This window comes from Mycolicibacterium sp. HS_4_1, from assembly GCF_054515875.1.
In genome coordinates this window covers 1,482,210-1,712,895 of record NZ_CM137261.1, presented here as the reverse complement: position 1 = coordinate 1,712,895, position 230,686 = coordinate 1,482,210, and the positions used below count along the sequence as shown (strand labels likewise).

Annotated in this window: 203 protein-coding genes and 5 tRNA genes (2 of these 208 only partly in view); 71 read left to right on the top strand and 137 right to left on the bottom strand. The window is 66.1% G+C overall.

Annotated features, from left to right (window positions below; genetic code table 11):
- From octT to ACX12F_RS08095, 7 genes are all read right to left on the bottom strand, one after another.
- Window positions 1-74, bottom strand: the 5' end (the start) of a protein-coding gene (gene octT / locus ACX12F_RS08125) for a diglucosylglycerate octanoyltransferase (protein WP_459369091.1). The gene continues 661 nt to the left of window position 1, outside the view; 74 of the gene's 735 nt are visible here — the first part of the coding sequence; its start codon is at window positions 72-74; its stop codon lies beyond the left edge, outside the window.
- The gene (gene gpgP / locus ACX12F_RS08120; RefSeq protein WP_459369090.1) at window positions 64-732 is read right to left on the bottom strand and encodes a glucosyl-3-phosphoglycerate phosphatase; all 669 of its coding nucleotides are present in this window, start codon (window positions 730-732) and stop codon (window positions 64-66) included. The genes octT and gpgP overlap by 11 nt, the downstream gene beginning before the upstream one ends.
- The gene (rsfS, locus tag ACX12F_RS08115; protein WP_459369089.1) at window positions 729-1,139 is read right to left on the bottom strand and encodes a ribosome silencing factor; all 411 of its coding nucleotides are present in this window, start codon (window positions 1,137-1,139) and stop codon (window positions 729-731) included. The genes gpgP and rsfS overlap by 4 nt, the downstream gene beginning before the upstream one ends.
- Complete coding sequence (gene nadD, locus ACX12F_RS08110; RefSeq protein ID WP_459370274.1) at window positions 1,136-1,741, bottom strand: nicotinate-nucleotide adenylyltransferase; 606 nt, start codon at window positions 1,739-1,741, stop codon at window positions 1,136-1,138. Before nadD ends, rsfS begins: the two co-directional genes overlap by 4 nt.
- A gap of 79 nt (window positions 1,742-1,820) precedes the next feature.
- Window positions 1,821-3,263, bottom strand: a complete 1,443-nt coding sequence (locus ACX12F_RS08105) for a vWA domain-containing protein (RefSeq protein WP_459369088.1) — start codon at window positions 3,261-3,263, stop codon at window positions 1,821-1,823.
- A gap of 8 nt (window positions 3,264-3,271) precedes the next feature.
- Window positions 3,272-4,162 (bottom strand): AAA family ATPase, encoded by an 891-nt coding sequence (locus tag ACX12F_RS08100; protein WP_459369087.1) that lies wholly within the window; start codon window positions 4,160-4,162, stop codon window positions 3,272-3,274.
- A gap of 11 nt (window positions 4,163-4,173) precedes the next feature.
- Window positions 4,174-5,421 carry a glutamate-5-semialdehyde dehydrogenase gene (locus ACX12F_RS08095; protein ID WP_459369086.1) on the bottom strand — a complete coding sequence of 416 codons (1,248 nt, stop codon included), beginning with the start codon at window positions 5,419-5,421 and terminating at the stop codon, window positions 4,174-4,176.
- 89 nt (window positions 5,422-5,510) lie between these two features.
- On the opposite strand from ACX12F_RS08095, the gene ACX12F_RS08090 reads away from it, so the two are divergent.
- From ACX12F_RS08090 to ACX12F_RS08080, 3 genes are all read left to right on the top strand, one after another.
- Window positions 5,511-6,338, top strand: coding sequence for a ribokinase (locus ACX12F_RS08090; protein WP_459370273.1), 828 nt, complete (start codon window positions 5,511-5,513; stop codon window positions 6,336-6,338).
- 91 nt (window positions 6,339-6,429) lie between these two features.
- Window positions 6,430-7,569 carry a DUF2306 domain-containing protein gene (locus ACX12F_RS08085; protein WP_459369085.1) on the top strand — a complete coding sequence of 380 codons (1,140 nt, stop codon included), beginning with the start codon at window positions 6,430-6,432 and terminating at the stop codon, window positions 7,567-7,569.
- Between the two features lie 84 nt (window positions 7,570-7,653).
- The gene (locus ACX12F_RS08080; RefSeq protein WP_459369084.1) at window positions 7,654-9,249 is read left to right on the top strand and encodes an HNH endonuclease signature motif containing protein; all 1,596 of its coding nucleotides are present in this window, start codon (window positions 7,654-7,656) and stop codon (window positions 9,247-9,249) included.
- 30 nt (window positions 9,250-9,279) lie between these two features.
- Here ACX12F_RS08080 and ACX12F_RS08075 read toward each other — a convergent pair whose 3' ends face one another.
- Entirely contained in the window at window positions 9,280-11,313 is a 2,034-nt protein-coding gene (locus ACX12F_RS08075) for an NAD(+) synthase (protein ID WP_459369083.1), read from the bottom strand.
- A gap of 58 nt (window positions 11,314-11,371) precedes the next feature.
- Between ACX12F_RS08075 and ACX12F_RS08070 the strand changes: the two genes are divergently transcribed.
- On the top strand, window positions 11,372-12,217 hold the full coding sequence (locus tag ACX12F_RS08070; protein ID WP_459369082.1) for an NAD-dependent protein deacetylase: 846 nt from the start codon (window positions 11,372-11,374) through the stop codon (window positions 12,215-12,217).
- On the opposite strand, the gene ACX12F_RS08065 is transcribed toward ACX12F_RS08070, so the two are convergent.
- From ACX12F_RS08065 to ACX12F_RS07950, 24 genes are all read right to left on the bottom strand, one after another.
- Window positions 12,193-13,500, bottom strand: coding sequence for a protoporphyrinogen/coproporphyrinogen oxidase (locus ACX12F_RS08065; protein ID WP_459369081.1), 1,308 nt, complete (start codon window positions 13,498-13,500; stop codon window positions 12,193-12,195). The genes ACX12F_RS08070 and ACX12F_RS08065 overlap by 25 nt on opposite strands.
- 4 nt (window positions 13,501-13,504) lie before the next feature.
- Window positions 13,505-14,128 (bottom strand): PIG-L deacetylase family protein, encoded by a 624-nt coding sequence (locus tag ACX12F_RS08060; RefSeq protein ID WP_459369080.1) that lies wholly within the window; start codon window positions 14,126-14,128, stop codon window positions 13,505-13,507.
- 130 nt (window positions 14,129-14,258) lie between these two features.
- The gene (gene proB / locus ACX12F_RS08055; protein WP_459370272.1) at window positions 14,259-15,374 is read right to left on the bottom strand and encodes a glutamate 5-kinase; all 1,116 of its coding nucleotides are present in this window, start codon (window positions 15,372-15,374) and stop codon (window positions 14,259-14,261) included.
- Between the two features lie 17 nt (window positions 15,375-15,391).
- Window positions 15,392-16,852: a GTPase ObgE gene (obgE, locus tag ACX12F_RS08050; RefSeq protein ID WP_459369079.1), complete on the bottom strand. Its 1,461-nt coding sequence runs from the start codon at window positions 16,850-16,852 to the stop codon at window positions 15,392-15,394.
- A gap of 80 nt (window positions 16,853-16,932) precedes the next feature.
- A complete protein-coding gene (gene rpmA / locus ACX12F_RS08045) occupies window positions 16,933-17,190 on the bottom strand; it encodes a 50S ribosomal protein L27 (protein WP_459369078.1) in 258 nt (85 codons plus the stop codon).
- Between the two features lie 19 nt (window positions 17,191-17,209).
- The gene (gene rplU / locus ACX12F_RS08040) at window positions 17,210-17,533 is read right to left on the bottom strand and encodes a 50S ribosomal protein L21 (RefSeq protein ID WP_459369077.1); all 324 of its coding nucleotides are present in this window, start codon (window positions 17,531-17,533) and stop codon (window positions 17,210-17,212) included.
- Window positions 17,534-17,717: 184 nt separating this feature from the next.
- On the bottom strand, window positions 17,718-20,750 hold the full coding sequence (rne, locus tag ACX12F_RS08035) for a ribonuclease E (RefSeq protein WP_459369076.1): 3,033 nt from the start codon (window positions 20,748-20,750) through the stop codon (window positions 17,718-17,720).
- A 314-nt stretch (window positions 20,751-21,064) separates the two neighbouring features.
- A complete protein-coding gene (gene ndk, locus ACX12F_RS08030) occupies window positions 21,065-21,475 on the bottom strand; it encodes a nucleoside-diphosphate kinase (RefSeq protein ID WP_020102183.1) in 411 nt (136 codons plus the stop codon).
- A 49-nt stretch (window positions 21,476-21,524) separates the two neighbouring features.
- Window positions 21,525-21,902 carry a DUF4233 domain-containing protein gene (locus ACX12F_RS08025; protein WP_459369075.1) on the bottom strand — a complete coding sequence of 126 codons (378 nt, stop codon included), beginning with the start codon at window positions 21,900-21,902 and terminating at the stop codon, window positions 21,525-21,527.
- Window positions 21,899-23,383 carry a bifunctional tetrahydrofolate synthase/dihydrofolate synthase gene (gene folC, locus ACX12F_RS08020; RefSeq protein WP_459369074.1) on the bottom strand — a complete coding sequence of 495 codons (1,485 nt, stop codon included), beginning with the start codon at window positions 23,381-23,383 and terminating at the stop codon, window positions 21,899-21,901. The genes ACX12F_RS08025 and folC overlap by 4 nt, the downstream gene beginning before the upstream one ends.
- Entirely contained in the window at window positions 23,380-26,043 is a 2,664-nt protein-coding gene (locus tag ACX12F_RS08015) for a valine--tRNA ligase (RefSeq protein ID WP_459369073.1), read from the bottom strand. Before ACX12F_RS08015 ends, folC begins: the two co-directional genes overlap by 4 nt.
- A gap of 76 nt (window positions 26,044-26,119) precedes the next feature.
- Complete coding sequence (locus ACX12F_RS08010) at window positions 26,120-26,245, bottom strand: hypothetical protein (protein ID WP_459369072.1); 126 nt, start codon at window positions 26,243-26,245, stop codon at window positions 26,120-26,122.
- A 99-nt stretch (window positions 26,246-26,344) separates the two neighbouring features.
- The gene (locus ACX12F_RS08005) at window positions 26,345-27,604 is read right to left on the bottom strand and encodes a saccharopine dehydrogenase family protein (RefSeq protein ID WP_459369071.1); all 1,260 of its coding nucleotides are present in this window, start codon (window positions 27,602-27,604) and stop codon (window positions 26,345-26,347) included.
- A gap of 90 nt (window positions 27,605-27,694) precedes the next feature.
- Window positions 27,695-29,680 (bottom strand): S9 family peptidase, encoded by a 1,986-nt coding sequence (locus ACX12F_RS08000; RefSeq protein ID WP_459369070.1) that lies wholly within the window; start codon window positions 29,678-29,680, stop codon window positions 27,695-27,697.
- A 40-nt stretch (window positions 29,681-29,720) separates the two neighbouring features.
- Entirely contained in the window at window positions 29,721-30,533 is an 813-nt protein-coding gene (locus ACX12F_RS07995) for an alpha/beta fold hydrolase (protein WP_459369069.1), read from the bottom strand.
- Window positions 30,534-30,724: 191 nt separating this feature from the next.
- A complete protein-coding gene (locus ACX12F_RS07990) occupies window positions 30,725-31,051 on the bottom strand; it encodes a transglycosylase family protein (RefSeq protein ID WP_459369068.1) in 327 nt (108 codons plus the stop codon).
- Between the two features lie 863 nt (window positions 31,052-31,914).
- On the bottom strand, window positions 31,915-32,493 hold the full coding sequence (mobA, locus tag ACX12F_RS07985; protein WP_459369067.1) for a molybdenum cofactor guanylyltransferase: 579 nt from the start codon (window positions 32,491-32,493) through the stop codon (window positions 31,915-31,917).
- Between the two features lie 16 nt (window positions 32,494-32,509).
- A complete protein-coding gene (locus tag ACX12F_RS07980; protein WP_459369066.1) occupies window positions 32,510-33,592 on the bottom strand; it encodes a 2-oxoacid:ferredoxin oxidoreductase subunit beta in 1,083 nt (360 codons plus the stop codon).
- The gene (locus ACX12F_RS07975) at window positions 33,589-35,523 is read right to left on the bottom strand and encodes a 2-oxoacid:acceptor oxidoreductase subunit alpha (RefSeq protein ID WP_459369065.1); all 1,935 of its coding nucleotides are present in this window, start codon (window positions 35,521-35,523) and stop codon (window positions 33,589-33,591) included. Before ACX12F_RS07975 ends, ACX12F_RS07980 begins: the two co-directional genes overlap by 4 nt.
- A gap of 385 nt (window positions 35,524-35,908) precedes the next feature.
- Complete coding sequence (locus ACX12F_RS07970; protein ID WP_459369064.1) at window positions 35,909-36,061, bottom strand: hypothetical protein; 153 nt, start codon at window positions 36,059-36,061, stop codon at window positions 35,909-35,911.
- A 125-nt stretch (window positions 36,062-36,186) separates the two neighbouring features.
- Window positions 36,187-36,963, bottom strand: coding sequence for a sulfite exporter TauE/SafE family protein (locus ACX12F_RS07965; protein WP_459369063.1), 777 nt, complete (start codon window positions 36,961-36,963; stop codon window positions 36,187-36,189).
- Between the two features lie 68 nt (window positions 36,964-37,031).
- On the bottom strand, window positions 37,032-37,394 hold the full coding sequence (gene trxA, locus ACX12F_RS07960; protein ID WP_459369062.1) for a thioredoxin: 363 nt from the start codon (window positions 37,392-37,394) through the stop codon (window positions 37,032-37,034).
- Between the two features lie 34 nt (window positions 37,395-37,428).
- A complete protein-coding gene (locus ACX12F_RS07955) occupies window positions 37,429-38,631 on the bottom strand; it encodes an NAD(P)/FAD-dependent oxidoreductase (RefSeq protein WP_459369061.1) in 1,203 nt (400 codons plus the stop codon).
- Window positions 38,632-38,663: 32 nt separating this feature from the next.
- The gene (locus ACX12F_RS07950; RefSeq protein ID WP_459369060.1) at window positions 38,664-40,043 is read right to left on the bottom strand and encodes an MBL fold metallo-hydrolase; all 1,380 of its coding nucleotides are present in this window, start codon (window positions 40,041-40,043) and stop codon (window positions 38,664-38,666) included.
- 320 nt (window positions 40,044-40,363) lie between these two features.
- On the opposite strand from ACX12F_RS07950, the gene ACX12F_RS07945 reads away from it, so the two are divergent.
- Together ACX12F_RS07945 and fdhD are read left to right on the top strand one after the other, a co-directional pair.
- The gene (locus tag ACX12F_RS07945; protein WP_459369059.1) at window positions 40,364-42,691 is read left to right on the top strand and encodes an FdhF/YdeP family oxidoreductase; all 2,328 of its coding nucleotides are present in this window, start codon (window positions 40,364-40,366) and stop codon (window positions 42,689-42,691) included.
- A gap of 6 nt (window positions 42,692-42,697) precedes the next feature.
- Complete coding sequence (gene fdhD / locus ACX12F_RS07940; RefSeq protein ID WP_459369058.1) at window positions 42,698-43,558, top strand: formate dehydrogenase accessory sulfurtransferase FdhD; 861 nt, start codon at window positions 42,698-42,700, stop codon at window positions 43,556-43,558.
- Between the two features lie 62 nt (window positions 43,559-43,620).
- On the opposite strand, the gene clpX is transcribed toward fdhD, so the two are convergent.
- The 8 genes from clpX to ACX12F_RS07900 all read right to left on the bottom strand — a co-directional run bounded on the left by clpX (window position 43,621) and on the right by ACX12F_RS07900 (window position 50,793).
- On the bottom strand, window positions 43,621-44,901 hold the full coding sequence (clpX, locus tag ACX12F_RS07935; RefSeq protein ID WP_459369057.1) for an ATP-dependent Clp protease ATP-binding subunit ClpX: 1,281 nt from the start codon (window positions 44,899-44,901) through the stop codon (window positions 43,621-43,623).
- A gap of 340 nt (window positions 44,902-45,241) precedes the next feature.
- Window positions 45,242-45,895, bottom strand: coding sequence for an RsiV family protein (locus ACX12F_RS07930; RefSeq protein WP_459369056.1), 654 nt, complete (start codon window positions 45,893-45,895; stop codon window positions 45,242-45,244).
- Window positions 45,896-45,940: 45 nt separating this feature from the next.
- The gene (locus tag ACX12F_RS07925; protein WP_459369055.1) at window positions 45,941-47,062 is read right to left on the bottom strand and encodes a BTAD domain-containing putative transcriptional regulator; all 1,122 of its coding nucleotides are present in this window, start codon (window positions 47,060-47,062) and stop codon (window positions 45,941-45,943) included.
- A 19-nt stretch (window positions 47,063-47,081) separates the two neighbouring features.
- Window positions 47,082-47,591, bottom strand: a complete 510-nt coding sequence (locus tag ACX12F_RS07920; protein ID WP_459369054.1) for a hypothetical protein — start codon at window positions 47,589-47,591, stop codon at window positions 47,082-47,084.
- 150 nt (window positions 47,592-47,741) lie between these two features.
- Entirely contained in the window at window positions 47,742-48,392 is a 651-nt protein-coding gene (locus ACX12F_RS07915; RefSeq protein WP_459369053.1) for an ATP-dependent Clp protease proteolytic subunit, read from the bottom strand.
- Window positions 48,389-48,982: an ATP-dependent Clp protease proteolytic subunit gene (locus tag ACX12F_RS07910; protein WP_064859779.1), complete on the bottom strand. Its 594-nt coding sequence runs from the start codon at window positions 48,980-48,982 to the stop codon at window positions 48,389-48,391. The genes ACX12F_RS07915 and ACX12F_RS07910 overlap by 4 nt, the downstream gene beginning before the upstream one ends.
- 184 nt (window positions 48,983-49,166) lie before the next feature.
- Window positions 49,167-50,678: a trigger factor gene (gene tig, locus ACX12F_RS07905; protein WP_459369052.1), complete on the bottom strand. Its 1,512-nt coding sequence runs from the start codon at window positions 50,676-50,678 to the stop codon at window positions 49,167-49,169.
- 38 nt (window positions 50,679-50,716) lie between these two features.
- Window positions 50,717-50,793 (bottom strand) — tRNA-Pro (locus ACX12F_RS07900).
- A gap of 122 nt (window positions 50,794-50,915) precedes the next feature.
- Between ACX12F_RS07900 and ACX12F_RS07895 the strand changes: the two genes are divergently transcribed.
- Window positions 50,916-50,989 (top strand) — tRNA-Gly (locus ACX12F_RS07895).
- Between the two features lie 402 nt (window positions 50,990-51,391).
- Window positions 51,392-52,603, top strand: coding sequence for an alkane 1-monooxygenase (locus ACX12F_RS07890; RefSeq protein ID WP_459369051.1), 1,212 nt, complete (start codon window positions 51,392-51,394; stop codon window positions 52,601-52,603).
- Here ACX12F_RS07890 and ACX12F_RS07885 read toward each other — a convergent pair.
- The 7 genes from ACX12F_RS07885 to ACX12F_RS07855 form a co-directional block, all read right to left on the bottom strand.
- Complete coding sequence (locus ACX12F_RS07885; RefSeq protein WP_459369050.1) at window positions 52,600-53,007, bottom strand: DUF2628 domain-containing protein; 408 nt, start codon at window positions 53,005-53,007, stop codon at window positions 52,600-52,602. The genes ACX12F_RS07890 and ACX12F_RS07885 overlap by 4 nt on opposite strands.
- 294 nt (window positions 53,008-53,301) lie before the next feature.
- Window positions 53,302-54,171: a transposase gene (locus ACX12F_RS07880; RefSeq protein WP_459369049.1), complete on the bottom strand. Its 870-nt coding sequence runs from the start codon at window positions 54,169-54,171 to the stop codon at window positions 53,302-53,304.
- Window positions 54,172-54,534 carry a hypothetical protein gene (locus ACX12F_RS07875; RefSeq protein WP_459369048.1) on the bottom strand — a complete coding sequence of 121 codons (363 nt, stop codon included), beginning with the start codon at window positions 54,532-54,534 and terminating at the stop codon, window positions 54,172-54,174. It abuts the gene before it with no gap.
- A 62-nt stretch (window positions 54,535-54,596) separates the two neighbouring features.
- Window positions 54,597-55,124, bottom strand: coding sequence for a hypothetical protein (locus tag ACX12F_RS07870; RefSeq protein WP_459369047.1), 528 nt, complete (start codon window positions 55,122-55,124; stop codon window positions 54,597-54,599).
- Between the two features lie 172 nt (window positions 55,125-55,296).
- A complete protein-coding gene (locus ACX12F_RS07865; RefSeq protein WP_459369046.1) occupies window positions 55,297-55,935 on the bottom strand; it encodes an NUDIX hydrolase in 639 nt (212 codons plus the stop codon).
- Window positions 55,928-57,466, bottom strand: a complete 1,539-nt coding sequence (locus ACX12F_RS07860) for a nicotinate phosphoribosyltransferase (protein ID WP_459369045.1) — start codon at window positions 57,464-57,466, stop codon at window positions 55,928-55,930. The genes ACX12F_RS07865 and ACX12F_RS07860 overlap by 8 nt, the downstream gene beginning before the upstream one ends.
- A gap of 14 nt (window positions 57,467-57,480) precedes the next feature.
- Complete coding sequence (locus tag ACX12F_RS07855; RefSeq protein WP_459369044.1) at window positions 57,481-58,338, bottom strand: phosphoribosyltransferase family protein; 858 nt, start codon at window positions 58,336-58,338, stop codon at window positions 57,481-57,483.
- A 72-nt stretch (window positions 58,339-58,410) separates the two neighbouring features.
- Between ACX12F_RS07855 and ACX12F_RS07850 the strand changes: the two genes are divergently transcribed.
- Window positions 58,411-59,262: a DUF1542 domain-containing protein gene (locus tag ACX12F_RS07850; protein WP_459369043.1), complete on the top strand. Its 852-nt coding sequence runs from the start codon at window positions 58,411-58,413 to the stop codon at window positions 59,260-59,262.
- 21 nt (window positions 59,263-59,283) lie between these two features.
- Here the strand turns inward: ACX12F_RS07850 and ACX12F_RS07845 are convergent, their stop codons facing one another.
- From ACX12F_RS07845 to ACX12F_RS07830, 4 genes are all read right to left on the bottom strand, one after another.
- A complete protein-coding gene (locus ACX12F_RS07845) occupies window positions 59,284-60,078 on the bottom strand; it encodes an Fpg/Nei family DNA glycosylase (RefSeq protein WP_459369042.1) in 795 nt (264 codons plus the stop codon).
- 17 nt (window positions 60,079-60,095) lie between these two features.
- The gene (locus tag ACX12F_RS07840) at window positions 60,096-60,575 is read right to left on the bottom strand and encodes a ribose-5-phosphate isomerase (RefSeq protein ID WP_459369041.1); all 480 of its coding nucleotides are present in this window, start codon (window positions 60,573-60,575) and stop codon (window positions 60,096-60,098) included.
- A gap of 72 nt (window positions 60,576-60,647) precedes the next feature.
- Window positions 60,648-62,888, bottom strand: a complete 2,241-nt coding sequence (locus tag ACX12F_RS07835; protein WP_459369040.1) for an LpqN/LpqT family lipoprotein — start codon at window positions 62,886-62,888, stop codon at window positions 60,648-60,650.
- A gap of 195 nt (window positions 62,889-63,083) precedes the next feature.
- Window positions 63,084-63,704 carry a mycothiol-dependent nitroreductase Rv2466c family protein gene (locus ACX12F_RS07830; RefSeq protein ID WP_459369039.1) on the bottom strand — a complete coding sequence of 207 codons (621 nt, stop codon included), beginning with the start codon at window positions 63,702-63,704 and terminating at the stop codon, window positions 63,084-63,086.
- A gap of 104 nt (window positions 63,705-63,808) precedes the next feature.
- Between ACX12F_RS07830 and pepN the strand changes: the two genes are divergently transcribed.
- Window positions 63,809-66,409 (top strand): aminopeptidase N, encoded by a 2,601-nt coding sequence (pepN, locus tag ACX12F_RS07825; RefSeq protein ID WP_459369038.1) that lies wholly within the window; start codon window positions 63,809-63,811, stop codon window positions 66,407-66,409.
- Between the two features lie 35 nt (window positions 66,410-66,444).
- On the opposite strand, the gene ACX12F_RS07820 is transcribed toward pepN, so the two are convergent.
- Window positions 66,445-68,067, bottom strand: coding sequence for a GMC oxidoreductase (locus tag ACX12F_RS07820; RefSeq protein WP_459369037.1), 1,623 nt, complete (start codon window positions 68,065-68,067; stop codon window positions 66,445-66,447).
- Between the two features lie 471 nt (window positions 68,068-68,538).
- On the opposite strand from ACX12F_RS07820, the gene ACX12F_RS07815 reads away from it, so the two are divergent.
- Window positions 68,539-69,777, top strand: a complete 1,239-nt coding sequence (locus tag ACX12F_RS07815; RefSeq protein ID WP_459369036.1) for an alkane 1-monooxygenase — start codon at window positions 68,539-68,541, stop codon at window positions 69,775-69,777.
- A gap of 123 nt (window positions 69,778-69,900) precedes the next feature.
- Here the strand turns inward: ACX12F_RS07815 and ACX12F_RS07810 are convergent, their stop codons facing one another.
- The 3 genes from ACX12F_RS07810 to ACX12F_RS07800 form a co-directional block, all read right to left on the bottom strand.
- Entirely contained in the window at window positions 69,901-70,377 is a 477-nt protein-coding gene (locus tag ACX12F_RS07810; RefSeq protein ID WP_459369035.1) for a DUF5130 domain-containing protein, read from the bottom strand.
- A complete protein-coding gene (gene ctaJ, locus ACX12F_RS07805; RefSeq protein WP_459369034.1) occupies window positions 70,364-70,594 on the bottom strand; it encodes an aa3-type cytochrome oxidase subunit CtaJ in 231 nt (76 codons plus the stop codon). Before ctaJ ends, ACX12F_RS07810 begins: the two co-directional genes overlap by 14 nt.
- Window positions 70,595-70,657: 63 nt before the next feature.
- Entirely contained in the window at window positions 70,658-71,305 is a 648-nt protein-coding gene (locus ACX12F_RS07800) for an HNH endonuclease (RefSeq protein WP_459369033.1), read from the bottom strand.
- A gap of 132 nt (window positions 71,306-71,437) precedes the next feature.
- On the opposite strand from ACX12F_RS07800, the gene ACX12F_RS07795 reads away from it, so the two are divergent.
- The 8 genes from ACX12F_RS07795 (at window position 71,438) to ACX12F_RS07760 (ending at window position 79,966) form a co-directional block, all read left to right on the top strand.
- Complete coding sequence (locus ACX12F_RS07795; protein WP_459369032.1) at window positions 71,438-71,842, top strand: globin; 405 nt, start codon at window positions 71,438-71,440, stop codon at window positions 71,840-71,842.
- Window positions 71,842-73,422, top strand: coding sequence for a glycoside hydrolase family 13 protein (locus ACX12F_RS07790; RefSeq protein WP_459369031.1), 1,581 nt, complete (start codon window positions 71,842-71,844; stop codon window positions 73,420-73,422). Before ACX12F_RS07795 ends, ACX12F_RS07790 begins: the two co-directional genes overlap by 1 nt.
- Window positions 73,423-73,425: 3 nt before the next feature.
- The gene (locus tag ACX12F_RS07785) at window positions 73,426-74,133 is read left to right on the top strand and encodes a TetR/AcrR family transcriptional regulator (RefSeq protein ID WP_459369030.1); all 708 of its coding nucleotides are present in this window, start codon (window positions 73,426-73,428) and stop codon (window positions 74,131-74,133) included.
- Window positions 74,134-74,423: 290 nt separating this feature from the next.
- A complete protein-coding gene (locus ACX12F_RS07780; RefSeq protein WP_459369029.1) occupies window positions 74,424-75,305 on the top strand; it encodes a metal-dependent hydrolase in 882 nt (293 codons plus the stop codon).
- Window positions 75,306-75,318: 13 nt separating this feature from the next.
- Window positions 75,319-76,896, top strand: a complete 1,578-nt coding sequence (locus ACX12F_RS07775; RefSeq protein ID WP_459369028.1) for a flavin-containing monooxygenase — start codon at window positions 75,319-75,321, stop codon at window positions 76,894-76,896.
- Complete coding sequence (locus tag ACX12F_RS07770) at window positions 76,893-77,816, top strand: SDR family NAD(P)-dependent oxidoreductase (protein ID WP_459369027.1); 924 nt, start codon at window positions 76,893-76,895, stop codon at window positions 77,814-77,816. The genes ACX12F_RS07775 and ACX12F_RS07770 overlap by 4 nt, the downstream gene beginning before the upstream one ends.
- Window positions 77,817-77,849: 33 nt before the next feature.
- Window positions 77,850-78,515: a cyclase family protein gene (locus ACX12F_RS07765; RefSeq protein ID WP_459369026.1), complete on the top strand. Its 666-nt coding sequence runs from the start codon at window positions 77,850-77,852 to the stop codon at window positions 78,513-78,515.
- Window positions 78,516-78,727: 212 nt separating this feature from the next.
- Window positions 78,728-79,966 (top strand): HNH endonuclease, encoded by a 1,239-nt coding sequence (locus ACX12F_RS07760; protein ID WP_459369025.1) that lies wholly within the window; start codon window positions 78,728-78,730, stop codon window positions 79,964-79,966.
- 253 nt (window positions 79,967-80,219) lie between these two features.
- On the opposite strand, the gene ACX12F_RS07755 is transcribed toward ACX12F_RS07760, so the two are convergent.
- The 8 genes from ACX12F_RS07755 to ACX12F_RS07720 form a co-directional block, all read right to left on the bottom strand.
- Complete coding sequence (locus tag ACX12F_RS07755; RefSeq protein ID WP_459369024.1) at window positions 80,220-80,855, bottom strand: DUF8010 domain-containing protein; 636 nt, start codon at window positions 80,853-80,855, stop codon at window positions 80,220-80,222.
- A gap of 28 nt (window positions 80,856-80,883) precedes the next feature.
- The gene (locus tag ACX12F_RS07750; RefSeq protein WP_020102240.1) at window positions 80,884-81,297 is read right to left on the bottom strand and encodes an acyl-CoA thioesterase; all 414 of its coding nucleotides are present in this window, start codon (window positions 81,295-81,297) and stop codon (window positions 80,884-80,886) included.
- A gap of 7 nt (window positions 81,298-81,304) precedes the next feature.
- Window positions 81,305-86,164, bottom strand: a complete 4,860-nt coding sequence (locus tag ACX12F_RS07745; RefSeq protein WP_459369023.1) for an NAD-glutamate dehydrogenase — start codon at window positions 86,162-86,164, stop codon at window positions 81,305-81,307.
- 55 nt (window positions 86,165-86,219) lie between these two features.
- Window positions 86,220-87,893, bottom strand: coding sequence for an energy-dependent translational throttle protein EttA (gene ettA, locus ACX12F_RS07740; RefSeq protein WP_459369022.1), 1,674 nt, complete (start codon window positions 87,891-87,893; stop codon window positions 86,220-86,222).
- A gap of 181 nt (window positions 87,894-88,074) precedes the next feature.
- The gene (locus ACX12F_RS07735) at window positions 88,075-88,521 is read right to left on the bottom strand and encodes a single-stranded DNA-binding protein (RefSeq protein WP_459369021.1); all 447 of its coding nucleotides are present in this window, start codon (window positions 88,519-88,521) and stop codon (window positions 88,075-88,077) included.
- Between the two features lie 147 nt (window positions 88,522-88,668).
- Window positions 88,669-91,026 carry a glycerol-3-phosphate 1-O-acyltransferase gene (locus ACX12F_RS07730; protein ID WP_459369020.1) on the bottom strand — a complete coding sequence of 786 codons (2,358 nt, stop codon included), beginning with the start codon at window positions 91,024-91,026 and terminating at the stop codon, window positions 88,669-88,671.
- Window positions 91,023-92,597: an HAD-IB family hydrolase gene (locus ACX12F_RS07725; RefSeq protein WP_459369019.1), complete on the bottom strand. Its 1,575-nt coding sequence runs from the start codon at window positions 92,595-92,597 to the stop codon at window positions 91,023-91,025. The genes ACX12F_RS07730 and ACX12F_RS07725 overlap by 4 nt, the downstream gene beginning before the upstream one ends.
- Entirely contained in the window at window positions 92,594-94,075 is a 1,482-nt protein-coding gene (locus ACX12F_RS07720; protein ID WP_459369018.1) for a wax ester/triacylglycerol synthase family O-acyltransferase, read from the bottom strand. Before ACX12F_RS07720 ends, ACX12F_RS07725 begins: the two co-directional genes overlap by 4 nt.
- Before the next feature lie 131 nt (window positions 94,076-94,206).
- Between ACX12F_RS07720 and ACX12F_RS07715 the strand changes: the two genes are divergently transcribed.
- Both ACX12F_RS07715 and ACX12F_RS07710 read left to right on the top strand, forming a co-directional pair.
- A tRNA-Arg gene (locus tag ACX12F_RS07715) sits at window positions 94,207-94,279 on the top strand.
- Between the two features lie 516 nt (window positions 94,280-94,795).
- Window positions 94,796-95,425 (top strand): hypothetical protein, encoded by a 630-nt coding sequence (locus tag ACX12F_RS07710; protein ID WP_459369017.1) that lies wholly within the window; start codon window positions 94,796-94,798, stop codon window positions 95,423-95,425.
- 193 nt (window positions 95,426-95,618) lie between these two features.
- On the opposite strand, the gene ACX12F_RS07705 is transcribed toward ACX12F_RS07710, so the two are convergent.
- Together ACX12F_RS07705 and ACX12F_RS07700 are read right to left on the bottom strand one after the other, a co-directional pair.
- Window positions 95,619-96,557, bottom strand: a complete 939-nt coding sequence (locus ACX12F_RS07705; RefSeq protein WP_459369016.1) for a hypothetical protein — start codon at window positions 96,555-96,557, stop codon at window positions 95,619-95,621.
- 149 nt (window positions 96,558-96,706) lie between these two features.
- Window positions 96,707-97,369, bottom strand: coding sequence for an MspA family porin (locus tag ACX12F_RS07700; protein ID WP_459369015.1), 663 nt, complete (start codon window positions 97,367-97,369; stop codon window positions 96,707-96,709).
- Window positions 97,370-97,486: 117 nt separating this feature from the next.
- On the opposite strand from ACX12F_RS07700, the gene ACX12F_RS07695 reads away from it, so the two are divergent.
- Window positions 97,487-98,239, top strand: coding sequence for an enoyl-CoA hydratase (locus ACX12F_RS07695; RefSeq protein ID WP_459369014.1), 753 nt, complete (start codon window positions 97,487-97,489; stop codon window positions 98,237-98,239).
- 3 nt (window positions 98,240-98,242) lie between these two features.
- Here ACX12F_RS07695 and ACX12F_RS07690 read toward each other — a convergent pair whose 3' ends face one another.
- The 8 genes from ACX12F_RS07690 to ACX12F_RS07655 form a co-directional block, all read right to left on the bottom strand.
- Window positions 98,243-99,427 (bottom strand): dihydrolipoamide acetyltransferase family protein, encoded by a 1,185-nt coding sequence (locus ACX12F_RS07690; protein WP_459369013.1) that lies wholly within the window; start codon window positions 99,425-99,427, stop codon window positions 98,243-98,245.
- Window positions 99,424-100,479 carry an alpha-ketoacid dehydrogenase subunit beta gene (locus tag ACX12F_RS07685; protein ID WP_459369012.1) on the bottom strand — a complete coding sequence of 352 codons (1,056 nt, stop codon included), beginning with the start codon at window positions 100,477-100,479 and terminating at the stop codon, window positions 99,424-99,426. Before ACX12F_RS07685 ends, ACX12F_RS07690 begins: the two co-directional genes overlap by 4 nt.
- 1 nt (window position 100,480) lies before the next feature.
- Entirely contained in the window at window positions 100,481-101,578 is a 1,098-nt protein-coding gene (pdhA, locus tag ACX12F_RS07680; protein ID WP_459369011.1) for a pyruvate dehydrogenase (acetyl-transferring) E1 component subunit alpha, read from the bottom strand.
- Window positions 101,579-101,880: 302 nt separating this feature from the next.
- The gene (locus tag ACX12F_RS07675; RefSeq protein ID WP_459369010.1) at window positions 101,881-102,687 is read right to left on the bottom strand and encodes an HpcH/HpaI aldolase/citrate lyase family protein; all 807 of its coding nucleotides are present in this window, start codon (window positions 102,685-102,687) and stop codon (window positions 101,881-101,883) included.
- A 28-nt stretch (window positions 102,688-102,715) separates the two neighbouring features.
- Window positions 102,716-103,219, bottom strand: coding sequence for a MaoC family dehydratase (locus ACX12F_RS07670; protein ID WP_459369009.1), 504 nt, complete (start codon window positions 103,217-103,219; stop codon window positions 102,716-102,718).
- Window positions 103,216-104,379: an acyl-CoA dehydrogenase family protein gene (locus ACX12F_RS07665; protein WP_459369008.1), complete on the bottom strand. Its 1,164-nt coding sequence runs from the start codon at window positions 104,377-104,379 to the stop codon at window positions 103,216-103,218. Before ACX12F_RS07665 ends, ACX12F_RS07670 begins: the two co-directional genes overlap by 4 nt.
- Window positions 104,372-106,384: an acetyl/propionyl/methylcrotonyl-CoA carboxylase subunit alpha gene (locus tag ACX12F_RS07660; protein WP_459369007.1), complete on the bottom strand. Its 2,013-nt coding sequence runs from the start codon at window positions 106,382-106,384 to the stop codon at window positions 104,372-104,374. The genes ACX12F_RS07665 and ACX12F_RS07660 overlap by 8 nt, the downstream gene beginning before the upstream one ends.
- Before the next feature lie 5 nt (window positions 106,385-106,389).
- Window positions 106,390-107,952: a carboxyl transferase domain-containing protein gene (locus ACX12F_RS07655; protein WP_459369006.1), complete on the bottom strand. Its 1,563-nt coding sequence runs from the start codon at window positions 107,950-107,952 to the stop codon at window positions 106,390-106,392.
- Between the two features lie 92 nt (window positions 107,953-108,044).
- On the opposite strand from ACX12F_RS07655, the gene ACX12F_RS07650 reads away from it, so the two are divergent.
- Both ACX12F_RS07650 and ACX12F_RS07645 read left to right on the top strand, forming a co-directional pair.
- Window positions 108,045-108,692 carry an SACE_7040 family transcriptional regulator gene (locus tag ACX12F_RS07650; RefSeq protein ID WP_459369005.1) on the top strand — a complete coding sequence of 216 codons (648 nt, stop codon included), beginning with the start codon at window positions 108,045-108,047 and terminating at the stop codon, window positions 108,690-108,692.
- A gap of 67 nt (window positions 108,693-108,759) precedes the next feature.
- Window positions 108,760-109,416 carry an MmpS family transport accessory protein gene (locus ACX12F_RS07645; protein ID WP_459369004.1) on the top strand — a complete coding sequence of 219 codons (657 nt, stop codon included), beginning with the start codon at window positions 108,760-108,762 and terminating at the stop codon, window positions 109,414-109,416.
- Here ACX12F_RS07645 and ACX12F_RS07640 read toward each other — a convergent pair.
- Window positions 109,413-110,747, bottom strand: a complete 1,335-nt coding sequence (locus tag ACX12F_RS07640; RefSeq protein ID WP_459369003.1) for an MFS transporter — start codon at window positions 110,745-110,747, stop codon at window positions 109,413-109,415. The two genes, ACX12F_RS07645 and ACX12F_RS07640, sit on opposite strands and share 4 nt — an antisense overlap.
- A 33-nt stretch (window positions 110,748-110,780) precedes the next feature.
- Here ACX12F_RS07640 and cmrA point away from each other — a divergent pair, with 33 nt between their 5' ends.
- Window positions 110,781-111,587, top strand: coding sequence for a mycolate reductase (gene cmrA / locus ACX12F_RS07635; RefSeq protein ID WP_459369002.1), 807 nt, complete (start codon window positions 110,781-110,783; stop codon window positions 111,585-111,587).
- Window positions 111,588-111,598: 11 nt separating this feature from the next.
- Here cmrA and ACX12F_RS07630 read toward each other — a convergent pair whose 3' ends face one another.
- Complete coding sequence (locus tag ACX12F_RS07630) at window positions 111,599-113,182, bottom strand: helicase HerA-like domain-containing protein (protein ID WP_459369001.1); 1,584 nt, start codon at window positions 113,180-113,182, stop codon at window positions 111,599-111,601.
- A gap of 80 nt (window positions 113,183-113,262) precedes the next feature.
- Between ACX12F_RS07630 and orn the strand changes: the two genes are divergently transcribed.
- The 3 genes from orn to ACX12F_RS07615 all read left to right on the top strand — a co-directional run bounded on the left by orn (window position 113,263) and on the right by ACX12F_RS07615 (window position 114,679).
- A complete protein-coding gene (gene orn, locus ACX12F_RS07625) occupies window positions 113,263-113,892 on the top strand; it encodes an oligoribonuclease (protein ID WP_459369000.1) in 630 nt (209 codons plus the stop codon).
- Between the two features lie 57 nt (window positions 113,893-113,949).
- A tRNA-His gene (locus tag ACX12F_RS07620) sits at window positions 113,950-114,022 on the top strand.
- A gap of 87 nt (window positions 114,023-114,109) precedes the next feature.
- Window positions 114,110-114,679: a GNAT family N-acetyltransferase gene (locus ACX12F_RS07615; RefSeq protein ID WP_459368999.1), complete on the top strand. Its 570-nt coding sequence runs from the start codon at window positions 114,110-114,112 to the stop codon at window positions 114,677-114,679.
- A 2-nt stretch (window positions 114,680-114,681) separates the two neighbouring features.
- Here ACX12F_RS07615 and ACX12F_RS07610 read toward each other — a convergent pair whose 3' ends face one another.
- The 4 genes from ACX12F_RS07610 to ACX12F_RS07595 all read right to left on the bottom strand — a co-directional run bounded on the left by ACX12F_RS07610 (window position 114,682) and on the right by ACX12F_RS07595 (window position 115,920).
- On the bottom strand, window positions 114,682-115,035 hold the full coding sequence (locus tag ACX12F_RS07610) for a nuclear transport factor 2 family protein (RefSeq protein WP_459368998.1): 354 nt from the start codon (window positions 115,033-115,035) through the stop codon (window positions 114,682-114,684).
- 98 nt (window positions 115,036-115,133) lie between these two features.
- Entirely contained in the window at window positions 115,134-115,538 is a 405-nt protein-coding gene (locus tag ACX12F_RS07605) for a type II toxin-antitoxin system VapC family toxin (protein WP_459368997.1), read from the bottom strand.
- On the bottom strand, window positions 115,526-115,753 hold the full coding sequence (locus ACX12F_RS07600; RefSeq protein ID WP_459368996.1) for a type II toxin-antitoxin system Phd/YefM family antitoxin: 228 nt from the start codon (window positions 115,751-115,753) through the stop codon (window positions 115,526-115,528). Before ACX12F_RS07600 ends, ACX12F_RS07605 begins: the two co-directional genes overlap by 13 nt.
- Before the next feature lie 94 nt (window positions 115,754-115,847).
- Window positions 115,848-115,920, bottom strand: a tRNA-Lys gene (locus ACX12F_RS07595).
- Between the two features lie 398 nt (window positions 115,921-116,318).
- Here ACX12F_RS07595 and ACX12F_RS07590 point away from each other — a divergent pair.
- Window positions 116,319-116,483 (top strand): hypothetical protein, encoded by a 165-nt coding sequence (locus ACX12F_RS07590; RefSeq protein ID WP_459368995.1) that lies wholly within the window; start codon window positions 116,319-116,321, stop codon window positions 116,481-116,483.
- Between the two features lie 10 nt (window positions 116,484-116,493).
- Here the strand turns inward: ACX12F_RS07590 and ACX12F_RS07585 are convergent, their stop codons facing one another.
- On the bottom strand, window positions 116,494-116,718 hold the full coding sequence (locus ACX12F_RS07585) for a DUF3618 domain-containing protein (protein ID WP_459368994.1): 225 nt from the start codon (window positions 116,716-116,718) through the stop codon (window positions 116,494-116,496).
- A 91-nt stretch (window positions 116,719-116,809) separates the two neighbouring features.
- Between ACX12F_RS07585 and bcp the strand changes: the two genes are divergently transcribed.
- The 6 genes from bcp (at window position 116,810) to ACX12F_RS07555 (ending at window position 122,323) form a co-directional block, all read left to right on the top strand.
- The gene (bcp, locus tag ACX12F_RS07580; protein ID WP_459368993.1) at window positions 116,810-117,283 is read left to right on the top strand and encodes a thioredoxin-dependent thiol peroxidase; all 474 of its coding nucleotides are present in this window, start codon (window positions 116,810-116,812) and stop codon (window positions 117,281-117,283) included.
- A gap of 166 nt (window positions 117,284-117,449) precedes the next feature.
- On the top strand, window positions 117,450-117,686 hold the full coding sequence (locus ACX12F_RS07575; protein ID WP_459368992.1) for a hypothetical protein: 237 nt from the start codon (window positions 117,450-117,452) through the stop codon (window positions 117,684-117,686).
- A gap of 104 nt (window positions 117,687-117,790) precedes the next feature.
- Entirely contained in the window at window positions 117,791-118,561 is a 771-nt protein-coding gene (locus tag ACX12F_RS07570; protein WP_459368991.1) for a FadR/GntR family transcriptional regulator, read from the top strand.
- A 41-nt stretch (window positions 118,562-118,602) separates the two neighbouring features.
- Complete coding sequence (locus ACX12F_RS07565) at window positions 118,603-120,225, top strand: class I adenylate-forming enzyme family protein (protein WP_459368990.1); 1,623 nt, start codon at window positions 118,603-118,605, stop codon at window positions 120,223-120,225.
- Window positions 120,226-120,316: 91 nt separating this feature from the next.
- Complete coding sequence (locus tag ACX12F_RS07560; protein WP_459370271.1) at window positions 120,317-121,039, top strand: class II aldolase/adducin family protein; 723 nt, start codon at window positions 120,317-120,319, stop codon at window positions 121,037-121,039.
- 15 nt (window positions 121,040-121,054) lie between these two features.
- A complete protein-coding gene (locus ACX12F_RS07555) occupies window positions 121,055-122,323 on the top strand; it encodes an amidohydrolase family protein (RefSeq protein WP_459368989.1) in 1,269 nt (422 codons plus the stop codon).
- 215 nt (window positions 122,324-122,538) lie between these two features.
- Here ACX12F_RS07555 and ACX12F_RS07550 read toward each other — a convergent pair whose 3' ends face one another.
- The 5 genes from ACX12F_RS07550 to ACX12F_RS07530 all read right to left on the bottom strand — a co-directional run bounded on the left by ACX12F_RS07550 (window position 122,539) and on the right by ACX12F_RS07530 (window position 136,344).
- Entirely contained in the window at window positions 122,539-123,867 is a 1,329-nt protein-coding gene (locus ACX12F_RS07550) for a dipeptidase (protein ID WP_459368988.1), read from the bottom strand.
- A 158-nt stretch (window positions 123,868-124,025) separates the two neighbouring features.
- Window positions 124,026-124,418 carry a holo-ACP synthase AcpS gene (acpS, locus tag ACX12F_RS07545; RefSeq protein WP_020102278.1) on the bottom strand — a complete coding sequence of 131 codons (393 nt, stop codon included), beginning with the start codon at window positions 124,416-124,418 and terminating at the stop codon, window positions 124,026-124,028.
- 78 nt (window positions 124,419-124,496) lie between these two features.
- Entirely contained in the window at window positions 124,497-133,715 is a 9,219-nt protein-coding gene (locus ACX12F_RS07540; protein ID WP_459368987.1) for a fatty acid synthase subunit beta domain-containing protein, read from the bottom strand.
- A gap of 537 nt (window positions 133,716-134,252) precedes the next feature.
- On the bottom strand, window positions 134,253-134,978 hold the full coding sequence (locus ACX12F_RS07535) for a DUF1906 domain-containing protein (RefSeq protein ID WP_459368986.1): 726 nt from the start codon (window positions 134,976-134,978) through the stop codon (window positions 134,253-134,255).
- A 91-nt stretch (window positions 134,979-135,069) separates the two neighbouring features.
- Window positions 135,070-136,344 (bottom strand): low temperature requirement protein A, encoded by a 1,275-nt coding sequence (locus ACX12F_RS07530; RefSeq protein WP_459368985.1) that lies wholly within the window; start codon window positions 136,342-136,344, stop codon window positions 135,070-135,072.
- Between the two features lie 92 nt (window positions 136,345-136,436).
- On the opposite strand from ACX12F_RS07530, the gene ACX12F_RS07525 reads away from it, so the two are divergent.
- Window positions 136,437-137,138, top strand: coding sequence for an IspD/TarI family cytidylyltransferase (locus tag ACX12F_RS07525; RefSeq protein WP_459368984.1), 702 nt, complete (start codon window positions 136,437-136,439; stop codon window positions 137,136-137,138).
- Between the two features lie 34 nt (window positions 137,139-137,172).
- Here the strand turns inward: ACX12F_RS07525 and ACX12F_RS07520 are convergent, their stop codons facing one another.
- Together ACX12F_RS07520 and ACX12F_RS07515 are read right to left on the bottom strand one after the other, a co-directional pair.
- Entirely contained in the window at window positions 137,173-137,784 is a 612-nt protein-coding gene (locus ACX12F_RS07520) for a twin-arginine translocation pathway signal (RefSeq protein ID WP_459368983.1), read from the bottom strand.
- Window positions 137,781-138,635 (bottom strand): Rv1363c family protein, encoded by an 855-nt coding sequence (locus ACX12F_RS07515; protein WP_459368982.1) that lies wholly within the window; start codon window positions 138,633-138,635, stop codon window positions 137,781-137,783. The genes ACX12F_RS07520 and ACX12F_RS07515 overlap by 4 nt, the downstream gene beginning before the upstream one ends.
- Before the next feature lie 373 nt (window positions 138,636-139,008).
- Here ACX12F_RS07515 and ACX12F_RS07510 point away from each other — a divergent pair, with 373 nt between their 5' ends.
- Together ACX12F_RS07510 and ACX12F_RS07505 are read left to right on the top strand one after the other, a co-directional pair.
- On the top strand, window positions 139,009-139,476 hold the full coding sequence (locus ACX12F_RS07510; RefSeq protein WP_459368981.1) for a hypothetical protein: 468 nt from the start codon (window positions 139,009-139,011) through the stop codon (window positions 139,474-139,476).
- A gap of 2 nt (window positions 139,477-139,478) precedes the next feature.
- Window positions 139,479-139,913 carry an Rv2576c family protein gene (locus ACX12F_RS07505; protein ID WP_459368980.1) on the top strand — a complete coding sequence of 145 codons (435 nt, stop codon included), beginning with the start codon at window positions 139,479-139,481 and terminating at the stop codon, window positions 139,911-139,913.
- Window positions 139,914-139,981: 68 nt separating this feature from the next.
- Here the strand turns inward: ACX12F_RS07505 and ACX12F_RS07500 are convergent, their stop codons facing one another.
- The gene (locus ACX12F_RS07500; protein ID WP_459368979.1) at window positions 139,982-140,383 is read right to left on the bottom strand and encodes a hypothetical protein; all 402 of its coding nucleotides are present in this window, start codon (window positions 140,381-140,383) and stop codon (window positions 139,982-139,984) included.
- 152 nt (window positions 140,384-140,535) lie between these two features.
- On the opposite strand from ACX12F_RS07500, the gene ACX12F_RS07495 reads away from it, so the two are divergent.
- On the top strand, window positions 140,536-141,207 hold the full coding sequence (locus ACX12F_RS07495) for an Rv1363c family protein (protein WP_459368978.1): 672 nt from the start codon (window positions 140,536-140,538) through the stop codon (window positions 141,205-141,207).
- 69 nt (window positions 141,208-141,276) lie between these two features.
- Window positions 141,277-141,831 carry an Rv2253/PknI dimerization domain-containing protein gene (locus ACX12F_RS07490; RefSeq protein WP_459368977.1) on the top strand — a complete coding sequence of 185 codons (555 nt, stop codon included), beginning with the start codon at window positions 141,277-141,279 and terminating at the stop codon, window positions 141,829-141,831.
- 49 nt (window positions 141,832-141,880) lie between these two features.
- Here ACX12F_RS07490 and ACX12F_RS07485 read toward each other — a convergent pair whose 3' ends face one another.
- The 12 genes from ACX12F_RS07485 to ACX12F_RS07430 all read right to left on the bottom strand — a co-directional run bounded on the left by ACX12F_RS07485 (window position 141,881) and on the right by ACX12F_RS07430 (window position 157,078).
- Window positions 141,881-143,623, bottom strand: a complete 1,743-nt coding sequence (locus ACX12F_RS07485) for an MCE family protein (RefSeq protein WP_459368976.1) — start codon at window positions 143,621-143,623, stop codon at window positions 141,881-141,883.
- Window positions 143,623-144,894 carry an MCE family protein gene (locus ACX12F_RS07480; protein WP_459370270.1) on the bottom strand — a complete coding sequence of 424 codons (1,272 nt, stop codon included), beginning with the start codon at window positions 144,892-144,894 and terminating at the stop codon, window positions 143,623-143,625. Before ACX12F_RS07480 ends, ACX12F_RS07485 begins: the two co-directional genes overlap by 1 nt.
- An 83-nt stretch (window positions 144,895-144,977) precedes the next feature.
- Complete coding sequence (locus tag ACX12F_RS07475) at window positions 144,978-146,507, bottom strand: MCE family protein (RefSeq protein ID WP_459368975.1); 1,530 nt, start codon at window positions 146,505-146,507, stop codon at window positions 144,978-144,980.
- Window positions 146,507-147,589, bottom strand: coding sequence for an MCE family protein (locus tag ACX12F_RS07470; protein ID WP_459368974.1), 1,083 nt, complete (start codon window positions 147,587-147,589; stop codon window positions 146,507-146,509). The genes ACX12F_RS07475 and ACX12F_RS07470 overlap by 1 nt, the downstream gene beginning before the upstream one ends.
- Window positions 147,589-148,614: an MCE family protein gene (locus ACX12F_RS07465; protein WP_459368973.1), complete on the bottom strand. Its 1,026-nt coding sequence runs from the start codon at window positions 148,612-148,614 to the stop codon at window positions 147,589-147,591. Before ACX12F_RS07465 ends, ACX12F_RS07470 begins: the two co-directional genes overlap by 1 nt.
- On the bottom strand, window positions 148,611-149,888 hold the full coding sequence (locus tag ACX12F_RS07460; protein WP_459368972.1) for an MCE family protein: 1,278 nt from the start codon (window positions 149,886-149,888) through the stop codon (window positions 148,611-148,613). Before ACX12F_RS07460 ends, ACX12F_RS07465 begins: the two co-directional genes overlap by 4 nt.
- Window positions 149,889-149,895: 7 nt before the next feature.
- Entirely contained in the window at window positions 149,896-150,750 is an 855-nt protein-coding gene (locus tag ACX12F_RS07455; protein ID WP_459368971.1) for an MlaE family ABC transporter permease, read from the bottom strand.
- 10 nt (window positions 150,751-150,760) lie between these two features.
- A complete protein-coding gene (locus tag ACX12F_RS07450; RefSeq protein WP_459368970.1) occupies window positions 150,761-151,570 on the bottom strand; it encodes an MlaE family ABC transporter permease in 810 nt (269 codons plus the stop codon).
- Window positions 151,560-151,787 carry a hypothetical protein gene (locus ACX12F_RS07445; RefSeq protein ID WP_459368969.1) on the bottom strand — a complete coding sequence of 76 codons (228 nt, stop codon included), beginning with the start codon at window positions 151,785-151,787 and terminating at the stop codon, window positions 151,560-151,562. Before ACX12F_RS07445 ends, ACX12F_RS07450 begins: the two co-directional genes overlap by 11 nt.
- An 8-nt stretch (window positions 151,788-151,795) precedes the next feature.
- On the bottom strand, window positions 151,796-153,292 hold the full coding sequence (locus ACX12F_RS07440) for an aldehyde dehydrogenase family protein (RefSeq protein ID WP_459368968.1): 1,497 nt from the start codon (window positions 153,290-153,292) through the stop codon (window positions 151,796-151,798).
- A gap of 286 nt (window positions 153,293-153,578) precedes the next feature.
- A complete protein-coding gene (locus ACX12F_RS07435) occupies window positions 153,579-154,172 on the bottom strand; it encodes a 2-C-methyl-D-erythritol 4-phosphate cytidylyltransferase (protein WP_459368967.1) in 594 nt (197 codons plus the stop codon).
- Between the two features lie 53 nt (window positions 154,173-154,225).
- Window positions 154,226-157,078 (bottom strand): MMPL/RND family transporter, encoded by a 2,853-nt coding sequence (locus tag ACX12F_RS07430; RefSeq protein WP_459368966.1) that lies wholly within the window; start codon window positions 157,076-157,078, stop codon window positions 154,226-154,228.
- 195 nt (window positions 157,079-157,273) lie between these two features.
- Here ACX12F_RS07430 and ACX12F_RS07425 point away from each other — a divergent pair, with 195 nt between their 5' ends.
- Complete coding sequence (locus ACX12F_RS07425) at window positions 157,274-157,891, top strand: hypothetical protein (RefSeq protein WP_459368965.1); 618 nt, start codon at window positions 157,274-157,276, stop codon at window positions 157,889-157,891.
- A 91-nt stretch (window positions 157,892-157,982) separates the two neighbouring features.
- Complete coding sequence (locus ACX12F_RS07420; protein ID WP_459368964.1) at window positions 157,983-159,284, top strand: acyl-CoA dehydrogenase family protein; 1,302 nt, start codon at window positions 157,983-157,985, stop codon at window positions 159,282-159,284.
- Window positions 159,285-159,590: 306 nt separating this feature from the next.
- Here the strand turns inward: ACX12F_RS07420 and ACX12F_RS07415 are convergent, their stop codons facing one another.
- Genes ACX12F_RS07415 through ACX12F_RS07400 form a run of 4 tightly spaced genes read right to left on the bottom strand, consistent with a single transcriptional unit; the run spans window position 159,591 to window position 164,004 of the window.
- Entirely contained in the window at window positions 159,591-160,619 is a 1,029-nt protein-coding gene (locus ACX12F_RS07415; protein ID WP_459368963.1) for an amidohydrolase family protein, read from the bottom strand.
- Window positions 160,620-160,643: 24 nt separating this feature from the next.
- Window positions 160,644-161,627: a VOC family protein gene (locus tag ACX12F_RS07410; protein ID WP_459368962.1), complete on the bottom strand. Its 984-nt coding sequence runs from the start codon at window positions 161,625-161,627 to the stop codon at window positions 160,644-160,646.
- Window positions 161,624-162,493, bottom strand: a complete 870-nt coding sequence (locus ACX12F_RS07405) for an alpha/beta fold hydrolase (RefSeq protein WP_459368961.1) — start codon at window positions 162,491-162,493, stop codon at window positions 161,624-161,626. The genes ACX12F_RS07410 and ACX12F_RS07405 overlap by 4 nt, the downstream gene beginning before the upstream one ends.
- Complete coding sequence (locus ACX12F_RS07400; RefSeq protein WP_459368960.1) at window positions 162,490-164,004, bottom strand: bifunctional 3-(3-hydroxy-phenyl)propionate/3-hydroxycinnamic acid hydroxylase; 1,515 nt, start codon at window positions 164,002-164,004, stop codon at window positions 162,490-162,492. Before ACX12F_RS07400 ends, ACX12F_RS07405 begins: the two co-directional genes overlap by 4 nt.
- Window positions 164,005-164,080: 76 nt before the next feature.
- Here ACX12F_RS07400 and ACX12F_RS07395 point away from each other — a divergent pair, with 76 nt between their 5' ends.
- Genes ACX12F_RS07395 through dmpG form a run of 4 tightly spaced genes read left to right on the top strand, consistent with a single transcriptional unit; the run spans window position 164,081 to window position 167,479 of the window.
- Complete coding sequence (locus ACX12F_RS07395; RefSeq protein ID WP_459368959.1) at window positions 164,081-164,707, top strand: TetR/AcrR family transcriptional regulator; 627 nt, start codon at window positions 164,081-164,083, stop codon at window positions 164,705-164,707.
- The gene (locus ACX12F_RS07390; RefSeq protein WP_459368958.1) at window positions 164,707-165,495 is read left to right on the top strand and encodes a 2-keto-4-pentenoate hydratase; all 789 of its coding nucleotides are present in this window, start codon (window positions 164,707-164,709) and stop codon (window positions 165,493-165,495) included. The genes ACX12F_RS07395 and ACX12F_RS07390 overlap by 1 nt, the downstream gene beginning before the upstream one ends.
- A gap of 14 nt (window positions 165,496-165,509) precedes the next feature.
- Window positions 165,510-166,466: an acetaldehyde dehydrogenase (acetylating) gene (locus ACX12F_RS07385; protein WP_459368957.1), complete on the top strand. Its 957-nt coding sequence runs from the start codon at window positions 165,510-165,512 to the stop codon at window positions 166,464-166,466.
- Window positions 166,463-167,479, top strand: a complete 1,017-nt coding sequence (gene dmpG, locus ACX12F_RS07380; protein WP_459368956.1) for a 4-hydroxy-2-oxovalerate aldolase — start codon at window positions 166,463-166,465, stop codon at window positions 167,477-167,479. The genes ACX12F_RS07385 and dmpG overlap by 4 nt, the downstream gene beginning before the upstream one ends.
- Here dmpG and ACX12F_RS07375 read toward each other — a convergent pair.
- From ACX12F_RS07375 to ACX12F_RS07365, 3 genes are all read right to left on the bottom strand, one after another.
- Entirely contained in the window at window positions 167,476-168,624 is a 1,149-nt protein-coding gene (locus ACX12F_RS07375; RefSeq protein WP_459368955.1) for a thiolase family protein, read from the bottom strand. The genes dmpG and ACX12F_RS07375 overlap by 4 nt on opposite strands.
- Entirely contained in the window at window positions 168,617-169,804 is a 1,188-nt protein-coding gene (locus tag ACX12F_RS07370; protein ID WP_459370269.1) for a CaiB/BaiF CoA transferase family protein, read from the bottom strand. Before ACX12F_RS07370 ends, ACX12F_RS07375 begins: the two co-directional genes overlap by 8 nt.
- Before the next feature lie 95 nt (window positions 169,805-169,899).
- Window positions 169,900-170,199 carry a hypothetical protein gene (locus tag ACX12F_RS07365; protein ID WP_459368954.1) on the bottom strand — a complete coding sequence of 100 codons (300 nt, stop codon included), beginning with the start codon at window positions 170,197-170,199 and terminating at the stop codon, window positions 169,900-169,902.
- Between the two features lie 138 nt (window positions 170,200-170,337).
- On the opposite strand from ACX12F_RS07365, the gene ACX12F_RS07360 reads away from it, so the two are divergent.
- Both ACX12F_RS07360 and ACX12F_RS07355 read left to right on the top strand, forming a co-directional pair.
- Complete coding sequence (locus ACX12F_RS07360) at window positions 170,338-171,066, top strand: response regulator (RefSeq protein ID WP_459368953.1); 729 nt, start codon at window positions 170,338-170,340, stop codon at window positions 171,064-171,066.
- Window positions 171,066-172,205 (top strand): sensor histidine kinase, encoded by a 1,140-nt coding sequence (locus tag ACX12F_RS07355; RefSeq protein ID WP_459368952.1) that lies wholly within the window; start codon window positions 171,066-171,068, stop codon window positions 172,203-172,205. Before ACX12F_RS07360 ends, ACX12F_RS07355 begins: the two co-directional genes overlap by 1 nt.
- A 14-nt stretch (window positions 172,206-172,219) precedes the next feature.
- On the opposite strand, the gene ACX12F_RS07350 is transcribed toward ACX12F_RS07355, so the two are convergent.
- The gene (locus ACX12F_RS07350; protein WP_459368951.1) at window positions 172,220-172,873 is read right to left on the bottom strand and encodes a hypothetical protein; all 654 of its coding nucleotides are present in this window, start codon (window positions 172,871-172,873) and stop codon (window positions 172,220-172,222) included.
- Between the two features lie 327 nt (window positions 172,874-173,200).
- Between ACX12F_RS07350 and ACX12F_RS07345 the strand changes: the two genes are divergently transcribed.
- Together ACX12F_RS07345 and ACX12F_RS07340 are read left to right on the top strand one after the other, a co-directional pair.
- Window positions 173,201-174,943 carry a hypothetical protein gene (locus ACX12F_RS07345; RefSeq protein WP_459368950.1) on the top strand — a complete coding sequence of 581 codons (1,743 nt, stop codon included), beginning with the start codon at window positions 173,201-173,203 and terminating at the stop codon, window positions 174,941-174,943.
- A gap of 155 nt (window positions 174,944-175,098) precedes the next feature.
- Window positions 175,099-175,996, top strand: a protein-coding gene (locus ACX12F_RS07340; RefSeq protein ID WP_459366735.1) for an IS5 family transposase whose coding sequence is annotated in 2 segments (ribosomal slippage) — window positions 175,099-175,445 and window positions 175,444-175,996 — 900 coding nt in all. Because the reading frame shifts where the segments join, the coding sequence is not laid out codon by codon here.
- 182 nt (window positions 175,997-176,178) lie between these two features.
- On the opposite strand, the gene ACX12F_RS07335 is transcribed toward ACX12F_RS07340, so the two are convergent.
- On the bottom strand, window positions 176,179-177,816 hold the full coding sequence (locus ACX12F_RS07335) for a sigma-54-dependent Fis family transcriptional regulator (protein WP_459368949.1): 1,638 nt from the start codon (window positions 177,814-177,816) through the stop codon (window positions 176,179-176,181).
- Between the two features lie 400 nt (window positions 177,817-178,216).
- On the opposite strand from ACX12F_RS07335, the gene ACX12F_RS07330 reads away from it, so the two are divergent.
- The 5 genes from ACX12F_RS07330 to ACX12F_RS07310 all read left to right on the top strand — a co-directional run bounded on the left by ACX12F_RS07330 (window position 178,217) and on the right by ACX12F_RS07310 (window position 185,938).
- Window positions 178,217-180,121, top strand: a complete 1,905-nt coding sequence (locus tag ACX12F_RS07330; RefSeq protein ID WP_459368948.1) for a hydantoinase/oxoprolinase family protein — start codon at window positions 178,217-178,219, stop codon at window positions 180,119-180,121.
- Between the two features lie 29 nt (window positions 180,122-180,150).
- Complete coding sequence (locus tag ACX12F_RS07325; RefSeq protein ID WP_459368947.1) at window positions 180,151-180,579, top strand: acetone carboxylase subunit gamma; 429 nt, start codon at window positions 180,151-180,153, stop codon at window positions 180,577-180,579.
- A gap of 34 nt (window positions 180,580-180,613) precedes the next feature.
- A complete protein-coding gene (locus ACX12F_RS07320) occupies window positions 180,614-182,743 on the top strand; it encodes a hydantoinase/oxoprolinase family protein (protein WP_459368946.1) in 2,130 nt (709 codons plus the stop codon).
- Between the two features lie 26 nt (window positions 182,744-182,769).
- Window positions 182,770-185,082 carry a hydantoinase B/oxoprolinase family protein gene (locus ACX12F_RS07315; protein WP_459368945.1) on the top strand — a complete coding sequence of 771 codons (2,313 nt, stop codon included), beginning with the start codon at window positions 182,770-182,772 and terminating at the stop codon, window positions 185,080-185,082.
- 61 nt (window positions 185,083-185,143) lie between these two features.
- Window positions 185,144-185,938 (top strand): hypothetical protein, encoded by a 795-nt coding sequence (locus ACX12F_RS07310; RefSeq protein WP_459368944.1) that lies wholly within the window; start codon window positions 185,144-185,146, stop codon window positions 185,936-185,938.
- A 57-nt stretch (window positions 185,939-185,995) separates the two neighbouring features.
- Here ACX12F_RS07310 and ACX12F_RS07305 read toward each other — a convergent pair whose 3' ends face one another.
- The gene (locus tag ACX12F_RS07305; RefSeq protein WP_459368943.1) at window positions 185,996-186,217 is read right to left on the bottom strand and encodes a hypothetical protein; all 222 of its coding nucleotides are present in this window, start codon (window positions 186,215-186,217) and stop codon (window positions 185,996-185,998) included.
- Entirely contained in the window at window positions 186,214-186,888 is a 675-nt protein-coding gene (locus tag ACX12F_RS07300) for an IF2 family translation initiation factor (RefSeq protein WP_459368942.1), read from the bottom strand. Before ACX12F_RS07300 ends, ACX12F_RS07305 begins: the two co-directional genes overlap by 4 nt.
- A 261-nt stretch (window positions 186,889-187,149) precedes the next feature.
- Here ACX12F_RS07300 and ACX12F_RS07295 point away from each other — a divergent pair, with 261 nt between their 5' ends.
- On the top strand, window positions 187,150-187,365 hold the full coding sequence (locus ACX12F_RS07295) for a hypothetical protein (RefSeq protein WP_459368941.1): 216 nt from the start codon (window positions 187,150-187,152) through the stop codon (window positions 187,363-187,365).
- 307 nt (window positions 187,366-187,672) lie between these two features.
- Here the strand turns inward: ACX12F_RS07295 and ACX12F_RS07290 are convergent, their stop codons facing one another.
- Together ACX12F_RS07290 and ACX12F_RS07285 are read right to left on the bottom strand one after the other, a co-directional pair.
- Window positions 187,673-188,143 (bottom strand): pyridoxamine 5'-phosphate oxidase family protein, encoded by a 471-nt coding sequence (locus tag ACX12F_RS07290; RefSeq protein WP_459368940.1) that lies wholly within the window; start codon window positions 188,141-188,143, stop codon window positions 187,673-187,675.
- A gap of 159 nt (window positions 188,144-188,302) precedes the next feature.
- The gene (locus tag ACX12F_RS07285; protein ID WP_459368939.1) at window positions 188,303-189,247 is read right to left on the bottom strand and encodes an alpha/beta hydrolase family protein; all 945 of its coding nucleotides are present in this window, start codon (window positions 189,245-189,247) and stop codon (window positions 188,303-188,305) included.
- 147 nt (window positions 189,248-189,394) lie between these two features.
- Here ACX12F_RS07285 and ACX12F_RS07280 point away from each other — a divergent pair, with 147 nt between their 5' ends.
- The 5 genes from ACX12F_RS07280 to ACX12F_RS07260 all read left to right on the top strand — a co-directional run bounded on the left by ACX12F_RS07280 (window position 189,395) and on the right by ACX12F_RS07260 (window position 196,325).
- Window positions 189,395-189,976 carry a TetR/AcrR family transcriptional regulator gene (locus tag ACX12F_RS07280; protein ID WP_459368938.1) on the top strand — a complete coding sequence of 194 codons (582 nt, stop codon included), beginning with the start codon at window positions 189,395-189,397 and terminating at the stop codon, window positions 189,974-189,976.
- Window positions 189,977-190,649: 673 nt separating this feature from the next.
- Window positions 190,650-191,783: a hypothetical protein gene (locus ACX12F_RS07275; RefSeq protein ID WP_459368937.1), complete on the top strand. Its 1,134-nt coding sequence runs from the start codon at window positions 190,650-190,652 to the stop codon at window positions 191,781-191,783.
- Window positions 191,784-191,951: 168 nt separating this feature from the next.
- Complete coding sequence (locus ACX12F_RS07270) at window positions 191,952-193,745, top strand: hypothetical protein (RefSeq protein ID WP_459368936.1); 1,794 nt, start codon at window positions 191,952-191,954, stop codon at window positions 193,743-193,745.
- 5 nt (window positions 193,746-193,750) lie between these two features.
- Window positions 193,751-195,187: a hypothetical protein gene (locus tag ACX12F_RS07265; RefSeq protein ID WP_459368935.1), complete on the top strand. Its 1,437-nt coding sequence runs from the start codon at window positions 193,751-193,753 to the stop codon at window positions 195,185-195,187.
- A gap of 97 nt (window positions 195,188-195,284) precedes the next feature.
- Window positions 195,285-196,325 (top strand): lysozyme family protein, encoded by a 1,041-nt coding sequence (locus tag ACX12F_RS07260; RefSeq protein ID WP_459368934.1) that lies wholly within the window; start codon window positions 195,285-195,287, stop codon window positions 196,323-196,325.
- 83 nt (window positions 196,326-196,408) lie between these two features.
- Here the strand turns inward: ACX12F_RS07260 and ACX12F_RS07255 are convergent, their stop codons facing one another.
- The gene (locus tag ACX12F_RS07255; RefSeq protein ID WP_459368933.1) at window positions 196,409-197,224 is read right to left on the bottom strand and encodes a helix-turn-helix domain-containing protein; all 816 of its coding nucleotides are present in this window, start codon (window positions 197,222-197,224) and stop codon (window positions 196,409-196,411) included.
- A gap of 397 nt (window positions 197,225-197,621) precedes the next feature.
- On the opposite strand from ACX12F_RS07255, the gene ACX12F_RS07250 reads away from it, so the two are divergent.
- On the top strand, window positions 197,622-198,863 hold the full coding sequence (locus ACX12F_RS07250; RefSeq protein ID WP_459366463.1) for an IS256 family transposase: 1,242 nt from the start codon (window positions 197,622-197,624) through the stop codon (window positions 198,861-198,863).
- A 313-nt stretch (window positions 198,864-199,176) separates the two neighbouring features.
- Here the strand turns inward: ACX12F_RS07250 and ACX12F_RS07245 are convergent, their stop codons facing one another.
- Window positions 199,177-200,091 carry an alpha/beta fold hydrolase gene (locus ACX12F_RS07245; protein WP_459368932.1) on the bottom strand — a complete coding sequence of 305 codons (915 nt, stop codon included), beginning with the start codon at window positions 200,089-200,091 and terminating at the stop codon, window positions 199,177-199,179.
- 430 nt (window positions 200,092-200,521) lie between these two features.
- Window positions 200,522-201,541, bottom strand: a complete 1,020-nt coding sequence (locus tag ACX12F_RS07240) for an alpha/beta hydrolase (protein ID WP_459368931.1) — start codon at window positions 201,539-201,541, stop codon at window positions 200,522-200,524.
- Between the two features lie 312 nt (window positions 201,542-201,853).
- Here ACX12F_RS07240 and ACX12F_RS07235 point away from each other — a divergent pair, with 312 nt between their 5' ends.
- On the top strand, window positions 201,854-203,410 hold the full coding sequence (locus tag ACX12F_RS07235) for an FAD-dependent monooxygenase (RefSeq protein WP_459368930.1): 1,557 nt from the start codon (window positions 201,854-201,856) through the stop codon (window positions 203,408-203,410).
- Window positions 203,411-203,447: 37 nt separating this feature from the next.
- Entirely contained in the window at window positions 203,448-204,155 is a 708-nt protein-coding gene (locus ACX12F_RS07230) for a TetR/AcrR family transcriptional regulator (protein WP_459368929.1), read from the top strand.
- Here the strand turns inward: ACX12F_RS07230 and ACX12F_RS07225 are convergent.
- Genes ACX12F_RS07225 through ACX12F_RS07205 form a run of 5 tightly spaced genes read right to left on the bottom strand, consistent with a single transcriptional unit; the run spans window position 204,152 to window position 207,541 of the window.
- Window positions 204,152-204,691, bottom strand: a complete 540-nt coding sequence (locus ACX12F_RS07225; RefSeq protein ID WP_459368928.1) for a gamma carbonic anhydrase family protein — start codon at window positions 204,689-204,691, stop codon at window positions 204,152-204,154. The two genes, ACX12F_RS07230 and ACX12F_RS07225, sit on opposite strands and share 4 nt — an antisense overlap.
- Window positions 204,688-205,875: an alpha/beta hydrolase gene (locus tag ACX12F_RS07220; protein ID WP_459368927.1), complete on the bottom strand. Its 1,188-nt coding sequence runs from the start codon at window positions 205,873-205,875 to the stop codon at window positions 204,688-204,690. The genes ACX12F_RS07225 and ACX12F_RS07220 overlap by 4 nt, the downstream gene beginning before the upstream one ends.
- The gene (locus ACX12F_RS07215; protein ID WP_459368926.1) at window positions 205,872-206,120 is read right to left on the bottom strand and encodes a hypothetical protein; all 249 of its coding nucleotides are present in this window, start codon (window positions 206,118-206,120) and stop codon (window positions 205,872-205,874) included. Before ACX12F_RS07215 ends, ACX12F_RS07220 begins: the two co-directional genes overlap by 4 nt.
- A complete protein-coding gene (locus tag ACX12F_RS07210) occupies window positions 206,120-206,773 on the bottom strand; it encodes a VOC family protein (protein ID WP_459368925.1) in 654 nt (217 codons plus the stop codon). The genes ACX12F_RS07215 and ACX12F_RS07210 overlap by 1 nt, the downstream gene beginning before the upstream one ends.
- An 18-nt stretch (window positions 206,774-206,791) precedes the next feature.
- Complete coding sequence (locus ACX12F_RS07205; RefSeq protein ID WP_459368924.1) at window positions 206,792-207,541, bottom strand: maleate cis-trans isomerase family protein; 750 nt, start codon at window positions 207,539-207,541, stop codon at window positions 206,792-206,794.
- A gap of 172 nt (window positions 207,542-207,713) precedes the next feature.
- Here ACX12F_RS07205 and ACX12F_RS07200 point away from each other — a divergent pair, with 172 nt between their 5' ends.
- Window positions 207,714-209,411, top strand: a complete 1,698-nt coding sequence (locus tag ACX12F_RS07200) for an AMP-binding protein (protein WP_459368923.1) — start codon at window positions 207,714-207,716, stop codon at window positions 209,409-209,411.
- Between the two features lie 254 nt (window positions 209,412-209,665).
- On the opposite strand, the gene ACX12F_RS07195 is transcribed toward ACX12F_RS07200, so the two are convergent.
- The gene (locus ACX12F_RS07195; RefSeq protein WP_459368922.1) at window positions 209,666-209,869 is read right to left on the bottom strand and encodes a hypothetical protein; all 204 of its coding nucleotides are present in this window, start codon (window positions 209,867-209,869) and stop codon (window positions 209,666-209,668) included.
- Between the two features lie 67 nt (window positions 209,870-209,936).
- Between ACX12F_RS07195 and ACX12F_RS07190 the strand changes: the two genes are divergently transcribed.
- Window positions 209,937-210,146: a winged helix DNA-binding protein gene (locus tag ACX12F_RS07190; RefSeq protein WP_459368921.1), complete on the top strand. Its 210-nt coding sequence runs from the start codon at window positions 209,937-209,939 to the stop codon at window positions 210,144-210,146.
- 107 nt (window positions 210,147-210,253) lie between these two features.
- Here the strand turns inward: ACX12F_RS07190 and ACX12F_RS07185 are convergent, their stop codons facing one another.
- The 14 genes from ACX12F_RS07185 to ACX12F_RS07120 form a co-directional block, all read right to left on the bottom strand.
- Entirely contained in the window at window positions 210,254-210,748 is a 495-nt protein-coding gene (locus ACX12F_RS07185; RefSeq protein WP_459368920.1) for a CAP domain-containing protein, read from the bottom strand.
- The gene (locus ACX12F_RS07180; protein ID WP_459368919.1) at window positions 210,745-211,131 is read right to left on the bottom strand and encodes a DUF732 domain-containing protein; all 387 of its coding nucleotides are present in this window, start codon (window positions 211,129-211,131) and stop codon (window positions 210,745-210,747) included. The genes ACX12F_RS07185 and ACX12F_RS07180 overlap by 4 nt, the downstream gene beginning before the upstream one ends.
- 16 nt (window positions 211,132-211,147) lie before the next feature.
- On the bottom strand, window positions 211,148-211,834 hold the full coding sequence (locus ACX12F_RS07175) for an Rv1363c family protein (RefSeq protein ID WP_459368918.1): 687 nt from the start codon (window positions 211,832-211,834) through the stop codon (window positions 211,148-211,150).
- Entirely contained in the window at window positions 211,831-212,298 is a 468-nt protein-coding gene (locus tag ACX12F_RS07170) for an Rv1363c family protein (RefSeq protein WP_459368917.1), read from the bottom strand. Before ACX12F_RS07170 ends, ACX12F_RS07175 begins: the two co-directional genes overlap by 4 nt.
- A gap of 158 nt (window positions 212,299-212,456) precedes the next feature.
- Window positions 212,457-213,911 (bottom strand): MCE family protein, encoded by a 1,455-nt coding sequence (locus ACX12F_RS07165; RefSeq protein ID WP_459368916.1) that lies wholly within the window; start codon window positions 213,909-213,911, stop codon window positions 212,457-212,459.
- Between the two features lie 3 nt (window positions 213,912-213,914).
- Window positions 213,915-215,057, bottom strand: a complete 1,143-nt coding sequence (locus ACX12F_RS07160; RefSeq protein WP_459368915.1) for an MCE family protein — start codon at window positions 215,055-215,057, stop codon at window positions 213,915-213,917.
- A complete protein-coding gene (locus ACX12F_RS07155; RefSeq protein WP_459368914.1) occupies window positions 215,054-216,379 on the bottom strand; it encodes an MCE family protein in 1,326 nt (441 codons plus the stop codon). Before ACX12F_RS07155 ends, ACX12F_RS07160 begins: the two co-directional genes overlap by 4 nt.
- Window positions 216,376-217,725, bottom strand: a complete 1,350-nt coding sequence (locus ACX12F_RS07150; RefSeq protein WP_459370268.1) for an MCE family protein — start codon at window positions 217,723-217,725, stop codon at window positions 216,376-216,378. Before ACX12F_RS07150 ends, ACX12F_RS07155 begins: the two co-directional genes overlap by 4 nt.
- Window positions 217,722-218,750, bottom strand: coding sequence for an MCE family protein (locus ACX12F_RS07145; RefSeq protein WP_459368913.1), 1,029 nt, complete (start codon window positions 218,748-218,750; stop codon window positions 217,722-217,724). Before ACX12F_RS07145 ends, ACX12F_RS07150 begins: the two co-directional genes overlap by 4 nt.
- A gap of 53 nt (window positions 218,751-218,803) precedes the next feature.
- On the bottom strand, window positions 218,804-220,111 hold the full coding sequence (locus ACX12F_RS07140; RefSeq protein WP_459368912.1) for an MCE family protein: 1,308 nt from the start codon (window positions 220,109-220,111) through the stop codon (window positions 218,804-218,806).
- Window positions 220,108-220,968, bottom strand: a complete 861-nt coding sequence (locus ACX12F_RS07135) for an ABC transporter permease (protein WP_459368911.1) — start codon at window positions 220,966-220,968, stop codon at window positions 220,108-220,110. Before ACX12F_RS07135 ends, ACX12F_RS07140 begins: the two co-directional genes overlap by 4 nt.
- Window positions 220,965-221,675 carry an MlaE family ABC transporter permease gene (locus ACX12F_RS07130; protein WP_459370267.1) on the bottom strand — a complete coding sequence of 237 codons (711 nt, stop codon included), beginning with the start codon at window positions 221,673-221,675 and terminating at the stop codon, window positions 220,965-220,967. The genes ACX12F_RS07135 and ACX12F_RS07130 overlap by 4 nt, the downstream gene beginning before the upstream one ends.
- Before the next feature lie 962 nt (window positions 221,676-222,637).
- Complete coding sequence (locus ACX12F_RS07125; RefSeq protein ID WP_459368910.1) at window positions 222,638-223,159, bottom strand: TetR/AcrR family transcriptional regulator; 522 nt, start codon at window positions 223,157-223,159, stop codon at window positions 222,638-222,640.
- Window positions 223,160-223,281: 122 nt separating this feature from the next.
- Window positions 223,282-223,890, bottom strand: coding sequence for a TetR/AcrR family transcriptional regulator (locus ACX12F_RS07120; RefSeq protein WP_459368909.1), 609 nt, complete (start codon window positions 223,888-223,890; stop codon window positions 223,282-223,284).
- A gap of 113 nt (window positions 223,891-224,003) precedes the next feature.
- Here ACX12F_RS07120 and ACX12F_RS07115 point away from each other — a divergent pair, with 113 nt between their 5' ends.
- The 3 genes from ACX12F_RS07115 to ACX12F_RS07105 are packed head-to-tail and all read left to right on the top strand — an operon-like array spanning window position 224,004 to window position 226,833.
- Entirely contained in the window at window positions 224,004-224,915 is a 912-nt protein-coding gene (locus ACX12F_RS07115; protein WP_459368908.1) for a phytanoyl-CoA dioxygenase family protein, read from the top strand.
- Window positions 224,912-226,417, top strand: a complete 1,506-nt coding sequence (locus ACX12F_RS07110; RefSeq protein WP_459368907.1) for an APC family permease — start codon at window positions 224,912-224,914, stop codon at window positions 226,415-226,417. Before ACX12F_RS07115 ends, ACX12F_RS07110 begins: the two co-directional genes overlap by 4 nt.
- Entirely contained in the window at window positions 226,414-226,833 is a 420-nt protein-coding gene (locus ACX12F_RS07105) for a RidA family protein (RefSeq protein WP_459368906.1), read from the top strand. Before ACX12F_RS07110 ends, ACX12F_RS07105 begins: the two co-directional genes overlap by 4 nt.
- An 895-nt stretch (window positions 226,834-227,728) precedes the next feature.
- Here ACX12F_RS07105 and ACX12F_RS07100 read toward each other — a convergent pair.
- Window positions 227,729-228,466 (bottom strand): SDR family NAD(P)-dependent oxidoreductase, encoded by a 738-nt coding sequence (locus ACX12F_RS07100; protein WP_459368905.1) that lies wholly within the window; start codon window positions 228,464-228,466, stop codon window positions 227,729-227,731.
- A 132-nt stretch (window positions 228,467-228,598) separates the two neighbouring features.
- Here ACX12F_RS07100 and ACX12F_RS07095 point away from each other — a divergent pair, with 132 nt between their 5' ends.
- Window positions 228,599-230,380, top strand: coding sequence for a penicillin-binding transpeptidase domain-containing protein (locus tag ACX12F_RS07095; RefSeq protein WP_459368904.1), 1,782 nt, complete (start codon window positions 228,599-228,601; stop codon window positions 230,378-230,380).
- 48 nt (window positions 230,381-230,428) lie between these two features.
- Window positions 230,429-230,686, top strand: partial view of a lysylphosphatidylglycerol synthase domain-containing protein gene (locus ACX12F_RS07090; protein ID WP_459368903.1) — the start only. Its footprint extends 2,106 nt past the window's final position; 258 of the gene's 2,364 nt are visible here — the first part of the coding sequence; it begins with the start codon at window positions 230,429-230,431; its stop codon lies off the right edge, out of view.

The window sequence follows — 230,686 nt, the reverse complement described above, 5'->3', positions numbered from 1 at the left end:
GGCAGCCCGCCCGTCGGGCCGTAGTAGGACAGCGAGTCGCAGAAGACGAGCAGGACAGGACGGTCAGAGGACATCGTTGGCCACCTGAGCCGAGGCGTTCCAGACGTCCAGGCGCCACGTCACGGGATCGTCGTCGGCCAGTCCCGCGCTGTGTCCCGACAGCTGTACCCAGCTGGCATTGCCCATGCCGCCGAGCACCGGCCAGTTGTCCACCGGGAGGTCCAGCAGGGCCGCGGTCAGCGCCGCGATCAGGCCGCCGTGCGCCACGAGCACCACTGGGCGATCGACCTCGTCGACGCCCCACTCGGGCAGCTTGCGCAGCTGCTCGATCACCACCGGCAGACTGCGATTCGCGACGTCCACCCGGCTCTCGCCGTTGTGCGGCGCCCAGCGGGCGTCCTCCCGCCAGGCCAGCCGTGCGCCGGGTGCGACGGCGTCGACCTCCTGATGCGTCAGGCCCTGCCAGTCGCCCAGGTGCGTCTCGCGCAACCGCTCATCGACGGACACCGGCATGCCGGCCTGGTCGCCCAGCGTGGTCGCGGTATCGAGGGCACGGCGCAGATCGGACGACACGATCACCAGTGGCTGCCGCTTGGCCAGCACATCGGCAGCGGCGACTGCCTGGGCCCGGCCCAGATCACTGAGGTCGGTGTCGAGCTGGCCCTGCATCCGGCTGGCGGCGTTGTACTCCGTCTGACCGTGACGCAGCAGCAGGAGCCGCCGGTTCCTCACTCGCCGTCCTCATCCGACGCGTCGCCGTCGGGGTTCACCGGGAGCTCACCCTCGAGGTCCACTTCGATGGCCGGGCAATCCCGCCAGAGCCGGTCCAGCGCGTAGTACTCGCGCTCCTCCTGGTGCTGGATGTGCACGACGATGTCGACGTAGTCGAGCAGCACCCAGCGGCCCTCGCGGGCGCCTTCGCGGCGGGCCGGCTTGTGGCCTGCCCAGCGCATCTTCTCCTCGACCTCGTCGACGATGGCGTTGACCTGACGGTCGTTGGACGCGGAAGCGATGACGAAGTAGTCGGTGATGACCAACTGGTCCGACACGTCGATGACGCTGATGTTCTCGCCGAGCTTGGCGGCAGCCGCACGGGCGGCGACCGTCGCCATGCCGAGGGCTTCGGGGGTGGCCGTCATGTGTTCTCCTGCTGGTTCGCGGCCTGGTAGAGCCTCCGTTTGGATACGTATTGGACGACGCCGTCGGGCACCAGGTACCAGATGGGCCGGTTGGCCTGGGCGCGGCGACGGCAGTCGCTCGACGAGATGGCCAGCGCGGGCACCTCGACCAGGGTCAGGGCGTCGGGTGGCAGTTCTTTCTGTGCTTCCTCGATGTGCTTGCCGTCCAGCTCGTAGCCGGGCCGGCTGACGCCGACGAACCGGGCCGTGGAGAACATGTCCTCCCAGTTCTGCCAGGACAGGATCGAGGCCAGCGCGTCGGCGCCGGTGATGAAGAACAGGTCGGTGTCAGGGTTCTGCCTGGCCAGGTCGCGCAGCGTGTCCTTGGTGTAGGTGGGACCGCCGCGGTCGATGTCGACCCGGCTGACCGAGAAACGCGGATTGGCAGCTGTGGCGATGACCGTCATCAGATACCGGTCCTCAGCGGCGGTGACGTGCCGGTCGCGCTTCTGCCAGGGCTGTCCGGTGGGCACGAACACCACTTCGTCGAGCTGGAACAGGTCGGCCACTTCGCTGGCCGCGACGAGGTGTCCATGGTGGATGGGATCAAAGGTCCCACCCATCACCCCCAGCCTGCGTCGAGTCACGATTGGCCAGCTTACGGCAGTGTTCGGAGCCAACTCCGGGGCAGGACCTCGCGGGCTAGACGGGCAGCAGGTTGTCGATCACCGCGGCGAGCTGCTTGGCGGACCGGCATTCGTGCATGGTGATGACGTCCTGGTACTTGGCCGTCGCCGAGTCCCCGCTGCCCCACAGGTGCTTGGGCTCGGGGTTGAGCCAGTGCGCGTGGCGGCTGGCATTGACCATGTGCGCCAGCAGGTCGGCCTGCGGGTTGCGGTAGTTGTTGCGGCCGTCGCCGAGCACCAGCAACGCCGTGCGAGGCGAGAGCGCACCCGGCCACTTGTCCAGGAACGAGACGAAGGCGTGGCCGTAGTCGGAGTGCCCGTCCCGGGTGTACACCGCCGCCTCGCGGGTGATCTTCTGCACCGCCACGGCCAGGTCGGCATCGGGCCCGAACAGCTCGGTGACCTCGTCGGTGGTGTCGATGAAGGCGAAGACGCGCACCCGCGAGAACTGCTGACGCAGCGCATGGACCAGCATCAGCGTGAAGTGGCTGAAGCCGGCGACGGAGCCCGACACATCGCACAGCACCACCAGTTCAGGGCGCGCCGGGTGCGGTTTCTTGAGGACGACGTCGATGGGCACGCCGCCGGTCGACATCGACTTGCGCAGCGTCTTGCGCAGATCGATCTGGCCGGCGTGGGAACGACGGCGGCGGGCGGCGAGCCGGGTGGCCAATGTACGGGCCAGGGGCGCAACGACATTGCGCATCTGGCGCAGTTGTTCGCCTGATGCCCTGAGGAATTCGACATTCTCGGCGAGCTGCGGGATGCCGTAGGTCTGCACATGGTCGCGGCCGATCTGCTCGGCGGTGCGCCGCTTGGTCTCCGACTCGACCATGTGGCGGAGCTGCGAAATACGCTTCGCCGCAATTGCTTTGGCGATCTGCTCCTGGGTGGGTGTCGGCTCGTCACCGTACGGCGCCAGCAGGCCGGCCAGCAGCTTGCCCTCCAGCTGGTCCAGCCCCATGGCCTTGAGCGCCTGGTACGACGAGTACGACGGGCCGCGGCTCGAGTTGTATTTGCCGTAGGCGTCGACGATCTGCGCGATCATCGCCATCAGGCGGTCGTCGAGGTTGGCCATGTCGGCGTCCGACAGCAGATCGAGGAGCGCCGAGCGCATGCCCTCGACGTCCTCGGGCGGTATCCGGTCGGGCCGGTTCTCCGGGTCCTCATCGTCGTCGAGTGCCAAGACGGCCCGGTCCCCCATGGCCGCGGGGAACCAGAGGTCGAACAACGCGTTGTAGGTCTCGCGGTGATCGGGCCGGCGCAGCACCGCGCAGGCCAGGCCCTCACGCAGCACCATGCGGTCACCCAGCCCCAGGGTGGCCATCACCCGCCCGGCGTCGACCGTCTCCGACGGGCCGACGTTGATGCCCACCTTGCGCAGGGCTTCGACGAACCCCACCAGGTGGCCCGGAATACCTTGCGGGGCAAGCGGTTGCACGGGGGTTCGTCCAGTCACGGCGAGTCCTAGTTCAGCTTCAGCTCGCCGGCAGCGCGCACCTGATCGGACTGGTGCTTGAGCACCACGCCCAGCGTGGCGGCGATCATGGCGTCGTCCAGGGTGTCCATGCCCAGCGCCAGCACCGTGCGGCCCCAGTCGATGGTCTCGGCAACCGAAGGCAACTTCTTGAGCTGCATGCCGCGCAGCACGCCGATGATCCGGACCAGCTCGTCGGCGATCTTCTCCGGCAGCTCGGGCACCCGGGACAGCAGGATGCGCCGCTCCAGGTCGGGGTCGGGGAAATCGATGTGCAGGAACAGACAGCGGCGCTTGAGCGCCTCCGACAGCTCGCGGGTGGCGTTCGAGGTCAGCACCACCAGCGGCGTCTGCTGGGCCTTGATGGTGCCCAGTTCTGGGACAGTGACGGCGAAGTCCGACAGAATCTCCAGCAGCAGGCCTTCGATCTCGATGTCGGCCTTGTCGGTCTCGTCGATCAGCAGCACGGTGGGCTCGGTGCGGCGGATGGCCGTCAGCAGCGGCCGGCTCAGCAGAAACTCTTCGCTGAACACGTCCATCTTGGTCTGGTCCCAGTCGCCGGACTGCTGACCCGACTGGATGCGCAGGATCTGCTTGGCGTGGTTCCACTCGTACAGTGCGCGGGCCTCGTCGACGCCCTCGTAGCACTGCAACCGCACCAGCTCCGAACCGGTGCACTGGGCGATGGCCCGGGCCAGTTCGGTCTTGCCGACACCGGCCGGCCCTTCGATCAGCAGCGGCTTGCCCAGCCGGTCGGCCAGGAAAACCGCGGTGGCCGTTGCGGTATCGGGCAGGTATCCGGTTTCGGCGAGTCGCTTGGCGACGTCATCGATGGCGGCATTTTCGCCGAACAGCGGCACCGAACGAGCGGGTGTACTCAAGTTCTTCTCCTCTACGCGGGCCGGGTCTGGCCGTCGCCCCACACGATCCATTTGGTGGATGTCAGTTCCGGCAGCCCCATCGGGCCGCGGGCGTGCAACTTCTGGGTCGAGATGCCGATCTCGGCGCCGAAGCCGAACTGCTCGCCGTCGGTGAAGGCGGTCGACGCGTTGACCATTACCGCGGCGGCGTCCACCTGTTCGGAGAAGCGCTGGGCCGCAGCGAGATTGGTGGTGACGATGGCCTCGGTGTGTCCGGTGCCGTACTCGTTGACGTGGCTGATGGCACCGTCGATACCGTCGACAACGGCCACCGCCATGTCCAGCGACAGGAACTCGGCGCGCAACTCGTCCTCGCTCGGGTCCAGGTGCACCGTCACCCCGGCGTCCTGCAGGGCCGTGACCAGCCGGGGCAGCGCGGTGTCGGCGATGGCCCGGTCGACCAACAGGGTCTCGGCCGAGTTGCACACGCTGGGGCGGCGGGTCTTGGAGTTCAGCAGGATGCTCTCGGCCATGTCGAGATCAGCCGCTTCGTGGACGTAGACGTGGCAATTGCCGACGCCCGTCTCGATGGTCGGCACGGTGGCGTCACGCACCACGGCGTCGATGAGTCCGGCGCCGCCACGCGGGATCACCACGTCGACCAGACCGCGGGCCTGGATCAGGTGGGTGACGCTGGCCCGGTCCTCGCTGGGCAGCAACTGCACCGCATCCTCGGGCAGGCCCTCGGCGGCCAGTGCCGCACGGAGCGCCGTGACCAGTGCCCGATTGGAGTGGGCGGCCGACGAACTGCCGCGCAACAGCGCCGCGTTGCCGGACTTGAGGGCCAGGCCGAAGGCGTCGACCGTCACGTTGGGGCGGCTCTCGTAGACCATGCCGACCACGCCGAGCGGCACCCGCTGCTGCCGAAGCTGCAGGCCGTTGGGCAGGGTGCTGCCGCGCAACACCTCACCGATCGGGTCCGGCAGTCCGGCGACCTGACGCAGTCCGGCGGCGATGCCGTCGAGCCGCTGCGGGTTCAGGGCCAGCCGGTCGATCATGGCCTCGGCGGTACCGGCGGCGCGCGCGGCCGCGATGTCCTCGGCGTTGGCGGCCAGCACCGCGTCAGCGGCGGCCAGCACCGCGTCCGCGGCAGCGTGTAAGGCGCGGTTCTTGGCTTGAGTGGTCAGTGTGGCCAGCGTGCGCGATGCGACCCGGGCCCGCCGGGCGGCGTCATGCACCTGCTGGCGCAGATCGGTGTCCGTAGCTGCGTGCACACTCATTAACCCAGGGTAACGAGGTATCTGCGGTTCAGGCCGGTCGGGGCTACCGTGGCCCGGTGACTCGCATCACCGTCGTGGGCAGCGTCAACATGGACCTGGTGTTCGGTCTGGCCGATCTGCCCGGGCCCGGGCAGACGGTGCTGGCGTCGTCGTTGCATTCGGAGCCCGGCGGCAAGGGCGGTAATCAGGCCGTCGCCGCGGCCCGGGCCGGTGCTGACGTCCAGCTGGTCGCCGCACTCGGCGCCGATGCCACCGGCGGTGCCTTGCGAAAGCACCTGCAGGACAACGGCGTCGGCCTCGACGGCGTGGTCAGCCTGCCGGTCCCCAGCGGCACCGCGGCGATCATGGTCGGTAGCAGCGCCGAGAACATGATCGTGGTGGCACCGGGCGCCAACGCGCACCTGACTCTGGACTCACGACAGGTTCGCGCGGTCGTCGCCGATTGCGATGTGCTGTTGCTGCAGCTGGAAATCCCGCCGTCCACCGCGCTGGCGGCGGCCCGGCTGGCCAAGGACAGTGGCGCGACGGTGGTGCTGAACGCCTCGCCTCCGGGTGTGGACCCGCACGCCCTCGCTGCATTGGCCGCCGCCACCGACGTGGTGATCGTCAACGACACCGAAGCCGCGGGGTGGCATTGGCCCGTCGCGCATCTGGTCATAACCCACGGCGCCGACGGCGCCGTGCACCGCACCGCCGAAGGCGAGACGCACATCGCCGCACCCGAGGTCGAGGCGGTCGACACCACCGGCGCCGGTGACGTCTTCGCCGGCGTGCTGGCCGCCGGCTGGCGAGCGGATCCCGAGCATGCCCTTCTGCGGGCCGTGACGGCAGGCGCGCTGGCCACCCTGGTCGCCGGTGCCGGCAATTGCGCACCGTACGACGAGGCCATTGAGGATGCGCTGGGTTCGGCGCCCTGACGAGCCCCGGCCTGACGCAGCAAATACTGCAGGTAAGCGACCGGTGGTCCTACAATCTGACGATCTGACGGACGACCACGAAGGAATCGCTGTGTCGCGGAGATTCTTCTTACTCACGGTCGCCATCGCCGTCTTCTATGTGCCACTTGCCCTCAACTACACCTGGCCGTTGTTCGCCCCAGAAATGTCGCGCTGGCAGGACTCGGTCAACACCCTGATCAACGGTCGCGCCTACGCGGTCGGCGAGGGGTCCGTCGAATCGGTCCGCCACCACGCCTACGCCGAGCATCGCGTGGTTCTCATGGCCCACACCACGCTGGCCGGACTTGCCTTGGCGCTGGGCTTGTTTCAGTTCTCACCGAAGCTGCGCGCCCGCCGGCCCGCGCTCCACCGGTGGACCGGTCGGGTGTATCTCGCACTGATGTCCGTCAGCATGTTGACGGCGTTGGTATTTCTGTATGTCACACCCGCTGCGCAGCATTTCATCGGGCCGGCATTCGAAACCCAGTTGCGCGCCTTGGCAATCGGCACGCTCGGCAGCGCCTGGTACGCGGTGTACGCGATCCGCCGCCGCGACGTCGTCACCCACCAGGCCTGGATGACCTACGGCATCGCCCTGATGATGACGGCGCCGCTGCTGCGCGTGATCTGGATCGGGATACAACCGCTGATCCCGCAGCACGACCTACTGACCAACATCGGCGTCGGCTCCATCATCCTCGGCGTCGCCGCACCCGCGAGCGCCGCGTTCGCGTTCATGCTCACTCAGCGCTCGGCGGCGGACGCGAGCGTCGCGTCCGCCCCGCGGCGCGCGTACTTCTTCGCCCTCGCGCTGGCGGTTGCCGGCTCGCTCGCCTACCCGACCCTGGTCGTCCGGTTGTCGGCGCCGATCCCGCACTCCTTGGTCCTTTTCCACCTGGTGCCGGCGTGGATCGTCATCGCACTCGCGGCGCGCGGGGTGTTCCGGGCGCGGGCCATCGGCGATACGGTGCGCGAACGGCAGTGGCGCTGGATCCTGTGGGGCTTCGCCGCCGCGCCCACAGCCGCCAGCTTGTACGCGCAGATCGTGCCGCCGGCTTTCACTGTTGCCGACGCCGTGCTCGCCGGCGGCATGGACGGCCCGGTCATTCCCATCACCGTCGCCTTCGCAATGGTCGTGCACACGGCGGCGCGGTCCCAACGCCCGGCCGACGACGACCTCGATGAACCCAATGTTCTCGCGGCCGCATGACCCACTTCTAAGCCCTGGAAAGTTATCCACAGGCTGGAACTTCTTTTGTGGCGCGGGTTCGGCGCGGTAATTAGAGTCGAAAGTATGTTCGACACGTTGGTCATCGAAACCAAGGAAGCCGACGACGCTGCCCTGATCGACTCGATGACCAGCGCCACCCGCACCGAAGCCCAGCACGCCGCCCGCCGATTGGCCGCCATCGCCGAACTCACCTACCGCCGCTGCACCGATTACGAAGACCGCGACCTGTGGGCGTGCGACGGCTGGGATGCCGCGGCCAGCGAGATCGGCGCAGCCTTGAGCATCAATCGCTGGCACGCCGCCAGCCAGATGCAACTTGCCCTGACTCTGCGGGACCGCCTCCCCCAGGTCGGGGCGCTACTCGCCGCGGGCGGCCTGTCCCTCGGGTTGGTCACCCAGATCTGCTGGCACACCGAGCACGTCCAAGACTCGGCCACCCTCGCCCTCATCGACACCGCCATCGCCGGCGCCGCACGCCACTGGGGACCCCTGTCCAAAGCCGACACCATCGGGCAGATCGACAGCTGGATCGAAAAATTCGACCCCGCCGCCGTCCGCCGCACCCGCAACGCCGTCCGCGGCCGCGTCGTCGAATTCGGCAAGCCCGATGACCCCGCCGGCGTCACCTCCATCTGGGGCCTGCTGCTGGCCACCGACGCCAAACTCCTCGACCGCACCCTCACCGCCATGGCACGTGAGGTCTGCGGCGACGACCCGCGCACGCTGAGCCAGCGCCGCGCCGACGCCCTCGGCATCCTGGCTGCCCGCGGCGACCGCCTCCCCTGCCACTGCGCCCGGCCCGACTGTCCCGCCGCCCGAGCCGATCCCCGCGCCGCGGCCGTGATCATCCACGTCCTCACCGAGGTCGCACCCCAGCCGGTCAGCGACCCGCTGCTCGACTCTCCTGAGGTCAGGCCCCCGGTCACGCCCGCCACCCCCGTCGCCGACGCACTAGCACCCCGACCCGAACCCGCACCTGTCATCGACCAGAAGGCCATCGGGCACCTGCCCGCCGGGCCCGTCATCCCCGCCGTGCTGTTGGCCGACCTCGCCGCCCGCGGCGCCACGGTGAAAAATGTTCTGACACCCCCGGTTCCGCCCGATGGACAGCCGCACTACCGGCCATCGACCGCGCTCGCCGCCTATGTCCGCATGCGCGACATGACCTGCATGCACCCCGGCTGCGACCGCCCCGCCACGGGCGCCGACCTCGACCACACCGTTCCGTGGCCGGCCGGACCGACCCATCCAGGCAACCTGACCCCCAAATGCCGCAAACACCACCTGGTCAAAACTTTCTACACCGGACCTCCCGGATGGCGCACCCACCAGCACCCCGACGGCACCATCGCCTGGACCGCCCCCACCGGCCACACCTACACCACCCCGCCCGGCAGCCGAATCCTGTTCCCCGACACACACTTCCCCACCCCACCACCAGCACCGCCACCAGCACCAGCGGCGACCAGCAGCGACCACCCCGGCCGCGACCTCATGATGCCCACCCGCCGCCGCACCCGCACCGACGACCGCACCCGGCACATCCGGCGCGAACGCGCCCTCAACTGGACCGAACTACTCGAATCCGCATCAACCGCCGATGCCAAACTCCGACTCGCCCAACAACTCATCGACGGCGACAGCTCCCCACCGTTCTGACGCCGAGGTGTTGTCGAAAGCGACGCGGGCTCAGGCCTCCGGGACGTTGCGCTCGATCTCATCGAGCCAGATGCGCGCCGACATGTCCGACGGCGCCCGCCAGTCCCCGCGCGGGGAGAGCGCACCACCCGCGGACACCTTCGGCCCGTTCGGCAGCGCCGAACGCTTGAACTGGCTGAACGAGTAGAACCGCTGGACAAAGACTTTCAGCCAGTGCCGGATGTCGGCCAGCGAGTACGCCACGTGCTCGTCGTCGGGGAAGCCGGCGGGCCAGTCACCTGCCTCCGCATCCCGCCACGCATGCCAGGACAGGAATGCGATCTTCGACGGCCGGAACCCGTACCGCAGCACCTGGAACAGCGAAAAATCTTGCAGCGCATACGGTCCCACTTTGGCTTGGCTGCTCTGTACATTGTCGCCGGGCACCAGTTCCGGGGTGATCTCGGTGTCCAGCACCGACTGCAACACGTCGTTGACATCGTCGTTGAACTGGCCCGAGGAGATCACCCACCGGATCAGGTGCTGGATCAGGGTTTTCGGTACGCCGCCATTGACGTTGTAGTGCGACATCTGGTCACCGACGCCGTAGGTGGACCAACCCAGCCCGAGCTCGGACAGGTCACCGGTCCCGAGCACGATGCCGCCGCGCTGGTTGGCCAGCCGGAACAGGAAGTCGGTCCGCAGCCCGGCCTGAACATTCTCGAAAGTCACGTCGTACACGGCCTCGCCGCGGGCGAACGGGTGCCCCATCTCGGCGAGCATCAGCCTGGCAGTGTCCCGAATGTCCAACTCGGAGAACGTGACTCCGAGTGCCTTGGCCAGCGCGGTGGCATTGCTCTTGGTGCGGTCGCCGGTCGCGAAGCCGGGCATGGTGAAGGCGAGGATGTCGCTGCGCGGCCGCCCCTCCCGGTCCATCGCCTTGGCCGCGACGATCAGCGCATGGGTGGAATCCAGCCCACCGGACACCCCGATCACCACGGTCGGGAAGTTCAGCGCCCGCAGGCGCTGCTCCAGTCCGGACACCTGGATGTTGTAGGCCTCATAGCAATCTTGTTGCAGCCGCTGCGGATCCGACGGCACGAATGGGAACCGCTCGATCGCGCGGAGCAGGCCGATGTCGCCCGCCGGCGGGGACAGCGTGAATTCGATGCGCCGGAAGTCCGAGGTCCGGTCGGCGAACTGGCGCCGGTTGTCGTCGAACGTGCCCATCCGCAACCGCTCGGCGGCCAGCAGCTCGGTGTCGACATCGGCGACTGACCGGCGCTCCCCACGCGGGAAACGCTCGGATTCGGCCAGCAGCACACCGTTTTCGTAGATCATGGTCTGGCCGTCCCACGCCAGGTCGGTGGTCGACTCGCCCTCCCCCGCCGCCGCATAGACGTACGCCGCCAGGCAGCGCGACGACGCCGAGCGGGCCAGCAGTTTGCGGTCGTCGGCGCGCCCGATGGTGATGGGGCTGCCCGACAGGTTGGCCAGCACCGTCGCGCCGGCCAGCGCGGCCGTCGCACTCGGCGGCACGGGCACCCACATGTCTTCGCAAATCTCCACGTGCAGAACGAAGTTCGGCAGGTCGGCGGCGGCGAACAACAGGTCACTGCCGAACGGGACGCCGACACCGTTCACCCGGATGGTCCCGGTGATGTCATCACCGGCAGCTACCTGCCGCGATTCGTAGAACTCGCGGTAGGTCGGCAGGTACGACTTGGGCACGACGCCGAGGATCGCACCGCGGTGTATCACCACCGCGGTGTTGTAGATGCGGTGGCGGTACCGCAGCGGCGCACCGACCACCAGCACCGGCAGCAACTCGACCGACGCCTCGACGATCGTCCCCAGCGCCTCGGTCACCGACTCCAAGAGCGTGTCCGACAGCAGGATGTCCTCGATCGAGTACCCCGACAGCGTCAGCTCCGGGAACACCGCCAACCCCACGGCGTCGTCGTGGCAGTCGCGCGCCAGGCGCAGCACCGACTGGGCGTTGGTCGCGGGGTCCGCGAGCGTGGTGTGGTGCGTGCACGCGGCAACGCGGACGAATCCGTGCCGATAGGCGGAATAGAAGTCCACGACTCGATTGTCGCACCGACACGTCGCGCAACACCGTGGACGGCCTACCCTCGATGGCGTGCAGGCACCTGAACTGGTCAATCTGCTGGCCGACCGGCGTCTCGCCGTGCTGACCGGCGCCGGCATCTCCACCGATTCGGGCATTCCGGATTACCGCGGGCCGGACTCGCCGCCGAGCAATCCCATGACCATCCAGCAGTTCCTGTCCGGTCCGGCCTTCCGGCAGCGGTACTGGGCCCGCAACCACATCGGCTGGCGGCACATGGCCGCACGCCGGCCCAACGCCGGCCACCGCGCCGTCGCCGCGCTGGAACAGGCCGGGCTGGTCACGGGCGTCATCACTCAGAACGTCGACCTGCTGCACACCAAGGCCGGGTCCCGGACGGTGGTCAACCTGCACGGCACCTACGCGCGGGTGATCTGCCTGAGCTGCGGGCACACCATGACCCGGGCCGCGCTGGCCGAAGAGCTGGAACGACTCAACCCCGGCTTCACCGACCGGATCGCCACCCAGGTGGGCAGCATCGGCGTGGCCCCCGACGCCGACGCGACGGTCGAGGACACCACGACCTTCCGGTACCTGGACTGTCCCAGGTGCGGCGGCATCCTCAAACCCGACATCGTGTACTTCGGCGACAGCGTGCCGAAAGACCGCGTGCAGCAGGCCTACTCCCTGGTCGACGACGCGGACGCACTGCTGGTCGCGGGATCGTCGCTGACGGTGTACTCGGGCTACCGCTTCGTCCGGCACGCGGCCGCCGCCGGCATGCCCGTCGCGATCATCAACCGGGGCCCTACCCGCGGCGACGAGCTCGCGACGGTGAAGATCGACAGCGGGTGTTCGGAAATCCTGGCGCTACTGACGAACGAACTGCCGGCTCAGAACCTGTCCGGGTGCCAGTAGACGTCCTCGGGCGTCCCCGACAACGCGTTGTCCACAGCCTCCCGGCCCTGCATGTACCCGTAATCCTGGTTGGACGACTCGTAGCGCCAGCCGCCGAAGCGGCCCCGGCTGTAGAAGCCATGGCCGCGCAGCCGCTCGTCGAGCGTCCGCACGATGTCGTCGCGGCCCAGCGTCGGCACCGGATAGCCCATCGGAACCTCTTGCACGAACCGGCTGACCACGTATTCGGACTCGGCGCCCAGTGCCCGCAGTGATTCCTCGGTGCGCCGCACCGCGTCATTACCGGTCAGCGTTTGCCCCGGCAGCAAAGGCACCTCGCACAGCACGTTCCAGCGGCCGGCGCCGGCGTTGGCGGGGTCATAGTTGTTCAGCATCGTGGCCCGGTACCAGGGCACGCCCAGGTCCGGGCAGTACAGCCAGGTCTTGTCGGCCAGCGCCGCCGGTGCCGGACCGCGGTAGCCGAGCCCGACCGCGTAGATACGGCTGGCGCACAGGGTGTTTCGTCGGGGCGTTCCCTCCGCGCCCGCCCCACCGAGCCAGTCCCAGGCGGTGGTCAGGGGCGCCGAACTGACGCAATGGTCGTACGCGACGGTCGAGCCGTCGTCCAGCGTCGCCAGCCGCCGGGCCATGTCGATGTCGACCACCCGGGTGCCCAGCCGAACCGTCTCGGGCGCCAGCATCTGGTCGTACACCCCTTGCCACAGTGCGCCGGTGCCGCCGATCGGGTACGGAAAACTGCCCGCAGGCGCAGTTGCCGAGCCGGCCAAACCGAGGCGCGGCACGTTCGGCGCGGCACTGCCGCTGCGCAGCGACGTCCATTCGTGGTCGATCTGCTCGAGCGGGGCCGTCCACATCTTGTAGTTGTAGGGGCCGAAAAACTCGTCGAAAAGTTTGCCACCGAAATTGTTCCGGTAATAGTCGGCGAGGTTGTGCAGCGGTGCGTCCGGGTACAGATCGGTCGGCAGCTCGGTGAGTTGCTGCTGAATGGGCGTCGGCACCAGGGCATGCGGTCCGCTGCCGTCCAACCACACCCAACCATTCCGGGCGACATCGTTCATCTTGACGCCGGACGCGGCGACCGCCCGGTCGAATTCTGCGAAGTGGCTGTGCAGCACATGGCCGCCGAGATCCCACGTGAAACCGTGCGCGTCACGAACCGAGGCCGCCATGCCCCCGACCTGATCGCCGGCGTCCACCACGAGGTGGTCGATGCCGAGTTCGGTCAGGCGGACAGCAGCGCCCAGCCCCGTCGGACCCGCTCCGACAATGAGAAAGGTCGGCACCGGGTCAGAAATCGACGACCAGTCGGGCCGGCTCGAAACCTTCGGCGAACGCCCGGCGGCACAGGAAGCCGTAGTGCTCAGCGGAACTGCGCACCCAGGAGGCGCTGACCTTTTCGCTGGCCTCGGCCTGCGACACGTGCGACATGAGAGCTTCGACCTTCTTGTCCAGTGCATCCGAGATGTCCACGAAGGCCGTCGGATTGAAACCGATGGCCGACGGTCCGCCGTAGGTCATGATCGACGACACCCACCGCGCGGCACCGAGGGTACAGCGGGAAACCACTCGGTGATCCTGGTGGCTGTCGTTGGCTGTATGGGTGTAAACGATTGTCGCAGCAGACTTTTCGATGGCATCTTCGATCAGGTGCACCAGCTCGAACTCCTGCAGCGAGACACGGCAGTCGCCGAAACCCTGGCCCCACAGCAGCTCGTGGACACCCAACACCTCGACGGCACGGAGTTGCTCATTCACCCGCTCCTGCGATTCGCCCGGCCCCTCTTCGCCGCGGGTCACCACCAGCATGGTGACCCTGTCGCCGGCCGCTACGTGCTTTGCCAGCGCGCCGCCGCAGCCAAGTTCGATGTCGTCGGGATGCGCGCCGACCGCCAGTACGGACTGTCTCGCCATCGCCCCCCCAATTCTGTTTGCTGCGCAGGTGTCGAAGGCAGCATAACCCTAATTTAATAGGCAGGCCTTCTCTAACAGGCAAAACACAGAACGAGGCGGTGATTCTAGCCAAATACACACAAAGTCGACGTCAAATTGCTACCAGGTCGTCGGCGTGAACCGCAGGTCGGCGCAGCTCCACGGGCAGCTCGGGAGTGGACCGCCCGATGATGCCCGCGAGCTCGGAGTCGTCGTAGGCCACGACCCCGCGGGCCACCGCGCCGCCGTCCGGACCATGCAGTTCGACGACGTCGCCGCCGTGGAAGCGGCCCGACACCGCTGTGATGCCCGCCGGCAGCAACGATCTCCTTTGCCGGACGACGGCCCGCACCGCACCGGCGTCCAGAGTCAGCGTCCCTGTCGTCTCCGCCGCATAGCGCACCCAGAACCGCCGAGCCGACATGCGCTCGGGGCGGGCGGCGAACACCGTGCCCACCGAGGCGTCGGTCAGCGCGGCAGCCGCGTCGCTGGCGGCCGCCAGCAGCACCGGAACACCCGCATCTGCCGCGAGCAGTGCCGACGACAGCTTGGACGCCATGCCGCCCGTGCCCAGCCGGCTACCGCCGGTCGCCGACACGCCGTCGAGGTCGCCCGACGCGGCGACCTCCGGGATGAAGCGGGCTGGATTGTCCTTGGGCGCCTTGCGGGGATCACCGTCGTACAAGCCGTCGATGTCGCTCAGCAGGATCAGCGCGTCGGCCCCGACCAGCTGCGCCACCAGGGCCGACAGCCGGTCGTTGTCACCGAACCGGATCTCGTTGGTGGCCACTGTGTCGTTCTCGTTGACAATCGCGACGGCGTGCAGCGCCCGCAGCCGGTCCAGGGTGCGCTGGGCGTTGTTGTGCTGCGCGCGCTGCGCGATGTCGTGCGCGGTGAGCAGCACCTGCCCGACGGTCCGGTCATACCGGCCGAACGCCGAACTCCACGCGTTGACCAGAGCCACCTGACCGACGCTGGCTGCGGCCTGCTTGGTGGCCAGATCGGTCGGGCGCTTGCTCAGGCCGAGCGGCTCGATCCCGGCGGCGATGGCACCAGACGACACGATCACGACGTCCGAGCCGGCCTTCATCCGCTTCTCGATGGCGTCCGCGAGCGTGGCCAGCCGGCCCGCGTCGAACATGCCATTCGGCGCGGTGAGGGCCGTGGTCCCGATCTTGACGACAACGCTGCGCGCCGTACGCACGGCCTCGCGGTGCACCGAGGGCACCGCGTCGGGGCTGTGAGTCACGACTCGTCCTCGGGTTCCTCCGCTGACCGGCGGCGTTCCTTACGGGCCGCCTTACGTTCCGCCGCGCCGACGCGGTCGGTCTGCTCCAGACGGACATCGGTACCGCGCCCGGACATCTGCATGTCGACACCGGCGGGCGTCTGCGGCTCCCAGTCGAAGGTGACGTCGCCGATGGTGACGGCGCAGCCCGCGCGAGCACCCATCTTCAGCAGCTCGTCCTCGACGCCCAGGCGCGCCAGCCGGTCGCCCAGGTAACCGACCGCCTCGTCGTTGTCGAAAGCCGTCTGCGCGATCCAGCGTTCCGGCCGGGTACCGCGCACGATGAAGCCGCCGGAGCCGTCCGATTCGACGGTGAAGCCGGTCTCGTTGACCGCGATGGGGCGGATGATCGGCCGGCGCGGCGCCACCGCAGGCTGTGCGGCGCGGTACGCCGCAACCATGTCCCAGAGCGCAAAGGTCAACGGACGCAAGCCATCTCGGCTCACCGTAGAGATTTCGTAGACGGGCCAGCCGTACTTGGCGGCCACCTCGTCCTTGACGAAGTCGGCAAGTTCGCGGGCGTCGGGAACGTCGATCTTGTTGAGCAGCACCGCCCGCGGCCGCTCGGCCAGGTCGCCGAGGGTCGAATCCCCTTGCAGCGTCGGCGTATACGCCGCCAGCTCGGCCTCGAGCGCCTCGATGTCGGAGATCGGGTCACGGCCGGGCTCCAGGGTGGCGCAGTCCACCACATGGACCAGGACGGCGCAGCGTTCGATGTGCCGCAGGAAGTCCAGGCCCAGGCCGCGGCCCTCGGAGGCGCCGGGGATCAGGCCCGGGACGTCGGCGACGGTGAAAGTGTTCTCGCCCGCCGAGACCACACCCAGATTGGGCACCAGCGTGGTGAACGGGTAGTCCGCGATCTTCGGCTTGGCGGCCGAAATGGCCGACACCAGAGAGGATTTACCGGCCGACGGGAAGCCCACCAGGCCGACATCGGCAACCGTCTTGAGTTCGAGGGTGAGATCGCGGACTTCGCCCTTCTCCCCCAGCAGCGCGAAACCTGGCGCCTTGCGCGCCCGCGAGGCCAGCGCGGCGTTACCCAGCCCGCCGCGGCCACCGGCGGCGGCCTCGAAGCGGGTACCGGCGCCGACCAGGTCAGCCAGCATTCGGCCCTGATCATCGAGGACGACGGTGCCGTCGGGCACGTGGACCTCAAGATCGGCGCCCGCAGCACCGTCGCGGTTACTGCCCGCGCCGGGCTTGCCGGAGGGTGCGTCGACATGCGGGCGGAAGTGGAAGTCGAGCAGGGTGTGCACCTGCGGGTCGACGACCAGCACGATGCTGCCGCCCTTACCGCCGTTGCCGCCGTCGGGCCCACCGAGCGGCTTGAACTTCTCCCGATGTACCGACGCACAGCCATTGCCGCCGTTACCGGCGCGCGCGTGGATCACCACACGGTCAACGAACCGGGGTGCCATCTGACGTCCTCTCCCTCAACAAAAAGAAAAGCTGCCACGAGGCGAAACCTCGTGGCAGCTTCACACCTCGTGGGAAAAGGTTAAGCCTCGACCGGGACGATGTTGATCGTCTTGCGCCCGCGCTTGGAGCCGAAGAGCACCGAGCCGGGGGCCGTGGCGAACAGAGTGTCGTCGCCACCGCGACCGACGTTCACGCCCGGGTGGAAGTGGGTGCCGCGCTGACGGACGAGGATCTCGCCGGCCTTGACGACCTGGCCGCCGAAGCGCTTGACGCCCAGTCGCTGGGCGGCTGAATCGCGACCGTTACGAGAGCTGGACGCGCCCTTTTTATGTGCCATGTCTAGTTCGCTCCCTTACTTACTTGATGCCGGTGACCTTGACGACCGTCAGCTGCTGACGGTGGCCCTGGCGCTTGTGGTAGCCGGTCTTGTTCTTGAACTTGTGGATACGGATCTTCGGGCCCTTGGTGTGCTCGAGCACCTCGCCGGTGACAGCGACCTTGGCCAGCGCGTCGGCGCTGGTGGTGACCTTCGCACCCTCGACCACGAGAGCGACGGGCAGCGACACCGAGGCGCCCTGCTCAACGTCGAGCTTCTCGATCTTGACCACGTCACCGACGGCAACCTTGTACTGCTTGCCACCAGTCTTGACGATTGCGTACGTGGCGTTATCGGCTGCCATCGTTGGTGTTCCTCTGTTCTTCGTTTCGTCTACTGCGGGGCGCGCGCCACCCGAAGGCTGCGAGCGCTGGTCTGTGATGCGGGGCCGTTATGGCACCCGCTGTCGCCGGTGTCGGCCAGGCGACAACTGGTCAAGGGTACGTGACCAGTTAATCGAGGGTCAAACCGCGAGGACCCTCACGGCATCAGCCATCGACACCTCCGACCGGCGGACCGGCGGGACGGGCCGCGGCGCGGCGCCGCTGCCGGACGACGGGAGCCGGGCTGACGACCGGCGCAGCGGGCTGATCAGCCTCTTCCTCGTCGTCCTCGTCCGAATCCTCATCGTCTTCGTCATCGGAGTCTTCGTCCGAGTCGTCCTCGTCCGAATCCTCATCGTCTTCGTCGTCCGAGTCTTCGTCGTCCTCGTCGAGGTCCAGCTCGTCGCCGTCGTCGTCGCTGTCCTCGAAGTCCTCATCCAGTTCGACTTCGAGTTCGTCGTCTTCGGCGTCGTCCTCGTCTTCGTCAACCTCGTCGGCGTCCAGGTCCAGCTCGGTCAGCGCTTCTGCGGGCTCGATGGCATCGCCGTCGGTCGCCTCCTCGGCGATGTCCTCGACGATGTCTTCATCGTCGAGTTCGTCCTCGTGCTTGCCGTTCGCGGCCGCCATGGCCTTGAACATCGGGTGCTCGCCCTGCGGATGCGGCGGCACCTTCGCCACCGGAGTCTCCTCGGCGGGCGGCGCCGCCTTCTTGGCGCGCTTGCTGCGCCGGCCACCGCCACCACCGTTACCGCCCGCGGCTTCGGTCTTGCGACCGTTCGCCGACGCGGTGTCGACCGGATCGACGTGCAGCATGATGCCGCGGCCCGCGCAGTGCGTGCAGGTCGTGGAGAACGCTTCGATCAGGCCCGTGCCGAGGCGCTTACGCGTCAGCTGCACCAGACCCAGCGAAGTCACCTCGGACACCTGGTGCCGGGTCCGGTCTCGGGCCAGCGCCTCGGTCAGGCGGCGCAGCACCAGGTCACGATTGGATTCGAGCACCATGTCGATGAAGTCGATCACCACGATGCCGCCGATATCGCGCAGCCGGAGCTGGCGCACGGTCTCCTCGGCGGCCTCCAGGTTGTTACGGGTGACCGTCTGCTCCAGGTTGCCGCCCGAACCGGTGAACTTGCCGGTGTTGACGTCGATGACCGTCATGGCCTCGGTGCGGTCGATCACCAGGGTGCCACCCGAGGGCAGCCACACCTTGCGGTCCATGGCCTTGGCCAGCTGCTCGTCGATGCGGTACACCGAGAACACGTCCGGCCCGGTCGGTCCACCCGCCGGCTCGTACTGCGACATGCGCGAAAGCAATTCCGGTGCAACGGAATTGACGTAATTGCTGATGGTGTTCCAAGCCTCGTCACCCGACACCACGAGCTTGGAGAAGTCCTCGTTGAACAGGTCGCGGATCACCTTGACCAGCACGTCGGGCTCTTCGTAGAGCGCGACCGCGGCGCCGGCGGCCTTGGCCTTGATGGTTGCGGCCTCGGCGTCGATCTGATTCCAGCGTTCCTGCAACCGGTTGACGTCCGCGCGGATGTCCTCTTCCTTCACGCCCTCGGACGCGGTGCGGATGATGACGCCGGCGTCGGCCGGGACGACCTCTTTGAGGATCTCCTTCAGGCGCTGACGCTCGGTGTCGGGCAGCTTGCGGCTGATCCCGGTCGACGACGCACCCGGCACGTACACCAGGTAGCGCCCGGCCAGAGAAATCTGCGTGGTGAGACGAGCGCCCTTGTGCCCGACCGGGTCCTTGCTGACCTGGACGACGACGTAGTCGCCGGGCTTGAGCGCCTGCTCGATCTTGCGGTTGTTGCCGCCGAGGCCGGCGGCCTCCCAGTTGACCTCACCGGCGTAGAGCACGCCGTTGCGGCCGCGACCGATGTCGACGAACGCCGCCTCCATCGAGGGCAGCACGTTCTGCACGATGCCGAGGTAGATGTTGCCGACCAGGCTGGCCGATGCCGCGGATGTCACGAAGTGCTCGACCACGACGCCGTCTTCCAGCACGGCGATCTGGGTGTACCGGGCACCTTCGTGCGGCGGTTCGGTGCGGACCTTGTCGCGCACCACCATCACGCGCTCGACGGCTTCGCGACGGGCCAGGAACTCGGCCTCGCTCAGGATCGGCGGACGGCGGCGGCCCGCGTCGCGACCGTCGCGACGGCGCTGACGCTTGGCCTCGAGGCGGGTCGACCCGGTGATGCCCTGAATTTCGTTGTTGTCCGACTTGGTGCGCGGGGCGCGCTCGTGGACGACGGTGTTGGGCGGATCGTCCGACGAACCGTTCTCGCCATCGGCATCGTCACCACCGGCACCGCCCGACTTGCGGCGACGGCGACGGCGACGACGGCGACTGGCACCGTCGGACGCGTTCGCGTCGTCGTCACCGGAGTCCTCGTCGGCCTCACCGTCGGTGTCCTCGTCGCCCTCGGCCGATGCGTCCTGCGTCTCGCCGTCGGCGTCTGCGTCTGCGTCGGTCGCGTCGTCGCTGCTCTGTTCGCCGCGGCCGCGGCCACGCCCACGGCGACCACGACGGCGGCGCCGGTTGGCGGGCCGGTCGCCATCTTCGTCGCTGCCATCATCGGAACCGTCGTCGGCACCATCGGCCGTGTCGTCGGCAGTGTCATCGTCGGCGAAATCGTCGGGCTCGACGGGCGGCCGGAAGGTCACGGGCTGCGGCGCCACGAACAGCGGCAGGTAGTCGGCGGGCTCGGCTGAGGTCGTTGGGGGGGCCGAAACCGTCTCCAACAGCAGCCGGGACTCGGGCTCGTCTTCGTCGGGCTGCGCGTCGCCTGCCTCGGCCGCCTCGCGGGCGATCTCGACGGCAGCTTCAGCGACGTCGACGGCTTCGACGGCGACCTCAGCGGCCTCGGTGGTGACCTCTGCGGCTTCGGTGGTGACCTCGACCAGCACCTCGGCCACCGGCTCGACGGCCTCCTCGGGTGCGGGTGCAGCGGCTTCGGCACCAAGACCCAGCAGATCGCGGACCCGCTCGGCCTCGGCACGGGTCACCGTGGACGCGGGATTGCGGGGCCTGCCGTCGACCCCGGCGAGGGTCTCGGTGATCTTCTTGCTGGTGGTCCCGAGGATTCGGGCCAGCGAGAAAATCCGCAGGCGCTCGGGGAGCTCTATCGGCTCCGCTGCGCTGCCGGCGTCTTCGGATCGGGCTTCAAGTTGGGCATCGTCGGCCACGTATTCTCCTCAAGCCCCCGGGCGCGTCGTGCGACGCGGCCACGCGAGGGCTTCTTGTATTGGCTCGGGGAACTTCTCCCGAGATTGTTGTGGTCTCGCACCTAGCGGCCCACGGGAGCCCTCGGTGCCTGGCTGAATGATGGCTGGACGGTCGGCGCCGCACCCAGATTTCTCTGAGTGGTCGCGTCGTCTAAGTCTTCATCCGGGCGTCCGCTCCTGGTATGAAGCAGGTCACCCGTACGCCAGTATCCCACATCGCCGGCCAATCTCCGACGAGGTACCGCCGGTAGCTCAGCTACCGGCGGCCCACAGTGTCAGTTACCGGGGAACCAGAGGGCGATTTCGCGGGCCGCGGACTCCGGGGAATCCGAGCCGTGCACCAGGTTGTCCTGGGTGATAAGGGCCAGGTCACCACGGATGGTGCCGGTCGCGGCCTTCTCCACCGGGTCGGTGCCGCCGGCGATCTGCCGGAAGGCGGCGACGGCACGCGGGCCCTCGACGATCGCGGCCACAACGGGGCCGGAAGTGATGAATTCCAGCAGGTCGCCGAAGAAGGGCTTGCCCTCGTGCTCGGCGTAGTGCTTGGTCGCCAGCTCCACGCTGACGGTCTTCAGCTCAAGAGCAGCAAAGGTCAGGCCCTTGCGCTCGATCCGGCTGATGATTTCGCCGATCAGGTTGCGCTTGACGCCGTCGGGCTTGATCAAAACAAGGGTCTGCTCAGTCACGGCGGACAGCGTACTAGTCAGTAACCGAATCCAGCGATTCGGGCAGAAATCACTGCTGGCCAGGCAGCAGACCGCGGTCCTGGCGGCGCTTGACCTCGGACCGCAGATAGAAGATGAGTACCCAGACGAGCAGGAAAATGATGCCGACCACGCCGATGGTCACGTCGATGAACGCACCGAGGATCAGCACGAACTGAATCCCGATGTTGGCCCACAGCGCCCAGGACCGGCCCTGCATCCCGGACAGCAGGGCCAGCACGATCGCCATGCCGATGAGGTAGCCGCTGCTGAGCGGCGTCAGGCCGCCGTGGAACACCGACACCACCGGCAGCGCCAGCAGCACCACGATGACTTCCAGGATCAGCGTGCCGGCCATCACGCCGCGGAAACTCCGCCACGGGTCGGGCTGCTGGTTAGGGGTGCTCACGCCGGGTCCTTTCCGAACAGGGTGCGGGCCGCTCCGGCTGTCACGACCGAACCGGTGATCACCATGCCCGCCCCGGAGAGGCCATCGGACGAGCCGTAATCGTTGCCCGACTCCTCGACCAACGCTGTCGCCGCCTCGATGGCGTCGGGCAGCGTCGGCGCGGTGATCACCCGCTCCGGGCCGAAGGTTTCCTCTGCGAGGGATGCCAGCGTTTCGGTGTCCAAGGCCCGCGGCGACCCGTTGTGGGTCACCACCAGCAGGTCGAAAGCCGGCTCGAGCGCGGTCAGGATGCCGGCCACGTCCTTGTCCGCCATGACGGAGATGACGCCGACCAGGAACCGGAATTCGAATTCCGTCTGGAGCGCGTCGGCGAGCGCCGCAGCCCCCGCGGGATTATGTGCCGCGTCGATGAATACCGTTGGGGCACTGCGCATCCGCTCCAGGCGACCAGGATTGGTCACCGAGGCGAAGCCGGCGCGCACGGTGTCGACGTCGAGTTGACGGTCGGCGCCGGCGCCGAAGAACGCCTCGACCGCGGCGAGCGCCAGGGCGGCGTTGTGTGCCTGATGTTCACCGTGCAGCGGCAGGAAGATGTCGGTGTAGACGCCGCCGAGCCCCTGTAGCTCCAGGAGCTGCCCACCGACGGCGACCTGCCGGCCGCGGACGGCGAACTCGGAGTCCTCGCGGGCGACGGCGGCATCGGCCGTAACCGCCTGGGCCATCAGCACTTCCATGGCCTCAGGCACCTGACGGGCGATCACCGCGACGGTGCTGGGGTCGGTGCCGGCGGGCACCAGGTCCGCTTGCTGGCGGGCGATGATGCCGGCCTTCTCCCCCGCGATCGCGGCGATGGTGTCACCGAGAAAGTCGGTGTGGTCCAAGCCGATCGGGGTGATGACGGCAACCGGGGCGTCGACGACGTTGGTGGCATCCCAGCGCCCGCCCAGCCCGGTCTCGATGACCGCGACGTCCACCGGCGCATCGGCGAACGCGGCGAACGCCATGGCGGTGAGCACCTCGAACTTGCTCATCTTCGGGCCCGGCTCCCCCAGTTCGCCGGCCAGCTCGCCGGCCTGAGACTGGCGGTCGACGATGTCGACGAACGGTTCGATCTCGGTGTAGGTCGCGACGTACTGCGCTGGGCTGATGGGCTTTCCATCGATCGCGATGCGCTCGGTGGCGGCCTGCAGGTGCGGGCTGGTGGTTCGGCCGGTGCGGCGGCTGAACGCGGTCAGCAGCGCGTCGATCATCCGGGTGACCGAGGTCTTGCCGTTGGTGCCGGCCACGTGAATGCTCGGGTAGCCGCGTTGCGGCGAGCCGAGCATCTCCAGCAGCGCCTCGATGCGCACCGTGCTCGGCTCGATCTTCGTCTCCGGCCACCGCTGGTCGAGCAGATACTCGACCTGCAGCAGCTCGGCGATCTCGTCGGGCGTGGGCGCCGCGCCAGCGGCGCCATCGAACCGGGGCCGCGGTTCCGTCATCGCAGACCGGCCAGCCGGGCGTTGATCCGGTCGACCTCTTCGGTGGCCAGCTGCTGGCGGGCCCGGATCTTGGCGACGACGTCCTCAGGCGCCTTCGCCAGGAACGCCTCGTTGCCCAATTTGCCTGCGGTCTGGGCAAGTTCCTTCTGCGCGGCGGCCAGGTCCTTCTCCAGCCGGCGCCGCTCTGCGGCGACGTCGACCGTGCCCGAGGTGTCGACCTCGACGACGACCGTGCCCTTCGACAGCCGGACCTCCACTGCCGCGGAAGGGTTGAAGTCGGCACCCGGCTCGGTCAGCCAGGCCAGCGACGTCACCGAGGCGACCTGGGCGTCGAGGTCGGCCTCGCTGATGCCCACGAGGCGCGCGGGCACCTTCTGCCGGTCATTGAGGCCCTGGTCGCTGCGGAACCGGCGGACCTCGGTGATGAGCTTCTGCATGTCGGTGATGCGCTCAGCGGAAACCTGGTCGAGCGCGACACCGGACGCCTGCGGCCACTGCGCGATGACGACCGACTCGCCGCCCGTCAGCGACTTCCACAGCGCCTCGGTGACGAACGGCATCACCGGGTGCAGCAGCTTGAGCAGCACGTCCAGCACCGCGGCCAGCACGGCCTTGGTGTGCTCGGCGCGCGAACCGCCTTCGAACAGTTGAGCTTTCGCGAGCTCGAGGTACCAGTCACAGAACTCGTCCCACGCGAAGTGATACAGCGCCTCGCAGGCGCGGCTGAACTGATAAGTGTCGAGCGAGTCATCTACGTCGACACGCACCTCTTCGAGCCGGCCCAGAATCCAGCGGTCGGCGTCGGTGAGCTCGGACGCGTCCGGCAGCGCGGCAGGAGCCGCCCCGTTCATCATCGCAAAACGTGTTGCGTTGAACAGCTTCGTCGCGAAGTTGCGGGATGCGCGGGCGTGGTCCTCACCGATGGACAGGTCGCCGCCGGGGCTGGCACCGCGGGCCAGGGTGAAGCGCAGCGCGTCGGCGCCGAACATCTCGACCCAGTCCAGCGGGTCGATGCCGTTGCCCTTGGACTTGCTCATCTTCTGCCCGAACTGGTCCCGGATCAGGCCGTGCAGGAAGACATTCTCGAACGGCACCTTGGCGCCTTGCAGCACCGGGTCGTCGGCCACGAAGGTGCCGAACATCATCATCCGGGCCACCCAGAAGAACAGGATGTCGTAGCCGGTGACCAGAACCGTTGTCGGATAGAACTTCTCGAGCTCCGGTGTCTTGTCCGGCCAGCCCATGGTGGAGAACGGCCACAGCGCCGACGAGAACCAGGTGTCCAGCACGTCGGGGTCCTGCTCCCAGCCCGCCGGCGGCTCCTCGTCCGGGCCGACGCAGACGGTCTCGCCGTCCGGGCCGTGCCAGATCGGGATGCGGTGTCCCCACCAGAGCTGCCGCGAGATGCACCAGTCGTGCATGTCGTCGACCCAGGCGAACCAGCGCGGTTCCAGGCTGGTCGGATGAATCACGGTGTCACCGTTACGGACTGCGTCACCAGCGGCTTTGGCCAGCGACTCCACCTTGACCCACCACTGCATGGACAGCCGCGGCTCGATGGCCTCGCCACTGCGCTCGGAGTGCCCGACGCTGTGCAGATACGGCCGCTTCTCGGCGACGATCCGGCCCTCGGCGGCCAGCTTCTCGCGCACCTTGACGCGGGCCTCGAAGCGGTCCATGCCGTCGAATTCGGTTCCGGTACCGGCGATGGCGCCCTTGGTGTCCATGATGGTCGGCATCGCCAGGTTGTGCCGCAGGCCGATCTCGAAGTCGTTCGGATCGTGCGCGGGCGTGACTTTGACTGCGCCGGTGCCGAATTCGGGGTCCACATGGTCGTCGGCCACGATGATGATGTCGCGGTCGAGGAAGGGGTGCGGCAGCGTGCTGCCGACCAGCGCGCGGTAGCGCTCGTCCTCGGGATGCACGGCGATGGCGGTGTCACCGAGCATGGTCTCGAGTCGCGTGGTGGCCACCACGATGTGGGGTTCCGCGTCGTTCATCGAGCCGTACCGGAACGACACCAGTTCGCCCTCGACGTCGTCGTACTTCACCTCGAGGTCGGAGATGGCGGTCTGAAGCACCGGCGACCAGTTGACCAGCCGCTCGGCGCGGTAGATCAGTCCGGCGTCGAACAGCCGCTTGAAGATGGTGCGGACGGCGCGCGACAGGCCTTCGTCCATGGTGAACCGGTCCCGGCTCCAGTCGACACCGTCGCCCAGGCGGCGCATCTGGCCGCCGATGGTGCCGCCGGACTCGCGCTTCCAGTCCCAGACCTTCTCGACGAAGCCCTCGCGGCCGAAGTCCTCCTTGGTCTTGCCCTCGGCGGCGAGCTGCTTCTCCACCAGGGTCTGGGTGGCGATACCGGCGTGGTCCATGCCGGGCAACCACAACACCTCGTAACCCTGCATGCGCTTGCGCCGGGTCAGCGCGTCCATCAGGGTGTGGTCGAGCGCGTGGCCCATGTGCAGGCTGCCCGTGACGTTCGGCGGCGGCAACACGATGGAGTACGGCGGCTTGTCGCTGGTCGGGTCGGCGGTGAAGTACCCGGCGTCGACCCAGCCCTGGTACATGTCAGCTTCTACCGCGCTCGGATCCCACGATTTGGGCAGGGAATCGGCCGCATTCACGGTCGTGGGATCAGGCGTATCGCTGGCAGTCACCGGCCAATTCTAGGTAAGCGCTGCGACCTGACGTAAATGCGCCCGACAAGCGGCACATTTCCGGCCGCGCGGAGAACTACTTGCGGTTGCCGAACAACCCGCCCAGGACGCTGCCGAGCACGCCGCCGGCGCCCTGGTTGCCACCGCCGCCGAGGGCGCTGCCCAGGATGCTGCCGAGCGGGTGGTCCCCAAGACCAGCCATGGCTGTCCACCCCATGTCCCCCCCGGATGTGTGAAACCTCGTCGCCGACACCAGCCGGGTCAGCGACAAGGCACAGCACTTCCGCGCTTGCTGCGCGAATCAGCGCCCCAGCGCTTCGGTTTCGAGCGTGACGCCGGCGGCCGGCAGCCTGGTGAGGAGCACATCGCCCATGGCGGCGGCCGGGGTCAGGACGCCCTTCAGATCCGAAAGCCGGTCGCGGTCGAGCGCCAGCGCCAAGCCGCACTCTCCCAGCAGCACCGCGGTGGCCTTGTAGCCCGGATCGCCCTGCTGAGCCATGACGGAGCGGTACCGGGCGCCACTGGTGGTCCGGGTATACGTCTCGACGCGGTAGTGGCCGCGGTCGCGGGCCTGCTCGCTGGGCCCGGTGCCCGGCTTCGGTACGACGCGTTCGATGAGGCCGCGGGGCAGCTTGTTGAAGAAGCGGCTGCCGAGGTTCATCACGGCCGCGTTGACCGCGGTCCCCAGCGCCGAGGCGACGGGAGCGATGGGCGACGATCCCAGGCTCATGTACTCCGAGTACCGGAACCGGCGGCCGTAGTCCCAGTCCAGCAGCGAATTGGTGCGCCGCACGATGCGCGTGTTCGCCACTGCCATGACGAAGGCGCCGGTCCAGGTGCCGGCGAGCTCCGGCGCGATGTCCCGGCCCCGGCGCCACGGGGTGTCCGACTGGTGCCCCAGGTCGGGCTCGGCACCGCGATCTGTCGTCAGCGTGTAGGGGTCCATCATGGTCCGACGCAGCTCCTCGTCGCGCGACGTCAGCGAGAACAGCTCGAGCATGGACGCCACGGTGCCGCCCGACACGCCGCCGGAGAATCCGCGCAGCACGTAGTCGGTGTCGGTGAGCTCGCCGGCGCCGTCCGCCTGGGCCGCCTTGTACAGCGCGTAGACCGTGAGATCGGAAGGGATGGAATCGAATCCACAGGAGTGCACGATGCGGGCGCCCGTGTCGGCGGCCTGCTTGTGGAACAGGTCGATGCTCTCCCGGATGAACAGGCTCTCACCGGTGAGATCGGCGTAGTCGGTGCCGGCCTCAGCACACGCTGCCACGAGCGGCAGGCCGTACTTCAGGTAGGGCCCGACGGTGGTGACAACCACCCGGGTCCGGGCCGCCATGGCATCCAGGCTCTGCTGCGACGAGGCGTCGGCGTGGATCAGTCCCCAGCCCTGACCCGCTGCGCCGAGCGAGTCCCGGACCGCGGCCAGTTTGTCCATTGACCGGCCCGCCAGCGCGATCCGCGCCGACCCCCCATGCTCGGCCAGATACTGGGCGGTCAGCTTCCCGACGAAGCCGGTGGCGCCGTAGAGGACGATGTCGAATTCGCGCTGCGGTGCAGTCATGCTGCTCAACCTAGCCGTACGACGATCAAGCGGCGAGGAACGAGCCGCGATGTGGGGGTACCTCCCGCTTGCGGGGGCGAGTGCGGCAAATCAGACTAAGCCGAGGGTCTCCGGCAGGTCGATGTGTTCCTTGAGGACGTGCTCGGACAGGAACGACGTCACCACCTGGTACCAGATCTTGGCGTGCTGCGGCGCGGCAATCCAGTGCCCTTCCGACGGGTAATAGAGGTAGCGGTGCGCGGTGGCGCCGGTGTCGTCGGCGGGCAGCCCCGACCTGGTCAGCAGGTCGTTCCACAACCGCAGGCCTTCGCCGATCGGGACTCGATAGTCCTTGTCGCCGTGGATCACCAGCATCGGGGTCGTGATGTTCTCGACGTGCAGGTGCGGCGAGTTGCGTTCGGCCATCTCGGGTGTCATCTCGCGGGCCCACCAGTAGGCGCCGTCGGTCGTCGGCCCGAATTGGTCGAGAGCCCAGAGGCTTGCGTGGGTGACGATCGCGGCGAATCGGTCGGTGTGCCCGGCGATCCAGTTGGCCATGTAGCCGCCGAACGAGCCGCCCATTGCCGCGATCCGGCCGGCGTCGATGCGCGAGTGGTCGCAGGCGGCGTCGACGGCAGCCATCAGGTCGGTGAACGGCGCGAAACCCCAAGCACCCCAGCCACGTTGGACGAAGTCCTGGCCGTACCCGGTCGACAGCGCCGGGTCCGGCATCAGCACCGCGTAGCCGAGCGCGGTGAGCAACCAGGGATTCCACCGCCAGTGCCAGGTGTTCCAGCTGCCCAGCGGTCCGCCGTGCACCCACAGCAGCAGCGGTGCCGGCGTGTCACCGACGGGCAGTGTCAGCCAGGACCGAACGGGCGTGCCGTCGTCCGTCATTGCCGTCAACTCGACCAGTTCGCCTGGCAATTCGGGAAGTTCGACGCACGGTAGCACTGTCACGGCGCCGGAGGCGTCGACCCGGACCGGATGCGGCGGGGTCAGGTAGCTGCTGCGCAGGGCATACAGCGCACCGCCTGCGACGGGGTGGATTTCGCCGTAGGCGAAGTCGTCGTGGGTCAACCGACTGACCGCTCCGCTCGCGGGGTCGACGGCGAAGATCGGCGCGCGGCCGTTGTCGTCGGCTGTCACCAGCAGCGTCGATCCGTCGTGCGACCACCGCACCGACGTCGGCCAGCGGTCCCACTGCGCGGCGAGTTCCACCGGCTCGCCACCGAAGACCTGGCGGCACAAGGTGATCCGCGGTGCTTGATTCGGCGTCGAATGGGTCTCGCGGAGGAACGCGACGGTGCTGCCGTCGGGCGAGATCGCGGGGCTGCCCAGGTCGGCATCGGGGTCGTCGGCGATCACGGTGCGCGCGCCGGTGCCGATGTCGATGCGAACCAGAACACTACGCAACGCCGCTCCCGGGGCGGGTATCTCCCAAGACGCTACCGCGAAGGTCCCGTCGGCACTGATGTCAACGGTGGCTTCGTTCAACGCCATGCCGGGCTGCGGCGTGATGTCCTGAGCCGCAGCGGATTCGACACGCAGCAAGTGCGCATGATCCGGTCCCAAGTCGTGATCCCAGTGCCGTACCGGGTAACCGGTGTGCAAGATGGCCGAGACCTTGTTGTCTTTGCGCAGGGTACGCAGGCGCTTGTCGTCGTCAGGCGTGGCGGCCGACGGGAGCATCGGCGCCGTCACCACCACGACATCAGCCGAACGGGCGGCGTGCACCGCGCTGACGCCGCCCGACAGCTCGAGAATCCGTTGTGCTTCACCGCCGTTCGCCGGTAAACGCCACAGCGCCGCGGGCGGATCGTCGTCGGAAGCGGTGGCTCGTGCCGCGACGAACAGCAGATCGCCGGCCGCGGTGAAGGCCGGCTGGGACTCCCCTTTGGCCCCGTACGTCAGCCTGCGCGCTTCGCGCTGCCCGTCCGGGTCGAGTTCCCAAGCTGCGGTGACAAATTCGTTACCCTTGTCGGTCAGCTCACTGATCATCGTGACGACGCGACGGCCGTCGGGCGAGACCGCAAGCCCGGATACCCGGGGCAGGCGAAGGTAGGCATCGAGGTCATCGAACGGTGTCACGGCCATGCTCCGTTGTTAGCACATGACCGCTCGGCGCCTCACGCGATTATCGGCGGCGGTGGCTGTCGAGGAAGTCGTCGATGAGAGCGTTGACGGTGTCCGGCGCCTCATATGCGGCCAGATGACCGACCTGCTCCAAGACCACCAGTTCTGAGCCCGGAATCGCCTCGGCCATCCGGCGCACTTCGGCGACCGGAAAGCTCTCGTCTTCACGGCCGGCGACCACGAGAGTGGGAACGCCGATCCGACCGAACAACGCGTGCTGGTCCGGACGCCTGACCACGATGCTCTCCACCGCAAAGCTGGCGGACCGCGCGTCGTTGCGCCTGATCATTCCCACCAGTCCATCGACCAGGTCGGGCCGCTGCCGGCGGGTGGTCACCCCGAGGAAGCGCGGCACCACCGTCGATCGCACGAAAAGTGGGCGTCCGGCCAGTCGGGTCAGCCGGGCCGCCAGCGCGAGCTGCCGACGATCCCATCGGGGCCCCTCCGACGCGGTGCCGTTGAGCAACACGGCGCACCCGACCCGGTCCGGGAACATCGCAGAAATGGTGCCGCCGATCATGGCGCCCCACGAATTGCCCACCAGATGCGCCCACGGCAGCCCCAGCCCATCCAGCACATCGACATACGCCCGAGCACTCTCCTCGAAGGTGAAGGTGCCGCGCAGCGGCTGGCTGCGCCCCTGCCCGGGCGGGTCGATCGCGATCGTGGTGTAGCTGGCGGAGAAGTGGGCCACCTGCGCGGCGTAGAGCGTGTGGTCGGTCAGCAGACTGGGCATCAGGAGGATCGGGTCGCCGGAGCCGGTGACGTGGAGCTGCAGGGTGCCGAGGCTGGTCGCGATGTCATGCGTCGCCATGCCCCATAGTTTCACCAAGTGACGGACCGCCCTGGGCGGCTCCGACAACGACAGAGGGTGTCGGACCATCTGGTCCGACACCCTCTGTCGTCACGTTCGAGCGGTTGTGGCGCTCTTATGCGCGGGGACGTGAGCCTGATTACCGCACTCCTCAACGCGGCTCGTACCTCGCCGCTTGATCGTCGTGCGGTCTAGCCCCGGCGGCCGCAGACCGGCCAGGCACCCATGCCCTGGCTGGCGCGCACGTTCTCGGCAACCCGGATCTGCTCTTCGCGACTGGCCGACGACGGCGAGCCGGAGCCGCCGTGGGCGTGCCAGGTGCCCATGGTGAACTGCAGGCCACCGTAGTAGCCGTTACCGGTGGCGATGCCCCAGTTACCACCGGATTCGCAAGCTGCAACGGCGTCCCAGTTGACACCGCTGTCCGCGTTCGCGGTACCGGTACCGATGACAATCGGGGCCACAGCAACTGCCCCGGCAACGGCAACCAGTCCAAGCGTTGTGCGGATGTTCTTCACTTCGTTCCTCTCGCCGAGCGCGCGCCATCCATCGCCCGCACATAGGCGGTGCGACTTGCTGCCTGCCAGGCAGGCGTAGGGGGCTGAATCGTGCCGTCTCGGTCAGGCACGACAGCGGGGGCGGCTTGATCGGTCCGGGCTGAAGGCCGACGGACGCTACGGGCAACAGGCCATCTGCTCTGGTGCCACCGCGATCCCGCTCACACGCAGGTTCATGGTTTTTTCAGTTATTTGCTCTCTTCGAGCAGCGATAGGACCGTAGCAAGACTTCGGGCTTCTATGTCTAATCCATCCCGACCAGATAACAGCCAGATCACAACTGAACCTGTGAAGAACATAAGCAGGTCACAAGACGTATAAAGCTCCGCTAACAAATCACAGTTCGACAACATTTCGTGATAGAGGTCACCATGAAATTGTGGCCTGGCGCACACAATTCAATTCACACTAGCCACAGTCGTCGCAGGTCAGCGGCGTATTTCAGCGGCACGGCACTAAACCTCCGGCGTGTCGCACGGTGAAATCACGTTGCGTCGGAGCCTCAGTTCGCTACCGAAGCGGGCGCCGAACTGCGCCGGGCTGGATCGGGCCGCTCAATACCGCCACTAATCAGGACTTTTCATCTCCACGACACGAACCGTTCGGGCATGGTTAAGCAACGTTCCGGGGGGGTTGATCACCCAAATCTGTTGTGCCACAAGATGTTTGGAATTCAATCATCGGCCGGTCGGTAAATTGCCCGGAATTGCGTGGTTCTATTTGCATATCTGTTGCCAATTCCGCCGATAACGAGAAATGCAAATTCGCCGAACAGCGAGTAATTCAGGGATACGCTGCGCGGCCATGGACCTTTGCTGCGTTGCTCAGATGAAGTCGGTGGGGCTGTTGACGTTGACCAGGGCCCGCTGCCGGTCCATCACCACCCGCTGGGTGTCGGCGGTCTCGACCAGTGCCCGCATGCTGCGCCGACCGTGGGCCACCAGCTCGTCGGCCCGGGTAGTCAGTGCGGTCCGGTAGATGCCGGCCAAATAGTGATCGCGGCCGTCCCAGGGCAGCACCACGTCGGCGTCCACGCGCGCCGCGTACCGGGCGAGTTCATCGACCAGCTCGACCGTCAGATACGGCATGTCGACGGCGCACACGAAGGCGCGCGCATAGCCGGCATCGGCCGCGGCCCGCAGCCCACGCGCGGTGGCCAGCAGGGGTCCGACGCCGGGCGTCGCGTCCCGCAGCACTTCAGCGTCCAGATCGGGCAGCGCCTGGCCTCGAGCGGCGATGACGAACACCCGCGCGCAGCGCGACCGCAGGGTCGCCACAACCTGCTCGACGAAGGTGATCTCCTCCGTCGCTCCGCGGAAGCGGACGGTGGCCTTATCTCGTCCCATCCGACGAGACGCCCCGCCGGCCAATACAACTGCGGCCAGCGGGGCGTCATCGGTCAAAGCCAAAGCGTCGGAACTATTCGTCGACGGTCCAGGTGTCCTTGCCACGCAGCAAGGATTGCAGAGCGGCCGTGTCGTGCGCCTTGGAATCCATCGCCGACTTCACCTGCGCACGCGCTTCGTCGTCGTAGGTCGGCCGGTTCACCTGACGGAAGATGCCCATCACGGTGTGCTCGAGGTTCTGCTCCGACAGGCGCGACAGCGCGAATGCGTAGGCCGGGTCGTCGATGTGCGCGTTGTGCACCACGATGTCACCGGGGTCGACGTCACCGGTCTTGCCGATCTCCAGTCCGTAGCCGGACTTGGTCACGCAGTACTCGTTCTCCGCGCCGAAGGTGATCGGCTGGCCGTGCTGCAGGTTGATCAGCCGCTCCTCGGCGCCTTCCTTGCGCAGTGCGTCGAAGGAACCATCGTTGAAGATCGGGCAGTCCTGCAGGATCTCGACGATGGCAGCGCCGCGGTGCGCGGCCGCGGCCTTGAGCACCTCGGTCAGCCCCTTGCGGTCGGAGTCCAGCGCGCGGCCGACGAACGTGGCCTCGGCACCCAGCGCCAGCGACACCGGGTTGAACGGCTGGTCCAGCGAACCCATCGGGGTCGACTTGGTGACCTTGCCGACCTCGGAGGTCGGCGAGTACTGGCCCTTGGTCAGACCGTAGATCCGGTTGTTGAACAGCAGGATCGTGATGTTGATGTTGCGGCGCAGCGCGTGGATCAGGTGGTTGCCACCGATCGACAGCGAGTCACCGTCACCGGTGACGACCCACACCGACAGGTCCGGGCGCGCCAGTGCCAGGCCGGTGGCGATGGTCGGGGCGCGACCGTGGATCGAGTGGAACCCGTAGGTCTCCAGGTAGTAGGGGAACCGGCTGGAGCAGCCGATGCCGCTGACGAACGCGATGTTCTCGCGGCGCAGGCCCAGTTCCGGCAGGAAGTTACGGATGGTGTTGAGGATGACGTAGTCGCCGCAACCCGGGCACCAGCGCACTTCCTGGTCGCTGGTGAAATCCTTGCCCTTCTGCGGCTGGTCCGTGGTCGGAACCAGGGCAGTTTTGCTGAGGGCTTCGGTCAGGCCCAGATCAGCACCGATCAGATCCGTCATGCGTTTGCTCCCACACCGGTTTCCACGGTGGCGGCTGCCAACCGTGCGAACTTGGCCTTGTCAGTTTCCTTTTCGCGCAACGATCCGTCCAGCGCCGCGCTGATGATGCCCTCGACCTCGTCGGCCAGGAACGCCATGCCCTCGACCTTGGTCACCGACTGGACGTCGACCAGGTACTTACCGCGCAGCAGCAGCGCCAGCTGGCCGAGGTTCATCTCGGGCACGACAACCTTGTCGTACTTGCGCAGGACCTCTTCGAGGTTCGCCGGGAACGGGTTGAGGTGACGCAGCTGGGCGTGCGCAACCTTGGTGCCGTTGCGACGGGCGCGGCGGCAGGCTTCGCCGATGGGACCGTACGAGCTGCCCCAGCCGAGCATCAGCAGTTCGGCTTCGCCGCTCGGGTCGTCGACCTCGAGGTCGGGGACCTTGATGCCGTCGATCTTGAGCTGGCGCAACCGGACCATGAGATCGTGGTTCTTGGGCTCGTAGGAGATGTTGCCGGAGCCGTTGGCCGCTTCCAGACCACCGATGCGGTGCTCAAGGCCGGCGGTGCCCGGTATGGCGAACTGGCGACCCAGCGTCTCGGGATCGCGTGCGTACGGCTGGAACGGCTCGCCGGCCTTCGCAAACGTGTGGCGGATGGCCGGGTAGCTGGCGATGTCCGGGATGCGCCACGGCTCGGAGCCGTTGGCGATCGCGCCGTCGGACAGGATGATCACCGGGGTGTGATAGGTGATGGCGATCCGCGCCGCTTCCACCGCGATGTCGAAGCAATCCGACGGCGAGGCGGGCGCCAGCACCGCGACGGGCGACTCGCCGTTGCGGCCGTAGAGCGCCTGCAGCAGGTCGGCCTGCTCGGTCTTGGTCGGCAGACCGGTGGACGGGCCACCGCGCTGCACGTCGATGACGATGAGCGGCAGCTCGGTCATCACCGCGAGGCCGATGGCCTCGGACTTCAGCGAGACACCGGGACCCGACGTGCTGGTCACGCCGAGCGCACCGCCGTACGAGGCGCCGATGGCCGCGCCGATACCGGCGATCTCGTCCTCGGCCTGGAAGGTCAGGACGTTGAAGTTCTTGTGCTTGGACAGCTCGTGCAGGATGTCGCTGGCCGGGGTGATCGGGTAGGTGCCGAGCACCACCTGGATGTCACCCAGCTGGCCGGCGGCGACGATGCCGTACGCCATGGCCGTGTTGCCGGAGATCTGACGGTATTCACCGGACTTGAGCTTGGCGGGGGCCACCTCGTAGGTGGTGCCGAAGGCCTCGGTGGTCTCGCCGTAGTTCCAGCCGGCCTTGAGCGCCAGCACGTTGGCCTCGGCGATTTCGGGCTTGCGGGCGAACTTCTCGCGGATGAAGGCCTCGCTGTGCTCCAGCTCGCGGCCGTACATCCAGGACAGCAGGCCGAGCCCGAACATGTTCTTGGCGCGCTGACCGTCCTTCTTGGTCGCGCCGATGGCCTCGACCGCGGCCAGGGTCAGCGTGGTCATCGCGACGGGGATGACGACGAACTCGGACAGTTCGTCGTTCTCCAGCGGGTTCTCCTCGTACCCGACCTTGGCCAGGTTGCGCTTGGTGAACTCATCGGAGTTGGCGATGATCATGCCGCCGCGCGGCAGGTCGGCGACGTTGGCCTTGAGCGCGGCCGGGTTCATGGCGACCAGCACGTCGGGGCGGTCACCGGCGGTGAGGATGTCGTAATCCGCGATCTGGATCTGGAACGACGACACACCGGGCAGCGTGCCCTGTGGTGCGCGGATCTCGGCGGGGTAGTTCGGCTGCGTCGCAAGGTCATTGCCGAAGAGCGCGGCTTCCGAAGTGAACCGGTCACCGGTCAGCTGCATACCGTCACCGGAGTCACCAGCGAAGCGGATGACGACCTTCTCGAGCTTCTGCCGCGAGGTGCCGTTGTCGCCGTCGTTAAGACCCACGACGCCTGCCTTTCACACTCTGTTTCGACAGTCCGTCGCACTGTTTCCGCAAGACGCCGCAGGGCGTGCTCACGATCGCCAGCTCGGCGCCGCCAAAATTTTGATGTCACTGCTAGTACCGATTATTGCACTTCTCTTAGGGTGGGCTGACCCAGACGCGCCGATGACGGCTGGGTTGCGACCCGATAAATGCGCAGGTCGACGACTTGACAGGTGTTCACACCGATCAATTATGTGGCATTGGTCACGTCCGGTGACCGAGTATTCCTAAGAAATCGGTTACTCGCCGGTAGCCGTCGGCACCAGCGCTAGGAGATGGCCGGCGGCGACATCCGGCGCCTCTCGCGCCGCTCCGGAAAACGCAGGTGACGCAAGCAATTAGGCGTCAGTCCGGTTCGCCGTCCGGACGGGTGTCCATACGGCGGCCGTGCCACCGCAGGCGGAGCAACATCAGCTGCCGGTGCGCCCGGAACCCCAACGCCAGCGGGTCGGCCCAGGCGCGGCGACCCGGCGTACCACGACCGGTATCGGTATCCATACCGCCATTGTCCAGATGCTGCGCGACCGTGCACGTCCCGCGACGGGGCGCCAACATGTCGGTTCGGTGAAGATTCGCGACATCGTCCGGCGGCCCGGGCGTTAACGGCAACGCACTCGCGTCGGCTACCAGATCGCGACGACGGTGTCGACAAGGACATACGCGGCGACGGCGAAGACGAGATAGGCGAACCAATGCTGCAGCCGCCGGGTGTCGAGCCGGGTGCCCCGGTGGCCGGCGATCAACGAACCGACGATCGCCGTGCCGACGAACGCCGCGGCGATGGTCCAGTCGATGCTGGTGCCGCTCAGATGAGAAAGGAGACCCGCCACCGAGTTCGCGACGATGATGAGGAGCGAGGTACCGATCGCCACGGGCATCTCCACCCCGAGCATCAACACCAGTGCCGGAATGATGAGAAAGCCGCCGCCGACACCGAAGAGTCCGGTGAGCACGCCGACGAGGAAGCCCGCGGGAATCGACCTGGAGGCACAGCGGCGCCAGTTGATTCCCGAATCGCCCACTTTGCAGGCGGTACCGGTGCCGCCGTTGTCCCGCAGCATCCGGATTCCGGCCAGCACCATCACCACCGCGAAGCCGACGAGGAGGGCCGGCTGAGGCAGGTGGCGGCCGATGGCGCTACCGACGAACGTTGCCGGGATGCCGGCGGCAGAGAAGATGGCGGCCAACCGCCACTGGACGTGCCCGGCACGAATCTTCGGCATCGCGCCGACCGCCGACGCGATGCCGACGACCAACAGCGACAACGGAATTGCCTGCTCGATCCCCAGCCCCAGCACATAGACCAGCGCCGGCACCGCCAGGATGGACCCGCCTCCGCCGAGCAGGCCGAGCAGGACACCTATGACGGCGCCCAAGCCAAGGGCGAGAACGATATTCACGGAACTTCACTCTCCTCGAGCGGAACGGCGGGTCGCGTCGTCGCGCACGGTGCCCGACGACATTTCGGTCAGTGCGTCTTGCCCGCGATTTGGGCGCGCACGTCGGCCATGTCGAGTTCCTTGACCCGGGTGATCAGATCCTCGAGGGCCGCAGCCGGCATCGCACCGGGCTGGCGGTACACGAGGATGCCGTCGCGGAATGCCATGATCGTTGGGATCGCCTGGATTTCGAGAGCGGCGGCAAGCTGCTGCTGCGCTTCGGTGTCAACTTTTGCGTGCACCACGTCGGGGTGCGATTGCGCGGATCGATCGAAAACCGGAGCAAAGGCACGGCAAGGGCCGCACCACGATGCCCAGAAATCGATGAGGACAATGGGATTTTCGGTGATGGTCGCCTGGAAGTCGGCGGCGGTCACAGTCTTGGTGGTCATTGCGATTTCCTTTCGTGGGTGATCAACAACATTGCTAGGCAAGCCCTTTCAGCATGAGATTCCAGTACATGAACGGCAGCCCATACTTCTTCAGGTACCAATACGCCCGGTGCGGGGTCGTCGGATTGAGTAGCGGGAACGAAGGTTCCAGATTCAGGTCATAGTCGAACTCGGCGAGCAGCATCGCGTGCGACGAGGTGACGATCGGGCACGACGAGTAACCGTCGTAGGACGCTCGCAGTGGCCGGCCGTTCAGGAAGGAATCGACGTTGTCGACCACCACCGGGGCCTGCTTGCGGATGGCGGCGCCGGTCTTCGAATTCGGCGACGAACCGGCGTCGCCGAGGCTGAAGACATTCGGATACCGCACATGCTGCATGGTGTGCTTGTCGATGTCGACGTAGCCCATTGCGTCGCCCGTCGACAGCGCGCTGCGTTTGATCCAGTCCGGCGCGGACTGCCGCGGCACGGCATGCAGTACGTCGTAGGGCAGCATGGTGTCGGTCCCACCGGCCCCGACGCTGGTGACGCCGACCTTGTGTGACGCCGCGTCGACCAGGGTCACCTCGGAGTTGGTGTGCAAGGTGATGCCGTAGTCGGCGATCACCTTGTCGAGACTGTCCGCGATCGCCGGAATCCCGAAGGGCCGCGCGCCCGGCATGACGAGGTGGACGTCGATGTCCTTGAGCACACCCTGCGACCGCCAGTAGTCGGCTGCCAGATAGGCAATCTTCTGCGGAGCTCCGGCACACTTGATGGCTCCGGACGGGACGGTGAAGACCGCGGTACCCGACCGCAGGTTTCGGATGAAATCCCAAGTCCGCGGCGCGAGGTCGAATCGGTAGTTCGACGAAACGCCGTCCCGGCCCAGGGTCTGCGCCAATCCCTCGGTGCGATCCCAATCGAGTTGGACACCCGGGCAGACGACGAGCGCGTCGTATTCATAGGTGGCGCCGTCGGTGCAGGTCACCGTGTTCGCGTCGGGATCGAAAGCGCTCGCGGCGGTCCTGATCCACTTCGCGCCCTTGGGCATCACCGAGGATTCGGCGCGCTCGGTCTCGGCGGCCTGCGCCTGTCCGCCGCCGACGAGAGTCCACAACGGTTGGTAGTAATGCTTGTCCGAGGGTTCGATGACCGCGACGTCGGTGTAACCCTTGCGCAGCAGCCGGGCCGCGACCGTGATGCCGGCGGTTCCGCCGCCGACGATCACGATCTGGTGCTTGGCAGTGATGGTCATATCTGTGATGTCTCCGATCTTCAGGCGTTTCTTCAGGCGTTCTCGACGGCTTCTGCCCAGGCGCCATAGCCGCCCAAGATGTCACTCACGTCGTTGAATCCGTTCCGCCGCAACAGGCTTGCTGCGACAGATGAGCGGTACCCACCGGCGCAATAGACGACGGTCGGTTTGGCGGGGTCCAGCTCACCCAGCCGAGTGGGCAACTGCCCCACCGGGATGCCGATGGCGTTCGGGATGGTCCCGGCCGCAACCTCACCGGGGTTGCGGACATCGACGATCTGCAGGTTCGGCAGCTCGGCGGCCCTTTCGCCAAAGGCTTTGGCAGTCAGCCTCGATGCCACCTGGACATCACTCTGGTGATCGACCAACGCCCCGTACGGCTCGGCCACGTAGCCGATCACCCGGTCGAAGCCGATCCGGGCGAGCCGGTTCTTGCCCTCGAGCTCCTCACCGGGTTCGGTGAACAGCACGATGTCGACATCGGACGGCAGGACCGAGCCGGCGAACTCGGCGTAACGACCTTGCAACCCGATGTTGACCGCACCACGCAGGTGGCCCAGCGCGAATTCTTCGGGACCACGCCCGTCCACCAGGACGGCGCCGGCATCGATCGCCGCGCGGGCCTGCTCGTAGGTCATCGCCGCCGGCATCTTGGTCTCGTCCAGCAGCTCACGGTCCTTGCGGTTGAGAATCGCGTCGTACACGAAATAGCCCGGCGCGGGCGGCTGCCCCTCCGTGACGAGATTCATGAACGAGGTCTTGTCGGCGGCCCGCAGCGCGTAGTTCGTCGCCTTTTGATCGCCGATCGTCGACCACAGGTCTGTCGACAGATTCTTGCCGCACGCCGACCCGGCGCCATGTGCCGGGTACACCCGAGTCGCATCGGGCAGCGTCATCAGTTTGTTGTGCAGTGACTCATAGAGCTTGTCCGCCAGTTCCTCTCGGCTGAAGCCGATCGAGGCCAGCAGGTCGGGACGACCCACATCGCCGATGAACAGCGTGTCGCCGGTCATGACGCCATAGGGCGTCTGGTCATCCGCGTGCTCGTAAACCACCACGCTCATCGACTCGGGGGTATGCCCGGGGGTATGCCGGAACTCCAGCGTCACGTCGCCCAGCGAGTACCGCTCACCGTCGGCGACACCCATCGACTCGAACTCGGTCTCGGCGACAGACGAGTAGACGATCTTGGCCCCGGTGGCCTTCGCCAGCTCCAGGTGCCCGGAGAGGAAGTCCGCGTGAAAGTGGGTCTCGATGACCAGTTCGATGGTGAGCCCAAGCTCTTTGGCATCCTCGACATATCCGGCCACGTCGCGCTGCGGGTCCACGACCACTGCGCGCCCGGTGGTTTCGTCACCGATCAGGTAGGACGCGTGCGACAGGCAATCCAGGTAGTACTGCTGCAGGATCATCTCCGGCTTCTTTCTCCTCGTTGGGTAGCACCACTCTGAGCTATACCCCTACGGGTATATCAATTACCCCCGGGGGTAGATTATTCCAATCCCGATAAATACGGGTGGGGGTATTGCTCACATCACTTTGAACAATACCCCCTCCCGTATATTCAGCTAGAGGCTTAGGTCCTCGAGCCGCTGCCGTCTGCCGGCGATACCCGGGTTGCGGGCGCCGTAGCACCGGCGATAGGTGTTGCCTATCACGGCATCTGAAATGCCGATCGCTCATGCCCCGCTTCCACCCCGGGATCACCGATTACCGGGATTAGATTGGCAAGATGACCAGGGTCAGAGACGGCCACGATGTTGACGCCACCTACGACGAACACGCCGTAAAGGTCACCAGCGCCGAACACGAAGCCGCGGGCGTGAAGGCCGTGATGGTCAGCATGCAGCGCGGACTTCGGCAGATGGGGCCGCTGCGCACCGCGGAGACGCTCAGCAGGATCAACCAGCGGCACGGGTTCGACTGCCCGGGCTGCGCCTGGCCGGAGGAACACGGCGGCCGCAAGCTCGCCGAGTTCTGCGAAAACGGCGCCAAGGCCGTCGCAGAGGAAGCCACGCTGCGCCGCGCCACCCCGGAATTCTTCGCCCGGCATTCGGTGGCCGACCTCGCCGACCGGCCCGAGTACTGGTTGTCCCAGCAAGGCCGGCTCACCCACCCCATGGTGCTGGCACCCGGGGACACCCACTACCGCCCGATCGACTGGGACGACGCCTACGCGTTGATCGCCCGGGAATTGACGGCCCTGCGCAGCCCCGACGAGGCGTTGTTCTACACCTCCGGCCGCACCAGCAACGAGGCCGCATTCCTGTACCAATTGCTCGCGCGCAGTTACGGCACCAACAATCTGCCGGACTGCTCGAATATGTGCCACGAGTCATCGGGCACCGCCCTCGTCGAATCAATCGGCATCGGCAAGGGTTCGGTCACCGTCGACGACGTCATCCACGCCGACTGCATTGTCATCGCCGGACAGAACCCGGGCACCAACCATCCCCGCATGCTGTCGGTGCTGGAGAAAGCCAAAGCGGGCGGCGCCAGGATCATCGCCATCAACCCGCTCCCCGAGGCCGGGCTGATGCGATTCAAGGATCCACAGAAAGTGCACGGCGTCGTCGGCCACGGGGTGCCCATCGCCGACGAGTTCGTGCAGATCCGCATCGGTGGCGACATGGCCCTGTTCGCCGGACTGGGCCGGCTGCTGCTGGAAGCCCAGGATGCTGCACCGTCCGGACGCATAATCGACCGCGACTTCATCGCGGCACACTGTGCCGGCTTCGAGGAATACGAAACCCGCACCCGCACAATCGACCTGGACACCGTCACCGAGGCCAGTGGGATCAACCGTGAGCAGCTGCACCGGGTCGCCGACGCGCTGATCCGGTCCGAGCGCACCATAATCTGCTGGGCCATGGGCTTGACCCAGCACACCCACGCGGTGGCCACCATCGGCGAGGCCACCAACCTCCTGCTCATGCGCGGCATGATCGGAAAACCCGGAGCGGGAGTGTGTCCCGTGCGCGGACACTCCAACGTCCAGGGCGACCGGACCATGGGCATCTGGGAGAAGATGCCCGAAGAGTTCCTGGCCGCCCTCGACGCCCGCTTCGGGATCACCTCCCCGCGCAAGCACGGCCATGACACCGTGGACGCGATCCGCGCCATGCGCGACGGGCACGCCAAGGTGTTCGTCGGGATGGGCGGCAACTTCGTCTCCGCCACCCCCGACACCGACGTGACCGCCGCGGCGATGCGCAATTGCACGCTGACGGTGCAGATTTCGACGAAACTCAACCGCAGTCACCTGGTGCACGGCCGCACCGCGCTGATCCTGCCGACGCTCGGCCGCACCGACAAGGACTTTCAGGCCGGCGGCAAGCAGCTGGTGTCGGTGGAGGATTCGATGTCGATGGTGCACTTGTCGCGCGGCGGGCTGACCCCACCCAGCGACTGCGTGCGCAGCGAGGTCGCGATCGTCTGCCAACTGGGCCGCACGCTGCTGGGCCCCGACCACCCCGTGCCCTGGGAATCCTTCAACGCCGACTACGACGGCATCCGCGATGCCATCGCCGACGTCGTCCCCGGATGTACCGCCTACAACACCCGGGTCCGCCAACCTGACGGCTTCCAACTGCCGCACCCGCCCCGGGATTCCCGCGAATTCCCCACGCACACAGGCAAAGCCAACTTCTCGGCCGAACCTGTCGAATGGGTGCCGGTACCCGAAGGCCGGCTGGTGCTCCAGACGCTGCGCAGCCACGACCAGTACAACACCACCATCTACGGCCTGGACGACCGCTACCGCGGCGTCAAGGGCGGCCGGCGGGTGGTGTTCGTCAACCCGGCCGACATCGCGGCGTTGGGTCTGCAAGACGGCAGCCGTGTCGACCTGGTGTCCGAATTCGACGGCCAAGAGCGCCGCGCGAAAGACTTTCTGGTGGTGCCCTATTCGACGCCCGTCGGTAATGCTGCGGCCTACTATCCGGAGACCAATCCGTTGATCCCACTGGACCACACCGCCCGAAAATCCAATACCCCGGTATCCAAGGCAGTGGTGATCAAGCTTGCCCCGGGGGTCGAGCGCAGCGAGCGGGGGATCTGACCCGCCATGGGACGCGTAACCGCACGGCGCCGGGCCGAACACGTCACCGCGGACGGCGCGGTGTCCCGCCCGGAAACCCTGGCAGTCGAGGAACCCCTGGAAATCCGGGTCAACGGCTCACCGCTCACCGTGACGATGCGGACGCCGGGTTCGGATGTGGAACTGGCCCAAGGGTTTCTGCTCACCGAGGGCGTGATCGCGCGCCGTGACGACATCGCCCGCGTTGCGTACTGCCGGGGCGCCACTTACCCCAATCCCGAGTCGCTTCGCTCCAGCCCGCCAGAAGACGGCGCCAACACCTACAACGTGCTCGACGTGACGTTGGCACCGCACGTCCCGCCGCCGTCGGTCGACGTGACGCGCAACTTCTACACCACCTCGTCGTGCGGCGTGTGTGGCAAGGCATCCATCGATTCCGTCCGCACCGTCAGCCACTACTCCCCCGGCGACGACCCGACCAGCGTCACCTCCGACGTGCTCTCGGCGATGCCACAGCGGCTGCGCCAAGCTCAGAAGGTGTTCAACAGCACCGGTGGCTTGCACGCCGCCGCGCTCTTCAGCGCCGAGGGGGAGATGTTCGTCGCCCGCGAGGACATCGGCCGGCACAACGCGGTGGACAAGGTGATCGGGTGGGCGCTCGAACAGGGCCGCATTCCACTGACCGGTACCGTCCTGCTGGTCAGCGGCCGGGCGTCGTTCGAACTGACGCAGAAAGCCGTCATGGCCGGCATTCCCGTGCTTGCAGCGGTGTCAGCGCCGTCCTCATTGGCGGTCGATTTGGCCAGCCAGGCGGGGCTCACGCTCGTGGCGTTCCTGCGCGACGAGTCGATGAACGTCTATACCCGCCCGGATCGCGTGCTCAAGTAGGCCGCCCGACCGGACCAATAGGAAAAGCCCCCGCCGTGGCGGGGGCTTTTCTACTGGCAAAACTAAGCGCTCTTGTCGCGGCGCTCGGACCGCGCTGCCTTACGCGGCACGATGGTCGGCAGCACGTTGTCCTGGACGGTCTCCTTGGTGACGACCACCTTGGCGACGTCGTCGCGGCTCGGGATGTCGAACATCACCGGCTGCAGCACCTCTTCCATGATGGCGCGCAGGCCACGGGCACCGGTGCCCCGGTGGATGGCCTGGTCGGCGATGGCGTCGAGGGCCTCCTCGGTGAACTCCAGCTCCACCCCGTCCATCTCGAACAGCCGCACGTACTGCTTGACGAGTGCGTTCTTCGGCGTGGACAGGATCGACACCAGCGATTCCTTGTCCAGGTTGGTCACCGACGCCACGACCGGGAGACGACCGATGAACTCGGGGATCAAACCGAACTTGATCAGGTCCTCGGGCAGCACCTCGGCGAAGTGGTCCTGGGTGTCGATCTCGGCCTTGGAGTGCACCTCGGCGCCGAAGCCCAGACCGCGCTTGCCGACACGGTCGGACACGATCTTCTCCAGCCCGGCGAACGCACCGGCAACGATGAACAGCACGTTGGTGGTGTCGATCTGGATGAACTCCTGGTGCGGGTGCTTGCGCCCGCCCTGCGGCGGCACCGACGCCTGCGTGCCCTCGAGGATCTTCAGCAGCGCCTGCTGCACGCCCTCACCGGACACGTCGCGGGTGATCGACGGGTTCTCGCTCTTGCGGGCGATCTTGTCGACCTCGTCGATGTAAATGATGCCGGTCTCGGCGCGCTTGACGTCGTAGTCGGCGGCCTGGATCAGCTTCAGCAGGATGTTCTCGACGTCCTCGCCGACGTAGCCGGCCTCGGTCAGCGCGGTCGCATCGGCGATGGCGAACGGCACGTTGAGCATCTTGGCCAGGGTCTGCGCCAGGTAGGTCTTGCCGCAACCGGTGGGCCCGAGCATCAGGATGTTGGACTTGGCGAGCTCGACCGGTTCGGACCGGGAGTCGCGTGACTTCTCCTGTGCCTGGATGCGCTTGTAGTGGTTGTAGACAGCGACCGCCAGCGTCTTCTTGGCGTTGTCCTGACCGATGACGTAGCCCTCGAGGAAATCGCGGATCTCCTGCGGCTTGGGCAGCTCGTCGAGCTTGACGTCGTCAGCGTCGGCCAGCTCCTCTTCGATGATCTCGTTGCAGAGGTCGATGCACTCGTCGCAGATGTAGACGCCAGGTCCAGCTATGAGCTTCTTGACCTGCTTCTGGCTCTTTCCACAGAACGAGCACTTCAGCAGGTCACCGCCGTCTCCGATGCGCGCCATGGGGTGAGGCCCTACTTTCTCCGGTCGCCGTCAGTCGTTACACGAGATAATGGGTTATTTCGGGTGTGATCCCGACGCTACCCGTTCGCTCCGTTGCGATGCGACCGAAAGGGGCGAATCGCTCTAGTGGTATTTATCCGTGTGCAGGAGAACATAGCCCGATCGGTGGCTTGCCACCCGTCGGCGCGCTGACCGTGATTCTGGCGTGTCTTCCGGGCGCCGGTTGGCGCCCGCTCGGCAGGCCTGTGATCAGGGCTGTTCACCTATCTGCAACCCTACCGTGTGCACATCGAAGCCGCCGACACGTTTCGCGGCAGGCGCAAGCGCAGGGCCGTCGCACCTAACCCAGCAGCCGACCACCCAGGTCCCCCACCGGCACCGCCACCGTGAGCGGGCCGCCGTTCCCGACGAGTTGACTCTCGCTGAAGAAGAACATGACGGTCTCGTCGGTGAGCGCGAAGTTCCGGTACGAGGTGCGGTCCGGTTCGATGAGTGCCGCATCGAGCCCCTTCAGCGTGCGTTGCACCGCCGGCGTCAGGATCGCCACCGGATCAGAACCCGGGCCGAACAACGTGTCGATGGTGATGGGCCCGTCCGCGCCATAGGTGAACGTCCGGAACCGGATGTCGGGGTGTCCTTCATGGGCGAAGCCCGTCGGGTCCACGATCTTGAGCACCAGGGTCTGGGTCCGTGCCGAGCGGTACACCGTCGGCGTCACAGTCTCCTCGTACCCCCGGCCGCGGCCGAACTTGTCCACCCAGCCGACGAACCCGTCACGATCCACGGCCAAATAGTCCGCGACAGCCTGTTGATCGGGGTAGTCGACCGGGAAGGCCGCCGTCCGTTCATACCCGGCCCCGATCTCGTGGATCCGGCAGATGCCGGTGGCGTCCGCCGTCCCGCCCAAGGCAGCACACGACCGCTGCGCGGACGCAGTCGGCGCCAGGCTCAGGAACGTCACTGCGGCGGCCGCGACAAGGACCGAAATCTTCATGCACCGATGGTTCGCCGACGCGCTTGGCGGATCCTTGGGATAGCCCTACCCGAGTTCGACGGTGAATTCATGGGAGCCGATGCGGATGCGATCGCCATCGAACAGATTGGTATTGGCCTCGATTCGGGTGCCCTGCACGTACACGCCGTTGGCGGAACGCAGATCCACCATGACAGGGCCGGTACCCGCATCGACGATGACGGCGTGGTGGCGGCTGACGTCCGCCGCGTCGAGCACGATGTCGTTGTCGGCCAGGCGCCCGATGCGGGTGGCCATCGCGCGCAGGGCAAACCACCGCCCGGTCGTATCGCGCAGCCCGGCCTTCGATGAGGTCGATCGGGTGGTGCTCGGCCTGAGCCTGCCGATGGTGTGCACCGCCGTCGCCTGCGCTGTCCCCTGCACGTCGAGCGGTTCCTGACGCAGAATCCGTTGGTGCAGAGCGCTTATCGCCCGGCCGGGATCGATACCGAGGTCGCCGGCCAGGATCGACTTCACGCGCTGGAACGCGTCGAGCGCGTCCGCCTGTCTCTGGCAGCTGTAGTAGGCGGTGATCAACTGCACCCACAGCGGTTCGCGGTAGGGATGTTCAGCGACCAGCGATTCCAGCGGTCCGATCACCAGAGCGGCATGACCACAAGCGATTTCAGCCTCGGCGCGGGCCGTCTCCACCGCAATCCGGTCGTCGACCAGTGCGGCGGCGACCGCGTCGACGAAGGCGAAGTCGGCCAGATCACCGAGGACCGGGCCACGCCATTCGGCCAGGGCGGCCGAGAGGCGCACCGCCGCCGTTGTGAACTGCCGCTCGGCGGCCGCCCGCACACCGGCGACCTTTTCCTTCTCGAAGCGCCCGAGGTCCGTTACCTCCTCCGGCACATCGAGTCGATAGCCGGGCGGTGCGGCGGCCAGTGTCTCCCGCGGCATTCCGGACTCCGCCAGGATCTTTCGGAGATTGGAGACGTAGGAGTGCAATGCGGTGCGGGCAGCCGCGGCAGGCGACTGCTCCCACACCGCGTCGATCAACGCGTCCACGGACACCGGGCGGCCGCGACCCAGCAACAGCATCGCGAAGACGGCTCGCTGCTTGGGTGCGCCCAGCGGCACGTCATGGTCGTCGACGGCCATCCGCAGCGTGCCCAGCACACCGAAATCGATTCCGGTCGGCCGCATGGGCCGAGGGTATCCGGTGCTATCGGCCGATGCGGGCTATTGCCAGTTCCGCGAACGCCTTCAGCGTTTCGCAGCGCCACACATAGCTGCCCGTGACGCGATAGATCCTCTCCCCCGTCAACAGCACGGTCAGTGTCGTCGACGGCGGCGTGACATTCAGTTCGTAGCTGCAGACCGCCTTGAGGCCGACACCGTCGACGTCGGTGGCTGTAGGCCACTCGGCCACCTGCCGGAATGTCGTTGCGGCGTCCCGCGCGAACGCGCCGGCGAACCGGACGTCGGACTCCAGGCCGCGCCCACCCGGCGGTTCGTCCAATGCCCGATAGGCGCAAGACAATTCGGGAAGGCGCGTCCGGATCGGCACGGCGGCGACCGGACCATCGAGAAAGGACGCGGCTTCGTCGGTGCTCACCCAGGTGCACGCGTCCGCGATCTCGTGGTCGTCGGCCCGCGCCGTCGGCGCCATGGTGGCGGCAACGGCCAGGCCCGTCAGCGCGGCCACGGCGGCGGCACGTGAGTATCGGCTCATGGCAGCTCCAGTTCGGGTGGCCGGAATTCGTGGCCGCGTCACAGGGTGCGGTGGGCGTCTTGGCGGATTCTTGGCGCCAACTGCCCGGGCCGAACAAACGCCAGCGGCCGCCAGCCTGAACAGGCTGGCGGCCGCTGCACGTCGCGAGACTCAGGCCTTCTGGGCCGAGAGCTTCCGGTACTCGAGGACCGTGTCGATGATCCCGTACTCCTTGGCTTCGGCCGCGGTGAGGATCTTGTCGCGGTCGGTGTCCTTGCGGACCTGCTCGGCAGTCCGGCCGGTGTGACGTGCGAGCGTCTCCTCCATGAGGGTGCGCATGCGCTCGATCTCGGCGGCCTGGATCTCCAGGTCGGAGAACTGACCCTGGATGACGCCACCGAGCGACGGCTGGTGGATCAGCACACGGGCGTTCGGCAGCGCCAGGCGCTTGCCCGGCGAACCGGCGGCCAGCAGCACCGCGGCAGCCGACGCGGCCTGACCGAGGCACACCGTCTGGATGTCGGCCCGCACGTACTGCATGGTGTCGTAGATCGCCATCAGCGAGGTGAACGAGCCACCTGGCGAGTTGATGTACATGGTGATGTCGCGATCAGGGTCCTGCGACTCGAGCACCAGCAGCTGAGCCATCACGTCGTTGGCCGACACGTCGTCCACCTGGGCGCCCAGGAAGATGATGCGCTCGTCGAACAGCTTGGCGTAGGGGTCGACGATGCGCTCGCCGGTGTGCGTCCGCTCGGTGAACTGCGGCAGGATGTAGCGCGCCTGCGGGGCGAGCGCCGGGTTCAGGTGCTTGGAGATCACTTCGAGGCTCCCTTACCGCCGTTGAGGTTTGCGCGGGTGATGATGTGGTCGACGAAGCCGTATTCCAGCGCTTCCTGCGCGGTGAACCAGCGGTCGCGGTCCGAGTCGGCCTCGATCTGCTCGACGCTCTTGCCCGTGAATTGGGCGTTGAGCCGGAACATCTCCTTCTTGATGACGTGGAACTGCTCGGCCTGAATGGCGATGTCCGCCGCGCTACCGGTGACGCCACCGAGCGGCTGGTGCATCAGGACGCGGGCGTGCGGCAGCGCATGGCGCTTGCCCTTGGTGCCGGCGGCCAGCAGGAACTCGCCCATCGACGCCGCCATGCCCATCGCGTAGGTGGCGATGTCGCACTCCGACAACTCCATGGTGTCGAAGATCGCCATGCCGGCGCTGATCGAGCCACCGGGCGAGTTGATGTACATGTGGATGTCTTTGGACGGGTCTTCGGCCGTCAGCAGCAGGATCTGGGCGCACAGCCGGTTGGCGATGTCGTCGTCGACCTGCGAGCCCAGGAAGATGATGCGCTCGGCAAGCAAACGCTCATAGACCGAGTCCGTGAGGTTGAGCCCCGGTGCGCTTGAACGCATGTCAGTCACGACTGGATACCTGCTTTCTCGAGTTCGTTCACACGACACTAACCAACGGCCGACGGCCGCGAGTCCCCGACGCGGTCTAGTTCGCTCACAGCGTCACAGTCGCCGTAGAGCGGACGGTGCCGCAGGCATCACTGAAGACACCTGCGGCACCCGTACCACGATCAGACTTGGGGACTCAGTCCTCGTCCTTCGATTCCTTGGCGGCCTTCTTGGCCTTCTTCTCCTTGGCCGGCTTCTCGTCGTCGGCCTTGGCCTCTGCCTTGGCCTTCTTGGCCTTGGCGGGCTTCTCGCCCTCGGCTTCCTCGGCCGGAGCCTCGTCGGCAGCCGGAGCCTCGGCCTCGGCCTCATCGGCAGCCTCGGCGTCGCCGCCGGTGCCGAAGAACTCCGCGGTGTCGACCGCGTTGCCGTCGGTGTCGGTGACGGTCGCCCCGCTGACCACGGCGGCGATGGTCATGCCGCGGCGGATGTCGGCGAACATGGACGGCAGCTGGTTGTTCTGCTGCAGGATCTGGATCAGCTGCTGCGGCTCGATGCCGTACTGGCGGGCCATCAGCGCGATGCGCTCCATGAGGTCACCCTGGCCGACCTTGACGTCAAGCTCGTCGGCGATGGCGTCCATCAGCAGCTGGGTCTTGACGGCCTTCTCCGCGTTGGTCCGCGTGTCGGTGTCGAACTCTTCGCGGCTGCTGCCCTGCTCCTTGAGCTGCTCCTCGAACTTGGCCTCGTCGTGGTCCAGTCCGTGGACGGCGTTGTGGACGGTCTCGTCGACAGTCGCCTGCACGATGGCCTCGGGCAGCGGCACCTCGATCTGCTCCAGCAGGGTCTCGACGGCCTTGTCGCGAATCTGCTCGGCCTGGCCGATCTGCTTCACCCGGCGAACCTGGGTGACCAGGCTCTCCTTGAGCTCGGCGATGGTGTCGAACTCGCTGGCCAGCTGGGCGAAGTCGTCGTCCGGCTCCGGCAGCTCGCGCTCCTTGACCGAGTTGACGGTGACGGAGACCTGGGCCTCCTTGCCGGCGTGCTCACCGGCGGCCAGGGTGGTCGGGAATTCCTTGGACTCGCCGGCCTTCAGGCCGATGATGGCCTCGTCGAGGCCCTCGATCAGCTGACCGGAACCGATCTGGTGCGACAGGCCCTCGGTCTTGGCCTCCGGCACATCCTCGCCGTCGACGGTGGCCGACAGGTCGATCGAGACGAAGTCGCCGTCTGCGGCGGCGCGCTCGACACCGGTCAGGGTGCCGAAGCGGGCGCGCAGGTTCTGCAGCTCGGCGTCGACCTCGTCGTCGTTGATGACGATGGAGTCGACGGTGATCTTGATGGCCTTCAGATCCGGGAGGGTGATCTCCGGGCGGACGTCGACCTCAGCGGTGAAGACGAGTTCGTCGTTGTCCTCGAGCTTGGTGATGTCGATTTCCGGCTGACCCAGCGGCTTGACGTCCTGCGTGGTGACAGCCTCGCCGTACTTGGTCGGAATGGCGCTGTTGACGACCTGCTCCAGCACCGCGCCGCGGCCGACGCGGGCCTCGAGCAGCTTGGCCGGCGCCTTGCCGGGACGGAAGCCGGGCAGGCGGACCTGCTTGGCCAGCTCCTTGTAGGCCTGGTCGAACTCGGGTTGAAGCTCGGTGAAGGGCACCTCCACGTTGATGCGAACCCGGGTGGGGCTCAACTGCTCCACGGTGCTCTTCACAGCGTTACTCCTTGTGTTTTGTACTTGCCATCAGTTGGTGGTCGGGGTGACAGGATTTGAACCTGCGGCCTTCCGCTCCCAAAGCGGATGCGCTACCAAGCTGCGCTACACCCCGTGCCTCGTCGCGGTCGCATTACCGCGGTCGAGATACTACGTCCTAGACACACGACAACCTCAATTGGATTGGCGGCCGCTGTCCCGGTACTGTCTGCCGGTACTGTGATCGCAGCAGTGCACGCGGGCGTAGCTCAATGGTAGAGCCCTAGTCTTCCAAACTAGCTACGCGGGTTCGATTCCCGTCGCCCGCTCCACAGGACCGGCCTGACCAGGCCGGTCCTTTTGTTTTCGGCCTCGTTTTCCACGGTGTGCACCGTCCGAAATCGCGTCGCGCCGAAACCGCCGCACCGGCAGTCCACGACCCCGCGCCCAGCCAGCCCCGCGGACCGACATTTCTGTCGCCGAACGGCTTTGCCTGGACGACTTCAAACAAATATTGACCGCGCGGCGAATTGATTGCGCCGAGAGCCGCGTTCATTTACTTAATTCTGGGAGTTTCCTGGCAATATTGTGCAAATTGGCCGCAATGCCGAACGCTTTTAGACCGCCGCACGTAGTCGCAGCTACAGGCCCTCAGCAACGTTAATCAAGACACACCGGCAAATATTTTTGCCATCCGAGTCGATAGCTAATGGCGATGGCTGTATAAAAGCACGATGACCACGTCGCTCACTCGATTCGACCGCCGAAAACTGCGGTCGTTCGACGTGGGTTCCGGGGTTGCTGAGAGCACGTGGCGCGACCCCAAGCGATACCTATGGTTACTGGTCCCGTCCGCCCCTGGCGCGGTGACGCTGTCCTGGCTGCTGGTGTGGTCGACGGGGCTGCACATCTTCTGGTGGACCGCTCTCGTGCTGATTCTCGTCGCCGGGCCCACCGCCGACCATCTTTTCGGACGCGAGACGCCCGATCGCGCACCCGACCGCATCCTGGCCCAGTTGCAGCAGGACAAGTTCTATCGCTTCGCCACGCACATGTTCCTGCCCACGCAGTACCTCGCGCTGGCGTTCGGCTGCTGGGTGTGGGCCGGCGGCGGCTGGGTCACGCTGACGTTCGGCGACAAGATCGCTCTGATGGTCGCGGTGGGGCTGTCCGGTGGCATCGCCAACAACGCAGCCCATGAACTGGGGCACCGGCGCGAACGCGCCGAACGGTGGCTCAGCAAGCTGGCTCTCGCGCAGAGTTGGTACGGGCAGTTCTACGTCGAGCACAATCGCGGGCACCATGTCCGTGTCGCGACGCCCGAGGATCCGGCCAGCGCCCGCTTCGGCGAGAGCGTGTATGTCTTCGTCGTCCGGTCAGTGGTCGGCAGTACCCGCTCTGCCTGGCGCCTGGAAACCAAACGCCTTCGCCGTCAAGGACATTCACGCTGGAGCCTGCGCAATGACGTCCTCAACGCCTGGCTCTTGAGTGCGGTCCTGTTCGCCGGACTGGCACTGTGGTTCCGTCCGGTGGTCGTGCCGTGGCTGTTCGGCCAGGCACTCATCGGCATCTTCTTGCTGGAGGGAATGAACTACCTGTCGCACTACGGCCTGCGCCGGCAGAAGCTGCCGTCGGGCCGCTACGAGCGCCTCCGTGCCGAGCACAGCTGGAACAGCAACACGGTCATCATGAACGTCTTCCTGCTGCACCTGCAGCGGCATTCGGACCATCACACCGACCCGTCGCATCGATACCAGGGCATCCGGCACGCCGAGGATGCGCCGCAGCTGCCCAGCAACTACACCGCCATGCTGGTCCTCAGCCTTGTCCCGATGCTGTGGCGCCGGGTGATGGATCCGCGAGTCCTGGCGATCTACGGCGGCGATGTCCGGCTGACCGCGCTCAGCCCCCGGCAACTCAAGCGGATGCAACTCGACGGCAGCTAGCGCTGCCTGCCGTGCCCCTCGAACAGGTTCCAGGACTGACTCCCCCGAACCACGTGCAGGTAGTACGCGTAGTTCGCCGTCGTCATCGCGATCGCCGCCAGCCCGAACCCGATGCCACGAACGAGGCTGTCCGGCACATCGAGCACGACGAGCACCACCTCGACCGCGAAGAAGATTCCGAGCAGCGTCAGGCCCTTGCGCCACATGCCCTTGACGAAGAAGTAGATGGGGCCGAACAGGAAAGCCAGGATGTTCGAGGTGAGCTTCAGCCGGTCCATGAAGGACAGCGCCCGGTAGGCCGCCCTGGACTCCGGCGTCGAGTTCGGCAGGCCGTAGGCGTTGAAGAAATCAAAACGCTTCTGCCACGACGGGGACACGGTGGAGCTGGGAAATTGCTGTGACACCGCATCGACAATAACGACTGTGCGGTGTCACGCGCGCACGCGGGCCGTCCCGGCCGTCTAGCTTTCGCGGTGGCAGTCAAGGGGTGGGCGTGGGCGTTGTTGATCGGCCGGGCGGGCGCTCGGCTTTTGGCGCGATGAACGGTGTGTCGGCGATGGTGGTCGGTGGGCCGTCGTGTTCCGGCAGGCTGATTAGTCGCCGTGAGCGGCAGGCTTTCGTGTGCGCCGTGATGGCGGCCCAGGGCGAGCGGGCGGCAAGCTAGGTTGCGCCGTCGAGCGGCATAGCCGGAATAGCCGTCACCGCTCGCTGCTGAGCCTTCCTTGACGATAGCGCTGTTCATCGAAGGGTTGTTGGGTTCGAAGTAGCCGGTATGCCAGGCGGCATGCATGGCGTGCGAGCGCGACGCGAGCCTGGATCGGGGCCATGCCGCGGGCTCGGAGTTCGGCGTCGCGTTCGGTGAACGACGGCGAAAATTGTGACAGGCCCCAGGCGATGCCCATCAGGGCATCGCGGTGTTCGGCCAGTCCTTGTCGAGAGATTCGGCCGCGTCGGTGCAGGGTGGCTGACTGGTAGAGAGCCGGCGCCAAACCCGTTGCCGAGTAAAGATGTTCGGCATCGGGGAACCTGTCGATCGGCAAGCTGTGTGCGGCGAACGCCGCGGCGCGAATCGAGGCGACGCCGGGAAGTGTGGTCAGGATCTGACCGTCAGTTTCGGACAGTAAGGCCCCGATTTCCAGGTCGATGGCATCAATGTCTTCGCGCAGACGGCGATAACGGTCCACGTCACGGCCCAGTCGAAGGGCACGTTGTTCGGCATCGGGTGGCGGAGGCAGACACTGACGCCACCGAGTCACCCAGTACTGCGCGGTGCTGGTCGTCAATCGCCCCGGAGCCCGGCGCATCAGCGACCGGCGCTGCGGTGGCCGTCCCGCGAACGCCGCAGCACAGGCCAGCACGGCAAGGCCGGTGGGTGTTTCTATGGCCAGGGATCGTCCATGACCGGCCGGCGCGGACAATCCTGGGCACAGTGCGTTGAGCTGATCATGCAGCCGTTGTTGAGCGACTTTGCGGTCAGCGACCAACCCTCGGCGGTGACGCACCGCGGCACGCAGCGCCTCCACCGACGCGAGCTGACCGCAGCGTCGACCACCGCCTTGGCGAGCCATCTACGTCAAGGCCGCACAATCTCGATCGTCAGTCTTGAACCTGCCCGAACCCAATTGCGTCCGTGCTGATTTCGTCTCGGACGGAGCGAACAGCCGCACCGAGCCTGGATGGCGACGTTCCAGTTCGACGACCCACGAGTGGTGCAGGCTTCCGGTCGCCTCAATCGCGATCACCGGACAGTCTGGGCCGTGTTTGTTCAGCTCCAACTCCAACGCAGCGATGCCCTCTCGCGACACCGGCAACGACCTCGGATCCACGAGCAGGCCGGATCCATTACTGATCCACACCCGATTGAACGCCTTGCCCGGATCCACCGCGACGATCACCGTCGACGGATCAAGCGCAACCTCCAACACCGACATGAGCAGCCTCCTCCGAACCGGAACCTCCTCCGAGGATCCGCTCAGTGACTACTCATGGCCTATCAGCTGTTGCCCGGAATCGGGCGCGCTACGCCGTTCGTCGTGCGAACGACGTTCATTTGCGGCGGATTGGCGGGGGCAGCGGCCGTCGAACTCGCGGTCGCTGTCGCGGTCGCGGTCGGCGTCGTGCCCGCCTGGCCGGCCGGCGGCGTGTACTGCTTGGTGGGCGGCGGCGTATAGGTCGTCGGAGCCTGAGTGGTCATCGTCGACGGGCCGGTGGCGGGCGCGGGCTTCGGGCTCACAGGGACGACCGGCGCCGGTGTGGTGACGGGAGCCGGAGCGACCGTTGCCGGGGCCGGTGACGTGGCGGCGGGAGCCGACGTGCCGGTGCTCGTCGGGGCGGCCGGTTGATCCGGTACCGGTGGCGGGATTTTGAATCCGGCAAGGGCGCCGATTGCCAGCAGGACCAACACGATGACGACAGAACCGGTCCCGATGATCAGTACCTTGCCACCGTCGGACTGGAACCATCGCGTCGGTGCCGTCTCGGTGTCCGGTTCTGCCATCAGTTCGGTCTCTGCGTTTGCCATCAGTTGTTCTCCTCCCAGCAAGGTGCCGGGAGCGTATCCCGTAAACCCGCAGGTCGCGATTCGAGCTGACAGCATTTACCCAGCTCACAGGCATCTTCACGGGAACGTAACGCAGGCGCAATGCCGCGTCACATCGCTTATGTGCGATTTGCCGGTATCGACACTGCGGCGGCTACCGAGTCGCCACTTGGAACACCGTCACCGGCCTGGTGTGCGCGGGCCGACTGCCGTCCGCGATGAAGAGCGGCGACCGTTCCAGCCGTCTGCGCATCGCGGCCAGCGGGATGGGTTCGGCCCCCGTGCGTTCCGAGAGCTGGAACAGCAGGTCGGTCAGCGCACAGACTTCGATGGCCGTGCACCCGGCGCCGAACATCGCCGCGACCGTCGCGGGGTCCGACAGCAGACGTTGCGACACGGTCGCGGCGGTCTCCCTGACCATCGCGTTGTGCCCGAATGGCAACTCCGGCACGGGTTCTCCGGCGCGGACCACCAGGGTGGCGTCGCCGGGTTCGGCACGCATCACGTTCACCAGCGACACGGTGTGACCGCGCTCGTCGCGCTTCGGGTCCGACACCACCAGTGCCACGGTCGGCGGTCCTTCGACGGGCTCGGCGCCGGCCCGGTCACGCAGCGCCCGGTGTGCTGCCGCCGCAACGGTCTCCCCGTTGGCGGCGTCGAGCACGACGCCCGGCAACGCCCAGTCCCCTTGGTGCGGCGCGCGTTGCCTGCGCGCCAGGATGAGCCCCGGGTCAGCGCCGGGGCTCACCGCGAAGACGTCGACGCTAAGCCAGGTGGCCAGCGACTCAGCCATTACGGGCGTCCTCCTCGCCGGCGGCGTATGCCGCCCAATCACGTCGCACGGTAGCGCGCACCTCGGCGAAGGACACGGGGTTGACGATGACGCCGTCGTCGAACACCGTCCGCATGGCGTCCGTGGCCTCGACGGTGCCGGCCGCGCCCTGCACCAGGGTCAACTGGCCCCGCTCGTCGCGGACGACGGCCAACCGCCCCCGCGCGCTGCGCTTGCCCGGGTCGGTGACGGGCGCCTTGGCGATGTCGCGGCCACGGCCCTCCACCTGCACCCAGGTCGCCTTCATCGCGATCGAGAACGTGTCACGCGTGACGTATTGGTATGTGTAGGAACCGAATCCCAGTACCGGCGTGGTGGACACGTATCCCTGTGCCATCAGATTCGCCGTGATCGCGTCGGCCCGGTCGTGGGTGATCGAGTCGCCGTAGATGACGCCGATGTGCGGGTCCAGCTCTCGATAGCCGGCAGCGTTGACGGTGCCGCCGAAGACCTCCCACAGCAGGTTCACCACGCCTTTGTTCGCGGGGCTCCCGGCCGGGGCGTCCGGGTCGCCGCACAGGATGCGTTCGGGGTCACCGCTGTCCGGGCGGATCACCACTTTGCCGTCGCGCGCGGTGACCGTGTCCTTCAGTGTCGGCAGAATGGCGGTGCACACGTGCCACAGGTCCCAGGTATCGCTGACGATCGACACGATCCCGGTGGGATACAGGTCCAGCAGCCGGGCGAATGTCGCGACCTCGTCGTCCTGGGTGCCGGCGCACATGACGCTGTGTTCGGTCGCCGGCACGCTGCCGCCGATCACCGTGCCGGCCGGTGAGCCTGGATAGTTCCGCTCGACCCAGCCCAGCGCGGGCAGGCAGTCGGTGCCGGTGAACGCCACCAAGTGCCCGGCCCCTGACGCAGCGGCGGCCGCGCTGCCGGCCATGCCGCGGAAGGAGAAGTCGTGCCCCTGCCAGTCCACCGCGGCCGGGTCGGCGCCGCTGTCCAGCGCGCGGGCGTCCAGCAGCGTCCGGTTGCGCCACGCGGTGGTGGCCGATGTGATGGGCTGCCACAGCGCGGCCGACATCTCGGTCTCGATGTAGTTGGTCAGCCAGAAGAACTCGGGTGCGGTGTTCTCGACGGTCAGGTACGGGATGCCGACCGGGACGATGCTACCCTCCGGCAACGCCCGCACTCGCAGCGGCAACCGCCCGTAGGCGTGCAGTCGCCGGATGTGTTCGGCACCAACATCATTGGGTCCCAGCACCTGGGTGACGCGGTCCATATAGGCGCGGCACACCTCGTCGACGTCAGCGGCGAAGAAGGCGCCCCACTTCTGGCCCAAATCCCGCAGGTAGGCCTGCAGACCGAAGAACGCGGTCCAGGACACCCCCGGGATGCGGCTGCTCCGGGCCGTCAGGTTGGAGTAGACGTATTCCGTGCCCGCCGGGTACTGGCGGCGGTGGTCCAGCTTGTAGGCATCGGTGTCCATCAGGACATCCAGGGCCGCAACGGTTTCCGGTCGGTACGTGGTGGTTGCTTCGATGGTCATGGGGTAAGTCCTTGTCAGATCAGAGTGGCCAGGGTGCGGACGATGAACGGTTCCAGCGGTTGGACGTGTACGCCGTCGGGGGTGGCGCGCGAGTCGGTACTGGTGACCGAGGCGTAGCCGGCGAGGTTGTCCCGCCAGCGTCCGGTGAAGCAGCCGTGGCTGACCCACAGGTGCAGCGCCAGTTGGGGCTTGCTCCCGCGGATGGCATCGGCCAAACCGGCGAAGGTGCCGCCGCCGTCGCAGATGTCGTCGATCACGAGCAGCCGGCCGTCGTCCGGCAGCCCGTCCGGAGCGACGAATCCCGACAGCTTGCCGTTGGCCGGATTCCGTTGCTTTCCAGCGATATACAGCGGCACGCCGAGCCGGGATGCCACGCGCCCGGCACGGTCACGGGCGCCCTTGTCGGGTGCGACGATGCCCGCCCAGCCCGGCCGGTGGGCGGCGCCGCACCCGACGAGGTCCACGGCCTCGATGACGCTGACGGCCACTCCCCCACGCCGGGCCTCGTCGACCCAGACCGGCGAGTGCGGGTCGACCGTCACGATCTGCGCGACGCCGGTGGCGGCGGTGAGCCGGGCGGCGACGCGAGCATCGTCGGTCGCGTCGTGATCACCACGGGCCGACGGCAGGTACGGCGCCACCAGTACCGGGTCGGCCGCGGCGGGCGATTGGCTCCGGTGAAATGCCGCCCACTGCCCGACTGCGGCGTAATCGATGGCACCGCAACGGTTCCATGCGACGGGGCGCAATCCCGCACCGAGCGGTTCCAGCTCACGAACCGCGGTATCGCCACCCGGGTAGCTGGTGACGATTCCCGGTGCGGTCGACAGCACACCGCGTTCGGTGTCGAAAACGTGGAATGTCAGGTTCATGACGGCCACGGTACTAGATATGGACAGTTTTGTCCATATCTAGTAGGCGGTGGTCATCGGTAAGCTGCCTGCATGGAGTTCGTGCTCATCCTGATCGTCATCGCGGCCATCGGGTTGTTCCTGTTCAGCAGGCAGGGCAAGGCCAACAAGGCCGCCGCCCTCGCCAACGCGAAAGCCGATGCCCGGCGCGTCATCGAGATGCTCGGCGGCCAGGTGTTCAACTTGACCGGCACGGACGACGCCTCGCGCCAGGCCCTGGCCGACGCGTCCGAGCGCTACAACGCCGCCGCGTCGCAGATCGAGCAGGCCGCCACCGCCGAGCAGGCGGCATTCGCCAAGCAGAGCGCGGTCGAAGGGCTGTACTACGTGCGGGCCGCACGTACCGCCATGGGCATCGATCCGGGTCCGCCGCTGCAGGCCCTGGCCGGCCAGCGCGGGGCGGGCGAGGTCACCGAAGATCGCCGAATCGAGTTCGACGGGAGGCAGATTCAGGCCTCCCCGGGCCCGACGGCCGCGACACCGAACTACTACCCCGGCGGTCGGGTGGCCGGTCGCCCGGTGCCCGCGGGCTGGTACTCCGAGCCGTGGTGGAAGCCGGCGTTGGTCGCCGGTGCGTGGGGCGTCGGCTCGGTGCTGCTGTTCGACGCGTTGTTCGACGGTATGCACGGAGTCAATTACGGCGCACAGGGTTTCGAGTCGGGATACGGCTCGGGATTCGACCAGGGCTATCAGCAGGGCCTGGACCAGAGCCAGTTCACCGACTCGGGCAACAACGGCTGGGACGCCGGCAGCAACAGCAATGGGGATTCCGGGAACAGCAACTGCGGCGGCGGGAGCAATTGCGGTGGCGGCAGCAGCTGCGGTGGCGGCAGCAGCTGTGGCGGCAGCAGCTGTGGCGGTGGTGGCTGCGGAGGCGGCAACTAGCCCGTCACCGAGCCGCGGCCGTCACACCTGACACTCGGCGCACCAGAACAGGTTTCGCCCCTCCATCACCTCGGTGCGAATGGTGGCGCCGCACACGCGGCACGCCTCCCCCGCGCGTCGGTACACATAGGTGCGCGGCCGGTCCGGGGCATAGGACGGCGCGCCGTGGTCGTCTTCCGGACGCACCACGACGATCTTGCCGCGACGGACCCCGACCTTCATCAACGCGACAAGATCGGTCCACAGATCCGCGAATTCGGCCTCGGCCAACTGCACACCCGGCCGGTGCGGATCGATCCGGTGCCGGTACAGCAGCTCACTGCGGTACACGTTGCCGACACCGGCGATCACCGTCTGATCCATCAGCATCGATCCGATTGACCTGCGCGACTTGCTGATTCGTCCCCAGGACAGCCCTGGGTCGGCGTCGCGGCGCAGCGGATCGGCACCGAGCCGGGCCACGACGTCGTCGACACCGGATTCGTCGATCAGCTCACAAACCGTCGGGCCTCGCAGATCGGTCCCGAATTCGGCCCCGAGCATGCGCATCCGCACCTGACCGACGGGTGCGGTCATCGGCAGCGGCTGCTCGGTGAACGTGCCGTACAGGCCGAGGTGGATGTGCACCACCGCACCACCGTCGTAGTGGTGGAACAGATGCTTGCCCCAGGCGTCGGCCTTACGCAGCACCCGGCCATTGACCGCGGCGGCGGCATCGGCGAACCGACCCTGCGGACTACTGACCGTCACCGGCGCCCGCCCGAAACGCTGCTGGTGCAGGCGGGCCAACCGGTGCAGGGTATGCCCCTCCGGCACGGATCAGGCCTTCGGGATCAGGCTTGAGCGCCCGGGACCGCCGGCGCTATGTGCGTCTTCTCGTACTCGGCCAGGATGTCGATGCGGCGCTGGTGCCGCTCGGCCTGCGACCACTCGGCAGCCAGGAAGGCGTCGACGATGGCGAAGGCTTCCTCGGTGCTGTGCATGCGGCCACCGATACCCATCACCTGCGCGTTGTTGTGCTCGCGCGCCAGCTGCGCCGTCTCGACGCTCCAGGCCAGCGCACAGCGCACACCCGGCACCTTGTTGGCCGCGATCTGCTCGCCATTACCCGAGCCGCCGATGACGATGCCCAGGCTGCCCGGGTCCTCGACGGTGCGCTTGGCGGCGTCGATGCAGAACGCCGGGTAGTCGTCCTCCGCGTCGTAGGCGAAGGCACCGCAGTCGACGGCCTGGTGGCCGGCCGCGGTGAGGTGGTCCAGCAGGGCCTGCTTGAGTTCGTATCCGGCGTGGTCGGCTCCGAGATATACGCGCATGGCGCACATTCTGGCAGAACCGGAGCCCGCGGCAGAATCAGCTGGTGCAGCCGGCCCGACACACTAGCCGGCTCAGCCGGCGGCGATCTTCGTGTCGCGGTCGATGGCCTCGGTGATCTGCTTGATGATCTCGGCCTGGTCGGCGACGCCGTCGATGTTGATCTGCATCACGTACAGCCCGGTCCCGTCCTGGATGACGACGGTGTTCTGGGTGATGAGCTTGGTGACCCCGTTGGAGTTCCAGGAACCGGCGATCTGGAACGACTTGTGGCCGTCGACCGTGCCGGGGGTGCCGGTGTCGGTGGCGGTGAAGCCCGGCAGGTTGTTCAGCTCGCCCGGCGCGAAGTCCAGAATCTTCTGCGCATCGGCGTTCGGGCCGAGCCGCGAGATCAATGCCGTGGCGCTGGGCCGGTAATTGCCGGCGCTCGGGCCGTTGTAGACGATCGACTCGTAGGCGAACGCCGGCGTCTGCGGTCCGGCGTCGACCCAGCCCGGGGGCATCGGCAGCGTCACCACAGGTGCGCCGGGCTCGTTCCGGTGGACCAGCGACTCCTGAATGTTGTTGCTCTTCAGGTAGGTCGCGATGGTCTGGTAGTTACCAGGCGTGCCGACCAGTACCGGCGGTGCCGGCTTGTGCGACGACGACGGCTTGTCCGCTCCGGAGCTCTGGCTGCTGGAAGCTCCCGACGACGGGCTGTTGTCGTCGCCGGAATTCAAGGCGATGACAGCGACCAGCACGACAACGACGACTGCGACGGCGCCACTGATCGCCCAGATCTTCGCCTTACCGCCCGATGACTGACCGCGGCCCGGCTGTGTCTTGCCGATCTCGGCTGCGAGTTGCGAGTACGACTGCGGCGGCCCACCCGGACGTCCCATGCCGGGCGCGGCGTGCACCGCAGGATCGGCCGGGATAACCGGCAGCACCACTGTCGGCGACACCGTTTCGTGAGTCGGGCGGACGAGCCGCTGCGGCGGCGGCGGAGGCGTGGGCAACGGCTGCCGATACGGCGGCGCCGACGGTGACGAATCAGGTTCCGGCCGAAAAGGTTTCGCCTCGGGCGGCGGACCGACGGGACCGGGTGGCGGCGGGGTGGGCGGCCGCATCGGCTCGGGACGAACCGATTCGGGAACCGGCGTCGGCTCCGACACCCGCTCGGGCGTCGGTTGAGGCGGCGCGGGCGGAGCGGGCGGTCCGGGAGCCGGGGGCGGTGCGACGGGCTCCTGCGCCACGGGCTGCTGGACAACCGGTTCTGGCTCGAGTTCGGGCCCGACAACCGGGACGACCGGCGGAGGGGGCGTGACCGGCTCGGCGGGTGGCGCAACCGGCGGCGGCGTCACCTCTTGCGCAACCGGCGGCGGCGCCACCTCGGGAGCGGACGGTGTCTCGGCGGCGGGCGATTCGGGCACCGAAGTGACCGTCGGCAGCCGCAGTTCGGCAGTGCGCAGGTTCAGCGTCGGCGACTCGGTGACCAGTTCGGCCTGCCGTTCGAAGGCCCGCGCGAACTTGGTGCAGGAATCGAAGCGGTCATCGGGCGACTTGCCCATGGCCTTGATCAGCACGTCGTTCAGCGGCTCGAGCCACGGCTTCAGGTCGCTGGCCTTGGGCGGCGTGGCGCTGAGGTGCTGACTGATCACCGCGACCTGATTGGTGTCCTGGTACGGCGTCTGCCCGGTGAGCAACCGGTAGGCGGTCGCGGCCAGCGCGTACTGGTCGGCGCGGCCGTCGATCTCGGCGCCCATCAGCTGCTCGGGAGCCGAGTAGGAGACGGTGCCGATCGCCAGGTTCGCCGACGTCAGCCCCGTGACCTCACCGATCTGGCGGGCGATGCCGAAGTCGCTCAGCAGGATTCGTCGCTCATCGCTGTCGATGTTGCTGAGCAGGATGTTGGCGGGCTTGATGTCGCGGTGCAGCAATCCACGCTGGTGCGCGTAGTCCAGGGCCGAGCTCATGGCTTTGACGATGTCGACCACCAGTTCCAGCGGCAGCCCGTTCGGGTACTCGTACTTGACCAGCTGCGCGGCGTCGGTGCCGTCGACGTAGTCCATGCTGATCCACAGCCGGCCCTCGAACTCACCGCGGTCGTGCAGGCCGACGATGTGCGGATGCCACAGACCAGCGGCAATGTTCGCTTCGCGCTCGAACCGGATACGGAATTCGTCGTTGGCGGAGGCGGTTTCCCGCAGCACCTTCATGGCGTCGAGGCGGGGCAGCCGGGGGTGCTGGACGAGGTACACATCGCCCATTCCCCCTGAGCCCAGCAACCGGCGCACGGTGTACCCGGCGAAGGTTGCGCCCGTCTCCAGCGACATCAGCGCATCCTACTCAGACCCGCACGTCGAAGGACGAAACTGTCCGTCGGCACGTCGCTCCCCACCAGTTGCATCGTTGTGGCTCATGTTTCGGATGTGTCTGACCACCGTAACGGCGGCCAGACGTTCCTTGCGGAACGCCGACGAGATTACCTGTGCCGACCCGGACGGAGCGTGGCTAGCGGCGGATTGTGGTCAGTCGAACTCGGGAGCCTCGTCGCGGGAGCGCTTGAGCTCCCAGAAGTGCGGGTAGGAAGCGAAAATCACGGATGCGTCCCACAGCTTTCCGGCTTCTTCACCGCGCGGGATGCGCGACAGCACCGGACCGAAGAACGCGACCCCGTTGACGTGGATTGTCGGGGTGCCCACATCGGGGCCGACTGCGTCCATGCCGGCGTGGTGGCTCTTGCGCAGCGCCTCGTCGAACTTCTCGCTGGTGGCGGCCTCCGCCAGCTCGGCGGGCAGGCCCAGCTCTTCGAGGGACTCGGCGATGACTTCCGCAAAGTTCTTGTTGCCCTGGTTGTGAATCCGGGTGCCCATCGCGGTGTACAGCGGCGCGAGTACCTCGGAGCCGAGGGCCTCCTCGGCGGCGATCGCGACGCGGACCGGGCCCCAGGCGCTTTTCATCAGCTCCTGGTACTGCTCCGGCAGGTCCCTGCCCTCGTTGAGCACCGCCAGGCTCATGACGTGGAACTGCACGTCGACATCGCGGACCTGCGCGACCTCGAGGATCCACCGGGAGGTGATCCAGGCCCACGGGCACAACGGATCGAACCAAAATCCTGCGACATCCTTGGTAACGGCAGAGTCGGCCATTGGACTTCCTTCGTGCGGTCGGTACAGAACCCTATTGTCGACAACTATGCCCGGCGTCCCTATGTTCCCGGTCACGGCCACCGGTTGTCCCTTAAGTTAGTGACGTGGCACTTCCGAATCTGACCCGCGACCAGGCCGCCGAGCGCGCGGCGCTGGTGACCGTCGACAACTACCGCATCGATCTGGACCTCACCGACGGTGCCGGTGCGCCGGGCGAGCGCACCTTCCGATCGGTGACGACGGTGACGTTCAGCGCCTTGCCCGGCGCCAACACCGTCATCGACATCGCCGCCGACTCCATCCGCAGCGCCACGCTCAACGGGCTGCCGATCGACGTGTCGGCCTACGACGAATCGACCGGTGTGCCGTTGACCGGGCTGGCCGAGCAGAACGTGGTCGTGATCGACGCCGACTGCCGCTACTCCAACACCGGTGAGGGCCTGCACCGCTTCGTCGACCCGGTCGACGGCGAGGTCTACCTCTACTCGCAGTTCGAGACCGCTGACGCCAAGCGCATGTTCGCCTGCTTCGACCAGCCGGACCTCAAGGCCACCTTTGACGTCGCGGTCGTGGCTCCTGCGCACTGGCAGGTGATCTCGAACGGTGCCGGTACGTCGGCCGGAGCCGCCCCGGCGGCGACATCAGATACGGGGATGGTTCATCGATTCGCCACCACCCCGAAGATGAGCACCTACCTCGCCGCGCTCATCGCCGGGCCCTATGCCCGGTGGGACGACGTCTACAGCGACGAACACGGCGACATTCCGCTGGGCATCTTCTGCCGCGCCTCGCTGGCCGAGTTCATGGATGCCGACCGGCTGTTCACCGAGACCAAGCAGGGATTCTCCTTCTACCACAAGAACTTCGGCACACCGTACGCATTCGGCAAGTACGACCAGCTGTTCGTGCCGGAGTTCAACGCCGGCGCCATGGAGAACGCCGGAGCGGTGACGTTCCTGGAGGATTACGTCTTCCGGTCCAAGGTCACGCGCTACTCGTACGAGCGCCGCGCCGAGACCGTGCTGCACGAGATGGCTCACATGTGGTTCGGCGATCTGGTCACCATGCGCTGGTGGGATGACTTGTGGCTCAACGAATCCTTCGCCACGTTCGCATCGGTGCTGTGCCAGGCCGAGGCCACCGAGTACAAACAGGCCTGGACCACCTTCGCCAATGTCGAGAAGTCCTGGGCCTACCGGCAGGATCAGCTGCCATCCACCCACCCGGTCGCCGCCGACATCCCCGACCTGGCCGCTGTCGAAGTCAACTTCGACGGCATCACCTACGCCAAGGGCGCCAGCGTGCTCAAGCAGTTGGTGGCCTACGTCGGACTGGAACCGTTCCTCTCGGGCCTGCGCGACTACTTCCGCGACCACGCCTACGACAACGCCACTTTTGCCGATCTGCTTGGTGCGCTGGAGAAGTCGTCGGGCCGCGACCTGTCGGGCTGGGGCCGGCAGTGGCTGAAGACCACGGGACTCAACACGCTGCGGGCCGATTTCGACGTCGACGGCGACGGTGCGTTCACCCGGTTTGCCATCACCCAGAGCGGTGCGGCGCCCGGCGCGGGCGAGACACGCGTGCACCGGCTTGCCGTCGGCCTGTATGACGACGACGGCTCCGGCAAGCTGGTCCGCGTCCACCGCGAGGAGCTGGACGTCGAAGGTCCGGTGACGGATGTTCCTGCCCTGGTTGGGCTTTCCCGCAGCAAGCTGATTCTGATCAACGACGACGACCTGACCTACTGCTCGATGCGGCTCGATCCCGCGTCGCTGCAGACGATGCTGAGCCGCATCGCCGACATCGAGGACCCGCTCCCCCGCACCCTGGCCTGGTCGGCAGCGTGGGAGATGACCCGCGAGGCCGAGATGAAGGCTCGCGAGTTCGTCGCACTGGTGATGAGCGGGCTGCACGCCGAGACCGAGGTGGGCGTCGCCCAGCGGCTGGTGCTGCAGGCACAGACCGCGCTGACCTCCTATGCCGATCCGGTATGGGCAGCCGAAATCGGTTGGGCCGCTTTCGGTGACGCGCTGCTGGACCTGGCGCGGGACTCGTCGCCGGGATCGGACCACCAGCTGGCGTACATCAACGCGCTGTGCACGTCGGTGCTGGCACCGAACCACATCGCGGTGCTGTCGACGCTGCTGGACAACGAGCCCGCCGCGGTGAACATGCCGGGGCTGGTCATCGACACCGATCTGCGCTGGCGCATCGTGACCGCACTGGCCCGCGCCGGCGTGATCGACGCCGACGGCGCGGCGACGCCGTTCATCGACGCCGAGGCCCAGCAGGATCCGACGGCGGCCGGTCAGCGCAATGCCGCTGCGGCAGTTGCCGCGCGCCCGCAGGTGGCGGTGAAAGAGGCTGCGTGGCAACGGGTCATCGAGGACGACACGCTGGCGAACATCACCACGCGCGCGGTCGTCGGCGGCCTGGTCCAGCCCGGACAGCACGAGCTGCTGGCCCCGTTCCGGGATCAGTACTTCGCGGCGATCTCCGGGGTGTGGGAGCGGCGTTCCAGCGAGGTGGCCCAGACGGTGGTCATCGGCCTGTACCCGGCATGGGACATCAGCCAGGCCGGCCTCGATGCGGCCGACCGGTTCCTCTCCGATCCGGAGGTCCCACCCGCCCTGCGCCGCCTGGTACTCGAAGGCCGTGCGGGAGTGGAACGTTCGCTGCGCGCGCGGGCCTTCGACATCAGCTGACGCGACTGCAGGAGCCGCACCTGGCCGACTCCGGGCTAGGTGCGGCCCTGCAGGATGCCTTCGATGTTGCGCTCGGCCAGCGCGGTGATGGTCATGTAGGGATTGCACCCGAGATGGCCGGGCATCAGCGACGCATCGTTGACGAACAGGTTGCGGTGGCCGTTCACCCGCCCGAAGGCGTCGGTGGCCTTGCCTCGCACACATCCGCCCAGCGGGTGAACGGTGTTGGGCGCGAAAACCTTTCCACTGAACAGGTCATTGCGGTAGTCGACCTTGTTGGCCCGCAGGATCTTGTCGAACACCCGCCTCGCCCTGGCCTCGTTGTTCGCGGCGAAGGCGTCGGTCCATTGGATGGTCGCGGTGTCGGACTGGCGGTCATAGGTGATGTCGGCCCGGTCGCCCGTGTCGACCATGACGTAGTAGCCCAGCAGATAGGTTTCGACGGGCAGTGGCATGGAGAACATGCTGGCGTACACCGGGTTGTCCGGGTCGTCGCGACCGTCGATGTTGATCATGCCCATGAGGGATTGCGTGGTGCCGGCCGGATCACTCTTGGCCAGGTTGTGTCCGACCATCAGGTCACCGTTGTTGCCGTAGCCCTTGCCGATCTGATCGTTCAGATGGGCCAGGCCACCGGTCTCCCGCGCCTTCAGCAGCAGCTTGGTCGTGCCGAGCACGCCGGCCGCCAGATACAGCTGGTCACAACCGAATTCGGTCTTGGACAGTTCCTTGCCCCAGCGATCGATCTCGCGGGTGGACACCACGAACTCGCCGGAGCGTTCCTGGCGGATCGAGGTCACCTCGGTCAGTGGGCGCAGCGTGACGAGGCCGGTCTTGAGCGCTTCGGCGATGTAGGTCTGGTCGACGCTGCCGAACCGGCCGTAGTTGTTGCCGAACTGCTGCTCGAAAGCCAGCGAGGACTGCGGCACCTGGCCGGCGGCCTCTTTGACCAGGTAGTCGAAGGAGTAGGAGCTGCCGTTGTAGTCGACCTTGTAGCCGGCCGCTGCCGCGTACTTGCGGCCGACCCGGGCGTACTGGAAGCACGGCGTCTGCTCGAACCAGGGCATGTCGCGGTAGCTGATCTTCAGCGCGGTCTTGGCGCGCTCGACATAGGTGTTCAGAAACTCGTCGGTGCCGATGTCGGGGAACGCCGTTGCGAGCTGCCCGTGCGTCGGGATGGCGGCAATGCCCGCGTTGATCATCGAGCCGCCACCGACCGCCAGGCCCCGGAAGACGTCGTGGGCGCCGTGCGTCACCTTCTGGCAGATGCCGGCCTGGATCGGCTGGGGCGACGGCGCGTGCTCCGCCACCTGCTCGACGGTGAAGCCGCCGAAAGAGGTGACCAGACTCGGCGGCACTTTCGTGAACCAGCCGGCGCGGGTGTCGGCGGGCAGCATCTTGGAGAACCGCTTGCCGTCGTCGTCCGGCTTGTCCCACAGCCTGCCCTGTTCGATGACCAAGGTCTCGACGCCGGCCTGTCCCAGCCGCAGCGCCGAGACGCCACCGCCGTACCCGCTGCCGATCACGATGGCCGAGAAGTGCTTCCGAGCCTCAGTTCGGTCGCGCGATCTTTCGACGAGGACCCCGACGCCGGCCGCGCCGGCGACGCCCACCACCGCCGCACCGCCGAGAAATTGCCGCCGGTTGATCGGGCTCATCGGCTACCCGCCACGGGGAGACACATGTCGGCTGCACAGGCCGAGCTCCGGCGTCGAACGTGTCGATGCCGGCCCTGCAACACCGCCAAGATCGTCCTTTCGCCTAACCGTCCAGCTAACCCGCAGCAGACCAGAGCGAGCGTCCCGAATAACGGATTCATCACAAAATTACACGATGCTGCGGGGTTTCCGCCGCTCCGTGAGATCCGGCTGTCAGCGCGTCGCCGGACCCGTGCGACGCGCGGTATGTCGTACGTCACTCATACGCACGTATGGCACGCTACCTGCAAGTTTATCGCGGCGGCGGCCAAATCCATCTGGCGAGGACGGACGCTGGGCAACGGGCCGGAATACCCCCGCACACTGACCGCTCAAACAATTTGCTGGATAACGATGAGAAATCGGACAAGAACCGGCTCTGGCTACCGTCATGTATTTGCGCAAACGGCCGAATGCAGGTACGAATACGGGGTGTTGTCGGCATTGCGCGCGGGTCAGGAGGCGTCGCAGCCTCACGCGCCTGCTCCCAGCACGTCCGGCACAGCCGCAGCACCCAAGTCCAAATGGCGCGATGGCAAGCGTTACGTGTGGCTGCTCGGCCCCATCACCCCCGGAATGGTGGGCCTGTCCTGGTTACTGGTGTGGCTCACGGGCGTCGACGCGTTCTGGTGGACCGGCTCGGTTCTGACGTTCGGGCTCGTGCCGCTACTCGACCACATCGTCGGGCCCGAGGCCGAGCAGGCGCCCGGTGACCTGCGCCGCCTGGAAGACGACCCGTTCTACCGCATCGCCACGCACCTGTTCCTGCCGGCACAGTACCTGTCGCTGGTCTTCGCGTGCTGGCTGTGGGCCGGCGGTGGGTGGGTGACCATGTCGCTCGCCGACAAGCTCGGCCTCATGGCCGCGGTCGGCACGGTCGGCGGCATCGCGATCAACGCCGCCCACGAGCTCGGCCACAAGCGCGGCATGTCCGAGCGCAGGCTCGGCAAGATCGCGCTGGCCCAGACCTGCTACGGCCACTTCTTCGTCGAGCACAACCGCGGTCACCATGTGCGAGTCGCCACTCCGGAGGATCCGGCCAGCTCACGGCTCGGCGAGAGCCTGTACGCCTTCATCGGCCGGTCGGTTGTCGGCAGCCTGCGGTCGGCGTGGCAGCTCGAGTGCGACCGGCTCGCCCGCCTGCGCAAGTCCAAGTGGTCGCTGCACAACGAGGTCCTGGGCGCCTGGCTGCTGAGCGTCATCCTGTTCGTCATCCTGGTGGCCTGGTTCGGCATGGGCGTCCTGCCCTGGCTGTTCGGCCAGGCCGTGATCGGCATCTTCTTATTGGAGACGGTCAACTACCTCGAGCACTACGGCCTGCGGCGACAGAAGCTGCCGGGCGGCCGTTATGAACGGGTGCGCGCCGGTCACAGCTGGAACAGCAATACCGTGATCGCCAACGTGTTCCTGTTCCACCTGCAGCGCCACTCCGATCACCACGCCAACCCCATGCGCCGGTACCAGGCGCTGTGTCATGCCGATGAGGCGCCGCAGCTACCCGGCGGTTACGGGACCATGCTGCTGCTCGCCATCTGCCCGCCGCTCTGGCGCCGGGTGATGGACCCGCGCGTGCTGGCGCACTACGGCGGCGACATCAGCATGACCGCCCTGCAGCCAGGTTATGAAGCCCGCCTGCGCAAGCGCTACCCCGCTCTTTCTCTTTCCCGCTGATCCTGCCCTTATCGTGGATTGGCGTGAGCGGACCGTATCCCTCATCAGTCAGCGGTGACCTAGCCCCGGACAGCACTCTGCCGGGTGCGAACCATCGGTTCGCACCCGGCAGAGTGAAGAAAATCAGGCTGGCGAGACGCCGGCGCTCAGCACGCGAACCGCGCTGATGAGCCCGTCCATCAGGTTGCCCTGCTTGAACGACGCAGCCGCCGCGGAGACGCCCAGCGGAGCAGCCTCTTCGATGCCGCGACCACGGACCTCGGAGCCGTAGACGACCTCGATGGCCTTCTGGTCCGGCGAGACGGCAAGCAGCACCGCATTGTTCGGCGTCGGCACCGTGGCCAGCACCTCGCGGGCAGTGGCGGCGGTGTCCGCACCCAGGTCGCCGATGTAGACGGCGAAACGGGCGCCGGCAGCGCGCGAACCGTATTTCAGGGCGTCGTCGAGGAACACCAGGTCCTTGACCGGGAACGGATAGTGCACCGACAGCTCACCGGGCTCGGTGACGCCGGAGATGCGGCCGCTGTACGTGACGGCATAGCCGTACGGCAGGTTGGCCGGATCGATGTTTGCGACCTCGGTCTGGCTACCACTTGCCACTTGCGCCACCTCCCACAGTCAGGTGCGAGTCATGGCCGCCGTGGCCGTGATCCGCCGGTTCCTCGGCCGCCCACAGGATCGGCGCGTGGGTCCACTTGTCGGTCATCTTGTAGGTGTCCGGATGCGGGCTCTTGCGCAGCAAGAACAGCGCGCCAAGCACCAGCAGCAGTACCAGCGGCACCCCGCCGAGCAGCGAATGAGTAAGTGCAATGCTCACGGGCAAACCGTATCAGCACCGACCGCGCCCGTGCGGGCGAGAGGGGCAATCCGGTGTCCGGTGTCAGGCGGCGCCTTCACCGAGATACCGCACCCACGCCGGATCGAGTTCCTTGACCACAGACAGCAGGCGCCAATGCTGCCCCTTGGGCGGCAACGGCACCACGTGCAATGACCAGCCCAGCTCCGAGAGCAGCCGGTCGGCCTTGCGGTGATTACACGGGCCACACGCCGCGACACAGTTCTCCCAGGAGTGCTCGCCACCGCGGCTGCGGGGTACGACATGGTCGACGGTGTCGGCCTTCCCGCCGCAATACGCGCACCGGAACCGGTCCCGGTGCATCAGCGCGGCCCGCGTCATAGGAATGCGGGCCCGGTAAGGGACCCGCACAAAGTTGCGCAGCCGGATGACGGACGGCACACGGACCGCTCGCGTCGCCGAGTGTATGAGCGGACCGGTCGGATCGTCGTGCACCACGTCGGCTTTGCCGCACAGCACCATGATCACCGCCCGGCGCATGGGCAGGGCCGTCAGCGGTTCGTACGTCGAATTGAGCAGCAGAACGCGGCGACGGCCCCAGAGCGAACCGGCATTGGGACCCGACTCGACTGCATGCAGGGGTGATGACAGCGCTGGGCTCGAAACGGGCCCAAGCGAGCCTGCCGCGGCGCCATGAAGTCTGTGGCCGCGGACCTTCCTCCGTTGCGACATACGTCCTCCGTGTTGACAGTCCACCACGGATCGGCGGAGATCGCACGAGAATTCCGGCGTGTTAGCTGGACCATCGGGTGAACTTCGGGTGACGACTCCCGTGGGGAACGCGCCATCGCGCCCTCGTGGACAATGGCGACCGTGACAGAGGCGCAACGGTCGTTCTACGACGAAATCGGTGGAGCGGAGACCTTCGGGCTCCTGGTGTCGCGGTTCTACCAACTGGTCCGCGACGACGAAATCCTGCGCCCGCTGTATCCGGAGGACGATCTCGACGGCGCCGAACACCGGCTGCGGATGTTCCTCGAGCAATATTGGGGCGGTCCGCGCACCTATGGCGAAGAACGGGGGCATCCCCGGCTGCGCATGCGGCACGCGCCGTTCCGGATCGGTTTCCTGGAACGGGACGCCTGGCTGCGGTGCATGCACAGCGCGCTCGCCTCGATCGGCCCCGACACCATCGACGACGCCCACCGGCAGGCACTGCTGGACTATTTCGACATGGCCGCCCAACACATGGTCAACTCGGCGTTCTGATGACAGACCCGCGGTGGTGGGCACGCGCGGTCTTCTATCAGCTCTACCCGCGCTCGTTCGCCGACAGCAACGGGGACGGCGTCGGTGACCTCGACGGCGTGACGGCACACCTGGACTACCTGCGCGCGCTCGGCGTCGACGCATTGTGGCTCAACCCGGTCATGGTCTCCCCCATGGTCGATCACGGGTACGACGTCGCCGACCCGCGTGACGTCGATCCCCTGTTCGGCGGGATGGCCGCGCTCGAGCGGTTGATCGCCGCCGCCCGCGCCGCGGACATCAAGATCACCATGGACCTGGTTCCGAACCACACCAGCGCCGCGCATCCATGGTTCCGGGCTGCCCTGTCCGCGGGCCCCGACAGCCCCGAACGGTCCCGCTATCTCTTCCGGGACGGCCGCGGGCCGGGCGGCGCCCGGCCGCCGAACAATTGGACGTCGGTCTTCGGCGGCCCGGCCTGGACCCGCGTCACCGAGCCCGACGGCCGGCCCGGCCAGTGGTACCTGCATCTGTTCGATGCCGCACAGCCGGATCTGAACTGGGACAACCCGGAGATCGCCGCGGATCTGGAACGGACGCTGCGGTTCTGGCTGGACCGCGGGGTCGCCGGATTCCGGATCGACGTCGCGCATGGGATGGCGAAACCGGCCGACCTACCGGACATGGCCGAGCCCGCCGCGGAATCCGACACCGCCATGCTGACGTCCGAGGCAGACGATCCGCGATTCAACAACGACGGCGTACACGCCATTCACCGCGGCATCCGGACGGTGCTCGACGACTACCCCGACGCGGCGAACGTCGGCGAGGTATGGGTGTTCGACAACGCCGATTTCGCCAAATACCTGCGTCCCGACGAACTGCACCTGGGCTTCAATTTCCGTTTGGTGCGAGCCGATTTCACCGCCGCCGCGATTCGGGAAGCGATCGAGAACTCCCTGGCTGCTGCGGAGCTGGCCGATTCCCCGCCCACGTGGACGCTGTCGAATGACGACGTCGAGCGCGAAGTGAGTCGTTACGGCGATGGCGCGCAGGGGCTTTCGCGAGCCCGGGCGATGGCGCTGGTGATGCTGGCGCTGCCCGGGGCGGTGTTCGTCTACAACGGCGAAGAACTCGGACTGCCCAACGTCGACCTGCCCGACGAGGTTTTGCAGGACCCGGTCTGGGAGCGTTCCGGCCACACCGAGCGCGGCCGCGATGGCTGCCGAGTGCCGCTCCCCTGGTCGGGCGACACCGCGCCCTACGGGTTCTCTGCAACCTCGAACACCTGGCTGCCGATGCCCGACAGCTGGGGACCGTTGACGGTTGCCGCGCAGTCCGTGGACCCGGATTCGACGTTGACACTGTTCCGGCGGGCGATCGAATTGCGCCGGGCCCGAACAGCTTTGGGCCGTTCGGTGCGGTGGCTGCCGACCGCGGACGATCTGCTGGCATTCCAGTGTGAGGACGGGTTGGTATGCCTGCTGAATGCCGGCAGCAGTCCGGTCGACGTCCCCGCCGGCCGGGTTCTGCTCTCCAGTGGGCCACTACCGGACCGGCGAATGCCACCCGACACGGCACTCTGGCTGGCTTACGATTAGTCCATGCCCGTGGACGCGACCCGCGTAGCGGTGCGGCTGTCCGCACCGACCGGTGACGCGCGGGCCGATCGCTGGCGCGCCCACCGCGCGACAGTACGGGCCGAGCTGATCGAGGCAACCCTGCGCGCCATCGACGAGTTCGGGCCGGACCTCTCGATCGACGACGTGGTGAAGACCGCGGGCGTGCCACGGCCGAAGCTGTATCGCTTCTTCACCGACAAGGAGACGTTGTTCGCCGCCGTCGGTGAGCGCATGCAGGAGCTGATCGTCCGGCGCGTCATTCCGCGCTTCCACGTCACCGCGACGGCACTGGAGCTCGTTCGTTCAGCTCTGGCCGGCTACATCGATCTGGTGGACGAGCGCCCCAACCTCTTTCGGTTCGTCGTCGGTTCGCATTTCAGCGACGACCACTCCCGCACCAAGCTGCTCGAGAACGGCCGCAATTTGTCGAGCGCCATGACCGAAGTTCTCGCGGCAATGCTGCGCGCCCACGACGGCGATGCCGACCACCTGGAATACACGGCCGACGCGATCCTCGGCGCCGTCGCTCTGGGCGTGCTGCGGTGGCTCAACGAGCCGACGATTAGCAAAGACGAACTCACCGCGCAACTGACCCCGGTGATCTGGGGTGCGGTGTCGGCGGCGGCCGCTGCTCGCGGCGTCGTCATCGCGCCCGGCGAGCAGATGGCGCTGTTCGGCACCACCGACTGAGCCGGCTCGGGTCGGTCGCGACCTGCGCCCAGACGGTTCAGAAAACGTCATTATCCAAAACTCTTGCGCTCCGCCGCACGTCGTCGTAACGTGCGAACTACTAGAACTCGCGGTACTAGTTACTGATTGTTCGAGGAAAGGGCGGCGGCATGGCCGTACGCAGTGCGCAACACACGACGATGACGCCCGAGCGGAACTCCCGGGCGCTCTATCCCCGGACCCGGAGAATCCGCTTCCGCTTCAACGAGGAAGCCGGCCGGGAATAGCCGGCACCACGGAAGGAATCGATCATGAGTGCTGATCCGATCACCGCGCACGCGGTCTCGTTTCCCAAGGTCCGCCGGATGCGGTTCCGGTTCGGCGAACCCGAACCCCTGCACCGCCATTTCGTCGAGGGCGACATCGTGTTCAGTCACCTAGTGGCCGTGTTGTCCGGCTCCTTCCCACCGGGAGAGGAGTCGTTCATCCGTTCCGTTCGCCGCTTCTCCGACCAGATCACCGACCCCGTCCTCAAGAAGCGCGTCGCGGGGTTCATCGGGCAGGAGTCCGTCCACGGACAGGAACATCGCAAGTTGAACACACAGCTGGCGGACATGGGCTATCCCCTGGTGCGGTTCTTGTTGTTCGCTCCGACCAGCGTGCGACAGAAGGTGGTGCTGCGCATCGAGAAGCTGATCCCGGCCAAGGTGCATCTGGCGATGACAGCCGCCGCGGAACACTACACCGCCGTCCTGGGCGCGCGGGTGCTCTCCAACGACGAAATCCAGTCAATCCCAGGCGATCCCGAGGTCTGGCGCCTGCTGAACTGGCACGCCATGGAGGAGCTGGAGCACAAGTCCGTGGCCTTCGACGTCTACCGGTCGGTGGGCGGTTCTGAGCGCACCCGCATCGCAGTCATGTGGTTCATGTATTTCCTGACCATCCCGGTCGTCACGGCCACAGTCGCGTTGTCGATCCTGCTGGATCCGACGGCATGGCCGCGACCGATCACGGTCCTGCGCCAGACGTACGGGGTGTTCCGCGGACCGCTGGTGCGCGGCATTCTCGGGGAGATTCACGAGTACCTGCGGCCCGGCTTCCACCCCGACGACGTGCCCACCGGTGAGATTCTCGAACGCTGGCAGCACGACTTGTTCGGCGCCGGTGGCGAACTCGTCGGCTACGTGCGATAGCCGGGCGCCGGACGTGACCGCCAGCACTCAGTACGCACCGCCGCCGACGGCCGAGCGACGGGAACCAGATCACGAGGTCGTGATCGTCGGTGCCGGTTTCGGCGGCATCGGCGCCGGCATTGCCCTTCAGCGCAAGGGCATTCACGATTTCGTCGTCATCGACAAGTGGGACCACGTCGGCGGCACCTGGCACGCGAACACCTACCCCGGTGTCGCGGTGGACATCCCGTCCGTCATCTACAGCTTCTCCTATGAGCAGCGCGGCGGATGGTCCCGGGTGTTCGCTCCCGGCAGCGAGTTGCGCGACTACGCCGACGACATGGTGGACAAGTACGGCCTGCGCGACAAGTTGCGGCTGGGCACGTCCGTCACCGGAGCGACGTTCGACGAACAGAACTGCATGTGGCGGTTGCGGATCGACGGCGGCGCCGAGATCACCGGCCGCCATGTGGTGATGGCGGTCGGCGGACTGGAACGGCCGAAGTTGCCCGACATCCCCGGCCTGCAGGATTTCAGTGGCATGCTCATGCACACTGCCCTGTGGGACCACGACGTCGCACTGGCCGGCAAGCGGGTGGCCGTGATCGGGACAGGCGCGACGTCGCTGCAACTGGTACCGGCGATCGTCGACGAGGTCGCGCATCTCACCGTCTTTCAGCGCACGCCGATCTGGGTTTTTCCCAAGCCGGACAGTGAGGTTCACGGTATCGCCCGCGCCGTGCTGGAGTTCGGCAAATTTCGGTCGGTGCTGCGCGCCGTCGGGACCGTCGCGACCGAGGTCGGGATCGGCGGCATGCTCACCGGACCGAACTGGATGGTCGAGGCGACGCGCAAGCTCGCGGAGGCTCCGGTGCGGGCCTGGATGCGCAGTCAGATCACCGACCCGGCGACCCGGGAGAAACTGATCCCCCGCTACGGCCTGGGCTGCAAACGACCGTCAATGTCGAACGATTACCTGAAGACCTTCAATCGCAGCGACGTCAGCTTGGTCACCGATTCCATCGAGCGCATCACCGGGCGCGGCGTGGTGACCGCCGACGGCGTCGAGCACGAGGTCGACGTCGTCATCTGCGCCACCGGCTTCAAACTGTGGGAACGGGATTCGGTACCGCCCTTCCCGGTCGTCGGCCGCGACGGACTGGACGCCGCGGAGTTCTGGGCGGCCAACCGATTTCAGGCCTACCAAGGGGTCTCGGTACCCGGCTTCCCGAACATGTTCATGATCACCGGCCCCTACGGATTCGTGCTCGGGTCGTATCTGTGGATGATCGAGGCCACCGCGGCACATCTGAGCCGCGCGATCGCCGAAGCCAAGCGGCGCGGCGCCCGCGAGGTGGAGATCCGCCGGGAAGTTCACGACGCCTACTTCCAGCACTGTCTGCGGCGCCAGGAACGCAACGTCCTGTTCACGCCGACGTGCGCGGGGTCCAACACGTATTACCTCGACTACCACGGTGATTCACCGTTCCGGCCGACGACGCACGGTGAGATGTACTGGCAGAACCGCCATTACAACCTCGACGTCTACCGGTATGGGACCGGCGCCGCCAACGCCCACGAAGTAGCAGCCACGTCGAAGGAAGCCGAATGAAGATCAACAATCTCGAACCGCAGCTCGTGGTGGTCACGGGCGCCGGGAGCGGTATCGGGCGTGCCACTGCCATCCGCTTCGCCAAACTCGGTGCGCACGTGGTGGTCTCCGACATCAACCTCGACCTGGCGGAGGCGACCGCGGCCATGATCAAAGGCGCCGGCCGCCGGGCGTCGACCGCCCAGCTGGACGTCGCCGACCCGGACGCGTGGGAGATATTCGCGCGCGACGTGCGTGCCGAGCACGGCGTGCCCGACGTCGTGGTCAACAACGCCGGAATCCTCGTCAGCGGTCCGTTCCTCCAACTGTCCGCCGCGGATTGGGACAAGCAGCTCAGCGTCAATCTCATGGGCGTGGTGCACGGCTGCCGGGTGTTCGGGGCGCAGATGGCCGAGCGCGGCCGAGGCGGTCATATCGTCAACATCGCTTCGGCAGCAGCGTTCACGCCGACGCCGGTCATGGCGCCGTACTCGGTGTCGAAGGCGGGAGTCAAGATGCTGAGCGAATGTCTGCGCCTGGAATTCAGGCAGTACGGCATCGGCGTCAGCGCAATCTGCCCCGGCGTCATCAACACACATATCGCGGACCGAGCCGTGACGGTCGGCGTGGACCCCGTGCTCGTCGAGCAGGCGAAGCGCCTCACCAGACAGCTTCAGGCGCTCGCGGAGGTGTTGCCGTTCTCGCCGATGAGCCCGGACCTCGTAGCGCGAGCCGCGGTGCGGGCGGTCAACTACGATCTCGCGGTGGTCCCGGTACGGGCAGAGGCATGGCTCGGCTACGCCATGCACCGCCTCGCGCCGGGCATCAATCGCCGTATGACACAACCATTCTCGTTCGATCTGATCGAGAAGCTGGCCGGGCCGCTACTTGACCGGGTGATTCCATCGGCCGCCGCAAAGGAGCCCGTCCCGTCTCGCTAAGGTTGGGCATCAGCCGCGCGGGAAAGGGTCGCCATGCTCGTCGATTTGTCTCACCCGATTCGGGCCGGCATGGTGACCTACCCAGGGCTGCCCGCACCGTCGATCGATGAGCACCTCACGCGCGAGGCGTCCCGCGAGGTCTACGCCCCCGGCACCGAGTTCGCGATCGGCGCCATCACCATGGTGGGCAACACGGGGACCTATATCGACTCCCCGTTTCATCGGTACGAGCACGGCGCGGACCTGTCCGGCCTCGACTTGAACACTTTGGTGAACCTGCCCGCGGTCGTCGTGCACCGTCGGGATGTCACAGCGCGGAGCGTTGGCGTCGCCGAGCTACCCGACGACATCGAAGCCGGCTGCGCGGTCCTGATCGACACCGGATGGGACCGGCATTTCGGTACCGAGGCCTACGGCGTCGACGCGCCGTTCCTGTCCGAAGGCGCCACCGAACTGCTGGTGAGCCGCGGCGTGGCGCTCGTCGGTATCGACTCGGTGAACATCGATGACGCCAGTCCGGAGTCGGCGGGCCGGCGACCCATCCATACCGCGCTGTTGGGCAACGGGATTCACGTCGTCGAGCACCTCACCAACCTGGCGGCGCTGCCGGCGCGCGGTGCCCGCTTCACCGCCGTCCCGCCGCGCATCGAAGGTTTCGGCACGTTCCCGGTCCGGGCGTACGCGACCGTCCCGGACTGACGGCGGTCTGGCCGGAGTAGGCGATCAGTCCCGCCGTCAGCCGGGACTGTAGGCCGGCCGCAAGCCGCGGAGTAGCCCTTGCGCCACCTGTCCGGCCTCGCGCCAGAAGGGTCGCTTCCAAGACCAGCAGAGCTATCACCGATGTCCTGATGCATCACAAATCCGCACGCTCCACCCATTGTTGTTCGAACGTTTGTTCGATAGAATGTGGTATGGGAATCGCACCAGATCTCGCTACCAGCCTCGACACCCTCCGCGGCGTGCGAGTGCCTGACGACCTGGCTGGGGATGACGCGTTGGCGGCGATGCGGGGGCTGCTGGCGCTGCGGAATCTGGTTGATCATCTGGCGGCGACGGTGGTCGGGGTCCTGGATCGGCGTGGCGTTGCAGCTGGGCAGGGGCGGACGGTGCGGGAGCTGCTGATCGCTCTCGGTGCGGCGCCGGCCGTGGCGTCGCGGGTGGTCCGTGTCGGTGTCGCGTTACCGTCGTTGCCGACGCTGGCCGCCCATGCCGCGGATGGGGCGATGTCCGGTGAGCATGTGGATGCGATCGTCAAGGGCATCAACCATATTCGGGCCCGCTCACCGGGCCCGGTGGATGAGGAGGCCCGGTTCGGGCAGGTGACCGATCTGGTGGGGCAGTTCTTCTCCGGGGCCACCCCCGCCCAGATCGGGGACCGCGCCCGCCGGCTGGGCAACCGGGTCGCCGCGGCCGAAGGTGGTCTGCCGGCCGCCGAGGACCGGTCGATCAACACCGTCGATCACCGGGTGACCAGCGACGGGCGCCTGCAGGTGCGGGCGGACCTGGATGCGGAGGTGGGTGCGAAATTCGTAGCCGCCATGGAGCAGTGGTCGGCGCCGCGGCCCGAACCCGACGGCACCGCTGACGTCCGTTCGGCGGGGCGGCGGCGCGCTGATGCCCTGGAGGCGGTGCTCGATATCGCGGCCCGGGGTGGGGATATCGCCTCGGCGCCGCGCACCCAGTTGCTGCTGACGGTGCCCGCCGACACCCCGGACCTGGCCCAACTCGAGTTCATGGGATCGATCAGCATGGCGACGCTGGACCGGCTGGCCTGCGACACCACCGTGACCACGGTGATCGTGGACGGCGAACAGGTACCCCTGGACATGGGACGCGATAAACGGTTGTTCCCGGCGCCGCTACGCAAAGCCTTGTATCTGCGGGATCAATGCTGCATCAAATGCGGGGCACCGCCGGGACGCACTCATGCCCATCACATCGTGCACTGGACCCACCACGGCGAAACATCACTGAGCAACGGCTGCCTGCTGTGCCCGGCGTGTCATGCCAATGTCCACCACGACGGCTGGGACGTCGTCATGGGCCTGGACAAACACCCCTGGCTCATCCCACCCGCGGCCGTGGACCCCCACCGCAGACCCATCCCGGCCTACAACCGCCGCACCATGCGACTGGACGTGGCCGCATAACGCACGGCCTCGAATCTTCTGCGCACCTTGACAACTCAACAGTGTTCCCGACCCTCGTGCTCGCGTGGCGGGTGGAGTTCACATCCGCCGCGCGAGCAGCCTCTCGGCGATCTACACGCAGTGAACGAACGTAACGTCTCGCGTTGGCCGCCACGAACCGCTTTGCCGGCCCGGCCCCCGCCGAGGTGCTGTGGGGCGCCTTTCGGCGTGAGCGACAACTCGGCGCACCGGTCCCCCGAAATTCAGCATGCTCCTAGGGCGACAACAGGATCGGACCGCCACGACGGCGGTACACCGAGCCGAAGCGGGCGTCGATGCGCAGCCACGTCGGATGTACCCGGACCCGGACCACCTCGTTCTCGGACAGCGGATCAGGTACGAAACCCATGGCGGTCAAGGCGAATACGCAACGCATCGGGATACCGACCTCGACGTCACCAGCACTGACCGTGACGACGTCCTGGTCCAGCAGCGACGGCGGCGGGCCCTGTGCCCCACTGTGTTCGCGGGCCAGATCGGCACCCCGCTGCGAGAGCTCCATCATCGCGCGAGCCGGCACGTCGTCGAGATGGCTGAATCCGCTGTCCGGCGGCAACGCACCACGCCACGCCGAGTCCATCGCGAACCCCGGATCGATGCGGCCCGCACCGGGCAGCTCACGGCTCAGGGCGTCAGCGCCGGCGCACAGGTCGGACGGCGTCAGCCGGCCGCTCACCACGCGCGCGGCCAGCACCTCGAAACCCGTTGCGGCCCAAGCGACAATGACACCGTCACCGCGCGCCCGCAACCGCACCACCGCCGCGTCGTCAAGCCGCAGCACACGTTCGACAAAGGTGGCCAGGTTCTCCCCCTGGGCCGCGTCCGCGAGCCAGATTCCGCGTTCGGTCATTTGTGCACCCTGCTCTTCTCGCAAGCGCTCATCGCGCAAAACGCTGCAGGTACTCCCGCTGATGCGGGGCGATGCGCACCAGCATCTGCCGCTCGATGTTGAAGGTGGCCAGCTGGGTCTCCCCGATCACGGCCGGTTTGGAATCCGGATCGGCCTGCGCCGAGCGCACCTCATAGCCCAGCGTGAAGTCGCAGGCACGCAGCCGGTTGGTCCAGATGGTCACCTGCAGCGGCGAATCGACAAGGCGCAGTTGGTCCTTGTACTTCACGTTGACTTCGGCGATCAGCAGTCCGGTGGTGGCGACGTCCTCGGCGAAAGGTTCGGTGAGAAAGGGAACCCGCGCTTCTTCGAGGATGGTCACCATGGTGGCGTGGTTGACATGCTGATACATGTCGATGTCTGACCAGCGCACCGGCACCGGCGTCGTGAATCGTTCAGTCACCGACCCATCATCCCTGATTACCCGTTCCCGTCGTCCTCGTGGTCATGCTCCGCAGCTGCCGTGCGGCCACCGATAGGGTCGCCAGGTCGCGCTCTTCGTCGTTGAGGATGTCGGTGAGGGTCCGGCGGGCCCGCGTGACGCGGGAACTGTTGGTCGACGCCCATTCGTGAATTTTCTGCTCACCGGTCTCGTCCGTCTCGCCGACGGCGATGACGTCGATGCACAACGCCCGGACAGAACCGTAGATGTCGTCGCGAATCGCCAAGCGCGCCAACGAATGCCAACGGTCGTTGCGGCTCAACTGGGATACCGCCGTGAGCAGGTTGTCGATGCCCAGGTGGTCGGTCAGCGCAAAGTAGGTGTCGGCCACCTCTGCAGGTTCCCGCTCGGCGATGTCAGCGATGTCGATGACGTCCAGCAGGCTGTACTGGTAGAGCCCGGTGGCCACCATGTAGGCCAGCTCCTGCGAGACGCCGGCGGCCACGAACTGTGTGGCGTCGGTTTCGGCGATGGCCTTGTCATCGCCGCGCAGCCACTGCGCCATCTGCGGGGTGAGCTCGGCCACCTTGGCGGCGAACCGATTGGCCTCGGCGCCGACCGCCAGCGGCTGCGGCCGGTAGTTCAGCAGCCAACGGCCGGCACGGTCGATCAGCCGGCGCAGGTCCAGCGTCATGCGGTCGGTGACATCCACCGGGACGCCGGCCATGCCGGCCGCCCGGATGTTCCGCCACACCTCGCCGACCCGGAAGATCTTGTCCACCGCGACGTAGCTGCGGACCGCGTCGACCGGCCCGACGCCGACATCCTCGGCGACGCGGTAGGCGTAGGTGATGCCGGCCGTATCGACCAGGTCGTTCACCAGCATCGTGGTGATGATCTCCCGGCGCAGCTGGTGCGACCGGATGTCTGCCGCGAACCGGTCGCGCAGCTCCTCCGGGAAGTAGTCCGGGAGCCGTCCGGCGAACACCTCCTGATCGGGCAGCTCACTGCCCAATACGTCCTCCTTGAGCGCCAGCTTCACGTGCGCCATCAGAGTGGCCAGCTCAGGTGAGGTCAGGCCCAGGCCGGTTTCCATCCGCCGGCGGATCTCCTTGTCCGACGGCAGCGCCTCCAGCTCGCGGTTGAGCCCACGTTCCCTCGACAGATCGCGAATCTGGGAAGCATGCACCGGCAGCAGGCTGGCGGCGTTGGCGCGGCTGGTGCCCACCAGGTCGTTCTGCGACATGTTGTCGGCGAGCACCAATCGACCGACCTCGTCGGTCATCGACATCAACAGGTCGGTGCGTTCACCGGCCGCCACCTTGCCGGCGGTCACCAGCGCGTCGACCAGAATCTTGATGTTGACCTCGTGGTCCGAGCAGTCCACGCCTGCCGAGTTGTCCATGGCATCGGTGTTGATGTGGCCGCCGGACAGATCGAATTCGATGCGGCCGCGCTGTGTGACGCCGAGGTTGCCGCCTTCGCCGACCACCTTGGCGCGCACCTGATTTCCGTTGACCCGGATGGCATCATTGGCGCGGTCGCCGACATCGGCGTCCGACTCGGTCTCGGCCTTGATGTAGGTGCCGATGCCGCCGTTCCAGAACAGGTCGACGGGCGCCAGCAAGATCGACTTCATCAGTGCCGGCGGCGTGAGTTCGGTGACGTCGGCGCCGAGGCCGAGTACTTCGCGCACCTGTGGGCTGATCGGGATCGACTTCTGCTCACGGCTGTACACACCACCGCCTCCGCTGATGAGCGACTTGTCGTAGTCGTCCCAACTCGACCGGGGCAGCTTGAACATCCGGTCGCGTTCGATCCACGAGCGGGCCGAATCAGGATTCGGGTCCAGGAAGATGTGCCGGTGGTCGAAGGCCGCCACCAGCCGAATGTGCTTGGACAGCAACATGCCGTTGCCGAACACGTCACCGCTCATGTCACCGACGCCGACGACGGTGAAGTCCTGGGCCTGGGTGTCATGCCCCATTTCCCGGAAGTGCCGCTTGACCGACTCCCAGGCGCCCTTGGCGGTGATGCCCATGGCCTTGTGGTCGTAGCCGACGGAGCCACCGGAGGCGAACGCATCACCGAGCCAGAAGCCGTACGACTTGGCAACGTCATTGGCGATGTCCGAGAACGTGGCGGTGCCCTTGTCGGCGGCGACCACCAGGTAGGCGTCGTCGCCGTCGCGGCGCACCACCTGCGCCGGCGGGACGACAGCACCGGTGGCCGTCTCGACGTTGTCGGTGACGTCGAGCAGGCCGGCGATGAACAGCCGGTAGCAGGCGACACCTTCGTTACGCAGGGCATCACGATCGGCGGCCGCGTCACCGGTGGGAACCGGCGGCGACTTGAGCACGAATCCGCCCTTGGCGCCCACTGGGACGATGACGGCGTTCTTCACCGCCTGCGCCTTGACCAGGCCCAGGATTTCGGTGCGGAAGTCTTCCCGGCGGTCCGACCAGCGCAGGCCGCCGCGGGCGACGTTGCCGAACCGCAGGTGCACGCCTTCGACCCGCGGCGAGTACACGAAGATCTCGTATTTCGGTCTGGGCAGCGGCAATTCGTCGATGAGCTGCGGATTGAGCTTGAACGACAACGCATTTCGCTGCCGCGCCGATCCCGCGGCGGTGACGTAGTAGTTGGTACGCAACGTGGCCTGCACCAGCGCCGCGAGCGCCCGCAGGACGCGGTCGGTGTCCAGGCTCACCAAGGCGTCGATGTCGGCGGCGACAGCCGCCGCGGCGGTCTGCGCGCGTTCCGCGGCGTCTCCCCCGGTCGGGTCGAACACCGCCTCGAACAACTCGACGAGGGATTTCGCCGTCCGTGGGTTGTCCTTGAGCACTGTCTCGATGTGGTACTGGCTGTACGGAAAACCGGCCTGCCGCAAGTACTTTGCATACGCCCGCAGGATCGTCACCTGCTGCCAGGTGAGCCCAGCGCCGAGCACCAACTCGTTGAACCGGTCGATCTCCACCTTGCCCTGCCAGATGGCGGTCACCGCATCGGCGAACCGGCCCGCGATCGCTTCGCGCTCCGCTGCCGGGGTGTCGACGGTGGAGTGGTGCCGGGAGATCTTGAACTGGTAGATCCACACCGGTATGCCGTCGCCGCGTACAACGTTGAACGGCTGCTCCTCGAGCACCACCACGCCCATCGACTGCAGCATTGGTAGCAGCTCGCTCAGCGATGCCGACCGGCCGGCCAGGTACCACGTGAGTTGGGCGGTGCCGTCATCGTCGGGCCCGGCTTCGGGATAGTCCAGCACGAGCTTGACGCTGTCGTCCTGCAGCTGGTCGATGATGCTGATGGCCTCGATGGCCCCGGTCGGCGTGAAGGCCTGCTTGTACACCTCGGGGAACGCCACCGCGTAGTGCTCGGCCTCGGCGCGGGTGATGGTGCCCGGCGTGACGGCACCGATCAGCCGGTCGCCCCAGGTGCGGGCGGCTTCGGTCAGCAGCCCCTGAATGCGGGTTTCGTTGGCCAACGACGTATCGATGGTCGCCTGGCTCGCCCCTTCTTTGAGACGGACCGTGAAATGCACGACGGCCCAAGGCGATTCACTGACGCGTGCGGTGTATTCGATGCTTTCGCCACCGAGCTCGCGCACCAGGATGTCCTGCATGGCCAGCCTGACATCGGTGGTGTACCGGTCCCGCGGCAGGTACACCAGGCACGACACGAAGTGGGCGAGTTTGTCGGCGCGCAGGAACAGCAGCGCACGCCGCCGGGAGCCCAGGTCGATGACGGACTTCCCCATCGCGACGAGGTCGCGCGCAGTCAGGGAGAACAGCTCGGACCGTGGCACGGTCTGGATGATGTCCAGCATCAGCTGGCCGGGCCGGCTCGGATCGCCTTGCGACAGGGCCAACGCCTCGTTGACCCGGCGCGAGATCAGTGGGATCTCCAGCACATTCGCGTTGCCCGCGGTGACCGTGAACTGCCCGATGAAACGGTGTTCGCGGGCGGACCCGTTCGGACCCGTGCTCTCGCGGACCACCACGATGTAGGGGTACGCGCCATAGCGCAGGTAACTGGGCATGGTGGCCTGGGCCACCGCCAGCAGTTCGTCGTCACCGGCCAGCGGTGGCAGCACGTCGGTGCGCAGCTTGGCCACGCCCAACCGGGTCGCCGGATCCACCTGGGCCTGTCCGTTCTCCACCGTGCACTGCTGGTAGCCGAGCAGGACGAAGTGCCCGTCGGCCAGCCAGCGCAGCAGGGCCGCGACGTCGCGCCGGTCGTAGCCGGGGAACCTGCCGTTGTGGTCGGCGTCGAGCGCGTTGGCCAGGCCGACGAGCGCGGCATTCATCGCCGGGGTGTCGAGCTCCACGGCTCGGGTGTCGGTCAGGGCATGCGGCAGCACCGCCGCGGCCTCCGCTACCGCCTCACCGTCACCCATGGTCGCTAGCTGCACATGAATCCAGGCCTCGTCGATGCCGTCGGCCGGTGCGCTGGGATCACCCGCCGGACCCATCGCGACGACCTCGCCCGCCGAATCCCGCCGAACCCGGAATTCGGGGCTCATGATCGCGGTGTAGGCGACACCGATGCGGTGCAGCAGCACCATCACCGAGTCCATCAGCAGCGCGCTGTGGTCGGTCACGATCTGCAGCGCCGGACCGAAGCGACCGGGATCGTCGGCAGAGTAGATCGCGACCAGCGTCTCCCCGGTCGACCGGCGATGACCGAGGCGATAGTGCGCCGCCAGCAACTCCGGCGAGACCCGGGTTGCCAGCGCCACATCGATCGGGGCGGTGACCCCACCGTCGGCCGGAGAGCCGTCGTTGGGGCCGCGGTACGTCAGCAGATAGGCCCGTGCGAGACCAGCATTGCCGTCCGTGCCGGCGGACTGCGTCGTGCTGCTGCGTCCGCCCCGATATTCCGTCATCCGACTTGCTCCTGACGTCGCGCCGTCGTGCCCCAATCGGCACGTACGTGCGACGTTAGTCGCGCGTCAGCTTGCGGTGGGTCACTCTGTGCGGACGCGCCGCTTCGATGCCGAGTCGTTCCACTTTGTTCTCTTCATAGGCACCGAAGTTGCCCTCGAACCAGAACCATTTGGCCTCGTCCTCGTCGTCGCCTTCCCACGCGAGGATGTGGGTGCAGGTGCGATCGAGGAACCAGCGGTCGTGGCTGATGACCACGGCGCAGCCGGGGAACTGCTCGAGCGCGTTCTCCAGCGAAGACAGGGTTTCCACGTCCAGGTCGTTGGTCGGCTCGTCCAGCAGGATCAGGTTGCCGCCCTCTTTGAGGGTCAGCGCCAGGTTCAGCCGGTTGCGCTCACCACCGGAGAGCACGCCTGCCGGCTTCTGCTGATCCGGGCCCTTGAAACCGAACGCCGACACGTAGGCGCGCGACGGGATTTCGTTCTGGCCGACCTCGATGTAGTCGAGCTTGTCGGAGACGACCTCCCAAACCGTCTTCTTCGGGTCGATACCCGCGCGGCTCTGGTCGACGTATGACAGCTTGACGGTCTCGCCGACCTTCACGGTGCCGTCGTCCGGCTGCTCCAAGCCGACGATGGTCTTGAAGAGCGTGGACTTACCCACACCGTTCGGGCCGATGACGCCGACGATGCCGTTACGCGGCAGGGTGAAGGACAGGTCCTTGATCAACGTGCGGCCGTCGAAGCCCTTCTCCAGGTGGTCGACCTCGACGACGACGTTGCCCAGGCGCGGCGGCGTCGGAATCTGGATCTCTTCGAAGTCGAGCTTCCGCGTCTTCTCGGCTTCCGCGACCATCTCCTCGTAGCGTCCGAGGCGGGCCTTGTTCTTGGCCTGGCGGGCCTTGGCGCCCGAACGCACCCAGGCCAGCTCGTCCTTCAGCCGCTTCTGCAGCTTCTGGTCCTTCTTGCCCTGAACCTCGAGACGGTCGGCCTTCTTCTCCAGGTAGGTGGAGTAGTTGCCCTCGTACGGGTAGGCGCGGCCGCGGTCGAGCTCCAGAATCCACTCGGCGACGTTGTCCAGGAAGTACCGGTCGTGGGTGACGGCCAGGATCGCGCCCTTGTAGTCGGCGAGGTGCTGCTCGAGCCACAGCACGCTCTCGGCGTCCAGGTGGTTGGTGGGCTCGTCGAGCAGCAGCAGGTCGGGCTTGCTCAGCAGCAGCTTGCACAGCGCGACACGGCGACGCTCACCACCGGACAGGTGGGTGACGGGCTCGTCCGGCGGCGGGCAGCGCAGCGCGTCCATGGCCTGCTCCAGCTGGGAGTCGATGTCCCAGGCGTCGGCGGCGTCGAGCTCCTCCTGGAGCTTGCCCATCTCTTCCATGAGCTCGTCGGTGTAGTCGGTCGCCATCAGCTCGGCGACCTCGTTGTACCGGTTGAGCTTGCCCTTGACCGCGACACCGGCCTCCACGTTCTCGCGGACCGTCTTGGTCTCGTCCAGCTCGGGCTCCTGCATGAGGATGCCGACGCTGGCGCCGGGCGCGAGGAAAGCGTCACCGTTGTTGGCCTTGTCGATGCCGGCCATGATCTTCAGGACGCTGGACTTACCGGCGCCGTTGGGGCCGACGACACCGATCTTCGCGCCGGGCAGGAAGTTCAGGGTGACGTCGTCGAGGATGACCTTGTCGCCGTGCGCCTTACGGACCTTGCGCATCGTGTAGATGAATTCGGCCATGCCGTCGTCATGCCTTTCGTTGGCTGTTCGTCGTAGCGTTCTCGCAGCACGGACCCAGCGCGATCGATCTGGCGCGGTCTCACGAAAACTCGCTGACCATCCTAGGCAAGGCACAAAATCGCCCGGTGGCGCGGTCGGGGCGCCCCGGTGAAGGGCCTCGTCAGGCGCCCCGTCGTTCCGCCTACACCGACAGCGCCAGCCCGTCCGCATTCTCGGTCGCGGGCTGCTGGTCTTGCGGTGGCACGTCCGGGCCGGCCTCGACGTCAAGGGAACTCGGCCGCCGGGGATCGACCTTGACCTGGCACCGCGCCATGTCCGGGCCGACCGACGTCGCCCGTACCTCCATCGACGAGCGCCGGTTGCCTTCCTTGTCCACGTACTCGCTGGTGTAGATGTAGCCCACGACCACCACCGGGTCGCCTTTGAACAGTCGCCCTGCCACCCCATCGGCCACCCGGCCCCAGCAGTTCACCGTGACGTACAGCGAGTTGCCCGGCTCCCAACCGTCGTCGGTCTTCTTCCGCGAATTGCTCGCCATGCGGAACGTCACGAGGTTGCTCTCCCCGGCCCGGCGCGCGACCACGTCGGTGATCACGTTGCCGACCACAGTGAAGGGTGTCTCGAACATGTGCTTCTCCATCCATTTCGGTGTTGCCGGCGTTCTCGTCGGCCTGTGCGTCATTGACCCGCCCGGCACCGACAAAAGAACCGGCGCCGCTCGAAGGGCGGCGCCGGCTGTGGATGAATCGCGAACTGTGGATAACCGGGGACGGCGTCAGTCCGCCTCGATCGTTTTCTTGGTCTTGCGCCGCTGCAACTCCCGGACGTCGAACTTGATCCAGCCGATCGAGTCGACAGTCGCCATGTCCGCCAGGATCGACCGCAGCTCGGCCAGAAAAGCCGCGCGCCGCTCCTCCAGATCGGGTGCCGGTTCCAGCAGCTTCTGGTCGGCCACCACCTGCCGCGCCGTCGTGAACAGCAGCGCCGACACCGACTCGTTGCTGCGAATCCGGCCCTGCGCGACGTACTGCCGGCCGACCCCGAGCGCCCGCTTCGTCAGGTCTTTCTCGCTGATATTGGGCGGCGTGCCCCGCAACACGTCGGCGACCAGCTCGTAGGCTTCCAGGAACGGCCGCAGCATGGCACCGGCGATGATCGGACGCTTGGCCCGCAGCATCGCGTAGATGGCCTCGCCACCCTCGGCCAATTGCTGCTCGCAGTTGTCCTGCCACGACATCTCTTCGAGGATGTGCGCGCGGAACGACGCCGAGTCGGCGAAGTAGAACTCGAACTTGAGCAGGTCGCGCAGCCGCATCACCTGCGACCAGAACGCCTCCACCGGATCGGATTCCGCCTTGGCGGCATGCGCCATGGCCAATTCGACGATCGCGGTCTCCAGGAACGCGTCGATGGTGGTGTTGCGATAGAACGCCGCCTCGTGCTCGTCCTGCGGCGCGATGTACCAGACGGGCTGGCGGCCGCCGTCCACCGCGGTCACCGGATGTCCCCCGGACATCGCATCGAGCGTGGCCCGGACCCCTTCGGGGGTGCGCAGCCGCAGCACCGAGTTGGTCATCGGAATCTGTTTGCGCTCAAGGTAATCCAGTGCATCCTGCAGGGTGTGGTGTAACTGGTCCAGCGTCAGCGCCAAGCCACGGGTGGTCAGCAGCAGTGCCGATACCAGAGCCGTGGCGTTGACCGGGGTGGCCCGCAGAATGCGCCAGGCCACCTCGAAGGCCATCTTCTGCAGTGCGAGCCGCTTGACCGCCGGGTCGCTGGCCACCGCACCGTCGGGCGGCCCCAGCTGTTCCCGCATGGACACCGCTTCGGGGAAGCGCACATAAATCTTGCCGAAGTTCCGGTCGCCCTGGGCCTTGATGTAGTGGTACAGCCAGCTCAGACCTTCGGGGGTCTTCTCGCCGCCGCGGGCGTAGGCGGCGTACTCCGCAGTCTCGTGCAACTGGTCGAAGCTGATGGAGACGGGCTGCAGCAGGATGTCCTCGCTGCGGCCGTCGAGGTAGGCGTCGGCGACGTAGGCCAGCAGACCGAGCTTGGGCGGCAACATCTTTCCGGTGCGCGAGCGGGTGCCCTCGATGGACCAGTTGAGGTTGAAGCGCTTCTCCACGATGTACCCGACGTACTCTTTGAGTACGTACTTGTACAACGGGTCCCCGGCGATGTTGCGCCGGATGAAGATGACGCCCGAGTGCCGGAAGATCGGCCCCATCAGACCGAACGCGAGATTGATCCCGGCGAAAGTGTGCACGGGCGGCAGGCGGTTCTCCTGCATCGCCACCGGCACGATCACGCCGTCGAGGTACGACCGGTGCGAGAACAGCAGCACGGCCGGGTGCAGCTCCAGCGAGTGCCGCATGGCCTCGACCTGCTCGCGGTCGTAGTCCACCTTGGGGTCGAATCCCCTGCTGAAGATGGCGCGCCCGATCTTCGGGATGAAGTCGACGGAGAACCGGCTCCACCCCGTCGACAGCTCGTCGAGCATCTCGCCGGCCTTCTCGACCGTCGCGCCCGGGATCTTCTCCAGGCCTTCCCGGAACCGCGCCGACGCCAGCACCTCGGGCTTGACGAGCCGCGGCGATTTGTACTCGGGACCGAGCAACCGCAGCTCCACGCGCTCGATGGCGAGCTGCGCCCGGCGCAGTACGAACCGCGCGAATTCCCTTGGGTTTTCGGCGGTCGTGGTGTCCTTCCACTGTTGCCGCAGCTGCCCGACGGTGGCAGGTTCGCCGGCCACCACCCGGGCCCGCAACGGGTCCTTGCGCAGGATGCGGCGCTGCAGCAGCTCCGGTGGCCGGTAGCGGTCGCGGCCCGAGATCAGCGACACGATCTTGGAGCGCGTCGGCAGACCGGCGGGCACCCAGAACACCCGGACGGGAACCACCGAACGGCTCTCGTCGGCGCCGAGCAACTCGACCAGGCGGGCCAGGGTGCCGGGCGACGGCTCCCCCTCGGTCGGCAGTCGGAGCACCTCGAGGCGGGTGTCCGGATGCTGTTTGCGTTGGTGCGCCAGCCAATCGTTCAGCAGGTCCCACTCGGCGGCGGAGCCGACCGCGGTCAGCACCAGCGCGTCGTCGGTCGGGTCGAAGCTCGCGAGATCGTCAGCGGTGTGCTTCACCGTCGGCCCTTGGCGCTGCGGGGGGTATCGCCGTCGGTGTCGGTCGAGTCCTCGGTAGCCGGCGGCGCCGTCCGGTGGTACAGCGGATTGTCGGGCACCTTGTCGTGCGGCCAATTTCGGAGGGTGTCGAGGTAGAGCTGCCGCACCTCGGCGATGCGCTCGGACAGGTCGTCGAGCGTCCAATCTTCGACTGAAATCGGCGGGAAGACCACGACGTCGACCTTCCCCGCATGGAAGGTCGACGAATCGCGCGCGGCGATCACCTCCGCATTCCGGATGACGATCGGCACGACGGGAATGCCGGCGGCCATGGCCATCCGGAACGGCCCCTTCTTGAACTCGCCGACCTCGGTCGTGTCCAGGCGGGTGCCCTCGGGCGCGATCAGGATCGAAAGACCTTTACGGGCAAGGTCTTCCATCTTGCGTAGGCTCTCGATGGCCGAGGCCGGATCGTCGCGGTCGATGAACGCGGCGTCCATCACCTTGCCGATGGTGCCCATGATCGGGTTGCTTTCGAGCTCCTTCTTGCCCACCGAGGTGAAGTTGTCGCTCACCAGCGCGCCGGCGATCATCGGGTCGGCCTGGTTGCGGTGGTTGAAGATGAACACCGCGGGCCGTTGCGCGCGAAGGTTTTCCGCGCCGAGCACGTTGAGGTCGATACCCAGCGTGGCCATCAATGCCTTGCTCCACGCCGAGGTGAAGAAGTTGACTCCGGTGCGCCGGTTGCCGGTCAACAGACCGAGCCCGACGGCACCGGCCGCGACCGGCGCCAGCGATGCAATGCCGGCGATGGTTCGCAGCTGCGCGATGGGGCTGCTGCCACTGCGGCTGGAGAACTTCAGCACCGGCCAACCACGTTTGTCGGCAACAGATTCCAGCTTCGCCGCCGGGTTGGTGGGCCGCGGGTTGCCGACCAGGTACATCAGGGCGACGTCTTCGTCGCCGTCTGCGTAGAAGTAACTCTTCGCCAGATCGACGCCGTTGTTCGCCGCGAAATGCTGTGCGGCATTGGCCTTTCCGGGCCCCCACAGCACGGGCCTGACCACCTCGCCGGTGATGAGCCCGTACTCGTCGGTCTCGAACTTGTTGCACAGCACGTTCTTGATGCCGAGGAAGTTCGCTACCGGTTCCACCTGAACCGTCAGCGCCGACGAGCTCAGCACGACGGTGTGCCCGCGCGCCATGTGCGCGCGGACGAGCTCGCGCATCTCCGGATAGATGCGTTTCTTGATGTGCTGGATGAACAACCGCTCACCCAGCTCGTCGAGGTCGCTGAGCGAATTGCCGTTCAGCATCCGCGCCCCGCGGCCGATCAGGTCCTCGAACTCGGCGCGCCCCAGCTGGTGGTTCACCGCGGCCTGCACCATGCCGATGAATTCGCCGACACCCATCTGGCGGCGGCGCAACCGGTCCTGCGTCATGATCACGCCGGTGAACCCGGCCACCAAGGTGCCATCCATGTCGAAGAACGCCCCGACCTGTGGGCCTTGTGGACTGGCCAGGATTTCCGCCACCGACCCCGGCAACCGGGCGTTGCGGAACTCGCCCGCGTAGTCGTCGTCCGAACTCATTGCGCGGCACCCCCGTTCACTGCCGACTCGGCCGGTTCGTCCGGCAACTCGAACGATGCCGGGATCGCCCGGCCGTCCCCACCCAGGGCCAGCACCTCGTTGAAGCCGTCCACCAGGCAGCGGGCCCAGAGTTCGGGATCGTCGATCGACGCCCGGTCATAGCGGGTGCTGATGGTGACCCAGCCGCTGCGCGAGATGAGCACCGCCATCATCGCGACGCCGGGAAGTGGCCCGATTCCGTAATGCCGCAACACCTTTGCCCCGGCGATGAAAGTGTCGACCGGCGGGCCGGGGACATTGCTCGCCTGCACATCCGAGTTCACCACCGAGCCCGCCATCGACTCCAGCAGGGGGTCCGGCACCAGGTTCAACAGCGGCGCCACGACACCGACCACCTCGATGGCGCGCTCCTCGCGCTTGCGGGTCATCTGCGCGCGCACCTTCTGGATGCGCTTGCGCGGGTCGACGACGCCGATGGGCGCGGCGATGTTCACACCGGCAAATCTGTTGCCGCCGGCCGGATCCGAGTCGGAGCGCACATTCACCGGAACTGCCATCGGCAGCGAGGCGACGGGAACGCCCTTGGCCTCGTGGTAGCGGCGCAGCGCACCGCACAGGGCAGCGAGGTAGGCGTCGTTGATGGAGCCTTCGGCGGCCTTGGACGCCTTGTGCAGGTCACCGAACTTGATGTCGATGGCCTCACTACGCGACGCCAGACCACGGCGGCGCAGCACCGGCGACGGCGGCGCCGCCGGCGTCATCACCCGCCGACTCGACCGGACATAGTCGACCACTCCGCCGACCGCGTCGACCGGGTCGCGCACCATGCGCCCGACCAGACCGGCGGCACCACGAGTCGCATCCAGCACGTTGTTGGCGATGCCCTTGGGCAACGCGTTGATGCCTTGGCGCGCAAGGTCGTTCGGCGACAGATCTTCGGGGATCGGCAGCGGCGCCGCCGGCCTCGGCGCCGGGTCGCGCTCCAGGTCGTAGAGGTTGGCGAACATCTCCATGCTGCCCACACCGTCGGTGACGGCGTGGCTCATGTGCACGATGTTGGCAGCGCGGCCGCCCGGCAGCCCTTCGACCAACGTGGCCGTCCACAGCGGACGGGAGATGTCGAGCGGCGACTGCAGCGCCAGCTCGGCGAAGTCGAAGACCTCACGCAGCGTGCCCGCGCCCGGGGCGCGCACCCGCCGCACGTGGAAATCCAGATTGAAGTCCGGGTCGACGACCCAGCGCGCGGCGGCCGTCGGCAGGCTCGGCATCACGACTTTCTGACGCAGGCGAATCGCCTTGCGGGAGGCCTGCTCGAACCGCGCCCGGTACAGCTCCCAGTCCGGGGTGACGTCCAACAGTTCGACGCCCATGATGCCGGAACGGGTGCGAGGATTGGCTTCGCCGCGATGCATCAACTGATCGACTGCACTCAACTCTTCGGGCAACCCGGCCGTGTCAAAGTCCGGCACGTCGCTCATGGCTGTCGCTCTCCTCCGTCGTCGCCCAGCGGTGGCCCCTAACGCTAGTCCGATGCCGGGAACGGCGGGGGTCAATACCTCTGTTGCGATGCCCACGGCGACGAGGCGCCAGGTTAGACTTCGTGCGCGTTGCCCCCGTGGCGCAACGGATAGCGCAGCGGATTTCTACTCCGTAGGTTGCAGGTTCGAATCCTGTCGGGGGCGCTTTTTGTCGTGTATTACGTCGGCTGATGGCTGACATTTCTATGTCGGGTGATGCTGAAAGTCCCTCGTCCCTGGGGAGCGTTGCAGCGGCGCGTGCAGGAAGACGCAACCTGGGCGGAGGTCGCCGTTCAGCTCAGTGACCGCATCCAGATGGTTCGGGAGCCAGCTACAGTCCCGATCCATTCACGGCAACCGAAAAAGGCGCTTGTCACCAGAGCGGTGCCTGCGCCCGGCAGTGGGCCGACAGTTCTGGCACAGTAGCCGCGGGAGGTCGGTATGGGGTTATTTGACATGACGAACGACGGTGATTTTCCGGGCGGACCGCTGCGATGGATCCTCCTGCCGTTCCAGCTCACGGCATACAGTTGGTGGCTTCGCGTCATCAACCTTCGGTCCCGACAACCCGTCGTCGGCAGCTGCGACGTAGACGTTTCGCTGACAAGTCACGGGCTGCGGATTCACACGGTGTGGAAAACAATCGAGACGATAGGGCGCGGTGTCGAACTGCCTCGGCGCGTGATCCTTTGGTTGGCCGACGAAGCCGCGATCGAGAAACCGCCCCGCACGCTGCGCCGGCTGATGCGGCGTGGCCTGGAGATCAAACACTGTGGGCAGTTCGGCCCACACAGCAAGTACTTCCCCTACGTCATGGCGGATGAACCGACGCGCACTCTGGTCACTGCCGATGACGACGTGTACTACCCGCGGAATTGGCTGTCGAAGCTGGTGGCGGCGCATCGCCCCGGTGAGGTCACTGCGTATCGCGCGCGGATTCGTTCCGACACGTCCTATTCGACGTGGCCCATGTGCACGACCAGCGAACCCTCCGATCGCGTCTTCGCAACCGGCGTCTCCGGTGTCGCCTATCCGCCGGAACTGTTATCGGAGTTGCGGCGTCGCGGCGACAGCTTCCTCGCGGTCTGTCCGCACGCGGACGATGTCTGGCTGCACTTCGCGGCTTTAGCCAGCGGAGTCAACGTTCGCCAGGTGTCGAACACGGCTGCGAACTGGTGGCCGCAACTAGGAACAGCCGCCATCGGGCTGTGGCCCGAGAACGTCATAAACCACGCCAACGACGATGTCATTGGACCCACCCGACGGGCATGGATGGACGTCAAACGAACGCGAGGCAGCGTCACTGGGTAGTGGAACCGACTACCACGAAGGTCGGCACTAGACCCAGACGTGCCGCGCCGGCGCGGCTGTTTATTCGGCGATTATGACCAAGAATCGACCGGATTCAGCCGGTCCGATGCCGAACCAGCCAGAATCAAAACCACCGCCTACCAGCATAAACAAGCACATTTCCGGAACAGCCCGAACCCCAGATTCCAAATCCCTAGGTCGCAGGTTCGATTCCTGCCGGGGGCGCTTTTTGCTGGTGCGGCAGCGCCGGCTCGTCGATGGCGTCCGTCTCCGACTCGATGACCGTCTGCGACGGCGCCGCCCGCTCCCACAGGACGGCGCCGACGCACGCGGTGATGACCCAGCCCGCGCCACTGATCCCGCACCAGGTGAGCAGCGCCATCGCCACCCCGATCGGGCCGAAGTCGTCCCACCCGCGCAACAGCGGCGGGAAGATCATCCGGGCGGCCAGCGGCAGGACGGTCCCCTCTATCACCACGCCCGCCAAACCCGCGAGCAGCAGGGCACGCCACGCCCGGCCGCCGTCGCGCACCAACAGCGCGGGCGTCATGGTCCAGAAGATCCAGACCGGGATCATCGACACCGCGAAGTGCGCGGCGAGACTCCACCCGTGGTGCACGCCGCCGAAGGCGATGCGCTCCCGCAACCCGATCATGGTCAGGTACAGCGCGAACCACGTCACACCGCGCCACAGCTTGCCGCCCCAGCCGAAGGACTCGCGCCGCCACGCCCTGGCAAAGATGCCGGCGATGGTCATCGACATCGGGATGCCCCACACCAGGAAGCTTGCGACGCCAAAGAACGTCCAGTTGGACCGCAGGCCCGACGCGCGGCCGAAAGCGGCCCGCACGTGGTCGGTCAGCGGCGACGCCAGACCAAGTTGCCGGCTCACCACGACGCCAGGGCTGGCATTGTCGGCGAATCCGGTGAGATAGCTGAAGCCGATGATCGCCAGGGGGATCACCGTGGTGAACAGCTGGACCGACACCACGGTCCCGAGCGTGCCGCCGTCGATCTCGTTGAAGCGGTTGACGACGGCGACGATAGGCCGCAGCTGGCGCATCTCGGCCAGCTGCCGGTACCGGTCCTCGACGCGTTGCCGCATTGCCGGCGATTCGGCGTCGTCGCTCATGCTCCCCCTTCTACGGACCCCGGCATTGTGCCCGGTCGGGGGTGATCGGCGCGCCGAAACTGGGGGTACCACCCGCTTGCGGGGGACATTCCAGCAGAAAAGTTCGAGAAGACGCCTGCTGGACTGCCGTTTCGGCGGGAGGTTGTGGGTCAGACGGCCTTCGTCACGCCGTAGTAGGCGACGATGTCGTCGGTGTCGGAGGTCGAGCTGGTCAGCACCGCGTATGAGCGCAGGAACGACTGGCCGACGCAGCCGTCGACCTTGACGTGCGTGTCCTTGAGGGTGACGCGCACCGGCGCGGCCTTGAAGGCCTTCTTGTCGACGGGCACGGTGGTGACCGTGCCCGGCTTCGGGTGGATTTCCACGGTGCCGGACATCGGGAAAGAGACGCCGGTGGGGATCGGCGCGACGAACGACGAGGTGGCCGAGATACCGGCTTGTCCGATGAGTTTCACCTGGCCCAGCTCGATGCCGCAGCCAATCTGGTAGCCGGCCTCCAGCGTGCCGCCGTTGAGCGCGGTCTTGCCCTTGCCCGTCACCGTGCCCGTGAACGTCCCGCCCACGAGGTACTCGCGCGAGCTGACCGCGGTCGTGAGAGGTGCGACGGGGAGCTCGGTCTCGTTCTTCGCCACCACGGTGAGGGTCCAGCCGTCGGGGGTCGTCACCGTCGCTGGTTCTTCCGACGCCACCACGCCGGTGTCCGGCCGCGGGCCCGCGTCACCGACGAGTTCGGGGTCGGCGAACGCAGTGGTCGCGGCCCCCAACGGGAGCAACATGCCCACAGCAGCAACCACGGCAAAACGCTTCAACATGAACTCAGACGCCTCTCAAAACCAACAGCAAAGGAACCACACAGTTCTTTCGCAGATACGACGCCCGGTAAAGGTTTTGACTCACGCCAGTCAAAACACAGGCCATAGGCTGTGGTGGTGTCCGATCTCGTACTGACGCAGGTCATCGACCGCGTCGCACTCATCACGGTCAACGATCCCGACCGCCGCAATGCGGTGACCGCGGAGATGTCCGCCGGCCTGCGGGCCGCCATCAACGCCGCTGAGGCCGACCATGGCGTGCACGCCGTCGTCGTGACAGGCGCCGGCAAGGCGTTCTGTGCCGGCGCCGATCTGACCGCTCTGGGCGAGGCCACGGTGAACGGCCTGCGGGTGATCTACGACGGCTTCCTCGCGGTGGCCGACTGCACCCTGCCGACCATCGCCGCGGTGAACGGCCCGGCCGTCGGGGCGGGGCTCAATCTCGCACTCGCCGCCGACGTCCGGATCGCCGGGCCGGCGGCGGTCTTCGACCCGCGGTTCCAGAAGCTCGGGATTCACCCGGGCGGCGGCGCGACGTGGATGCTGCAGCGGGCCATCGGTCCCCAGGCGGCGCGGGCCGCGCTGTTGTTCGGCATGAAGTTCGACGCCGACGCCTCGGTGCGGCACGGCCTGGCGCTGGAGGTCGCCGACGACCCCGTCGCCGCGGCATTGGCGTTGGCTGCCGGGCCGGCTTCGGCACCGCGCGAGGTGGTGCTGGCCACCAAGGCGTCGATGCGTGCGACGGACCATCCCGGCGTCCTGGATTACGAGCAGCACGCGCGGGCCGTGGACATCGAGATCGTCCCGCAGGCGGCGTCGATCGAATCACCGGAGTTCGCCGCGAGATTGGCCGCGGCCAAGCAGCGCTGACTACTACGCGTCGAGCAGCGCCAGCTCGGGTGCCTCGATGAGCGCCCGCAATTCGCCGAGGAACGCGGCTGCGCCGGCTCCGTCGGCGATCCGGTGGTCGAAGGCACAGGCGAGCGTCATGGTCGGCCGCGCCACCACCGCACCGTCGCGCACGACCGCACGGGGTTTGAGCGTCCCCATCCCGAGAATCGCCGCCTCCGGATAGTTGATGACGGGCACCCCGTCATCCAGACCGAGAGCCCCGAAGTTCGACACCGTGAACGTCGACCCGTGCAACTGGGCAGGTTTGAGCGAGCCATCCCGGGCAGCGCCGATCAGCCCGTCCACTGCCCAGGCCAGCTCACGGGTGCAGAGCCGCTCGGCGTCCCGGACCACCGGCACCAGCAGTCCACGCGACGTCGCGACGCCGATACCCAGGTGCACCGAGTCGTGCAGATGCACTTGTGCGTCCCGGGCGCCGTGTCCGCCCGCAACCCAGGTGGCGTTGAACTCGCGATGATGGCGCAACGCGATGGTGAGCAGCCGCAGCGTCAGCACGAACGGTGTGACGGTCACGTCCGCGCCGGCGAGGGTGTCGCGGACCCGGAGCAATTCGGCGCAGTCCACCTGAACCGAGGCGTGTGCGTCCGGAATCTCCTTGCGCGACATCGTCATCCGGCGTGCCATCTCTGCCTGCACGCCACTGACGGGAACCACATCGGCCTCACCGGTCTGGTGCGCCGAGGCCAGCACGTCCGCACGCGTGACGATGCCGTCGGGACCTGACGGTGGCACCCCGGTCAAGTCGACGTGCAGGTCGCTCGCCAGCTTGCGCACCCGCGGTTTGGCGCGGGGGCGGCGCCGGGTGGTATCGAGATCCGCGTCCGCCCCGTATCCGACGAGCACGGGTTTGCGTACCGGCGCTTTGGCTTTCGGCTCGGGCCCGGGTTCAGGAGCTTCCGCCGTATCGGGGGCGATGCGCACGAGCATGGCGCCGACGGCGAGCGTCTGCCCTTCTGCCCCACCGAGTTCGGTCACCACACCGGGGTACGGGCTGGGTATCTCGACCGCCGCCTTGTTGGTCTCGACGGTGCACAGGACCTGGTTGAGTTCGACGGCGTCCCCCACCGCCACCGCCCAGGAGGTGATGGTCGCGTCCTCCAAGCCTTCGCCGAGATCGGGCACCAGGAAGTCATGGGTCGAGGTCATGGCTGGCTCATCGCCTTGTGCACGCAGTCCAGCAACCGGTCCACGCCGGGCAGCCACAGCTTCTCCAGCCGGGCCGGCGGGTAGGGAGTGTCAAAACCAGTGGCGCGCAACACGGGTGCCTCCAGGTCGTAGAAGAGCTCCTCAGAGATCCGGGCCGCCAGTTCGGCGCCGAAGCCGAGGGTGCGCGGGCCCTCATGCATGACCACCGCGCGCCCGGTCTTGCGGATCGAGGCCGCGATGGTGTCGAAGTCCAGCGGGTTCAGCGACCGCAGGTCGACGACTTCCAATTCGTGGCCGTCGGCCAAGTCGGCTGCTGCCATGGCGGTGTCGACGAGCGAGCCATAGGTGATGACCGTGACGTCGCGCCCGGTGCGCCGCACGGCGGCCTGCCCGACCGGCGGTGCGGGAACGCTGGTGTCCAGCTCTCCCTTGGTCCAGTATCGGCGTTTGGGTTCCAGGAAGATCACCGGATCGCGGGACGAGATGGCTTCGCGCAAAAGCCAATACGCGTCCGACGGCGTCGACGGAATCACCACTTTCAGCCCCGCGGTGTGCAGCCAATAGGACTCGGTGGATTCCGAATGATGCTCCACCGCGCCGATTCCGCCGAACGACGGGATCCGGATGGTCACCGGCATGTCGACATCACCGCGGGTACGCATCCGGTATTTGGCGAGATGGCTGACGATCTGGTCGAACGCTGGTGCGGCGAATCCGTCGAACTGGATTTCCGGTACCGGCACCAGGCCGCGGATCGCCATGCCGATGGCGATGCCCACGATCGCCGACTCGGCCAGCGGCGTATCGAAACACCGCGCTTCCCCGAAGGTTTCGTGTAGGCCGTCGGTGACGCGGAAGACCCCGCCGAGCTGCGCCACGTCTTCTCCGAACACCAGCACCCGGTCATCGGCGGCCATGGCGTCGTGCAGAGCCCGGTTGATGGCCTGCACCATTGACAATGTGGCAACTGTGGCGGACGTCGTCGCCGGCGGCTTCGGCTCGTCGGGCTCCGCGTCACCGGACCACGACGGGCGTTCGATGATCTGCGTCATGTCATCCCTCCCAATCCAGTTCGGCCAACAGCGCGTCGCGCTGCCGGGCCAGTTCGGGTGTGATGTCGGCGTAGACGGTGTCGAACATCTCCGCGATGTCGAAGTCCTCCGCGGTCAGCACGGTGTCCCGCAGATCAGCGCGGAGCCGGCGCGAGCGGTTCTCGACGTGCTCCTGCAGTCGCGGTGTCCACACCCCGACGTGTTCCAGGTACACCCGATAGCGCGCAATGGGATCGCGGGCCTCCCAGTGCTTCAACTCTTCCGGGTCGCGATACCGAGTCGGGTCGTCGGATGTGGTGTGCGGCCCCATCCGGTAGGTGACGGCCTCGATCAGCGTCGGACCGTCACCGTCGCGGGCGCGCTGCGCGGCCTCGGCCATGACAGCGTAGCAGGCCAGTACGTCATTACCGTCGACGCGGATGCCGGGCATGCCGTAGCCGATGGCACGGTGCGCGATCGACGGACCCGCCTGCTGATGACGCACCGGCACCGAGATGGCCCACTGGTTGTTCTGCACGAAGAACACGCACGGCGCCGACGCGACGGCGGCCATGTTGAGCGCCTCATGCATGTCGCCCTCGGACGTCCCACCGTCGCCGACGAACGCCACGGTCACCGAGTCCTCACCGAGCCGCTGTGCGGCCATCGCCGCACCGACCGCGTGCAGGCCGTGCGACCCGATGTCGATCGATATTGGCGCACAGTGTTTTTCGGTGAAGCCCAAGCCGCCGTGCCACCGCCCCCGCCATACGGCACTGATCTGGGCCGGCGTGATGCCGCGGACCAGTAGGGCGCCGAGTTCCCGGTACTGGGGAAACAGCCAGTCGGTTTTACGCAGGCATGCCGCCGCACCGACCTGCGCGGCTTCCTGGCCACGGCACGAGGCGAACAGCGCGAGTTCACCCTGACGTTGCAGATTGACGAATTCGACGTCCAGGTCGCGGGTGACGACCATCTCTTCGTAGAGCCAGCTCAGCGTTTCAGGAGGCAGGTCGCGTCGATATCGCTCGTCGGAGGTCGGTGCGCCATCGGGGGCAACCAGTTGAACCGGCGCCAACCCCACGTTGCTGTCCACGTCGTGGGCCGACACGTCAGCCATACCGCCTCCTTTCGGTGACGGCATGTTCGGCCGTCAGTCCGCGAGAAGCTCAGCGCGGTGGCGACCAGGGCAACCCCCGGGTCGTGGGGGCCGCCGGCCGATGCCGGGGTGTGGCATCAGTCGGATGATCCGCTCTGCTCGCCGCAGTGCTGGGGCATCACCGCCATTATGCGCCTGAGGACGCACCGGTCGCGGTTATCGCAGGTAACGGATTGGGGCGGTGTCGCCCCGACTCGCCGAAACGGCATTCCAGCAGGTCCGTTCTCAGACTTTTCCTGCTGGAATGCCGTTTCGGCGGAAACTCAAGGGGCCAGGGCGACGATCCGCTGGGCCCGGCGGAGCACCGGCATGTCGACCATCAGGCCGTCATACTGGAAGACCCCGCGCTCGCGGGTCGCGGCGTCGAGTACCGCACGCGCCCACGTGATGTCCTTCTCAGTCGGTGCATAGCCGTCCCGGATCACCGCAACCTGGGTTGGGTGGATGGCCACCTTGGCGTCGAATCCGACGGCCACCGCATCGTCGACCTCGGCCCGCAGGCCATCCAGGTTCTTGATGTCGAGGTAGACCGAGTCCAGCGCAACTTTGCCGAAAGCCTTGGCGGCCAACAGCGATTGCGACCGGACATGCTTGGCGACGTCGCGGTACGTGCCGTCGGGCCACCGGTTGGCGGTGCCGCCCAGCACCGCGAACAGGTCCTCGGCCCCCCACATGACGGCGTAGGTGTTCTCGACCCGCGCGGTCTCGGTGACGGCGAGCGCCCCGAGCGGGGTCTCCACCAGCACCACCACATCCAGCGGCGCCAGCGCCCGAACCTGTTCGGCTGATTCGGTTTTGGCCAGCATCACCGTGGTGTACGGGGTGCGGGCCAGCGCCTCCAGGTCCAGCGGATGATCCGCGGTGTCCGACGGATTCAGCCGCACCACGGTGCGCGCCGGGTCCAGCGGGGTGTCGATCAACGCCTGGCGAGCGGCCGGCCGGTCCTTGGCCGCACAGCCGTCTTCCAGGTCGAGGATCACCACATCGGCTGCGGCAGCAGCTTTTTCGAACCGCTCAGGCCGGTCCGCCGGGCAAAACAGCCAGCCCGGACCGGTAGCAGACAGAGTCATTTTTGCTCCTCGCGTGCGCGCCGAGTCATCAGTTCTCGCCTGCCGGACGCTTGCGGACCATTGTCTTGCGCGTCGCCGTGGCGACGATATCGCCGTGCTGGTTGCGGCCGGTGTGAGCGAACGTGACGATGCCCTCCCCCGGCCGGCTCTTGGACTCGCGTTTTTCGAGGACCTCGGATTCCGCGTAGAGCGTGTCACCGTGAAAAAGCGGCCTGGGGAAAGCGATGTCGGAGAAACCGAGGTTCCCGACGATCGTGCCCTGCGTCAGCTGCGCGACCGACAGACCGACCAGCGTGGACAGCGTGAACATCGAATTCACCAGCCGCGCGTGGAACGGCGGCAACGCGTCGGAGAAGGCGGCGTCCAGGTGCAGCGCCTGCGTGTTCATGGTCAGCGTCGTGAACAGGACGTTGTCGGCCTCGGTGACGGTGCGGCCGGGCCGGTGTTTGTAGATCACGCCCGGCTCGAACTCCTCGTACCAGAGCCCGCGCTGCTCTACGACTTTCTTGGGTCCTGCTTCTCCGGTGCTCACAGTCCGGCCTCCCGCGCGATCAGCATCAGCTGAACTTCCGTTGTGCCCTCCCCAATTTCGAGGATCTTCGAATCGCGGTAGTGCCGGGCCACCGGGTACTCGTTCATGAAGCCGTAGCCACCGAACACCTGGGTGGCGTCGCGGGCGTTGTCCATGGCGGCCTCGCTGGCGATCATTTTCGCGATGCAGGCCGCCTTCTTGAACGGCTTGCCCGCCAGCATCAGCGCCGCGGCGTCGTAGTACGCCGTGCGGGCGACGTGAGCGCGGGCCTCCATCCGCGCGATCTTGAAGGCGATGGCCTGGTAGCCACCGATCTTGCGGCCGAACGCTTCGCGCTCCTTCGAGTACTTCACGCACTCGTCGACGCAACCCTGCGCCACGCCGACCGACAGTGCGGCGATGGCGATGCGGCCCTCGTCGAGGATGCGCAGGAAGTTTGCGTAGCCACGGCCGCGGTCGCCGAGCAGGTTCTCGGCCGGTACCCGCACGTCGTCGAAGCTCAGCGGGTGGGTGTCCGAGGCGTTCCAGCCGACCTTGTCGTAGGCGGGTTCGGCGGTGAAGCCCGGGGTCGGCACCGGCACCAGGATCGACGAGATCTCCTTCTTCCCGTCGGGCCCTTCACCAGTCACGGCGGTGACGGTCACCAGCTTGGTGATGTCAGTGCCGGAGTTGGTGATGAACTGCTTCGAGCCATTGATAACCCAGCTGTCACCGTCCAATTTCGCGGTGGTCTTGGTGGCGCCGGCATCGCTACCGCCGCCGGCCTCGGTCAAGCCGAAGGCGCCCAACGCCTTTCCGCTGGCGAGCAGCGGCAGCCACTCCTGCTTCTGCTCCTCGGTGCCGAATCGGTACACCGGCATGGCGCCCAGTCCGACGCCCGCCTCCAGCGTGATCGCCACGCTCTGGTCCACCTTGCCCAGCTCTTCCAGAGCCAGGCACAGGGCGAAGTAGTCGCCACCCATGCCGCCGTATTCCTCGGGGAAGGGCAGGCCGAACAGGCCCATGTCGGCCATGCCGTCGATCACCTTGTACGGGAAGGTGTGGTCCTTGTCGTGCTGTGCGGCGACGGGCGCGACGACGGTCTGCGCGAACTCCCGAACGGTCTTGGCCAGCTCGGCGTAGTGGTCCGGCAGGGTGCCGGTGGACAGAAAATCAGTCATGAGGAGCTTCCTTACTCGCAGCGGTAATCCGGGCCAGCGGCTGGCCCACTTTGACCTGATCGCCAACGGCGACAAGCAATTCCACGGTGCCGGCGACCGGCGACGACAACGCGTGTTCCATCTTCATGGCCTCGACGGCGACCACGACGTCACCGGCACCGACCGTCGCACCGTCCTCGATACCTACGGCGACAACGGATCCGGGCATCGGGCTGACGATCTCGGCGTCGCCGCTGTGTTCGTCGTCGGCGCGGACGGGGGCTTCCCGCACGTCCTCGATGACCGTGGTGCGGCCGCCACCGGCCAGCCACAGCCGGTGGTCCTCGAAGGCGGTCAGGTATTCGGTGCGCAGACCGTCGACGGTGACCACCAGCCGGTCGCCGTCCAACGACGCCGTCACACTGCGTGATTCGCCATCTTCGATGCGCGCCGTGGCGGCACTGGGCGTACCGGTGAGGTGCACGTGGTCGGTCCGCTCGCCGGCCCGCAGCCGGATGGTTGTCGGTGCGTGCTCGCCAACCCGCCAGCCCGACGGCGTGGCCCACAGCTCGCCGGCATCCGACCAGCTGTGCAGCCAGCGGTACGCGGCAGCCGCGATGAATTCGTCGTCTCCGGCCTGTGTGGCGACATAGTCGCCGGTGCGGCGGTCCAGCAGACCGGTGTCGAGGCGTCCGGCGATGACGTCCTCGTCGGCCAGCAGGAACCGCAGGAAGTCGATGTTGGTTCCGACGCCCAGCACGGCGGTGCCGGCCAGCGCCCGGTCGAGTCCACGCCGCGCCGACTCTCGGTTCGGGCCGTAGGCAATGATTTTCGACAACATCGGGTCGTAGTCGCTACCGATCACCGAGCCGGCCCGGATGCCGGAATCCACCCGGGCAACAGACTCCCCATCGCTCCTCACGTCCGCAGCGGGCTCGGCCAGCGCCAGTACGGTGCCGCCAGTCGGCAGGAAGTCGTGCGCCGGGTCTTCGGCGTAGACGCGGGCCTCGATGGCGTGGCCCGTCATCGTGATGTCGTCCTGTGCCACCGGTAGTGCCTCACCGGCCGCTACCCGCACCTGAAGTTCAACCAGGTCGATGCCCGTCACCAGTTCGGTGACAGGGTGTTCCACCTGAAGACGGGTGTTCATCTCCATGAAGAAGAACTCGTCAGGCCGGTCGGCCGAGACGATGAACTCGACGGTGCCGGCGCCGCGGTAGTCGACGCTGCGGGCGGTGTCGCACGCGGCCGCACCGATCCGGGCCCGGGTCGCCTCGTCCAGCACAGGCGACGGGGCCTCTTCGATGACCTTCTGGTGCCGGCGTTGCAGGCTGCATTCGCGCTCACCGAGATGCACGACGTTGCCGTGGCTGTCCGCGACAACCTGGACCTCGATGTGCCTGGGGTTCAACACGAACCGTTCCAGGAACAGGGTGTCGTCGCCGAACGCCGACGCGGCCTCGCGCCGGGCCGAGGTGAGGGCAGCCGCAAGTTCACTGGCGGAATGCACCACCCGCATGCCCTTACCGCCGCCACCGGCAGACGGCTTCACCAACACCGGGAACCCGATCTCGGGCGCACCCGCGATGAGCTCGTCGTCCGTCAGGCCGGGACGCGAGATACCCGGAACCACTGGAACTCCGAAGGCCGACACCGCTGCTTTGGCGGTGATCTTGTCGCCCATGGTGCCGATGGCCTTGGCCGGCGGCCCGATGAAGACGATGCCCGCGTCATGCAGTGCAGCCGCGAATTCGGCGTTCTCCGAGAGGAATCCGTAACCGGGGTGCACGGCCTGTGCACCGGTGCGCCGGGCCGCGCTCACGATGGCCTCGATGCTCAGGTAGCTCTGCCGGGCCGGGGCGGGGCCGATGTTCACCGCGACGTCGGCCTCGAGCACATGCCTGGCACCGGCGTCGGCATCGCTGAACACCGCGACCGAGCGAATACCCATGGCACGCAGGGTGCGCATGACGCGAACTGCGATCTCGCCACGATTGGCGACCAAGACGGTGTCGAAAGTCTTCATCAATCTCACATCCTGAAAACGCCGTAGGACACGGGCTCGAGCGGAGCCTGTGCCACAACCGAAAGAGCCAGTCCCACCACGGTTCTGGTGTCTGCCGGGTCGATGACGCCGTCGTCCCAGAGCCGGGCCGTCGAGTAGTACGGGTTGCCCTGATCTTCGTACTGCTGGCGGATCGGGGCCTTGATCGCCTCTTCCTCCTCGGGCGTCAGTTCGCCACGCACGGTGGCCAGCACCGAGGCGGCCTGCTCCCCGCCCATCACCGAGATGCGGGCATTCGGCCACATCCACAGGAAGCGTGGGGAATACGCGCGTCCGCACATCGAGTAGTTGCCGGCGCCGTAGGAGCCACCGATCACGACGGTCAGCTTCGGCACCCTGGCGCAGGCCACGGCGGTGACCATCTTGGCGCCGTGCTTCGCGATGCCGCCCGCCTCGTAGTCGCGGCCGACCATGAAGCCGGAGATGTTCTGCAGGAACAACAGTGGCACCGACCGCTTGTCGCACAGTTCGATGAAATGTGCGCCCTTCTGGGCGGATTCACCGAACAACACACCATTGTTGGCGACGATGCCCACCGGGTGGCCGTGGATGCGCGCGAAGCCCGTCACCAGCGTGGTGCCGTATTCGGCCTTGAATTCAGTGAATTCGCCGCCATCGACGATGCGGGTGATCACCTCGTGCACGTCGTACGGCACCTTGGAGTCGATCGGCACGACGTCGTAGAGCTCGGTCTGGTCGCACACCGCGTCCACTGTCGGCGCGACGTCCCACGGCGTCTCCGCACGCGGCCCGAACGTCGCGGCGATGCGGCGCACGATGCGCAGTGCGTCGCGGTCGTCGTGGGCCAGGTGGTCGGTGACACCGGAAGTCTTGGAGTGCAGGTCGCCACCGCCGAGGTCCTCGGCCGAAACCACCTCTCCGGTAGCGGCTTTCACCAGTGGCGGACCGCCCAGGAAGATGGTGCCCTGATTGCGGACGATGACGGCCTCGTCACTCATGGCGGGAACGTAGGCACCGCCGGCGGTGCAGGAGCCGAGCACCGCGGCGATCTGCGGAATGCCCCGCGCCGACATGTTGGCCTGGTTGAAGAAGATGCGGCCGAAGTGCTCGCGGTCCGGGAACACCTCGTCCTGGCGCGGCAGGAACGCGCCGCCGGAGTCCACCAGGTACACGCACGGCAGCTGGTTCTGGCTGGCGATCTCCTGCGCCCGCAGGTGCTTCTTGACCGTGATCGGGTAGTACGTGCCGCCTTTCACCGTCGCGTCATTGGCGACGATCATGCACTCGCGGCCCGAGACCCTGCCGATGCCGGCGATCATCCCGGCGCCCGGGCATTCGTCGTCGTACATACCGCCCGCGGCCAGCGGCGCGATCTCCAGGAATGGGCTGCCGGGGTCGAGGAGTCCGTTGACCCGGTCGCGCGGCAAGAGCTTGCCCCGACCGACGTGGCGCTCCCGTGAGCGCTCCGACCCACCGAGCGCGGCGGTGGCCAGCCTGTCCTTCAGATCAGCCACCAGCGCCAGGTGCTGCTCGCGGTGCGATACCCGTCGGGAAACGCTCGGCACCATCGTCGCTCCATTTCGCTTGAGTTAATGGCGAATAACCGAACGCGATGTTAGTCTTCATTAACTGAGTTGTCCAGACCGGGTTGGAGGTGTCAATGGCGGCATCAGAGGCACGCGCCACCGCGGCCACGCATCCCGCACCTGCCGACGCCGAAACCCCGCGCAGCCGAGCCAAATCCGACCGCCGCAGCCAACTGGTCGCCGCCGCCGGGCGGCTCATCGCCGAGCGTGGCTATCTGGCGGTCCGCCTCGAGGACATCGGCTCCGCGGCCGGTATCAGTGGGCCCGCGATCTACCGCCACTTCCCCAACAAGGAAGCGCTTTTGGTCGAGTTGCTGGTCAGTATCAGCGCCCGGCTGCATGACGGCGGACGCGCCGTCGTCGCCGGCACCGACGACCCTGCTGAAGCGCTCGACGGACTCATCGAGTTCCACCTCGACTTCGCGCTGGGCGAATCGGACCTGATCCGGATTCAGGACCGCGACCTGAACAACCTCCCCGACGCCGCCAAGCGGCAGGTGCGCCGGTCGCAGCGCCAGTACGTCGAAATCTGGGTCGACGTGCTGCGCCGGCTCGACCCGTCGCGCAGCGAAGCCGACGCCCGCACCATGGCGCACGCCGCATTCGGGCTCCTGAACTCGACCCCGCATAGTGTCAGCGCGGGCGGTGCCCGCAAGCAGGAGGAATCCTCGCGCGCCGTGCTGCGCGCCATGACGCTCGCGGCACTGGCCCCGCACCGCTGACCCGCCCCGCCGCAACGTCCCCACGGTCCGCCGCGCGCCGCAGGTACCCTGCAAACATGAGGTGGGCATGACCGGATCGCGCGACGACGGGCTGGACGCCACCAGAAAACTCCCGGCCATGCCGACGGCCGGCTACCAGACCGACGCCTTCACCGATCCCTACGGTGTCGCCGCACCACCGAAGGTCCGCCGCCACAAGTGGCTGTTCCCGCTGGCCGGAGCGGTGCTGATCCTGGCGCTCTGCATGGTGATCGCCATGGTCATCGTCGACAGTTCCGAGCAACAAACCCTTGTCGCACCGCCGCCGCTGCCGGCGCCGACGCAGGATCCGATGTCGTCGTCGACGACTGTGACGACCACCACGACGCCCGAAAGCGGCGAGCCCAGCGAAGCCGTCAGTCCCCCCGCCGCGGCGGCGCCCTCGGATCCGGAAAGCGGTGACACCGAAGCGGTCCTGTACTCGGTGATCGGCAACGGCCGCGCCGTGAGCATCACCTACGTCGACACCGGCGGCGTGCTGCAGACGGAGTTCAACGTGCCCCTGCCGTGGACCAAGGAGGTTCAGCTGGGCCGGCCGGCGGCGCGCTCGGCCAGCGTCAGCATCGTCAACGCGGGACGCGGCATCGCCTGCATCATCTCGATCGACGGCACCCAGATTCAGCAGCGGGAAGGCGCCGGCCTCACGGTGTGCCGGCAGTCAGGCAGGCGCGGCCGCGGGCACTAGCGCCGGGCCGGCACCTTCACCAGCAGCATCCCCACCAGTCCGATCCCCAGGACGGTGCACAGACCACCGAGGCCCGCGCGGGTCGTGGCGAAGATGTCGATGAACATCGAGAACAACCACGGCGACAGGATGTGCGCTGCCCGGCCCGTGGTGGTGTACAACCCGAAGGCCACACCCTCCTTGCCGTCCGCCGCGATGCGGAGCATCAGGTTCCGCGACGCCGACTGGGTGGGGCCGACGAACAGGCACAGCGTCAGACCGCAGATCCAGAACGCCAACGGGCCCGACAGGAACATCAGGGTCGTGCCCACGGCCACCATCGCGGTCAGCGAGCCCACGATCACACGCTTGGAACCGATCCGGTCGTCGAGCAACCCGCCGAGCGCCGCACCGAGCGCCGCGATGGTGAACGCGCCGGCCCCGAACAGCGGCACACTCGTCGGCGCCAGGCCGTAGACGCTGACCCCCACCACCGGGCCGAAGATCGAGATGCCCGTCAGGCCGTCGCGGAAGACGGCGCTGGAGATCAGGTAGTAGACGACGTTGCGGTCGCGTCGCCACTCCCCGACCACCTCGGTCCACAACCTGCGATAGGCACCGAGGAACCCCACGGCCGGACTGCCGTCGTGCGGCGGCGACTTCACCGTGAGCAGCAACGGCAGCGCGAAGAGGGTGAACCACGCCGCCGCCACCAAGACCGCGTACCGGTCCGGCTTGCCGTCCGAGTTCGGGATACCCAGCAGGCCGAGCGTGTCGCCGCTGCCGGACTTGAACCCCACGAAAACCAGGAGCAGCAGCACGACGCTGCCGAAAAACCCTGCCGCCAAGCCGAATCCAGAGATGCGGCCCGAGGTCATCGGAGTCGACATCTGACGCAACATCGCGTTGTACGGGACGGTTGCCAGATCCATGCACGCCGCCGTGGCGGCCAAAAGCGCCAGGCCGATCCACAGGTAGTGGTAGTCGGGCTTGATGAACGTCATCGACGCCGTCAGCACCACCACCGCGCCCGTCAGCGCGGCGAGGGCACGGCGCCGCCGGTACGCGGCGTCGACCATCACGCCCGTCACCGGGGCCAACAGCGCCACCGCGATACCGGCCACGAGCACGGCGCGCCCGAGCCAGCTCTCCGGCGTCGTCGAGCCCGGCAGCCCTTTGCCGACCTCGGAGATGAGGTAAATGTTGAATCCGAATGTCGCCACGATCGCGTTCACGCCCGTGGCGCCGCTGTCCCACAGCGCCCAGGCGGCGACGCGACCCCGGTCGACGGGTGGGAGCCCCGCCGCGGGGCTGCTCGGGGCCCGTCGATTCGCTCGGCAAGCCTCGCTCATGCGCTCACTCTATTGGTCCTTACGATTGGCCCCATGCCTGTACCCGCTCCCAGTCCCGACGCCCGCGCCGTCGTCACCGGCGCCTCTCAGAACATCGGTGAAGCGCTGGCCACCGAACTCGCGGCGCGCGGCCACAACCTGATCATCACGGCCCGCCGCGGTGACGTGCTGGCCGAGGTCGCGGGGCGCATCACCGACAAGTACGGCGTCACCGTCGAGGTGCGGGCCTGCGACCTGACCGACCCGGCCGACCGCGACAAGCTCTGCGAGGAACTGGCGCAGCGCAACATCTCGATCCTGTGTGCCAACGCCGGCACCGCGACATTCGGCGCCGTCGCCGACCTGCCCGCCGAGGGCGAGAAGGCCCAGGTCCAACTGAACGTCCAGGGCGTGCACGACCTCGTGCTGGCCGTCCTGCCCGGCATGATCTCGCGCCGCGGCGGCGGCATCCTGATCTCCGGTTCGGCCGCGGGCAACTCACCCATCCCGAACAACGCGACCTACGCCGCGTCCAAGGCGTTCGCCAACACGTTCAGCGAATCACTGCGCGGCGAACTCAAGCCGCACGGCATCAACGTCACGCTGCTGGCGCCCGGACCGGTGCGCACCGAGCTGCCCGACCCGTCCGAGCAGTCACTGGTCGAGCGGCTGATCCCCGACTTCCTCTGGATCGACACCGAATACACCGCCCGGATTTCGCTGGACGGCCTGGAGCGCAACAAGATGCGGGTCGTGCCCGGCATCACCTCCAAGGCCATGTCGACCGCCAGCGGCTACGCCCCGCGCGCGATCGTCGCGCCGATCGTCGGCGCGGTCTACAAGAAGCTCGGCGGGTCGTAGGACCGGACGACCTACCTGCGGCGGGCCGTGCCGAACAGGCTGCGGGTGATCTCGCGGCCTGCCACGGTCGCCGCCGAGCGCAGGAAACTCTTGAACGCCGGGCTCTGCAGGACTTCGGCCACCACGCCGGGGCCTTCGGCCTCGACTTCGACGCGGCCGGACGCCGTGAGATCGGGCTCTTCGGCCGGTGTGGGCGCGGGCGCGGTGTCCGGGGCGGCAGGCGGTGCACCGGCCGGGGCCGGCGGCGCAGACAGCCGCTCGTAGGCCGAGTCGCGGTCGACTGTCGGCCCATAGGTCGCTTGCAACGCGCTGGCCTTGGCCGCGGCAACAATGGCGTCAGGGCCGATGGTGCCCATGAGCGACCGCGGGGCGCGCAGCCGCGTCCATGCCACCGGCGTCGGCGCACCCACCTCCGACAACACCGTGACGACGGCCTCGCCGATCCCGAGCGACGTGAGCGCCGACTCCAGGTCGTAGACGGACGACTTCGGGTACGTCCGGACCGTTTTGCTCAAGGCCTTCTGGTCATCGGGTGTGAAGGCACGGATCGCGTGCTGGACACGGGCACCCAGCTGGCTGAGCACGTCGTTGGGAATGTCGGTCGGCAGCTGGGTGCAGAAGAAGACGCCGACGCCCTTCGAACGGATCAGCTTGACGGTCTGCTCGACCTGGTCCAGGAACGCCTTGGACGCGTCGGCGAACAGCAGGTGCGCCTCGTCGAAGAAGAAGACCAGCTTCGGCTTGTCCGCGTCACCGATCTCCGGCAGCGTGGTGAAAAGGTCGGCCAGAACCCACATGAGGAACGTCGAGAACAGCACCGGCCGCGCGGCCTGGCTGCCCAGCTCCAGCAGCGTGATGATGCCGCGGCCCTGTGGGTCCAGCCGCATCAGGTCCTCGGGCTTGAGCTCGGGCAATCCGAAGAAAGTGTCTCCGCCCTCGGCCTCCAGGTTGATCAGCGCACGCAGGATCACGCCTGCCGTGGCCGGCGACACCGCGCCGAGCGCCTTGAGCTCCTCTTTACCGTCATCACTGGTCAAGAACTGGATGACGCCGCGCAGATCCTTCAGGTCATCGAGTAGCAGACCCTTCTGGTCCGCCCAGTGGAAGATCAGACCGAGCGTCGACTCCTGAGTCTGGTTGAGCCCCAACACCTTCGACAGCAGGATGGGCCCGAAGCTGGTGACGGTCGCCCGCACCGGAACGCCCACACCGGTGGTTCCCAGGGACAGGAACTCGACGGGAAACGCGGTCGGCGCCCAGTCGTCGCCGGTGTCGGTGGCGCGCTGAGCGGTCTTGTCGCCCGCCGCGCCGGGCTGCGCGAGCCCCGACAGATCGCCCTTGACGTCGGCCATCACGACGGGCACCCCGGCCGTCGACAGCTGCTCGGCGATCACCTGCAGCGTCTTGGTCTTACCGGTACCGGTCGCGCCGGCGATCAGGCCGTGCCGGTTGATGGTGGCCAGCGGAATCTTGACCTGAGCGCCGGCATCGACAGCTCCGTCGACGACGACCGCGCCCAGGTTCAGCGCCTGGCCGGTGACGGCGTAACCAGCGGCGATCTGCTGCGCGGGGGATGCACTCGATTCGGTCGTCATGCGCCTGACCCTACTTCGTCAGGTCACTGGTGCCCGGGTGTGGACACCCCGTGATCGGCCTGCGAATAGTCTGGAACACCGTGCGTGACGAACTGGTATGGATCGACTGCGAGATGACGGGACTGGATCTCAAGTCCGACCGACTCATCGAGATCGCGGCATTGGTCACCGACAGCGACCTGAACGTGCTGGGCGACGGGGTGGACGTGGTGATCAACACCGACGACGCCGCACTGGACGGCATGGCCGACATCGTGATGAAGATGCACACCCGCTCGGGCCTGATCGAGGAGGTGCGGACCTCCACGGTCACCCTCGAAGACGCCGAGCAGATGGTGCTGGACTACATCCGCAGCCACATCGGACAGGCGAAAACCGCTCCCCTGGCCGGTAACTCGATTGCCACCGACCGCGGCTTCATCGCCCGGGACATGCCCCGCCTCGACGATTTCCTGCACTACCGGATGATCGACGTCAGCTCGATCAAAGAACTGTGCCGCCGCTGGTACCCGCGAATCTATTTCGGGCAGCCGGACAAGGGGCTCGCGCACCGCGCGCTGGCCGATATCCACGAGTCCATCCGCGAGTTGAAGTACTACCGCGGCACCGCGTTCGTGCCCGCACCCGGCCCGTCTACCAGCGAAATCGCGGCTGTCGCGGGCGAGCTGGGCCCGCCGACGAACAACGCGACGGTAACCGATTCGGCTTAGCGGGCCGAAACGGCTAATATCTACGACGCTGCTAACGCCGAGAGGCTCGCAGCAATGGTGGCTGTAGTTCAGCTGGTAGAGCACCAGGTTGTGATCCTGGGTGTCGCGGGTTCGAGTCCCGTCAGCCACCCCGAGGTAGAACATCGCCTCACCCGCATGCGGGTGAGGCGATGTTTGTTTTCCAGGCCACACCCAGCCCGCTGGCACAGTGGTGAGCGTGGGTGACGTGATCGAGTTGCGAGCAGTCCGTCTCGACGGGCCCCGCGTCCGCCTCCGTAAAGCGCGCGACGACGACGCCGAGGGCCTGATCGAAACCCAGACCGACGAACGGGTGCGGCGGTACCTGGGTGGCCCGCGGCCCGTCGACGAGGTTCGCGCCGTGATCGAATCCGTAGGGGCGGCAACACCATTGGAAGCCCCCAGCTGCTACATCGTGGCGGCCGGGGATTCCGACGAAATGCTGGGGACTGTGACGCTCGGCCGCCGCCGCAACGACGTTCCCGGCCATCTGCACCCCGGTGGCGACGAGCTCGAGCTGAGCTATGTCTTTCGGCCGCACGCGTGGGGCCGGGGTTATGCGAGCGAAGCTGCGCGACTGTTGCTGCAGTACGCGGCCGACGAACTGGACGACCAACCTGTCGTGATCGTCACCCAGACCGCCAACCGCGCCTCACTGCTGCTGGCCGAGCGCCTCGGCTTCAGTGTGGTGAGCACGTTCGAGCAGTACGACGCCGAACAGGCGCTGGCGACCGCTCAACTGGCCACGTTCCGAACGCCCGAGGCCTAGGTTCAGCCAGGCACCTGGTCCAGGAAGCCGTGCACCGACCGGATTCGGCCGTCGGCGTCGGTCGCCAAAACGTCGAAGCCGACGATCGGCGGTTGCTCCCCGGCCGGCCCCAGCCCCCACTGAAAGCGGGCCTGGTTGTGGTGGCTGTCCGGTCCGCTGACGAGTGAGAAGACGAATCCAGGGAACTGGGAGTGCACCGCACCGATGACCCCGGAGATGGCGTCGCGACCACCCACGTCGGCCATCGGGTCCGTGTACGTCGCCTCCGGCGCCCAGTGATCGCCGAGTAGGGCGTTCCGCTCGGCTGGGTCGGTGGCGTTCCACGTCTTCAGGTAGGCGGTGACGATGTCGTTCATGCTGACCTCTTTCTGTCGGTTGGTCAGCTCCAAGCTTGGCCACGCCGGCGCGGCAAGTCGATTACGTCATAGGTAATGATGTTCCGCCACTTGGGTTTTCACCAGATGACCCGCAGGCCATTCAAGCCGCCGAACACGGGATCGGACGAGACGAGCGCAATCCCCTCGACCATCGCGGTGGCTGCGATCACCCGATCGAACGGGTCACGGTGCGCCCAGCCGATGGCCCCGCCGAGGATCGCGTGGTCCGTCGAGATGTCAATGGTTTCGACGGCGGCCCGCCGCAGGTGCTGCTCGAAGTTCATCGTGATGCTGTCCGCGAGTGGCAGCCTCCCCAGCCGGCACTTGGTGGCGATTTCCCACGCGGACGCCGCCGAGACGTGCAGTCGATTTGCCGCATCACTCAGGAGCCGTTGGGCCGCGTCAGACAACCGGGCAGGTTCGGTCAGCAACCAGAGCAGCACGTGGGTATCGAGAAGGTAGCCGTCTTTCAGCTCTCCCACGTCGCGAGCTCTTCCTCCGGCAGCGGATCGAAGAACGTCGCCGGGACGCGATAGGCGACAAACCCCATCGCACGCGGCCCAGGCTTCGCGATCGGCACCAGACGGGCCACAGGGACGTCGCCCCGGGCGATCACGATCTCGGAGCCAGATTCGACTTCGGCCAGCAAGGCCGACAATCGCGTCTTCGCTTCCTGCACTTTCACCACCTGCGCCATGTCACCAAACTAAGTTGACCAACCACGTTGGTCAACCTCTTGGCGCAAAACGACGACAGCCCCCTCCCGAAGGAGGGGGCTGTCGTATCTGGAGTGCGCCGTCAGGGTTTCGAACCCCGGACCCGCTGATTAAGAGTCAGCTGCTCTACCAACTGAGCTAACGGCGCGCGAGAGAGACATTAACAGTCCGATGGCCGCAGGGTGAAATCGTATGGTCAGCGCCATTTCTTGCGTCGTCACCGCGGGTATGAGCAGTGCGTCGAAGTCTGCAACCGCCACACAACCGGACCGAGCTGTAGCCAACGTCACACCCCGACATCTCCATCCGCTCCAACAGCCGAACACCGCCGGGAGGGCCGCACCCATCCGTCACTCCAGCATTGCCGGCACACACTCGCAGCAACGCGACATAGCAACTACCCCGTCAATAGCGGCCCACGTTCACCTATCGCCAAAAATCTGATGGACCTGCAACTTTGTGACGCGTCACGCAGAAATAAAGTTAGCTGAAACCGTGCGTGATGGTGTAGAAATATAGATGACGACGCTTGGAGGGGGTTAGCTGATGACACCCATTGCCGGTGCCGCCTACGCAGCGCCCAACGCCGACGTTGTGACAGCAGCCGACGACACCCTGTTCATCGTCCATAACTGCACCCGGCTGGGCCGGGTGGCGAATCCGCCCCGCAGCTGGCTGCCAGGCTGGCTGACGCCGCGTCGAGGGAACTAGAAGAGTCGAGTTATCCGCGGATTTTGCGGATAACCACCACCAGTACGACAACGCCGAGCCCGGCGAACGTTGCGATCACCGCCGGCTTGGAAGCGATCTCAATGGCCTTGGCCTTGGCGTCGTCCGCCAGCCGCTGGGGATTTGCCCGCTCTGCGAGGGCGTCAACCGTCAACGCCAACTGATCGCGTGCACGATCGATTTCCTGCTTGATCTCGTCAGGATTCCGGTCAGCCACTTCAGCCCTCCAGCTCGCGTTGCTCCTTGGCGCTCTACCCTAGAGCAGCTTGCCGTAACAGCAACGCTTGGCCGACAGAAGGGACACCCCGGTGGCACCGACACCGCGACTCGAAGTGGGCGCCAAAGCCCCCGCATTCAGCCTGCCCGACGCCGACGGAAACACGGTGAAGCTGTCGGACTACAAGGGCCGCAAGGTCATCGTCTACTTCTACCCCGCAGCCTCGACACCGGGCTGCACCAAGCAGGCCTGCGATTTCCGCGACAGCCTGGCCGAGCTCAACGAGGCCGGACTCGATGTCATCGGCATCTCCCCCGACAAGCCGGAGAAGCTCGCGAAGTTCCGCGACAACGAGGGCCTGACGTTCCCGCTGCTGTCTGATCCCGACCGCAAGGTGCTCACCGCCTACGGCGCGTTCGGCGAGAAGACGATGTACGGCAAGACAGTGCAGGGCGTCATCCGCTCGACGTTCCTCATCGATGAGAAGGGCAACATCGAGGTCGCGCAGTACAACGTCAAGGCGACGGGCCACGTGGCGAAGCTGCGCCGGGACCTGTCCGTCTAAGCCACCCGGCACCATCGACGGTTCCTGGCTCGGCGATCCCCGAGCGAGGAACCGTCTAGCGGCCCGCCCAACCACGCGTGACAGCTGCGTGGCCATTCGGCCAATCGTTGTCTTTGCCGGCGTCCCGCGAACAGCCGCAGATAAGTTCAGGTGCAAGACTTTTGACGTGGCATACAACATTCACATCCGCACCGTCGACAGCAGCATCCAATACCCCCAGGCGCTGAGCCATGGCGTGCAGGACCAGATTCTCTGGGTCCAGATCGGCGACGACGCCGACCATTCGGACACCATCTACTTCAGCCCGTCCTACTGGCAGCAGTACTCCGTGGACCCCCACAGTGAAGATCCGCTCGATCTGGACTTCGACGAGGACGAAGACGACGAGGACGACGACGAGTAGAACTCCGGCGCCCGGGGGACGACGTTTCGTGCCCCCGGGCCACACCGGATCGGCCGGGCGCCGACTTCGGCTACTCTGCCGCCCCTCTCTGGCACACTCGACCCGTGGCCGCGCCTGACGTCCGTTTTCGCCGCCTCGCGGAACAGGTGGCCGACGAGTTACGCCGGCGCATCCTCAGCGGCGACCTCGCCGACGGCAGCGTGCTGCCCACAGAAGACGAGTTGCTGGTCCAGTTTCCGATCAGCAAGCCCTCGCTGCGCGAGGCCATCCGCATCCTGGACGCCGAAGGGCTACTCAGCGTCCGGCGCGGCAAGCTCGGTGGCTCGGTGGTCCACCGTCCCAGTGCGAGCAATGTGGCGTACACGATGGGCTTGGTACTGGGCGCGAACCAGGTGAGCCTGGGCGACGTCGGCGCCGCCTTGCAGCAGGTGGAACCGGCCTGCGCGGCCCTGTGCGCCCAGCGCATCGACCGCAAGACCGCCGTGGTGCCGATACTTCGGCAGATTCACGCCGAGTCGGTCCAATCGGTCGAAGACCTGGTTCTGGCGACGTCCGCCAGCCGACGGTTTCACGAGGCGCTGGTGCAGTACTGCGGCAACGAAACGATGATCATCCTCGCCGGGGCGCTGGAGGCGCTGTGGTCATCGCACGAGCTGAGCTGGTCGCGGCAGTTCACCGACCACGGCAGCATCCCCGTCGACGAGCGCCGGGCCGCGCTGGAGGAGCACAGCACGCTGATCGACGCCATCGAGGCCGGTGAGGCCGACCGCGCACGCGAATTGGCCGCCACACACCTCCTCGACGCCCAGCACTACCCGGGGTCGGCCGGGGTAGTCGACCCCGCCATGGTGCGCACGCGCACCCGATCTTCGTGAATCCTTGACAACGCACACTCTTATTTTCATATGATTTGAAGATGCGGCCGGCGAAGGCGACGACCATGGAAACCACGGCAGTCACACGATCGCCCGCATTCACCGCCGAGGACGTGGCGCGCTTCTATGCCAACGGCTGGTGGACCGACGTTACGATCTCGGACGCCTTGCGCTCCAACGCAATACGCATCCCCGACCGCACCGCCTATGTGGACTATCCGAGTCGGTCGCTGACCTGGCGCGAATTCGATGGCGCAGCAACCTCTTTGGCCGGCCAGCTGACGGGCGCGGGTGTCCGCCCTGGGGACCGGATCGCGGTGTGGCACGGCGACACCACGGCAATCCACGTGCTGTTCGTCGCGATCGAGCGGTGCGGCGCGGTGGTGGTCGGCGTCGGCGCACGCGCGGGCATCCGCGAGGTGAAGGCGATTCTGCAGGGCGCGCAGCCACAGCTGCTGATCACCGATCCCCCGCGCCAGGATCAAGCCCGGATCGTGGCCACCGCCATCGGCTGCCCTCTCCTGACCCTGGACGAGTTGTCCGTGGGCAATGACCCCGCGCAGCTGAGCCCCGATACCCAGCTCGGTCCCGACGACGTCTTCCTCATCAACTCGACGTCAGGGACCACCGGACTGCCCAAATGCGTCGTGCACACGCAGAACCGTTGGCATTACTTCCACCAGCAGGCTGTCGCCAACGGACTGCTCACCTCGGGCGACGTGTTCCTGCCCGTCATCCCGACCCCGTTCGGTTTCGGTCTGTGGACCACCCACATCACGCCGATCCACCTGGGCACCACCAACGTGCTGCTGGACCGCTTCACCGTCGCGGCCGCATGTGCGGCCATCGAGCAACACAAAGTCACCGTGTTGTGTTGTGTCAGCACCCAATTGACCATGGTCATGGCGGACCCGGTCGCTCGCGAATACGACCTGAGCTCGCTGCGGGTGGTGTTCACCGGTGGCGAGGCCCTGCCCTACCGGCCCGCCCACGAGTTCGAGAAGTTGACCGGCGCAACGCTTCTGCAGTTCTACGGCTCCAACGAGACGGGCCTGCTCAGCGGCACCACGGTGCACGATTCGCTCGAACACCGGCTGCGCACGGGAGGCCGGGTCGTCGCGGACATGGCCGTCCGCCTGTTCGACGGGGACACCGACGTCACCGACACCGGCCGGGGACAGCCCGCCTGCCGCGGTCCGGCAACGAGTCTCGGCTACCTGGGCGGCACCGACCACGACAAGCTGTTCACCGCCGACGGCTGGATGCGGATGGGCGACATCTGCGAGATCGATGCCGACGGCTACCTGCGGGTGACGGGTCGCACGTCCGACTTCATCGTGCGCGGCGGCAAGAACATCAGCGCCGCGCAGGTCGAGGACGTTGTCATGACGCATCCGGCGGTCGGCCTTGCCGCCGCGGTGGCGATGCCTGATCCGGTATTCGGCGAAAAGGTCTGCGTCTACGTGGAATCGATCGACTCGGCGGCGCTGGAACTGGACGAGCTGTGCACGCATCTGCTGGCCCAGGACGTGTCGAAAGAACTACTGCCCGAACGGTTGATCATCGTCGAGGAGCTGCCCCGTTCCTCGGGCGGCAAGGTCGCCAAAGGTCAACTGCGCAAAGATATTCGCGCCCGGATGGGAGACGGACATGACCGCAGCTGAACCCGCGCACGCGCGGAGCGAAACGGTCCCCACGCACGCACGGAGCACAACAGCTCCCCGCCGCGGCGGCCTCGAAGTCTGGGCACCGTCGGTGACGCCACCGATCGGTGTCGACCTCACCGACGAACAGGCCATGGCCGTCGCCTTCCGCCACCTTGCGGGCATCGGCTTCGCCGAAAACCTGGCCGGGCACATCACCTGGCAGCTCGACGGCCGGACCGACATGTACGTCAACCCGTGGGGTCTGTGGTGGCAGGAGGTCACAGCCTCGGACATCTGTGTGGTCGACGAGGACGCCCGCGTGCAGCGCGGCCGCTGGGACGTCACCCCGGCCATCCACATCCACACCGAGCTGCACCGCGCCCGCCCGGATGCGCGCGTGGTGATCCACAACCACCCCTACTACGTGTGCGTGCTCGCGGCGCTGGGCCGGCTGCCGGAGTTGGTGCACCAGACCGGATCGCTGTTCCTCGACGACCTCTGCCTGGTCCACGAGTACGACGGTGAGGTCGACAGCCCTTCGCGCGCAGCCGAATTGGCCGCCCGTATCGGAACCGCGAACCTGACCATCCTGGCCAACCACGGTGTCATCGCCACCGGCCGCAATCTGGCCGAGGCGGTGTACCGGGCCGCTTCGATCGAGCGGGTCTGCAAGCTGGCCTACGACGTGCTGCTGACCAACTTCACGCCGACCGAGATGAAATGGTCCGACATGGTCGGCATGAAGGCCTCCCTGATCGAGCGCGCGGCCGACGTGTACTGGGCCGGCGCGGCCCGCATGACCATCAAATCCGACCCGTCCGTTCTGCAGTAAAGGCGTTGGTACGAAATGGAATCCATCGACGATCTGGCCGCCAACCTCGACTTCACCGTCGCGAAGACCGGTGCGGACCGCACCGTCACGCTGCTGCCCGACCCGTCGCGCGCCCCCCGCCGTTACACCGTGATCTCGGTGGACGACCACATCGTCGAGCCGCCCGATACCTTTACCGGACGGCTGCCGAGCAAGTTCGCCGACCGGGCGCCGCAGGTTGTCGACACCGACAACGGCGGCCAGACGTGGGTGTACGACGGCAAAGAGCTACCGAACGTCGGGTTCAACGCCGTCGTCGGCCGGCCGGTGTCGGAGTATGGCTTCGAGCCGGTCCGATTCGACGAAATGCGGCGGGGTGCTTGGGATATCCACGAACGCGTGCGGGACATGGACCTCAACGGGGTGTACGCCTCGCTGAACTTCCCGTCGTTCCTGCCCGGTTTCGCCGGCCAGCGACTGCAGCAGGTCACCACCGACCGCGACCTGGCGATGGCCTCGGTGCGGGCCTGGAACGACTGGCACTTCGACGTTTGGGCCGGCTCGTACCCGGACCGGATCATCCCCTGCCAGCTGCCGTGGCTGCTGGACCCCGAGGTGGGCGCCACGATGATCCATGAGAACGCCGAACGTGGTTTCCATGCCATGACTTTCAGTGAGAACCCGGCGATGCTGGGGCTGCCAACCATCCACTCGGGGTACTGGGATCCGATGATGGCGGCCTGCGCCGAGACCGGCACGGTCGTCAACCTGCACATCGGGTCGTCGGGGTCCTCCCCCTCCACCACCCCCGATGCGCCGCCGGACGTGCAGGGCGTCCTGTTCTTCGCCTACGCGATCTCAGCGGCGGTGGACTGGCTGTACTCCGGTCTGCCCAGCCGGTTTCCGGACCTCAAGATCTGCCTGTCCGAGGGCGGCATCGGCTGGGTCGCCGGACTGCTGGACCGGCTGGACCACATGCTCAGTTATCACTCGATGTACGGCACCTGGGACCGGCTGGGCGAGAAGCTCACGCCGGCCGAGGTTTTCACCCGCAACTTCTGGTTCTGCGCGGTGGAAGACCAGTCGTCGTTCGTGCAGCGTGACCGCATCGGTGTCGACAACATCATGCTCGAGGCCGACTACCCGCACTGCGATTCGACCTGGCCGCACACTCAGGCCACCATCCACGAGGAGATCGGCGACCTGCCCGCCGATGTCATCCGAAAGATCACCTGGGAGAACGCCTCACGGCTCTATCAGCACCCGGTGCCCGAGTCGGTTCAGGCCGATCCCGAGTCGTTCTGAACACGCGTACCCAACGTCTTCGATCCAGACCTGTCGCAAACCCGGACATTGTCAGCCGGTGCTGACAGCTCCAGATCGAAGATGCCGCAAAAAGACTCGCGTCGAATGTGCACACAGCCTGCGAAGCTGGCTGGAGCCGTGACGTCGGCGCACATTCGCAGCGCGAGACGACACCGGCACGACGACGGCCGCCATACCGCCGGTCCGGTAATGCCCTAGCACACGAGCGCACCGAGCAGCAATGCCTCGGAGATCGCCGCCTTCTCCAGCACTCCCAGGTGCAGGCTCTCGTTGATGCTGTGCGCCTGCGTGCCGGGATCCTCGACGCCGGTCACCAAAATCGTTGCGTCCGGGAAGGTCTCGGCGAATTCGGCGATGAACGGGATCGAACCACCCATGCCCATGTCGACCGGCGCGGTGCCCCAGGCGTGCGTGAATGCCGAGCGCGCCGCGTCGTACACCGGGCCACTGGCGTCGATGGCGTACGGCTGCCCGACGTCGCCGGGCGTGACCGTGACGCGCGCGCCCCAGGGCGCGTGGCTCTGCAGATGCTTGGTCAGGGCCGCCAGATGAGCCAGGGCGTCCCCGCCGGGAGCGACCCGCATGCTGACCTTGGCCCGTGCCCGCGGAATCAGCGTATTCGACGCCTTGGCGATCGACGTGGTGTCGATGCCGATCACGGTGATCGCAGGCTTGGCCCAAAGTCGTTGCACCACAGAGCCAGAACCAATCTGCTGCACGCCGTCGAGCATTCCGGTCTCGGCGGCCACCCACTCCGGACCCCGGTCGACGTCGGCCGCGGTGCCCTCGTAGAGGCCCTCGACCGCGACGTTGCCGTCGTCGTCGTGCAACGTTGCCAACAGCCGCACGAGAGCGCTCAGCGCGTCGGGCACCACGCCGCCCCACAGCCCGGAGTGCAGGCCGTGGTCCAGCGTCGCCACCTCGACCACGCAGTCGGCCAGGCCGCGCAATGACACCGTCAGCGCCGGAATCTCGGTGCTCCAGTTGTCCGAATCGGCAATCACGATGACGTCGGCGGCCAGCAGTTCCTTGTGCGCGCTCAAGAGCGCGCCCAGCGACGGCGAGCCCGATTCCTCTTCGCCCTCAACGAAAACCGTCACGCCGACGGGCGGATTGCCGCCGTGCGCCCGCATGGCAGCCAGGTGCACGGCGATGCCGGCCTTGTCGTCGGCGCTGCCGCGGCCATAGAGCCGCCCGCCCCGCTCGGTCGGTTCGAAGGGATCTGACTCCCACTGCGCGACATCGCCCTCGGGCTGCACGTCGTGGTGCGCGTACAGCAGCACAGTCGGGGCACCCTCGGGCGCCGGATGGCGGGCGATCACCGCCGGGGCGCCGCCCTCCTGGACGATGTGCACCTCGCCGAAGCCCGCGTCGGACAACAGCTTTGCGGTCAGCGCCGCGCTGCGGTGCACCTCGGCATGCCGGGCCGGGTCTGCCCATACCGACTGGATGCGGACGAGCTCCTCCAGGTCGGCGCGTACCGACGGCAGCACCTCACGGACAGCGGCGACGAGATCACTCATGCGGCCCAGGTTAATCCCTCGCGAGCGTGCGTGTCTGCGCGCAACACGCCACGCCCAGCGAGCATTTCACGCACGCTCGTACCCCGCGAGGGATCTGAAAATACCCACCGCGAGCGGCGTGTCCGCGGGCAGACACGGACGCTCGCGGGAAAGCGGGGCTAGTCCTGCTCGAGGACCGCAACGGCGGCGGCGGTGTCGCCTTCGTGGGTCAGCGACACATGGATGGCCACGCCCTTGAGGTGCTCGGCGATCTCGCCGGACAACCGCACCTTGGGCCGGCCCCACATGTCGGTGACGACCTCGATGTCGCGGTGGATGCCCTCGGGCAGCACCGGACGCTTCGAGAACCGCGAGCCCGACCACGCCTTGATCACGGCCTCTTTGGCCGCCCAGCGGGCCGCCAGGTGCCGTGCCGCCGACGAACTCTTGTCGGCGGCGTCACGGCGTTCACCTGGGGTGAACGTCTCCGCGAAGACGGTGCCCGGCTGGTCGACCTGCTCGGCGAAATCCGGAATCGAGACCAGGTCGATGCCCACGCCCAGGATGCTCATGGGCAACAACCTAGCCGGTCGGATCCGCGCCCTGCGCGATGGCTCACGCGCGATCCGCTCCGCTACTCGCTGGGCGGCTCACGACCGGGCGTACCAGCCGTCTTCGCCCAGGCGCGCATCGGCGTCGAGCAGCATGTCGGCTTCCTGACGCTTCTCCGGCGCATCGTGGTTGAAGCGACGGTCGGCCGGCTTCTCGTACAGCGCACGCCCACCGGCGATGGCCGACGCAAGCCGGTGCTGACCGGCCAGGACCCGCTCACCGGCACGGCGCAGGTAGTCCTCGCGCTCTGCCGGATCGAGGGCCGCCACCAGCGCCTGCGGGTGTACCAGAGCGACGAGGCCCGACACGTGACCGAAGCCCAGGCTGGTCACCAGACCGGCCTTGATCGGCAGGCGGTCGCCGAACTTCAGTGCCTCGCGGACCCACACGAAGTGCTGTGCGTTGGACAGCTCTTCGTCGACGCAGTCCAGGCTGCGGTTCGGCGGGATGACGCCGTCGCGCAGAATCTGGCACAGGCCCAGCATCTGGAACGCCGCGGCGCCGCCCTTGCTGTGTCCGGTCAGGCTCTTCTGGCTGACGATGAACAACGGGTTGCCCGGGGACCGGCCCATCGAAGCGGCGAGCCGCTCGTGTAGCTCGGTCTCGTTGGGGTCGTTGGCCAGTGTCGAGGTGTCGTGCTTGGAGATCACCGCGATGTCATCGGGGGTGACGCCCAGCTTGGCGAGGTCGCGCACCAGCTGGGACTGGCGGCCACCGCGGCCGGCACCCAGCGCACCCAGACCCGGAGCCGGGATCGAGGTGTGCACACCGTCAGCGAACGACGACACGTAGGCGACGACGGCCTGGATGGGCAGACCCATCTTCACCGCGAGGTCACCACGGGCCAGCAGGACGGTGCCACCGCCCTGGCCTTCGACGAAGCCGAGACGACGACGGTCGTTGGCGCGCGAGAACTTCGAGTCGCTGATGCCCCGGGCCCGCATCATCGCGGTCTCGGCGGTGGCCGACATGTCGCCGAAGCCGATGATGGCTTCCAGCGTCAGGTCGTCATAACCACCGGCGACCACGAATTCGGCCTTGCCCAAACGGATCTTGTCGACACCTTCTTCGACCGACACCGCCGCGGTGGCGCACGCGCCGACCGGGTGGATCATCGCGCCGTAGCTACCGATGTACGACTGCACGACGTGACCGGCGAAGACGTTCGGAAGCACTTCCTGCAGGATGTCGTTCGGCTTGTTCCGGCCCAGCAGGTTGCCGTGGTACATGGTCTGCATCGAGGTCATGCCGCCCATACCGGTGCCCTGCGTGGACGCCACGAGGCTCGGGTGCACCCAGCGCATCAGCTCTTCCGGCGAGAAACCGGCCGACAGGAACGCGTCCACGGTGGTGACCAGGTTCCACAGCGCCAGGCGGTCGATCGAGCTGGCCATGTCCGGCGTGACGCCGTAGACCTGCGGGTCGAAGCCGGTCGGCACCTGGGCACCGACGGTCCGCGACAGCTCGACCTTGCGCGGCACACGGATTTCCGTGCCGGCCTTGCGGGTGACCTGCCAGTCGCTGCTGTCCGGCACCGGCGCGATGACGGTGTGCTCCGGATCGAACTGGTGGAACGCCCGGGCGTCGGCCTCGGCGGACACGACGAAGGAGAAGTCCTTGTCGAGGAACACCGAAACCAGCAGCGGCGAAGCGTGATCGGTGCCGAGTGCGCCGTCGTCCACCCACTCGCGGATGCCGACGCGCTCCAGCACGACGTCGTGGTAGCGCTCGACCAGCTCGGACTCGTCGACCAGCTCACCGGTGTTGGTGTCGTACCAACCCGGCTTCGGGTCGTCTTCCCACTTGACCAGACCAGTGGTCCAGGCCAGCTCCAGGACGCCCGCGGCCGACAGCTCGCCGGAGACCTCCATCTCGAAACGGGTGCGCGACGAACCGTACGGGCCGAGTTCGGCACCGGACACCAGCACGACCATGTCGGCCGGGTCGATGTCCAGGTCGGCCCACTCCGGCGCCGGCGCGGCCTGGTAGCCCCGCGGCGGCGACGGCAGCGCCGAGATGGTGCCTTCGAGGTCCTCCTCGTCCACAGCGGCCTCGGCCACCATCTCCTCACGAGCCTTGGCGGCCAGCTCGGCCATGTCGAGCTCGATGTCGCCGAGGCCCCCGGTCAGGTCGACCTGGATGGGCTCACGGGCGGCCGACACCTTGGCGTCGATGCTGCACAGGTTCAGCAGCATGGAGGCCATCTCGTCGGTGGTGTACGTGACGACACCAGCCTCTTCGACGGCGCCCACGATGGCGTCGTTGTGGCCCATCAGGCCGGTGCCCTTGGTCCAGCCGATCAAGGCATGCGCCAGCGAAACTCGCTGCGACCATGAGGTTTCCGCCTTCCAGCGGGCGACGACCGCGTCGAGCGCAGCCTTCGACTCGCCGTAGGCACCGTCGCCACCGAACATGCCGCGGTTCGGCGAGCCGGGCAGCACCACGTGCAGGCGCGAGGCGATGTCGCGGTCGGAACCGATGTGCGAGAGCCCACCGATGAGCCGTTGCACGGCCCACAGCAGCACCTTCATCTCCATCTCCGCGCGGGCGCCGGCTTCCGACAGGTCCCCGGCGACGCGTGGCGCGGCGAACGGGAACAGCAGCGTCGGGGTCTGCGCGTCCTTGAGGTGGATGGCCTTGGGGCCCAGGTTCTCGACCTGCTCGGTACCGACCCACTCGACCAGTGCGTCAATGTCGTTGTAGGAGGCCATGTTTGCCGGCACGACCCACAGCTGGGCGCCGAAGCGGGCATTGTCACGGTAGAGCGTCCGGTAGAACGCCAACCGGTCGTCGTCCAGCTTGGACGTGGTCGCGATAACCGTGGCACCACCGGCGAGCAGCTGGCCCACCACGGCCGAGGCGATCGAGCCCTTGGAGGCACCCGTGACGACCGCGACCTCGCCCGCGTAACGGCCCTTCTCCGGGTTCTCCGCACCGGCGGCCGCGCGGCCGTACAGCGCAGCGTGGAGGGTGCGGCCGGCAGCGAGCGCCTTGCCCTGCCACCAGCTGGCCTGCGTGGCCACGACATGTCCGGCACCTTCGAAGCTCTCGGAGAGCTTCGCCCAGTCGCGGTTGACGTCGTCCTCTTCGAGCAGCCAGATGCGTGCCAGGTCCTCACGGGCGCTGGCCCAGCGGTCGTCGAACAACACAGCCTTGCGGCCGTCGAACGACGGTGCCACCAAACGCGGCCAGTCCGAACCCAATTCGGCGGTCACGAGGTCGATCAGCTCGGAGTCGGTGGCGTCGGGCACCGAGACCGGCGCCTGCAGACCCAGCTCACCAAGGATCAACCGGGCGGCCCCGGCCAGCACGCCGTTGGGGCCGGTGACCTTCTCGGCGAACTCGTTGAGCGCGGCCGAATCGACCACGCCGCCACCGGCACCACCGGCGGACGGCAGCGCCACGGCGATGCCCTTACGAGCACCGACCGCGGTGACCGCGGCGTCGATGACCTTGTCGACGGCGTTGGCATCGGCCAGTGCACCGGTGTGCAGGCCGCCCATGTCGCCGCCACGGACGCTGCTGCCCTCACGGGTGCCCAGCGCCACCTCGGCGGTGACGTGCTTGGCCCAGCCGGGGCCCAGTTCCCAGGCCTTGCTGACGCGCTCGGCGATGTACGCCGGACGCTTGCCCGAGGGTCCGAGCACCGTGCGCAGCTGGTCGTTGATCGCGTCGGAGAGGACGGGACCGAACGGCTTGTAGGTACGGGCCAGCTTGGTGACCTGTCCCTTCAGACCGGCCAGGTCCGCTTCCGCGGCACCGTCGATGGCGCCGAGGTTCAGCTCTGAACCCAGGTCGACGAGCAGCTGGTTGCGTCGCGACGACGCACCGTCGGTGATCGACTCGATGGAGTCCAGCGGCTCGATCTGGTCGATGCGCATCTTCGCCGACAGCGCGATGAGCGCCATGGTGGCGTCGGCGGCGTTGTAGACGATGTCGTCGGGGCGCGGGCCGCCGGCCGGAGCCGCGGGGGCGACGGCCGGAACCGGTGCTGCCGCAACAGCTTCCGCCGGTGCCTCCTCAGCGGCGGGGGCCGGCGCCGGGGAGTCGTCCTCCACCGGGTCGGTGTCGGTCGCGAACAGCACCGCGGCGTCGCGCTCGACGTTGAGCACCTCGGTGGTGTTGTGCGAGTACTCCGGGAGCTTCAGCGTGTTGCTGGCCAGGCCGGCGACGGTCGGCATGGTCTTCACGCCGACCTCGACGAACCGCTCGACCCCGAGGCCGCCGGCGGCTTCCTCGATGAACAGCAGGTCCTGCGTCTCAATCCAGCGCACCGGGCTGGCGAACTGCCAGGCCAGCAGTTCGATGACGGTCTTGCGCATCAGCTCGGACGGGTTGTCCCGGCGCCAGGTGTCGTAGTCGGCGAGGATCTCGTCGAGCGGCTCGGCCGGCACCAGGTCGCGGATCTCCTGGATGAAGTCCTTGTCCAGGGTGAACGGGCGCGGCACCAGGTTCGGGATGTACTTGCCGACCAGCAGCTCCGGGTCCTGCCCGTGCGGCATGACGCGATCGAGCGCACGGCGGAAGTCGTTGACACCGACCCGCAGCACCTCGGAGTGGAACGGCACGTCGATGCCGGGCACCAGGATGAACGACCGCTTGCCACCGGTGATTTCGCGACGACGCTCGATCTCGGCTTCCAGGGCCTCGAGGCCGCGGACGGTACCGGCGATGGCGTACTGCGAACCGCGCAGGTTGAAGTTCACGATCTGCAGGAATTCGCCGGTCTCTTCGGCGATCCGTGCGACGAAGTCGGTGACCTCGTCGTCTTCGAGATCGATCTGCGACGGCCGGATGGCGGCCAGGCGGTAGTCGGACCGGCCCTTGGCGTCACGCGGGACGATGTCGTGCATCTTGCTGCCGCGGTGGAACACCACCTCCAGCAGCGCCTCGAGCTCGTACACACCGGACACGCAGGCCAGCGCGGTGTACTCACCGACGGAGTGGCCGCAGGCGATGGCACCTTCGACGAAGGCACCCTGCTCGCGCATCTCGGCCACCTGGGCGGCCGCGACGGTGGCCATGGCCACCTGGGTGAACTGCGTCAGGAACAGCACGCCGTCCGGGTGGTGATAGTGCACGCCGCTGGCGATGATGCTGGTCGGGTTGTCCCGCACCAGGTGCAGCACGGAGAAGCCGAGGACGTCGCGGGTGAACGTGTCGGCCTTGTCCCAGACCTTGCGGGCGGCCTTGGAGCGGGCACGGACCTCCATGCCCATGCCCTTGTGCTGGATGCCCTGGCCCGGGAACGCGTAAACCGTTTTGGGAGCGGCCAATTGGGCCGAAGCGGCCATCACCAGTTCGCCACCGACCTTCGCGGTGACCTCGATGATCTCGGCGCCGCGGTCGATGCCGACGCGGTCGACGCGGAAGTCGATCTCGTCGCCCGGCATGACCATGCCGAGGAAGCGCGACGTCCAGCCGACCAGGCGGGCCGGCGGGGTGGCGCGGCCGTCGGTGGCGGTGACCACGTGCTGCGCGGCGGCGGACAGCCACATGCCGTGCACGATGGGCGATTTCAGGCCGGCCAGCAGGGCGGCGGCCCGGTCGGTGTGGATCGGGTTGTGGTCGCCCGACACCACGGCGAAGGCGCTCATGTCGACCGGCGCGGTGACGGTGACGTCGCGGCGACGACGACGCGGGGTCTCGGTGGCGTTGTCGGTGATGGCACCGCCGGCCCGGGCGGGGTCGGTCAACTCGGCAGCACCGCTGCGGCCACGGATGGCGAAGCGCTCTTCCAGGCGGGCCAGTTCGGTGCCGTCGGCGTCGGCGATGCTGACGGAGACCGGGACCACGCGGCCGACCTCGGTGTCGTACGCGGCGGAAGCCGTTGCGGTGACGGTCAATTCGGCCCGCTCTGTGGGCATCGGGGCCAGCAGGTGCGCGGCGTGGTCCAGGTGGACCAGGCTCAGCAGACCTTCGACGACCGGGATGCCGTCGTCGGTTACGGCAGCGCCGATGACCGAGAACACGGCCGGCCAGCAGCTGCCGACGAGGGCGTCGGGCACCAGGGTCAGGCCCGGCGCCAGCGGTGCGCCGAAGGTAGCGGTGACGCCGGTGTGGTCGGCGACCTCTTCCGGGTCCCAATCGGCGGTGACGGTCGCGACGTTGTCGGTGACGACCGGCAGGGCGTCGACGCCGTCGGCGCCCGCGGCGATGGCGAGCACGGCGCGCATCGCGGCCGAGGCGTCCTCGGTGGTGACGACGGGCATGCCGCCGTTGACGGTGGCGGCCGGCAGGGTGAAGCGGATCGCGATCCAGATGTCGGACAGCGGCACGTTCAGCACCACGGAGTCACCATCGAGCTCCAGCCGGGAACCGGTGGAAGGGTGTGTGGCCGAACGGTTTTCGTTGACCTGCCACTCGCTCGGCGCGCCGATGCGGTGCACCGGGTTGATGGCGGTGCGGCCGGCCCACAGCACGTCGGGCGAGTCCAGGACCACGGCCAGCGGGCCGGTGACGTCGGCGCGGGCCTGCCGGCGGGACACGACCGGAACCGGCTTGACACCGGCGGCCAGCACCTCATCGATGGCGGCCTGCTCGAAGCGGTCCAGCAGCTCACCGACGGGCTCGTCGACGCGGGTGATGCCGGCGACGGCGGCGGTGCCGGGGATGACGCAAACCTGGTCGGCGTCGTAACGGGCGTCGTGTGCCTGCCACAGCGAGTCGCTGCGCCACCAGCGGCGCACGTCCTTGTCGATGACCGGGACGAAGTTGACGGGCTTGCCCAGCGTCTTGCACAGGGTGATGAAGAACGGGATGTCCGCCGGGTGCAGGCGCAGGGTCGCGGCCTCGGGGTACCGGGCCAGCAGCTCGGCGATGGCGCGCTGCGGATCTTCGAGCAGCGCTTCGCCTTCGGCGGTAGCCGGGAAGAGGGTGTCGATGCGGCCGGAGTCGGCGGGGTTCAGGCGGGCCTCGGCGCGCTGCAGCATCTCCTCGAAGCGGTCGCGCCAGGTGACGTCGAGCCACGGCGAGTGGTCGCGCTTGGTGTCGGCGGTGCTGCTGCCGTCGCCGATCGCGAGCTCGACGTAGCGCTGCAGCCACTGCTGGTAGGTCATGTCCGCGACGTCACCGAAGTACGGCTTGGCGGTGTTGGCCATGGCGGCGATGATCTCGTCGCGGCGCTCGGCGACGGCGTCGGCGTCACCGGCGACCTCGTCGAGCAGGCGGCCGCAACGCGACGCGGCGTTGTCGATCTCGTGGATGTCGGCGCCCAGCTGGCTGCGGCCGGATGCCATGCCGCCCTGGGCCTTACCGGCGCCGACCCAGTGGTCGGTGCCCTTGGTGTCGACCAGCAGCTGCTTGACCTGGGGCGAGGTGGTGGCCTCGAGTGTGGCCATGGCGGCGGTGCCGACCAGGATGCCGTCGACCGGCATCAGCGGGAAGCCGTAGGTCTCGGCCCAGCGGCCGGACAGGTACTCGGCGGCGCGCTCGGGCGTGCCGATGCCACCACCGACGCAGATGGTCAGGTTGGCCTGCTTGCGCAGGTCCGAGTAGGTGCTGACGAGCAGGTCGTCGAGGTCTTCCCACGAGTGGTGGCCACCGGCGCGGCCGCCCTCGACGTGGACGATGATCTCCCGGTCGGGGACCTCTTCGGCGATCTTGATGACCGACTTGATCTGGTCCACGGTGCCCGGCTTGAACACCACGTTGGTGATGCCGATTTCGTGCAGTTCCTCGATCAGCGCGACGGCTTCTTCGAGCTCGGGGATACCGGCGGTGACGATGACGCCGTCGATCGGGGCACCCGACTGACGGGCCTTCTGCACGATGCGCTTGCCGCCCAGCTGCAGCTTCCACAGGTACGGGTCCAGGAACAGCGAGTTGAACTGGATGGCGCGGCCCGGCTCGAGGAGCTGGGTCAGCTCCTCGACGCGGTTCTCGAAGATCTCTTCGGTGACCTGACCACCACCGGCCAGCTCGGCCCAGTGGCCGGCGTTGGCGGCCGCGGCGACGATCTTGGCGTCGACGGTGGTCGGGGTCATGCCCGCCAGCAGGATCGGCGAACGGCCGGTCAGGCGGGTGAACTTGGTGGACAGCTTGACGTCGCCGTTCGGCAGCTCGACGGCGGTCGGCGCGAAGCTGGACCACGCGGGCTGCACGACCGGGGCGGCGCCGACGGTGAACAGCGAACGCTGGCCGGCGCGGGTGGCGGCGGGCACGATGCCCACGCCGAGGCCGCGGATGATCGGCGAGGTGAGGCGGGTGACGGTGTCGCTCGGGCCGAGGTCGATGATCCAGCGGGCACCGGCGTCGTGCATGCGCTCGACCTCGGCGACCCAGTCGATGGGCTTGACGAAGATGGCCTCGGTCATCGCGTGGGCCAGCTCGGTGTCGATGCCGCACTTGGCGGCCCAGCGGTCGACGACCTCGATGCCGTCGGCCAGACGCGGGGTGTGGAAGCCGACCTCGACCTGCACACCCTGGAACACCGGACTGAAGACGGCGCCGCCGCGCAGCTTGTTCTTGCGCTCGGCCTCGTCCTTCTCGGTGATCTTGCTGCAGTACAGCTCGAAGCGGGCCAGCTGCTCCGGGGTGCCGGTGATGACGACGCTGCGGCGGCCGTTGCGGATGGACAGGACCGGCGGCAGCACCGTGCGCACGTCCTTGGAGAAGTCTTCGAGCAGCTCGGCGATGCGCTCGGGGTCGACGTTGGTGACCGAGACCATCGGCGACTTGTCGCCACGGCCGACCATGCCGCGACGGCGCGACACGAGCGAGCCGGCGGCGCCGATGAGCTGGAGGAGCGCGAGGAGCTCGGCGTCGCGGGTGCCGTTCGCCTTGAGCGCCTCGGCGGCGATGATGCCCTGAGAGTGGCCGGCGACCGCGACCGGCGGGGTGCCGGCCAGGTCCAGGCCCTGGCGCTGGACGGCGCGGATGGCGGCCATCTGGGCCAGCAGGATGCCGGGGCCGGAGATGGCGGCGGTGGTCAGCTGCTTGGCCGACGGCAGCGGCTCGTCGGCGGCGAGGGCGCGCACCCACTGCATGGGCTCGAAGCCGATGGGCCGGACGACGACGAGCTCGCGCGCTACCGGCTCGAGCAGCAGAGCCGCTTCGCCGACGATCTCGCTGAGCTCCGACTCGATACCGGCCGAGCTGACCAACTCTTCGAGATTCTCCAGCCACGAGGCACCCTGGCCGCCGAACGCGACGGCATAGGGCTCGCCGGCATTGAGCAGATCCACGAGAGCGTGCGCACTCGCCGCCACCGCCTCGGTGTTGCCACTGGTCACATTGCGCTGCTCGTTGATCGTCATGCGTCCCTCTCGTCGTTGCCGCGCGAACCGGTCAGGTGCTTGGTCTTGGTAGTCGGCCCTGGGGCAACGCGATGCGACGTCGGATCGCGTCAGGCCCGTGCTGCGCGTAGCGACCGATGTCTTCGGTGCCAAATGAGCCGGGCCGACTGCACTAAGAGTGTCATAAGATTCGCGGCAATTTTCTGCCGGAAATAGTTACCAACGAGTTCTACGGATGGGTAACCACCCGCCTGGGTAACACCGCGTCATCGGACCGCCCATACCCAACCGGACAAACGTCCTGTTGGCGGCTGGTTACGGTCGAGTAGTAACAACATCGCTGATCAAAGCGGTATTGTTATCAAATCGTGACCACGCCCGTGACGGTGCCGTACCTTACTAATGAGTAGGAAGAGACCCGTTCCAGAAAACACTCGACAATGACGGTCGGTGTGTCTATACGGGCGGTAAGTTACCGAGGCATCATTTGCTGGGCCTGGGTCTCATTTTCTTAGAGCTGGGCGCCAGCAAACTACTCAGCAGTAATGTGCGTGGCCCTCAGTCCCACTGCCCGAAGCGCGGCTTGAGGATGTGGTTGATGTCGACCCCGACTCCCCCGACGCGCTGTTTGTCGATCTCCACCTGATGCAGCGCCGCGGCCGGATGCGCCGCCCCGCCGGGCGAGCCCCAGTTGTGCTGCCAGAAGTACGACCCCAAGCCGTCCTGCACGGCCCACTCGATGGTCTTGGAGTTGGCGTACACCCCGACCCGCTGGTGGCCCAGCACTGATTCCCACCCGCGCAGGTAGGGCGCGACTTGTGCCTTGTATTGCTCCAAAGTCGGGTCATCGTCGATTGAGGCGTAGATCGGTGCACCCACCGGTCCACCTGCCGCGGTGTGCAATTGGAACCCACGTTGGGCGTGCTGCACGCCGGCAGGCTGGCCACCGAGCCAATCCGCACTCGTCGCCTTGCCGTACTGGTAGCAGGAGACGATCTTCATGCCGCCCCGGTACAGGTCGCGGGCCTCGGGCAGCTCGATCGGTTTGCCCAGCATCCACTCACCGCCCGGGCGCCGGTCTGAGACATACCGGAGGGCGCCCACCGCTCCGGCCGACCGGATATCGGCTGCCCTGAGCACGCCCGCCGCGTAGTCCAGCAACACTCCGTACGGGGCCGCAGAGGCGGTCGTCGCGCCGAGCACCGATTGCAACCCGGCCCCCAAGCCGACCGCCGCCGGCGCGGCTGCAGCGTATTTCAGCAGGTCACGACGCGAAATGGCCACGCGTCTCAGGATATGACAGCTACCCCTTCTGACCCGTTAGCCACACCTCACGCGTCCAGCGTGAACACGTCGAGTTCGCTCGAGCCCGCGATCAGGCTCCGGCGGCCGCCTTCAGCGCCGCAGCCGCATGGCGGTGCCCGATCAGCTCGTACCCGACGACACTCACCATCGGCGCCAGACTGGCCACCAACAGACAGACCGACATCGGCACGCCGACCAGGGCCAGCACGACCGTCGCCGCCAGCACGGCGGCAGTCAGCGCCACCAGCAACAGGTGCAGCGCATCGACCGAACGCAGCATCAGCGCGTACAGCAGGTAGACCAACGCGATGTAGATGCCCAGGGGAATGACGACCGCCCACACCGTGCCGACCGGCCCGAGCGCGGTGTGTCCCTTGATGGTGAGCGCGGCGAAATCCAGTCCCGCACCAGTCGCGACGATGGCGCCGAATATCGGCATGTGCAGATAACCGAACCAGAACGACCGTTCGCGATGCGCGTGCAGCACTTCCGCTGCCGGGACCATGAAGTACACCCACCACATGCCGAAGGTCAGGGCCGTCCCCGCCACCGCGAGCGCGACCGCATCGGCCGACCAGCCCTGCTCGCCGATCATTGCCGACAAGCTGGCGACGGTGCCCACCACGCCTTCGCCCAGCGCGATGATCGCCAGCAAGCTGTACCGCTCGGCAATGTGATGGGCGTGCCACGGCGTGCCGCCGCAGCGCCGTTCAGCCAGGCCCGGGCCGGTCAGCTCTATGGCGATCAACACCGCCCAAATTCCGAGTGTCACCGGCACCGACGTCGGTAGAAAGATGGTCCCGATCCAGCCGAGCTGTACCAACGACACGTTGGTGACGTAAGTCAACGCCGCCGCCCGCCGGCCCGGATCCTGCCGTGCGGCCCGTAACCACTGGCCCACCAAGGCAATTCGCATCACCACGTATCCGGCGACCAAGACCGCGTTGTCGACATGGTGGCCGTGCTCGATCGAGGTGAAGAAGGCAGGCAGCCCAAGCGCGAGAATCAGTACGCCGACCATCTCGATCATGGTCATCAGCCGGAACACCCAGTCGTCGGTGTCGTAGGCCGACGCGAACCAGGTGAAGTTGATCCAGGCCCAGCAGATCGCGAACGTCGCGAACACGAACGCGGTGATTCCGGCCGCCACGTGTCCCGCGGCCAGCATGTGGGCCAACTGCGATGCGCCGACGCCGAATGCGACGGCGAAGGTCAGGTCGAACAGCAGTTCCAGCGGCGTCGCGACCCGGTGCTTTTCATGCGGGTCGCGGCCGCGCATCGGTGTCAACCGGTGGGCGCGTACCGCGCTGTGTGGGTCAGGAGCGTGCGGCTGCACCCCATCCATGCCATGTCCCTTCAACGAATCCGGGCCCTGTCCGGGCCGCGTCACGGTAAGCCTGCCGCAGATCCCCGCTGTCGTCCCACTACCGTGAAGACGTGTCCGCTCCCCCGATTGCCGTCGGCGTCGTCCTGGCCGCCGGTATCGGATCGCGGGTCGGGGCCGACGGCAACAAGGCGTACCTGCAATTGGCCGGCCGCAGCATGGTGGCCTGGTCGGTGGCGGCAGTCGCGGCGAGCCCCGAGATCGCCCGCACCATCCTCGTGTTCCGGCGGGGTGAACGCGACCAGGTCGTCAGCCTCATGGCCGACGAACTTCCCGGCACTGCAGTCGAATTCGTCGAGGGTGGCGATTCCCGGCACGGTTCGGAACACAACGTGCTGAGTTACCTCGCGGCGGATATCGACGCCGGGGTAGTCGATGTGGTGCTGATCCACGACGCCGCCCGCCCGCTGGCCGGTGCCGATTTGATGGACACCGCTGTGACCACCGCGCGGGCCCAGGGCGGCGCCATTCCGGTGCTGCCGTCCGGCGATGTGCTGCGGATGTCGGCCGACGGCCTCAGTGCCATCGACCAGTCACTCGTCCGGGTGCAGACGCCGCAAGCCTTTCGGGCCGCGCCGCTGTGGCAGGCCTACCAGGACGCGACCGCCGCCGGCTTCGAGGGCACCGACACGTCGTCCTGTGTGGAGCGCTTCACCGATCTCGAAGTCCACGGAATCGCCGGGTCGGCACAGAATTTCAAGGTGACGTTCGCGCACGACGTACAGGTCGCCGAGCGCCTGCTGAGCCGGCGCTGACGCGGGCAGAAAGTCACCGCACCCGCGGCGCGAATCAGACCGGGTCGAAAGCTGCGATCAACCAGGCTCCGTCGACCTTCTTCATGGAGATCTTCACCGAGCTCTGGGCGAACGTGCCATCCGGATTGTCCTTGCTCACCGTGGTCTGGTTGATGAAGGCCAATACCAGCGCCGACTCCGGCGACAGATCGGAGATGGCCGCCCGGACAACTTTCGCCTGTGTCTTGACGTCCTTCTCTTTGACCGCACGGGTCACCACATTGTTGGTGAAGTCGGTGTAGAACTTGACGAAGTCGCCGGTGAGGTGGGACTTCGCCGCTGCGAAATCCTTGTCCATGGTCGGTGGCGCGTACGACAGCATCGCGACGGCACCGTCGGATGCGGCCTTGACCACGGTCTCTGCCACCGCGGCATCGGTCTGCTGGTCCGGGCGGTACTGCGTCACATACGACCAGGCGGCGAAGCCGGACGCAACAGCCAGCATCAGCGCCAACAGCGCCGGCAGCAGGATCCGGGCCCGCCGGGTGTGGGTCGGCACCGAGGCAGCGGCCGACTCCGGCGCGGCCAGTTCGCCTGCCGTCGGTTCGTCGACCGTGGGCTCCACATCGGTTGCGCCAGTGGTGGTCTCGCTGTCATCTGTGGTCACGGCACGAACTCGACTTTCGCTAGCTTGATCTGCCCGCCGTCGCGAACCACGTCGACGCTGAGCCGCCAGGACCTGGGCTGCTGTTCCTTGCTGGCGGCATTGGAAACCCGGGTGGAGACGGCAAGGAGGACGTTGGCGGTGTTGTCGGTCATGGACTGCACCGCCGTGGCGTGCACCGTCGCCACGGTGATCGCCTTCGACGACTCCGCGACCTTGACGAAATCGCCGGCCTGGGCTTCGAAATCCTTCTTGAAGTCCCCGGTGGTGCTGTCGATGATGCGCTGCACATCTTGCTTGGCGTGGTTGAAGTCCAGCGACATCAGGTTCACCACGCCCTGGCTCGCGCCGGCCGCATACTCCGCCCGCTGCTGTTGCTCGCCGACGATTTTGTGATGCTGCCACATCATCCAGCCACCAACACTCAGCAACCCCAGCGAGATCACCACGATCAGCGTCGCCGCAACCACGGTCAGGACGACGCGGCGCGCATTGCGCTGCGGCGCAGTCGATGACGACTGCGGTTCGGCCACATCGGTTTCGATGTCGTCCGCGGCATCGACGGCAGCGGGCTCGATCCCCTCGGCGTCAGCGGCGGCATCCGCGACGCCGCCAGTGGCGGCATCGGGTTCCGGCCCGGCTTCGACGGCCGGTGCCGCCTCGGTTTCCGCGGCGGCACGCCGCAGCCGGATCGCCTTGACCCGGGCCCGGGCGGCGGCCGCCATCGCCTCCGCCTCGGCGGCCTCCGCCTCTGCTTCCTCGGCTGCGAGCGACAGCGTGTCGGGCGACTCCGGTTTGCCAATGCTCGGGTTGTCCATATCGATCAATACTGACGCCTCATCGAGGGACGGCATCGAACCTCCTATCCGCACAGCAAGGCAACGAGTGAGAATATCATTATCAAAATTGCTATACCGATAAGACTGTACACCCTGACGAAACGCAGATATAGCGGCATTTTCCTGCGGAAATGCGATTTACGCGGCGTGTTGCCAGGCCGAACACACCGCCTGCCGTCAGCAAGCCTATCGTCGCGCGCTGGGCGGTGTCCCGATCTTTGCCGTCCGCGCCGCACAGCAGCCAAACCGAGCGCCGGTTTCGCGATCCCAATCTGACGGAGATGTTATTCTCCGCCACGGAGAATAACAGTCTCGCCGATGTCCGGTTCGGCGTTCACCCGCCTCGGGTCCACGATCGACCGGCCGCACAAAGCGGTGGAGGAATGTGATGAAGTTGCTCGCGATCGGCGCTGCTGCGCTGTCTGCGGCGTCGATCGCGCTGGCGCCGCCCGCGTCGGCGACCATGTGGCTGGGCAACTACAACTTGAACATGCCGGACCGTCGCGACTTCCACACGTGGATCTGGTCGGCGTTGGTACCGTGTTACAACCCGGATGGCAGCCAGATCAGCCTCGACAAGTGCATCCATGTGCTCACCATCCCGCAGCCGGTCGCGAAGGCGGACAGCTCCGCAGTGGACGCGCAGCTGGTCAACGGCCAATACACGCTGACCATCAACGAGGACATCGGATTGCGTTGCGGTGACGTCCATTACGGGCCGACCATCCCCACTCACGATGTCTACGTCTGGGATGCGAACACTCTCACCGGGACCATGACCTCAACCTTCGACACCGGCTGCGACGGCGCGCCCGGCGGTACGCTGACCTATCCATTCAGCCTGAGCAGGACGTGACGATGCGTACTTCGGTGCCCCTTGCCGCAGCAGTGCTGTTCTCGATGTCGCTGTCGACTGCACCCGCTTTCGCGGACGACGACGCGCCACCACCACCGCCACCCGCGGCACATCACGTCCGCTACATCGTGAGCGCGGCCGCCCCCATCTTCAGCAACATCTATTACCGTGATACCGATCCGCCGACATGGTCGGACTACAGCCACAATCCGTACGAGTTCAGCCCGCGCGCCGATGTCACGGTCGGCCCCGATCAACCGTGGATCTTCGACACCGCGTTGAATGACCCCAATCTCTGGGCGACCGTCATGGTGCAGTCCGGCGAATCCCCGAACTTCAAGACCCCGGCGTTCAATTGCCGCCTCGAGGTCGACGGCGTCGTGGTCAAACAGAACAGCGGCCCGCACGGCGCTCTCTGTTCGATCCGAAACTGGTAGACCGCCGCGAAAACGCCAGAGCCCCGGATGAATTCATCCGAGGCTCTGGCGTTGCACGGGTCGCCGACTCAGGTGTCGCCGCGCAACCAGCGGCTGACCCCGTTTATCGGAACGCAAGTCAGGAACAGACCGTCCGGAGCCTGCGCAACCATGTTCTGCTCGGTCATGCAGTCCGAGTTCTCGTCGCGGATACCGGCCATCGGAGGTGAGCGGAACCAGCGCGGTTCATAACGCCGGGGCGAACCACAGAACATCAGCCGGCCCCAGTCGGTAGTGGCGAACACGTAGTAGGTGGTGTTGTCGCAGGGCGCGCCCAGTACCCGGTGCGGGATGATGCCCGGCACGCAGAATGCGTCATTGCACGTCTGCGGGTCCCCGTACGCGGCCGGCATAACATCCCAGGATCCGGGCGCAGCGATGGACACCCCAGCCGCCAGGACCGAAGCGGCCGCCATCACCCTCACGCGCACGCCATCAACTCTCGCATATCCGGAAACGAAATTCTCTATTTCAGAGAAGATAATTACGATGCAGGCAGAGCCACCGCGACCAACCGATCGACTCGGGCTAGCGTGGGCCACGCCACTCAACACAGGCACCCAAACGCAAGGAAGTCTCCACCATGGCGCCACCGGCCGTCGACAGTTCCGCAAATACTGCGGCGGCCGACGACGTGACAGCGGCCGAAGCCGAAGCCGCACTCGCGGAGGAACACGCCCGCCAGGCCCGTGCCCGGGCTACCGAACTCCGTCGGCAGGCCGCCGAGTCGCGGTCCGCGGCGGCGCCCGCAGCCGCGATCACACCGCGCCGCCTGCCGCGTTGGCGCCCGGTCTCGGTATGCCTCGCCGGGCTGGCCTTCTGTATCGCACTCGGCATCGGCGGAGCCCTGAGCTGGAATCACCAGGTGGCACAGACGCGCCTGCAGCAACAACACCGCGCGGCGGCCGCAGCCCGACAGGGCGTCATCGATGTCATGTCACTGAACTTCGTGAATGCCGAGGACGACGTGTCCCGCATCCTCGACAACAGCACCGGCAGATTCAGGCAGGATTTCCAGGGCCAGCAGTACATCCTGGTCAGACAGCTCATCGACGCCAAGGTGGTCACGCATGTCGACGTGACCGGAGTCGGGGTCCAATCGGCAACCGACGACTCGGCCGTGGTGCTCGTCGCGGCGACATCCCAGGCAGCCAACATCAAGGATCCGCATCCGGCGCCGAAGCGATTCCGAGTGGTGGTCACCCTCGCAATGGATCAAGGCCGCCTGAAGATTTCGCAGCTCGACTACGCCTAGGCGCCCGCCGGGGAATACTGCACATGGCGTCTGCCGCCCCGGCGGTACTGATATTCTCCGAGAGCGAGAATGTTCCTATCACGCGAGGAGCGCAACATGCCGGGCATCACGTCGAGCCTGAAGGTGACGGTGAGCGCAATCCTCGCCACCACGACAGCGCTTTCGGGTGCGACCCCGGCACTCGCCGACGAAGACCCCAGCCTCTGGGGCATCAACGGCACGTACGCAACCTCGTCCAATGGGGCATTCGCCAAACTCAACGAACGCTACGAGCCGCAACCAGGCAATCGGTCGACCTGGGTCGTCTCAACCAAGTGCGTGGGTCCCTGGGACTGCACCGGCACCGTCAAGAGCAGCGACGGCTGGACCGCGCCGATCTACACGACCGACGGCCTCTTCTACGTCAAACGATCTGTACCCAATTGGCGGTTCTGCGACGACGGCACACCGATCCAGGGCTTCCAGGAATACAAGCTCTATCCCGTCGGCCCTGACGCCCACGTTGCCGACGTGTCCGACGAGTTCACCGGCGAAGATCACACCACCGGCCCCAGCGGGTCCTGCGGCCGCAACCAGTGGCCGGTCGTCCGCATGCCGTTCTACATGAAGAAGATCTCCGGCTAGCGGGTCCCGCGATTCATCGCGGCCGCCGAGTCCGCGCCGCGGCTCGGCGTCATGACGCCATCATCTGCTGCCACGATGCCGCCGGCTTGACCAGATCGGACTGGGCGTACAGCTTGCCGTCACTGCCGAGGTACTGACCACTGCGCGGGTCGTAGCGAGCGATCATCACCGACGGACCGGAGGCCGAGCCCTTGAACGCGCTCGGCGCGGCCTGGGGTGCTGAAGCACCCTGCGGCACAGGACTATTGGCGTCGACGTCAGGCGGGCCTGGCGCCGCGGTGGGCACGTTCGTCGCGCGCGGCTGCAGGTCCGGACGGTCCGGGACCATCGGCCCCTGCGGCAAGCCACTGTCCGCAGGCGCCGGAGCGGGCGCGTCCACATGCAGCGGTGGGTACGGCATCAGCGGCCCCGGCGGCATACCGGGGTAGCTCGCCGGTGGCGGGGCGGGCCCCGGCGGCGCCGGCGGCCGGTCCGCCACACCTGCCGGCAGCGGCGAGCCCTCGATCGGGCCGTAGATGTTGTCGTCGGGCCGCGCCCGTGAATCCGGACGCACGCCTTGGGCGATCAGGTTGGGGTCGATCGGGTACGGCCCGAGCGCGTGCTGACGCTGGGCCAGCGGCTGGAAACCGGTGGGGTCGTTGCACAATTCCACCGTGGGTGCTCGTTTTCCCGGGTTATCCATACACGGGTAGTTTCGCGCACCGCGCACGGCGATCGGCGAGTCCTGGGGCAACTTGCAGTACAGGTTGTCAGGTGTATCGGCGGGGCTCAGGTCAGACGGAGACCGCCAAGCCGAAGGCGGCAGGAAGCCGACCGTGCAGGATGGCGGATCACCGAGGCCGAGCGAGAAATCACCATTGGGCAAGCCGGTCGGACTGTTGACCGGAGCATAGGTTTCGACCTGCGCGACGAACGGCGGCAACAACACCAGAAGCTGTTCGAGCGAGGCGTGCCAGGTGACACCGATCTGGCCTATCGTGCTCAGGTTCGCCAGCAGGATCGGGAGCGTCGGTTTGATCTGCTGCAACAACATCGACGTCTCCTGCGCGAAGCCGGGTCCGGTGTGCAGGATCGAACGGAACTGCGAATCGTCCTTGGCCATCGTGCCCGTGATCCCGGCCAGATTGGCCGCCCAGGACCGGATGCCGTCGGTGTTCTGCGCCTGGGCGTCGAGGAACGGCCCCGCGTCGTCGACCAGCCGGCGCATCTGGTCGGAGACTCCATTGGCATCTTTGGTCAGCTTCGACGCCGAGTCCAGCAGCGACCCGAAGTCGTAGCCCGTGCCGTTGAACGCCGTGTAGGACTCGTCGAGCAGCTTGGCCAATTTGTCGCCGGGAATCGTGTCGACCATGGCGCCGAGTTTGTCCAGCATGGGACCCACCGGCTGCGGGATGGAGGTGTCCGCAAGCGGAATCGTGGCGCCGTCCTCCAGATACGGCCCAGAGTTGTTCTTGGGCAACAGCTCCACATACTGCTCACCGACTGCCGACATACTGCGGACCTGCGCCTGCAGAGTGGCCGGAACCTTTGGTGTGGTGTCCAGTGACAGTGTTGCCTCGGCACCGGTCGGCGTCAGTTTCACGTCCGTGACGCGACCGATCTGAGATCCGCGATAGGTGACATTGCTGAAGCGGTACAGCCCGCCGGTGGCCGGCAGCTGCAGCTTCACCGTCAGTCGGTCGATCCCGAGCAGCGTGGGCATCTGCATGTAGGCGAACAGCATCACCGCCACGCCGACGACCGATGCGATGGCGAACAGGATCAGCTGTATCCGGACGAATCGGGTGAGCATCAGTTGCCTCCGTTCGGCGTGGCCGCAGCCGGCGGGGGCGGCGCGCCGTACGGACCGGCGAACACCTGTCCGGGCGCCGGTGGCGTCTGGACCGGACCGGCGGCCGTGCCGCCCTGCGGGACCAACGGCAGAAGCGGGCCGGCGTCAGGGGCCACGGCAGGCGGCGGCGCCCACGGCGGCTGCGGTGAACTCGGCACGAAGCTGCCCGGCGGCGGGTTGACGCCGGTCTTGAGCGGGTCGTAGGTGTAGTTGAGATACGCCGGATCACCCGGCGCCGGAACAATTTCGGTGCCTTCTTGCCCCCACCGGGTGCCCAACATGGTGCTGTGCTTGAGACGCGGAATGGTGAGGTCGATGACGGCGAACAGATTGTAGTAATCGCCGCGGATCGCCCGGTCGATGAAGCTACCGGTGAACGGGAAGTGCGGCAGGTACTCGAGCACCGTGTCGACGTCGGGCCCCAGCGCGGTGAATGCCGCCAGCGCCGGCGTGATGTTCTTCAGGTTGGTCACCAGATCGGCCTTCGAATCGCTGACCAACTGAGTGGCCACGCTGCTGAACTTGCCGAGTTTGGTCAGTGCGGTGGTCAGCTGCGGCCGCTGTCTGATCAGCACGTCCAAAGCCGGCGGAATCTTGTTCAGCGCTGAGGTGAGGACATCGCGTTGACCGGCGAACGTCGACGCCAACCGGTTGAGCGCCTGAATCGAGTTGACGATGTCGTCCCGCTGGTCATCGAGGGTGCCGACGAAGTCGTTCAAACGGGTCAGCAGATCCCGGAACTGGGCCTCGTGACCATTCAGCGCGCTACTGAAGTTGTGGATCACATCCCCGATCTGGCCCAGGCCGCCGCCGTTGACCACCGCAGCCAATGACGACAACGTGCGCTCGGTGGTTGGGTAGGTCGACGCGTCGCTCAACGGGATGGTCGCGCCGGGAGCCAGTGCGCCGCTTGGGTTCTGGCCCAGCGGAGGGTCCAGAGCGAGGTGCATCGAGCCGAGCAGGCTGGTCTGGCCGACCCGTGCCACCGCGTTGGCCGGGATCGTCACGCCCGGCTTCACCGAGAACTCGATGTCCGCGTGCCAATTCTTGGCCGTCATGCTCCGCACGCTGCCCACCACGACGTCATCCATCAGGACCGGCGAATTCGGTTCCAGCGTAGCCACGTTCGCGATTTCCACGTGGTAGACCGTGGAGCCCGCCCCACGGCCGACCGCGCCGGGCAGTGGCAGCGAATTCACCCCCTGAAACGCGCAGCCGGTCGCGGTCACCATGACTGCGACGCCGGCGGCCAGGGTGGCCTTGACCGTCCGCGCTCCCACGGAACGATTCTGTGTACCAGCACCTTTCCCGGTCATCATGGGTGGGGCGTCCCCTCTGCCGGCGCGGGCGGCGGTGGGGCTGTGGACATACCTGGCCCGAGCGGAGTGTCGGTACCGAGTCCGCCCACCGGCGCGGGCGGACCGACCGGCGCCACCGGTGCCTCGGCCGGCAAGGGCGGCGGCGCGCCCGGCGCAGCGGGTCCTGGCACCGGGCCGGCCGGGTTCAGCATCGACCACACCGATGGCGGCATGTTCGGTCCCGGGTTCGGTATCGCATTGGGCAGCATCTGATCGGCTCCTGGTGGCGGCGTCCCCGGCGGTCTACCGGTGAACGGCGGCACGGCCGGGCCCGGGTTGTAGGCCGACAACACGGGGTCGGTTTCGGGCGGTGTCGGAGACCCACCGCCGCCGCCGGGCGCCAGTCGTGCTTCGGAGTACACGAGGTCCTCGGGAGGGGCCGCCGGCATCAGGAACGGGTCGATACCGAACGGCAGGTGGTTGAAGTTGACCAGTCGCAGAGCCGGACCCAGATACTGCGCACAGAGCTTCGCGGTCTCCGGCGCGGTGGTGTTCTCGATGGCGCCGATGGCACCGCAGATGAATTCGACCGGCGACGAGAAGTTGTTCAGGACGAATTGGCCGACCGCACTGCCCGTCACCGGGTTGTAGATGTTGTACGCGTTGACGAATTCGTTGGGTGCGATGTGCAGGATGTTCTTCAGCTGCATCTGGTTGTCCACCAGGTTCTGCGTGACGTTGGTCAGTCGGCGCACCTGCTCCGCTGTTTGATTCCGAGTGCCGGCGACGAAGTTCTGCACCTCGACGATCGACGTCGACAGGTCCTTCAGTGCCGCATCGAGATCCGACTTGCCGCCATCGACCACTCCGGTGAGCGTCACCAGCCGGTTCTGGAACGAGACGATCTGCTGATTGCTGTCACGCAACGCCGTGACGAAAGTCTGCAGGCTCTTGATGATGTCGACCATGTTTCCGCTACCGGCCGCCAAAACCCGGGCCGCACCGGCCATCTCGGTGATGGTGTCGTGCAGCTTCTGGCCATTGCCGTCCAAAGCATTTGCCGCGCTGTCGATGATCCGTGACACCGATGTCCCGGACACGTCGCTCTTGGGTCCCAGATCGGTGGCGAGCCGGGTCAGCTGAGTCTTTACCTCATCCCATTCGACGGGAACGGCGGTGCGCTCCAACGGGATGACCGCGCCCGCGGCCAGCTTCGGGCCGCTGTGCTTGTAGGCCGGGGTCAGCTGGACGTAACGCGCCGCAACCAGGTTCTGTGCCACGATGACAGCCTTGGCATCCGCCGGGATCGAGACGTCCCGGTCGATGTCGAGCGTGAGCCGGGTCTGGGTGCCCTCCGGCTTGATCGCCGCGATGGTGCCGACCTTCACCCCGGCCACCCGGACATCGTCGCCCGGGTAGATGCCGGTGGCTTCACTGAACAATGCGCTGATGGTCCTCGGCGCGAAGAACAACTGGCGCACCAGGAATCCGCCGCCGATCACCAGCAGGGCGACGACGGCGACCGCGATCATCCGGTTGCGCGACATCAGCGTGACCCCCCGGGAATTCCGTTGTAAGGGAGCGGGAGTTCAGCGCGCGGTCCGGCGTTGTCCGGCGGTTGGCCGGCATGCACGCCGCGCCGGAAGCCGAAGGCGTAGTCGAAGAACGGTTGCAGGATCTGCATCGGGTTCAGGTTCGGCACATAAGCGTTGTAGTACGGGCCGTTGGCCAGCGTCTCGCCTTGCGACAGCATGAATTTGCGCATGTCGGGCAGGATCTTGGTGATGTTGTCGCGGTTCTTCTCCAAGACCTCGGTCACGCGGTTCAGTCGCTCGAGCGTCGGCGCCAGCTCTTTCTGATTGTCGTGTACCAGACCGGACAGCTGCTTGGACACCGCAGAGGTGTTGGCCAGCAAGCTGACGATCGCCTCACGCCGGTCGTTGAGTACGCCGAGCAGATCATTGGCGTCGAGAATCAGGGTGTTCAACTGCGCGCTGCGCTGGGACAGCACACTGGTGACATCTGCCGCACTCTTGAGCAGGCCGGCCAGACTCTCGTTGCGGCTGTTGAGTGATCGGGACACGCGGCTCAGCCCGTCGAAAGTGGGACCGAGCTTGGGCGCGATCTGATCGAGCGTCGACGACAAGGTGTCCAGCGACTGGTTCAGCGACGCGGTATCGGTGCCGGCGGTATTGGCCGTCAGGTCACCGACGGCATCGGTCAGCGAGTAGGGCGACGACGTGCGGGTGGTGGGGATGACGTCGTTCGGCCGCATGGTGCCGGTGCCGGCCGATTCCAGGGTCAGCACGCGCTCACCGAGCAGCGACCCGGTGCGAATGTGTGCGGTGGTCTGTGAACCCAAGGGGTACTTGCCCTTTGCGGTAAAGGTCACCAAGGCATTTCCGTCCCGCAGCGCGATGTCCGAAACCGTGCCGATCTTGATGCCCGACATGGTGACCTGATTGCCCTTCGCGATCCCGCCCGCCTCGGTGAACTCGGCCTGGTAGCGCACAGAGGTGGCCCATTGGCTGATCCGTTCGGGCTGCAATCCGATGGCAATGATCAGCATGATCAGTACGACGCCGAAGATTCCTGCCTTGATCAGCCGTGTGCCCCGGTATTTCAGCATCAGGGCTCACCGCACCTTCCACCCTCTTGCTGAATCATCGGGAACACCGCGGTGCGGCCCTGCAGGTCCGAGACACGAATCTGCAGCCCGCAGATGTAGTACATGATCCAGCTTCCATACGATCCGAGGCGGGCCAGCTTGTGGTAGTACTCCACGTCCTTCTGGATGCCACGGTCCAGCACTGTCTTGTGGTCGTCGAGCAGCGGCGCCAGCCTGTTGAGTTCGTCGACCGTCTGCTTCAGAGGCTGCCGCGCCTGGGTCAGCAGACTGGTGATCGAGGCGGTGCCCTGATCCAGCTGCGTGATCGCGGTCCCGATCGGATCACGATCTTGGGACAGCCCGCTGATCAGCTGCTGCAGCCGGTCGATGGCGCCGGAGAACTGATTGCCGTCCTTGGACAACGTGCCAACCACCTGATTCAGGTTGTCGATCAGTTGCGAGACGGTCTGTGCGTTGTCCGCCACCGCATTCGAGAACGACGACGTCTTGCCGAGCAACGAGTCCAGGTTGTCGCCCTGGCCCTGGAATATCTGCACCAGTGACGACGTCAGTGCGTTCACATCCTGCGGGTTCAGCCCCCGGACCACGGGCCGTAATCCGTTGAGCAGCAGATCCAGATCCAAGGCGCCCGATGTGCGGTCCTCGCCGAGGGTCGAACCCGCGGGCAGAATCCGGGACTCTCCCGGTCCGTTCGTCAGTTCCAGGAAGCGGTCACCGACCAGGTTCAGGTAGCGCACCGCAGCCTTGGTTCCCGTGGTCAGGGCGACGTCCTTGTCTGCGTCGAAGGTGACCAGTACCTTGTGATCCTCTTGCAGTTCAACATCGTTGACGGTGCCCACCCGGACCCCGGCGACCCGCACCGAGTCTCCGCCCTTGAGCCGGGACGCGTCGGCGAACACCGCCTTGTACTGCGAGGTGGAACCGCTGCGGTACTGACCGAAGGCCATGAACAAGAAGATCGTCATCAGGACCATGACGGCGGCGAACGCCAAGAACTTGATCAGCGTGGAATTGGAACGTTTCATCCGGGCATTCCCGCCTGGGTGGTGTTGCGCGGCGGACCGTCGATCGGGCCGAACAGGATCTGCTTCAAGCCGTCGGAGTTGAGCACGACGCCCGGGTTGCCGTAGGCCCACGGATTGGCCGCGGTATCGGTGACCAGATATTTGGATCGGTTACCAAATCCGATGTAGGGCAATCCCATACAGTGCGGACCGCCCTTGGCCGCCACCTTCGGCAGGTTGGACGGGTAGCGGTACCGGTCGATGCCCATGACGAACGACACATTGACCACCACGCCGGGATTGAGCTGCGGTGGCTGGTGCGACATGAAGTTCATGCCGGCCAGCGCACATTTGAGGCCGGGCGCGTACTGGTTGAGCAGGTCGGTGGTGGGGGCCAACAGGTGCAGCACATTGCTGAGCTGCTCGCGGTTCCCGCCGAGCACCTCGTTGCCGGTGTCGGCCAGCCCCGCCATGCTGGCCAGGAAGGTCTCCAGGCTCTGCTGCTCGTCGGTCAAGGTAGCGCTCATCTTGATGGCGTTCTTGACCGTGTCGAGCAGGTCGGGCGCGGCATCGGCATACGCGCCCGATACCGGGGCCATCGCTTTGATGTCGTGTCCGAAGTTTTCGAGGCTGGGGTTCAGTTTGGCCAGCAACGCATCGAAGTCGACCATGGTCTGGCCGAACTGCTCACCGCGGCCGGCCACCGCGGTCGACATGGCCGCCAGGGTTTGGTTCAGCTTGGCCGGGTCGAGCTTGTCGAGCACATCGGTGAGCTGTTGGAAGACCGTGTTGATTTCGACGGTGACGTGGTCACCACGCAACTCCTGCCCGGCCCGCAGCGGTGTCGCCGACGGCTGGGCCGGCGGTTGTAGCTCAACATATTTCGCGCCGAACACCGTCGAGGACGCGATGTCCGCGCGGACGTTCTCGGGAATCAAATGCAGCTGCGACGGATCCATCGCGAGGTGCAGTGCGGCGGTACCGTCCGCACGCTGCTCGATCGATTCGACCTTGCCGACCTCGATCCCCCGCATCTTGACCTTGGCGTCCGGGTTCATCACCAAACCGGCACGCTGCGAAATGAGCGTCACCGGAACCGATTCGGTGAAACTGTCGGAGAACAGGGCAATTGCCAGCGAGATCACCGCACCGATTGCCGCGACGGTCGCCAAACCCGCCAGCGGGCGCGCATAGCTTCGGGCGCCGAAGTGACCGCCGCCCTTGGCCGCCACGGGAGCCGCCGTACTGGTGGTCTCAGATCGATGGATAGGGCCCGGCCCCAGATTCTTGGTCATGTCCGCCCTAGCCCGACAGGTGGAAGTTGCCGTTGGAGCCGTAGATCGACAGTGACACCAGCAGTGTCACCGAAACCACCACGACCAGGGACGTACGCACCGCATTGCCCACTGCCACACCGACTCCCGACGGACCACCGGTGGCGAAGTAGCCGAAATAGGTGTGGATGAACAGGATGGTCAACGCCATCAGAATGGCCTGCAGAAATGACCACAGCAGGTCCACCGGGTTCAGGAAGGTATAGAAGTAGTGGTCGTACAGGCCCGCGGACTGGCCGAACAGCACCACCGTGACGAACCTCGACGCGATGAACGACAGGATCACCGCGATGGAGTACAGCGGGGTGATCGCGATCATGCCGGCCAGGATTCGGGTGGACACCAAATACGAGATCGGGCGGATCGCCATGGATTCCAGCGCGTCGATCTCCTCGTTGATCCGCATGGCGCCCAGCTGTGCGGTGACGCCGGCGCCGAAGGTGGCGGCCAGGCCGATACCCGCGACGATCGGGGCGGCGATCCGCACGTTGATGAATGCCGACAGGAAACCCGTCAGCGCCTCGATACCGATGTTGCCCAGCGAGCTGTACCCCTGCACCGCCAGCGTGCCGCCGGTGGCCAGCGTCAGAAAGCCCACGATCGCGACCGTGCCACCGATCATCGCCAATGTGCCCGCGCCCATGGAGATCTCGGCGATCAGCCGGATGACCTCCTTGCGGTAGTGCGTGCCGGCGAACGGCACTCCGGCCAACGCCTTGCCGTAGAATAACGTGTGATCGCCGATCCGCCCCAGCAGACCGATCGGCCGGCCGAGCTCGCGCGCCATCCGCGGATATGTCTGCCGCAGCGCTTTCAGTGCCATCGCCGGGGCCCTACCGCGCCGTCATCCGGATACCGATGGCGGTGACCACAACGTTGATCACGAACAACGCCATGAACGCGTACACCACCGTCTCGTTGACCGCGTTGCCGACGGCCTTGGCGCCACCGCCAGAGATGGTCAACCCCCGATAACACGCCACCAGCCCGGCGATCAGCCCGAATAACGCCGCCTTGATGCACGAGATGATCACCTCGGGCACACCCGTCAGCAGCGTGATGCCGGCGGCGAAAGCGCCCGGATTCACGTCCTGGACGAACACCGAGAAGATGTAGCCGCCCAGGATCCCGATGATGACCACCAGAGAATTCAGCAGCAGCGCCACCAGCCCCGAAGCCAGCATCCGCGGCGTCACCAGTCGGGCCACCGGGTTGATGCCCAGCACCTCCATCGCATCGATCTCCTCGCGGATGGTCCGCGACCCCAGATCCGCACACATGGCCGTCGCGCCCGCACCCGCGACGATCAGTACCGTCACCATCGGCCCCACCTGGGTCACCGCACCGAATGCCGCACCGGCCCCGGACAAATCCGCCGCGCCCAGCTCGCGAAGCAGGATGTTCAGCGTGAAGGACACCAGCACGGTGAACGGGATGGCCACCAACAAGGTCGGCGCCAACGACACCCGCGCCACGAACCACGACTGCTCGAGAAACTCCCGCATCTGGAAGGGCCGCTGAAACAGGTACCGCACCGCGTCCGCCGACATCGCGAACAAACCGCCGATGGCCTGCATCGGCCCGGATGCGCTGCGCACGAACGAAATACCCGGCGACCACCGGTCCGGCCCCTTACCTGCCATCCGCGCCCGGTCCTTCCAGAATCGTCACGGCCGACACGGCAGTCGGACGGTCCAGATCTTCATAGCTGATCAACGCGGTTCCGGTGAAGAAATCGCGAACGTCGGCACGGCCTGCCCCGCCCGCCGAGATGATGGCGTCCTCGTCGCGACCGGCGATGCGGCGCAGCGACGTGCCCCAGCACGGCTGGCACCTACCGATGGCGATGGCGGTGGGCATGAAACGCGTCAGCCGACGACCGTGGCGAACGTCTTGTGTTCGAGGAATTCTTCGAGCCCGGCCGTACCCATCTCCCGGCCGATACCGGACTGTTTGTAACCGCCGAACGGGCTGTCGGGGCTGAAGTAGTTGCCGCCGTTGATCGAAAAGGTCCCGGTTCGGATTCGCCGGGCCATCGCCACAGCGCGCTCCTGACTGCCGAATACCGCGCCGGACAACCCATAAATGGAGTTGTTGGCTATTTCGACCGCGTGGTCGTCGTCGTCATAGGCGATCACTGCCAGCACTGGTCCGAAGACTTCTTCCTGGGCGATTTCGCTCTCGGGGTCGACGTCTGTCAGCAGGGTCGGGGTGTAGAAGTAGCCGGGCCCCTTCTTTTCGCCGCCGGTGACCAGGGTGGCGCCGTCGGCAACGGCCCGTCGCACCATTGCGTCGACCTTGTCGCGCTGCTTCTCACTGATGAGCGGCCCCATGTAGGTATTCGGGTCTTGGGGATCGCCCCAGCGCACATGCGAGAAGTTGGTCTTGACCATCTCGACTATCTCGTCGTGATGCTTGCGCGGCACCAGCAGCCGGCTGGTGAGTGCGCAGCCCTGGCCGGCGTGGGTGACCATGCTGAAGGCAGAAAACATCGCGGCCATGCTGAAGTCGGCGTCGTCCAGCACGATCGCGGCGGACTTCCCACCCAGTTCGAGGAACACCCGCTTGAGGGTCGTGCTGGCCGTGGCCATGATGGCCCGGCCTGTCGCGGTCGAGCCGGTGAAGGTGACGGCGTCGACGGCGCTGCTGGTGGTCAGGGCGACACCAACCTCGGGGTCGGACGAACTGATGACGTTGACGACACCGGCCGGGATGTCAGTGTGGTTGGCGACGAGCTCGCCCAACGCCAGGGTGATCAAAGGAGTGTCGGGGGCGGCCTTGAGCACCACGGTGCAGCCGGCAGCCAGTGCCGGAGCGAGCTTGGCCAGTGCCAGCTGGTTCGGATAGTTGTAGGCGATGATCGCCGCGATTACGCCCGCGGCTTCCTTCTCCACCCAGCGATGGTGCTGGGCACCACGAATCTCGACGTTGCCCAGATCCTCGGTCATCGGGAAGGTCTTGAGCAGGTCGGCGTAGTAGCGCACGATCGCGATGGGTTGGTCGAGTTGCGCGCCATGGGTCAGCGCGACGGTGGCGCCGACCTCCTGGATGGTCAGTGCCGCCAGCTCGTCCCGGTGCTCGTTGAGTGCTTTGTGGAATTGATCCAAGCAGCGGATTCGCAGCTCGACGTCGGTGGCCCAGTCGGTCTTGTCGAACGCCCGACGGGCGGCCGCGATGGCCGCTTCGGCATCGGCCACAGTGGCCTGTGGTGCATGCCCGAAGACCTCTTCGGTGGCCGGATTGATCGTGGGATAGGTGCCTGCACCGGCGACCAATTCGCCGTTGATCAGCATCCGGCGGTCGACGCCCGTTTCGGCCGCTCGAGCACCCGCGATATTTCCGGCATCAACCGTGGCCTGAGCCATCCGCCCTCCTGGAGCTGCAACGATGTATGGAAACTGCATTCTCATCTTTGGCGAATCATACATTCACAACGAGAGAATACAACGAAGGCTAGACGCGCTAGGTAGATAACTTGTCGACCGGGAACGCGGCAATGCACGCAGCTGAGCCGAGGCCGCTGACCCTCCTCGTGCATGGAGCGGTTTCACCGACAGGCAGTCCGCGCGAGGCACCGGCACTACGTCGATCGTGTGGCCTGACGAAGAGACACGCCGACAGCCCCCGCCACCTCACCCTCGGCGTAGGACCTCAGCCGGCGGCGACCATCGCCTCCAGGAGTCCCCGGTCGTGCGCCAGGTCGACGACGAACGCGTTGGGGTCGCCGTCGACGGTGCCGACCGTCAGATCGGTGGACATCAGCGCCGCCAGGTCGTCCGACCGCGGGAGCCGATTCAGCGCCGCTGCGGAGAAACCCCGCGGGTACTGCGCGGTGACGAGTTCCGAGCGGTCTACATTGCCCAACACGATGTCGTGCCCCGCAATGCTTTTCACGCTGTCTGTCATCGGCAGGATCGGCAGGACGACGTCGTGGTCCGCCAGCGCCGCGGCGACCCGCGCCGCCAGCTCGGCGGGCGCCAGCGGGTAGCGCACGTCGTGCACCAACACGCAATCCCCGGCGCCGAGTGGCCTCGCACCGGTGCGCACCGGCACGTCACTCAGGCCATGGGCCGCAAGGCATTTCGTGGCCGCCGCCGCCAATTCTTCGGCGGTCACCACAGACACCGGCGCCACGGCGCGTACCGCCAGCACAGCTCGCACCAGCGCCGGCTCCCCCGCGATCGGCGTGGTGAAGTCGGCCGGCGCCAGGCCGGCCGGCACGGTCACGATCGCCGAGAGAGTCACCGCGCCACCTTATCCCCGGCATCCCCGGCGTCGTTCCGCGCGCGGGGAGACAGCTACTTCCCCGCCGCCGCCGGCTGAATTCCGATGGCCGCCAGCCGTCGCTCGGACGCCTCGTGGCGCACGCGCTTCGGCCACCAGAACCACTTGCCCAGCAGCGCCGCGATGGCCGGTGTCATGAAGGACCGGACGATCAGCGTGTCGAACAGCAGACCGAGCGCGATGGTGGTGCCAACCTGCGCCATGACCTTCAGGTCGCTGAAGGCGAACGACGCCATGGTGAACGCGAACACCAATCCCGCCGAGGTGACGACTGATCCGGTGCCTGCCATGGACCGGATGATGCCGGTCTTCACGCCGCCCGCCAGCTCTTCCTTGAACCGCGACACCAGCAGCAGGTTGTAGTCGGAACCGACCGCCAGCAGCAGAATGACCGACATCGGCAGCACCATCCAGTGCAGCTCGAGACCGATGATGTGCTGCCACAACAGAACTGACATACCGAATGACGCGCCCAGCGACAACAGCACGGTACCGACGATCACGCCTGCGGCCACCATGCTTCGCGTGATGAGCAGCATGATGATGAAAATCATTGATACCGCCGCGATTCCGGCGATCATCAGGTCGTACTGCGCACCGTCGTGCATGTCCTTGTAGGTGGCGGCGGTGCCGGCCAGATAGATCTTGGAGCCCTCCAGCGGGGTGCCCTTGATGGCCTCCTTGGCGGCCTGCTTGATCGGGTCGACGTGGGCGATGCCTTCGGGCGTCGCCGGGTCGCCTTCGTGCTGAATGATGAAGCGCACCGACTTGCCGTCCGGCGAGATGAAGTTCTTCATGCCGCGCTTGAAGTCCTTGTTGTCGAAGGCCTCCGGCGGCAGGTAGAAGCTGTCGTCATTCAGCGAGTTGTCGAACGCCTCGCCCATCGCCGCGGCGTTGTCCGACGACGCGGCGCGCTGATCCACCTGACCCTTCTGGGTCTGGTACATGGTCAGCATGTACTGCTTCATGTTCTTCATGACCTCGATCTGAGGCGGCATCACTGTCACCATCTCGGCGGTCAGCTTGTCCAGCTTCAGCAGCTCCGGCACCAGGGATTGGATGTCGTCGGTCATGACGTCGATGCCGTCGAGCGTGTCGAAGACGGAACGCATCGAAAAACACACCGGGATGTCGTAGCAGTGCGGTTCCCAGTAGAGGTAGTTGCGGATCGGCCGCAGGAAATCGTCGAAATCGGAGATGTGGTCTCGCAAGTCGGCGACGTCGAGCGACATATTGATGGTCTTTTGCGACATGTCGTGCGTGGTGGCGGCCATCTGCGTGGTGATGGCCTGCATCTTGGTCATCGTGTCGATGCTCACCTGCATGTCGTTGGCCTGCTGCAGCATGTTGGCCATCGAGTCCAGCTGGTACTTCTCCGTCATCTTCGAGGTGACGGCCTGCATGCCCATGATGAACGGAATCGTCGTGTGCTTGATGGGTTTTCCGTCGGGCCGGGTGATGGTCTGCACGCGCGCGACGCCCTGGGTGTGGACGATGGCCTTGGCGATCTTGTCGATCACCAGGAAGTCGGCGGAATTGCGCAGGTCGTGGTCGCTCTGCACCATCAGCAACTCGGGGTTCATCCGGGACGCACTGAAATGCCGTTCCGCGGCGGCATATCCGACGTTGGCGCTGAGGTCCGCCGGCACATAGCGACGGGAGTCGTAGTTCGTCTTGTAGCCGGGCAGCGTCACCAGTCCGACGAGGGCGAGCGCCAACGTGGCGACCAGCACAGGCCCGGGCCAGCGCACCACGAGGACACCGATACGCCGCCAGCCGCGGGATTTGATGGCGCGCTTCGGTTCGAAGCGGCCGAACCGGCTGCCGATCTTGATGACGGCCGGGCCGAGCGTCATCGCGGCGACGACGGCCACGAGCGTGCCGATCGCGCAGGGCACACCCAGGGTCTGGAAGTACGGCAGCCGCGTGAAACTCAGGCAGAGCATGGCGCCGGCGATGGTCAGACCCGATCCCAGGACCACGTGCGCCGTCCCGCGGAACATCGTGTCGTAGGCGGTCTGCCGCTCCTCGTTGTCGCCGCGCGCCTCCTGGTACCGGCCGATCGCGAAGATGGCGTAGTCCGTGCCGGCCGCGATGACCATCAGCGTCAGCAGGTTCACCGCGAACGTCGACAGGCCGATGATGTTCGCATTGGCCAGGAACGCGACGACACCGCGAGCGGCGCCGAGTTCGAGGAACACCATCAACAAGATGAGGATCATCGTCACGATGGACCGGTAGACGAGCAGGAGCATCACGGCGATCACCAACAGGGTGATGGCGGTGACCTTGGCGATGCTCTTGTCGCCGGCGTGGTGCTGGTCGGATATCAGCGGGCCGCCGCCGGTGACGAACACGTGGAGGCCGGCAGGCGGCTTCGAGTCGGTGACGATCTGCCGGACCGATGCGACGGAATCGTTGGACTTCGTCTCCCCTTGATTGCCGCGCAGGTAGATCTGGACGTACGCGGCCTTGCCGTCGGCGCTTTGTGAGCCGACTGCGGTCAGCGGGTCACTCCAGAAGTCCGCGACGTGCTCGACGTGCGCGGTGTCAGCGGTCAGTTTGGCGATAAGACCGTCGTAGTAGTGGTGTGCCTCGGCGCCGAGGGGTTGGTCGCCCTCCAGGACCACCATGGCGTTGCTGTCGGAGTCGAATTCCTGGAAGTTGGCGCCGATCTGCTTCATCGCGATCATGGCCGGGCCGTCTTTGGCGCTGAGTCCGACGGTGTGCTCCTCGCCGACCTTCTCCAGTGGCGGGACCAGCGTGTTGGTGGCGACGTTGAGGACGAACCAGCCGATCACGATGGGTACCGCGAGCACCCAGATCAGATGACCGATCCTGGATCGCTCGGTGTTGGTGGCACTCACTCGGGGCACCCTTCCATCAGGCCCGGCAGGTCCATGGAAATGGAGCGCGGCGGCGTTACACAATCACTGTCGGGCGAAATATACCTAGCACAGCAAACCTTTATCCAGAGTGATGACGCAAAAGGTGCCTCTACCTCCCGAGAAATGGGACAAATCGGGGCCTTTTCGCCCGATTTCGGCCGTACCGTTGACGGGATGGAAAATTCTCCGGCCGATACGTTCGGCAAGCGCTACGGCGAAGTGCTGCTGGTCTCCCAGACGCCGACGGGACCGCATGTCACGGTGTTCAATACCTTCCCGCTGAACGACTGCCCGCATGAGGCCTGGTCCGCGCTCAACCCGCAGGCCCTCGCCGCGGAGAACGGCGTCGCGGCGGCCCTGCTCAACGGCCCCCGCTATTGGCTGATGAGCGAGATCGTCAAAACCCGGGCGGACGTCGGTGAGAAGAGGACGTTCGGCGGCATCGAGATGCTGCAGCAGGCGACAGTGGAACTGGCGTCGATGAACCCGACGCCCTACAGCGTGAACAAGGTCAGCCGCCGCACGGTCTTCGTGTTCGGTGCCGGGCGGCCCGTCTTCGAATTGCTCGACCCACAGGGACAGCGCTGGGTCATGCAGTCCTGGAGCCGGATGGTCGACCCGGCGCTGTCGCTGGAAGACCTGCCGGACCTCGGTACGCGACTGCAACTGCCCGACGGGTGGAGCTACCGGACATCGACGCTCGCCACTGCGCTGCGCATCGACACCACCACCGAGGACGCTCACGTCACCCAGGACAACCTGGGCAACACCTACTCATTGGCCGTCGCTTAGCCGCGCTAGGCATTCCCAAACCGGCGCAGGTGCGTTACAAACGACAGACGGGTGTGTCCTGTCGCGGTGGGACCGAACTGAAGGAGTCCGAATGGCTTGGGATTTCGAAACCGATCCGGAGTTCCAGGAGCTCCTCGACTGGGCCGACGCCTTCGTACGCGACGAAGTCGAGCCGCTCGACCTCATCTGGCCGCACCTGCAGTACACCGCGCTCGACGAGACCCGGCGCCGGGTCGTTGACCCCCTCAAGGAACAGGTGCGCCGAAAAGGCTTGTGGGCCACACACCTTGGACCCGACCTCGGTGGGCAGGGCTACGGGCAGCTGAAACTGGCGCTGCTCAACGAGATTCTGGGCCGGTCGCAGTGGGCACCGATCATCTTCGGCTGTCAGGCCCCCGATACCGGCAACGCCGAGATCATCGCGCACTACGGCACCCCGGAGCAGAAGGAGCAGTACCTGCGGCCGCTGCTCGCTGGCGAGGTCTTCTCCTGCTACTCGATGACCGAGCCGCAAGGCGGCGCCGACCCGACTCAGTTCACGACGTCCGCCGTACGCGACGGCGACGACTGGGTGATCAACGGCTACAAGTTCTTCTCGTCCAACGCCTCGACGTCGACGTTCCTGATCGTCATGGTGGTGACCAACCCCGACGTCAGTCCCTATCAAGGGATGTCGATGTTCCTCGTGCCCACGAACACGCCTGGCGTCAACATCATCCGCAACTCCGCGATCTACGGGGAATCCGACGGTCACGGGTCGCACGCCCTGATTCATTACGACAATGTGCGCGTGCCGAATTCGGCCGTGCTCGGCGGTGAGGGCCAGGCTTTTGTGATTGCGCAGACCCGCCTCGGCGGGGGCCGGATCCACCACGCGATGCGCACCATCGGACTGGCGCAGAAGGCCCTCGACATGATGTGCGAGCGGGCGCTGTCGCGGCACACCGCCGGTAGCTTGCTCGCCGACAAGCAGACGGTGCAGGGCTACATCGCCGACTCGTGGGCGCAGCTGCAGCAGTTCCGGCTGTTGGTACTACACACCGCCTGGAAGATCGACAAGTACAACGACTACAAGTTGGTCCGCAAGGACATCGCCGCGGTCAAGGTCGTCATGCCAACGGTGCTGCACGACATCGCCTGGCGCGCAATGCAAGTACACGGCGCCCTCGGTGTGACGAACGAGGTGCCGTTCCTGGGCATGGTCGCCGGCGCCGCGGTGATGGGGCTGGCCGACGGCCCGACCGAGGTACACAAGGTCACGGTGGCCAAGCAGGTGCTGCGCGACTACACGGGCACCGACGAGCTGTGGCCGACCGAGTGGCTGCCGGGCAAACGCGAAGCCGCACAGGCGAAATACGCCGAGTACCTGGAGTTGGAAGTGGGTAATCACTAGCGTCCAGTACGACCGGGGCAGCTGGCTGCTGCGTGCGCGGAGAGACGAAGTTGAGGATCATTTCGGCACTGGCGGGCGCGATGCGCGTCAACCAGCGCGTCCCCAAGCCGGCGTGTCGGGCGCTCCTGCAGCACTTGCGATTTGGACCCGTCACCATGGGTTGACATTGTCAACGCATGGTGACGACTCCCGGCCGAAGTGCACGCACACCCAGGTCTGCCCGCCCTGACAATTGAGTGACGATCACGAAGAAGACCATCGTGAAAGTCCACCCCACCCTGGGCCGGCTGACCTCCAGCCATACCCCTACTGCGTCATCAACCGCGCCAGGCCTCGCATCACCGTCCGGCTGGCGGTGTGGCGAACCTGCTCGATCAGCGACGGTGCTGCCGGTGGCGCCGCAGCACCCAGGCGTGGGAAGAGCGCCAGCGCATTGGTGCGGTCGATCTCGCGGCGCCCGGCGTCATCCAGTCCCCCATAGGACTCCAGCCCGGCTGCGAACAGCTGGCCGGCCTCGACCGGCGCGAACGGGAAGTCCGAACCGAACGTCACGTGGCCCGGTTTGGCGAAAGCCAGCAGTGACGGCAGCGCGGCCGCACTCGACGACAACGCGGTGTCGAAGTAGAAGCTCGCGAAGTCGTCGAGATGATCGGCCGGACTGCCGCCGACATCACTGGTGATGGCCAGAGCCAGTCGGTGTGACGCGTAAGGCACGAAGCCGCCGGCATGGCTCAGGATGAACCGGATGTTCGGATATCGCCGCCGAATACCGTTGCGCACCAACAGGTACGCGGCCCGCGTGGTGTCGAGCAGAAAGTCGGCAGCGAATGGCAACACGCCGTCGACCGTGGGGCCGGGCAGTTCGGCGGGATGGATGAACACCACCGCCGACCGCGCGTCGAGTTCGGAGAACAGCGCATCCTGACCCGGCGCGCCCAGATACGTACCCGCACTGTTGGCCAGCAGGACCACACCATCAGCATCCAACTCGTCGAGTGCGCGCACCGATTCGGTGACCGCGGCGTCCAGATGGGGCATCGGCAAAATGGCGAAGAGCCCGAACCGATCTGGCCCCGCCGCAACCAGTTCTGCACTGTAGTCGTTCACGTCACGCGCCAGCGCGGCCGCGTCAGCCGCAGCCGGTAAGACCGTCGTACCCGGCGCCGACACCGAGAGAATGGCGGTGGCGACGCCGAGTTTGCCCATCGCCCCCAACGACGCTTCGGGACTCCAGTCCGGCAGCGCCCTTCCACCGGCATCGTCGACGCCGGCCTGTCGCAATACCTTTCGGTAGTCCGGCGGGATCATGTGGTGGTGCGTGTCGATGCGGTTCATGATCATGACGCTCCCGCAGATAGGTCAGTCACGGATGCCCGCGCCGGCCAGTGCGGGGACGACGTCTTCGCGGTGCAGCAATGACCGGGCCGCTGTCGTGAGCTGCTCTAGCTTGTCGGCGCTGCGCTGCATCTCGTGGCCCCAGATGCTGATGCCTTGGTGCGTCGTCGGCCGCCAGGTCGTTTCGTCGACGACCAGCGGATTCCAGCCCAGCTCCCATTCGAAACCCGAGGGCGTCACGGCATAGAACGACAACTCACGGTCGTTGGTGTGCTGGCCGACGCCCAGGGCCATGTCGAACCCCAGTGCCCGCACCCGTTGATAGCTGTCCGTCAGATCATCGAGCTCGGCAACTTGAATGTTGAGGTGCTGCACACGGGTCCGAATCGGGTTGACCGGCAATCGGTTCACCGCGGCGATGGCCACTGAATGGTGGCGCCGATTGACGCGCAGGAACCGGATCTTGACCTTCACGCCGCTCATGGTCTCATCGATGAAGTCGCTGAGCCGAGCGTCGAGCAAGGTGTTGTAGTAGCCGCGCACCTGGTGCGGCCTGGTGCTGGTGACGGCGACGTGGCCCAGACCGAATTCTCCGGTGACGAAGCCTTTTCCGGCGACGGACAGCTGGCCGTCGACGTGCGCCCGGGTGTACAGCTCCTGCGCCAACCCGTTGGGGCCGGGAATCCGCACCAGTCGTTCGACACCGCGCAGCGCGGCTTCCTCGTCGGTGCCGACGGTGATCGGTACACCGCACCGGTGCACTCGGCTGAGGATCTCGTCGAAGGTGTCGTGGTCGTCGATTTGCCAACCCAGCGTGGTGACATCCTCGGCAGGGCCGCGCCGCAGCAGGAACCGGCACTGTTGTTCGTCGAGCCGGAACCGGAGGGCATCGGTGTCGAGGTCATCGAGGTGCATGCCGATCGCATCGCGGCCGAACCGCCGCCAGTCGGCGAACCGCTCGGTCTCCACCACCAGGTAGCCGAGGGACACATGACCGAAGACACTCATGGCCGGAATACCGTGCTGTCCGAGAGGAATTCGTCGACGAGTTGGTTGAACAGGTCGGCACGTTCCCACTGCATCCAGTGTCCGGTGCGGCTGGTCATGACCAGTTCGGCGTTGGGCATGATGTTCTGCAACATCGGTCCGCCCGAGGGCCGGTTCACCTTGTCGTCGCGGCCCCACAAGATCAGGGTCGGAGTCTGCAGTGATGCCAGCCGCGAGTCGCGCGTGAGGTCCATGCGCCACAGCGTCCGCAGGGCGAACGGTCCCGACGGCCGGCTCAACGGCGGATCGGCCACCACCTCTGGGTCGATCGATGCCGCGTACCGCAGGTCGATCAGCTCGTCGGGCACCGAATCGCCTTCGTAGACCAGGTAGTTGCGGATGAATGCGGCCAGCTTCTCGCGACTGGGACCGGTGCCGCCGTAGTAGCCCAGGAGGCTGTTCAAGCCGGCGGTCGGCAGGCCGCGGGTGGTTCCGATGCCGCCGGGGCCCATCAGCACCAGCTTGCCAACCCGGCCGGGGGTGTCCAGGGCCAGGCGCAGTGCCGCTGCGCCGCCGTACGAGTTGCCGATCAGATGTGCTGTGCTGATGCTCAATTCGTCGAGCAGCCCGCGCATCGCGCCGGCCAGGCAGCCGAAGGGATCGGACTTGTCGATGCCTTTCGACGAGCGTCCGTAGCCCGGCATGTCGGGGACGAGGACGCGGTGGTGCTGGGCGAGGGCGTCGATGTTGCGGGAGTAATTGGAGACGCCGGAAGCGCCCGGGCCGCCGCCGTGCAGCAGCATCACCGCGGGGCCGGAACCGGCTTCGGCGACGAAGATTTTCCGGCCGCCGACGGTGACGTTGCGCTCCGTGAGGGTGGTTGTCATGCAGGTGCTCCTGTCAGGGTGGTGAGGTTCAGTCCGGCTGGCGGCGCCGGGATCGGTTGTCCGGATGAGGTTGCGGCGTAGACGAATCCGTCGGGGCGCAGCACGACGGCGTCGGCCTTGCGCTCGTGCAGCCACCGTACGAGGCTGGGTTCGCTGACCCGCAGGCTCGATACGCCGGCGCGAGCCCAGGCCGCGGCCCCGAACGGAGCGGCGGCGGTGTGCAGCAGCGTCCAATCGCCGCCGAGCAGATCGTCGAGGGGCACGCCGTCCACGGTCGGCTGCGGGACCTGCCAGCCCGCCGCGGGATGCGCCGCGACAAAGAAGCCCTCGGTATAGTGCGCGTCAGGAATCCACCAGAACTTCTGGCCCGCGGTGTTGGCGCCGGGAATCCTGGTCACCGCGCGCAACACATGATTGCGGATGGTGGCCAGCCAGGGCCGCCGTTCGGTGATCACCCGCCCGACGAGTACCGCGCGCCGCGTTACCTCGGTGACGTGCGGCTTGCGCTCTGCCTCATAGGAATCCAGCAGTGAGTCCGGCGCCTGACCTCGCACCACCGCGGCCAGCTTCCAGCACAGGTTGGCCGCATCACGCACACCGGCGGACATGCCCTGACCGATCCACGGCGGCATCGCATGCGCGGCATCACCGGCTAGGAAGACTCGGCCGACGCGCCAGCGGTCCGCTACTCGCACGTGATGGCTGTAGACGACAGCGCGCAGGATCTCGACATGGTCGGGCGTAACACCCTGCTCCCGCAACACCTTCCACACTGCTTCGTTACTGACGAGGTCCTTCTCGTCCTCCCCTCCCCGGGCGGGGTATTCCCACCGGTGATGTCCCAGTGGGGTCGGACAGTCCACGGTCGGACGTGTCGGGGTGCAGTGAAACCGCAAGCGGTCGTGCGCATCCCATTCCTTGATCACCTTGGTATCGATGACGACCCAGCGCTCGCCGTAGGTACGTCCGGTGTATCCGATACCAAGCACTCCGCGCGTCCCCGACGATCCCCCGTCCGAGGCGATGACGTAGCGGGCCGTTACCCGCTTGAACGCGTCGGTACGCAGATCAGCGAGCAACAGTTCTGCGTCGTCGGCGCGGTTGGCCACCCGCAGGCATTCATGTTCCAGCAGCACCTCGACGTTGCTGAAGCGGGCGACCCCTTCGCGGAGCACCGAGTCGACGGCCGGCTGGTACAGGAACTGCTGCGACGGATGTCCACACCCGCGTCCGTAGATCACCGTTTCGATGAACGGCCGCCCATCGGAGTCGACGAACGCGACCGGACGGTCGGGCAGCATGTCGCGCTGGAGCCGTTCGGCGAGCCCGACCGACTGCCACACACGCAGCACTTCCTCGTCGGTCGAGATCGCCCGGGCCCGGCTGTAGATATCTGGGTCGCGCTCGACCACCAGGACCTTCAGGCCCAGCTGCCCCAGCAGATTGGCCGTGGTGGCACCGGTGGGGCCATACCCGATGACGGCGACGTCGTAGGTGTCTTCACTGCTCATTGCGGCCTCCGCTTGTTCTGTAGTGATCGCTACGGTAATGTAGCGATCACTACAGAGTCAATAGTCGGGAGCGAAAATGACCGAGGCACCGAAGGTCCGCCGCAAGCGCGCCGACGGCGAACAGTCGCGCGAGCGAATCCTGGACGCCGCCAACGAGATTGCCTCTGAACGTGGTTACGAGGGCACCAGCATCGGACTGGTCAGCAAGAAGTGCGGACTCCCCGCCAGTTCCATCTACTGGCACTTCAAGGACAAGGACGACCTGCTGGCCGCGGTCATCGACCGCAGCTTCGCGACCTGGTTGAAGGCCTGGAAGCTCCCGTCCGACGGCGAGCCGCGCGAACGCGTCATCGGCCTGGCCACACAGCTCGCGAAGGGCCTGCTCGACCATCCCGACTTCCTGCGCCTCGGACTCATGCTCGCGCTGGAGCGTCGGCCAGTGGAACCGCGAGCCCGTGCGCGGTTCCTGCAGGCGCGGGCGCAGGCCTCCGAGTCGCTCACGGAAGCACTCAGCGAGCTGGCGCCGGGGCTCACGGACGGCCAAGTGCGGCTGTTGGTGAACTACTCCATCGCCGGCGCCGACGGCCTGTTCATCGCCAGGGAACTGGGTGGCGATTCGGTGGACCTGCTCGAGCTGTTCGAAATGCACGCCAACGCCATGTACGACACGGCACAGCGGATGCTCGCGGAAAACGCACTCTGATGTCGCTCACGACCGAAGAGCTGCACGCCGCTGCCGATCTGCTGCACGCCGCACACCTCAACCGGGCCCCGATTGCGCCGCTGACCGCGCGCTTCCCCGCACTGAGCGTCGACAATGCCTATGCCATCCAGAAGATCAACCTCGACCGGCGGCTTCACCTCGGGCACGCCGTCGTCGGACACAAGATCGGCCTGACCTCCGAACCGATGCAGACCCTGCTCGGTGTCGATGAACCCGACTTCGGCTACATCCTCGATGACATGGTGGTTCCTGACGGTGGCGCGGTCGCGGCCGACCGATTCTGCGCACCACGCGTCGAACCCGAGATCGCCTTCCTGTTGCACACGGCGCTGCGCGGACCGGCTGTCACGGCCGACGACGTACGCGCGGCCACCGAAGCGGTAGCTGTAGCACTGGAGATCGTCGACAGCCGCGTCGCCGATTGGCAGATCACCCTGCCCGACACCGTCGCCGACAACGCCAGTTCGGGCGCGGTGGTGCTCGGCGAATGGGTGCCCTTCTCCGCTGCGCTCGACCTGCCGAATGCGCGGGCGTCGCTGCGGCTCAACGACACCGAGATCGACACCGGACTCGGATCGGCGGTGCTGGGCGATCCCGCCGCTGCCGTCGCATGGCTCGCCAATGCCCTCGCTCCTTACGACATCGAAATCGCCCCGGGCCAGTTCGTCATGTCGGGTTCGTTCACCTCCGCGGCATTCATCCACCGCGGCGACCGGGCTGAGGCCACCATCACGGGCCTTGGCACCGTGTCCCTGCACCTCGACTAGAGAGCCGGAAACCTATGCAGCACAAATCACCCTGGCCGGTTGCCATCATCGGGTCCGGCAACATCGGCACCGACCTGATGATCAAGATCCTGCGCAGCGACGGCCCACTGCAACTCGCGGCCATGGTCGGCATCGACCCCGGTTCCGACGGCCTGGCCCGGGCCGCACGCCTGGGGGTGCCCACCACCGCGGAGGGAGTCGACGGACTCCTGCAAATGCCGAACTTCAGTGATATAAAGCTCGTCTTCGACGCGACGTCCGCCGGGGCCCACCAGGCCAACTGGGCACGGCTGCAGCCGACGGGCGTGCGCATGCTCGACCTCACGCCCGCGGCGGTCGGCCCCTACTGCGTCCCGGTGGTCAACCTCGACGAGCATCTCCACGCGCAAAACCTGAACATGGTCACCTGCGGTGGGCAGGCCACCGTGCCGATCGTCGCCGCGGTCTCAGAATGCGGCATCGTGTCGTACGCCGAGATCGTCTCCTCCATCTTGGCGAAATCGGCGGGGCCCGGCACCCGGGCCAATATCGACGAATTCATCGAAACGACTTGTGCAGCACTGCAATCAGTCGGCGGTGCACAACGCAGTAAGGCCGTGATGATCCTCAACCCCGCAGACCCGCCCCTGCTGATGCGCAACACGGTCTACTGCCTGGTCGACGGCGACGTCGACCAGGCCGCCATCGAGCACCACATCGACGCCATGGTGGCCCGCGTCAACGCCTACGTCCCGGGCTACCGCCTCAAACAGCGCGTCCAGTTCGAGACCTTCACGGCCGACCACCCGCTGTTCATCCCCGAGACCGGCAAGTTCACCGGCACCCGTGTCACCGCCATGCTCGAAGTCGCCGGCGCCGCCCACTATCTGCCCGCGTACGCCGGCAACCTCGACATCATGACCTCTGCGGCGAAGGCCGCCGCCGAAACCATCGCCCATCGCACGCGTGAAACAGCCGGAGCCACAACATGAGCCACGACCTGTATGTCAGTGACGTCACGCTGCGTGACGGTATGCACGCAGTGCGCCACCAGTACACCATCGCGCACGCCGTCGCCATCGCCCGCGCCCTCGATGCAGCCGGCGTCGCCTCCATCGAGATCGCCCATGGCGACGGCCTTTCCGGCTCCAGCTGCATCTACGGATTCGGCGCCCACACCGACATCGAATGGATCGAGGCCGTGGCCGCGGTGGTGCGTCATGCCCGGGTCGCCACCCTCGTGTTGCCCGGCATCGGTACGGTCCGCGACCTCAGGGCCGCCCACCGCGCCGGTGCCACTGTCGTGCGGGTGGCGACCCACTGCACCGAGGCCGACATCTCCGCCCACCACATCGCGGCCGCCCGCGAACTCGGCATGGACACTGTCGGGTTTCTGATGATGAGCCACATGACCGACCCGCAATCGCTCGCGGAGCAAGCCAAACTCATGGAAGGCTACGGCGCCACCTGCGTCTACGTCGTCGACTCCGGTGGCGCGATGACCATGCGCGACATCGTCGACCGGGTCGACGCGCTGCGCCGAACCCTCGACGCCGCCACCGAAATCGGCATCCACGCCCACCACAATCTGTCACTGGGCGTGGCCAATTCGATCGTCGCCGTCGAACACGGCGCCAATCGGGTCGACGCCTCGTTGACCGGGATGGGGGCGGGAGCCGGCAATGCGCCCCTGGAAGTCTTTGTCGCCGCCGCGGACAAGCTCGGTTGGGAGCACGGCTGCGACCTGCATGCGTTGCAGGACGCCGCCGACGATCTGGTCCGGCCGTTACAGGAACGCCCGGTCCGGGTCGACCGGGAAACCCTGACGCTCGGCTACGCGGGCGTCTACTCGAGCTTCCTGCGGCACGCGGAAATCACCGCCGAGCGCTTCGACGTGGACGCCCGAACGCTGTTGGAAGAGGCCGGACGGCGTGGGCTCGTCGGCGGTCAGGAGGACATGCTGGTCGATATCGCGCTGGACCTGACTGCGGCCCGTACCACCTAAGCGACCAGCTCCACCAGTGTGGCGTTGGCGGTGCCGCCGCCTTCGCACATGGTCTGCAAGCCATAGCGAATTCCATTGTCCCGCATGTGATTGATCATCCGGGTCATCAGCACCGCGCCGGACGCGCCGAGGGGGTGCCCCAGCGCGATCGCGCCGCCCAGCGGGTTCAGTGCGGCCTCGTCGGCGCCGGTGTCTGCGAGCCAGGCCAGCGGCACCGGGGCGAAGGCTTCGTTCACCTCGAACACGCCGATATCGGCGATACTCACGCCCGTCTTGCGCAGCACCTTCTCGGTGGCGGGAATCGGGCCGGTCAGCATCAACACCGGGTCGGCGCCGGTCACCGCGCCGCCGACGTACCGCACCAGCGGGGTGAGGCCGAGCTGCACCGCATTCTCCAGCGTCATCACCAAAAGCGCTGCCGCACCGTCAGAAATCTGCGAGGAGTTGCCGGCGTGGATCACGCCGTCGTCCTGGAACGCCGGTTTGAGTCCGGCGAGTCTCTCGACGGTCGTCCCGCGCCGGATGCCCTCGTCCTCGTGCACGATGCCACCGTCCGCGGTGAAGACGGGAACAATCTGCGTAACGAAGGCGCCCGAATCCTGTGCGGCAGCGGCAAGCTCGTGCGACCGCGCGGAGTATTCGTCCAACCGCGCCCGCGACAGACCCCATTTCTGCGCGATCATCTCGGCCGAGATGCCCTGGTTGAAACTGAAACCGTCATACCGGGCAAGCGCTTTCGGCCCGTACGGCTCCCCCGTCTGACGGGCCGCCCCCAATGGCACCCGGCTCATCACTTCGACGCCGCCGGCGACCACGATGTCCTGCTGGCCCGACATCACGGCCTGCACCGCGAAATCCAATGCCTGCTGCGAGGATCCGCAGGCCCGGTTCACCGTCGTCCCCGGAATCGAGTCGGGCCAGCCGGCCGCCAGCACCGACCAGCGGGCGATGTTGCTGGACTGGTCACCCACCTGCGAGACGCAACCCCACACCACGTCGTCGACGAGCTCCGGCGCCACGCCGGACCGTTCCATCAGATCATTGAGCACAACGGCAGACAGATCGGCCGCATGCTGGCCGGCCAATCCCCCGTTGCGCTTGCCGACGGCGGTCCGCACGGCCTCCACAATGACGACTTCACGCATGGTCGCTCCCTGCTCCGTAGACATCTCCGATGGCACTGTCGGCCCGTAGGCCGGCAATATCCTCGGCGCTGTAACCCAATTCGCCGAGTATCACATCCGTGTGCTCCCCCAGTCCCGGGATTGCGCCCATGCTCAGCTCGAGGCCGCTGATCACCGGTGGCGGCAACAACGCCTCGATCGCGCAGCCCGGCGTGCTGACCTGACGCCACCGGTCGCGGGACGCGAGGTGCGGATGGGCGATGACTTCACTGGGCAGGTTGTACCGGGAATTTCCGATGCCGGCGGAGTCGGCCATCCGCTGAATGTCGTCGAGATCGCGTTCTGCGCACCAGGATTCGATAACGGCATGAAGTTCATCGCGGTGTGCGCAGCGGTGCGAGTTGCTCGCGAATCGGGGATCCTCGGCGAGGTCGGGCCGGTCGATGATCTCCCGGGCCAGCCGCTGCCACTCCCTGTCATTCGTGGTGCCGAGCACCACCTTCTGCCCGTCCCGGGTCGCGAACGCGCCGTACGGCGCGACCGCCGGCGACGCCATGCCGAGCGGCTGCTGGTTCACGCCGGAATGCTGGGTGTAGGTCAGGGGGTAACCCATGATGTCGGTCATGGTGTCGAACAGGCTGACCGCGACCGACGGCGCCGCATCCGTCGACACCCCGCGGGCCCGGCCCAGCAGCAGCGCCAGGATCGACAGCGCCGAATACAGGCCTGTGGAGATATCGGCGACGGGCGGGCCTGGTTTGGCCGGCATGCCCGGAAAGCCGGTGGCCGCACACGACCCTGATTCCGCTTGCACCAGAAGGTCGTACGCCCGCTTTTGAGCGAGGGGGCCGGGGGCGCCATAACCAGAGATCTCGACGGGGATCACCTGGGGATGCCGCTTTCCGAGTTCCTCCGGCGCCAGCCCCAATCGCGCGGTGGCGCCGGGCGCCAGGTTGGAGACGAATGCATCGGCACCATCGAGCAACTGGTGCAGGACCGCAATACCTTTGTTGGACTTGAGGTTCAGGGTGATGGATTGCTTGCCCCGGTTGGCCCAGACGAAGTGTGCGGCCTGGCCGAGCACCACGTCGTCGTAGTAGCGGGCGAAGTCGCCACCCTGGGGATTTTCGACCTTGATCACGCGGGCGCCGAAGTCGGCGAGCACGCGCGTGCACATCGGCGCGGACACCGCGTGCTCCATCGCGACGACGGTGATCCCGGCCAGCGGCAGCGACGACGCTTCGGTCACACCCTCACATAACCATGCCGCCGCCGGCCGGCACGCTGCGGCCCCACTCAGGAGTCCGACGCACAGGTGACGTCGACGTACACGTTGTTGACCATGCGAGTGTCCGCGCGCTGGGTCGGGTCCGCGGGATTCGGCAGCCCGTGCACGTCGGTCACCGTGCACGCGGACAGCGGTGCGCTCGGGGCGCCGTCGACCTGCACGTTGTAGCCCTCGCTGCGCAACGTCGACACCACGTCGGCGCCGTTGTTGCCGGACACGCTGGTGGCCTGGGCCGGGCCGGCGGTCATGAGGGTGGCAGCGGCCAGGGCTGCGCCGGCGGTCGAGAAGAATGCGGCCTTGCTGATCATTTCGATGTCCCTTCACGGTGGGTTTCTGACGGCTTCCAGCCTCGAATCGGCCGACAAGGGTTCCCCTGAGGAACGATGAAGATTCGTTAAAGAACGCGGCGCTGACCAGGTCATCCGGTCGACCAGGCCTTCGCGCGGGTGCACTATGAGCAGGTGAACGGCACTGATCCCACGCTGCGCGCGCTGGTCGTCGACGACGAGACAGCGCTGGCCGACGTCGTGGCCAGCTACCTCAAACGCGAACAGTTCGAGGTGCGCGTCGCTGCTGACGGCCCGTCCGCCCTGGCCGTGGCGCGCGAACTCGACCCCGATGTCGTCATCCTCGACATCGGCCTGCCTGGGCTCGACGGCATCGAGGTGTGCCGACAGCTGCGCGTGTTCTCCGATGCGTACGTCGTGATGCTGACCGCGCGTGATACCGAGATCGACACCATCGTCGGGCTGTCGGTCGGCGCGGACGACTACGTCACCAAACCCTTCAGCCCCCGCGAGCTCGTGGCCCGTATCCGCGCGATGCTGCGCCGGCCGCGGCGGGCGGCCGATCCCGACCCGGTGACGGGGACACCACCGCGCGTGTTCGGCGATCTGCACATCGACACCGACAGCCGCCAGACGCTGCTCGGCGGTGCGCCGATCATGCTGACCCGCACCGAGTTCGACGTGCTGGCGGCGCTGTCCTCGCGTCCGCGGCAGGTGTGGACGCGGCATCAATTGCTTGAGGCCGTGTGGGGCGAATCATGGTTCGGCAATGACAACGTCGTCGACGTTCACGTCGGCCATCTGCGCCGCAAGTTGGGCGACAACTCGACCGAGCCGCGCTATGTCACCACGGTGCGCGGCGTCGGATACCGAATGGGAGAAGGCTGATGGCCCAAAACCATCCGCGCAGCAAGCACGGAATTCGCAGCCGCCTGCTTGTCACCAACGCGGTCGTCGTGGTCGCGGCCATCGTCACCACGACCACCGTCGCGCTGATCATCGGTCCGCCGATGTTCCGGAAGGTGATGCAGGATGTGCTGATCCCGGGGCGCACCGGCCCGCACCCGTATGAGCAGGTGTTCCGGCAGGCGACCGCCGTCTCGGTCGGGATGTCACTGGCGGTGGCTGCCACGACGGCGCTGGCGCTGAGCTGGTATCTGAGCCGACGGATGCACCGGTCGACCGCCGAGCTCGCCGCCGCGGCCACCGCCGTGGCCGACGGCAACTACGACATCCGGGTCTCGCTGCCGCACCTGGGCACTGAATTCGACGCCATCGCAGACGCTTTCAACACGATGGCCGAGCAGCTGGGTTCTGTGGAGACGACGCGGCGCCAGCTGTTGGCCGACCTGGTGCACGAGCTCCGCACGCCCGTCTCCGTCATCGACGCCTATCTGGAGTCGATCGAAGACGGCATCCACCCACTCGACGCGACCACGATCGGTGTGCTGCGCGACCAGACCGGTCGGCTGGCGAGGCTGAGTTCCGACGTGCGGGCGCTGTCCGACGCCGAACGCGATATGGCGCTCATCGATACCCGGTCCGTCGCGCCCGCGACGGTCATCGCCGCTGCCGTCGACGCCTTCGCCGCGCCATACCGCGCGAAAGGGGTTGCGCTGACGTCAGATATCACCGCAGGACTACCCGACCTGTGGGCCGACCCCCAGCGACTCGACCAGGTGCTGGCCAATCTCCTGACCAACGCGCTGCGGCACACTGACGCCGGTGGCACAGTGCGGGTGACAGCGACTCATGCCGCTGGGTCAGTGCAGATCCAGGTGTCCGATGATGGCGACGGTATCGCCGCCGAGCATCTGACCCGGCTGTTCGAGCGGTTCTACCGCGCCGACTCGGCGCGCGACCGGGCGCACGGCGGATCAGGTATCGGACTCGCGATCGCCAAGGCGCTGGTGGACGCCCACCACGGCCGCATCACCGCTGCCAGCGCCGGCGTCGGCGGCGGCGCGACCTTCACCGTGGAATTACCCAGCCGCGCAACATCGCTCGCGACCTTGCGCGAATCCTGATTCCCGACCGACACTCACTGGGGGTAGTTCGGGTAATTGGGGTTCGGTGGGAAGCCCTGGTTGGGATACCCGGGCGGCAGATAGCCCGGATAGCCCTGCTGTGGGTAACCGGGATATCCCTGCCGCGGTGGCATGGGATACGTAGGCCCTGGCCCGCCGCTCTGACCGCCGCCGGTCCGCCGACGTCGCAGCACCACGACAACGAACACCACCAGGCACGCCGCCGCAAGTACGACGAACACAATGAGAGGCCACGACCAACCGCTCGGCGGCGCACTCACCCGGATGAGGTTCGCACCGGGACACCGCACGGTCACAGGCCCACGGTCGCGCGGCAGCTCCCCCACCGCCCGGTAGTCCTTGCCCCGGGAGAACAGGAGGCGCCGTTTTCCGCCGAATCTCTTCTCGGGGTGCGCACCGGTGAAGGGCGCCAACGGCTGCGTCGTTCCGTCAGACGTCGTTGTGCTGCAACGAATGTGCGATTGCGATGGTTCGAGATACACGACGTAGCTGCCATTGGTGGGCGTCACCACGTCACCCGACCGGATCAACACGCCCGGTTCGCTCTTGGCACCGAGGAAGGTCACGACCAGCAGTCCCAACATCCCGAAACCGAACAGCGTCCCGATCACTCTGCCGACCGGGCTACGTCCCCCTGCGCTCCCCATGCCCCGATTCTCACATGGGCCGACCAACGCCTCCGTCACCTGACAGGCCTGCGCTGCGGCAGCGCATCCGCAACCCAAATCCAACCAGCTAATTTAAGTGGCTAAATAGATCTTGACCCAGCAAACATACTATGGGTATTTTATTCGCGGGGTTCAATCGTTGGCGACCATGGCACATGGGCGGGGTTGGTGCGCCTGCCGTAAATGACGTTCTGGCCGCTGGCATTTAACGATCACGGAAGCGGGGACCAGATCATGCCGGCTGCACATGCCAGGAAATCTACAGCAAATATACAGAGGGCGGCGGTGGCTCTAGTAGCTAGCGCTATGGCAGTGAGCGCGAGCTTCGTCGCGGTCAGTCCACAGGCCAAGACGGTGGCAGCTCAACTGCCAGAAATTGCGAGGCAGGTGAAGCTGACAGCGGCTTCGGACCCGATCTCGCTGATCGAGGGCCTGCTGGCGCTGCCCACGTCTGTCGCACAACAGCTCCTCGGCAACGGGCAGTGGATCAACAATTTGGCCTACCTCATGGCGCAGCCACTGGTGGCTGCCGACAGCGCGCTCTACGGGCTCGACACCGCGGCGGCGCCGGTGGTCATGAACGCTGTCACGACGTTGCTGTCGCCGCTTGCCACGACACCGGTGGCGCCAGCGCTGGAGGCCGCGCTGCAGGAGTACTTCAAGAATGCGGCCTTCCCTCCCACGGCCTTCTCCGGCGGGGGCCTCACGGGCTTCAACTTCTACGACTTGATACTCGCTTCGCTCTATGACTTCGGCGCCCCGGCAACCGCGCTCTTCCCGGCGGCTGTGACGTTGTTGGAGAAACTCGGAATCCCTCTGCCCCTGCCCGGCAACCTGACGCCGAATGCGGCGACGAATGCCGCATTGACGCCGGCCATCACCCCGGCGGCCGCGACTCCCCAGGACCTGATCGGCGGCCTGGGCGGCATTCTGACGAGCACGTTGAGCACCGTGTGGAATGCCGGGGCCTACTTGGCGAGCATTCCCATCAACATCGGGGCTCAGACCGCTATCACGCTGCTGTACTACGGCGCTGCTGCCGTATTCCATCCGGATCTGCTATTCAGTCTGCTCACCAGCTACATCCCGAACTACGTCAGCCAATACGTCCAAGGTGGACTCAGCGGATTCATCAGCACCACAACGCAATTCCTGTCCGGCCTCGCCGGTAGCCTCGGCGGCCTCCGCCCCGCCGCGGCAGCGCCGCTGGCAGCCGCAAACGCGCCGAAGTTGAAAACCACTTCAGCGGTGACGCCATCGATCAGTCCTTCGGTGGCTGCACCGCTAGATCTGGTTGGCGGCCTGGGCAATGCGGTGTCTTCTGCCGTGTCGATGGTGACGAACGACGTCGCATATGCGGTAAACCTGCCGTTGGCCGTTGCGGTGCCGGTCGCCCTCCCGCTCGTGCTGCGCCTACCGTATTCGCTGAACCCGCAATTCATTGCGGGCTTACTGACCACGAATCTGCCGTTCGCTCTGGAAAACGGCCTCGCTGGCACGGTAAATGGAATCGTCTCGCAGGCAGGACAATTCATCTCCAGCCTGGGCGGCCTCGTCCCGGCCGCAGCAGCACCGCTGGCTGCTACGAGCGTGCCCAAGGTGCAGACCAACCTGATCAAGGTCGGCAACCCCGTTGCGGCGTTGCCGGCTCCCAACAGCGCTGTCGGTTCGAAGCCGGGCAAGACCGGTTCGGATAAGAAGCCGGCCAACGCCGGCACCGACAAGACCGGGTCAGACAAGACCGGGTCAGACAAGACGGGGTCAGACAAGACGGGGTCCGACAAGACCAGCTCGGACACGGGTGGCAGGCACCGCAAGCCGACTGACTCCGGCCAGACCCGCAGCACCACCGGCGGCAGCCAGACCGATGCCGGCGCCGGCGCCGGAAAAGTGGGCGGCGGAGACAGCAAGACCGGCAACAACTCTCATGACAGTGACGGCTCCAAGCACTCGTCAGACAAGTCGGGGCCGACCAATCCCGGAACCGGCGACGGTCAGGGCAGTGGCGGCAGCCGCGGTGGTAGCGGGGGCCATCGCGGCAGCAAGTAGCCTGTCCGAGAACCAGTTTCGCACAGTGGCTTCATCGGCGGCAGGTATGCCGCCGATGAAGCCACTCCATACCGCACAGCGGGCTACGCGACCAATCCCGGGCCCCTAGGGCGTGTCTGACAAAAGTTTCAGGTGTGGTGCCTGAGACTTGAGGAATGTCGCGGTTCCAATTGCTCTCCGATGCCCAGTGGTCGTTGATCGAGGATCTGCTTCCGGTTCGAACGGGTAAGCGGGGCAGACCTTTCCAGGATGCTCGGTCGATGGTTGAGGGCATCATCTACCGGTACCGGTGTGGCATTGCCTGGCGTGACGTGCCGCAGGTGTTCGGTCCGTGGCAGTCGATCTGGACGTGGCACCGGCGGATGAGCGCCGACGGTACCTGGGATGCGGTGTTGGCCCGGTTGCTGGCGGCCGCTGATGAGGCCGGGATGATCGATTGGGCGGTGGCGGTCGATTCCACGATCGCTCGCGCGCATCAGCACGCCACGAACCTCACCCGTGACACAGGGGGCTGGGTCGAATTACACGAATCTGGCGATCGAGCCGCCTGACCACGGTATTGGCCGCTCCCGCGGTGGGTTAACCAGCAAGATTCACCATCTGGTCGACGGTCGCGGGCGGCCGTTGGTGGTGCTCGTGGGCGCCGGTCAATCCCACGATGGCCCGGTGTTCGAGCATTTGCTCGCCCATCTGCGAGTCGACCGCCCCGGCGGCGGACGGCCCCGCACCCGCCCCGATCGCGTCCGCGCAGACAAGGCCTATTCGAGTCGAGCCACCCGGACCTTGCTGCGGCGACGCCGGATCGGCGCGGTGATCCCGGAACCTTCCGATCAGGTCGCCAACCGGAAACGACGGGGCTGCCGTGGCGGCCGGCCCCCGGCCTTCGACGCCCAAGATTACAAGGGCCGCAACGTCGTTGAACGCAACTTCAATGACGTCAAGCAATGGCGCGGACTGGCCACCCGCTACGACAAGCTCGCCATCGTCTACCGCGCCGCAGCAGTCCTGAGAGCGGTCACCCTGTGGCTACCCCATTTGTCAGACACGCCCTAGTCGACAGCAGCCGGATAAGTGACCGTACAGGTCAGCCCGCCTGGGCTCTGAGCCTCACCGTGCCGAGGCGCGGTTCGGTGCCGAGCGCCGAGCGCCGAGCAGAATTTGGCACTCTGCTCCTCGAACAGTCGCACGAGCCGATGCTCAGCTTCGGTCCGGCGGTCGTGTAGCCAATAAGCCAATCAGGCGACGATTCCGTACGTTTTGACCTTCCGGTACAGGCTGGACCGTGACATCCCCAAATGAGCCGCTGCGGCAACACGATTCCCGCCCGTGTCTCTCAGTGCCGCAACGATCGCGTCGCGTTCAGCCGCTTCCAACGGTGTCAGCGCATGTCGCGATGCGGTCTGGCAATACCCGGGTAGATCAGATTCTTGAATCTCCCCCACCGGCCTGCGTCGCAGTGCATGGACCAACGCCTCACGTAGCTGAGAAATGTTGCGCGGCCACGAGTATCGTGCGATCAAACGCTGCGCCTGAGGACTGAGTCTCACCTTTCGTTCAGGTGCAATCCCTCTCAACAGCGCTGAAGTAAGCGCCGGCAGATCGTCGGTACGGCACCGCAGCGGCGGGATCGTTATGGACGCCTCGAAATGGTGCAGCAGTTCGCAAAACGGCAGGTCGGTGGTCGCCTCAGAATCCGAACTGGTGGCCGCCACCCATACCGGCCCGTTCGCCGCAGCAACCGCGGTCAGGTACTCATCCAGCAGGTCGACGCCATCAGTGCTCACCTGATCGATATCACGGATGATGTGCAGCGTGGGCTCAGCGGATTCGCCCAGCAGCGAACTGAGATCGGAGAGCGCACCGTCGACTCCCAGTTGGCCGGCGTCCACAGAAATCGCTCTTCCTCCCGGATACACCGAATGGAACAACTCCGCCACCAAGGTGAATTTGCCCGACCCAGACTCACCGACAACGAGTGCGGCCTGGCTTCGTTCGAGGACCTGTCGCAGGTCAGCGCAGGCCCGCGTCCAGGCTGGCGTGGCGCCAGCGGCCATGGCGTCACGCGAATGCCACAAGCCGCCGACGATCTGAGACGTTTGCGGCGTCGCAACCGCAACCTGGGGCAATTGGTGATCGCTGAAATCATCCGGCGAACCAGCTTGACTCGAGGTCACCGTCTCAGCGATCACCACCATGCCGGCCACCTCAATCCCGGCCATAATTCGGACTCCTCGAACACGGACAAGTCGATCCCCCGGCAGAGTAATCGTGTCGCTCACCCGGTCCTTACCGGCCATCAGAAACACTGCGTGCTCCCGCATGATGCGCTGTTCGTCGGCGTCGAACATCTGCTGTGCGGCGGAGCTGGCTACGAAGACCGAATCCCCGAAGGCGAAAACGGCCTGGCGCGCTGAGCGCGCAACGACCTTGAGATAGGTCTCGAAGATCGCTCGCTGTGCTTGACCGCGGTCAAGCAGAAAGTTGCGCCCGATATCCTTCGCGGCGCTCTTGACCAGGGTATGCATCAACGGACTCCACGAGGACGACAGCGTCGAGATGTCCAGCACTCCCTCGACACGGCCTGTCACGGGGTCGATGACCGGGGCCCCAGTGCAGGCGAAGAGGTGCAGATTCTCACTGAAGTGCTCGGGTCCCACCACACTGATCGGCTGTCCCGATTCGAACACGGTGCCGATTCCGTTGGTGCCCATCGTCGACTCGGCATAGCTGAATCCAGGCGCCAGATGCACCCGGTCGAGTAACCGGGCCACTGCCGGGGAGCTGTCGATGCGCTGAACCACTCTCGCTTTCTTGTCAGTCAGTGCAATCACCAGCGGCATATCCGCGGTGTCGACTTGCAGTTGCTGCAGCACCGGCCGGGCGCACCGCACGAGCAGCGAGGCTGCGTCGATTTCCTCGGTGAACTGCGCGTTCGGATGCGAAATGTCCACGCCCGCGGCTTGGCTGCGCTCCCATGACGCGACCACGACGTCCGAGACCCCGGCGGCGCCACTGCCGCCGTACTCCAGGAAATCCGCACGGGCGGCCGCAACCCGCAACATGCGGGCGGAACTGTTGGGCATGGCTCACCTCCTGAGGTCATATCCAGTCTGAACGAGACGCGCATCACAGCCAAGGCAATCGGTGTCCCATCTTGGGACACCCCCGATAGCTGAGACATGGACCACGCTTTGTCCAGCGGTGTGGCGCAGAGCACAACATGCCACCCCAGTCCACGCATTCACATATGCGAAATTCCATGAACGGAGCGCCATGGGCACCCTCATAAACATCGACAACGGCGGCACGCTGACCGACATCTGTGTCTGGGACGGGAACGCGTTCGCCTTCACCAAGACGCTGACGACGCCCCACGATCTATCGGAATGTCTTTTCACCGGCATCGAAAAAGCGTCAGATGCACTGTACGGCGAGGCCGACATCACCAGGCTCTTGCACGCCACGGAGCACATTCGCTATTCCACAACGCAGGGCACAAATGCGCTGGTGGAACGACGCGGCCCAATGGTCGGCATTCTCACCACCATTCGCGGTCTGGATACCAGCATGCAGCGTGATGGCGCTGAGAAAAAGTTGTTCTCCGGATTGGTGGGCGACCGCTTCCTGACGGTCGACACCGAGGCCGACCCCGAATTCGACGCAGTGCAGAAGATCAACCGGCTCACCACCCTGGGTGCCGCCCGCGTCGTGATCGCCGCGTCCTCTCCCGAGGAAGAACGACAGTTGCGGCATGTGCTGCTGCGCAAATTCCCCCGCCATCTGCTCGGTTCGGTGCCGCTGATCTACAGCTGGGAATTGGCCGGCGACCGTAACGACGCCCGACGAGTGTGGTCGTGCGTGGTCAACGCCTTCCTGCATCCCACGATGGAACGGTTTCTCTACAGTGCAGAACGACGATTGCAGACCTACAAGGTGGCCAATCCCCTTCTGGTCTATCGCAACGACGGCGCATCGTCCAGGGTCGCGAAATCGATTGCGCTCAAGACTTATTCATCGGGACCTCGCGGTGGACTGGAAGGTACCGCAGCCCTGGCTCAGGTCTACGGCTTTCCGCACGCCCTCATGATGGACATCGGCGGCACCACCACCGATGTCGGCGTGGTCGAACATGGTGCGGTCGCTGTTGCCGAGCGAGGCGCCATTGAGGGCGTACACATCTCGTACCCGATGAGCGACGTAACCTCCTCGGGCGTCGGCGGATCGTCCGTGATCCAGCTAGTCAACGGCGAGATCACCGTCGGCCCGCAGTCGGTCGGCGCCGCACCCGGTCCCGCCTGCTTCGGCTTCGGTGGCAAACAGGCCACCATCACCGACGTCAATCTGCTGCTGGGCATCCTGGATCCCGACACCTACCTCGACGGCACTTTCACCCTGGACTCCAGCCGATCGCGCGCGGTGATCAGTGAGACGATCGCACAGCCGCTCGGAATGTCGTTGGAAGAGGCGCTGATCCAGATGGAGCGCGCATACTTCCAGGCATTGTCGGAGTCGTTTGCCGCACTGGTCACCGAGGACACCACACTGCTCGCGTTCGGTGGCGCCGGACCAATGAGCGCCACCGGCGCGGCCCGGCTGGCAGGCGTCAAACAGGTGCTTGTCCCGCGCACCGCGGCGGTGTTCTCGGCTTTCGGCATCTCTTTCTCCGACATCGGCAAGACCTACGAGGTCGCCGTCGGCGAACCCACTACCAAAGCAGCCGTCGAAACCCACAACGCGTTGCTGGCCCGCGCTGAACGTGACATGTTCCAGGAGGGTTATGCGCTGGCCGATTGCGAGACGTCCTGGCAGTTGCTCGTCGAGAACCTTGACGACGGATCGGTATCGCGACTGCCTTACCGGCCTGGCGACGAGGTGGATTACCCGGGTGCCGCGGTTTCGCTGCAGCTGACGGCGGCGGCGCCGCTGTCGCATCCGCAGCTGACCGCGGATGCCACAGTAACCGCCACCGCGGCAGCCGCGGCGGGGACCCGGCAAGTCCGGTCTTCTGCCGCCCGTGTCGAGGACGTCGCAGTGTACGTGCTGGATGACCTGAACATTGGTGACGGAGGCGAAGGCCCCGCGATCATCGAGGGCCCCTTTTTCACCGCGCGAGTGCTACCCGACTGGTCATTCCGCGTCACCGCCGCCGGCGACCTGCTCCTCAACGATAAGTCCTGACCGCCAGACCGAAAGAAAGGAGACTTGCCATGCGAGTCCCAATGACCGAGTACCTCGTCATCGACCTGGACACCGAACGCTGGGTATGTCGGGTATGCACTCAGGACATGGGTTCGGCACACGACACCTACAAGTCGGGAACCCTTGTCTACGATCGTGATCCGCGCGAAATCCACCAGCCGATCATCGATCCCGAACGCTACGAGTACACCTTCAGTCCAGACCCGACGTACTGCCGAATCTTGGAGTACTACTGCCCGGGCTGCGGCACGCAGATCGAATGTGAATATCTGCCGCCGGGACATCCGCCGGCGGTGGACATGCTCATCGATGTTGCGGCCCTGCGCAAGCAATGGGCGGCCCGCGGCCAGGACGCCGAAGCGGTCTTCAACTACGGGCCGGGCGACGACGCCCAGAAGTACACCGCCGCTCTCAAGGCCGCCGGCCACCTGCATTGATCTTTCGACTGACCTGTACAGGAGAACACCAGATATGAAACGCATTTCGGTCGACATCGGTGGTACTTTCACCGACTGTTTCTTCGTGTGGGACGACATCTACGTCGACGCCAAAGCGCTTACCACGCACCACAACCTCGCCATCGGCTTCAACGATGCTCTAGACCTGGCGTGCAAACGCGCCGGGCTGGACCGTTCCACGGCGCTGTCTGAAGTGGACTCCGTCCGCTACGCCACCACTTTGGGCACGAATGCGCTCATCGAGCGCAACGGGCCCAGAGTCGCGGCGATCGTCACCCATGGGTTCGAGGACACCATTCCGCTCTCGAGGGGCCGCGGCTACGGTGAAGGCCTGGATTACGGTATGCAGCAGAATCTTCCGGCTGCGGAGCGTCCCGAACCACTGGTTCCGCGGGCGATGATCCGCTCGGTCAAGGAGCGGATCAATTCCGCCGGAAAGATTGTGGCACGCCTCGATTCCGAAGATGTCCGCACCATGGTGCGCGAGCTGGTGGACGCCGGTGCGGAAGCGATCGTGGTGTCGCTGGTCAATGCCACCGAAAACCCCGAGCACGAACTGGCGATCCAGGAGATCATCCTCGACGAGTTCCCGCCGCACGAGCTGGGCGCCATCCCGGTGCTGCTCGGCCATCAGGTGTCGGGCCGCAAGGGCGAATACGTGCGGGCGACGTCGACGATCATCGACGGCTACCTGCACGAGATCATGTTCCACGCGCTAGCGCAGCTGTCGAGCAACCTGCGCGACTTCGGCTACGACAAACCGATGTTGGTGATCCACAACTCAGGCGGTATGGCGCAGATGAACTCCACTGACGCGCTGCAGACCATCCACTCCGGTCCCATAGCCGGTGTCGGTGCGGCCGAACACCTTTCGAACGAAACGCGGCTCGGCCACGTCATCGCCACGGACATGGGAGGCACGTCATTCGACATCGGCCTGGTGCCCGAGGGTGGGGTCAAGCACTACGACTTCCTGCCCACCATCGACCGCTGGCTGGTATCGGTACCCATGGTGCATCTCGACACCCTGGGCGCCGGCGGCGGTTCGATCGCCAGCTATGACCGCATCCACAACTCGGTCAAGATCGGCCCGAAGTCGGCCGGTTCCAATCCTGGTCCGGCCTGCTACGACCGCGGCGGATTGAAACCCACCGTCACCGATGCCGATCTGCTGCTGGGCTACCTGGACCCGGACAACTACGCCAACGGCTACATCAAGCTCAATCCGAAGCGGTCGTTGTTCGCCATCGAAGAGGAACTCTGCGACCACCTCGACATGGACCCCATCGACGTCGCCAGGGTGATCAAGGACGGCGTCGACGAGCAGATGGCCATCGGTATCGGTAAGGAACTGCGTGTGCGCGGCTACCTTCCAGAGGATTTCACCATGCTGGCCTACGGCGGCAACGGGCCGCTGCACGCCTGCGGGGTGGCCCGGCACGCCGGGATCAAACGCGTTCTGGCACCGCCGTTCTCGTCGGTATTCTCCGCGTGCGGTGCCGGCAACATGAAACAGCTGCACTTCCACGAACGCGGTGTGCACGTGACGATGTACAACGCCACCACCCGGGCCCTGTTCGAGGATTACGACGAGTTCAATTCCGTGGTGGCCGAATTGGAGGCCCGTGGCCGCGAAGACCTGATCCGGCAGGGCTTCTCCGCAGAGGACGTCAAGTTCCGGCTCGAGTTGGACATGCGCTACGGCAATCAGTTGCTCACCCAGGCAGTAGCGCTCTCGAACATCAACCGCATCAACGGCGTTGGCGACGTGCTGGAGATCATCAAGATCTTCGGCGACGTCTACAGCCACAGGTTCGGCGCGTCCTCGGCCGCACCCGAGGCCGGGATCCGCTGCAGCACCGTACGGGTGGCGTCCTACGTCGACGGCGACGTGGTGAACTTCGAACCCCTCGAGCACGGCGGAACCCGCACCGCCGCGGCGCCGTTAGGCACCCGCAAGGCCCACTTCATCGGCATCGACGACCCGATCGACACCCCGCTCTACGACGAGACGGCGCTGACCTCCGACAGCGTCATCGCCGGCCCGGCGATCGTCACCACCGAGAACACCACGTTTCTCGTCGAACCCGGCTGGCGGCTGGAGCCCACCGCCCAGGGCGCCGTCTGGTTCCTGCAGGACTGACCCGAACCTCCACGTAAGGACAACACATGACCACAGTCAACGACCGCCCGGCCGGCAAGCTCACCGCGACCGAGCAGCAGTGGGTCGACCAGTTCATGGACGAGACCACCCTGTTCCTGGGGCCTGACCCGGAAATTATGCGCAGCCACAGCATTTCGGCGCGCTCACTGCACGAGGAGGTGGCGATCGCGGCCGGCGTGGACCGGCTGCAGGTGGAGCGCATCCGCAAGCGCATCGCCGGCGCCCTGGACGAGGGCTACGAGATGTGCGAGGCCCAGGGTGCGGCGCCCGGCGCCAAATGGGGTGACCTGACCACCGCCATCTACACGGGTTCCGGCGACGTGTCCTACCTGTCGTGCCACGGCGTCATCGCCTTCAGCGCGATCCTGCACCACCCGATCCGCTACATCATGAAGTACTGGAAGGACGAGCCGACCGTCGGGATCAACCCCGGTGACGGCTTCATCCACAACGACGCCCGGTTCGGCAACGTGCACAACACCGACCAGTCGATGATCATGCCGATCATCCGCAACGACGAGATCATCGCCTGGGTTGCGGCCACCATCCACGAGGGTGAGAACGGGGCCTGCGAACCCGGCGGCATGCCCTCGGGTTCGGAGACCGCGTTCGACGACGGGCTGCGGATGAGCCCCTTCAAGATCGTCGAGCGTGGCGAACTGCGCCGTGATCTGCTGACGTTCCTGCAGCATTCGGTGCGCGATCCGAAACTTCAGCTCGCGGACCTGAAGGTCAAGATCACCGCGGTGCGCAAGATCATGGAGCGCATCGACAAGGTGATCGACGAGGTGGGGGTCGACACGTTCGTGGCCGCGCTGCGCACCACGGTGGAGGACGTCGACGTCGAGGTACGGCGGCGCATCGCCGAATTGCCGGACGGCACTTACCGTTTCGACCAGTTCATGGACAGCACGCTGAAAGAGAACATCCTGATCAAGTTCGCCTGCAAGATCACGGTCAAGGGCGACCACATGACCGTGGATCTGCGCGGAACCGGTCCGGAGATCCTCAACCGGGCCATCAACTCACCGCTGTGTTCGGTGAAATCGATGATGATGCAGGCGATCTTGGCGTTCTGGTGGCCGGACCTGCCGCGCTGCACGGCCGCGATGAGTTGCATCGAGATCATCTCCGACGAGGGCACCTGGGCCGATGCCTCCTACGACGCCCCGATGGGACAGTCGCTGCAGGCCTCGTTCCGCGGCTTCTCCTGCATGCAGGCGCTCTACAGCCGGATGTCGTTCTCCACCCCGCACAAGTACTCCAACGTGGTGGCCAACTGGTTCAACCAGATCAACACGTTCTTGTGGGGCGGCATCACCCAGCACGGCGACATGGTGGGCAACCTGTGCGCCGACCTCAACGGGATGCCCGGCGGGGCGAAACCGTTCCGGGACGGCGAAGACGCGGTCTCGCCGCTCTTCTGCGCCATGGCCGACACCGCCGAACAGGAGGTGATGGAGGAAGAGGTGCCGTTCATGCAGCTGGTCGCCAAGCGTCTGGTCCGCGACAACATGGGCTTCGGCAAGTTCACCGGCGGCATGGGTTACGAGATGATCGTGGCCGCCGAGGGCACGCCGCAATGGGGATTCATGACGGTGACCTCGGGCGCCAAGTTCTCCTCGATCTACGGTATGTACGGCGGATACGGCTGCGGCACCTACCCGTTGGCAATGGTCAAGGGCACCAACGTGTACGAGCATTTCCGGCGCGACAACAAGACCTTCGACCTGTCCATCGAGAAGGTGATGAACGAACGCCCGTTCCCCGACGGCCGCTACTCCACCTATCACATGGGCCTGCAGTTCGACCTGGCCAAGGACGGCGAGCTGTACATGATCAGCCAGGGCGCCGGCGGTGGTTACGGTGACCCGTTGGAGCGCCTGCCCGAATCGGTGGTCCGCGACGTCGAGCTGGGCCGGATCAGTCAGAAGGTCGCCGAGGACATCTTCGGGGTCTGCTACGACGCGTCGACGTTCCGCCTCGATGTGGCCGGCACCGAGGCGGCTCGCGCCGCGGCACGCACGAGCCGGCTGCAGCGCGGAAAGCCGTTCGCCGAGTTCTGCAAGGAGTTCGTCACCCCCGAACCGCCGAAAGATCTGCCGTACTACGGCTCCTGGGGAACGTGGACCGAGGACGATCAGGACATCACCGCGACCGTGTACTCCATCGACGGTCCGCAGCGGGTGTCGGCACCGCTGGCCGAACTTCCCATCGTGATGGTCCCCGACCGCCGCGAAGTCAAGATCGGCAAGCTCCAGGCTCGCATCGCCGAGCTCGAAGCCAAGCACGGCGAGCAGACCACCCAACTCACCTGAGAGCGATGGCGGCCTCGGCACGTCCCGGGGCCGCCACCCAAGCCCCGAGAAAGGCAGTTCCATGAGTGTGACAGCGTTGACGGCCGCCACGCCGAGCGGGCGTAGGCGACCACTGTTGATCGACGACGCCGACTACTGCACTGCGGTGGTCCGCCAGGGCGCACCGATTCCATGGACCGACACCACCCTGGCGGCAGGGCATTTCGACCAGGTGCGGGCCCTGCTCGATCCCGATGCGCTCTGGATCGACGTCAGCCGGCTGCTCGGCGCGCACACCGACGCACGCCCCGACCTGGTCGACGCTATGGGTGCCCGCACCCGCACCGGCTATCCGCTGCGCACCCTGCTGACGGATTCCGAAGTGCTGACGGCCAGCCGCGAGATGCTCGAGACCGTGGCGCGCACGACACGACGCCCGTTGCTCCTGCACTTGCCGTCGCCGGCCTGCTGGCTTGCCTCGGCACACCGGCTCGCGGGCACCCCGCTCGATGAGGTCGACGCCGACCGGGCCGACAGCGCGTCGATGTACATCGCCGAATGGCTAGGGCAGCTCGGATCGCTGCCGATCGCATTGACACTGCTCGACGCGCGCGACTCACTGGTGCCAGAAAGTTTGGCGCCCTACACCGCTGTGGCCAATGTCGCATCGCATTTCAACTGGACGCTGGCGATGTGGAACACCGACGGAATATGCACGGCGGCAGGTGATCCCGGGATCGGTATCCTCGGGCCCGAGTTCTGGACCGACGATGCGGACCTCGCGCACACCGTCCCGGACGCCGACGTGCTGGTGACCTGCATTCCCGCGTCGGCATCACCTGAACGCGTCCTCGACCAACTCGCGAAACTCACCTGACGACGGTCATCAAACACACATGGTTCAAAACGTCGTGAGCGATGAACCCCAGTTGCTCTACGAAAAGACGGCGAAATAGGTGAGGAAGGCAATCAATCCACCGGCGAGCAGCAGCCAGATGACCGCGCCGACCGTGATGGTGTGCTGCGCATAATTGTTGGGCTGAGGCGATCCTTGCGGTGCAACTCCCCAATCACCGCCCGGGGCCGGGTGCGACGGTACGACGGCGGCATTGGGAGTGCGCGCGTCCTCGGGTGCGGAGTAGGGGTCGTGAATCAAGTCGCGACGCCGCCGGTCCGCCGGTTCCGCTTCTCCGCGTCGGCGAGCACCTCAATCTGCTCGGCCTGCTCGCGTTTGGCTTCCGCGGCGGTGCGCTTGTCTCGCGCGTCGTCGAGCGCGGCTTTGGCCGCAGCAGCCGACTTCACTTCAGCCGTGTTGATCCGTTGCAGCCGTTGCCGTTCGGCGGCTTCAGCGGCTTCGCGCTTCCGGTCGGTTTCGGCCCGGCTTTCCTTGGCGGCCTGGGCAATGCGCTTGTCTGCGTCTTCCGCCGCTTGCCGCTTACGCTGCTGCGCGCGCTCGCGCGCATCGGCCACCGCGTCCTGCTTGGCGGCGATGGCTTCGTCGCGGTCGTCGGCAGCGTCCTCCAGCGAGTCCTCCAGTTGGGCGCCCGCCTGTCGACGCCGTTGGGCAGCAGCCATGCTCCGCACGGCGGCCTGGCCACGAACTTCGCTTCGGCGAGCCAGCACCGCGCCCTGCTTGCACAATGCGGCATCGCCCAGCGCTCCGCCGACCGCCGCGTCCAGCATGCCAAACGACCGCTCATAGATCAGGCGGGCGGGCGCTTCAGCGTCCAGGCGGGCGATCCACCGCTGCTCGATGAACTGCAGGGGAAAGCGGGCCAGACGATATTGCGCTCGTAAAACCTGCAACGGAAATTCAATGATGCTCACGATATCTCCTTGATTCTCAACATCTCTCAGGGAAGGTCGGTTCGATCAGTGAGGGTCTCGGCGCGTTCACGTAGGCGCCGGGCTTCGGCTTGCTCCGCATCGGCTTCTCCCAGCGCTGCGCGACGTTCGGCGAGCGCTTCGCCCGCATCCCTGCCTGCGGCCGCGGTGTCGACCGTTTCCCGGATCTCCGCCTGGCGCTCCTCGCGCTGCTCCTCGACGCTGGCACGGACCTGCTCCTCGGCAGCGCGCTGCCTGCGTCGCTTGCTGAACTTGGGTCACCTGCTGCTTCTGCGCAGCCTCCTCTGCAGCTTCGGCGCCGGACCGCACGACGTCCCGGGCACCGGCTGCCTGATGGCGGGCCTGATACAACAGATCGGTTGCGGACTCGGCTTCGGCGTCCGCAACCGCCTCGATGACGCCTGCTTCCTTGCGGGCCCGCGCCTCGGTCTGCTCCAGCTGCCCTTCGGCGGTCAGTGAATCGTTGCCGGTCATTGCGCCGGCGATCTCCTTCGCCTTGCCCTTGATCGAATCGATCAGGCCTTTACGTGCCTCATCAGCTTTCTCATGTTCGCCCATGCTCTCTGCCATGCTCGTTTTACGCGTCCTTGAAACCACCGCCCCGTCGGACCTCGGGTCGCCCCGCAACAGCACAGCGCGCTGAACAGGCGCATGACAGTCGCGAGAGCCCTCGATCCGGCACATGTGATTTCGATCAACCCAAGTAGCCAGCCGCCTCAGCGTCGGTCGTAGGTCAGAAATAGCCCAGTAGACGCGTTCGAGCCGGCTACTGCGGTGCGGCGCTGATCCGGAAGCCGGTGACGATGTCGGGTTCGACGGCGACGACGGTGTCGGCGTGGTTGACCCACGGTTGCAGGCGTCGCTCGTAGTCGACGATCTCAGCGGGGTCGGTCAGGGAGTAGGCGCGGCCGGTGACGACCACGCTCCACCCGGTGCGGGTGGAGCGGTCCATGGAATCAGCTTCGTAGGCCACGACGAGCGAATCGCTGGCCGAGAGCGCCTGGGTGAGCGCCGACGACAGGCGAGTCCGGATGATCACCCGGCCCCGGTCAACGAGGTGGTTAACCGGCCGAATAGCAGGCAGGGCGTTGAGGGTGAACACGATTCGCCCATAGTCGGTGCCGGCCAGCAGGCCGACGGCCTCGGAGTGACTGATGCGCTGAGCGCCGGCGGGCAGGCGGCTCAAGCCCAGGCCCCCGTCATAGGCCCGTGCTTCTAGGTCGCCGGTGTTGTTCATCCGACAGATCTTCGGGCTGGCGGCTGGGCATCACTAGGGCCGTTGGACCCAATGATGGACGCGTACGGGATCGACACCGATCACGTGTTCGACGAGGCGCCGCTGTCGAGATACCACGAAGATTGTCAAAGCACGCCTGCCTGCTTTGACAGATTTCGCTCACTTGGTGGTGATGCGGCCGCCCGGTGTGGGCTGGCTGGCCAGTTCCTGCTGTGCTGCGCGCCAACTGGTCTCATCAACGCCCAGGACGGTGCGCAGGTAGGCGGTGGTGACGCGCTGCACGAGCGCGACGGTGGCTGGGTTGTCCGAATCCGACTGCGGCACCGTTCCGTAGGCGTGGATGCCGCCTTGAGCGTGGTCGGCACCGAAGAGAGTGAGGCGGTCTTTGCTTCCCGGGCTGTACACGTAGGCGTCCTCCCACCAGTCCGGGCCGCGGGTGGACAGTGGTGACTGGTCGGCATCGCCGGCGGTGATGAGCGCGGGAGCGCTGAAGTGCTCGAACCCCGGATTCATGAACGGGAACAGCTGGGCCGCGATCGGCGTGAGGTCATCACCGGCCAGTCCAGCCAGGCTCAGCAACACCCCGGCGCGAATGCGGGGGTCGGTGAAGTCTTCACTCGCATCACCGGCCGGGGCCAGCACGCGCGCACCCAGCAGCGCGCTCGCGGTGGTGGCGCCGTAGGAATGCCCGGTCGCGGCGATCCGGCTGCGGTCCACGCGGCCGGGCAAGTCCGGTACGGCCGCGACGACCGCCTCGAGGTTGTCAACGATGTTCACCAGATCCCGGATCCGGTGGCGCCAGATCTGCGGTCCGCGCGGGTCGGTGGGAGCCAGCCCCAGCGACGCTGAGTCCAGGTGGGTCGGCTGGATGACGACGAAGCCGTGCGCGGCCCAGAAGTCGGTCAAGGGGCCGTAGGCGTCCATCGAGAAGCCGAAGCCGTGCGAGAACAACACCACCGGCAGACCCTCGCCGCCTCGGGGTGCAGTGACACGGACCTGCAGGTCATCGCCGCGTTCAGGAGCAGGCAGAGTCACGGGCCGGGTGGACAGCGTCGCGGTCGGCGCGCCAATGGCGCTGTCGACGGGTGCTGGGGTGTGGGTCATGGCAGAACTCCTGGGTGATGCGGGCGCGACCAGCTGGTGACGTACGGGTCGGGACGGATAGTGTCTAAGTGGGCAGGATGCCCACTTAGACAATACGGAGACCCTCCCCACTTGTCGACCGCAGCTTGAAAGTGTGAGGTGAGAGACATGACGCCCGAGGAGACGGCAGCTCGACCCGTCAGTCGCCGCGTCGACGCACAGCGCAATCGGGAAAAAATCCTGGCCGCCGCTCGGGCCGCGTTCGCCGACGCCGACGCGGACGCATCGATGGCCGATATCGCGCGCCGCGCGAACATCGGTTCGGCCACCCTCTATCGAAATTTCGCCGATCGGCGCACGTTGTTGGAAGCGCTCTACAGCGAGGAGATCGCCGCGATCTGTCAGGCTGCGCAGACGTGCGACGGCGTCACCGCGGGTGCCAGGCTGCACTCCTGGCTGCGCCACTTCTACGGCTACTTCTTGAACAAGCGCGTTCTGGCCGGCGAGCTGCTCGACCTGACCGGCGCCGAGAGTCCCGTGTTCCGTGAGGGTTTCGCTCTCGTGCTCGGCGCCGCCGATTCACTGGTGCAGGAGGCGCACCGATCCGGCGAGCTGCGCAACGACCTCGACACCGAGCAGATACTCGCGCTGATCGCCTCGATCGCCAACATCCCCGGAGACCCGGTCTTCCGAGCACCCATCCTCACAGCGGCGCTCGACGCGCTGTGGGCACCGAACGCGACGCGCTGAAACGCACGACAGGCGAACAGGGTCAAGCCACGTTGACTTACCCGCCAATTCGCTTGCATGGAACTCCGCCGTTCCGCACCTAGATGTACAGTCCCGGTATCAGGTTGCCGTTCACTGTTCAATTCCCTACCAGCACAAGTGCTTTCATTGTTGCAGGATTCGAGCTTCGGCCCGTCGGCCTGACCTGTGGAACGCGTTGGAATCGCCGGGCCCATAGCCCCCAGTGGCCGTCCATCTAGTTAAACCAGAACGGCCTACTGGTCAATCTTCGTTGCGTCTCGACAAACGGGACTGCACACACCCACGCGCGGACCCTTCAAGACATCCTCACCCGATTGTCTCGACAGCAGCAGCGGCGGGGCCGGAATCGATCCGCTTTGACATGTTGTCTCCCAGTGACTCTCGTGACCAACGGAAGAATCGGGTGAGCCCGAATATGCATGAATCACAACTCACTTGGCGGGTCGCAAGCAAGATCTCGGTCCATTGAGCGGACCCACTACCCCAGTAATGACCCAACTGCATGCTGGCCGGCCGCGTCGCCGGTTGTGTCTGGCAGGACCCGGATGCCTGCGGCCCGGTCCGCTCAACGGACCGGGCCGTTGCGCCAGCCGAGGCCGTGAATGCCCAATTTGTTGACCGTCGAAATCCTTTGACAACGAGGTGATTTAAAGTGACCGACACCGACACCGTCGACACGACTGCCACAGATAGCAGCGGCTCGGACAGCACCGACCCAACTGCGGGCACGGAACCGAGTGACACTGACAGCTCGAGCAGCGGCACAGATCCGAGCGACAGCACCGAAGACCCCAGTGCCGGCTCCGACCAGGGCGGCGGCACAGACAGCCCCAGCGGCGGCACCGACCAAAACGGTACCGACCCCACCAGCAGCACCGACTCAGGTGGCGCCGATCCGGGCAGCAGCACTGAGAACCCCAGCGGCAGCGCGGATCCAAGCGACAGCACCGACAACTCCACCGGCGGCACCGACCCAAACGGTACCGACCCGACCGACAATGCCGACAACAATGCCGACCCGGGCAGCAGCAGCGACCAAGGTGGCACTGACGGCTCCACCGGTGGCACCGACCCGAGTGGGGCTGACCCCAGCGGCAGCACCGACCAGGGCAGCACCGGCTCTGGTCCTGGCACCGGTTCGGGCTCAGGCAAGCCCGGTTCGAGCACCGGCGGTTCGGGAAGCCAGCAGCCGGCTTCGGGCAACTACATCGCCACCTTGTTCACCTTCAAATCCAACCCCGGCGAATCTGTAGGAGCCCGAATTGTGCGGTGCTGCAATCAGGCTCTGAGCGCCGGGCCGATGGGCCAGACGCAGCGAAGCGACTTCTACCGCGACTTCATAGCCTGCAACCAGGAGAAGACCCAGCAGGCCGCCCAAGCCCTGACGGGCGTGAAAACCAGCTGCGCCATGTTCGTTCGTGCCGTCCGAGAGTGGTGCGGCGCGCCCGCGGTCGGTCCGTACAAGCCTGGGACTGGAATGTTCGTGAGCATCGGCAACGTCAGCTTGGCGAGCCCCGCCTTTGTGAAGGCCTCTGCTGGTACGAAACCGAACCCGGGCGACTACTTCTACCTTGCTTCAAGCCAGACGAGCAACGACGGTCACACCGGGATCTTCGTCAGTCAGAACTCCGATGGGAGTTGGCAGACGGCTGAGGGTGGTGGTGCGCCCGACGGCACGACGTGCCGCTTAACCTCCCGCACCATTTCGGGCACGAAATTCACCAATGACGCCCGGACGCTGTGGGGCTGGTTCGACTGCACCAAGGTGGGCCTGCCCACGTCCTGAGCCGTCGGCCTCACCGGTAGCAACACTTCGATACTCAGCGGCTGAACCACATCGATCAGCACTGACGCCCAACGCAATTGAACACATACCTACCTGAGTGCTCCCGGACGGGAGTGCTGGGTTGAGAAACCGCCACCACACAAGACCACACAAGATGAGGAGCACCCCATGACCTCCGGAATACAGCAGATCGGCAACGTCGGCTGCATCACCAAAGCCCTGCTTGATGCCCTGAACCAGATCGAAAACCAGGTTGCCTCAAGCCAAATCGGCCCCGACGGCAAGCCGCTGGGCACCGCCGTCTATATGCACCAGATGACGGGCTATCCGATCGACCCGAAGGACTACGCCCACGCGTGGACGCCTGGCGGCGGGGATTCGGCGGCCAGCTTCGGCGATGACGGCACGTTCAACGCGCCTGCCCAGGCCAGTTCGTCGACCCCGGCCGCGGGGCCGCCCGGATCGGTGTACCCGCCGCCGGCGGCGCCCGATCCTCAAATGGAAGCCTCGATAAACGCGGCGTTCAACACGTCACAGCTGGTCGATCACATGCTGGAGGTGACCCAGAACGGAGTGGCGACAGCCTGGCCTGATCGGGACGTGAGCGTCGAGTACTACACGATCATCACCGGCATGCAGCCCATCGATCAGTCGCCGCCGGCGCAAGACGTGCTCAATCGCGTTGCGGCAGCGCAGAACCTGCTCTACCTGAAGGACTCGAACGGCAACTTCATCGGATACACGCCGCTATACGCGCAGTTCCGGCGCAATCAGCAGGCGTGGACCGACGCCATCGCTGCACAGGCCCAGGCTTATGCGCAGGCGATGGCCGACCCCGTCGCCGGTCAGTCCTGGCCGATCGTGGCGGAAAGCTACGCCAGCAAGGTCACTGCAGCACTCAACGACTTCAACAGCATGGGTCGCCAACAGGTGCAAGACGCTCTCGACATCATCGCGACCGAAGGCGAGGGCGCGGTCACCGCTCTGGCGGCGATGGCGAAACAGATGTACGGCGCCTATCAGGTCCAGCTGGCCGGCGGCATCTCGGCCAATGTCCCGTGGTCCTACATCAGCCCGTCGTCGTGGTGGGACTACGCCGACGATTCCTTTGGCGTGCAGAAGATCACGGGCACCAGCCAGCACCACGAGGCCACGACGGGCACGGCCGCGGGTTCGTTCGCCGACAATTGGCAACACCAGCAGTCGCAGTCCAACAGCGGCAGCGGCGGGTTCAACATCGGCTGGTTCGGCGCGTCGACGACCGACAGCCACAGCGATGCGAACAACGCGTCCGGCAGTCACGCGAACCAGTACAACTGGACGAGCCACGAAGACAATTCGAGCTCGGCCAGTGTGCAGTTCGAGTACTTCGTCGCGACCATCGAGCGGCCGTGGTTCCTCGGTGACCTGTTCAACATCAAGGGTTGGTACATGGTCAAACAACGGGCGAACTGCATCAGCGACGGCACCGTCGCCAACCAGATCGGCGACAAGACCCCGGCTCTCCTGCCGATGGTCCCCAAGGCATTCCTGATCATCCGGAACGTCAACATCACCTGCGACGACTGGGGCGATTTCGGTGACGCCTTCAACAAAGCGAACCAGGCCGCCCAGAGCTCCGGACAATCCAGCTCCAATCAGGTTGCCGTGTCCGCCAGCTATATGTTCTGTGTCGCCAACGCCTCAGCGCAGCACCAGGATCAGCAGTCCTCGGGCGCATTCGGGTCGCAGCAGACATCGTCGGGATTCACCTTCACCTCCGACGGCAAGAAGGGCGGAACACTGCAGCTGCTGGGTTCCCAGATCGCCGGCTGGATCGGCCAGATACAGCCTGCAGCCCCGCTGATGGACGACCCGACGCTACCCAAGCAGAACTCGACCAGCTCGCCACAGGCGATGGCAGGCGGTGCCGCGCCCGCGCCAGCCGCAGCCGTGGGAGCCGCCGCAGCACCGGGGAGCTGAGCACCGTGGCCGACGACACCCTGGCGACGCTCGGCCAGAAGGTGACCGACGTTTTCGTCAACGCCTTCGCCAGCGGCAACCCGAACATCTCGCTGGTCTTCCTGCCCTTCGCATTGCCCACGCCGGACGACATCGTGCAGGACGGCGTGGTCAACCCAACCCGGTTGGCATCATTTCTGCTGCCGAATTTCGATGCGCCGTACCTGATGTCGCCAACGCAGTACTCGGTGAACGGCAAGGATCTCTACTACGGCTCGGCGAGCCAGATCTACAGTCTGGCGGTCACCGCTGCGCAACCAACCGCGGCAGCAGGCAGCGATGCCTGGAAACGACTCGACGCCGAAATCGCCATGGCCAAGTCAGTGTTGAGCCCACCGGGCGTCTCTCCGGAGTTGGCCTGCGTGCCCGACGACTGGCCGTTGGACAACACCAGTTACTGGTCGGTGTTCGACTCCACCCAAGTGCAGTCGGCGCCAACGACTCCGGCGATCGGCACCTCGACGGGGCGCCGTCCACCGATCGCTCCGCTGGCGCTCAATCCCTCGCTGTGGACGATCAAACCGGCTGAGGCGCAACAAGCTCCACTCCCGAGTCTGGCATACCTTCACGAGCTGAGCCCGGCGATGACCGCCACCCCGCTGACCCGAACCGCCACAGCAACCGCAACGCCGAAAGCAACGATCAATCCTGCGATGACGAAGGTTGCTGTCGCTGAATCGGTTTCACCCAGGTCGTTGCTGTCGGTCAATCCGGCGCTGGCCGCCGCGGCGACAGAAGTAAGCGAGCAAGGGCCCGTCGCCAGGGATTGGGTAATTCGTCGCCCGCTTCCTTTTCCCGTGCCGCCGCCCACATCCCCTCCGCCTCCGCCCACGTCGAGCATGTCGGTGACGTTCGACTACATGTCGGCGACCATCGGGTTCACGTCGGCAGGCATTTCGATCTGGGATGGCGTGTTCCTGGCCGATCCGAATTGGTGTGTGCCCGGCATGCCGCGCGGCGGGCTGTTGCCCGCCCCGAATATCGCTGTGCCAGAGGGGCAGGCGCCCCTCGTCTATGGTCTGCCCACTGCGATCGTCGTGGTCAAGAACCTCAACATATCGGTGCAATGGAGCGGCCGGGACCAGGAAGCCCTGAGCGGCAACGGGTTTATCGGCCCGTTCTCGCTCGCGGGTGGTCTGCCGCCGACCGACTCAAACGGCACGTGGACGTACTCGCGGCCGGGTATGCAGATCATCGCGCTGTTGTGCAGTCACCTTCCGGTGTTGCCACCGGCCGATGCGCCTGACGTCGCGCAGGCACCCCCACCTGCTCCGGCAACCTCGACTGCGCCAACGCCTTCGAGCAACGGCACCGCATCCTCTGCGGACAGTGGCGCTGGCGTTACCGACGGCTCGGGCAGCACTGGCACCGATTCTGGCACCGGTGATTCAGCGGCATCCTGAAACCTCAGGGCGGCATTACCGAGACACACGCCATTCCTGGCGCCAAGTAAATATCGAAATCCGTTGACTGTCAACGTATAACCATAAGGAGAAAGAAATGCAACCGAGCGTTCAACAGGCCTTTGTTCCGTTCAGCAAGCCCTTTGAAGGGTCTGTGCCGTACATGTACCTCGACATCCTCGGGAAGGTCACCGTCGGCATCGGCAATCTCATTGACTCTGTGGCGGCGGCGTCGGCCCTCCCGTTTGTTCACAACTCCGACAACTCAGCTGCTTCGCAGAGTGAGATCCAGGCCGAGTGGAACAAAGTCCATACGACCGCCGGCCTTGCCCAAAAGGGATACAAGTCGGCCGCGCCGCCCTTCACCACGCTGCACCTCACCGACGACGCGATCGCCCAACTGGTTGCCAACGTACTCAACGCGAACCAGGCCATCCTCAAGCGGACATTCCCCGACTTCGAGAACTGGCCTGCAGACGCCCAGCTCGGGGTGCTCAGCATGGCCTGGGGCCTGGGCGCCGGGTTCCCCGCCACCTGGCCGAAGTTCAAGGCCTCGTGCCTGGCCCAGGACTGGGCGTCTGCGGCCCAAAACTGCCAGATCAACACCGCCGGTAACCCCGGCGTCATACCGCGCAACGCCGCCAATGTCCTTCTGTTCAACAACGCTCAAGCAGTTGCCGCCCAGAAGCTCGGCGTGTCGGTGCTGCACTGGCCCAACAGCGTGCCGGCCACGGCGCCAGATTCAGGCACGCCCGGCAACAGCGACAACAGTATGTCTGGGAGCGACGGAGCGTCGGGATCGAACTCGACAGCGGATCCTGGAACAACCGATAGCTCCACCTCGTCAACGGGAACTACCGATCCCGGTACCACCGACCCCTCGAGTAGCCCTGACGCAACCACCAACGACGACAGCACAACCACACCAACCACCGATAGCAGCGACTCGAGTACCGCCGACCCCTCGAGCAGCTCTGACGCAACCACCAACGACGACAGCACAACCACACCAACCACCGATAGCAGCGACTCGAGCACCGGAGTCGACCCAGACGGCGCTGTAACAAGTTCGCCTGAGGGTTCCGACGATGTGGAAGTCGCGCCAGATGCCACCGCGGTGGCGTCGGCGACTGCATAAGGTGTTGTGTTCGAATCGGTTTCGCCGATGGCCGCCTGACAGCTGCCATCGGGGAGACACGACCGTCGTACACAAGACGACTGCTATCGCAATCCAGCACCGATACTGCGTGCGGCACGCACCACCAGGTCACGCAGATTCGGCGCGGGCTTCGCCGCCTGCATCAGGACGGTGACCGCTCCCGCACACGTACCGTTGGGCCACCACACCGGCGCCGAGACGCAGCAGATTCCAGCGAAAGCGTCCTGCTGGTCAACCACTACAGCATGGTGGTCACGAATGGACTCGCGAAGCCGCCGCCATTCCAGTCGCGTCCAACAGTCAGGCAGCCCAATGTCGTTCTGCCCCTTGGTGGCATACAGCACGCGGCCGGACGCAGTACGGCCGGTCGCTTCTCGGCTCGCGGGGTTGGGCATGTAGCCGCGGCCGTGCGGCGCGGCGGTACAGATCGGCCGCAGTCGGTCCTCATGCAAAATCCGCAACGAGGCGACCGCACGTGATTGAGCAGCCAACGTGCGCACCGGCCCCTGCCCCGCCTGGCGTAGTACCGGATTGGGTTGCCAACTCTCCCCGATCCGCCCGATGCGGGCACCGATGTAGTAGCGGTTGTCCACTCGCTGAAGTGCTCCGAGGGCCACAAGTTGTTCGGCGAGCCGAAAGGACGATGTCTTCGCCAACCCGCATGCACCCGCCAGCGCGGTCAATCCCAGTCCGCCTTCGGCGGTGGCCAGGGCCTCCAAGATGGCGAACGCGCCATCGAGCACTCCCCTTCGGCTCGCAGACGTCGGGAGCGCCACTGTCAGCTTGTCTTGCGCCGCGCCGTCGTGGTGCGACAGCAGGCCGGCCGCCCCAGCAGGGCGTTGATCCAGGACATTGCCGGCTGTCGCAAATTCGCCCATGGTGACCTACTTCGTTTGACATCGAGATATTTGGTCAAACGCACATTAGGTCGCTCATTGACAAAGAACCCGAGTAGTCAACTACGCGGGTTCTTACGGTCCGGCACTTGGATTTCAGGTGAATTACGCAGCTGAGTCAGCTCAATCGCTGCATTGTTCACAACAATTTCACGGGCATTTGACAGCAAGCGCAGCAGCAGTTTTCGATATGCAACGCCAACGCCGCTGTCGAGATGCAACGAAGATTGACAAAACACGCCATACCTACTTTGACAAATTTCGGGCGCGTCGCGGAGGCTTGTGGGACTGTCCGAACAACGGTGGATCTGATCTTGGTCTGACACGCCGAGCGTGAGCTTGGCGGGAAGGACTGACGATGTCAGAAACACTCGAATCTATGGCGATTGACCTGGATCAACGGCAGCTAGCGGAGCAGCTGCTCGCACAAGCGAAGGAACAAGGCGTCGAGCTGGTCGGCCCGAATGGGCTGCTGAACCAGTTGACCAAGAACGTGCTGGAAACGGCACTGGATGCCGAGATGGCCGAGCACCTGGGCTATGACAAGCATGACCCGGCTGGCCGCGGCAGCGGTAATTCCCGCAACGGCACCCGGACCAAAACGGTGTTCACCGAGATCGGCCCGGTCGAGATCGACGTGCCGCGGGACACCAACAGCTCGTTCGAGCCGCAGATCGTGAAGAAACGTCAACGGCGCCTGACGGGGATCGATGAAATCGTATTGTCGCTGACGGCAAAGGGATTGACCACTGGGGAGATTGCCGCCCACTTCGCCGACGTCTACGGAGCCACGGTATCCAAGGACACCATCTCGCGGATCACCGACAAGGTGGTCGGCGAGATGACCGAGTGGTGCAACCGGCCGCTGGAGTCGGTGTATCCGGTGGTGTTCATCGATGCGATCTTCGTCAAGGTCCGCGATGGTCAGGTCACCAACCGGCCCATCTACGTCGCGATCGGGGTCACCTGCACCGGTGAGCGCGACATCCTGGGCCTGTGGGCCGGCGATGGCGGTGAGGGTGCAAAATTCTGGTTGGCGGTACTCACAGAGATCAAGAACCGCGGCACCGCCGATGTGTGCATGGTGGTCTGTGACGGCCTCAAAGGGCTGCCGGAGGCGATCAACACGGTGTGGTCCCGCGCGGTGGTGCAGACGTGCGTGATTCATCTGCTGCGCAACACCTTTCGTTACGCGTCGCGTAAGTACTGGGATCAGATCGCCAAGGACATCCGGCCGGTCTACACCGCGGCAACCGAGGCTGCGGCCAAGGAACGGTTCGTCGAGTTCACCGCCAAGTGGGGTGCGCAGTATCCGGCAATCACGGCGCTGTGGGAGAACGCCTGGAGTGAGTTTGTGCCGTTCCTGGACTACGACGTCGAGATTCGTCGCGTCATCTGCTCGACGAATGCGGTCGAATCCCTCAATGCCCGCTACCGGCGGGCGATTCGGGCCCGCGGGCACTTCCCGACCGAACAGGCCGCGCTCAAGTGCCTCTACCTGGTGACCCGATCCCTAGACCCCACCGGCCGCGGTAAGGCACGATGGGCGATGAGGTGGAAGCCCGCACTGAACGCGTTCGCGATCACCTTTAACGGCCGGATCACTCCGACTGGCAACTAACCAAATGCCAGGATCAGATCCACCGTTTATCTGACAGTCCCGAGGCTTGTCAAAGTAGGTTGCAGAACCGCAGTTCAGCAAGGGATCAGGCGATCGTGAAGCCGCCGGACGCGAAGCGTCTTCCGGGACGGCATCTCGGATGAAGCGTCCAATCGTCAAGGACTGCCGAGACTGAGAGTGGCAGTAGGACGTCCCAGGAGCTCAGGCAAGCGACTGAACGCGACGTGATAGCAAGTCCTGTCAGTTGTAAATGCGAGGCTGTCGTGAAAGCGTACAAATTTCCGGTCCAGGTGAGGCGGTTGCGCGGTTCGTCCTATGAGGCGGGCCGATGCGGAAGCGGACTAAAGGCGGACGTGATAGCGGCAAGTCGGCATTCTTCGGCGAAGGCAAGCTCGTGAAGATAGAAAGCACGAGCGGCATAGTTTGCGCTCAGCTGATGGCCTGCGAAGCGTTGCTGGCGAACCTCGACCAGCGGAGCCGCGGTGAAGAGCTTCTGCAATGCCCGCAGGTGTGGCGGCGTCGATGACCACCGGTCGTCGTACTCCGCGATCGCGACTCGCACCGGAACCGCAATCGATCCGGCGATTCGGCCGAGTCGTTGCGACCATTGAAGCGCGTCATGTAGTTCCCCCACAGGGGCTGGCGCAGAATTGTCGAGCACCGATTGTGCAGCCTCCGGCGGCCACGTCCAATCGGGCCCGAAGACGACGGCACTCCGACCCCGGGGATCGATATGGGTCGACGCTTCGCGATCCATGCGGCCTTGGAGCTCCGTAGCGAAGCCGGGAATCCAGTTATAGCCTGCGCTGTGGGCGCTGACTCCGAGCAGCGGGAAGTTACAGTTCTCCGCGGCAAGGCACAGTGCCAGCATTCCGCCGATTGAGTTTCCGGTTAGAACAACGCCGGCGCTCTCGCCGCCGATCCGACCCCACAGGTCAGCAATGGCATTTCGCAGGATGACGATCTGCTCGTCGAAGCAGGTTTTGTCTGGGCTGATACCTGAACTCGCACCGTATCCTGGTCGATCGACTGCGACTGCGGCGAAGCCCAATTGTGCGGCCAGGTCTAAGTAGGATGAATCACCTGGGATGTGTTGATCGTAGATTCGAGACGTTACAGAGCCACCGTGCAGCGCAACAATTAGTGCGCGCGGCGGATTTTCAGGGCTGGCGTAGATTCCTGACATCACGATGCCATCGACGTCGACCGCGATCGGAACAATGGTCATATTTTTCTTTCCCTTCGAGTCCGGCGAGTGGTTGCGTGATCCGCAGGATCGGTAACACAAAAAGTGCCCGACGCACCAATGCCTGGACTTGCCGCCGGGCTGCCATAAAGCCTGTGCTGCATTGTGTTTTCTGCGCTGCGCGCCGGCTCCACCCCGGGGGGGTCGGTGCCGACAGGATCGCCGTACCGATCGTCGCCTTTTCCATCAGTTCGAGTGCCCCATCGACAGTCCATTCGGGGATGTCGAGACCACGTGAGGTCAGCCCAAGGTCGAGTGGCCACTGCCACCACCGAGGCGGCACCACATGGTTGTGCACGTCGATACGCCCACCGCTTGGGGTGGTTGTGTGCTGGTCACGGGAGCCTCCCGCGATCGAAGGGATCCGCTCAAGGCGGTGTCGGCGTGTTTGATCTCGGCCGGTTCGCCCGGTTCAGTTTCGGTTCGATGTTGCGCTGTCGGCGATCGGGGGCAGACTCGCGGCCCACGTGGTCAGGACGTTCGCGTACCGAAGCGGGTCGAAGGTGTGCATCATGTGCAGCGCGTCGGGCATCGATTGGTACTCGACGGGAACGCCAGCGCTGCGCAGGGTTGAGAGCGCCTTTTCTGCTTGGTAGTCCGACATCGCGCCGATGAGGTCACCAGTGTCGGGGTCGACGGTGCGGAAGTGGTGGGTCAACAAGATTGGGGTCTTGACTTGCGCGAGCATGCGGTCGTGGGGGCAGTTCAGCGCCACGGTTCCCTCAAAGAAGGCCCGGCCCCATTCCGGGTCGTACTCTTTCAGGTTTTGCGGCACATCGTCGGGCGACGGGAAAAGGCTCACGACTTTTGCCGGCGATGCCTGCGCGGCGGCAACAAATCCGGGCCAGTCACCGATCGACCACTGATCGCCGAGGTGATCACGGTAAAGCTGGAACAACGGCCCCACTGATTGCCGAATTGAGTGCCCATATGGGGGCGTCAACTCGGAGGAGAAGAACGGCGGGTCTTCGCATAAGGCACCTCGGATCTGTCCCGGCAGCGCGAAAGCCGACAGCCATGCGCCCAGGAGACCGCCGGACGAGTTGCCGGCCACGACGACCGGCTGATTGATCACGGTGGCGATGAATCGCACAACGTCATTGCCGAAGTTGTCGAGGCTGTAGCGCTTGGGTGTCCAGGTGCTGCGTCCCTGCCCGCGAAGGTCGAGGGCGAAAACGTGGAAGTGTTCGGCGAGCAGACCCATTACCGGTTCGTAGCTCCACCACGATCCCGTCTGCTCGGGCAATAGGACCAGCGCCGGCATCGCGGGCGAGCCCGCTTCGGCGTAGTTCAGAATGACCTCACCGAGGTCGACCTGCCTTTCTGGGTACGCATGCGCGACAAAGTTATTGCGTGCCGTCGGGGTGAGCTGCTGGGTCAAGTTGTTCTCCTTACCGGTGACGGGCGCAGACGAGCGCTGCGGACCGGCCACCCGGGCTTGTGTTTTCCGTGTGACGGCGAGCCGACGCGAGCTGGGCATCAGAGTGCAATCGGTTGTTGACACTGCGATGCACCGCTGCGCTCAGACCCCCTCGCCGTCCGACACGGGCGCTCTTCGCTTGTGATCAGGAACACTAATGCTGTGTTGTCTTATGTGTCAACTATTCAACACATCTTTCAAACATGCTGGTAATCTGGGCGTCATCACCAGTCTGTTGCACTGGGGAGAGATGAAGGCCAATAGGAAGGCATGGGCAAAATGAATCTACGCAGAATCGCGGTGTTGGGCGGCGGACCTGGTGGCTTGTACGCCGCGCGGCTCCTCAAGCTCAGTCATCCCGACGCTGACGTGGAGGTCATCGAACAAAGCCAGCCAGAACAAACGTTTGGCTTCGGGGTCGGCATCGCGGCCGGCACACAACGCAACCTCAACGACGCTGATCCCGCCAGTCTTGAGGCGATCGTCAACGCGTCCTACTCGCACGAGATGTCGATGCGGGTGGGCCCCAACACGGTCCATCTGCCCCAGGACAATCTGCGCTCCATCGCACGTACCACGCTGCTGGAAGTACTGAATCGATGTGCCACCGATGCGGGGGTGCGTATGCGATACGGGGGGCGTGGGAGCGCAGCGGATATCGACGCTGACCTGGTCATCGCTGCGGATGGGGCCGGCAGCCAGACGCGCGAAGACCATAAATCCGAGTTCGGCACGACCGTCACCGATGGACGCAGCCACTACTTGTGGTGCGGAACAGATTTCGCGCTTGCCCGCGCTGTCTTCTCCCCCGTGCACACCGACCACGGGGTCTTCACCGCGCACGCGTATCCGTATGCCCCCAACCGCTCGACGTTCCTGATCGAAACCGACCACCAGACTTGGCTCAACGCTGGATTCGCCCAGACCACCGCCGACGTGGCGCCAGCCGACAGCGACACCGCCGCACTTGGTTATCTCCAAGAGGTCTTCGCCGAGGAACTCAATTCCCATCCGCTGATCGGAAACCGCACACGCTGGCAGCGTTTCCGCACGGTCAGCTGCACGAACTGGTCGTGCGGAAATATCGTCCTTCTGGGCGATGCCGCGCACACTGCCCACTACTCAATTGGCTCGGGCACCAAGCTGGCGATGGAGGACGCGATCGCGCTTGATCGGGCGCTCATACAGCACGACGATCTGGCCACGGCGCTGCAGTGGTACGAGCAGACGCGACGGCCGGCCGTCGAACACCTGCAGGACATCGCCCGACGCAGCGCATCCTGGTGGGACTCTTTCCCGCAACGGCTCGATCTGCCTGTCGAATCGCTCTTGATGTCGTACATGACACGTGCGGGCAAGTTCAGCGTCGAAAAGTTCAGCCGCGGCGCGCCCACGCTGACTCGCGCTGCAATGAGCCTGTATGCGGGTCGTGATGCCAGCCCGGTCGCTGACGGCACGCTGGACGACTGGGTCATCGATCAGCAGATCACGCTGAACGGCAGGCTTTTTCAGCAGCGCATCATCTCTGCCGACGACTTGGACGGAATGTATGTTCGGCACGTCGATGTCACGGTGACTGATGCGTGGTCGCCGGAAGGCGACGCGTTAGTTGCCCGGTCCACCGCCGGCATCACCGCGCAGACCGTCCTGTGGCTCAGCGGACCACCGCAGCGCTCCAGTCTTCTGTCACGGTTGGACGTCGCCGAACGCCTACGGCTCGCAACCGGCCACACAACGGTCGTGGAAGGACTGCCCGATCATCGCGATGACCTGGTGGCAGGTCTGGTCTCGATGCGTACCCCGCTGGCCGCCGTTGCCGCCCGACCGCATGATCCGGCGAGCACATTCGAGAGCCACCCCGTGGCTATCATGCAGTCATGAGCTCGCACATCCGCCGGGCAAAACCGCAGGCAACCCGATGACCGGCGCGGAGACTGACGAGCAGCAATGTACGACAGCGCGCCGGGATTTGGTTGAGAAGCAGATTTTCGAGAGCGCCATCCGCCTGTTCGCCGAGCGTGGCTTCGCCGGCACGAATCTGCAGGACATCGCACGAGCGGCGGGCCTGACCCGCCCGGCGCTGTACTACTACGTCAACAGCAAGAACGACCTGTTGGCAAAACTGGTTCGCCAAGTCACCTTCGATATTGCCGATGCGCTCGAGGCCGTGGGCAGCGACACCGCACGCACTCCGGTGGAACGTCTGCGCCAGATGGTCGCTAATAGTGCGCTACGTCAGGCCCAGGACCCTGCACGTTTTCGGCTCATGCTCCGTTCCGAGGCCGAATTGCCCAGCGACATTGCCGAAGAGTACGACCAGGGCCGCAGACGTGTCCTTCATGCCTTTGTCGCCGTCATCGAAGAAGGCATCAAAACTGGCGAGCTGCGTCCGCTCGATGCCCGGATCGCTGCTCTGGGCGTCATCGGCATGGTCAACTGGATCGCGTGGTGGCACCATCCCGGCGATCCGCGGTCTGAGGCCGACATTGCGTCCGAGATCGCTGATCTAGCCGTGGCCGGCTTGCAGGATCCGCGCACCGTCGCATCGAGCACGGGCGGGACCCAGCAAGCCTTACGTCTGCTTGAAGAGGACGTGAGCCGCCTCAAGGCGATGCTGGACGACTAACCGGCCCTCAGCCGATGCGCTGGCTCGACTGACGAAAGGCGCTCGGCGTTGCGTACGTATTGCTCGACGCCGGCACGCAGCACGCTGGCGAACCGCTCAGGGTCAGCGTGCGCTAGGACGCGGGCGGGAGCGCCCAGTGCCCGAGAGTTGGCAGGCACGATGACGCCCTCGGTCAGCAATGCGGATGCCGCGACGAGCGAATTGTGCCTGACGACAACTCGTTGCAGGCTGGTGGACATAGATCCGATGAGACATCCGTCTTCGATCACCGCGCCTTCAAGGTGTGCGTTATGGCCGACTACGCAGTCGGCGCCGATGATGGTGGGCCATTGCTGGGCTGCGTGGATCACGGTGCCGTCCTGCACGGAGGTGCGGTCACCCACGATGATCTTGCCGAAATCCGCGCGCAGTACCGCGCCCGGCCAGATCGAGGACTGCGCGCCGATCTGCACCGCGCCGATCACCACCGCCGCGGGGTGAATGAAGGCGCTCGGGTGGATCGTCGGTTCAACGTCGCCGAGGCGGTAGATGGTCACGATGGCGCACCGTTTATTGCTGCGGGAAACCGCGCCTGCAACCACGGGGTCAGCTGCGCTGCTGCCGAGTCGATTCCGCTCGGTTCCCCGTTGGCAATGGGTCCGCCGAAATGACGGCCACGGACGCGGATGTGCGTTTTATCCAGTGCGCCCACGACCTTGAACATGTCGTCGGCGTGACGCGGAAAGCAAGCTTGGTCGCCGGTGAGCTCGATGAACAACGTCGGGGCCTGTACGCCCGGGGCGCAGTCGACAAAGCCTGCCCGGGAGTAGTTGGCCGACCAAGTCGACAACCATGACTGGGGCGTGCATAGCCGCGCAAATCCGGGCAGGCCGTAGTTGGACAGGTCCGGTCGGCGGCTGTACAGGGAGCCGTAGGGCCGGTCGTTGGGGTCAATGGTGAGATCGATGCAGCGGAGGTCGGCGTCGGTGCGGTAGATCGGGATGATCCTGGGCGCCAACGTTTCTCGTCGGTCATCGGCAGACTGTGAACGTTGAGCCAGAGCGAGCGCGAGATCGTCGATGCGGCGGACGCGTTCGCGTTGAGCCTGCCGGTAGTGGTCGATGAACTCACCTGTGAACGACGACGATTGCGGTGGTGCGGCGAACCCGTTGATCGGCTCGAAGGCGTTAAGGGATGGATCGACTGACAACGGGTCGGTCTCGTCGATGACCGACGGGTCGATCAACTGCTCCAGGAGTTTTCCCTGCCCGGGATGCGGGGCAAGGAAAACCGCCGCGTCGGGTACCGGCATGGTCGCGCCCGCAAGGTCGACCGGTTGACCGGCCGGCGTGCTGGCGTACCGGTCGTGTGGTGCCGCACAAGCCTGTTGATGATAGAAGGCGAACAGGGCTCCACCACCGGAATGCCCGAAGGTGATCACCGACTCAAATCCACGGTCCCGGAGGAAACATTGCCCGGCGGCGACGTCGAGCAGGGCCTGCTCATGCTGCAGGGTCAGGTCGTTGTTTACCGACCTCGCGGTCTGTGTCCACACCGAGTACCCCTGCCACACCAGTTCGGGGATTATCGGGTGGTGGGTGACGTCTTGACGGGGGTGCATGATCGTGACGACCGTGTTCGATCCGCGCACTGTGTGCAGTGTGCCGTCGATGGTGGCACGGTCGTGGGTAGTCAGCTGATGAACCGTGGTCTCTACTGGGGCCGTGCTGCTCAAGGTCATTGTCCTGCCACCTTCAATGCATCCTTGTCCCACTGAATGATTCGACCGCCGAGTACGCCGGCGATGCCGCTGTACCACACGGCGTGGCGGCACTGCGTGGCGCGGCGGTCCACTTCGATAACCGAGTCGGACGTGATCCGGAAATACGGTCCGGTCCGATCGATGCGGGCACCTGGCGTTGCGCCAGCCAGCGCGGCAATCGGAGAGTTTTCGGGTACGTCGAGGATGAACAATGCCGTCGCCATTAAACACCTGCCTCGTATTCGACTGGCGTCCACGATGTTTCGCTCTGCCACTGCGCGGCGCGTTCGGTGATCAGTTCAGCTTTGCGCTCCAGCAGACGGTGCATCGAAGGGTCCGGTCTCGATACGACATCGACAAGTGCGTCGATGGTCAACGCGGCGTCGAGGTCCTCTTGAGGCGTGACAGGACGCAACGCTCGGGCGAATTCGATCATGTACCCGTTCGGGTCATGGGTGTAGATCGATTCGATCGTTTCGTGTTGCAGCCGAAGCTCGCAGGACCACTCGCTGGCATCCAGACGCCGTTGATACTCCGTGAGCGCGGCGTCAGAGTCGACATGGATGGCCAGATGACGTGACCGAATGAAATACGGCGGCACCGTTTGGGCGAACCGCGAATAGGAATCCCCCGCCGGTCCGCCGTCGAATGGCTGCAGACCGAAGTAGTAGAAGAACGCGAGCCGGTCGTTGTTGCCGATGTCGAAGAAGAAATGAATGAAGTCCGGATGCTTGTCCGGTCCCCAACCGGCTGCACAGATCGAATGCACTACCGGGAAGCCCAACACATCTCGGTAGAACCGAACGGTGCCGGCGGGATCAAAGGTTGGGTAGGCGACGTGGTCCACGCCGCGGGCCAAATGCTCAAGCGAAGTCATTCAATCAGTCCTTTCGTTTTAGGCCAGCACCGTGTCATCGGCGGCCAGCAGGGAGCCGGCGCCCGGGATTGCCACCGGAAGACCGAGACTGCGCAGGATGCTGTAGACGCCGGCGGTCGCGGCCGAGATGACCGGGATGCCGAATTCTGCTTCGGCTGCGGCGACGAGCGCCATCGACGGCATCTGCACGCACGCCGAGATAACTAGGGCGTCAACAGAACTCAAGTCCATCGACCGGGCTGCTGCGATCACACGGTCGCCTGAGATGCAGCCGACCTCGCGGTTGTCGGAGACCTCCAGCGCCCGCCAGTCAGCCACCGTGAACCCTTCTGCCTCGACATAGTCGACGACAGTCTTGGCCAGTGGCCGCATGTACGGCATCACCATCGCGATGCGGCGCGCGCTCAGACCGGTGAGCGCTTCGATCAGAGCCCCCGCACTCGATCGCACATGCGCTGGTGAACCGCCGGCGGCAAGCTGCTCAGCCAGGGCCGACTCGACGTGTTCGTGGGCACCCGGGCCGCCAACCATGACCGCGACCAGGCATGCGTAGAGGATCACTTCCGGCGAAGCGTCGGCAACCTCCAACACGCAGCGTTCACGTTGGGCGTTCATGGCTGCGAGCTGCTCGGGAGACACCTCGTGCATCCGCATGCGCGACGAATGAAACGAAAACCGTGCCGATCGGTGCAAGCCCAGGAGCGCCGGGACCTCGCTTTCCACCGTGACGTTCGAGCTCGGCACGATCAGCCCAATTCGGTGAACCACTGCATCTCCTTCATTGGTGTGGGCGCGTCTCTGCGGCCCGGGGAAGCATCATTTAACACGCTGAACTGCATCTTTTACATTTGCGTCCAATACTATACGCTAACGTCAACAGGCATCCCTGTGGCGGGCACCACACGTCCGCTAGAACGGGAGTTGGCGCAAAGGAGCAGCAATGACCATGGCCGGCAGTGGAATCGACGAACGCCTCGTTCGGTTTCCGTATGATCGCGCAGCCGCCTATCGGCAGACGTCGATGTGGAACGCACAACCCACCGCTGAGCGCTTCCATGCGATCGCCGTCGAATATCCGAATCACAGCGCAGTCATCGCGCCGGACGGTTCGATGACCTATGCCGAGCTGGACGCACGTACCGACCAGATCGCCGCGGCGCTGGCTTCGATGGGGCTGCAACCAGGACAGTCGGTCCTGTTCCAACTCGGCAATCGTCTGACATCGGTGCTCGCGTGGTATGCCGTACTGAAAGCGGGCCTCATTCCGGTTGCGACGCTGCCGGCACATCGACACCATGAGATCGCCGCGATCAGCGACAAAGTGGGCGCGGCCGCCCACCTGGTGGAGACGGCCTCTCCCAAGTTCGATTTCGTCACGTTTGCATGCCAGCAGCGGGGATCATCGTCGACCCTGCGCCATGTATTCGCCGTAGGCGGCGCGTTGCACCGCCCCGATGTGGTCGATTTCGACCTCCTCGGCCGCGAGATCGACGGCGACTCGGCTCGTCGCACAGTCGCAGCCATCCAGGCGCAGATCGACCCCGAAGATGTTGCCGTCTACCAGCTTTCCGGCGGGACGACCGGAACGTCCAAGGTCATCCCGCGACTACATGCCGAGTACTGGAACAATGCCTTGTTCTTCGCGCAGCGACTCGGTCGTACGGAGCAATCGTCGGTCGCACACCTGCTGCCCTTCATTCACAACGCGGGGATCGTATGCGCCGTACACGGCGCACACGCCGTCGGCGCCACATTGGTGCTGCCGCCAGCCGGCCTGGACGCGGCGATCGATTTCATGATCGAGGCGGGGGTGAACGACACGCTCATCGGCATCGTGCACACCGAAATGTTGCACGCCGCCAGGGGCACGGAGTTCATGAGCCAGCTCTCGACGCTCCTGTTCTCGGGATCCAAGCTGCCCAGCGAAGTTTTCGACGCCGCAGTTCACCACGGGACCTGGATTGGGCAGCTTTACGGCATGGCCGAAGGCTTCTTTTCATCCACCCGCCGCGACAGCCCCGAAGCTGCGCGGCGCTCGACGGTGGGCACCCCGCTGACACCGGGTGACGAGGTGCGCATCCTTGATCCGGATTCTCCCTCGGAAGTGGCCGACGGCGGTATCGGCGAAGTTGCCTGCCGCGGCCCGTACACCATCTGCGGATACTTCGACGAGCCGGACCGCAATCAGGCAGCGTTCACACCTGACGGCTTCTACCGCACAGGCGACCTCGGAACGATCCAGTCCCACAACGGGATTCGGTACCTATCGATCGAAGGACGGATCAAAGATGTGATCAATCGCGGTGGAGAGAAGATCAACGCCGAAGAGATCGAGCTATTGCTGTTGCAGCACAACGACATCGCCGACGCCGCCGTGGTCGCAATGCCCGACGAACGACTCGGCGAGAAGATGTGCGCCTACCTCGTCGCAGTCAACAGTCCCATCACCCTCGATGACGCACGCGCTCACCTGCGACGCCTCGGGGTAGCCCAATTCAAGTGGCCAGAACGGCTGGAGTGGATCGACGCGATTCCCCGGACGAACGTATCCAAGACCGACAAAAAGGCTCTGCGGCAGCAGATTTGCGACACGCTGGCATTCGAGCGCGCCGCCGGCTCCGACGCAGGTGCGGTCTAGGGCACGGACGCGCAGCCCGCACGGACCGGCAGGGACCCTCCTCGCTGCCACGCATGCGACGAGGGTCCCTGTCCGGCCGTGCGGTCACCGGCGACGGGTTGTGCCGTCTCGATCCCGTCAACTGTCACGGCATCACCATGGCCAACCGAGCTCAATCCAAATCCTCGCAGCTGCCGCTCACGACTTGAGCGTTGCCGAACGCCTCAAACGTGTCGCCAACCGCGTCGACCCACAGGAGGTCGATCCGGCCGCTGCTACTTCGCGAACGCGTAGGAGCCAAAACGTGCCCACGCCAGCGCCACCGCCAGCACGCACAGCACCAATGCCGGAATCGCGGCAACCCCCTCTTTACAACGCAGATGCACGACGACGGCACCTGCCATCATCGCCGCGGGGGCGGCTGCGGCCACCGGAACCACTCCTGGCGCGATGTGCACCAATGCCGGCAAGACCCTCAAGCGACTGGAGGATGCCGAGCTGATATAGCGGCGATCCAGCTCCACTGACGGACGAACAGCCGAGGCAGTGCTCGCCCCGGCTGGACTGGCCAAGCTCACCGCCGCAGCACCGGGGCATGTCGAGACGGTGCGCTCCCTGGTTTTCGATACCCTCGATGACGACCAAGTCGACGAGCTGGCCGACCTGCTTTCGCGTATCGCACCCGATCCCAACCACCCCATCGCCCGGTATCACCGGAAGATGACCGCGACACCCGGTCCAGACAACAACGAGTAGGCAATGCCGGCCTGAACCCAGGCATGCGCGGGGTGGCGCACATGAGCGTCGGTGCTGGAGAGCGCGTTTTCCCGGCCCAGGTCCCGCCTCGATCGCCCCCGTCGGTTTTATGGCGCAGGGTGGCCGTACACCGCGACGACCACGCTTCGGTCGAAGCTGTTTTCCGACCACACGCCGATCTGCGTATGCGCACAGTCCGACATGATGGCCAGATAGTCGGGCCGGTAGAACCACTGGTTGATGATGTCGAGGTTGTTGATCGCCAGTGATTCGTTGACGGCGACCGTCTCGGCAACCGCGCCCCGGAATCCCGCGGCGCGGGCTCGGTCCTGCACGGTCGAACCATCAGTGCCGACATCGGCATCGAGCGCCCGGTTGTTCAAGACGTCGTCGGTGTGCCATTGGGCAGCCAGCCGCAACGCCGGATTGACGGCAATGTCAGCGGTACAGCCGTGTTGGCGCTGCACCGTGAAGACGTTGGACACAACGCTGTTGTTCAATCGCGAGTTGTCAGCGCCGGCGACCGGCGCGGACGCCACGGCGCTGGCCACCACCGCGGCGGCGGCGAATATCGTTGCCCCGCCACCGCTGAGGGCGATCATTGCGGCGTTCCTTCCGGTTTTCGCGGCGCCGGCACCCGGTAGCCGGCCGCGGACTGACGCAACTGCCAGATGTCGGCAGGGCAGAGTTCGTTGGCAGCCTGCGAAATCAGATAGGCAGCCTGGAACTCATCATCAGTTGCGAAATCGGCTTCGATACCCGCCACAATGTGCGCGTAGGCCTTTCCGGCCTCGATCGTGTCGCAGACGCGGTGACCGTGTTCGAGTGCTTGGGCTGCGCTACCGAAGTTGTAGCCGGGCCGCACCGTCACATTCACCAAATACGCGGTGTCATCAGCGGCAGCAGGCGCTACTGGAAACACCCCGGTCAGCCCTATACTGACACCAGCTACGGCCTGAACGAGCCGACTCCTCGCGGGTTTCATCGATTCACCGCATTCATCAGATGGGATTGAAAGCCGAGATGAGCCAGCGCCCGTCGCGCTTGTCGACTGTCACCCGCACCGTCGACGCGGTGCTCGTCGGGACGCCGTCGCCGATCGTGACGGTCTGGTTGACGAACACCAACAGTTCGGCATGTTGTCCGCTCGCCGACACTGACGCCACCGCGGGCACAGCCGCTGTCGCTGACACTTTGTGTGTACGCGCGCCCGGGATCACCACATCGTGGATCAGCTTGGTGTAGGAGTCGCGGAAGTCCCCGGTGAGTCGAGACGTCGCGGCACTCAGGTCACGCTCCACAGAATCGGCACCATAGGACAAGATCGCCACGGTCCCCTCACGTGCGGCGCTAGCAGCCTCGACGTTGGGCAGCTGTCCCTGGCGCACTGACCCTTCGTCCCATTTCATGAAACCGGTCGCAGCCGCGAGCACAACAATGACCAAGGGCAGCAGCCGATATGCGAGCAGCCGCATCCAACGACGTTCTACCAGCACGGGTTTAACGGTCGACTCATCGATCTGGTGTGCGGCCTCGTGGTCCTCGTCGCCAGGTGGCGAGTCGGCTGCGCGGTCAGCGCCGATACCGTCGACGCCAGCGACTGTGGCGGCGTCGGTGTCCACCCCGCCATCGGCGACGGCCACAAGCACATCAGCGGCCCGCGCGCCGCCTGCGGCATCATCGGTCATGGTACGAACTCCACGTTGGACACTTTGATCCCTTCCTGACCGTCGCGGGTGACATCGATGCGCATCCGCCAACCACGCGGATCTTGTTGCGGACCAGTCCCAATCGTCGTCGTCACCGATACCGCCACCAGGACCCGGGCTTGATCGCCGTCAACCGATTCCAGGCCCGCGGCGGTGACCGTCCCGATCGATTGGGATTGCGCTTTTTTCACCACGTCCACGAACGGCGTGGCACGCTGTTGGAAATCGTCATGGAAGCTGCCGGTTGATGAGGCCAGGATGCGCTGCACCTGTGCATCGACGTCGCGGTAGCTGATCGTGGTCAGGTTCAGCGCCGCTTGTTTTCCGACTTCGATGTAGAGGTTGTTGCGCGTCGTCGTGTGACGCCCCTGCCGGTCCTGCCAGCTAAACCATGCGAGCAGCCCGGTCAGCGACGAACCGACGATCAACATGGCGACAAGCACTGATCGGACCGAAACTCGCCGCCGAGAACTTGAGTGGTCGTCGTCCAATTGCGCTGGCGCAGTGTGCCGTTGCTCCACATCCTGGGAACCGTGGTCGTCAGGCGGGCCGGCGGTGGAGGCGCCGGCTTGGTCCTTCTCGTCCAGAACGGCACCGGCCGCTACTTGCTCGGCGACGTCAGCATCGACTGCCATGTCTTCTCCTTCTGAGCATTGTTGGCGAGATCGGCTTGGGCGTACACGCGCCCATCTGGCCCGGCATAGGTTCCGGTGGCCGCGTCGTATTGGGCGACCGCTAGTGGCGGTATCGGAGCGTTCGGCAACGGCGCGGTGGGCGGCGGCGCCCCCGGCGGGAGCTGCGGTATGCCCTGGCCGGACAGTGTCGCGTTGGGGTCGCCCTTCCAGTTGAATCCGTCATTCAACGGCACGTACTGCTCATCGCTCTCGCACATTTTCACGGTCGGGGCCCGCTTGGCCGGGTTGTTTTCGCACGGGATGTTTCGTGCGCCGCGGACCACGAAGTTTGAGTCCTGGGGGATGCGGCAATACAAGCTGCCCGCTGGCCGTTCGGGATAGTCCTCGAGCGCCGGTGCGCGCTGTTGTTGTGTAGGAAGGTAACCGGTGGTGCACGGCGGCGGGAGGTTCATGTTGAGCTTGAAATCGAGGTAGGCGCCCCGGTAGGGCTGCTTGGTGCCTTGGTTGGGCACCATCAGCGCCTGCAAGATGGCGACTGTTTGGGGAAGCAGCACCAGTACTTGTTCGATGTTGGCATTGAAGGTGATCCCGACCTGACCGACACTGACCAGGTTCGCCAAGATGATGGGCACGGTGGGTCGCACACGTTCTAGCAGTGATCGCGCTTGTTCGGCTGCGCCGGGCCCGTGTCGCAGTACCCCGTCGACGTCGTTGTCGTGGGCGTGCAGTTGTCCACTAATAGCCGCCAGATGAGCGGCCCAGGATTGGACGGCGTCGGCGGTCGTGGTCTGCGAATCGAGCATCGGCTGGGAATTGTCGATGAGGTTGGTCAGCGCATCGAGGTTGTGGCGGGCGTCGCTGGCCAGTTTGGTCGAGTTGCGTACCAGGCTTGCGATGTCGAGGCCGAGGCCGCCGACGGCCGTATAGCTCTCGTCGACAACGGTTTTGAGATTGTTTTGTGGGATCGCCTCCAGGCCGCGATTGGTTGACTCCAGAAGCGAGCTGATCTCGGGCGGCGTGGTGGTGTGCACCATCGCGATGACGGCGCCCTCACGCAGTGGCGGCGCGCTATCGGTGCGCGGGATGAGCGTGAGGTACTGCTCGCCGACGGCGCTTTGGCTGTGCACCTCAGCGGTGACGTCCGAGGGCACCCTGATGGTTGATTTCAGCGAGAGCACGGCGTCAACTCCGTTGGGGGTCAACCGCATCGACCGCACCGTGCCGATTTCCACGCCGCGGTAGGTGACGTTGCTGTCGGGGTAGAGCCCTGATGACTGCGCCAGTTCGACGGTGACGGTGTACCGGCCGATTCCCAGATATGCGGGCAGCTGTAGGTATCTGGTTCCCATCACGGTCATGCTTGTCACCGCCACGATGACGAAAATGGCCAGTTGCAGGATGAGGCGTCTAGGCAATCGCATGGTTTAGGGCCCCTGATCGAGGTGATACGGCGCGACCAGTGGATTGCCGGCCGTGTACGGACTGGGCATCTGCCCGATGGTGCGACCCCACTGCATCTCCAGCTCGGTCAGGTTCCCTTCCCACCGCGTCCCGGTAAACAGGCTCGAGTCCAGCCGGCTGAGTGTCAGGTCGAAGATCGCGGTCAAATTGGCGTAGTCGCCGCGGAACCAGTTGGTCAGCGTCTCGGCGGGCCACGGCAACGTCGCGAAGCTGCTCATCGCGTGGACCAAACTCGGTCCGGCGTTGGCCAACGATTCAAGCACGGGCGCGAGATTCTTCAGTTCCTGCACGAGGGCCGCTTTAGATTGGCCGAACGTATTGTTCACGTGCGCGCTGAAGGTGCTCAAGCGGTCGAAGGCGTCGGCGAGTTTGTCTCGTTGCTCTTTGAGCACATGCAGTGCAGACGGGATCGTTGCTAGTGCCCGGTCCAGGGTCGGCTTCTGGTCGGCGAATTGGCCGACGAGGCCGCTGAGACTGTCTGTGGCGGTGAGGATGTCATGCTTCTGCGCGTTGAGGCGGTCGATGAAGAGTTCGACCTGCCCGATCAGGCTGCGCAGGTCGTTCTCCCTGCCGGCCCAGGCGGTACTGAACGCTTTGGTGATATCACCGATCTGCCCGACACCACCGCCGTTGAGCAGAAGCGATGCGGCGCTCAAGGTCTGCTCGGTGGTCGGGTAACTACCCGAGGCCGTCAGGGCGATGAGCGAGCCGTCATGCAGTCGTCCTTCGGCCGCTGTTCCCGTCGGTGGGGCTAGTTCGACATGCAGTGTCCCGAGCAGGCTCGTCTGGCCGATGGTGGCTATTGCATTGGCGGGCAGGACGACGTCGCCGTTGAGCCGCATGGTGACCAGCGCGTGCCAACCTTGGCGCTCGATCCTGGTGACGTTGCCGACGGTCACATCACCGACGCGAACGCGCGAATTTTCGCTGATGTTGGTCACGTCCGGCATCTGTGCCCGGATTTGAAATGATCCCGGGCCGGTGCCTTCGGTGCCCGGCAGCGGCAGCGAATTAACGCCGTGCCATGAGGAGCACCCTGCTGACAGCAGGAGCACGATGAGGGTGGCGACACAGCACAATCCGCGGTGCGTTGAGGCTGTTCTCATGAGCCCTCGCCCGTGGGCAGCATCATCGCCGGTAGGCCTTTGGAGGGGCCGGGGGCAGCGGCCGGTGCCGGTGCTTCGGCGGCCAAGGGGCCCGGTGGCGCAGCGGCCGGTTGCACTCCCCCGCTGTCGGCCGCGGCCGGTGGTGGTGGTGATCCGTTCGGGCGCAACCAGTCTTCGCTGTAGGTCACTTCGTTGGGTCGGGCCATGGTGCCCACGAACGGGTTCAACCCGACGGGTAGGAAGTTGTACTGGCGATTTTTGACAATGGGCGCGAGGTACTGCACGCAGAGTTTGGCCGCTTGTTCGGCGCCCAGTCGTGAGGCAGCTTGCACCGCGCCGCACAGGAACATCAGTGGGTTGGCGAAGTTCTGCATGGCGATGATGGCGGTCAGCGCCGATTGCGCTGGGTCATAGACGTTGACAAAGTTGGCCGCGGTGTTGGGCAGGACGTGCAGCGTTTGCTTGATGTCGTCCAGGCTGTCGTTGACCGTCGTGGTCAGTGCCGCCAGCTTGTCCGATGTGGTGCCCAGTGCGTCTTTGTTGTTCGCGATGAAGCTTTGAACGTCGCCGACGGCCGTGTTGAGGTCGGCGACGGCATGCCCTATCTCATCGGGGTGGTGGGCCAGCGCGCCGGTGACTGCCGCCAGATTGCGGTTCAGTGCCGACATGAGCTCGCTGCTGGACTGCAGCGCGGTCACCAGCGTGGAGACGTTCTTCACGGTGCCGTACATGTCGGTGCTGTGCTCGCCCAGCGCCGAGACCGCCTTCGAGAGCGTGATGATGGTGTCGCGGATGTTGGCGCCCTGGCCACGTAGATTGTCGGCGGTGGTGTTGATGAAGGCGCCCAATGCGCTGACCTCGCCGGGTCGGCTGGGCTGCAGGGTCGCCGAGAGCTTTTGCAGTTGGTCGCGTAGGTCATCCCATTCGACGGGCACGGCGGTGCGGCTCTGTGGGATCACCTCGCCCGTGCGCAGCATCGGGCCGCTGGTGTAGGCAGGGGTCAGTTGGATCGAGCGGGCGGTCACCAGCGACGGCGAGATGATGACCGCTTTGACGTCTGCGGGCACCGGGTACCTACTGTCCACCGAGAATGTGACCTTGACCCGCTGGGGCTGCGGTTCGATCGCATCCACCTTGCCCACTCGCACACCGAGAATGCGGACGTCATCACCGCGGAACAGGCCATTGCTGTTGTCGAAGTACGCGACGACAGCCATGTGACGCGCACCGGTGAAGGCACGCAGGCCAGCGGTAATGCCCGCGACCAGAAGCAGCGCCACCACGGCGCCGACCGTGACGCGGCGACTGCGCTTGCTGATCATGGCCTCTCCTGACGGGGTGCGGGCACTTCACCGGGGGCCGGGATAAACAGCGGCAGCGTGGTGGACGGGGCGGGTGGGACGGTCTGGCCCTCGGCGAGCGCCGGCGGTCCCGGTGGGGCGCCGCCGGGGGGCGGGGCGGCGATCGGCTCGCGGGACGGGTAGCACCCCGGCCCCGGTAGCGGTAGACCGGGCGGACCGCAGGGGTTGTCCCCGGGTTTACCGGTGATGGCATCGGGCACCGTCATGCGGGGTTGGCCGCCCTGCCCGGTCCTCGGGTACGGCACCGGCAGCGCCGGAGTGCCCGGCTGGCCGGTCGGCGGGTCGGTCAGCTGCGAGGGCAGTTGGACGTGGGGGTCGAGTCCGAGGTCGGAGAATGCGGCCTCAACGAAAGGCTGGATGAACTGGCCGGGCAGCAAGTTGACCAAATAGGCTTTGAAGAACGGCCCGGACGCCAATGCCTCACCGAACGACATGGCGTACTGATGCAGCATCTTCAGGGCGGCTTGCAGACTCGTCTTCCGGTCGTCGATGAGCGTCAGTACACCGTTGAGCTTGTCCAGTGCGGGCCGGAGCTGGGCGCGGTTATCGGCCACGAGAGCTGACAGCTGCCTAGCCAAAGCCGATGTGTTAGAGGCGATCTCGTTCAACGCTTGACTTTGGGTGCTCAACTCGGCCAACAAGGCATTGGTGTCGGCGATCAACTTGGCTATGGCGTCGGTGCGCTGGGCCAGGACCGTGGTGGCTCTGTTGGCGTTGGTCAGTAGGCCTCGTAGCTGCTCGTCGCGTTCGTTGAGTGTTTGTGAGAACCGTCCCAGCTGGTGTACGGCTGCCTGCACATCCGGTGGGGTGTCGTGGAATGTTTGTGACAGGGTCGCTAACGATTGGGACAGTTGGTCGGTGTTGAGGTCGGAGACGGTGGTGGCTAGGTCACCGAGCGCGTCGGGCAGGTTGTACGGCGGGTGGGTGTGCTCGACCGAGATCGGCTGTCTCAGTGGGTTTTTGCCTCGGGGAGTGATTTCGAGCATTCGGTTGCCCAGCAGGCTTTTGGTCTTGATCGCCGCCTCGCTCTCGTCTCCTAGCGCGACGGATTCGTCGACGGTGAACTGCACCAGCACACGCGCGTGCTGCAGTTCGATGTCGGATACTTCGCCGACTTTCATTCCGGATACTTGGACCATGGCGCCGGTGGCGAGTCCACCGATCTCGCTGAAGTAGGCGCTGTAGTGCGTCGTCGAGTGGATGAACGGCAGGCTGCTGTAGCTCAACGCGGCCGCGGTGAGTGCTGCGGTCACGGCGACGCCGATGCCGCCGACGGCAACGGGGTTTCGTTCGGCGAAGGATTTCATTTCGGCGTGCACCGTCCGCTGCTTTGTCCAGCGATTTTGACGTAAACCGGTTGTCCGTCTTTGCCGTTGACTTTCAGGATGAGGTCGCACAGGTAGTACATGAAGAAGTCTCCGTAGAGGCCCTGCCGACTGAGTGCTCGGTACTTCTCCGGCAAGCTATCGATCAGCTTCTCCAGGTATTCGTGCTGGGCCAGCAGCGTTGATGTCACTCGGTCGGATTGGGCGACGGTGCGCTGCAGGGGTGCCCGCGCATCGATCAGCAGGTCGGCAACGGTGGCCGAAGCAGTGTTGATGTGCGCGATGGCACCGGCAATGGTTTCTTTGTGCGCTGCAAGGCCTTCGATGAGCTGGGACAGCGAGTCGATGGTGGTGCCGAGTTGTTGGCTTTGGCTGCCCAACGATCCGAGCACCACGTTCAGATTGCTGATGACTTGGCCGATCAGTACGTCGCGATCGGCCAAGGTGCTGGTGAACGCCGACGTTTGGGTCAGGAATGAGCTGATGGTGCCGGCTTGTCCTTGGAATGCCGTGATCAGTTGCCCGGTGAGCGCGTTGACCTGGTCTGGGGCTAGCGCGCGGAACAGTGGCCGGAAGCCTCCGATGAGAGCGTCGAGGTCCAGGGCCGGCTCGGTGCGGCTGGTCGGTATGGGCGTGCCGGGGTTAAGCCGCCCGAAATCGCTGGCGCCTTGTTTCAGTTCCAGGTAGCGATCGCCGATGACGTTGGTCCAGCGGATCGCCGCGGTCGTACTGAGGGTGAGCGGCACGGACTGGTCGATGTTGAATGCGACTCTCACGGTGGCGTCCGGCCTCAACGAAATGTTCTGCACTTTACCGACTTCCACGCCGGCGATACGAACAAAGTCGCCCGCTTTGAGGCCGCTGGCGTTGGTGAAGTCCGCCTCGTAGGTCTTGTCCTCGTCGAAGCGGATCTGCGCGAAGACCGCAAGGACGGCAAAGATTGCCAGCCCTGAGGCTGTGACGAGCACCCCCACCTGGACGAGGGCGCTGCGAATGCTGTCTTTCAAGTCGTGTCCCTATCGGGGTTATGGAAGGTCGGGTGGGGCATGCTCGCATCTGCCTAGGGCGTGGGTACGACTGCGTCGCCGGCGGGTGCCGGGGCGGGAGCCGCATCGGTGAGCGGCGGCATTGGGCCAGGTGCGGGGCCACCGAAGCTCTTGATGCTGGGCGGCTCAGGTACTGCACGGGTGACAGGAAAATAGTTGGCCCAGCCTGGGAATCCGATGCCGGGGTTGGTCCGGATGTCTTGCCCCGTACCGAATCCGGTGTTGGTGATGAGTTGTCGTACAGGGAACTGCTTGCTCACATCGGGCAGCGAACCGCAGCCCGGCTTTCCGGCGGGTCCTCCCTTGGCGGCGATGATGGGGAGGTTGTCCGGGTAGCGGTATTGGTCACTGCCGAGCAGAATGCCGCCGTCGAGGATCCCCGATTTCCCATTACCCCCGAGGTTTTCGTATCCGCCGTTGTCAAGCCAGTGCGCAGCGCCCTGCAGCAGGCAGGTGTAGGTCGGGTTGTATTTGTACAGCAGGTCGGTAGTCGGTCGTAGCGTGTTGGCCGCCGCAACGAACGTGTTCCCGCTGGCGGACAGGATTGCCGAACCCACTTCGCTGAATCCGATGACGTTCGTCAGGAGGGCATCCAGATCGGCGGCGCGAGCAGTTAGTGTCGCACTGGTGGTGGTCGCAGCCTTGAGCGTGGCCAAGAGGTCTTGGGCCGCAGCGCCGTACGTGTCGGCGAAGCCGCGAAGCGACCGGAAATCTTCGGCGACGGTGTCCATCCGTGGGTTCAGTGCCAGCAAGACCTCGTTGGCATCGGTGGTCGCTTGGCCGATGGCTTGACCCTGGCCGCGCACACCGTCGGCCAGCGCCGACAAGACAGCGTTGAGTTTGGCCGGATCGACCTTGTCGATGATGCTGACGAGGTTCTGAAAGATGGTGTTCACTTCGACGGTGACGTTGGCCGACCGCAGGATCGTTCCCGCCGAAAGTCGTTGTCTGCTGGGGCTTTGCGGATAGATCAAGTCAACATATTTGGCGCCGAACACAGTGGTGGCCGTGATCTGGGCACCGATATTGGCCGGGATGTAACCGATCTGATCGGGGTACATCTCCAAGTGCACGCTCGTCGAGTCGGGGTTGCGGCTGACCGACGCGACGCGGCCCACTTCGAGCCCACGTAGGCGCACCTTGGCGCCGCGTTCCATCACCAGGCCGGATCGGTCTGAGATGAGGGTGACGTCGACGAAGCTGCGGATGGTTCCGTTGAAGAGTCCGGCCGTTACCAGGACCCAGGCCGTCAGAACCACCAGCAGGATCGCTGACCACCAGGCCGGGCGGAGCCGGCCGGTGTACGCCGCGCCAGCGCTCATGACGCGGAGAAGTGGAAGTTGCCGGACTGGCCGTAGACCGCCAGGGTCACCGACACGACGATGAACGTCAAGATGATCAACGCGTTTCTCACGGCACGGCCAACGGCCTGTCCGACGCCGGCGGGTCCGCCGCTGGCGGTGAAACCGTAGTAGGTGTGCACCAGCATGACGGCGATGCTGATCAGGACCACCATGAGTCCGGACCACACGAGGTCGCTCGCCCGCAAAAAGGTGAAGAAATAGTGCTCGTAGACGCCTTCGGACTGCCCGTAGAGCACCGTGGTGGCGAACTGGGCGGCGATGAACGCGGTCAACATAGCAACGCAATAGAAGGGCAGTACCACGACCACGGCGGCGACGAGTCGCGTCGACGCCAGATAGGCGATGGATCGGATTCCCATTACCTCCAGGGCGTCAATCTCTTCGTTGATGCGCATCGCGCCAAGCTGAGCGGTGGACCCTGCTCCGATGGTCGCCGAGAGCGCGATGCCGGCAATCGAAGGTGCCAATAGGCGGGTGTTGACGAAGGCGGACGTAAAGCCTGTGAGCGCCTCGACTCCGATGCCCGCCAACTGGTTGTACCCCTGAACGGCAAGTGTGGCGCCGGCGAATGTCGTGAGGAAACCAACGATGACGACGGTGCCGCCGATGACAGCAAGTGCTCCAGTGCCCAAGCTCATTTGAGCGATGAGCCGAATGATCTCGACGCGGTAATGCACGACCGCAGTCCGTGTGTCTGCGATGGCCTTGGAGAAGAAGGCCATCTGTAGGCCCGCCGCGTTCCAGCCGCTGTGCATCGACGACAGCGCTTGGGCGCTCCGCGGAAATCGTTGCCGCAGAATGGTAGTGGAAGTCATGCTGTCGCCCTCGCACCCATCGCGGTGAGCACGATGTTGATGACGAACAGTGCCATGAACGAGTAGACGACTGTCTCGTTGACGGCGTTGCCCACGCCGGCCGGTCCCCCGCCGACCGATGTTCCCTTGTAACAGGCGATGAGGCTAGCCGTTAGGCCGAAAAGTGTTGCCTTAGCTGAGGAAAACGCGAAATCGGTGGCCGAGGTGAGCAGGGTCAGTCCGCTGACAAAGGCACCGGGGGTGACGTGAGAGACAAAGATGGAGAAGAGAAACCCGCCCGCCAGGCCGATCACGACAACAATCGAATTCAGCAGCAGCGCCGCTATCGTCGCCGCCAGTACCCGCGGGACCACAAGCCAATGGATGGGATTGATGCCCATCACTCGCAGCGCGTCGAGTTCTTCCCGGATAGTGCGCGCCCCCAGGTCTGCACATATCGCCGTGGCGCACGCGCCAGCGACAACAAGGACGGTCACGACAGGCCCGACTTGAGTGACAGTTAGTAGCGCAGTTCCTGTTCCCGAGAAATCAGCCGCCCCCAGTTCGGTCAGCAAGATGTTGAATGTGAACACCGTCAAGACGGTGAACGGAATCGCCAGCAACAGCGCAGGCAGGATCGACACTCGCGCCACAAAGGCCGTCTGGATAAGAAATTCACGCCAGGCGAACGGCGGCTTGAACATCAACATCGCCGTGTCCAGCGCCATCGAATAGAACCCGCCCAGAGCCCGCACGGGCGCCGCGACACTCACCACCGGAGTCAAAGCCCCACTCGCCCAGCAAACGCACGAACCCACGGAGCGGCCACTGCAACGGAACCGAGCCACAGCGATGACTCCTGATACATCGATTGAGGGCAAGTGATGCGCACCACGTTCACGGTCGGCACTCTATGCCCGCTCCACACTAAAGTCAATTATTTGACAGTAATGATGAGTGCGCAGAATATTAGCTTGCCGCCTGCGCACCTGGAGGCACTTAGTAGCAACCCCTGCATACGTCGGCAGCGCACAGTCGACCGGCGTCAGCGCAGCCCGGAGTCCGATTCCGCATGCGGAGACCGGTCCCGCCCTACCACGGCGCTGCAAGGGACTTCGGCGCACACAATGCGAAGATCAGCTAATACAGGTAGCACTCGCAGCAGGATCAGATATCGCCGCGCTCACACCACAACCCAGGGGCGTACCGTTGCGCTCTCGTCTTCGCCGAGATACGCGAACGCCATACATCAACGATGGTTGCAGCCGCTCCGCTGACTAGTTCGGTAGCTAGAGCATCGGCCTTGTGGTCATCGACGACGCCCCACCCCATCAACGGGTGGGAATGGACGTGACCCACTCTCCAAGCCGACGTTGTCCGACCTTGTATCTCCTCGAGCCACCGCGTGGATCGGCTGGCGCCGGGGCCGGCGGCCATAGCGGCACCCACTTCTGCGGCCAGCGTGGTATCGAGCAACCAGCCAAGCCACTTCAACACTCGGTCATTCCCGCGGACGCTCTTCGGTGATGTATTGCCGACAGGGTGCAGTATGCGGCGTGGAAATCAATCTTGCCCTCAGCCACAGTCTCGCCGTTGTTGTCCTGACGCGGCGCTAGGCTCACCGCGCCGCACGCTACATGGGCATCCTGGACACTGCCCGACGAAAGCTGGAGCCGCCGGCTACGACCTTTCATCGGTGGATATGTCGATCGGCAGTCGACGAAAGTTCGGCCAGGTACTCAAAAGTCCGACGGTAGAAGGCGTTCTGGAATGGGATGGTGGCGATCTGCGCCACCATCTTCGCGCTGTTGACGTCGATGCCTCGCTGCAGGAGTGCGTCCTGGATCGCGCTGGTGACCGTGGCGAGCATGGTGCGCTCCCGCTCCTGGAGCTCCGGACTGGAGGCGATCACGGCGCGGCGTTCGGCGGTGCCATAGATGTGTTCGAGGAGGGCAGTGCCGATCTGGGCGACGACCTCAAGGGTTTCCGATAGCGGGGAGCCGATCCGGCGTGCGCCGAGGACTGCCTCGCGGATTGTGGCGGGCAGCCGTTCCGAGACGACGAATAGGACTTCGCGCTTGTCGGGGAAGTAACGGAAGTACGAGCGGCGGGTGATCCCGGCCCGCTCGGCGATCTGCGGCACAGTCACGTTGTCGAATACGCGCTCCGTGTAGAGCTCAAGCGCCGCTTGCGCGAGGCGCTCCGCCTGCATTCCAGAACAACAGGAGCAACCCCATGGCTCGCGTGGCCGGCGAAATGGGCATCTTCCAAACCACCGTGAGTCCGCCGCTGGCGAGACGAAGGCGGCGAAGAAGGTCTGCGAAAGCAGAAAAGCTATTGTATTCGGCTGCGTAGATACTCAGTCATCGCCACGATAGATTCCTCGATTAACTGCACGTCGCCATCGGGTTCGTGCCGAAAGGCGAAGCGCAGCAGGTAATCCAGGATTTCAATGGCAACCGAACAGTGCACCACCTGCAGGCGGGTGGTGCGTTCGGGCTCGACCCGGGTGAGGGCCTCCCAGAGCCTGGTGGCGATATAGAGATTGGCGCGCTCGTCCTCGGCGACGGCTACCGGCGACAGGTGCCCGTTCAGCCACAGCTCGCGCACGACTGGATCGCGGTAATAGCCGCTGTATGTCGATATCGCCCGTGCCGTCACCTCTTCCCAACTGCCGTAATCCGCTCGGGCGAACTCATCGGCCATCGCGGTAGAGCGCTCCATGTATCGGAGCGCCACCGTCTCCATGGCCATCTCCGGACTGGTGAAGTAGGCGTAGAACGCACCCTTGCTGACCCCCGACTTGCCCAGCAGCAGCGCCGGAGATTCCACGGCTCGCTCGTATCCGACAGTGGCAAGCAGATTTTCGGCCGCGTCGAGGATTCGTTGGACCGTCTCCCGACTGCGCCGCTGAGCGGGCAGTCGGCGCATCGTTTCGGCCATGAATGAGACTCTAGTCGGATTTACCGCGTTGTTACGCCGCGATGCACTCCTGAAACAGACTCAAGTTCAGACTGGAGTCTGATTTCATCAGACTCACTCCGAGGAGCAACGCCGTGCCAGAGCTCAATCACCTCCCGCCCACCGCCGATCCCGAGCAGATCACCCGCGCTCTTCGCGAAGACGGCTACGTCATCATCGACAACCTGGTGCCCGCGTCCCATATGGACCGCGTCGCCGAGGAACTCGCCCCGTATATCGAGGACACCGCATTCGGCGCCGACGACTTCCTCGGCGTCAAGACCCGACGCACCGGCTCCCTCATCGCACGTTCGCTCGCCGCCCGTGAGCTCGTCGCCCATCCCACCGTCTTGGCGGTGGCCGGCGATTACCTGAGCCACGCCTCCAAGTTCCAATTGCACCTGACCCAGGTCATCTCCATCGGCCCCGGGTCACCCGCCCAGGCCATCCATCGCGACGAACTGGCATGGGACTTCTTCCCGTTCCCCACCGATTACCAGGTCCAGTGCAACACGCTGTGGGCGATGAGTGACTACACCGCCGAGATGGGCGCAACCCGACTGGTCCCGGGCAGTCACTTGCTCGGCACGAACGAGAAGTTCTCCCAGGAGGATTCGCTACCGGCTGAGATGGAGCGCGGCTCGGTGCTGCTGTACAACGGCAAGATCTACCACGGCGGTGGGGCCAACACCACGGCCGACAAGGTGCGTCAGGCAATCAACATCACCTATGCCGTCGGGTGGGTGCGGCAGGAGGAAAACCAGTACCTCTCCACTCCGTTGGAGATCGCCCGCACGCTCGACGACGATCTGTTGAAGCTTATGGGCTACCAATTGGGGTGCTTCGCGATCGGCTACGTCGGCGATGTGGCCGATCCACTGTCGGTCGTACGCGACGACGTCACCGGCCATCTGTCAATCGAGGACATGCAATCTGCCGTTGGCCGCCAGGACTCGGCGAACACGTTGATGAACGCCATTACCGACACCTCGGGAGCCCGGGTATGACTGCCGACGTGCCCGACGGGCTCGCCCGCAACAGTGTCACCCTGGGCGAAGCGACCTTCGTCTCGATCGCGACGATGGCCCCGGGGGTGGGTGCAGCTTTCGCCGTCATCGCCGGTGCCGGCTTCGCCGGCGGCGCGCTGCCTGCATCCGTCGTCTTCGCCTTACTCGGCTGCCTTTTCGTCGCCATCGCGATCGGACAACTCGCCAAGCAGGTGACGTCGGCCGCCGGGATGTCGTCGTATCTGGCCGCGGCGTTTCACGGTGCCGCCGGCTTTCTCGCCGGTTGGGGCACGCTGCTGGTCTACGCGGCGGCACTGCCCTATCTGGCCCTGTTGGTCGGCAACATGGTGGGCACTTCGTTCGCCGGTGCGATGGGCCTGGGCTATACCACCTGGTGGATCATCGGCGCCCTGGTCTGTATCGGCCTGGCGCTGGTGATGAACTACCTCGGTGCCCAGTTCGGCACCCGCGTGGGCATGCTCCTGGGTGCGGCGGAAATCCTTGTCATGCTGGTGATCTCGGTGTGGATGGTGGTGGCCGCCGGCGACCGCAACACGCTGAGCGTGTTCTGGACCACCCACGCCACCGTCGAGGGATTCGGCGGCATGAGCGGCATCATCGCCGGCTCCGTCTACACCTTCCTTGCGTTCATCGGCTTCGACGCCGCGGCACCACTCGGTGAGGAAGCCCGTGACCCGCGCCGCACCATCAAGTGGGCTGTCATCGGATCCGTTCTGCTGGTGGGCATCTTCTTCGTGTTCACCACGTACGCGTCGGCGGTGTATTTCGGACCCGACGACTATGCGGGCTTCTTGGCTTATGGAGACGGTGACCCCTGGATGGAGATCACCAGGACTTTCTGGGGTGCCGGTTGGGTGATCCTGTTGGTCACCTTGCTCAGCTCGGGTCTGGCGTCAGCGAACGGCGCAGCGATGGCCAGCACGCGCGTCGCTTGGGCGATGGGCCGGGCGGGCACGTTACCGAAGTTCCTCAAGAAAACACACGGCCGGTTCAGATCGCCGGTGGCAGCGATCGCCGTGGTGTTCAGCATTGCCGTCGCGGTGACGCTCGGGGTGGGCCTGGTGTTCGGGCCAGTATCCGGATTCAAGTTCACCGGCACTGTGTTGACGGTCGCGGTGCTGCCCATCTACATGGCCGTGTGCGTCGCCTGTCCGGTGTACTACCTTCGCTTCCGACGCTCGGAGTTCCGCGTGATTGTGCATCTGGTCATTCCGGTGCTGGGTCTGCTGTTCTTGTTCCCGACCTTCTGTGCCGGCGCGGGCATCACGGCGTTCAGTTTCGTCGCCGCACTGTCCTATCCCATGAGCCTGGCCGGCTACTGCGTGGCAGCCTGGTGGCTGGCGGGGCTTACCATCCTCGGTTACCTCGCCGTCCGTTTCCCAGAACGCCTGGACCCCAACCTGATCGTCGGCAAACCCGACGGACCCACCAACCCCGAAGTTAATCCAGATCCCCAAACCCGAGAGGCAGCATTGGCATGACCGACCCGACCACCATCACCCGCTCGGTGCCCGATATCGGCTACCTCGACCCCGGACTGTTCGACGAGCTGGGCATCGTGCAGACCATCGTCGCCAACAACACTGTCTACGTCTCCGGTATCGCACCTTTAACCGATGCGTCCGGCGAACTCGATGTGGTGGGTACATCGCTGGCCGAGCAGTTGGAGTACGTGCTCGGGGTGCTGGAGCGCTCCCTCGCCGCTGTCGGCGTCGGCCGGGACGGTCTGGTGGCCTGGACCATCTACACCACCGACGTCCCGGCACTCGCGGCCTGCACGCCGCTGCTCAAGCAGTGGGTTAGCAATCACCGGCCGACCAGCACCTGGATCGGCTGCTCGAGCTTCATCCATCCCGAGCAGCTCCTGGAACTCACCGCGACAGCCATCCTGCAGTAGCGACTCGTGCACGTCGGTCACGCCCAGCATGATCGACGTGCACTCACGTCGCCCGACGGCAGACTGCTACCACCCCACAGAGTAGTTGGACCAGCAAGATGGTCCACTATGGCAATACACCGCCAGGTGCGGCAGCTGTGAATCATGCACTGCAGCAAGGCAATTGGTCATCTAGACCCCTCCCGGGCCACGGGGTCCCCCACTGGCGGGCGCCGGCCCGACACGTCGCACACAGCGGCCTTCGAATCCCGCCGGTTTAAGCGGTGGGCCAGCAGCGACGAATCGGCCACGGTGGCAATCCGATCCCTAAATCACCACCCGATACGGAGCCCACATGGTCTTGAGCGCTGGCGGCCTCAGCGCCCAAGGCAGTGAGAGTGGCGGTCACCTAACGGGACATCAACCAGCTCAAGCGCTTCTGCCCACCGCGCCATCTGTCGCGGGCGACGACTCACCGGTCCTTTAGCTGGCGGCATCGCCGACGCCACCGATACCCGGACCGCGCTGGACGCCGGTACCGTGCGGGAGTGGTCGCTGGCACCAGGTTCCTGCTCACTCATGAATCCGCTGCACACCCCACATATCAGCATCGAATCATGCAGTCCGATAAGACAATTCGCACTACACTGTCCGGACTGGGTTGGCCTTGTCCACCACCCAACGGTGGTGTGACTCATTACAGATGTGTCTCTGCGCGAACAACATTCATCGATGCCACCAGAAAGGTAAGTGGACAACGGAGTAGGAGAACTCTCAATGGCAACGAGGGACGTCGTGACCAGAAGTCAAGCAAACCGACTCCATGAAACCCAGGGCACATCAGAGTCAACCAAACTGGGGGCAGTCCCTGTTAATCTTCCTTGCATCTCGACAGTGGTGGTGCCACCAAACGCACCTAAGCGTGCCGGGACGTCACTCCCCCGTCGACGACAATCTGCGTACCCGTGATGAACGATGCCTTGGCCGACATGAGGAACGCGACGGTCGCCCCGATCTCCTCGGGCTGCCCCAGCCGCCCCAACGGCGCCGCCGCCACGAACGCCGCCTTCACCTCCTCGACCGCCAAAGCATCTGCGAGCATCGGAGTGTCGACGAAGCCCGGGCACACGGCATTGACACGAATCCCCAACGGCCCCAACTGACCTGCCATCGACCGGGTCAGTCCCAGCAGCCCGGCCTTCGATGCGCAATACGCCGGGATGAACGGATTGCCCACCAGCCCTTCGATACTCGAAATCCCCACGATCGCCGGTGCAGCGCCACCAGCAATGGCCTTCTCGAAATACGGCAGCAGCAGTTGGGACAGCAGCGCCTGCGCACGCAGGTTCACGTCGACGACGGCATCCCACGATTCGACGGTGAACATCCCGACTGGCTCCGGCAGCACGCGGCCTGCGGCATGCACCAGACCGTCGATGCCGTCCATGGCGGCGGCGGCCTGTGCGACGGCGGCGGCCATGGAGTCGGTATCTGCCACGTCGACGACGACGCCGTGCGACCCGAGAGATTCAGCCAGCGACACCACGTGCGGCGAGATGTCGAACAGCGACACCGCGCGACCGTCGGCGATCAGCGCCTTGGCCGACGCCAGGCCGATACCCGATGCGCCCCCGGTAACCACCACACCACTCATGCCAGACCCCACTCACTCAATACGCTCCACCACGTAGCGGAATGACCGCCGCCCCGGACACTAGCCGATGCCACCGCTCCCCAGCGTTTCAACGCCGGAATTCATAGCCACTCGTGGTTGGCTCAGAGGGTCATGACGAAACGTATTGCGCTGCTGCTGACCTGCACGCTGCTCCTCGGCGCCACCGGATGCTCGATGTTCAACGGCCCGGAACCCGAAGACGCCTTCAACGCGTTTGCTGATGCGTTGCACCGCAAGGACTCCGGCGCCGCCGCCAAGGACACCACCGACACCACCGCATCGGAGCCGGCCATCAAATCCATGTTCGACGGTATGGGCAAAAACGCCACCCTCGACGTCAAGGCCACACCCGGAGAGGGCGACAACAAGTCGACCGCCAAGCTGGCCTACACCTGGTCATTCGGACCTGGACGCGAATTCCGTTATGACACAACGGCAATCGCCACCAAGGTCGGGGAAGAGTGGAAAATCCGCTGGGCACCGGCGCTTCTGCATCCGAAGCTCCGGCAGGGCGGCACGTTCCAGTTCAGCGAAGACAAGGCGCTGCTGACGCCCGTCATCGACCGTAACGGGCAGCCGCTGCTCACCTGGCAGACCGTCGGCGTCGTCACCCTCAGCCGCGACCACCTCGACTCCGCCGCCGCACTGGCTCCCGTGGTTGCCCGCTTCGACGACACCATCACCGCCGAGTCGATCACAGGCGAGTTCAACGGCAATCAGGACGACCGCGTCACCGTCGTCAAACTCCGCGAGGCCGATCTCTCCCAGATCGCCGACGAGCTCACCCAGATTCCCGGTGTCACCGTCACCAAGCAGGGCACGCTGCTGACCGCCGATCCGAACCTGCACTCGCCGGCCATCAGCGGACTGCCCGACGTATGGCAAAAGACCATCGACGCGACCGCCGGGTGGTCCGTAGATCTGGTCGACGACCAGGGCCAGCCCACCGACGAGCTCGTGAAAAACGCCCCCGCGGACACCAAGCCCGTACGCACCACCCTCGACCCGCGACTGCAGCTGCTCGCTCAGCACGCCGTGGCCACCGATCCGCGCCCCACCGTGCTCGTCGCCATCGCTCCGAGCACCGGCGCCATCCTCGCGGCGGCCCAGAACGACGCGGCCAACGCGCAGGGACCCATCGCCTTCACCGGCCTGTACCCGCCGGGGTCGACGTTCAAGACCGTCACCACCGCCGCGGCGCTGCAGGCCCACCTCGCGACGGCCGACTCCCCCGAGGCTTGCCCGGGCACCGTGACAATCGAGAACCGCACCATCCCCAACGAGGACAAGTTCGACCTCGGTACCGTGCCGCTCGCGCAGGCCTTCGCGCACTCCTGCAACACCACCATGGCGGCGCTCGCCGACGAGCTCCCGGCCGACGCCCTGCCCAACACCGCCAAGAACCTCGGCATCGGCGTCGACTTCGTCATCCCCGGCGTCACCACGGTGACGGGCAAGGTGCCCAACGCCGACACCCCGGCACAGCGCGTCGAGAACGGTATCGGCCAGGGCACCGTCACTGTCAGCCCGTTCGGGTTGGCGGTCGCCGAAGCCAGCCTCGCGCACGAGTCGACCATCACCCCCACGCTGCTGCCCGGTCAGCAGACCACGGCCAGCTCGCCGTCGGCGCCCATCGACAAGCCGACCGCCGACGCCCTGCGGGCCATGATGCGGCTGACCGTCACCGACGGCACCGCGACCGCCCTCAAGGACATCGACGGCCTCGGCGGCAAGACCGGGACGGCCGAGTTCGGCGACAACACGCACTCGCACGGCTGGTTCGCCGGGATCGTCGGAGACCTCGCATTCGCGACGCTGGTGGTCGGCGGCGATTCGTCGGCGCCCGCAGTCACGGTCAGTGGAGACTTTCTGCGGCCCGCGCTGGCCGGGTAACGGCGTGCCAATTTCGCCAACTGGCCCTCAACTTGGGATTCTGAGCTGATGCGGGTTGACGGACGCGAGGTCGCGGTCTCGGGCAGCCTGCTGCAACCGATCACCCGCCGGACCAACGACATCCTGCGACTCGTGGCCGCGACGGCCTTCCTGGTCACCGTCGTCACCAGCTCGCTGATCACGCGTAACGACTGGGTCCGGCTGGAACGGTCGGTGTCGCGGATCGTCGGCGTCCTGACACCGACCCAGTCGAACCTGGTCTACCTCGCCTACGCCATCGCGATATTGGCGCTGCCGTTCGTCATC

Bases quoted from the DNA above. Each gene is read 5' to 3' on its own strand.
- ACX12F_RS07870 (WP_459369047.1), bottom strand. From the start codon at position 55,124: ATGGCAAACGCAGAGACCGAACTGATGGCAGAACCGGACACCGAGACG.
- ACX12F_RS07210 (WP_459368925.1), bottom strand. From the start codon at position 206,773: ATGACTTCGCTTGAGCATTTGGCCCGCGGCGTGGACCACGTCGCCTAC.
- ACX12F_RS07160 (WP_459368915.1), bottom strand. From the start codon at position 215,057: ATGAGAACAGCCTCAACGCACCGCGGATTGTGCTGTGTCGCCACCCTC.
- ACX12F_RS07220 (WP_459368927.1), bottom strand. From the start codon at position 205,875: ATGACCTTGAGCAGCACGGCCCCAGTAGAGACCACGGTTCATCAGCTG.
- ACX12F_RS07215 (WP_459368926.1), bottom strand. From the start codon at position 206,120: ATGGCGACGGCATTGTTCATCCTCGACGTACCCGAAAACTCTCCGATT.
- ACX12F_RS07270 (WP_459368936.1), top strand. From the start codon at position 191,952: ATGACCTCCGGAATACAGCAGATCGGCAACGTCGGCTGCATCACCAAA.
- ACX12F_RS07720 (WP_459369018.1), bottom strand. From the start codon at position 94,075: ATGAGCGACGTGCCGGACTTTGACACGGCCGGGTTGCCCGAAGAGTTG.
- ACX12F_RS07600 (WP_459368996.1), bottom strand. From the start codon at position 115,753: ATGGCGCAGGTGGTGAAAGTGCAGGAAGCGAAGACGCGATTGTCGGCC.
- ACX12F_RS07830 (WP_459369039.1), bottom strand. From the start codon at position 63,704: ATGGCCGACTCTGCCGTTACCAAGGATGTCGCAGGATTTTGGTTCGAT.
- ACX12F_RS07460 (WP_459368972.1), bottom strand. From the start codon at position 149,888: ATGACCAAGAATCTGGGGCCGGGCCCTATCCATCGATCTGAGACCACC.
- ACX12F_RS07860 (WP_459369045.1), bottom strand. From the start codon at position 57,466: ATGACCATCGAAGCAACCACCACGTACCGACCGGAAACCGTTGCGGCC.
- ACX12F_RS07330 (WP_459368948.1), top strand. From the start codon at position 178,217: ATGGGCACCCTCATAAACATCGACAACGGCGGCACGCTGACCGACATC.
- ACX12F_RS07930 (WP_459369056.1), bottom strand. From the start codon at position 45,895: ATGAAGATTTCGGTCCTTGTCGCGGCCGCCGCAGTGACGTTCCTGAGC.
- ACX12F_RS07785 (WP_459369030.1), top strand. From the start codon at position 73,426: ATGCCCGTGGACGCGACCCGCGTAGCGGTGCGGCTGTCCGCACCGACC.
- ACX12F_RS08095 (WP_459369086.1), bottom strand. From the start codon at position 5,421: ATGAGTGTGCACGCAGCTACGGACACCGATCTGCGCCAGCAGGTGCAT.
- ACX12F_RS07150 (WP_459370268.1), bottom strand. From the start codon at position 217,725: ATGAAATCCTTCGCCGAACGAAACCCCGTTGCCGTCGGCGGCATCGGC.
- ACX12F_RS07425 (WP_459368965.1), top strand. From the start codon at position 157,274: ATGGAAAATTCTCCGGCCGATACGTTCGGCAAGCGCTACGGCGAAGTG.
- ACX12F_RS07645 (WP_459369004.1), top strand. From the start codon at position 108,760: ATGACCGGATCGCGCGACGACGGGCTGGACGCCACCAGAAAACTCCCG.
- ACX12F_RS08010 (WP_459369072.1), bottom strand. From the start codon at position 26,245: ATGGCTGGTCTTGGGGACCACCCGCTCGGCAGCATCCTGGGCAGCGCC.
- ACX12F_RS07450 (WP_459368970.1), bottom strand. From the start codon at position 151,570: ATGGCAGGTAAGGGGCCGGACCGGTGGTCGCCGGGTATTTCGTTCGTG.
- ACX12F_RS07350 (WP_459368951.1), bottom strand. From the start codon at position 172,873: ATGGGGAGCGCAGGGGGACGTAGCCCGGTCGGCAGAGTGATCGGGACG.
- ACX12F_RS07800 (WP_459369033.1), bottom strand. From the start codon at position 71,305: ATGTCGCAACGGAGGAAGGTCCGCGGCCACAGACTTCATGGCGCCGCG.
- ACX12F_RS07140 (WP_459368912.1), bottom strand. From the start codon at position 220,111: ATGAGCGCTGGCGCGGCGTACACCGGCCGGCTCCGCCCGGCCTGGTGG.
- ACX12F_RS07955 (WP_459369061.1), bottom strand. From the start codon at position 38,631: ATGACCATCACTGCCAAGCACCAGATCGTGATCGTCGGCGGCGGAACC.
- ACX12F_RS07760 (WP_459369025.1), top strand. From the start codon at position 78,728: ATGGGAATCGCACCAGATCTCGCTACCAGCCTCGACACCCTCCGCGGC.
- trxA (WP_459369062.1), bottom strand. From the start codon at position 37,394: ATGACCACCAAGACTGTGACCGCCGCCGACTTCCAGGCGACCATCACC.
- ACX12F_RS07820 (WP_459369037.1), bottom strand. From the start codon at position 68,067: ATGAGCCCGATCAACCGGCGGCAATTTCTCGGCGGTGCGGCGGTGGTG.
- ACX12F_RS07920 (WP_459369054.1), bottom strand. From the start codon at position 47,591: ATGAGCCGATACTCACGTGCCGCCGCCGTGGCCGCGCTGACGGGCCTG.
- ACX12F_RS07315 (WP_459368945.1), top strand. From the start codon at position 182,770: ATGACCACAGTCAACGACCGCCCGGCCGGCAAGCTCACCGCGACCGAG.
- ACX12F_RS07950 (WP_459369060.1), bottom strand. From the start codon at position 40,043: ATGATCCTGCAGCAGTACTACCTGGATTGCCTGTCGCACGCGTCCTAC.
- ACX12F_RS07655 (WP_459369006.1), bottom strand. From the start codon at position 107,952: ATGGTGCCGAGCGTTTCCCGACGGGTATCGCACCGCGAGCAGCACCTG.
- ACX12F_RS07370 (WP_459370269.1), bottom strand. From the start codon at position 169,804: ATGGAGCACGCGGTGTCCGCGCCGATGTGCACGCGCGTGCTCGCCGAC.
- ACX12F_RS07590 (WP_459368995.1), top strand. From the start codon at position 116,319: ATGACACCCATTGCCGGTGCCGCCTACGCAGCGCCCAACGCCGACGTT.
- ACX12F_RS07290 (WP_459368940.1), bottom strand. From the start codon at position 188,143: ATGAACAACACCGGCGACCTAGAAGCACGGGCCTATGACGGGGGCCTG.
- ACX12F_RS07130 (WP_459370267.1), bottom strand. From the start codon at position 221,675: ATGGCGCTGGACACGGCGATGTTGATGTTCAAGCCGCCGTTCGCCTGG.
- ACX12F_RS07480 (WP_459370270.1), bottom strand. From the start codon at position 144,894: ATGGTGACCGCGACCGGCTGCGCGTTTCAGGGGGTGAATTCGCTGCCA.
- ACX12F_RS07345 (WP_459368950.1), top strand. From the start codon at position 173,201: ATGGCAGTGAGCGCGAGCTTCGTCGCGGTCAGTCCACAGGCCAAGACG.
- obgE (WP_459369079.1), bottom strand. From the start codon at position 16,852: ATGGCACCCCGGTTCGTTGACCGTGTGGTGATCCACGCGCGCGCCGGT.
- ACX12F_RS07875 (WP_459369048.1), bottom strand. From the start codon at position 54,534: ATGTCGGTGTTGGAGGTTGCGCTTGATCCGTCGACGGTGATCGTCGCG.
- rpmA (WP_459369078.1), bottom strand. From the start codon at position 17,190: ATGGCACATAAAAAGGGCGCGTCCAGCTCTCGTAACGGTCGCGATTCA.
- ACX12F_RS07835 (WP_459369040.1), bottom strand. From the start codon at position 62,888: ATGTCGCTGGAGACGGGCGCAACCTTCGCCGGGTACACCGTGCGCCGG.
- ACX12F_RS07640 (WP_459369003.1), bottom strand. From the start codon at position 110,747: ATGAGCGAGGCTTGCCGAGCGAATCGACGGGCCCCGAGCAGCCCCGCG.
- ACX12F_RS07490 (WP_459368977.1), top strand. From the start codon at position 141,277: ATGTTCCTATCACGCGAGGAGCGCAACATGCCGGGCATCACGTCGAGC.
- ACX12F_RS07405 (WP_459368961.1), bottom strand. From the start codon at position 162,493: ATGACAACCACCCTCACGGAGCGCAACGTCACCGTCGGCGGCCGGAAA.
- ACX12F_RS07705 (WP_459369016.1), bottom strand. From the start codon at position 96,557: ATGAGCGACGACGCCGAATCGCCGGCAATGCGGCAACGCGTCGAGGAC.
- ACX12F_RS07325 (WP_459368947.1), top strand. From the start codon at position 180,151: ATGCGAGTCCCAATGACCGAGTACCTCGTCATCGACCTGGACACCGAA.
- ACX12F_RS07420 (WP_459368964.1), top strand. From the start codon at position 157,983: ATGGCTTGGGATTTCGAAACCGATCCGGAGTTCCAGGAGCTCCTCGAC.
- ACX12F_RS07180 (WP_459368919.1), bottom strand. From the start codon at position 211,131: ATGAAACCCGCGAGGAGTCGGCTCGTTCAGGCCGTAGCTGGTGTCAGT.
- ACX12F_RS07185 (WP_459368920.1), bottom strand. From the start codon at position 210,748: ATGATCGCCCTCAGCGGTGGCGGGGCAACGATATTCGCCGCCGCCGCG.
- ACX12F_RS07840 (WP_459369041.1), bottom strand. From the start codon at position 60,575: ATGCGCGTATATCTCGGAGCCGACCACGCCGGATACGAACTCAAGCAG.
- ACX12F_RS07765 (WP_459369026.1), top strand. From the start codon at position 77,850: ATGCTCGTCGATTTGTCTCACCCGATTCGGGCCGGCATGGTGACCTAC.
- ACX12F_RS07770 (WP_459369027.1), top strand. From the start codon at position 76,893: ATGAAGATCAACAATCTCGAACCGCAGCTCGTGGTGGTCACGGGCGCC.
- ACX12F_RS07230 (WP_459368929.1), top strand. From the start codon at position 203,448: ATGACCGGCGCGGAGACTGACGAGCAGCAATGTACGACAGCGCGCCGG.
- ACX12F_RS08080 (WP_459369084.1), top strand. From the start codon at position 7,654: ATGTTCGACACGTTGGTCATCGAAACCAAGGAAGCCGACGACGCTGCC.
- dmpG (WP_459368956.1), top strand. From the start codon at position 166,463: ATGAGCCACGACCTGTATGTCAGTGACGTCACGCTGCGTGACGGTATG.
- ACX12F_RS07365 (WP_459368954.1), bottom strand. From the start codon at position 170,199: ATGATCAGCAAGGCCGCATTCTTCTCGACCGCCGGCGCAGCCCTGGCC.
- ACX12F_RS07125 (WP_459368910.1), bottom strand. From the start codon at position 223,159: ATGCAGGCGGAGCGCCTCGCGCAAGCGGCGCTTGAGCTCTACACGGAG.
- ACX12F_RS07630 (WP_459369001.1), bottom strand. From the start codon at position 113,182: ATGACGACCGAATCGAGTGCATCCCCCGCGCAGCAGATCGCCGCTGGT.
- ACX12F_RS07285 (WP_459368939.1), bottom strand. From the start codon at position 189,247: ATGACCCACACCCCAGCACCCGTCGACAGCGCCATTGGCGCGCCGACC.
- ACX12F_RS07095 (WP_459368904.1), top strand. From the start codon at position 228,599: ATGACGAAACGTATTGCGCTGCTGCTGACCTGCACGCTGCTCCTCGGC.
- ACX12F_RS07675 (WP_459369010.1), bottom strand. From the start codon at position 102,687: ATGACTCTGTCTGCTACCGGTCCGGGCTGGCTGTTTTGCCCGGCGGAC.
- ACX12F_RS07685 (WP_459369012.1), bottom strand. From the start codon at position 100,479: ATGACGCAGATCATCGAACGCCCGTCGTGGTCCGGTGACGCGGAGCCC.
- ACX12F_RS07700 (WP_459369015.1), bottom strand. From the start codon at position 97,369: ATGTTGAAGCGTTTTGCCGTGGTTGCTGCTGTGGGCATGTTGCTCCCG.
- ACX12F_RS07690 (WP_459369013.1), bottom strand. From the start codon at position 99,427: ATGACCTCGACCCATGACTTCCTGGTGCCCGATCTCGGCGAAGGCTTG.
- ACX12F_RS07890 (WP_459369051.1), top strand. From the start codon at position 51,392: ATGACCACGTCGCTCACTCGATTCGACCGCCGAAAACTGCGGTCGTTC.
- ACX12F_RS07175 (WP_459368918.1), bottom strand. From the start codon at position 211,834: ATGACCGATGATGCCGCAGGCGGCGCGCGGGCCGCTGATGTGCTTGTG.
- ACX12F_RS07530 (WP_459368985.1), bottom strand. From the start codon at position 136,344: ATGGATGGGGTGCAGCCGCACGCTCCTGACCCACACAGCGCGGTACGC.
- ettA (WP_459369022.1), bottom strand. From the start codon at position 87,893: ATGGCCGAATTCATCTACACGATGCGCAAGGTCCGTAAGGCGCACGGC.
- nadD (WP_459370274.1), bottom strand. From the start codon at position 1,741: ATGGGTGGGACCTTTGATCCCATCCACCATGGACACCTCGTCGCGGCC.
- ACX12F_RS07415 (WP_459368963.1), bottom strand. From the start codon at position 160,619: ATGAACCGCATCGACACGCACCACCACATGATCCCGCCGGACTACCGA.
- ACX12F_RS07105 (WP_459368906.1), top strand. From the start codon at position 226,414: ATGACCGACCCGACCACCATCACCCGCTCGGTGCCCGATATCGGCTAC.
- ACX12F_RS07120 (WP_459368909.1), bottom strand. From the start codon at position 223,890: ATGGCCGAAACGATGCGCCGACTGCCCGCTCAGCGGCGCAGTCGGGAG.
- ACX12F_RS07375 (WP_459368955.1), bottom strand. From the start codon at position 168,624: ATGCGTGAAGTCGTCATTGTGGAGGCCGTGCGGACCGCCGTCGGCAAG.
- ACX12F_RS07945 (WP_459369059.1), top strand. From the start codon at position 40,364: ATGACCAGGGTCAGAGACGGCCACGATGTTGACGCCACCTACGACGAA.
- ACX12F_RS07440 (WP_459368968.1), bottom strand. From the start codon at position 153,292: ATGGCTCAGGCCACGGTTGATGCCGGAAATATCGCGGGTGCTCGAGCG.
- ACX12F_RS07470 (WP_459368974.1), bottom strand. From the start codon at position 147,589: ATGCTGAAATACCGGGGCACACGGCTGATCAAGGCAGGAATCTTCGGC.
- ACX12F_RS07540 (WP_459368987.1), bottom strand. From the start codon at position 133,715: ATGACGATCAACGAGCAGCGCAATGTGACCAGTGGCAACACCGAGGCG.
- ACX12F_RS07650 (WP_459369005.1), top strand. From the start codon at position 108,045: ATGGCGGCATCAGAGGCACGCGCCACCGCGGCCACGCATCCCGCACCT.
- ACX12F_RS07880 (WP_459369049.1), bottom strand. From the start codon at position 54,171: ATGGCTCGCCAAGGCGGTGGTCGACGCTGCGGTCAGCTCGCGTCGGTG.
- ACX12F_RS07250 (WP_459366463.1), top strand. From the start codon at position 197,622: ATGGCGATTGACCTGGATCAACGGCAGCTAGCGGAGCAGCTGCTCGCA.
- ACX12F_RS07910 (WP_064859779.1), bottom strand. From the start codon at position 48,982: ATGCGTTCAAGCGCACCGGGGCTCAACCTCACGGACTCGGTCTATGAG.
- ACX12F_RS08090 (WP_459370273.1), top strand. From the start codon at position 5,511: ATGGACCTGGTGTTCGGTCTGGCCGATCTGCCCGGGCCCGGGCAGACG.
- cmrA (WP_459369002.1), top strand. From the start codon at position 110,781: ATGCCTGTACCCGCTCCCAGTCCCGACGCCCGCGCCGTCGTCACCGGC.
- ACX12F_RS07925 (WP_459369055.1), bottom strand. From the start codon at position 47,062: ATGCGGCCGACCGGAATCGATTTCGGTGTGCTGGGCACGCTGCGGATG.
- ACX12F_RS07100 (WP_459368905.1), bottom strand. From the start codon at position 228,466: ATGAGTGGTGTGGTGGTTACCGGGGGCGCATCGGGTATCGGCCTGGCG.
- ACX12F_RS07555 (WP_459368989.1), top strand. From the start codon at position 121,055: ATGGAATCCATCGACGATCTGGCCGCCAACCTCGACTTCACCGTCGCG.
- ACX12F_RS07465 (WP_459368973.1), bottom strand. From the start codon at position 148,614: ATGAAACGTTCCAATTCCACGCTGATCAAGTTCTTGGCGTTCGCCGCC.
- ACX12F_RS07390 (WP_459368958.1), top strand. From the start codon at position 164,707: ATGTCGCTCACGACCGAAGAGCTGCACGCCGCTGCCGATCTGCTGCAC.
- ACX12F_RS07110 (WP_459368907.1), top strand. From the start codon at position 224,912: ATGACTGCCGACGTGCCCGACGGGCTCGCCCGCAACAGTGTCACCCTG.
- ACX12F_RS07255 (WP_459368933.1), bottom strand. From the start codon at position 197,224: ATGGGCGAATTTGCGACAGCCGGCAATGTCCTGGATCAACGCCCTGCT.
- ACX12F_RS07200 (WP_459368923.1), top strand. From the start codon at position 207,714: ATGACCATGGCCGGCAGTGGAATCGACGAACGCCTCGTTCGGTTTCCG.
- ACX12F_RS07735 (WP_459369021.1), bottom strand. From the start codon at position 88,521: ATGTTCGAGACACCCTTCACTGTGGTCGGCAACGTGATCACCGACGTG.
- ACX12F_RS07610 (WP_459368998.1), bottom strand. From the start codon at position 115,035: ATGAACGACATCGTCACCGCCTACCTGAAGACGTGGAACGCCACCGAC.
- ACX12F_RS07550 (WP_459368988.1), bottom strand. From the start codon at position 123,867: ATGAGTGATCTCGTCGCCGCTGTCCGTGAGGTGCTGCCGTCGGTACGC.
- ACX12F_RS07455 (WP_459368971.1), bottom strand. From the start codon at position 150,750: ATGGCACTGAAAGCGCTGCGGCAGACATATCCGCGGATGGCGCGCGAG.
- ACX12F_RS07865 (WP_459369046.1), bottom strand. From the start codon at position 55,935: ATGGCTGAGTCGCTGGCCACCTGGCTTAGCGTCGACGTCTTCGCGGTG.
- fdhD (WP_459369058.1), top strand. From the start codon at position 42,698: ATGGGACGCGTAACCGCACGGCGCCGGGCCGAACACGTCACCGCGGAC.
- ACX12F_RS07310 (WP_459368944.1), top strand. From the start codon at position 185,144: ATGAGTGTGACAGCGTTGACGGCCGCCACGCCGAGCGGGCGTAGGCGA.
- clpX (WP_459369057.1), bottom strand. From the start codon at position 44,901: ATGGCGCGCATCGGAGACGGCGGTGACCTGCTGAAGTGCTCGTTCTGT.
- ACX12F_RS07280 (WP_459368938.1), top strand. From the start codon at position 189,395: ATGACGCCCGAGGAGACGGCAGCTCGACCCGTCAGTCGCCGCGTCGAC.
- ACX12F_RS07495 (WP_459368978.1), top strand. From the start codon at position 140,536: ATGGCGCCACCGGCCGTCGACAGTTCCGCAAATACTGCGGCGGCCGAC.
- ACX12F_RS07660 (WP_459369007.1), bottom strand. From the start codon at position 106,384: ATGAAGACTTTCGACACCGTCTTGGTCGCCAATCGTGGCGAGATCGCA.
- ACX12F_RS07485 (WP_459368976.1), bottom strand. From the start codon at position 143,623: ATGCTCACCCGATTCGTCCGGATACAGCTGATCCTGTTCGCCATCGCA.
- ACX12F_RS07780 (WP_459369029.1), top strand. From the start codon at position 74,424: ATGAGTGCTGATCCGATCACCGCGCACGCGGTCTCGTTTCCCAAGGTC.
- ACX12F_RS07445 (WP_459368969.1), bottom strand. From the start codon at position 151,787: ATGCCCACCGCCATCGCCATCGGTAGGTGCCAGCCGTGCTGGGGCACG.
- ACX12F_RS07400 (WP_459368960.1), bottom strand. From the start codon at position 164,004: ATGAGCAGTGAAGACACCTACGACGTCGCCGTCATCGGGTATGGCCCC.
- ACX12F_RS07320 (WP_459368946.1), top strand. From the start codon at position 180,614: ATGAAACGCATTTCGGTCGACATCGGTGGTACTTTCACCGACTGTTTC.
- ACX12F_RS07395 (WP_459368959.1), top strand. From the start codon at position 164,081: ATGACCGAGGCACCGAAGGTCCGCCGCAAGCGCGCCGACGGCGAACAG.
- ACX12F_RS07260 (WP_459368934.1), top strand. From the start codon at position 195,285: ATGCAACCGAGCGTTCAACAGGCCTTTGTTCCGTTCAGCAAGCCCTTT.
- ACX12F_RS07970 (WP_459369064.1), bottom strand. From the start codon at position 36,061: ATGGATACCGATACCGGTCGTGGTACGCCGGGTCGCCGCGCCTGGGCC.
- rplU (WP_459369077.1), bottom strand. From the start codon at position 17,533: ATGGCAGCCGATAACGCCACGTACGCAATCGTCAAGACTGGTGGCAAG.
- ACX12F_RS07755 (WP_459369024.1), bottom strand. From the start codon at position 80,855: ATGACCGAACGCGGAATCTGGCTCGCGGACGCGGCCCAGGGGGAGAAC.
- ACX12F_RS07995 (WP_459369069.1), bottom strand. From the start codon at position 30,533: ATGGCGACGCATGACATCGCGACCAGCCTCGGCACCCTGCAGCTCCAC.
- ACX12F_RS07665 (WP_459369008.1), bottom strand. From the start codon at position 104,379: ATGACTGATTTTCTGTCCACCGGCACCCTGCCGGACCACTACGCCGAG.
- ACX12F_RS07745 (WP_459369023.1), bottom strand. From the start codon at position 86,164: ATGACGGAATATCGGGGCGGACGCAGCAGCACGACGCAGTCCGCCGGC.
- ACX12F_RS07505 (WP_459368980.1), top strand. From the start codon at position 139,479: ATGCGTACTTCGGTGCCCCTTGCCGCAGCAGTGCTGTTCTCGATGTCG.
- ACX12F_RS07795 (WP_459369032.1), top strand. From the start codon at position 71,438: ATGGCGACCGTGACAGAGGCGCAACGGTCGTTCTACGACGAAATCGGT.
- ACX12F_RS07850 (WP_459369043.1), top strand. From the start codon at position 58,411: ATGGAGTTCGTGCTCATCCTGATCGTCATCGCGGCCATCGGGTTGTTC.
- pdhA (WP_459369011.1), bottom strand. From the start codon at position 101,578: ATGGCTGACGTGTCGGCCCACGACGTGGACAGCAACGTGGGGTTGGCG.
- ACX12F_RS07155 (WP_459368914.1), bottom strand. From the start codon at position 216,379: ATGATCAGCAAGCGCAGTCGCCGCGTCACGGTCGGCGCCGTGGTGGCG.
- ACX12F_RS08000 (WP_459369070.1), bottom strand. From the start codon at position 29,680: ATGGCCGTGACACCGTTCGATGACCTCGATGCCTACCTTCGCCTGCCC.
- ACX12F_RS07410 (WP_459368962.1), bottom strand. From the start codon at position 161,627: ATGAGTGTCTTCGGTCATGTGTCCCTCGGCTACCTGGTGGTGGAGACC.
- ACX12F_RS07790 (WP_459369031.1), top strand. From the start codon at position 71,842: ATGACAGACCCGCGGTGGTGGGCACGCGCGGTCTTCTATCAGCTCTAC.
- ACX12F_RS07165 (WP_459368916.1), bottom strand. From the start codon at position 213,911: ATGCGATTGCCTAGACGCCTCATCCTGCAACTGGCCATTTTCGTCATC.
- ACX12F_RS07245 (WP_459368932.1), bottom strand. From the start codon at position 200,091: ATGACCATTGTTCCGATCGCGGTCGACGTCGATGGCATCGTGATGTCA.
- ACX12F_RS07510 (WP_459368981.1), top strand. From the start codon at position 139,009: ATGAAGTTGCTCGCGATCGGCGCTGCTGCGCTGTCTGCGGCGTCGATC.
- ACX12F_RS07475 (WP_459368975.1), bottom strand. From the start codon at position 146,507: ATGTCGCGCAACCGGATGATCGCGGTCGCCGTCGTCGCCCTGCTGGTG.
- ACX12F_RS07725 (WP_459369019.1), bottom strand. From the start codon at position 92,597: ATGAGTTCGGACGACGACTACGCGGGCGAGTTCCGCAACGCCCGGTTG.
- ACX12F_RS07515 (WP_459368982.1), bottom strand. From the start codon at position 138,635: ATGCCGTCCCTCGATGAGGCGTCAGTATTGATCGATATGGACAACCCG.
- ACX12F_RS08005 (WP_459369071.1), bottom strand. From the start codon at position 27,604: ATGACTGCACCGCAGCGCGAATTCGACATCGTCCTCTACGGCGCCACC.
- ACX12F_RS07385 (WP_459368957.1), top strand. From the start codon at position 165,510: ATGCAGCACAAATCACCCTGGCCGGTTGCCATCATCGGGTCCGGCAAC.
- ACX12F_RS07980 (WP_459369066.1), bottom strand. From the start codon at position 33,592: ATGACGGATCTGATCGGTGCTGATCTGGGCCTGACCGAAGCCCTCAGC.
- acpS (WP_020102278.1), bottom strand. From the start codon at position 124,418: ATGAGCATCCTGGGCGTGGGCATCGACCTGGTCTCGATTCCGGATTTC.
- ACX12F_RS07855 (WP_459369044.1), bottom strand. From the start codon at position 58,338: ATGAACCTGACATTCCACGTTTTCGACACCGAACGCGGTGTGCTGTCG.
- ACX12F_RS07135 (WP_459368911.1), bottom strand. From the start codon at position 220,968: ATGACTTCCACTACCATTCTGCGGCAACGATTTCCGCGGAGCGCCCAA.
- ACX12F_RS07355 (WP_459368952.1), top strand. From the start codon at position 171,066: ATGGCCCAAAACCATCCGCGCAGCAAGCACGGAATTCGCAGCCGCCTG.
- ACX12F_RS07565 (WP_459368990.1), top strand. From the start codon at position 118,603: ATGCGGCCGGCGAAGGCGACGACCATGGAAACCACGGCAGTCACACGA.
- ACX12F_RS08060 (WP_459369080.1), bottom strand. From the start codon at position 14,128: ATGGCGAGACAGTCCGTACTGGCGGTCGGCGCGCATCCCGACGACATC.
- rsfS (WP_459369089.1), bottom strand. From the start codon at position 1,139: ATGACGGCCACCCCCGAAGCCCTCGGCATGGCGACGGTCGCCGCCCGT.
- folC (WP_459369074.1), bottom strand. From the start codon at position 23,383: ATGACGGAACCGCGGCCCCGGTTCGATGGCGCCGCTGGCGCGGCGCCC.